Origin of the sequence: Flavobacterium aciduliphilum (assembly GCF_003268855.1) — a bacterium.
Classification (GTDB): domain Bacteria; phylum Bacteroidota; class Bacteroidia; order Flavobacteriales; family Flavobacteriaceae; genus Flavobacterium; species Flavobacterium aciduliphilum.
Genome location: NZ_QLSZ01000006.1, coordinates 1 through 198,805 on the forward strand (window position 1 = coordinate 1; position 198,805 = coordinate 198,805).

Sequence of the window (198,805 nt, forward strand, 5' to 3'; positions counted from 1 at the left end):
GAACTTCAATTAGGAGAGCGTTATCCATCTGGAGTATACAACGTGATTGTAACTCAAGGGGAAAACACTAAAACACTTCGTGTGATTAAAAGATAGTTAATTTACAAAAAACTAAAAAATCTCCTCGGATGGAGGAGATTTTTTTATTGTCTAGTCTATAAAAAAGTTCAGCCAAAAAGTATAAAGGCCTCGTATTTTGAATACGAGGCCTTTTTTTTCAATAAGTTAGGCTTAGTTTCCGTTAAAAACTGCTTTTCTTTTTTCTAAAAATGCCGTTGTTCCCTCTTTAAAGTCATTGGTTCCAAAGCAAGTTCCAAAAGCATCTATTTCTGTTTTAAATCCATTTACGCCCTCTTTAAAATTTGCATTTACAGCTGTAATAGCATGCCCAATGGCTACAGGCGAATTTTTTAGGATTCGGGTTGCTATCGATTTGGTGAATTCCAATAGTTCTTCCTGAGGCACAACATGATTGACTAAACCGGTTCGATAGGCATCTGCTGCAGTAATCATCCCTGCGGTCATAATTAATTCCATAGCACGTCCTTTTCCAATTAATTGTGGAAGCCGTTGTGTGCCACCATATCCCGGAATAACGCCTAATGATACCTCTGGAAGCCCCATTTTTGCGTTTTCTGAGGCTACTCTAAAATGACATGCCATGGCAAGTTCTAAACCTCCTCCTAAGGCAAATCCGTTAACAGCAGCTATGACAGGTGTTGTTAAGTTTTCGATGTAATCAAACAAAAGATTTTGTCCATTTTCAGCAAGTTTTGCCCCTTGTGCTACAGTAAAGTTAGCGAATTCAGAAATATCAGCACCTGCAACAAAAGCTTTATCACCCGATCCAGTGATGATGATTGCTTTAATTTCGTTGTCTTGATCTAGTGATTTTAGGCCTTCATGAAGTTCATTAATAGTAGCTACATTTAAGGCATTAAGTTTAGTAGGACGATTGATGGTAATCCACCCGATTCCTTCTTCTGTTGTAATTAAGATGTTTTCAAATTCCATAGGTATAGTTGTTAAGTAATTGGTAGTAAAACAATAAAGGATGTCCCTCTACCATATTTAGTTTCAAAAGTAATTGTTCCTTTATAATTTTCAATGATGTTTTTTATAATTCCCAACCCAAGGCCCATGCCACTGGTTTTTGTAGTAAACTTTGGTTCAAAAATATGTTCAATATTCGCTTTTTCAATACCGATACCATTATCCTTTACTATAATGGCAACGAAGTTATTTTTGCGTTTGACTGAAACTATAATCGACTTATTTGTTTGATTTTCAGGGATAGCTTGTATCGCATTTTTTACCAAGTTCGTTATAATTCTTATGAGTTGTGTCCGATCCATCACAGTAATAATTTCCTTCGCATCACATTCAAATTTAATGTAATCTTCGTTAAATATATCTAGTGAAAACTCAACAACTTCAACCACGTTCAACGTTTCATTTTGTTGAGCAGGCATCGAAGCAAAGTTAGAGAAAGCAGAGGCTACAGCCGACATCGTATCGATTTGTTGTATAAGTGTTTTTGTGTAATCATTAAGTTTTTGATTTAAATCGGGAGCTTCTGGATTGAATTTTCTTTGAAAATTTTGTACGGTTAGGCGCATGGGGGTCAACGGATTCTTAATTTCATGAGCTACTTGTTTTGCCATTTCTCGCCAAGCTTGTTCTCGTTCCGATTGGGCAAGCATCGCAGCACTTTCTTCCAATTTATCCACCATGGCATTGTAGGCTTTAATCAGTGAATTAATTTCACGACTATTTGCTTCAATAACGATCTTTTCATTCTTTTGATCCAAACTGGTCTCATTTATCTTATCGGATATTGTTTTTAACGATTTGGTGATGTAACTCGATAAAAAATAGGCTAAGGCAAATGCTATAATCAACATTAAGAAATAGACCTGACTCAATCGTACTAAGAAATCTTGTATTTCACTTTCATAAAAACTATCGTCCTCTACATAAGGTAAATTTAGGATACCTAGGGGCTTAAATTTATCATCTTTAATTTGACTATAGGACGATCGTATTTTTACTCCATCTTCTCTTTTAATGTCTATATATCTTTTTTCAATGGAGGATTGGACCAATTTTATAACATAGTTCGGAAGAGGCGGTGCCGCATTATCTACAGAAAACGACGCTTTAGAGGATTTCAAAAGAGTTCCATTCAAACTGTAGATGTTGATTTCAACGTTGTGAATGTCTGAGAGTTCGTGAATTTTATCTTTGAAAATTAAAGGAAGATTACGCTCTGTAAGTGGGTAGGTCGAATTGGATAAAATATAATTGATATGTTCTTTTACGGCATCTTCTTTTCGGTCTAAACGCTCTTGATGATACCTTCTTGCCTCGTTTTTAAACTGAATTACCGATATGGAGGCCATTAAAATCGACGCAATCAATATCAATACAATCATCGATAGGAAAATCCTAATTCGAAGCGAAAGCATTGACATTTTGAAGTTTTTCATTTTATAATGATTAGTGAATAGTAATTAGCTTTTCACCATTTACTAATTACTTTTTTTCTCGTATCCGTTTATAAAATTTGAATCCAAGCATTATGAGAATGGAGAACAAAACAATTCCTACCACGCCATAAATCCAATTCAATTCATTTTTTAAAATTACTAAAAAAACGACTGCAAATAAAATTATGGTCGCCCCTTCATTCCATAGTCGCATGAAGTTGGACGTATATTTGAAAGTGTCATTTTGCAATTGCTTGTAAATTTGATGGCATTTGAGATGATACAAATATAAAAGGAATACAAATCCTAATTTCACATGCATCCATGGCATGTGCAACCAAGCATTTCCTATTTTCGAAAAAAACAACATCCAAAAGGCAAAAAAACTAGCTAGGAGGGCACTAGGCCATGTGATGATGTACCAAAGACGATAGGCCATGATTTTATATTGATTTAACAGAATTTCACGTTCAGGAGTGGGTTTTTCGTTGGCTTCAATTTGATACACAAACAAACGAACGATGTAAAACAATCCGGCAAACCAGGTGATTACAAAGATGAGATGAAGCGATTTTATGTAGTTGTAGAGTTCCATTTTTATTTTGTTTTCAATATTGTAAAGGTTATAGTTTTACTTATCCATATAGGGTTCAAAAAAAGATAAATCAACTTCATAAACAGTTTTTGGTTTAACACCAAGTTCAACCTTTTTAAACATTTCTACTAATTTTTCTCCATCAACTAGTTCGATTTGAGGGGCTCCATCTCTATTTGCTTCTTTTACAGCATCAGATGAAAAGGTTCCAGTAGTAATAATTATACCCTTCTCAGCTCTACCAATCATAGCATTTCTAAAATCACCTACTTGTGATCTAGAAACAGTACCTTTATATCGTTTACATTGAAACAAAACTTTAAAGCTTACAAAAGGATTGATTTCTAGAATACCATGACCATCTATTCCCCCATCATGAGATTGTCCAGTAACAACAACTCTCTCAAATCCTGATTCTCTCAACAACCTTTGACAAATTCTTTCAAATCCATAAGGCGAAACGCTTTGAAGTACTTGTAATAAGTCGGTAGGATTTGTGTTTTGAAAGGCATCAGGTTCATTTTCCTCTTGTTCTTCTAATATTTCATTTTCACTTTTATTTTTTTTTGCTTTTCTGTGAATGTCAACCCATTTAAGAAAAATAGCTCTTGACTCATTATCATCTAAGTATGTTTTTTCGCCTTTTTGTGATAAAGCCCAAATACCATGTTGCGATGTATCTAGAAGACCTTCCCATGCTAAATATTGTCTAGCCCAAGCAACTTGATTGTAATATCTTGATTGTCCAGAATTCAATGATTCGTTTAATTTTTCATCATTTAAGTTTAGTTTTTCAGCTATTTTATCTGAAGCTTCACGAGGTTTTGCTGAACCGCCTAAATCTCTTAAAGCATCAAGTAATGGTCCAAACCATTTGACAAATTCTGCTTGACTATTTTTCCTTTTTGCCATAATTGTTTGTGTGTTTTCTCTATTTTGTTTTAAAATCTTGAATCCAATTTGCTACTACTTCACACCATTCATCTTCATCATTCAAACACGGAACTGCCAAAAATTCTTTGCCACCATTTTCAATAAATTCTTCATTAGCGCGCATGGCAATTTCTTCCAAAGTTTCTAAACAATCCGCCACAAAAGCAGGAGTTACCACAGCCAATTTTGTGATGCCTTGTGCTGGCATTTTGTTTATTTCCACATCTGTATAGGGAGTTAACCATTTGTCTCCAGCCAAACGCGATTGAAAGGTTTGACTGTATTTTCCTTCAGGAATACCCAATAATTTAACTACTTGCTTGGTGGTTTCATAACATTGATGACGATAACAAAACTCGTGTGCTGGCGAAGGCGTATTACAACAAGAGCCGTCAATTTTGCAATGCGACTTGGTTACATCTGTTTTTCGAATATGACGCTTCGGAATGCCATGATACGAAAACAACAAATGATCGTATTCGAAGCCTTCCAGATGTTTTTTTATTGAATTCGCTAGGACTTGAATAAAATCGGGTTTGTTATAAAACGCTGGAACTTTAGTCAATGTCATTTTTGGAAACTTCGTTCGCACTAATTCGTTTGCCAATTCCCAAATGGTTGTCGTAGAGGCCATAGCATATTGTGGATATAACGCCAAGAGCATTACTTCAGTAACGCCTTTTTCACTCAGTTCTCGCAAGCCTTTTTCGATGGACATGGTGCCATAACGCATGGCTAATGCTACGGGAAGATCAACCAATCGTTGGACTTTTTCATGCATTCGTTTGGAAAAAACAATTAAAGGAGACCCTTCATCTGTCCAAATTTGTGCGTAAGCATGTGCCGATTTTTTGGGTCGTGTTTGCAAAATAATCCCACGAACGAGTAAAGCCCGTAATAAATAGGGAACGTCTATCACGTATTTATCCATTAAAAATTCATCTAAATATGGCTTTACGTCTTTTGGTGTTGGACTTTCGGGTGAACCTAAATTTACAAGTAATACTCCTTTCATGATGTTGTTTTTTTAACTCTTGAAGGGCTACAAACGCTTCAAGGATGTGTTTTAATTAATTGTTTTAATCTTATATGTTAGCGTTGATTGACATCAAATACTTTTTTGGAGTCGTTCCAAATTTCTTTTTGAAAGCGGCTATAAAATGACTTCCTGTGCTGTATCCAATTTTTAAGCCTACTTCGTTTACATTATAGGAACCACTATCTAGTAAACGTCGAGCATAATCCATTTTGTAGTCAACTAAAAATCCATAAACAGTGTCTCCATAAATTTGTTTGAAACCCATTTTTAATTTTTTCAAACTTAGACCAACTTGTTCGGCTAATTCATCCAATCCTGGTGGTTCTGCCATGTTTTGAATGACAAGTTCTTTGGCTTTTTTAATTTTTAAGACATTCTCTTCATCAATTAAAAACGGACATTGCTCCGCATTTGGGTCTTCGGAACGATTAAAAAATAAGCTTAATAATTCGTACCCTTTTCCTTTATAGTATAGGTTTTTAATGGAAGGATTCAAATGATAATGAAACAATTGACTCAAAACAATGGCCATCGAAGGACTGATATCGTTTTCTTTGTAATATTTACGGTCTTTGTTTTCTTTACTTAAAAACGGAATGTTTTGCGCTTCATTTGAAAATAAACTATGAAATTTTTGTATCGAAACAATCACAGAAATCACCCAAGTGTTTGGAGCTAATTCTAAATCTAAGGGAAGTTCTTTTTGCGGATTGTAAAACAATAACGATTTTTCTTCTTTCAAGTCCAGCGCATAATTTCCATCGTTAAATACAAATTTGGCTTTTCCTTTAATCCCAAAATGAAATTGAATTAAGCCTTGACTAATCGGTCTCTTGACATGATAATGTTCAGCACTATCGTTTTGAAAACGAATCAATAAGAAGTCATTTTCAATTTTAATTTCTTCAGTAGCACCCATAGCGATATTTTTTTACTTAAATTAAAATAAGAGCACCCAAAATGAGAGGTGTGTTATTTAGAATTAATCTATATAAAAATCATTCAAATGCTTTATTTTTCTACAAAAATAAAATAAATAACGCTAAAAAATTAAATTTAACTTAAAAATCGCAAATCGACATAAAAAGTACTTTTAGCGTTATTTTTGATAATAGGATACGGATAACTTTGTATCACTTTTAGGTAAAGAGTAAAAAATGGAAAACGGAAACATTGTTAAGCACAATACTTTTTATGCCATTGGGTTGAGTTATAAAAAGGCTGATGCTGAAATGAGAGGTAAATTTAGTTTGGACACCACAGCTCAAGATAATTTACTGACACAGGCAAAAAAAGAGGGAATCGAAGCGATGCTTGTTACCTCTACGTGTAACAGAACAGAGATTTTTGGTTTTGCCCAACATCCGTTTCAACTCATCAAACTACTTTGTGAGAACAGTCAAGGCACGGTAGAAGACTTTCAGAATGTAGCGTACGTCTATAAAGGGAAAGAGGCTGTGACACACATGTTTCGCGTGGGCACAGGCTTGGATAGTCAAATCTTGGGTGATTTTGAAATCATCAGCCAATTGAAAGCGGCTTTTGCCTACAGCAAACAACATCATTTAGATAATAATTTTCTCGAACGATTGGTTAATTCTGTCATTCAAGCCAGTAAAAAAATCAAAACAGAAACCGAGATTTCTTCTGGTGCGACATCCGTTTCTTTTGCCTCAGTACAATACATTTTTAAAAACGTAGAAGATGTTGCTAATAAGAATATTCTACTTTTTGGAACTGGAAAAATTGGTAGAAATACGTGTGAGAACTTAGTAAAACACACCAAGCACAATCATATTACACTCATTAATAGAACTAAAGATAAAGCCGAAAAGCTGGCTAAGAAACTTAATGTTATTGTAAAAGATTATGCCGATTTGCAGTTGGAATTGCAAAAAGCTGATGTAGTTGTAGTGGCTACGGGTGCTCAAAATCCGACGATTGATAAAGCCATTTTGAATCTTAAAAAACCTCTTTTGATATTGGATTTATCAATTCCTAAAAATGTTCATGAAAATGTTCAAGATATCGAAGGAGTAACTCTGGTTCACATGGATCACTTGTCGCAAATCACAGACGAAACTTTAGAAAACAGAAAACAACATATTCCAGCAGCTGAGGCTATTATTGAAGACATAATGGAAGAATTTTTAGCATGGACTAAACAGCGAAAATTTGCCCCCACGATTCATGCGCTCAAGGCAAAATTAAATTCCATTAAAGAAGGAGAATTGAATTTTCAACGAAAAAAAATACCTAACTTTGATGAGGAACAAGCCGAGTTAATCAGCAATAGAATTATCCAAAAAATTACCAATCAATTTGTGAATCATCTCAAAGAGCAAGATTCTATGGAAGATGGTATCGAATGGATTGAAAAAGTTTTTCAGTTAGAACAAGAGAAAGTTTTCTAAAAATTAAATACGAATCCTTAAATGTATCGTCTGTTCTCAAGGGTTTACAAAAAAATATGACTCAAAAAACAATAAGAATTGGAACTCGTGATAGTGAATTGGCTCTTTGGCAAGCACACACCGTTCAAAAGCAACTGAATGATTTAGGCTATAAAACGGAAATCATTGCGGTAAAATCACAAGGGGATATTATTCTCGATAAACCCCTCTACGAACTTGGAATTACCGGAATTTTCACAAAAACATTAGACCTTGCCATGATTAATGGTCAAGTGGATATTGCCGTACATTCGATGAAAGATGTTCCAACAGCATTGCCAAACGGAATTGTTCAAGCAGCGGTTCTAGAAAGAGCGAATATTTTAGATGTTTTGGTTCATAAAGGAAACATCGATTTTCTTGAAAGCGATGCTACCATAGCCACTGGGAGTTTACGAAGACAAGCCCAATGGTGGCATAAATATCCAAATCATACGGTGGTCGATTTACGAGGAAATGTCAATACGAGAATGCAAAAAGTGCAGGATAATGATTGGCACGGAGCAGTTTTTGCAGCAGCAGGACTAGAAAGAATCAACTTAAAACCTGAAAACTGTATCAATCTCGATTGGATGATTCCAGCACCTGCACAAGGCGCTATGGTCGTTGTTGCTATGGCTGATGATGACTTTACGTTAGACGCATTATCGCAATTAAATCATATTGAAACTGAAATTTGCACTTATATAGAAAGACAATTTTTACGAACTTTAGAAGGCGGATGTACTGCGCCAATTGGAGCTATTGCAAAATATAATGAGAAAGAAGACACTCTCGATTTCAAAGGAGTTTTGCTATCTGTTGACGGAAAACAAAAAATAGAAGTAGAAAAAATAGTCGCTATTACAGAATGGAAAAAACTAGGATTTCATGCAGCACAAGAAATTCTGAATAATGGCGGAACCGAATTAATGGCTGAAATTAAAAAGATGCTAAAAAAATAAATATTTCAGATTTCTTAAATCTGTGTTCCAAAAAAACAATGACAAAACCCATTCATATATTATCCACCAAAAAGCTTTTACCCAATCAAAAGCGCGCCTTACTAGACGCCAATATTACTTTAATTGAGGAAGATTTCATTGAAACAAAAATCAAGAAGTTCGAACTGTTTTTACGAGGAACGAAGCAATCTGTAGTAAACGACAATTTGATTTTCACCAGTCAAAATGCCGTTAAAAGTGTGTTACAACATCCAAAATGCAGCGAACTTAAAAACAAAAATGTATTTGCTGTTGGATTAAAAACCAAATCTTTGTTGGAAGAAAACGGATTTAATGTAGGTGTTCACACAGACTATGCCTCCGATTTAGCAGAAATAATTTCATTGATTTACAACAAGGAACAGTACACGTTTTTTTGTGGTAATTTACGAAGAGATGTGTTGCCAACTACCTTAAAGGAAAACGGAATTAAATGTGATGAAATTGAGGTGTATGAAACCAACCTCATTTCAAAAAAAGTACCTCATAAATTTGATGGAATACTATTTTTCAGTCCGTCTGCCGTTGAAAGTTATTTAAAATCAAATACTATAAAAAACGAAATGTGCTTTTGTATTGGTGAGACTACTGCAGAAGCTTTAGAAGAAAAAGAAATTAACAACATCATCATTGCAGATCAACCCTCTGTTGATAACGTGATTGAGGAAGTTATAGAATGTTATATTAACCAGCACCCTTGAAGGGTTAAATAATAAAAAATGATCAAAAACGACTTATTTTTAAGAGCTTTAAATAATGAAACGGTAGAACGTCCGCCGGTTTGGATGATGCGTCAAGCAGGAAGATACTTGCCAGAATTCAGAGCGTTACGAGATAAATATGATTTTTTCACGCGTTGTGAAACCCCCGAATTGGCAGCCGAAATTACGGTACAGCCTATTCGAATTGTACAACCCGATGCGGCTATTTTATTTTCTGATATTTTGGTGGTGCCCCGTGCTATGGGAATTCATGTTGAATTGAAGGATAATTTGGGACCCATTATTCCCAATCCAATCCGAACTATGGAACAAGTGAATCAAGTGTATGTTCCCAACATTCAAGAAACCTTAGGCTATGTGATGGACGCCGTAAAATTAACCAAAGAAATGTTGAATGATGAGGTGCCTCTTATTGGTTTTGCTGGTTCGCCGTGGACGATTTTCTGTTATGCCGTGGAAGGGAAAGGATCAAAAAGTTATGACACTGCCAAAGGATTTTGTTTCTCCAATCCAGTAGCGGCACACAGCTTATTGCAAAAAATTACCGATACGACCATCTTGTATTTAAAAGAAAAAGTAAAAGCAGGATGCAACGCCATACAAATTTTCGATTCTTGGGGAGGGATGTTGTCACCAGTAGATTATCAAGAATTTTCTTGGCAATACATCAACCAAATTGTAGAAGCTTTAGCGGAAGACACCAAAGTCATCGTTTTCGGAAAAGGATGTTGGTTTGCTCTAGGAGAAATGTCCAAATCGAAAGCATCAGCATTAGGAGTAGATTGGACGTGTTCGGCGAGAAACGCTCGGTATTTATCAGGTGGAAACATCACGTTGCAAGGAAACTTTGATCCATCAAGATTGTTATCTCCCATTCCAACCATCAAAAAAATGGTACATCAAATGATAGACGAATTCGGTAAAGACAATTATATAGTAAATCTTGGTCACGGAATTTTACCAAACATTCCAGTAGATCATGCGAAAGCTTTTGTTGAGGCGGTGAAGGAATATAAATCATAGTACAAAGAATCGGGATTTAGGTTAACTGTAATTCTATACTAAAACAGAGAAAAAAATGAAATTTAACTTTTTAAAACCAACTTTAATCTCTTGTGTTATTGGGGTTTTTATACCAGGATTCACAGCAATTTTATTTTTCTTATTCCAATTTCTAACTAACAAGCTAAATATTGAATGTGAAACATATTGGAAATCTTTATGGATCCTGACAACTATAATTTCAATTGTTTCTCCTATATTTTTTATAAAAAATATTGAAAAAACTAAAAAGCCAACACTTGCAAAATTGACGTTTTTTAATTTTATTGAATATATTTCTCTTCAAGGTTGCTTTGCACAATTTTTCACAAGTGGAAAAACAATTTGTTACGGTTCTGGTAGTCAAAATGGATTGGAATTAGTATTTACAGCTTGGCTTGCTTTACCAATTTTAATTTGTTTTAGTTTTATTTTTAAATATAGATTTGAAAAATTAGAATAAAGACTAGTGTTAATAATAGTTTGCCTCTGTAATTAATATAACAATAATGAAAAACAAATTCTACCAATACATTCTTCAACTCCAAAACCAAATCACTTCCAAACTTGAGGAAGTAGATGGCGTGGCCAAATTCCGAGAAGATATTTGGGAACGACCCGAAGGCGGTGGCGGAAGAACACGAGTGATAGAAAACGGGAATGTTTTTGAAAAAGGAGGCGTAAATATTTCAGCCGTTCATGGAAAATTACCCGATTCCATGCAGCAACTTTTCAACATGGGTGAAGCCGATTTTTTTGCCTGCGGTTTGAGTTTGGTAATCCATCCGAAAAGCCCAATGGTGCCAACCGTTCACGCTAATTGGCGTTATTTTGAAATGTACGATGATAATGGAAACGTAATCAATTCATGGTTTGGTGGCGGACAAGATATAACGCCCTATTATATATTTGAAGATGATGCAAAACATTTTCATCAAACGTGTAAAACCGCTTGCGACAAACACAATCCAGAGTTTTATCCAAAATTTAAAAAGCAATGCGATACGTATTTTTGGAACGCACACAGAAATGAAGCACGTGGATTAGGTGGGTTATTCTTTGACTATTGCAAAGAAACGGAAACTATGAAAATGGAAGATTGGTACAATTTTGTTACTGAAGTAGGAAATAGTTTTCTAGAGGCTTACGTTCCAATTGTTGAAAGAAGAAAAAATTTAGAATATACAGCCTCACAACTTATGTGGCAAGAAATCCGTCGAGGGCGTTATGTGGAATTTAATTTGGTTCACGATAAAGGCACCTTGTTTGGACTCAAAACCAATGGGCGCATTGAGAGTATTTTAATGTCGTTGCCACCGCATGTGCAATGGGTTTACGACCATCATCCTGTTGCGGGAAGTGAAGAAGAAAAATTAATTAAAGTATTAGAAAACCCTATGGATTGGATTGAAGATTGATGAATAATATTAATATAAAAAAATTAATTGAGAATATGATGCCAATGGAGAGTGAAAAATTGTATTATGAATATGAAGAAATTCTTAAAAAGAATGGAGTTGTAAAAGTAAAAGACCTTTTGGATAATGATTATAAAATTGAACCCAAGTCTGAATATAATTTTTTATAAAAATGAAAATTGTATCATATTATATTTAATAAAAAATGAAAGTAGAAGAGAATTGACTGTTGGTTATAATCTCAACTATTGGGTAAGAAGTGCTTTATTTAATAAGAAACAATTATTAGAGTTATCAGTTACTGTAAGCAATTATGAAGATAAATATGCTTATTTTATTAATGCAGATGAATATATACAATTTACAGTAGGCTTGAATCTTTCCCATGAAACCACTAATATTCCATCAAATAGTTATAATGCTTCAAGAATATCTTATGATATTTTTAAAAGAATTTTAGAAGGGAATGTTTTTACTGTTGGTATTGTCGAATCTGATATTCATAATGAATTGTTTGATTTTAATACTAAAAAAAAATGGATTTCTATTAAAGATATAGAAACTGAGAAATTTCAAGATAAAAATAAAAAATAATACATTATTAATATGTTCCCATTACAAAGAGGTAGAAGATTACGCGTTAACGAATCCATTCGTTCATTAGTGCGCGAGACCACATTAAGTCCAAGTGATTTTATGTTTCCGATGTTCATTGCTGAAGGCGAAAATTATAAAGTCGAAATCCCATCCATGCCAGGGATTTTTCGTCGTTCTATCGATTTAACGGTTGAAGAAGTTAAGGAGCTTTTCGCACTCGGAATTCGTGCAGTAAACATCTACGTAAAAGTCGACGAATCGTTAAAAGATAATACAGGAAAAGAAGCGTGGAATCCCAACGGATTGATGCAACGCGCCATTCGTGAAATCAAAAAAGCTTGTCCAAAAATGATTGTGATGCCCGATGTGGCATTGGATCCGTATTCTATTTATGGTCACGACGGCATTATCGAAAACGGTGATGTTGCCAACGATGCAACCAATGAGGCTTTAGTAAAAATGGCTGTTTCTCATGCACAAGCGGGGGCCGATTTTGTAGCACCAAGTGACATGATGGACGGACGTGTGTTGCGATTACGTCAAGGTTTGGATGCTGCTGGTTTCTCAAATGTGGGCATTATGAGCTATTCGGCTAAATATGCGTCGGCGTTTTACGGACCTTTTCGTGATGCGTTAGACAGCGCACCAAAAGAAGCCGATATAGAAGTTCCAAAAGATAAAAAAACCTATCAAATGGATTATGCCAATCGTATCGAAGCCGTCAAAGAAGCCTTGATGGATGTGGAAGAAGGTGCTGATATGGTGATGGTAAAACCCGGAATTGCATATTTGGATATCGTTCGAGAAGTTAAAAATGCTGTGCAAGTTCCCGTGACGGTTTTTCATGTTTCAGGCGAGTATGCCATGATTAAAGCCGCTTCCGAAAGAGGTTGGTTAGACCATGACAAAATCATGATGGAACAATTGATGTGCATCAAGAGAGCAGGAGCGAGTTTAATTTCGACCTACTTTGCTAAAGAAGCTGCTATATTATTAAACCAAAGTTTATACTGATATTAATCATATTTTAGATTTCGAAATCAAGTTACTTTTGAAGGTATTAAAATTATAAAAATGAAAGCGTTTATAACAACTGTTTTATTTGTTGCATTGTTTGTTTTTACAAGTAGTTGTGGCGGTAAAAAAGAAGATCAAGATTTTGGTAAAAAAGCTGCTAAAGAATCAGTCCAATCTGAAACTGTTGCCTCACCAATGGAAACCAAAGGAAAAGAAATTTTTGAAGGCAAAGGAACTTGTGCTACGTGTCACAAACCCGATGTGAAATTAGTAGGGCCTAGTCTAAAGGAAATCGCTAAGATATATAACGAGAAAAAAGCAAGTATTGCCACATTCTTGAAAGGAAATGAAAAGCCTTTAGTAGATCCGAGTCAATTTGAAGTGATGAAAGCTAATTTTGCTTTGACAAAAAACTTTACTGATGAAGAAAGACAAGCCTTAGAAGCGTATGTCTTGAGCCAAGGAAAATAATTTTCAACGAAAACAAAATTTGTTCCCCTGCAATGTATGAAGTTGCAGGTTTTTTTTATGTATAAAGTAATATCTTTAATCTCAAAAAAATGCAACAAATCGTCTTTATTAAGTCGCCTCTAGGGATTGCCAAAATAGTAGGTAATGCAACGGGGATTTCTGAAATTTCAGTGATTGACGAAGGTGAAGTATCAGAAATAATCCCAAAGGAATTGCAAAACACAGTGTGTCAACTTCAAGAATATTTTGAAGGGAAGCGAACTAATTTTGATTTTAAAATAACTCCTAAGGGAACCGATTTTCAACAAAAAGTATGGCAAGAATTGTGTAATATCCCATTTGGAAAAACGCTAACGTATCTCGAATTATCAAAAAAACTTGGCGATGTTAAAGCCATTCGAGCCGTCGCCTCAGCCAATGGGAAAAATCCACTTTGGATTGTAATTCCCTGCCACCGAGTAATTGGAAGCGATGGCTCACTCACAGGATATGCGGGTGGATTATGGCGTAAAAAATGGCTTCTTGATCATGAAAGTTCATCAAAACAGCCAACATTATTTGATGAATAAGAAATATTTTTTTGCACTTTGAAAAAAATTTACGTACTTCGCATTATAAACTGATGTAAATCAGTATGATTATATAGTATAAACGCCAAATAAATTTGTAGTATGATTGACAAACTTCGACTTGAAAACCTCTTGTTTCTTGATATTGAAACGGTACCAGAACAAGAAAACTTTGAATCTTTAGACCAAGAAACAAAGCACCTATGGGATCTCAAAACCCAATACCAACGAAAAGAAGACTTTACTCCTGAAGCATTTTATGATAGAGCTGGAATATGGGCAGAATTTGGAAAAATTGTCTGTATTTCTGTGGGATATTTTGTTGTGAAAGGAGATGTAAGAAATTTTAGAGTAACGTCTTTTTTTGGAACCGAAAAAAAGATATTACACGATTTCACGAATCTACTTTCTAATCATTTTAGTGGAGCACAATATGTTTTGTGTGGTCACAATATAAAAGAATTTGATATCCCTTTTATAGCTAGGAGAATGATTATCAACCAAATGAATTTGCCAGAAAAATTGAACTTATTCGGCAAAAAGCCTTGGGAAATTCCACATTTGGACACACTCGAATTATGGAAATTTGGCGATTATAAGCATTTTACGTCTCTAAAATTATTAACAAAAGTATTGAGAATTCCTACATCAAAAGACGATATTGATGGGAGTCAAGTGGGATATGTATTTTATGTCGAAAAAGACATTGATAGAATTGTGGTTTACTGCGAAAAAGATGTTATTGCTGTGGCTCAGGTCTTTTTACGTCTAAGAAGAGAAGATTTATTGATAGCGGATGAGATCATTCACGTTTAGTTAAATTAGCTACAGATTCATAGATTTTGAAATTTTAATACTTTCCAACTAAATTGGATTAAAGGTGTATCAAAAATTATTTTCTGGTATTTAAATTAATCTGTGAATCAATGCTAGTTTTTTATTAATAGTTATATTTACAAAAAAACAAATCATGGTATTAAGTAGATTCTGGCTGACTATTTTCATTTCGTCAATTCTTTTTGTTGTTGTAAGTTTATTTACGGGAAACAACCACACTATTGATTATGTATTGAACGGAAAGAAAGATGATCCCATTTTGATTTCAGAAAAATACCTAAATCAGGTTCCTGTTTTTATCAAAGATAGTATTGAAAAAGCACCTGATCAAGCAATGGTTATTAATCGTGATACCACCAATATTGACACATCGTATGTGTATAAAAACAAAACTATCAAAATATACAGTGGGGTTCAAAAAGCCGATGGATTATTGCCAACCTGTAAAAATACCCTAGTTGATTTAATACTGCCCTTAATCGCTTATTTAGCTTTTTTCTGTGGTTTGATGGAGCTTTTAATTATATCTGGTGCTTCTGGGAAATTAGCTAAAATTTTAAGTCCAGTGTTTGTCAAAGTCTTCCCAAGTCTTCCCAAAAATCACCCGTCTATTTCTTATATGACGTTGAATTTTGCTGCTAATTTCCTCGGATTGGATTCGGCAGCAACTCCTTTTGGATTGAAAGCCATGGAAAGTTTGCAGGAATTGAATCCCGAAAAAGAAAAAGCAAGTGATGCTCAAATCATGTTTATGTGCTTGCATGCTTCCGGACTTACCTTGATTGCTACGTCTATAATTGGGTATCGTGCGGCAGCCAACGCAAGCAATCCTGCAGACGTTATGTTACCTTGTATTATTACCTCTTTTATTGGAACCATTGCAGCTTTTCTAATAGTAGGTATCAAACAAAAAATCAATTTCAAAAGTGCTTCATTAGTAGCGGTTTTAATGGTTCTAATAGCAACTATCGTTGGATTGTTGCTGTATGTGAATCATTTAGATTTAATACAAAAAAATGCTTTCACAGCGAATCTCTCAGGATTAATCTTGGTGGGAATCATTGTATTTACCTTGCTCTTTTCTTTTGCCAAAGAAAAAATGTTTATAGAAGCCAAAACCACAGTTTTTGAAGCTTTTGTAACAGGCGCAAATAACGGAATCAAAACAGGAGTTACTATTTTTCCCTATGTGATGGGTATGTTGGTAGCCATTTCTTTATTTAGAAATAGTGGCTTGTTTGAAATCATCAGTAATTGGATTGCTTTTGGATTTTCAAATATGGGAGTGAGTAAAGAAATTACAGATGCACTACCGGTAGCCTTACTTAGACCGTTTAGTTCTGCGGGTTCCCGAGGATTTTTGATTGATTCGATGAATACCTTTGGAGCCGATTCCATGACCGGTCGATTGAGTAGTATTTTTCAATGCAGTGCCGAAAGTACATTTTATGTCATTGCGGTTTATTTCGGTTCGGTAAACATCAAAAACACCCGTTATGCTTTAGGAACTATGCTTTTAGTGGATTTGATTTGTGTGATAACTGCAATTTTTGTGGCTCATTGGTTTTTTTAAAATAAGAAAAAGTGTTGTATTCGAGATTGATATGTCATTTTATTGGCAATGTAACGATTTGGATTATAAATTTTGGAACTAAATCTATTGATGAAATCGCAAGAAAAGATAATTCTTGGATAGGCTTCATGTTTCTTATAATTATTTTTTTAGTTCTTTATTCAAGAACTTAATATGTTAATCATTAATTCTTATATAAAGAAAATGAATATCAAAAAGCCACAAAAATTGCATTTAACTCATTTAATCCTTCTTATATTTTGTTCTGTTTGAATAAACCACCAATCCCATTACAAATCGATTATGTCCGTTTTCAGTAAATGAATTGGATACCGCCGCATAATCAGATTTCCATTTTCCTGTGATTAAGGCAAACTCGTATCCAATGTTCAAACGTAAAGAAACTTTATCATTTTTTTTAAGTCCGAAAGCAATAGAAGGACCAGTATAAAACATACCATTACGCAAACGAATATAACTAGCATTGCTCGTTCCAAGAGCATTCAAATCCACTTGATTGTTGGACGCGTATAAATTAAAATCATTTGTAGTATAGGCTAAATTTAATCCTCCAGAAAACAAAAATTTAGCGCTGTTTACAAAATTATAATGGCCTCGCAATTTAATTGCAAAGGAAGATCCGGAACTCGTACTAAATTCATTTGATTTTTTAAAAAATTGTGATGCAAACTCCGTGTCCAAAGAACCTTTTTTCCCCATATAATCAATTCCGAAGATAAATTCGGGAGTCGTTTTTACCGTTTCAGGCATGCCACTGGCGGCCAATTTATCGTCTATAGCATAACGACTATTCACATTGGCGCCCACTCCAAAATAATAACTTACATTCATGTCTTGTTTTTTGGTATCGCTTTCTTGAGCAAAACTATAGCTACTAATGGCTAGTAACGAAAAGAGCATAAACTTTTTCATAATTGAATGATTTAAAATAAGAAAAGAAATCCAAATATCAAAAAAAAAATCTTCATATTTGGATGACTTAAAGGTATTTAACATTTTTTTAGCCTACTAGGTTAATAATTTTTCCTGGAACAATAATCACTTTATTTGGTTTTCTTCCTTGCAATTGCGCTTGTGTTCGTTCGTCTGCCATGACGATTTCTTCGATTTGAGCGGCAGTTAAATCTAAAGGTAATTTTATCGTGAAACGCATTTTTCCATTGAACGATACAGGATATTCCTTTTCAGATTCTACTAAATACTTCGCTTCAAAAAGTGGAAAATCTACGGTAGCAATCGAACCTTCATGTCCTAACTGACTCCATAATTCTTCCGCAATATGTGGCGCATAAGGCGAAATTACGATAGCTAAGGGTTCCAAAATGGCTCTGTGATAGCATTTCATCTGAGCCAATTCATTCACACAAATCATGAATTGCGATACCGACGTGTTGAACGAGAAATTTTCGATATCTTCAGTCACTTTTTTGATGGTTTTGTGTAACGATTTATACATTTCCGCTGTGGGTTCGTCGTTGGTTACATTCAAACCTTTGTCGTCAAAGTATAAACGCCACAGTTTTTTCAAGAAACCCGAAACTCCTGTAATTCCAGCAGTATTCCAAGGTTTAGCTTGTTCCAATGGACCCAAAAACATTTCGTATAAACGCAAAGTATCGGCACCATAATCGTTACAAATATCATCGGGATTGACTACGTTGTATTTCGATTTGGACATTTTTTCTACTTCGCGACCCACGATGTATTTGCCATCTTCCAAGATGAATTCGGCCTCTTTATAATCAGAATATAATGGATGAGCTTTGAATTTTTCAATATCTAATTCGTTGGTAATGTCATTGATGACTGATAAATCAACGTGAATGGGAGAAATATGATAAAGTAATTTTCTTTCACCTTTTTTACATTGATTTAATAATTCAGGATTTAAATTATGGTATTCATTTAGATGCTTAAAAATTATTGACTCATTATTAAATTTGTTTTCTGAAATCTTAAATCCTTCAGATATATTTTTTCTTTCGGTACACAATTCTAAAAGAATATTCTTTGAAATACAAATGTAACTTTCAAAATTAAAAATACTATTTACATTAATAGTGATTGTTTCAGGTTTTTGAGCAATTTCAACAGTATCAATTTCAATCCTATACACAAACGCACTCATCCCCAAAATCATTCCTTGATTAATCAATTTCTTAAACGGTTCTTCGGTAGGGGCATAGCCTCTATCTTTTAGGAATTTGTTCCAAAAACGAGCATACAATAAATGTCCCGTCGCGTGTTCGCTTCCTCCAATGTATAAATCGACGTTTTCCCAGTATTTTAATGCATCTTGGCTGGCAAATTCGGTTTCATTACGTGCATCCATATAGCGCATCCAATACCACGAACTTCCCGCCCAACCGGGCATGGTGTTTAATTCTAAAGGAAAAATAGTTTGATTATCAATCAACTGATTACTAACCACTGAACACTGAATACTATCCCAGGCCCAAGTCGTGGCATTTCCTAATGGTGGTTGGCCGTCTTCAGTAGGCAAATACTTTTCTACTTCTGGCAATACGATTGGTAAATGTTTGGCATCAATCATTTGTGGCAATCCGTTCACATAATATACCGGAAACGGTTCGCCCCAATAACGTTGACGAGAGAACACGGCATCTCGCAAACGGTAGTTGGTTTTGCCATTCCCTTGTCCTATTTTTTCTAATTCTTCGATTATTTTTTTGGTTCCTTCTTTGTACCCCAATCCGTTTAGGAAATCAGAGTTTACTAATTCGAAGCCACCTTTTTCACCATAAGCCGCTTCAGAAATATCTTGATTGAAAATGTTTTTAATTTCTGGCATTCCGTACGTTCCTTTAAAGAAATTCGCGAATGCATAATCGCGTTCATCTCCACAGGGAACCGCCATTACAGCTCCAGTTCCATAGCCTGCCAACACGTAATCGCCAATCCAAACGGGAATCGGTTCTTTAGTAAACGGATGTTCCGCATACGCACCAGTAAACACTCCCGAGATGGTTTTTACATCCGCCATACGTTCTCTTTCGGAACGCTTTGCCGTAGCCTCAACATAAGCCTCAACGGCTGCTTTTTGTTCGGGTGTTGTGATTTGTGAAACCAATTCGTGCTCTGGAGCCAAAGTCATGAACGTAACTCCAAAAATGGTATCAGGTCTTGTTGTGAAAACTTCTATGTAGTCGAAAGTTAAAAGTACAATGTCTGAAAGTTCATTTTCTTTTGACTTTTGACTTTTGACTTTAAACTTAACCGACGCACCAACTGATTTTCCAATCCAGTTTCTTTGTGATTCTTTGATGGATTCGCTCCAATCGAGGGTCTCTAAACCTTGTAATAATCGTTCAGCATAGGCTGAAATGCGCATCGACCATTGCGTCATTTTTTTACGAATCACTGGATGTCCGCCACGCTCAGAAACGCCATTTATGATTTCATCGTTGGCTAAAACGGTTCCTAATGCGGGACACCAATTCACTTCGGTTTCTGCTAAATATGTTAATCTGTATTGTAATAGTATTTTTTGTTGTTCTTCCGATGTAAAAGCGTTCCATTCAGAAGCTGTAAATGGTGTAATGTTATCATCACAAACTGCATTTACAGCAACATTTCCCTCTTTTTCAAAAATGGAAATTAAAGTAGCAATAGCTTCAGCTTTGTCTGAATCATTATTGTACCACGAATTGAATAATTGAATAAAAATCCATTGGGTATGCTTGTAATAATCAGGATTTGAAGTACGCACTTCTCTACTCCAATCAAATGAAAATCCTATTTTATCCAATTGTTCCCGATAGCGTGCAATATTTTCACGAGTCGTTTTTTCTGGATGTTGCCCCGTTTGAATCGCATATTGTTCCGCAGGCAAACCAAACGAATCGTACCCTTGTGGATGCAACACATTGAATCCTTTATGACGTTTGTACCGCGCAACAATATCGGAAGCAATGTACCCAAGTGGGTGACCCACATGCAATCCGGCTCCTGATGGATACGGGAACATGTCTAAAACATAATATTTTGGCTTATCGGAATTATTAGAGGCGGCAAAGGTTTGGTGTTCTGCCCAGTATTTTTGCCATTTGGCTTCGATTTGTTCGTGGAAGTATTTCATATTTTAAGGTTCTGAGTTACTGAGATTCTGAGTTACTGAGATTCTAAATTAATAGAATCATGTTCGACAGATATTCCGAGTGACCTAATTTTATTTTAATCCGTAAAAAAATTAGCGTTACTAAACACATTTACTTGTATGAATACACTTTGATAAAATTTTACTCTAAAATCTTGAAAGTTAATCGAAAGTTAATGTTTATACTAATTGGGCACAAATTTACATTTATTGTACTAAAGTCAAAACTTTAAACGTTATTTGCAAAAAATAAGCAAATACTTTTATATTTTTACGGCTTAAATGATTACCTATGGCATCTAATTTTGACAAATTTCAAAAGCGCAGATTAATTTCATCTTACTTTTCGGTGGTTTTAAGTATTTTTCTAGTGCTTTTTCTTTTAGGTTTGTTGGGTTTGTTTGTAATTAATTCGAAAAGGCTTTCCGATAATTTTAAAGAAGATATTGTGATGACTGTTTTCTTTAAAAATGAAGCCAATGACACTGTCTTCAAAGCCTTTGAAACCGAAATGCAGACTGGAAAATATGCCAAAGATTTCAAATTTATTTCCAAAGAAGAAGCTGCCAAAGAACATGAAAAAGCCCTTGGCGAACATTTTACAGAATTCTTGGGTGCCAACCCTCTATACAATTCTTACGACATTCATTTAAAAGCCGATTATGTTACCAATCCTGGTTTTTCTAAAATTGAATATGATGTTAGAAAAAATCCGATGGTGGCCGATGTGGTGTATGACAAACAATTGATTACGTTGGTAAACGACAACATTAAATCGGTGAGCATCTGGGTATTAATCATAAGTGGGCTGTTTACTGTAATTTCAATTCTACTTATTAATAGCTCGTTGCGATTGTCTATTTATTCCAAAAGATTTATCATTAAAACCATGCAAATGGTTGGAGCTACGAAAGCCTTTATCCGAAAACCATTTATTCTTAAAAGCATTCTTCTTGGTTTAATTGGATCGGTACTTGCTATTGCCGCTTTGATAGGTGTCCTTCTTTATGTTTCAACCAACTTCCCTGCTTTAGATATTTTTCATGATGGTCTATTGACTGGAGCAGTACTTCTTATGGTGTTGCTTTTGGGTGTCATCATAACAGGAATTGGAACCTATTTTGCTACACAACGTTTCCTAAATTTAAGAACAGACGATTTATACTAAAAAGAATATAGAAAAAAGACAAAAGAAAAAAGACATGATGAAAAATAACGAACAAAAACCTGATTTCCTTTTTGATAAAATCAATTATACTTTTTTATTTATTGGAATCGTAGTGATTGCTCTAGGATTTATTCTAATGTGTGGCGGCGGAAGCGATAACCCAAAAGTGTTTAACGAATCTGAATTGTTTAGTTTCAGAAGAATTCGATTAGCGCCCACCACCGTTTTGATTGGTTTTGGAATCACGATTTATGCTATTTTTAAAAAGTCAAAATCTAGTAATTAGTGAAAAGTAAATAACCTGTCCAAAAACGACTTACACTTCACTAATCACTTTTTACTAATTACTTATTATTAAAAATGAATTATTTACAGTCAATCATACTTGCTATTATTGAGGGCATCACCGAATTTTTACCTATTTCTTCAACAGGACACATGATTATTGCCAGTTCTTTTATGGGAATTTCTCACCAAGAATTTACCAAACTGTTTACAGTAGTCATTCAGTTAGGAACCATCTTGTCGGTAGTTATTTTATATTTTAAACGCTTCTTTCAAAGTATTGATTTTTATTTCAAACTGATTGCAGCGTTTATTCCAGCGGTGGTATTTGGGTTGCTTTTTAGTAAAAAAATAGATGCGTTGATGGAAAATCCCGTGACGGTTGCTATTTCATTACTCGTTGGTGGGATTATTTTACTAAAAGTAGACGAATGGTTTTCCACTAAAACAGAAGTTGCTTCTCAAGAAAATATAACCTATTTAACCGCAGTAAAAATTGGATTATTCCAATGTTTGGCGATGATTCCTGGAGTGTCTCGTAGTGGGGCAAGTATTGTAGGAGGAATGTCTCAAAAATTATCTCGAACCACAGCGGCCGAATTCTCTTTCTTTTTAGCGGTTCCTACTATGTTGGGGGCAACGGTAAAAAAATGTTACGATTATTACAAAGAAGGCTTTGTACTCACTCACGAGCAAATCAATCTCTTAATTATTGGTAACGTAGTCGGATTTGTTGTGGCGCTTTTAGCTATCAAAACGTTTATTGGGTATTTAAGTAAAAACGGATTTAAAGCGTTTGGATATTACAGAATTACCATTGGAGTAGCCCTTTTAGTGATTCACTTCTTCATTCAAAAATTAGATGTGATATAATGACTGCCGAGGATTTTTTAGAAGGTCAAATCATTTTAATTGACAAACCGTTAACATGGAGTTCTTTTCAAGCGGTGAATAAATTGAAATACATTTTAAAACGACGCTTCGACCTTCCAAAGAAATTTAAAATTGGTCATGCGGGAACGTTAGATCCTCTAGCCACGGGCTTATTGATTATTTGTACGGGGAAATTCACAAAGAAAATCAACGAAATCCAAGCACAAACCAAAGAATATACGGGAACCATAACCCTTGGGGCAACTACGCCCTCCTACGATTTGGAAACCGAAATCGATGCGACATATCCAACAGCACATCTCACGGAAGAAGTTATTCGAGAAACCACCAAACAATTTTTGGGAGAAATAGACCAAAAGCCGCCTGTTTTTTCTGCTATTAAAAAAGACGGAAAACGATTGTACGAACATGCCCGTGCAGGCGAAGAAGTTGAAATTACAGCCAGAAAAACAACCCTCTACGAATTTGAAATTACAAGAATAGCTTTACCCGAAATTGATTTTAGAGTACAATGTAGTAAAGGAACTTACATTCGCTCTTTAGCTTTTGACTTTGGAAAAGCACTGCATTCAGGAGGGCATTTAACCGCGCTTCGACGCACTAAAATAGGCGAATTTTCTGTTGAAAATGCAATAACTCCCGAAAAATTTGAACGTTCATTTACCTCATAAACGTTTCGCTAACGCTGTAAGTTTTTACCATCAATTCAACAAAGCCATAATTTCTTGTTGAATTTCAACACCTTTATTGGCTAAATACCATTTTTGTAATTCAATTTTTGCCGCTTCATCTACCACACCATGCGCTTTTTTATAATCTAGAATTAACTGCTTAGCGCCTTGCGGTCTGGGACCAAAATCGGCTATAACGTCTTCTTTTTCAGTGTCAATAATTATTAATTTTGGAATGGATTGCGTCCCGTTTGTTAAAAACAACTGCATCAATTCCTCATGCTCATCACGCAACACAATTTTTAAATCAATGTTCGTATTGACTTCGGCCATTTTATGAATTACGGGAAGTACTTGTGCTGCATCACCACACCACGTTTCTGCAAGAACTAGCCAAATGTAACGTTTGGGAATTTGTGCTAATTTTGATTTAACATCTTCCAACACTTCTATCGTTTTGTCCAAACGATGCATTCGAGATTCATTCAATTTTGTATAGTTGATGTACGCCTCCGTTTGGGTATGTCCCGATGTTTTTCCTTCTTGAGCATAGGTTGCTACCAAATGACGATACGCTTCATAGGTGAAACTGTTGGTAATGCTATTGGCAATAATTGGATTCATAGTATATTTGTTTGTGGCGACAAAGATAGCAACTGAAAAAAATACTACTGTAAGAAATGTTACATAACTTGATTTTTTACCTAGTAAGGAAATACAGAAATGTGTATATTTGCCTCACAATATTTGAATCTTGTTAGGGTATTCTGAATGCTATTTAGGAAGCATAACGAGAACATAAACAACTATTTGACACAACTAAAAACAATAATCAAAGAGTAATGAAATATAAAAGAATACTACTAAAATTGAGTGGAGAAGCCTTGATGGGCGAACGTCAATATGGTATTGACCCAAAAATTCTTGCAGAATATGCAGACGACATCAAACAAATTCACGACAAAGGAGTGGAAATTGCCATTGTAATTGGAGGAGGTAATATTTTTAGAGGTGTAGCCGGAGCTAGTAATGGTATGGATAGAGTACAAGGTGATTATATGGGAATGTTAGCCACCGTAATTAATGGGATGGCGTTGCAGGGGGCTTTAGAAGACAAAGGAATGCAAACCCGATTACAAACTGCTTTGAAAATTGAAGCTATTGCAGAGCCTTATATCAAAAGAAGAGCGGTGCGCCATTTAGAAAAAGGGAGAATTGTCATTTTTGGTGCGGGGACAGGAAACCCTTATTTTACAACCGATACAGCCGCAGTATTGCGTGGGGTTGAGGTAGATGCAGACGTGATCTTAAAAGGGACAAGAGTAGACGGAATTTATACCGCCGACCCAGAAAAAGATACTTCTGCGGTTAAGTTTGATTATATTTCGTTTGAAGATGTACTCAAAAAAGGATTGAATGTTATGGATACTACGGCCTTTACTTTGAGTCAAGAAAACAAACTACCTATTGTAGTTTTTGATATGAATACAAAAGGAAACCTACTAAAAATTTGTGAAGGCGAAAATGTAGGAACTGTTGTACATATATAATTTTCAAGTATAAACGATAGTGAAGACAACATCAACGATACTCTAAAACATTAAATGTAATAAAAAAATGGAAGAAATTGACTTTATAATCGATGAAGCTAATGAAGCAATGAGCAGTTCAGTAGCGCATTTAGAAAAATCATTTTTAAATATTCGTGCTGGAAAAGCGTCTCCTCAAATGTTAGGAAGCGTTTTTGTAGACTATTACGGTTCGCAAACACCGCTATCACAAATAGCTAATGTGAACACTCCCGATGCCAGAACTATTACGATTCAGCCTTATGAAAAAAGTATGTTAAACCCTATTGAAAAAGCAATTATGATTGCCAATCTTGGTTTTAACCCTATGAATAATGGTGATGTAATTATTATTAGTGTACCCCCATTAACAGAAGAACGTCGTAAAGATTTAGTAAAACAAGCCAAACACGAAGCGGAAGAAGCTAAAATTGGCGTGCGTAATCACAGAAAAGAAGCTAATACAGACATTAAAAAAGCTGAAAAAGAAGGAGTGGCTGAAGATGTGTGTAAAGTAGCCGAAGAAAGAATACAAAAAATGACCGACAGTTATATCAAAAAAATTGACGAACACTTGGCTCAAAAAGAAGTTGAAATCATGAAAGTATAACTTCGTTAAAACTTACTTAAAATCCGTTCACTTGTTTGAGCGGATTTTTTTATTGTTACATTTGCAAGGACATGACACGATTGCGAAACTTACATTCTATAAAAAAAGTAGCCTTTTTTCTACTATTCTTCATAGTTCAGTTTGCCTTTTCTCAAAAAACAATACAAGCACAAGTACTTGATTTTGATACTTCTGTACCCATTGCTTTTGCAAAAATCACGTACAATAACACGACACAGTTTTCCAATTGGGAAGGAAAATTTTCCATCACACTAACTGATGATGCCAAACCTATTGTGATTTCCTATAAAGGATATTATGACAAAACCTATTATCAAACCCTAGGAGCTAAAAATATCGTGATTAAAATGGTGTCTAATACCACCCAAAAAAATCAAGAAATACTTACAGAAAATGCAGTCAATCAACTCATCAAAAAAGCAATACAAGAAAAGGATAAAAACAATCCCGAAAAAGCCTTGCGTGATTTTGATTATAAAAACTATGAACATCTATTAATTTCTGCCAATCCCGATTCTATTTCGAGTAAGATTGATACCGTCATTAAGAAAAACTTTTGGGGCAAAAGAAAAGTAAAATTGGATTCTTCCAATTATAAATTTAGAAAGCTTGTCGAGAAGCAGCATTTATATCAAACTGAAAAAGTCAACCGCATCCAACACAATGCCAAAGGCACTAAAGAAACCATTTTGGCCACTCGAATGGCTGGATTTAAAAAACCATTGTATGAAATATTGGGACTCAACTTGGTCACCTATTCGCTCTATGAAAAACATATTGATATTTTAGAAATACCCATTCGTAATCCCATTTCAACGTATGGTCGCAATATATTTGTTTTTAAAATTGTAGACACCGTAACCATAGACCATCGGAAGACCTACCAGGTTTACTTTCAACCCAAAAAAAATAAAGAAAGTACCCTTAGAGGGCTGTTGTATATCGATGCCGAAAATTATGGGATTGCCAAAGCGTTCTTTAGAATTTATGGGATTGTAAGCATCAATGCGTCGTATACTTACACTTATCTTACCGAACACCATATTTGGTTTCCCAAAAAAAGGCTGTTTGAAGTAGTAAAAGGAAACAATAAAGAAGATTTAACCATTTTGGGAGAAACCATAAAATTCAATTCCAGTTTGGAAAAAATCGACAAAAATGCTTCCGATCAAATTTACCTCAAACTCGAATCTACCCCGTTTGATATTCACATCAATACGGCAACCGTACAAATCCAAAATCCGAGTATAAAAATAGACGTTCCAGAATCGAGTATTTCAAAACCCGATTCCTATTGGAAAACCATCAGAAAAGACAGTATTGATGTTCGTAAAATAAACACCTATACCAGTTTAGACAGCTTGTCGGCCGCTGAAAATATTGAAAATAAAATTGTATTTGGGAAGAAAATCATCAATGGCTATTTGCCTTATCACAAGGTAGATTTTGATATGAAAACGCTTTTAAAATACAACAATTTTGAAGGATTTCGTTTGGGCATTGGAGGTGTAACCAATTCAAAATTTTCAGAAACCTACAAAATCAGTGGGTATGCAGCCTATGGATTTAAAGATGAAAAAGTTAAGTTTGGCATCACACCTTCCTATTTAATAAACAAGGAGACCAACACTTGGGTAAGTGGTTCCTACAGCGATGATTTGAGTGAAATTGGACAAATCCAATTCGCTACACAATCCCGCCGTTTTAAACTCTATGATTCAAGACCTATTAACATTTCGACCTTCTACAGCAACAAAAGTTTTTCAAGTTTTATAGAAACCAAAGCCGCCCCAAAAACAGATATTTATTTTGGATGTTCCCGCAGTAGCGTGCAACCGCTCTTTGAATACCTATTTCATTACAACGAAAAGGATTATTCAAACTACATCTTTACCACCATTCAAGTGGCTATGCAATGGAATCCTTTTAGTGACTACATGCAAACCGCGTCGGGGCGACTTGAAATTGAAAAACGATTCCCAAAATTTTCGCTTCAAATCACTAAATCCTTGGCTAATGTCTTGGGAGGAAACTTTGATTTTACCAAAGTAGATTTTAGAATCGTACATGAAATTCCGTATTTGTCGGGGCAAAATTCGTCTTTTTTACTTCAAGGAGGATTGGCTTCTGGGGCGATTCCTCTTACACATTTATACAGTATTGCGCCCAATAATCTAAACAAAGAAAGTGTGTTGAAACGGATTACGTTCTCGGGAAGAAATAGTTTTGAAACCATGTATTTCAACGAATTCTTTTCTAGTAAATACATTACTTTTCATGCCAAACACACTTTTAACAAGATTAAATTGGCCAACAAAATCAAACCCGAACTTACAGTCGTGACCCGAATGGCATGGGGAACGATGGACAAACCCGAGCAATACCTCGGATTTCAATATAAAACCCTCGATAAAGGTTTTTTTGAAAGCGGCCTTGAAGCCAACCAGATCTATAAAGGCTTTGGCCTCACGTTTTTTGTGCGCTATGGTCCTAATGCCTTGCCTCAATGGGATGAAAATCTATCGATAAAGCTAAGTTATGTTTTAGACTTAGGGTTTTAAAAAAACAAAAGAAACGGATGGGTTTTTACATGCTGCGGTTTTTTTATAGATAGCTTGAATGTATTTCATCAGTTCGGGTGAAACCTCTTGCGCAATCCGCACCCATAAAGAGCAAAAAAACACTAAGATAAAAGGATAGTTTTTTTATTGAATCGTCTGTGCTAGAAATTATTTTGCTAGATTTGTTTTAATATTGATTGTGGGCACGGATTGCAAATCCGAGATATTGGTTCAAAGGAAGGAAAAAAAGAAAATAAATGGGAAAAATGAACCAGCTCCGCAAAGAGTTCCTGTAAAAAGCTCCGCAAATGTCCCACGCTCACGCAAGAATTTCTTCGCGTTGCAATTGTAAACTAGAAGAAAAAATAATTACTTTACATTATCTTATAATGTTGAAGATAGGAAATTTAGAAAACCACACGGCGGTAGCAGGGGTTGAAGACTATAAAAAAAAAGTAAACCTATGAAACTATTTGAATTTATTTATTATTGCATTTACAAGCCATTTGTTTTGATAAAAAGAGTTGGTGTTAGAGAAGAGCAACTTGTTGCAGGGCTTTATTCCGGGATGTTATTTCTTAATACAGTTATGATGTTTATGCTTTTATCGTTATTTATTTCTCTCAAATTTATTCCCCCGCTCCCGCGCGAATCCTTTCGCGTGGTTCTTGATAAGCCAGAAAGTTTTTAGTAATTTTGATAAAAAAAACGTATGAGCCGAAGTTACAAGTTTCATAATTCTGAGGGGTTGTATTTTGTTAGCTTTGCTGTTGTAGGCTGGTTAGATATATTTACTAGAAACGAATACAAGGATTTACTTTTAGAAAGTTTAGAATTTTGTCAAAAAAACAAAGGCATGGAAATTCATGCTTGGTGCATTATGACCAATCATGTGCATTTAATTTTTAGAAGTGTTGACAATCAAAAACCTGAATTATTATTAGGAGATTTTAAAAGATTTACTAGCAGAAGTATCATAAAGGCTATTCAAGAAAATCCAAAAGAAAGCAGAAAAGAGTTTTTATTAGACTACTTTAAAAAAGAAGCAACAAAAAGTTCAAATACTACCCATTTTCAATTTTGGCGACATGACAACAAACCAATCGAGTTGTGGAGTAATGAAGTAATTCAGCAAAAAATAGATTATATACACAACAATCCTGTTGAAGAAGGCATTGTATTCAGACCTGAAGATTATAAATATAGCAGTGCTCCAAACTATGCAGGAGAAAAAGGATTGTTAGATGGTGTTTGTGTTTTTAAGTATTTTAAATTGTAACGCCACGCGAAAGGATTCGCGCGGGAGCGGGGGGGCATATGATTTTAAAAGATTTATCTTAACTCAATATAGAACTTTACAACCTGCTATTATGGCAAACATACCTAAACATTAATAATTATGAAAAAGTATAAAATTATAATTTTAATTTTTTTGGCTGTACTAATTTTATATTTCTTAAAACAATGTACTATAGAAAATAATAATTTAAAAAACTTAAAAAACATCAAGATAGGTATGCATTACAATCAAGTCATATTAATTATGAAAAGAAAACCATATAAGATACAAACTGATGACTTTGAACCAGAAGAGTTTATTGCTTTATATGAATCTCCAATAAGTTCATCAGGTAATTTTTCAATCACTTATAGCAAAAAAGACAGTATTGTTAAAAGGATTTATAGAGGAGATTAATTACAAATAAATTAAAAGACAGGTAATGTTCCAAAGTTAGTGATAAACAATTTTATTAAACTTAACCATTTGTAAATCAAACCATTTTATAAAATTAAAGTAAGAAAGACGAGCACTATTGCTCGTTTTTTTACATTTGATAAAGCCTTAAATCGAATAAAATGATACATAATGACACCTCATGTGTCAAAGTTAGTGATACACAAATTTGTGTTCTTTTCTTGGAACTCCATAGTTATACAGCCTTTAAGGCTTAATAATCAATACCGAAGGCACATTACTCAACCATACACTTTGGGAATCCACTAGTTTTTTCCAACTTTCTAGCGAAATAAGCATCAAATCTTGTTTGATTAAAAACCCTGCTTTCATATCACTTTCATGAATTAAATCCATGTGATTTGGATAGTGCTCTGTAAGGGTGTTTACCGCATTTTCAATCACAAAATTACTGCTTACTTGATTGTTGATTTCCAAAACGGTAATTCTTGAATCATTGTTTACAATAAGTTTTTGAGCATAGTCTACCAAAAAGGCATCGTCTTTACTAAAAATAGGTACAAAAACTTCGTTGACTGCAGTCAAATCTTTATCGACTAATATTCCTAGAGGCTTTTTACTTTTTGAAATGATAAGGCGGGTTCGGTCGTCAAATGGGGAATTTTCAAACAATCCTTCTTTTCCTGTAAACTTGTCTATAAGTCGGTCGGGATTTATAATTCGGGTAGTAAAACCAAGCACTTTACCCAATAAAGAGCCTTCAAAAATAGATTTCCCCAAGCCAACCAACACCAAATCATATTCGCCTCGTGAAGCAATATCGGCAATATCGGTTTCAATATCGACGGTCGATTTAAAAATCGTTGAAAGTTCTTGTTGCAGTACTTTTGATTCGACCAAGATGGGCTCGAAGGTTTCACGTTCGTAATCTTGTAAATTATAGGAATGAACTTCATCACTCAAGGACAAATGCAACGCTGTGATGTTGGTGTTTTCTTTTTGTTTTTTCACAAAACTATGTGCCAATCGGAGTAACGATTTCCCTTTTTCATTATTCCCGAAAGAGATGAGTATTTTAAAGGAACTGTTCTGAATGATTTCGTTGGGAATAAGCACTTCTTTCCGTTTAAAAACAAAATTAATTATATCTATAGCAGGTCCCGTCATAAATGTAGTCACTAAAGCCATAATAACCATCATGGTAAATACTTCTGTGGACAAAACACCCAAATCGTAACCAATGTTGAGCACCACCAACTCCATCAACCCTCGGGTGTTCATTAATGCCCCAATCGTGAGACTATCGCGCCAATTCTGACCTACAAATTTTGCAGCAAGCGCACTACCTAAAAATTTACCTACCACAGCAACACCGATGATTAATCCGGTAATTTGCCATAAATAGGCATCATTGATTAATCCGATTTGCGTACGAAGTCCGGTAAACACAAAGAAGAGGGGCAATAATAATATTAAAGACACATCTTCAATTTTTTCAATGATGATGTTTCGAATTTTAGAAATATCGGGCATGATAGCCCCTGTCATAAAAGCTCCAAAAAGCGCATGAATTCCAATAACTTCGGTACAATAGGAAGAAATAATCAAAGTCAATAAGAAGATAGCCACTACAGGTTTACTCAGATTTTCTCGAGTGGCATACAAATCGCCTATTTTTTTCAAAAAAGGTTTCACCACAAAAAGCATCGTCAAAACATACAATGTGGCAAGTAAAATAACATAAATAGCGCTCACAAAAGTTCCTGCTTTTACAATGGCAATCACAGCGGCAAGAATGCACCAAGCCGTAATATCATCGGCAGCGGCACAAGTTATAACTATGGTTCCCAATTTGGTTTTGTGAATGCCACGCTCTTGAACAATACGGGCCAAAACTGGAAAGGCCGTAATACTCATGGCAATTCCCATAAACAAACTAAACGATAAAAAATCGACTCCAGCAGGCGTAAATTGCTTGTTTTGATAGATAAAATAGGAAAGTCCAATTCCTAAAGCAAAAGGGATGACAATACTTGCATGGCTAATTACAATGGCATCATTGGCTTTGTTTTTTAGCACTTTTAAATCCAACTCCATCCCAATGACAAACATAAAAAGAATCAATCCTATCTGACTTAAAAACTGTAAATTACCTAGAGATTCTGCCGGAAAAAGAAGCGCTGAATACTCTGGAAAATACATTCCCACTACTGAAGGCCCCAAAAAAATACCCGCAATGATTTCGCCAATAACAGTAGGTTGTCCAATTTTTCTAAAAATCCATCCAAAAAAACGAGCTACTACCACAATGGTAATGATTTGTAAAAGTAAGATAGCCAAAGGATGTTTGATATTATGCACCATTGATTCCAAAAACTGATGAAATAACGTATCTTTAGAAGTCTTCGCGATTATGTTTCTCCCTATTTCAAGCATTCGTCCTTTGGAAACAATCCAAAACATGAGTGAAATAAAACCACCCGTAACCCCTAGATAGAATAGTGCATTTTTTATATTTTTCATTGCATGATTTTTGGTTGTTACAAATATGAGAAAATCTTTAACAAAGTAAGTTACTAAACCATAAAAAAAACATATTTTTTTGATTAAACAACACCCTAAAAAGCATTTGATTTATATCTTTATTTTTGTTGTTTTCATTACCTTTGCACTCATTTTTAATTTCAACCATGAAAAAGAAATTAACCGCGGGTTTTTGGGAAGTAATTGCTGGAATTGTGCTTCGAAACAGAATAACAATACTCATAGTAGTTTTTTTACTTACTGTTTTCTTGGCCTTTCAATGGAAAAATGTTGGGATGACCTACAACGAAGCCAATTTACTTCCGAAAGATCACCCAGCCAATAAAGATTATACCCAATTTTTAAACACCTTTGGTGAAGAGGGAAATTTGGTCGTTATTGGTGTTAAAGATGCTCGTTTTTTCACTCCTAAGGTATTTCAAGCATGGAATGTCATGATGACTGCTTTGAAAAAAAATAAAGAAGTCGACTTGGTGGTTTCCATCAACGATTTGAAAAAACTTCGAAAAGATACGATTCATGAGAAGTTTGAATTGGTGCCTTTGATGGATCCAAAACGAGAGCTTGATCAAGCCTATTTATCTTCTGTAAAGACCGAACTTTTCACAAGACTTCCTTTTTATGAAGGGTTGTTGTTTAATAAAAAGAGCGGCAGTATTAGAGGGGCGCTTTATTTGAACAAAAAAATTGTTAACAGTCCCATTCGAAAAGAGTTTATCCTAAAGAAACTAGTTCCCGTAATTACGGCTTTTGAAAATCAAACAAAAGTAGATTTGAAAGTATCGGGGATGCCCTATATTAGAACCATCAATACAGAAAATATGAAAGGCGAGATTGGGCTTTTCATTGGTGTAGCCTTGTTTATTACCTCGCTTATTTTTTATTTATTTTTCCGTTCTTTCCGTGCTACATTTCTGTCTATTTGTATATTAATTTTTGGAGTGATGTGGTCTTTTGGAACCCTTGGTTTGTTTCATTATAAAATTACCATATTAACTGCGATTATACCACCATTAATCATTGTTATTGGGATTACCAATTGCATTTTCCTTATCAATAAATACCAACAAGAAATTAAAAACCACAACAATCAGGCGAAAGCCTTGCAGCGTGTGATTTCAAAAATTGGTGTTTCTACCTTAATGACCAACATGACCACAGCGATTGGGTTTGCTACGTTTATGATTACAGGAAATGAATTGCTGTATGAATTTGGATTGGTCACTTCTATCAACGTCATTACGGTATATTTGCTTACTCTTGTTATTGTGCCTATTGTGTACAGTTTTATGGACATTCCCAAAGAGAAGCATTTGAAGCATTTGAATAAAAATTATTTGGCTTCCTTGCTCAATTGGGTAGACCACGTGGTGCGCAACAAACGAACCACTATTTATGTTATTTATGGATTGCTGCTTATTTTTAGTGTGGTGGGAGTGTCTAAAATGAAAGTTTCTGGAAGTTTGATTGGAGAAATGCCGAAAAGCGCCTCTTTTTTTAAAGATATTTTGTTTTTTGAAAAGGAATTCAATGGGGTGCAACCTTTGGAAATTATGATTAACACCAAAAGAAAGAAAGGAGTAATGAAGGCATCAACCATTAGAAAAATGGAAGCTTTACAACAAACGATTGACAGTATTCCTGGGCTTTCAAAACCTGTTTCTATTGTAAATTTGGTGAAATACTCCAAACAAGCTTTTTATAATGGAAATCCAGAATATTACGAATTACCGACTTCACAAGAGCAGGCTTTTATATTGAGTTATGCCAAAAATGCCACTAAAAACACCAAGGAAAATATTATGAAAAGTTATGTGGATTCGACAGGACAATATGCTCGAATCACCACTTTTATGAAGGATAGTGGTACGGAGGAAATGGCCTTAATTGAGCACAAACTTTTGGATAAAATTCACCATCTTTTTCCTGCCGATCGTTTTGAAGTGAAACTCACAGGAAAAGCCTTAGTTTTTCAAAAAGGAACAGCTTATTTGGTTGAAAACTTAATAGAATCATTGATTTTTGCTATATTACTCATCGCAGGATTGATGGCCTATATGTTCCGATCGTGGAAGATGATTTTTGCTTCGGTGGTTACCAACATTCTTCCGCTTTGCATTACGTCTGGATTGATGGGGTATTTTGGCATTCCACTAAAACCTTCTACCATTTTGGTCTTTAGCATTGCATTTGGAATTTCGGTTGACAATGCCATTCAGTTTATGGCAAAATACCGACATGATTTGATACATAACAAAGGGAAAATAAAAAAATCCGTACTCAGTGCGGTTCATGAAACCGGAGTGAGTACATTCTATACATCCATTGTATTAATCTTTGGATTTGCCATTTTTACGTTATCGAGTTTTAGTGGAACCATCGCTCTTGGAGGGTTAATATCGGTAACGCTTACCTTTGCCATGTTTGCTAATCTGTTGGTTCTTCCAGCTTTGGTTTTGACTACAGAACGATGGAATGGAAAAGGGAAATATCTTGATGAAGATGCGTTCAATACGCTCAAATCCCAAATGGAACATCAAGAGAGTGAAATGGAGTAATTTAATTTCACAAGAAAAAATTATATTTGCACTAATTACAGCATCAAATTAATATTTAGGAAATAGTACCATGAAGCATACAAAAGTTAAAGATTTATTGAATAGTTCAAAAGTGAATTATGAAGTTAATGCCAAAGGGTGGGTAAGAACTTTTAGAAACAATCAATTTATCGCCTTGAATGATGGGTCTACAATAAACAACATTCAATGTGTTGTGGATTTTGAAAATACTCCAGAAACGACCTTAAAACGAATCACTACTGGTGCAGCTGTTTCAGTTATTGGACAATTGGTAGAAAGTCAAGGTGCTGGACAGAAATTTGAAATTCAAGTTTCTCATTTAGAAATTTTAGGAGACTCAGATGCAGAGAAATTTCCCATGCAACCCAAGAAACATTCCTTAGAATTTTTGAGAGAAAATGCGCATTTACGAGTGCGTACCAATGCTTTTGGAGCCATTATGAGAGTTCGTTCAGTATTGGCACATGCCGTTCATACCTATTTCCAAGAAAAAGGGTTTGTCTATGTAAATACTCCGATTATTACTGGAGCTGATGCAGAAGGAGCTGGAGAAATGTTTCAAGTTACTGCTTTGCCCGTAGATAATTTACCAATAACGGAGGAGGGTGCGATTGACTATAAAAAAGATTTTTTCGGAAAGCACACTAATTTGACTGTTTCGGGACAGTTAGAAGCAGAAACATATGCGATGGCATTGGGTCAGGTGTATACGTTTGGACCCACATTTCGTGCAGAAAATTCCAATACGTCTCGTCACTTGGCGGAATTTTGGATGATTGAACCCGAAGTAGCTTTCAATGATTTGGATGACAATATGGATTTAGCCGAAGATTTTATCCAATATGTGATTAAATATACCCTGGATAAATGTCCCGACGATTTAAAATTCTTAGAAAGTCGCTTGTTGGAAGAAGAAAAATCAAAACCTCAAGCCGAACGTAGTGAAATGACATTATTAGAGAAATTGAATTTTGTCTTAAAAAACAACTTCAAGCGTGTTTCTTATACTGAAGCTATTGATATTTTAAGAGATTCAACTCCAAATAAAAAGAAAAAATTTCAATACCTCATCAATGAATGGGGTGCCGATTTACAAAGTGAGCATGAGCGTTACTTAGTAGAAAAACATTTCAAATGTCCTGTTATTTTGTTTGATTATCCAGCCAACATTAAAGCTTTCTACATGCGTTTAAATGAAGATGGAAAAACAGTACGTGCTATGGACATCCTTTTCCCTGGAATTGGAGAAATTGTAGGAGGGTCACAAAGAGAAGAACGCTACGACGTCTTGATAGAAAAAATGAAAGTACTGGGTATTGATGAAGAAGAATTATGGTGGTATTTGGATACGCGCCGTTTTGGAAGTGCCGTGCATTCAGGATTTGGTCTAGGATTCGAACGATTGGTGCTGTTTGTAACTGGAATGACTAATATTAGAGACGTGATTCCTTTTCCAAGAACTCCACAGAATGCAGAGTTTTAATTTTAAGTTCTTAGCAACTATAAAAAATGTTAAAGCAAAATCTACAATTTAAACTCACCCAAAAATTATCTCCTCAACAAATCCAGTTGATGAAGTTAATTCAATTGCCTACATTGGCCTTTGAACAAAGACTGAAAGAGGAATTAATTGAAAATCCTGCATTGGAGGGTGGTGATGAAGAATTGTACGATAAAGATGATTTAGAACATTCTGATGAGTTTGATGAATTTGACAACTTTGATGAGGCAGACGATGGAAATTCAGGTGATGACATCAATATTGACGATTATTTGAGCAACGATGAGATTCCTGATTATAAATTGCAAGCCAATAATCAGAGTGAAAATGACGATGAAAGAGAAAGTCCCTATGCGTCTCCATTGAGTTTTCATCAGGATTTAATCAATCAATTAAGTACCTATATTTTATCAGATGAGCAGCAGATAATCGCCGAGTTTTTAATAGGAAGCATTGATGACGATGGCTATTTGAGAAGAGACATTCAAGATCTTGTTGATGACTTGGCCTTTACGCAAGGTGTCTATACAGACGAAAAAGCTATTGAAAAAATTCTGAATATTGTTCATCAATTGGAGCCGTCTGGTGTCGGTGCTCGAAATTTGCAAGAGTGTTTGTTGTTGCAATTAAAGCATAAAACACCCACAGAAGCGGTTCTTTTAGCTATTGATATTATAGAACATCAATTTGATGCGTTTACTAAGAAGCATTATGAAAAATTACTTCAAAAGTACTCGATTTCACAGGAGCAACTAAAAAAAGCGATACACGAAATTGAAAAACTCAATCCAAAACCAGGAGGCACATTTGACGGAAACAACAGATTGACCGAAAATATTATTCCCGATTTTACTATTCGTGTAAACGATGGCGTTTTGGAATTGAGTCTCAACGGAAGAAACGCCCCTTCTCTTCATGTGTCTAAAGAGTATCAAGACATGCTAAAAACCTATAAAAGTTCTAAGGATAAGTCGAGTGCTCAAAAAGATGCCGTACAATTTATAAAACAGAAATTGGATTCTGCCAAATGGTTTATAGATGCTATCAAGCAACGACAAGAAACACTTTTTGTAACCATGAATGCAATTATGCATTTTCAACAAGAGTATTTTCTAGATGGCGAAGAAACCAGTCTAAAACCAATGATTTTAAAAGATATTGCCGATATGATTGGTTTGGATATTTCTACTGTGTCAAGGGTTGCAAATAGTAAATATGTTGACACACCGTATGGTACTAAACTCATTAAAGAATTTTTCTCTGAAGCGATGAAGAATGATCAAGGAGAAGATGTGTCTACGCTTGAGATTAAGAAGATTTTACAAAATGTGATCGAAGCCGAGGACAAACATAAACCACTACCCGACGATCAATTGGCCGATATTTTAAAAGAAAAAGGCTATCCAATTGCTCGAAGAACTATTGCAAAATACAGAGAACAACTTGATATTCCTGTAGCTCGAATGAGGAAAAAAATTTAAAAAAAAATTATAAAAAAATACCCTGAAATATGTTTCAGGGTATTTTGTTTTATAAAGACTAAAAGAATTATTTTTTCTTTCCTTTTGCGCCTTTTTCTGCTTTTGCAGCTTCTTGAGCCGCTTTCATTGCAGCACGAGATATCTTCACTTGACAAACAACAGTATTGTCTGGGTGCATTAATTTAAAATTGTTAGTAACCAATTTCGTTACATACAACTTGTTACCCATTTGCAATTCTGAAATGTTAGCTTCAACAAAATCAGGAAGATTTTTTGGTAAAGCTTTCACTTTTAATCTTCTTTGATTCAAATTCAACACCCCTCCTAAAAGAACCCCTGGAGAGGTACCTGTTACTTTAACAGGAACTTCCATGATAATTTCTTTGTCATCACTCAATTGGAAAAAATCAATGTGGTTGATTCTATCCGAAACAGGATCAAACTGAATGTCTTGCAAAATTGCGTTAAAACTTTTTCCTCCCAAATTAATCACAACTGTGTGTGCGTTTGGAGTGTAAACCAAGCTTTTGAAAGCTTTAGTTTCTGCTTGAAAATGCACTGGTTGACTTCCTCCGTAAATAACGCAAGGAACCATTCCAGCATCACGTACGGCTTTCGTTGCCTTTTTGCCTACGCTTTCTCTTTCTGATCCTTCAATCGTAATTGATTTCATTGTAAAAAAATATAGTTAATAATTAAAATTCATAAATATTGTGCAAGTTTACATAAGAAACTTACTGCTAATTGAGTTGTTGTGTTGAACCATATGCATTACATCAGCAAATAGAGGCGCACAACTCACCACTTTTATTTTCTTGGACTCTTTCTTTAGAGGAATCGAATCGGTTACAATCAATTCCAATAATTTAGAATCCTCAATTTTTTCGTAGGCTTTCCCCGACAATATAGCGTGTGTACAAATCGCACGTACACTTAAAGCTCCCTTTTCTATCATTAAATCGGCCGCCTTTGTCAAAGTGCCTCCAGTATCAATCATATCATCCACCAAAACCACATTTTTCCCTTTAACATCTCCAATCAACTCCATTGTTCCAACTACATTAGCTTCTTTCCTTTGTTTGTAACAAATTACAACATCTGAATTTAGAAATTTAGAATATGCATACGCTCGTTTTGAGCCTCCCATATCGGGGGATGCAATAGTTAAATGCTCTAAATTGAGTTCCTTTACATACGGAAGAAAAATAGTAGAAGCAAATAAATGATCAACCGGTTTTTCAAAAAATCCTTGAATCTGATCGGCATGTAAATCCATGGTCATAATTCGAGTTGCTCCAGCAGTCTCTAATAATTTTGCGACTAACTTAGCTCCAATTGGCACTCTCGGCTTGTCTTTTCTGTCTTGTCTAGCATAGCCAAAATAAGGAATAACAGGCGTTATATGTCTGGCTGATGCTCTTTTAGCTGCATCAATCATCAATAACAACTCCATTAAATTGTCTGCCGTTGGAAATGTTGAGCAAACAATAAAGACACGCAATCCCCGAATCGACTCTTCAAAGGAAGGTTGGAATTCTCCATCACTAAATTTTGAGAACGTAGCTTTACCTAGCGGAATTCCATAGTGCTTGGCTATTTGTTCGGCTAAGTGGACACTTTGGGAACAAGCAAATATTTTTGCTTCTGGTTCTTGATGTGACATTAATTTGTTGTTTTTTATTCCGAAACTCGTAATACACGTCTTAAAAACTATGAATTAATTGCCTCGGATGTAGTTAGTTAGTTGTGTTTCGTCTAAACGAGGTGCAAATTTAGAAATAAAATCGAACTCTTAAAGGAAAATTTTAAGTATTTTTTTGAAAAAATGATCTTTTTTTATTTACATTTGCCATCTCAAACAAAGAGCCTATAGTTGCAGACATGTTTTTTACAAAAGCAGCTGTAATGCCCGGATGGCGGAATTGGTAGACGCGCACGACTCAAACTCGTGTACTTAGGTGTGTGGGTTCGATTCCCACTCCGGGTACAAAACCTCTCTTAAAAGGGAGGTTTTTTTATTTCTAAACTCGAAACTATGTAAAGTGCTATCAAAAAAGTGGAGTCAACCTTAAAATATTTTTTTTTACTTCTTCTGCTTTGTTTTTCTAATTGTCCCATTATGGCTCAGGAATTGGATAATTGGAATTTCAAAAAAATTGACTATTCCAAAAAAGAAATACTCAATAGTTTACAAAACAGATTAGAAAATCCTACTTCGCTTTTTCCTTTGTTAGTTAAGCTCTATAAAATTAAGCATTTCAGTAACGAACATGCTGTTTTTGTTCATATTGGCGATTCTCATATTCAGGCTGATATTGAAACGGCTGTGATTCGAAATGAATTTCAAGATTTTTTTGGTAATGCGGGTAGAGGACTTGTTTTCCCTTATCAAGTAACAAAAACAAACGCACCCTATGATCTTTTTTCTAATTCGAAGAGCTCTTGGAAATGGAATAGAGTCGCGCGTCCGGATACCCTCATTTCATGTGGTGTTTCGGGATTCGGAATGGAATCTCAATGTGAAAATCCAGAATTTAGTCTCGAACTCAAAAATTTTTATGGGTACAAAGATACTTTCGATAAAGTTACCTTGTTTTTAGGGGGTAAAATCTCGGAATTGTCTATAGAATATGAGAATCAAGTCGAAAACAATTGTTTTGTATCTCCTCCTGAAGTTGAAAAATTTTGTTTAAAAACCAATACGAGTGGCTTTAGATTAAGTTTTCCAACAAAAGATACCATAAAGTTTTACGGAGCTTCTTTGGAAAAATCAAACACAGGAGGGATTATTTATCATAGTATTGGTGCCAACGGGGCCACCTATTTTGATTATACCAAAACGCAAAAATTTTGGAATCAAATTGCAACGCTAGAGGCCGATTGTTATATCATTTCATTAGGAACCAATGAAGCTCAAGACCCAAATTTATCGGCAACTTCATTTCTTATTAATGTAAAAAAAATGGTTCGGAAATTACAAAAAGTTTCCCCAAATGCCTGCATCATTATCACTACACCTCCTGTATCCTACTATAAGAAACATCGACCCAACCAAACCTTGGAAGTAATCACAAATGCACTGATTGATTTTTGTAATGAGAACAATCTCGTTTATTGGGATTTATACAATATTTGTAACGGACTTGAAGGTGCTAAAACATGGAAAAAAGAACAATTACTTCGTTCAGATTTGGTTCATTTTTCTAAAGAAGGGTACATCCTACAAGGCAATCTATTTGTAGATGCCTTTTCAAAAATATGGAATGAATTTCTGTGTAAAAACTATTAATTTTCTATTAGAATTGTAGGTAAATCGGCATGACCGGTTCGGCACTTTTAAAAAAAGAATACAAGGCAATAAATGATAAAAGCAGAACCACAAAATAGATTAACGGAAAATTCTTTTGTTTCTCTATTATTTTTTCTGGAACGCTGTCGGGTATTAAATGAATAGCATAACCAATGGCAATCATCACAAGTACGATTTTATAATTTTCAACAAATTCGACACCACCATCAAACGTGAATTGATAACCTATTTGATGAAGGAATTGTAATGCGGTTTCAAAAGAACTTGCTTTAAAAAAAATCCAACAGAAACAAACGAAATGAAACGTAATCAACCCATAAAACGTGTTTGATATCCATTTTGGAAAGACTTTCATTTTTCCAAAAAGTGCATTCCAAAATTTATTGACTCCTAATCCAATCCCGTGAAGTGCTCCCCAAATAATAAAATTCCAGCTGGCTCCATGCCAAAAACCACCAATAAGCATGGTCAAAAACAAATTAACATTCGTTCTGAATGTGCCTTTTCTATTGCCCCCCATAGCGATATAAAGATAATCTCGCAACCAACTGGATAATGAAATATGCCATCTTCTCCAAAACTCACTGACTGACTTACTTTGATATGGCGACATGAAATTGGGTGGAATCGTAATCCCCATCCATTTAGAAATTCCAATGGCCACATCACTATATCCGCTAAAGTCACAATAAATTACAATTGCATATCCGTATAGCGCTACCAAACATTCTAATCCATTATGAAGATGAGGGCCATCAAAAACATAGTTTACTAGATTCACCGAAATGTAATCAGAAATAATTAATTTCTTAATTAATCCTGTGATAATCAAATAAAACCCTTTAGAAAAATCATGACTACTTACAAAATAATCTTGTTTGAGTTGTGGAATAAAATCTTTTGCTCTTACAATGGGTCCCATGACTAATTTTGGAAAAAAAGACAAGAAAAGAACATAGTTTACAATTCCTTTCTCGGGTTTAATTTCTCCTCGATATATATCGATAGTGTAGCTTAAATTTTCAAAAGTAAAGAATGAAATTCCTATTGGGAGTAATATATGCAATGGATCTATTTTGAATTGCGATACATTATTCAAAACCTGAATAAAAAAGTCGGTATATTTAAAATAGAAGAGAAGTACTAAATTAAAAATAATGCTCCAAAACAAGTGAAATGCTTTCCATCCTTTTGTTTTTGCTTTGTAGATTAAATTAGAAATACCATAATTGAAGAAAGCCGATACTATCACAATCCACACAAAAGTTCCACTGGCTTTGTAGAAAAAATATAATGAAAACAAACTCAAAACTACCGCTCGGTGTTTGTAATTTTTTCTAAATAGGTAATAAAAAACCATAAACACCACTAAAAAATAGACAAAAAAGCCATTGTTAAATAACAACGGATTGTTCTTGTCGTATTCTAATTGGTGGAGTACTTTATTCCAATCTATTGATATCATATAGAATCTGTTTTTTTCTCGGGTGATTTTTCAATCTTGGACTTAACTATGATTGGCTTTTCAACCTCATCTTTGCTTGAACTTTCTTTGGATTTGACAACTTTTGGACTGTCAATTTTTCTTGAAATGGTCTCTTGTGAATTTTTTTTAATAGGAATATCTTGTGAGGGTTTTTTATTGGGAGTCGGAATAAATGATCGGTTTTGTTTATATAAATTCAAAGCTTTAGAATAATCTTTTATAAGTGCATCAAAAATAATTTTAGCGACAACCTTTGCACCTCTGTAGTTAAAATGAATATAATCTTTATTGGCTAGTTGAACCGTACTATCAGCCCATTTTACAATGGTTCCTTTGCCTCCCATTGATTTATAAAAATTATAAAAAGGCACATCCATGTCATAGGCCAATCGGGCTTGTGTTTGAATTAAAGAATCTATTCCAACAGCGGTTTTCCAAGTCCCATCGTAATTGAATGCTCTGTCTGAACAACTAAACAGAACGATTTCAGTATTAGGCATAAGGGTTTTAAATTTTTTCAAGACAGGTTTCATTCCCCTATAATAGTAATCATAGTTGGTATCGTCTGGTTTGAACATCAAATTGACCCCATATTGGAAAACAACTAAATCGTAATACCCCGACTTATTAATCTCTTTCAAAAGATTTTGATTGAGTTTTTTTAGTTCGACGCCTGTAATGCCTCGAAAGGAAAAATTATCTAGTACAATTCCTGATTGAGGTTCAGAACTTAGTCCGAAAATAGGTGTTTTTTGGGATGTCACACTAAAAGAAACGCGTCGTGAGGGGTTGTTGGTTAACAAAGCTCTATTAAACTCATGAGTCGCCGGAAATTTTTTAGTAGTATCGTTTATTTTTATTGCTATGGTATCTCCCTTTCCATAAAGAAGCCATTTTTGGGTAGCTTGTTGGGGGTCTTTTCGAACATTATCCCAAAAAGAAACATCAATAGTGTTTCCATAAAAGGAATAACCTGATAAAAACAAGGGGGCTTGGTGTGTGTTTTTCTTAAAATTATCTGCTGTGACAAAACCCGTTGTACTCACTTTTGCCGTTCTTCTAAAATCAGAAGCTATAGAGGTAAGGGGAACATAGCCTACTCCTTTTGGAGCACCAAAATAATTTTGGAGCATTTCTCTAACATCTTGTGTAATAAAATCCCCTTCTATTTGACTATCACCAAACCAAGCGATTCTAATTTTTACATTTTTCCCATAGGCGAGTGCCAGAAGTTTTTCATTAATTTTTTGTAATGCGGGGTATATTGTATCTTGATTAAATCGAATTAAAGTTCCTTTTTTCTCATACGCGAAAAAATCATTAAATGTAGTAGGAACAGAGATCTCTTTATGACTTATTTTATGGGTTCTTGTTTTCTTATTTTTAGGTATTACAAGAATATCAGAAAGTAAATCTACATTTTTGAAATAAGGATAATACGCGCTAAATAAGTCGGAATATACTGATAACGTCAACTGAATAATAGTAACTACTAGAATTAGTGCAATAACTTTTTTACTATTATTCTTATTATGATTCATTTTTGTTCTTCAAAAATGTGTTGTTTATTACGTGTTTAGAGTCTAAAATTGGAACGGCAAAAGTAAAAAAAAGCTCGTGTCTTTTAGATATTTAAAAAAAAATATTTTAGGTAATAATATTTCATTTAAAAAAGAAATAATATTCTGAAAAACAATTATGTAACTTAGATTAGTTTTTCAGATTTGTTATAATTTTACAATAAACAAGGGAATGGAAATATGATGACGTAGGTTATCTACTGTCGTTCCAAAAAGAATATCTTTAATTCCTGCATGCCCGTGAGTTCCCATCACTAACATATCAAATGAGGCTTCATGCACAATTTTTGGAATGGCTTTATAAGGTTTACCAAATCCCAATTTTATAGATACTTTAAATCCTTTTTCCGTCAGCATCTCTTGATATTGATTGAGGAGTTTTTCATCAACTGTGGTTTCATGATCTTTAATATTTTCGCCATAAAAAAAAGCGCCAACGGTCTCCACCACATGGATTAAAGTATAATGTGCCTCGGTGCCTCCGAGTTCAAATGCTGCATTCAAGGCTCTTTCATCTGCATCAGAAAAATCAACGGCAACGGCAATATTCTTTTTTTTGGTAGATTCTAGTTGAGAGAACGTCAATTCGAATTTATGTGGTAAATGATTTTGTACATCATGCTTAAATTTAGACAAAAACGGATTGCAAATGATATACAGCAACAAGACTAAAAATCCTAAGGCGATTGGAACAACTGTAAACCACAATACCATAGGGTGTGCAGATGTTTGCAACCATCCATGAATTTCATCAAAAACCAATTTGGCATTGAGGGAAACGATACAAAAAGCAATAATCCATGAAGCAATTTTAGTGGTTTTAGAAATGTGAAACCCATTCATTTTTTGTTTGTCGCTCACAAAATGAATTAACGGAATGATGGCGAACCCTAATTGTAGACTCAAAATCACCTGACTCAATAAAAGTAATTTTCCCGAAACATTATCTCCAAACACTAAAATTGCAATCATAGCGGGTACAATAGCAATCAATCGAGTGATGATGCGTCGTACCCATGGTTGAATTCTCAAATTTAAATACCCTTCCATAATGATTTGACCCGCTAATGTTCCCGTGATAGTTGAACTTTGACCTGCAGCAATCAAAGCAACTGCAAATAATATAGGCGCCCATTTACTCCCTAAAATAGGCGCTAATAATTGATGCGCATCTTGAATTTCGGCTACGTGAAAAAATCCATTTTTGTAGAACGTAGCGGCGGCTAATATTAAAATCGCTGCATTCACAAAAAAAGCTAAGTTCAAAGCTATGGTCGAATCAATAAAGTTATACTTCAGAGCTTGTTTAATACCTGTTTTACTTCGATCAAATTTTCGTGTTTGCACCAATGAAGAATGTAAATACAAATTGTGAGGCATTACGGTCGCCCCTATAATTCCAATGGCAATATACAAAGCTTCTTTATTGGGCAAAGTTGGAATAAAACCTAAAGCTACTTTTCCCATTTCAGGTTGTGCAAAAAGCATTTCTATGAGAAAAGAAAAACCAATGACGACGACCAATGCAATTATAAAAGCTTCCATTTTTCGAATGCCTTTATTAATTAAAAAGAGTAGTAAAAAAGTATCTAATACCGTAAATAACACACCATACATCAAAGGCAAACCCGTAAGCAGATGAATTCCAATAGCCATGCCGAGCACTTCGGCCAAATCACACGCTGCTATAGCAATTTCGGCTAAAAAATAAAGAATGTAATTTATGAATGGAGAGTAGGTTTCTCGTGAAGCTTGCGCTAAGTCGCGTTGTGTCACTATTCCGAGACGCGCACTCAAACTTTGCAGTAACAACGCCATGATATTACTCATTAATAAAACCCAAATTAAAGAGTATCCAAACCGACTTCCCCCAGCGATATCGGTAGCCCAATTGCCCGGGTCCATGTACCCCACACTGATTAGATAGGCTGGACCAAAAAAAGCAACTATTTTTTTTATTGTTGAGGTCTTTCCTTGTATCGAAACTGACTGATGTACTTCTTCGAGCGACTTACTCATAACTTATTGTATTTTTATAAATAAATTTTCAGCGATTTTATGGGAAATTGTTAGCGTTTTTAGATTTAATTCGATGGTTAAGGATGCATCAAACTCTTCTTTTGAAAGAACTTTGATATTGGACCCAAGCGAAATTTTTTGTTTGTCTAAATATTGTAAAAACTCTACCGAAGAATTTTTAACCCCTACACAAACATATTCCAAATTTAAATCGGCCTCCGAAAGTAAAATTTTGTCAATCGTTACCATTTCGCCATTTTTATTAGGAATGGGGTCGCCATGTGGGTCAAAGGCAGGAAAACCTAAAAATTCATCTAATCGATTCATCAATTTTTCTGATTGAATATGTTCTAATTCTTCTGCAATTTCATGGACTTCATCCCAAGTGAAATGTAGCTTGTTCACTAAAAAAACCTCCCATAAACGATGTTTTCTAACTATCATTTTAGCTAAATAAAATCCTTTTTCGGTCAAGGTGACGCCTTGGTATTTTTGATAGGACACCAACTCTTTATCTGAGAGTTTCTTCAACATATCCGTAACAGATGATGCTTTTGTGTCTATCATTCCCGCGATGGCATTCGTATTGATTCCTTTAGGCGAAACCAGTGACAAATGGTAAATCACTTTGATATAATTTTCTTCAGAAACGGTCATGAATAAAAAAATTTTTACAAAAATACATAAAAATCATTACGTTTACATAAAATAAATATTTAGTTTTGTCTAAAAATATTTTTATGAAAATAAAAAAATCATTCTTTTTGCTAATAATACTCTGTAAAATGAATGCGCAAAATGAACCCTTAGAAGCCGACAGACCCGATCAAACCGAAACCCCATCGATAGTTCCTGTGGGAATGTTTCAAGTTGAATCGGGGTTTTCGTTTGAGAAATCTGAGGCGCAAAGCATCTCTTTTCTACTTCCTTCAAGTTTGTGGAAATATGGTGTTTCAAAAAAAATAGAACTTCGTATGATAGCGGAATTTCTTTTTGAAGAACAGGAACGTGAAAAGCAAAATGGCATGTTGCCAGTAGTCGTGGGTTTTAAAATAAACTTACTCCAGGAACGAAAATGGGTACCAAAAACATCATTAATAAGCCATATTTCACTGAAAAATTGTGCATCAGAAAAGTATAAATCTACATATTCGATGCCAGATTTTAGATTTACATTGCAACATGCATTAACAAAAAACTATTCCCTAGGAAGTAACCTTGGAGCAACTTGGGATAATTTTACAAAGCAACCAACTTTTTTATATACTTTCACCTTAGGGCATTCAATATCAAAATACATCGGTTCCTATGTTGAAGTTTTTGGTTTTGCGCCTCAAAATCAGATAGCCTTTCATACCATAGATGGAGGCATAACCTATTATATTAACAACAACTTGATGTTAGATGGTTCAATAGGATTGGGTATAACCCAAAATGCTCCAAAGTATTACTTAGCTTTGGGAATTACTTTTAGAATATAACTAGATTTTCACCCCCTTTGATTTATAAAAACAATGAAATTATAACAAATCTTTATAAATAGAATCGTTCTAAGGAGTAGAATTCTACCTATCTTTGCAAAAGATTTAAAAATCAAAATTCGTTAATCTTAAATCCTAAAGAATTATGTATCCAGAAGAAATGGTAAATCCAATGCGTGCCGAATTGACAGACGCTGGTTTTCAAAATTTATATAACGCTGAAGAGGTAAAAAATGCAATCAAAGCAGATGGAACTACTTTAGTTGTAATCAACTCCGTTTGTGGTTGTGCAGCTCGAAATGCCCGTCCAGGAGCTAAAATGAGTTTGGACGCAACAAAAAAACCAGACCATTTAATCACGGTTTTTGCTGGTGTGGATAAAGAAGCAGTAGATGCCGCTCGTGCTGAAATGTTTCCGTTTCCGCCATCGTCGCCCAGTATGGCGTTGTTTAAAGACGGCGAGTTAGTACACATGTTAGAGCGTCACCATATTGAAGGGCGCCCAGCTGAAATGATTGCCGAAAACTTGAAAGACGCTTACGCTGAATTCTGTTAAGACTTAAACGAAAAGAACGCTAAGGATTACGCTAGGTTCGCAAAGAATTATTTACCGCAGATTCACAGATTAGCTAAATATTAATCTGTGAATCTGCGGTTTGATCTTTTAACTCTTGCGAACTTTACGAAAAAACTTTGCGCCTTTGCGGTAAAAAATTAACTTTGCTCCCGAATTCTTCCATTTAGAGTTCATACACCTATTTCTCACTTAAACGTTTATAGCATGCAACTGTATAACACCTTAAGCGCAGAAGAAAGAGCCCAATTAATAGATGAAGCCGGAAAACAACGACTTACATTATCTTTCTATGCGTATGCCAAAATTGAAGATCCCAAAAAATTTCGCGATGCTTTATTTGTCGAATGGAACAAACTCGATGCTCTTGGTCGAACCTATGTTGCCAAAGAAGGAATTAATGCACAAATGTCGGTTCCAGCAGAGAACTTTGAAGCCTTTCGCGAGACCTTAGAAGCCTATGAGTTCATGCGCGGCATTCGTTTGAACGTAGCGGTAGAACACGATGATCATTCGTTTTTGAAATTGACCGTGAAAGTACGTGATAAAATTGTGGCCGACGGATTGAATGACGAAACCTTTGATGTAACCAATATTGGCGTGCATTTGAAAGCGAAAGAGTTTAACGAAATATTAGAAGACCCAAATACCATAGTGGTAGATTTTAGAAACCACTACGAAAGCGAAATTGGTCATTTTAAAGGTGCCATTACGCCTGATGTAGAGACTTTTAGAGAAAGTTTGCCGATTATCAACGAGCAATTGAAAGATTTTAAAGAAGACAAAAACTTGGTGATGTATTGCACCGGTGGTATTCGATGTGAAAAAGCATCGGCGTATTTCAAGCATCAAGGGTTTAAAAACGTGTTTCAATTGGAAGGAGGGATTATCAATTATGCCAAACAAATTAAAGAAGAAGGTTTAGAAAGCAAATTTATCGGAAAGAACTTTGTATTCGACCATCGTTTGGGCGAACGGATTACTGAGGATATCATTGCACAATGCCACCAATGCGGCAAACCGTGCGACAATCACACCAATTGTGCTAACGACGGTTGCCATTTGTTATTCATTCAATGTGACGATTGTAAAGCGGCAATGGAAAATTGTTGTTCGACCGAATGCCTAGAAATTACGCATTTGCCATTGGCCGAACAAGTAAAATTGAGAAGCGGCAAACAAGTAGGCAATAAAGTGTTCCGAAAAGGAAAATCAGAAAAATTGAAATTCAAACACTCGGGCGAATTATCGGATAAACCTTTGGCGAAGGCTCAAGAAGTTACAGACATCCGTCAGAAAATAAAAGTCAAAAAGGTACTTTTAGGTAAAGTAGAACATTACTACGTGAAAGCTCAAGTAGGACTTTTCCTTATAGAAGATCAGGAATTAAAGGTGGGTGATAAAATCCTAATTTCAGGTCCAACAACAGGAAAAGAAGAATTAGTATTGCAAAAAATGTTCGTCAATGGAAGTGAAAATACAACGGCAAAAAAAGGCGATAAAGTAACTTTTGAAGTGCCTTTCAGAGTACGTTTATCCGATAAATTATTTAAAATTATCAGCTAATGACGACTTCAGGAAGAATAGAATTAATGGCTCCAGCTGGCAATTTCGAATCGATGCAAGCGGCTTTAGACAATGGTTGTGATTCGATATATTTTGGAGTAGAGCAACTGAACATGCGCGCTCGTGCCACCGTGAATTTTGTTTTAGAGGATTTACCAGAAATCGCACGAAGATGCAACGAAAAAAATGTCAGAACCTATCTGACTTTAAATACCATTATTTACGATCACGATTTATCGATTGTAAAAACATTGTTAGCTAAAGCCAAAGAAGCTGGAATTACAGCAGTAATTGCCTCTGATCAAGCGGTAATTATGACGGCCAGAACCATGGGAATGGAAGTGCATATTTCTACGCAATTGAATGTGACCAACATTGAAACAGTGAAATTCTATGCGATGTTTGCCGATACCATTGTATTGTCTCGCGAATTGAGTTTGCGTCAAGTAAAAAAAATCACAGATGATATCGAAAAAGAACAAATTAAAGGACCGAGTGGTAATTTAGTAGAAATCGAAATTTTTGGACATGGTGCTTTGTGTATGGCGGTTTCTGGGAAATGTTATTTGAGTTTACATTCGCACAATTCTTCTGCTAATCGAGGAGCTTGCAAGCAAAATTGTAGAAAAAAATATACTGTTATCGATCAAGAAAGCGGATTTGAAATTGAGATTGACAACGAATACATGATGTCTCCAAAAGACTTGTGTACGTTAGATTTTTTAGATCAAGTCATTGATTCGGGTATTAAAGTTTTGAAAATCGAAGGGCGTGGTCGTGCTGCCGATTATGTAGCAACCGTAATCAAAACCTACCGAGAAGCCATCGATTCGTATTATGAAGGAACCTTTACTAAGGAAAAAATTAATACTTGGATGGAAGCTTTGGCGACCGTTTACAATCGCGGCTTTTGGAGCGGGTATTATCTCGGACAAAAATTAGGTGAATGGTCAGACAATCCAGGTTCGAGTGCCACACAAAAGAAAGTATACGTCGGAAAAGGCATGCATTATTTTCCGAAATCGAGCATTGCCGAATTCAAAATTGAAGCCTACGACATCAAAAAAGGCGATAAAATTTTAATTACGGGTCCGAGTACTGGCGCACAAGAATTAATTTTAGAAGACTTTTTGGTTAATGATATTTCTTCTGAAAAAGCTACTAAAGGTGATAGTTGTACCATAAAAGTGCCATTTCGAATTCGTTTATCCGACAAAATGTATAAAATCGTTGAGAATTAATGGTTATCGTTACGCTTCAAAGAGATAAATGCATCGGTTGCAACTATTGTGTAGAAATGGCTCCTGGACAATTTCAAATGTCTAAAAAAGACGGCAAATCGGTACTCATAAAATCGGTTAATGCTAAAGGGTTTTATACACTAAAGTCACCCGATCATACTATTGTTGAAACTTGTGAATTGGCAGAAAAAGCCTGTCCTGTTCACATAATCACGGTTAAAGAAACTTAAAATCAACCGTTTGCAAATCATTTAAATTCCAAATGACAAGAACTATTTTAACCTTTAGTTTTTGAGTTTTTTTTATTGGAATATATTTCATAAAAATACTATCTTTACCCATTAATCTCATTTTAAGAATTTAAGTTGCTTTGAGCAACACGCTAAATATATTATGGCTTGTACAAATTGTTCTACTAGTACCAAAGATGGTACCCCTAGAGGATGTAAAAATAATGGCACTTGCGGCACGGACAGTTGCAATAAATTAACGGTTTTTGATTGGTTAGGAAACATGAATTTACCAAGTGGCGAAACCCCATTTGATTGTGTAGAAGTTCGTTTCAAAAATGGTAGAAAAGAATTTTATAGAAATACTGACAACGTTACGCTATTCATAGGGGATGTTGTAGCTACCGAAGCAGCCCCTGGACATGATATTGGGATTGTAACCCTGACTGGAGAATTGGTTAAGATTCAAATGAAGAAGAAGAACATAGCTCCAAACAGTACCGAAATATTAAAAATCTACAGAAAAGCGACTCAAAAAGACATTGATATTTGGGTTGAATCACGAGAAAAAGAAGAACCAATAAAGGTAAGAGCTAGAGAAATTGCTATTGCCTTAAAACTACAAATGAAAATTTCAGATATTGAATTTCAAGGAGATGGTTCGAAAGCAATTTTTTATTACACCGCAGAAGATCGTGTAGATTTTAGACAGCTTATCAAGGAATTTGCCCAAGAATTCAAAATACGAATTGAGATGAAACAAGTTGGTTTTCGTCAAGAAGCTTCTCGATTGGGCGGAATTGGTTCATGTGGCAGGGAATTATGTTGCTCTACTTGGCTTACAGATTTTAGAAGTGTGAATACCTCTGCGGCTCGATACCAACAACTGTCATTAAATCCTCAAAAATTGGCAGGACAATGTGGAAAATTAAAGTGTTGTTTAAATTATGAGTTAGACACTTATTTAGATGCTTTAAAAGATTTTCCAGATTTTGAAACTAAATTACAGACCGAGAAAGGCGATGCTATTTGTCAAAAACAAGATATTTTTAAGGGTCTTATGTGGTTTGCTTATGTAGAAAACATGGCTAATTGGCATGTTCTAAAAATAGAGCACGTAAAAGAAATTGTAGCGTTGAATAAAGCTAAAAATAAGGCTACTTCTCTAGAAGATTATGCGGAAGAAATAACAACAGAACCAGAATTGAATTTTAGTAAATCTCTAGACCAAGAAAGTTTAACACGTTTTGATCAACCTAAAAGGAATAAGAAGAAGAACAAAAACAAAAACCAAACGGCAGGGGTTAATCACAGTCAAAATCAAAATTCATCAGAGAAAACAAACATAAATAAAGAAGCAGAAAAAACAGTTTCGCCCTCGAATTCAAATCGAAATAGAAATTCGAAGCATTTCAAAAAAAACAAATAAATCCTAAAAAAAATGAAGATAAAAGTTAGTATACTCTTTTTTTTACTTTTGTTTTGTTTTGCTTCATGCGATAAAAATCGTGTTTTTGACGAATATCAATCCGTTGGTAATGCTTGGAATAGAGATAGTATCATTACTTTTACCTTACCAAAATTAGAACATTCAAAAAAATACAATTTGTTTGTTAATGTAAGAGACAATAATGATTATCCCTTTGACAATTTGTTTTTAATAGTTTCTCTCGAACAACCCAATAAAAAGGTTCTTGTGGATACCCTAGAATATAAAATGGCTAATCCTGATGGAACTCTAATGGGAGATGGATTCACCGATATCAAAGAAAACAAATTGTTTTATAAAGCAAATTTTGGTTTCCCAATAAAAGGAACCTACAAAATACATGTTCAACAAGCCGTAAGACAAACCGGAAAAGTTGCTGGAATTGAAAACCTTAAAGGAATTACAGAAGTTGGATTTAGAATAGAATCTATTGAATAAAAATATGGCACAAAAACCTAACAATCAATCAAAAAGTACACCCGTAGTAAAAGACATAAAATACTATCAAAAAAAGTTTTGGAAGTTGTTTTTTTACGGTCTTGGAAGTGTGTTTTTATTTTTCCTCTTTGCCTCTTGGGGATTTTTTGGAAAGATGCCTTCTTTTGAAGATTTAGAAAATCCAAATTCGAATTTGGCTACCGAAATTATTTCTTCTGATGGTGTTACTTTAGGTAAATTTTACAATGAAAATCGAACGGCAATTAAATTTAAGGATTTGCCTAAGTCTCTTGTAGATGCCTTAGTTTCTACGGAAGACGAACGATTTTATGAACATTCAGGAATTGACGCACGTAGAACTTTTGGAGCCGCTGCAAAATTAGGGTCCAATGGCGGGGCGAGTACCATAACCCAACAGTTGGCTAAACTTTTATTCCATGGGGAAGGTTCTAGGTTTCCTCTTTTTAGATTAGTTCAAAAAGCAAAAGAATGGATTATTGCTGTTCGATTAGAAAGACAATATACTAAAAACGAAATTATAGCACTCTATTTCAATCAGGTTGACTTTGTTAACGGTGCAGTAGGAATTCGTTCAGCAGCTAAAGTATATTTCAATAAAGAACCGCGAGATTTGAACGTGGAAGAAAGTGCAATGTTGGTTGGTATGTTGACTAATCCTTCACTATTCAATCCAGTTCGCCGACCCGAAAAAGCCATGAAACGTAGAAATATTGTTTTAGGACAGTTGGTTCGAAACCATCATTTAGAAGAGTCTGCCAAAAAAATGCTTGAGAAAAAACCTATCGTATTAAACTTTCACCCTGAGAGCCACTTAGACGGTACGGCTACTTATTTTAGAGAATATCTTCGCGATTACATGAAAAACTGGGTCAAAGAAAATAAAAAACCCGATGGAGAAGAATATGATATCTATGGCGATGGATTAAAAATTTATACAACGATTGACTCAAAAATTCAAGAACATGCAGAAGAAGCCGTGGCTGCTCACATGAAAAACCTTCAGGAAGAGTTCTGGATTCAACAAAAACAAAACAAAAATGCGCCATTTGTAAATATCACGCCAGAGGAAACCGATAAAATTATCAAACAAGCGATGAAAAATTCGGAACGTTGGCGGGTTCTTAAGGACGATGATAAAACCGATGAAGAAATAATTGCTTCGTTTAGTAAAAAGACAAAAATGACTGTTTTTACATGGAATGGAGAACGAGATACAGTTATGACACCGCTCGATTCTATTCGCTATTACAAACATTTTCTTCAAGCGGGTTTAATGTCGATGGAACCGCAAACAGGACAAGTAAAAGCTTGGGTTGGCGGAATCAATTATAAATATTTTCAATATGACCACGTAGGGCAAGGAGCCCGACAAGTAGGGTCTACATTCAAACCTTTTGTCTATGCAACGGCCATAGAACAATTAGGAATGTCCCCTTGTGATACCTTACTCGATGCTCCTTTTATGATTCGAAAAGGACGTCATCACGTTACAGAAGATTGGGAACCAAGAAATTCTGATCAAAAATATCGTGGAATGATGACATTAAAAAGAGCATTAGCTAATTCTGTCAACATTATTTCGGCCAAATTAATAGACAAAACCGGACCTGAAGCCGTAGTTGAATTAACACATAAACTTGGAGTAACTTCAGAAATTCCTGTTCAACCTTCTATTGCTCTTGGCGCAGTAGACATCACAGTAGAAGATATGGTAGCGGCCTATAGTACATTTGCCAATCAAGGAGTGTATATAAAACCGCAATTTATTTCGAGAATTGAAGATAAAAATGGAGCCGTAATTTATGAACCTGTCCCTGAATCTCACGATGTTTTGAATAAAGATGTGACTTTTGCTGTAATTAAATTATTAGAAGGCGTTACAGAAGGGGGTTCTGGGGAGCGTTTGCGTACGGAATCTGGGGGTGCAGGAGACATTCGTTGGACGGGTTATCCTTATGTGTTCAAAAATCCTATTGCTGGTAAGACAGGAACTTCTCAAAATCAATCTGATGGTTGGTTTATTGGAATGGTACCCAACTTAGTAACTGGAGTTTGGGTAGGTTGCGAAGACCGTTCAGCACACTTTAAAAGTATTACATACGGACAAGGCGCTACGGCTGCATTACCTATTTGGGGGTATTTTATGAAAAAATGTTACGAAGACCCCGATTTACAAATATCTAAAGATGAATTTGAACGTCCTGATGGATTTAACATCAAAGTGGATTGTTGGACCCCAACAAAGCAAGTAGAAAAAGACTCGACAGATATTGAAGAACAGAATCCCGAAGAGTTTGGTCTGTAATATAAAGTGAGAAATTATTATGATAAACAAGAAAGTAAACACTGTTTTTGAGGCGCTACAAGGAATTGAAGACAACATGACAATCATGCTAGGAGGATTTGGTCTTTGTGGTATTCCAGAAAATTCTATCAATGAGCTCGTTGCAAAAGGAACCACCAATCTCACATGCATCTCAAATAACGCCGGAGTTGATGACTTCGGATTGGGTTTGTTATTACAAAAAAAACAAATTAAAAAAATGATTTCGTCCTATGTAGGTGAAAATGCTGAGTTTGAACGTCAAATGCTTTCTGGAGAATTGGATGTAGAACTCACCCCGCAAGGAACGTTAGCAGAAAAATGTCGTGCAGCACAAGCAGGAATTCCAGCCTTTTTTACACCTGCGGGTTATGGCACCGAAGTAGCTGAAGGCAAGGAAGTCAGAGAATTTAATGGAAAAATGCACATTATGGAATTGGCTTATAAAGCTGACTTCTCCATTGTAAAAGCCTGGAAAGGTGATGAAGCAGGAAATTTGATTTTTAAAGGAACCGCTCGAAACTTTAATGCCGTGATGGCAGGAGCTGCAAAAATTAATATTGCTGAAGTGGAAGAATTAGTCCCTGCAGGAACGCTTGACCCTAATCAAATTCATATCCCTGGAATTATGATTCAGCGTATTTTTCAAGGAGAGAAATTTGAAAAAAGAATTGAGCAACGTACCGTGAGAAAAAAGTAAATTTGAAGATTTGAAAATGATAAATGATAAAGATAATCTAATTGTAAAACTAACTTTCGAATTGACTTTGGAAATAATCAGTTATTCGGAAGGAATTAGAAAATCAAATCGTTTTGAAATGGCATCTCAAATCTTTAGAAGCGGAACTTTAATTGGAGCCAATATCTGAGAAGCTCAAAATGCAGAAAGTAAAGCTGATTTTATTCATAAGTTTAAATTTTCTGCAAAAGAAGTTGATGAATTAATATATTGGTTAGAATTATGTTTAAAATGAGAACATTACCCAAACCTAAGTGAAGAATTATTTAAAAAACTACAATCTATAAATTTGATTATCTCCAAAATTATTTCTTCTTCGAAGAAACCATAATTTTCAAATCATCAAATTTTCAAATCATCAAATTATAATGGCACTAGATAAAAATCAAATCGCAAAACGCATAGCCAAAGAAGTAAAAGATGGCTATTATGTAAATCTTGGAATCGGAATACCAACATTAGTGGCCAATTATGTGCGTACCGATATTTCAGTTGAATTTCAAAGTGAAAATGGGGTACTAGGAATGGGTCCTTTCCCTTTTGAAGACGAAGAAGATGCCGACATCATTAATGCAGGAAAACAAACGATTACTACATTACCTGGTGCAAGTTTCTTTGATTCCGCATTTAGTTTCGGGATGATTCGTGCACAAAAAGTAGATTTAACCATTCTTGGAGCAATGGAAGTTTCTGAAAATGGGGATATAGCCAATTGGAAAATTCCTGGAAAAATGGTTAAAGGTATGGGAGGCGCTATGGATTTGGTTGCTTCTGCTGAAAATATTATTGTGGCCATGATGCATGTCAATAAAGCAGGTGAATCTAAAATTTTGAAAAAATGCACCCTTCCACTCACAGGAGTTGGTTGTGTGAAGAAAGTAGTTACAGAATTGGCTGTTTTAGAAATTACACCTAAAGGATTTAAACTGCTTGAATGTGCTCCTGGTGTGTCTGTAGAAGAAATCGTAAAATCTACAGAAGCTGATTTAATCATTGAAGGAAACATTCCTGAAATGATAATCGATTAAAACTAAAAATAAATCAAGCTGCAAATTTACACGGTAATCGTTGTGAATTTGCGGTTCTATTGTAAATAGTCATGAACTTCCCCAAAGTCATATTAAAATTAGGTAAAGAGAAATCTATTCAACGGCGACATCCCTGGATTTTTAGTGGAGCTGTTTTTGGCGTAAGCCAGGAAATCAACGATGGTGAGATGGTCGAAGTTGTCGATTCAAAAAACAACCCTTTGGGAACAGGTTACTTTAGCGACAAAGGAAGCATTGTCGTTCGCTTATTGACTTTTGCAGACGAGAGATATTCCGACACATTTTGGGAAGAAAAATTGCATGCTGCCTGGAAACTACGAATGAATTTATTAGACCTAGAATCCACTAATGCTTTTCGAGTGATTCATGGAGAAGGAGATGGAATTCCAGGCTTAATTATAGATTATTACGATAAGAATTGGGTTTTACAAGCTCATTCCTCTGGAATATTTTTAAAAGTAGAAGAAATTGCTAAAGCTATTCAAACAAATTTTTCTAATTATTGTGAAACCATTTATTGTAAAAGTTCGGGAACGTTACCTCCTAATACTGGTACCGATTTCTTTTTATATGGAACGAAGGAACAAACTATAGCCAAAGAAAACAATATTTTATTTTCTGTCAATTGGGTAGAAGGGCAAAAAACAGGGTTCTTTTTGGATCAAAGAGAGAATCGAAAATTACTAGGAAGTTTTTCTAAAGGTAAAAACGTATTGAATACCTTTTGTTATACTGGAGGTTTTTCTGTTTACGCCATGGATGCTGGAGCTGCTTTAGTTACATCGGTTGATATTTCACAAAAAGCGGTAGAGTTAGCATCGAAAAATATGGATTTAAACCACCCTAATTCCAATCACAAGGCTATAGCAGAAGATGTTTTTCATTTTATGAAAGAAAATCATCAAGTTTATGATGTGATTGTATTAGATCCTCCTGCTTTTGCAAAAAGCATTAAAAGCAAACATACAGCAACTCAAGCTTATAAACGATTAAATAACGCAGGTCTAAAAGCATTAGCTCCCAAAGGAATCTTATTTACATTTTCTTGTTCACAAGTTATTGACGATGTTCTATTTTACAATACGGTGGCAGCTGCAGCTATAGAAACAGGTAGAACAATTCGAGTTTTACACAAACTTGGACAAGGCCCTGATCATCCTACCAACATTTATCATCCAGAGGGACACTATTTAAAAGGATTAGTCTTGTATGTAGAATAATAAAAACCCCTACTTATCTTAAGTGTAAGTAGGGGTTTTTAAGATTAATGACTCAATGCGGCAAAGAAATCATTGCCTTTATCGTCAGTTATAATAAAGGCTGGGAAATTTTTTACTTCAATTTTTCGTACTGCTTCCATGCCTAATTCTGGGAAATCAACAACCTCTACGGAAACAATGTTTTCTTTTGCTAAAATTGCCGCTGGCCCTCCAATCGAACCTAGATAAAAGCCTCCATAGGTTTTACAAGCTTCCATTACCTCTTTTGTTCGGTTTCCTTTAGCCAACATCACCATACTTCCACCCGCTTTTTGGAATTCTTCAACATACACGTCCATTCGTCCTGCAGTAGTGGGTCCAAAACTACCTGAAGGCATACCGTCTGGAGTTTTTGCTGGCCCCGCATAATAAATTGGATGGTTTTTAAAATAGTCTGGCATTGGTTTTCCTGCATCCAACAATTCTTTGATTTTTGCGTGGGCAATATCACGAGCAACAATTAAAGTTCCATTTAATTTCAATCTTGTTTTTATTGGGTACTTTGTCAATTCAGCTAGAATTTCAGCCATTGGTCGATTTAAATTAACCTCAACAGGTTCTTCCAAATGCGGTGGTACTTCAGGTAGAAACTGTTTAGGATTGGTTTCTAATTGTTCTACAAAAATACCTTCTTTAGTAATCTTTCCTTTGATGTTTCTATCAGCAGAACAAGATACACCTAAGCCAACAGGACAAGAGGCTGCATGACGAGGCAAACGAATCACACGAACATCATGAGCAAAATATTTTCCTCCAAACTGTGCTCCAATAGCGCTTTCTTGACAGAATTCTAATACTTTTTGTTCCCATTCTAAATCTCGGAACGCTTGACCCGACATATTTCCAGATGTGGGAAGATTGTCGTAATAGCCTGCCGAAGCTTTTTTAACTGCTGCTAAATTAGCTTCCGCAGAAGTTCCTCCAATGACTAATGCTAAATGATATGGTGGACAAGCAGAAGTTCCCAAATCTTTAATTTTTTCTCGAATGAATTCTTCCATAGCTTTCTCATTGAGAAGCGATTTTGTTTTTTGATACAAGAATGTTTTATTAGCCGAACCACCACCTTTTGCTAAAAACAAAAACTCATAAGACGCTCCTTTTTTAGCATAAATATCAATTTGTGCAGGAAGATTAGAACCTGAGTTTTTCTCTTCAAACATCGAAATCGGAACAATTTGCGAATAACGTAAATTCTTCATTTGATAGGTGTTGAAAATTCCTTTAGACAACCATTCAGCATCATCTGCACCAGTGTAAACATTTTCACCTTTCTTTGCCATTATAATAGCGGTTCCTGTATCTTGACAAGAAGGCAACTGTCCTTCAACCGCAACAACCGCATTTTGTAACAAATTATAGGCTACAAATCGGTCGTTATCTGTAGCTTCAGGGTCATTTAAAATATTTTGAAGCTTTTGTAAATGGGATGTACGCAACATAAAAGAAACATCATTCATAGCTTCTTGTGCTAACAATTCTAGTCCTTTGGGGTCAATTATAAGAATTTCTCTATCTCCAAATTGCTCCACTTTTACGTAATCGGAAGTAATTTTTTTGTATTGTGTATCGTCTTTTAAAATTGGATACGGCTCTTGATATATAAAGTCCATTGTGTGATATTTTTGAATGGTAAAGTTACGGAATACTAGCTAGTTTTCCAATTTCTTAGGAATTTGTTTATAAACAGTTTTTGATAACAAAAAAGCGGTTCCGTTAGAAACCGCTTTTTAATTTATTTACAAAAAAAATTAGTTTTTCAAAATTTTCTGAGTAAAGTTGAGCGAATCTCCGCTAACTTTAAGAATGTACATTCCTGATTGAAGATTGTTCAAGTTAAGAGATTTCTCTATATTAAAGTCTTCGTTTTTGTATGAATCTACCAAACGGCCATTGATGTCAATAACGTCAATAGAAACTTTACCAACATAATTATTGATTCTGATGTTTAATTGGCCATTAGTTGGATTTGGATAAACTCTAAATAAATCTTGATTTCCGAAGTAATTTACAGATAGTGTACAGTTTGATCCAGTTGCTGGTGTTGTTCCAGGTGTTGGGACTGTAAAATCTTCAACTTGGTCGATCGAAGAATTAGTATCTCCTGAATCAGCATGTAATCCAAGCCCTCTTCTAGCAAATACTTCCCAAATCATACAGTAATTTTCACCAGCAGTAGTAGCTAAATCTGCGGCTAAAATAGCGTCTCTAGCTTGAACAAAGGTTGGACTACAAGGTTGCATTTTAATAGCGTCTAAAACCAATCTCATAACTTTATTATTTCCTCCTGTTCCAGTATACTTATTGTCATCATAACCATATTTATTGATATAAGCCCATGACAAATCCCATAACATGGTTGCCCATACTTCTCCTACATTATGACTTTCAGTAGTGTCAGGAATTCCATCACCATCTGAATCATACTGATTGTTGTTAACAGTTGCAAAAGTTTCAGGGTTAATAGACATATCTGTTGTGTAAGGATAATTTCGTAAGCCATAACCCGTAGGGTCTTCATTAATTACGAATGTTGCAAGTCCGCGTGGAGTTGTACCCACATCGCCAGGATGCATGGTTAACATCATAGCAAACCAATCAGACCAACCTTCACCCATTTGTTCTTCATTGTTTAAACAGCTTGAATTAGCAGGTCCTCCTGATAAACGAGTTGAAATTCCATGACCAAATTCGTGAGCAATCACCCCATTATCTAAATCACCATCTGTGTTCACAAATAAATCTAATGCAGTTGGTGACTGAATCTTTGCATTTACAGTTTGTCCACTTACTAATTTAGCAATGATTGCTTCGCCAGTGTTCAATGAAACACTTAAAACAGGAATTGTTATAGTTGCATCAGCTCCAGACATTCCAATAGTATTGTCAGGATTTGCATCATCATTATTTACAATGATAGCAGCAGTTGCACCAGCCGCTTTTGCATATAAAGCTTTTTGAATGAATGTGCAAGGGGTACCACCATTTGCTGTTGAAGTAGATCTTCTGATGATAGTAATATGCCCACTAATTGCACTTGCATTTACTGCAGCTGAACAGGCATCTGCATTATCAGTTTGTCCAACGTCTGGCGTTCCATCATCAAATAATACAATGTCAGATTGAATCATGGCTGGAGCTACAGGAACATTAACATGCCCTGGACTAAACACGTTATCACTTGTGTATTTGGCACCAGCTATGTCTGAGGGAGTGTTAACAGTTAATAATTGTGTCACTTTTCTATAACTCCATAAATACATTTGCATTCTTGGACTACTGCCATCCACAGGTGTAGAGAAGTTTGCATTATTTAAAGTTGGAGTTGTCGCAGTGGAACCATCTTGTGCATCTGCCCAAACAAAATCGCCTGCACTACCACCACCTGTACCATAATTGGTTTTTTGGAAGTTTCCGTTAGCTTCATTAAATCCATATTGATACCAAATGTCATGTAAAATATTATTCATGTAGAATAAATTTGTGGTAGCGGCATCGATGTAGGTTTTGGCAGCCACTGAGGTGCCTGGATAAGGAAAATCAAAAGTTAAACTAGCGTTTGTAGGAGAATACCCATTTGCAGTTGAAGTAGTTGAAGTAGCTGTCGGATTCGCATTGGTGTAATCTGCTCTAGCCCAAGCGTTGTTTCCTCTTAAATAGGTGTATTTTAAAGAAGCAGTGGTTCCTGAAAGGGTATTAGTATCGTGCCATCCTTTAGGAGAAGCCGTAGCATTTTCTGGATTTGCTATTAAATCTCTTGTATGATGATTTGGACTTTCATAATTGAAAGGAACCACACGGTAGGACCCTCCTTGAATTTGTGCAACGGTTAAGTTGTTTTCTTGTTTGAATACATTGTTATAAAATGAAAATCCTTTATTTGAAGTGGTCTTTTTATGATTGTCAAAATTACAAGAGATAACCATGTCATGTTTCTCCAATAAAGCTCCATTAACAGCATCAATGCGAATACTCCACAAGTGGTTGTGATCTTGAGTGTAAAAGTTAAAATACCATGCTAATTTCAAAGAATTCCCCACAGGTTGATATACTAATTCAGCAGTGATAGGTTCTTCGTTGAGTGTGCCATTTGAAATTTTAAATTCATTTGTTCCAATCGTTTGGATAATCTCACCATTAACATCTGTTGATTTTGTTGCAATAAATCCTTTTTTTAATGCATCGAGTACCGAAAGTGAGGGACTCACAGTGTTAATTTTACTATTGATATTTGGAATAAATCCGTTAACAATATTTATAATTTCTCCATTTTTAACCCATACGTTAGAGGTAGCATTAAAAATTTCAATACCATGATACCTTTGCTTAATCCAATAGGTGTCAATATTGGTTGATTCTGAACTTCCTGTACTTTCAATAAACCAGTCAGAAATATCCTGAGAGGTAAGGTTCAGTTTTCCTTTGTTTTCGTCTAAATAATTCTGAATTTTCCCTTTGTAGTCTTGAGAAAATCCAATAACTGAAAACAAAATCATCAATAAAGATGTAATTTTTTTCATAATAGTGATTTGATGTTATTTGGTTTTATCTGCGAAAATATGTTTTTTTTTGAGGAATTGCAATTTTTTAAGCTGAATACCAAAAAATTAAGATTTTTTTAAGTCAATATCGTTTGATTTATTTCTAATGCTTTTCCATCTGTAAGCATGGAAACAAAATGACAAACATATAACAGTCTCTCATAAAGTGTTGCTTTTTCAATAGCATGTTTTTCTGGAAGGACCTTTAGAAGTAAGGCATCATAATTGCTTGCTTTTCCCTCATAAGTATTAGTAATAGCTGTAATAAATTTGTCTAACAAATTATGAATAATAATGTAGCCTGAAAGTTCTTTTTCAATGACTTCCTTGTTTTGATATATGTTTTTTACACTCAATTTGATAATGTCTTCAATTTGTGCTTTATACTTGCTTTTATCCATCAAGGAGTTATGGAAATTTCCTTGAAGAATAGCTTCTTCATTTTCAACAAAGATGGAAACGGCATCGTTTATCAAAGTTCCAATAGCTAATGCGCGTAGGTAACTTATACGATCTTCTTTGGTAGTTAATGTTTGATATTTTTTTTTGTTAATAGTATCTTTTACTAAATTGATTAAATATTCCAAAGCAAAATCTTCTGATACTAAGCCTAAGTTAATGCCGTCTTCAAAGTCGATGATAGTATAGCAAATATCATCGGCAGCTTCAACCAAGAAGGCTAGAGGATGTCGTTCAAAACCTATGTCACGACCTGTTTTTTTTATTAAACCTAATTCGTTAGCGACTTCTTCAAAAAAATCTTTATCGGCTTGAAAAAAACCATACTTTTTATCGGCTATTTTAGAAGTTGGTTTTTTGGGAAGACTTTCTTTGGGATATTTCATAAAGGCTCCTAGTACGGCATAAGTTAATCGAATTCCTCCTTCTATTCCGGGTCTCGAATTAGTAACTGTAAAAAAGCCATTGGCATTCCCCTCAAAATCAATTAAATCTTGCCACTCTTTATCGGAGAGGAATTCTTTATATTTCATCCCTTTTCCAATAGAAAAATATTCTCCAATGGCTTTTTCTCCTGAATGTCCGAAAGGAGGATTTCCAATATCGTGTGCTAAAGCTGCTGCAGCCACGATTGCTCCAAAGTCATTATATTGGTACCCGTAAATTTCTTTTAATGCGGGGTGTTTTTCTAAGATTTTTTTTCCTACCAATCTCCCTAATGAACGCCCCACCACCGAAACTTCTAAGCTGTGGGTAAGCCGTGTATGTACAAAATCGGTTTTTGAAAGTGGAATCACTTGTGTTTTGTCTTGCAAACTGCGAAAAGCTGATGAAAATATGATGCGGTCATAATCTACTTCAAAACCTAATCGTGTATCGTCTTGTTCAATTCGCAGTCTTTTTCCTTTATCACCTTGACGTTTTAATGATAAAAGTTGTTCCCAGTTCATCATTTTGTTTTGAATTTTAATGTTAGGATGTTAGCATTTTTTGCATGCAAATGCTGCTAGATACATTTTTATAGGGGCCATAATTAGGAATGATGGTAAAGCCTAACTTTTTATATAAAGCAACAGCAGGTTCCAAATAACGAGAAGTTTCTAAAATACATTTTGAAAAGCCCTCTTCTTTCATCCAAGATTCTAGGGAGTCTACTATTTTAGAGGCAATTCCTTTTCCTCTTGATTCAGGAAGCACAAACATTCTTTTGAGTTCGGCAACCTCATTTTCATAGCCCTTGAAAGCACCACAACCTAGAGCATAATCGTTTTCATACAGTACGATTACATTCTTGATATAGATTTGATTGTATTGTGCAAAAAAGTCTTTTTCATCGCCATCGATTTCTACAAGATAAGCATCAAATAAATTGGTTAACCGTTTAAAGTCGGCATTATCAGATGTGGTTCGTTTTACTTCAATCATTCCTTTTTTATTTGCTTTCAAATATAGTTAAAAAACAAAACAGCCATCATTTTGACGGCTGTTTGTTGTTAATCTATTTTCTTTTAAGATCCACACATTTCACAATCCCCAGGATTTGCATTTCGAGCTCTTTCTACCATGGCTCTAAAATCTTCTGCGGTCATTTCGCCTGTTTCATTAGGAGCAATTACTTCGACGGCATCGGCTTGTGGAATTTGTTCTGTTTTTTTGTCGTTATTGAGTGTGAATTTTATAGCGTCTACTGCAGCTTTTGTTCTCAAATAGTACATACCTGTTTTTAAACCGCTTTTCCAAGCGTAGAAATGCATAGACGTAAGTTTGGCATAATTGGCGTCTTGCATGAATAAATTTAAGGATTGCGACTGATCAACAAAATAGCCACGATGTCTACTCATATCAATGATGTCTTTCATCGACATTTCCCATACGGTTTTGTAGAGTTCTTTTAAATCTTGAGGGATACGTTCAATAGATTGAATAGAACCATTTTGACGCATGATTTCTTGTTTTAAGGACTCATTCCACAAGCCGCGCTCTACTAAATCATTCAACAAGTGTTTATTTACTACAATAAACTCCCCAGACAGTACACGACGTGTGTAGAGATTGGAAGTGTAAGGTTCGAAGGCCTCGTTATTTCCTAATATTTGTGATGTCGAAGCTGTTGGCATAGGAGCTACCAATAGCGAATTTCTAACGCCATGTTCCATAACTTCTTTTCTCAAACTAGCCCAATCCCAGCGCCCTGAGAGTTCTTCGTCTTTGATATTCCAGAGGTTGTGTTGAAACAATCCCTCTGAGATAGGTGATCCTTTGAATGTTGAGTATGGGCCTTCTTCTTTGGCCATTTCCATAGAAGCTGTCACTGCGGCAAAATATAACGTTTCAAAAATATCTTGATTCAATTGTTTTGCTTCATCACTTGTAAAAGGCATGCGCAACATGATGAAAGCATCGGCAAGACCTTGAACACCCAATCCTACTGGGCGATGACGCATGTTTGAATTTTTTGCTTCCTCAACGGGGTAGTAATTTCGATCGATGACTTTGTTTAAGTTTTTAGTCACTCGTTTTGTGACAGAGAAGAGCAAGTCATGGTTGAAAGAGCCATTTTCAACAAACATAGGGAGTGATATAGAAGCCAAATTACATACAGCAATTTCATCTGGTGCTGTGTATTCTAAAATTTCAGTACATAAATTGGATGAACGAATGGTTCCCAAATTTTTCTGATTTGACTTTCTATTTGCTGCATCTTTATAAAGCATGTATGGTGTTCCAGTTTCTATTTGAGATTCCAGAATTTTTTCCCATAATTCTCTCGCTTTTATTGTTTTTCTTCCTTTTCCTTTGGCTTCATAGGAAGTGTAAAGTGCGTCAAATTCTTCACCATAAACATCGCAAAGTCCAGGACATTCGTTTGGACACATTAAGGTCCAATGACTGTCTTCTTCAACTCGTTTCATAAATAAATCGGAAATCCACATAGCAAAGAATAAGTCTCTTGCACGCATTTCTTCTTTACCCGTATTCTTTTTCAAATCTAAAAATTCAAAAATATCAGCATGCCAAGTTTCTAAATAAATTGCAAAGCTTCCTTTTCTTTTTCCTCCGCCTTGGTCTACATAACGTGCGGTGTCATTGAAAACTCTCAACATCGGTACAATTCCATTTGAAGTTCCGTTGGTTCCTCTAATGTATGAGCCTGTAGCCCGTACATTGTGAATGGAAAGCCCAATTCCTCCAGCAGATTGAGATATTTTGGCAGTTTGTTTTAAGGTATCATAGATTCCGTCAATACTATCCTCTTGCATGGTGAGTAAAAAGCAAGAGGACATTTGTGGTTTTGGAGTTCCTGCATTAAATAAAGTAGGTGTGGCATGCGTGAAGAATTTTTTCGACATCAATTCATAGGTTTCAATAACCGCATCTAAATCGTCAAGATGAATTCCCACAGCTACACGCATCAACATTTGTTGAGGACGTTCCACAATTTTTCCGTTTATTTTTAGTAAATAGGAACGTTCTATAGTTTTGAATCCGAAATAATCGTAGTTAAAATCTCTATTATATATAATGTGTGAGTCTAAAAATTTTGCATGTTCCATAATCACCGCATGAACTTCTTCAGACAGCAAGGGTGCTTTTTGATTAGTTCTTGGGTTTACATAATGGTACATGTCATTCATGGTTTCAGAGAATGACTTTTTTGTGTTTTTATGTAAGTTAGAAATGGCAATTCGCGCGGCTAATTGAGCATAATCAGGATGTGTGATAGTCATGGAAGCGGCGGTTTCGGCAGCGAGGTTGTCTAATTCTGACGTGGAAACGCCATCGTATAATCCTTCAATAACGCGCATGGCGACTTTTACAGCGTCTACCATGTCGTTTAACCCATAACAAAGTTTTTTGATTCTGTCGGTGATTTTGTCGAACATTACAGGCTCTTTGTGCCCATCTCTTTTTACTACGTACATAAATTTGTTTTGTTTAAAACTAAAGAATCCCTTCTTTACTTTTGATTAATATTTGATTATTTTTAAAAACACATGTTTCCCAACATCTATTTTGTGTTTTTTATTTCATTTTAAAAATCAGCATCAAAACTGATTTTACTACCACTAGAATCATTATTCATTACGCCAGCTTTTTGATATTCACCAACCCTTTTTTCAAAGAAGTTCGTTTTTCCTTGAAGCGAAATCATGTCCATGAAATCAAATGGATTTGATGCATTGTATACTCGGTCACAACCCAATTCTACTAAGAGTCTGTCGGTTACAAATTCAAGGTATTGAGTCATCAAAGTAGCGTTCATTCCTATTAAACTCACAGGCAACGACTCTGTGATGAATTTTCTTTCGATATCTAAGGCGTTAGTTATAATTTCGGTAATTCTTGATTTTGAAACTTTTTGAACCAAATGATTGTTATGTAAGTGAACGGCAAAATCACAATGCATACCTTCATCACGAGAGATTAATTCGTTTGAAAAAGTAAGTCCAGGCATTAATCCACGTTTTTTTAACCAATAGATTGAGCAAAAAGAACCTGAAAAAAAGATACCTTCTACTGCAGCAAAAGCGATTAATCGTTCTGCAAAACTTGGTGATTGAATCCATTTTAAAGCCCATTCGGCTTTTTCTTTTATAGCAGGGAAAGTTTCAATAGCATGAAAAAGTTCGTGTTTTTCTGCTTCATCTTTTACATAAGTATCAATTAAAAGAGAATAAGTTTCGCTATGTATATTTTCCATCATGAGTTGAAATCCATAAAAAAACTTTGCTTCGGGATATTGAACTTCACTCACAAAATTTTCGGCAAGATTTTCATTAACAATCCCATCAGAAGCTGCAAAAAACGCCAAGATGTGTTTAATGAAATATTTTTCATCTTCGTTCAGTTTGTGGTTCCAATCGTTTAAGTCGTTATGCAAATCAATTTCTTCTGCAGTCCAAATGCAAGCCTCTTGTTTTTTGTACCACTCCCAAATATCATGATGTTTGATGGGGAAAATAACAAATCGATCTTTATTTTCTTTAAGAATAGGTTCTATGAAAGACATAATTAGGGGTGTTTAAAAAGTTCAATTCTGATGTTACAAAGATTTGTAAAAATTAGTAGAAATGAAAGCTAATTTTATTCACAATATGCCTTAGTTTTTAACAAAAATAAAAATTTGTTTGAAAAACACTGTATGTGTAAATATTTGAAAAACAAATATATAAAAAAATATAAAAAGGAAATAACCCCTAAAATCAAGGGTTTAGTGTGCTTTGCTGATTAGAGGAAGGTTTTGGTAAAAATATTGAAAAAAAATCACTTATTTGGTTTTATGAGAATCGCATTGGGGTATTTTTTTTTAAGCAACATGAGGTTTTTTTCTGCTTCAATTCGAGTTTTGAAATTTCCCACCCAAACTTTATATATAGGGGTGCTAAAAATTATGGTACCGTCGTAATTTTTGTTTTCTTTTTTGAATTGAATCAGTGTTTTTTTTGACAAATCACTTGTGCCACTAAAGATTTGAATTTTATATCTATTGGTGACTGTTATTGAGGCGTTTACTTTTCTTTTTTCGTTGAGAAGTTGTTCGAATTTTGTTTCTTGTTTTGAGTTGTTTTCTTGTGAAAATCCTGTAAAAAAACTAAAAAAAACTAAAAGTAACATGAAGGATTTTAAAAGACCAGATTGGTGTGTATTTGTCATAAGCGATTGATTTTTATGCAAATGTAATATATATATTAAAACAATAGGTAGTAAAAATTATTTAGAATTAATATAAATTGATATTTAAGATATATTTAAGGTTTTGAGAATAGTACATAAATTGTATTTTTGCTCAAATTTTAAATAAAGTGCATTGTTTTTTTAGTGATATGTAAAAGAATGTGCCTAAAATAGTCGATAATCATTAATAGTATGAAAAAAGTGGGTAACCATAATTCGATTTCCAGAATCTATTCGTTCGGATTAGCATTAATGCTAACTTTTTCTTTGTCTGCTTTTGCTCAAAGTGCTCCGGCAGCGCCTGCGAAGGCTGATGCGCCAAAAGCTGATGCAATGGCTTCTTCGGGAGGAGGAGATCCAATAAAAGGAAAAGAATTGTTCAACACAAATTGTGCCGCTTGTCACAATTTAGACAAGAAAATGACAGGACCAGCGCTTAGAGGCGTTTCTGGACGTCACAAAAAAGATTGGTTTTACGGATGGATTAAAAATAGTTCAGCTTTAATCAAGTCGGGTGATGCAGATGCTGTAAAGCTATGGAACGAAAATAAGCCAGCGGTCATGACGGCTTTTCCTCAGTTGTCAAATGCAGATATTGATAATATCTTAGCTTATACTGATGAAGTAAAAAAAGATCCAGTTCCGGTTCCTGGGGCACCTAAAGTAGGAGAAGTACAAGAAAGTGGAATTTCAAATAATGTAATATTAGGAGCTTTAGCTTTAGTGATGTTTATGTTAGTTGTGATGCTTTATTTAGTCAACAACGTACTAACAAAAATTGCAAAAGCAAACAACATCAATACGGAATCAAAAGCGGGTAGAGTTCCAATATGGCAGGCTTTTGTAAAAAATCAATTTTTAGTTTTAGTATCAGCTATATTTTTATTGCTTGCTAGTGGTTATTTTGTATATGGATATCTTATGCAAATTGGAGTAGATCAAGATTATGCGCCAATACAACCAATCCATTATTCTCACAGAATTCACGCAGGAAACAACAAGATAGATTGTAAATATTGTCACTCTTCTGCTCGTGTGAGTAAAAATGCAGGAATTCCTTCTTTAAATGTATGTATGAATTGTCACAAAAATATTTCTGAAGTTTCAGATACAACTTCAACTGCAGATGGTCATACCAAAGCTTTTTATGATGCTCAGATTAAGAAATTATATGACGCAGTGGGTTGGGATGGTACTAAATATACAGGAAAAACAAAACCTGTGAAGTGGGTTCGTATTCACAATTTACCTGATTTTGCTTACTTCAATCACTCTCAACACGTAACAGTTGCTGGAATTGAATGTCAAAAATGTCATGGTCCTGTTCAAACATATGAAGTTCAAAAACAATTTGCGCCATTAACAATGGGTTGGTGTGTAAATTGTCACCGTGAAACAGAAGTTAAAATGGAAGGGAATGCTTATTACGATAAAATTCACAAAGAACTTTCTAAAAAATATGGTGTAGATAAGTTAACTGCAGCACAAATGGGAGGGTTAGAATGTGGTAAGTGTCACTATTAATCAATTTATTAAGAAGCTAATATTTATATACGATGTCATCTAACAAAAAATACTGGAAAAGTGTTGAAGAACTAAACGAAAATAGTTCTATTGTTGAGACGCTAAGAAATAATGAATTTGTGGAAGAAATTCCTACTTCAGATTTCTTGTCAGATAATGATTCTTTATCATCTTCATCAACTACTCGTCGTGATTTCTTAAAGTATGTTGGTTTTACAACTGCAGCCGCTTCGTTGGCTGCGTGTGAAGGACCAGTACATAAATCAATTCCATACGTAGTTCAGCCAGACACAATTATTCCTGGTGTAGCTGATTACTATGCTACTACTATGTTTGATGGGTTTGATTTTGCAAATCTTTTGGTTAAAACAAGAGAAGGACGACCTATCAAAATTGAGAATAATACTATAGAAGGGGCAAAATTTGCTGCCAATGCAAGAGTTCATGCATCCGTACTCTCCTTGTATGATAGCATGCGTTTGAAAACTCCAAAGATTGACTCAAAACCTGCAACATGGAATGAAGTCGACTCTAAAGTAAAAGCAAGTTTAGCAGAGGCTAAAACTTCTGGTAAGCAAGTAGTTTTATTGACAGGTACTACAGCAAGTCCTTCAACAGATAAGTTGATAGCTGATTTTATTGCAAAAAATCCAACAGCTAAACACATTGTGTATGATGCAGTTTCTGAATCGCCTGCCCTTGATGCTTTTGAAGCTGTTTATGGAGAGAGAGCTTTAGCTGATTATGACTTTGCAAAGGCGAATACCATTGTTTCTGTTGGGGCAGATTTTTTGGGTGATTGGCAAGGAGGAGGATATGATAAAGGGTATGCTCAAGGAAGAATTCCTCAGGCAGGAAAAATGTCAAAACATTTCCAATTTGAAGCTAATATGACATTATCAGGAGCAGCTGCTGACAGAAGAGTAGCTATGAATGAAGCAAATCAAAAATTAGCGCTAGTAAAAATATACAATATCATTACAGGTGTCTCTGTTTCAGTTTCGAAAATAGATAAAGAAGACGAGGTTGTTAAGGCGGCAAATCAGTTGAAAGCTGCTGGAACTAAAGGATTATTGGTTTCTGGAATTCAAGATAAAAATGCACAATTACTAGTAATTGCTATCAATCAGGTATTAAAAAGCGAAGCATTACTAACAGCTTCTGCAAGGTATATAAGAAAAGGATCGAATGAAAAAGTTACTCAGTTAGTAGCAGATATGAATTCTGGATTGGTTCATACTTTAGTAATGAGCGGAGTTAATCCTGTTTATACTTTGGCGAATAGTAAAGCGTTTGCAGATGGATTGAAAAAAGTTAAGACATCAGTAGCTTTTTCAATAAAAGAAGATGAAACGGCTGAATTAGTGAATATTGCTGTTGCAGCGCCACATTATTTAGAGTCTTGGAATGATTATGTGCTTACAAAAGGAACGTATGCCTTGGCTCAACCAACCATTAGACCCTTATTTAACTCGAAACAGTTCCAAGAAGCTTTGATGTCTTGGAATGGAATTGGAGGAGATTATTACAGTTATATTAAATCCAATGCTACACCATTTTTAGCTGGAAATACATGGAATAAAGTATTACACGATGGAGTAGTTGTTTTTGGAACAACGGCTATTAATTCTGGAACAGCGGATTATAACAGTGCTGCTTCAGCGTTAGCACAAACCAAAACAAATCAAGGATTTGAATTGATTTTATATACCAAAACAGGATTAGGTGACGGTCAACAAGCGAACAACCCATGGTTGCAAGAATTTCCAGATCCTATCACACGTGTATCATGGGATAACTATGCTACTGTTTCTCAAGCCGATGCTAAGAAATTTGGATTAGAAAATAGAATTGTTGCCAATGGAGGTTTGAATGGTAGTTATGCTACTTTAACTGTAAATGGCACAAAGCTTGAAAATGTTCCTGTTATTGTTCAACCAGGTCAGGCAGTAGGAACTATTGGTTTGTCTTTTGGGTATGGACGTAAAGCATCATTAAAAGAAGAAATGCAAGTTGGTGTAAATGCTTATGTGTTTTACAACAACTTTAATAATGTTCAGAGCGTAAAGCTAGAAAAAGGAAAAGGTGAGCACGAATTTGCTTGTGTTCAATCACAAAAAACATTAATGGGTAGAGGTGATATCGTTAAAGAAACAACTTTAAAAGTATACAACGACCCTAATGTAAAAGTGGAAGAATGGAATTTGGTTCCCATGGTTTCATTAGACCATAAAGAAACCCCTGCAACTAAGGTAGATTTATGGGAGTCTTTCGACAGAAGTACAGGACATCATTTTAATTTATCTATTGATTTAAATGCTTGTACAGGTTGTGGAGCATGTGTAATTGCTTGTCATGCCGAAAATAATGTGCCAGTTGTTGGAAAATCTGAGGTAAGAAGAAGTCGAGATATGCATTGGTTGCGTATTGATAGATATTATTCTTCAGAAGATACTTTTGCTGGTGATAATGAGAAAAAAGAAAATTTCAGTGGATTATTTGGTGAAAAAGGATCATTAGGAGGATTTGGTAGTATGGAGCATCCAGCTGACAACCCTCAGGTTGCTTTCCAGCCCGTAATGTGCCAGCATTGTAATCATGCGCCATGTGAAACAGTATGCCCAGTAGCAGCAACATCACATGGTCGTCAAGGGCAAAACCAAATGGCATACAATAGATGCGTTGGAACACGTTATTGTGCTAACAACTGTCCTTATAAAGTACGTCGTTTCAACTGGTTCTTGTACAACAAAAACAGTGAATTTGATTATCATATGAATGATGATTTAGGAAGAATGGTCATCAATCCAGATGTTAATGTTCGTTCGCGTGGAGTTATGGAGAAATGTTCAATGTGTATTCAAATGACACAAAAAACAATTCTTGATGCTAAACGAGATGGAAGAGAAATAAAAGATGGAGAATTCCAAACAGCTTGTTCAAATGCTTGTTCTACGGGAGCTATGGTATTTGGAGATGTAAATGATAAAGAGTCGAAAGTTGCTGCATTACTTGAAGATAAGAGAATGTATCATTTATTAGAGCATGTGGGTACTAAACCAAATGTGATGTATCACGTTAAAGTTAGAAATACATAGTTATTAATTTAGAAACAAGATAAAGGATTATGTCGTCTCATTACGAAGCACCTATTAGAAAACCATTAGTTATTGGTGATAAAACTTATCACGATGTAACTGTAGATGTTGCTGCTCCAGTAGAAGGTAGAGCAAACAAACAATGGTGGACCGTTTTTTCAATTGCATTAGTCGCTTTCCTATGGGGAGTAGGATGCATTATTTATACTATTTCAACAGGTATTGGTTCATGGGGACTCAATAAAACTGTAGGATGGGCTTGGGATATCACCAACTTTGTATGGTGGGTTGGTATCGGACATGCTGGTACACTGATTTCTGCAGTATTGTTGTTGTTCCGTCAAAGATGGAGAATGGCTATTAACCGTTCTGCAGAAGCAATGACTATTTTCTCAGTAGTTCAAGCAGGTTTATTCCCTATTATTCACATGGGACGCCCATGGTTAGCGTATTGGGTAGTGCCTATTCCGAATCAATTTGGTTCGTTGTGGGTTAACTTTAACTCTCCCTTATTATGGGACGTATTCGCAATCTCTACCTACTTATCTGTATCATTAGTTTTCTGGTGGACTGGTTTACTTCCTGACTTTGCAATGTTACGTGACAGAGCAGTAACACCTTTCACTAAAAGAGTATATTCTATCCTTAGTTTTGGATGGAGCGGTAGAGCTAAAGATTGGCAACGTTTTGAAGAAGTATCTCTGGTATTAGCTGGTTTGGCTACGCCACTTGTACTTTCAGTTCATACAATTGTATCTTTTGACTTTGCTACTTCAGTAATTCCAGGATGGCATACTACAATCTTTCCACCCTATTTCGTAGCTGGAGCTGTTTTCTCGGGATTTGCCATGGTAAATACCCTGTTGATTATCATGAGAAAAGTATCTAACTTAGAAGCATACATTACCCTACAACATATTGAATTAATGAATATTGTAATTATGATTACAGGTTCTATTGTGGGAGTAGCATACATCACAGAATTATTTGTAGCTTGGTATTCAGGTGTTGAATATGAACAATACGCTTTCTTAAACCGTGCTACAGGACCTTACGCTTGGGCTTATTGGTCTATGATGACTTGTAACGTGTTTTCGCCACAATTCATGTGGTCTAAAAAATTAAGAACAAGTATCATGTTTTCGTTTATAATTTCTATAGTTGTAAATATTGGGATGTGGTTTGAGCGTTTTGTTATTATTGTAACCTCATTGCACAGAGATTACCTTCCATCTTCTTGGACTATGTTCTCTCCAACATTTGTTGATATTGGGATTTATATTGGTACCATTGGTTTCTTCTTCGTTTTATTCTTATTATATGCAAGATCATTCCCTGTAATTGCTCAGGCTGAAGTTAAAACAATTTTGAAATCTTCAGGTGAAAATTATAAAAGAGAAAGAGAACAACACAATCATTCTGAAAAACATTAGTATTAGTTATGAGTAGTAATAAAGTAATACACGCAATATACAATGATGATGATGTATTAATGGATGCTGTAAAGCAAACAAGAAAAGCGCATCATCATATAGAAGAAGTTTATACTCCTTTTCCTGTTCACGGGTTGGATAAAGCTATGGGATTACCATCAACTAGATTAGCCATTTGTGCTTTTATTTATGGTTGTATTGGTTTAACAGTGGCAACTTCGATGATGGATTATATTATGATTCAAGATTGGCCTCAAGATATTGGAGGTAAACCAAGTATGAGTTATATTCAAAATATGCCTGCATTTGTTCCAGTAATGTTTGAGATGACTGTGTTTTTTGCTGCGCATTTAATGGTTATCACATTCTATATGAGAAGTAAATTATGGCCGTTCAAAAAAGCAGAAAATCCAGATGTGAGAACAACAGATGATCACTTCTTAATGGAAGTTGTTGTGAATAACAATGAAGAAGAACTAACTAATTTCTTCAAAGGTACTGGTGCAGTTGAAGTTAAAGTAATAGAAAAGCACTAAAATCATGAAAAGTATATTTAAAATATCATTTGTAATCGGAGCTTTGGTTTCTCTTACGTCTTGCAAAGATGATAGTGCTCCTAACTACCAATACATGCCTAATATGTATGAATCGGTGGCTTATGAGACCTATTCTGAGTCTACAGCATTTAACTCTCCTAATGGTCTTCAAGGAAAAGAAGGACAATTACCTCCTGTGGGTACTATAAAAAGAGGATATGTTCCTTATGAATACCCTAACACTCCTGAGGGTTATGCAGCTGCTAAATTAAACTCTAAGTCTCCTTTGGATCCAACGACCATAGATATGAAAAAAGCAGAAGAGCTTTTCAATATATATTGTGCTATCTGTCATGGTACTGCGGGTGATGGTAAAGGGAATTTGGTTAAACAAGGTAAATTCCTTGGAGTCCCTAATTATAAAGACAGAGAGATTACTGAAGGAAGTGTTAATCACGTCATAAACTTTGGATTAAATTCTATGGGTTCATACGCAAATCAACTTAATCAACAAGAACGTTGGATGGTAGCTGCTTATGTTATGAAACTTAGATCACAATTATAATAGTAGAACAAACAGATTCATAAAAATATGTATACATTTTCTAATAAATTAAAAACTATAGCTTTTGTTCTAATGATTTTAGGTTTCATTGGGATCGTTTATGGTTTTTTATCTGCTCCAAAAACCATTGAGGAAGCTGAAAAAATTATAGCTTCTACTCATGAAGAACATGCTGTTGCAAAATCTGAAAATAATGCGCATCAAGTTCAAACGATAGCTGATGAAACAAAAAAGGCGGATACTGTAGTTCAAAACGCTAGTCCTGCCTTAGACAGTCTAGCTTCAAATACAGATTCTACAAAAGTTGAAAAAGAAATAGTAACTACTGAAAAAGCAAAAGCAGAAAAAGAAGTTATATCAGAGGTAGATAGCGTTAAAGAGAAAAAAGAACATGCTGAGCACGTTTTTCATCAATTGCAAAATAAACCTTGGTCGGCGTTATATGTAGCTTGTATCTTTTTTATGTTGATTTCATTAGGGGTTCTGACTTTCTATGCCATTCAACAAGTAGCTCAAGCAGGATGGTCTCCTGTCTTGTTTAGAGTAATGCAAGGCATCACAGCATATTTACCTGTAGGTTCTGTAATTTTCTTTATTATTCTTGTTTTAGGAGGATTACACCAACATCATTTGTTTACTTGGATGGCTGAAGGGGTTACCACTAAAGGAAGTGCTAATTATGATGAAATGATAGCTGGAAAATCAGGGTATTTAAACTTTCCATTTTGGATTTCAAGAGCAGCTTTATTCTTATTAGGTTGGAACTTATACCGCTATTTTTCAAGAAAAAATTGTTTGGCTCAAGACGAAGCTTCAGATAACTCATTCTACAAAAAGAATTTCAAATTGTCTGCTGGATTCTTAGTCTTTTTTATAGTTTCTGAGTCAATCATGGCTTGGGATTGGTTAATGTCATTTGATCCTCACTGGTTCAGTACTTTGTTCGGATGGTATGTGTTTGCTAGTTTCTTTGTTAGCGGAATTACAACCATTTCTATGGTAACTTTATACCTAAAATCTAAAGGATATTTAGAAAATGTAAATTCTAGCCATATTCATGATTTATCAAAATTCATGTTCGGAATAAGTGTATTCTGGACCTATTTATGGTTCTCTCAATTTATGTTGATTTGGTATGCAAACATTCCAGAGGAGATTACTTATTTTAAAACAAGAATTGATGTGTATACCTTACCATTTTGGGGTGCAGTTGTCATGAATTTTGTTTTCCCATTGTTGGTATTAATCAATACAGATTTTAAGCGAATCGCACCTATTATTATAGGAGCTGGAGTAGTAATCTTGTGTGGTCACTATATTGATTTCTTTAATATGGTTATGCCAGCAACAGTAGGAGATCAATGGTTTGTTGGTGTTTCAGAGATTTCTTCTGTGCTATTCTTCTTAGGATTGTTTATTTTTGTTGTGTTTTCTGCACTTTCGAAATCACCTCTTACGCCAAAACGTAATCCTTTTATTGAGGAAAGTGAACATTTTCATTATTAATATTTAAAGAAAACTACAAATGACAATTATTTTAGTACTTTTAGTTTTAGTTTTATTATCAGTTGCGTTGTGGCAACTTACTAAAATTTTCGATTTAACTCAGGCTGGAGTTGCCGTAAAAAACAGTCAAGTTGCAGATGATAACGATAACAAGGTAAATGGCTATTTATTATTTGGTTTTCTTGGATTCATCTACTGTATAATGATTACTTGTGTGGTAAAGTATGGTAAGTTTCCTTTACTTAGTAATCCTGCTTCAGTTCATGGAAAAGAAGTAGATAGATTGATGTGGATCTCTTTAATTTTAATTTTCACAGTACAAATTATCACTCAAGCCTTATTACATTATTTTGGATATAAATACAGAGGGAAAAAAGGTCAAGTAGCTACCTATTTTTCTGATAATAATAAGTTAGAATTCATTTGGAGTTCTATACCTGCTATTGTTTTAGCGGTACTAATTTTCTTCGGATTGTTTGCATGGAACGACATTATGTTTGTTAACGAAAAAGTTGAAAAACCAATCGTTATTGAAATATATGCTCAACAATTCAAATGGACGGCTAGATATTCTGGTGCAGACAATGTATTAGGTAAAGCTAATGTTCGTTTAATTGAAGGGGTTAATACACTTGGGTTAGATTTGACGGATAAAAATGCTCAGGATGATATAGTAACTGACGAGCTACACTTACCAAAAGGAAGACGAGTTGTTTTCAAAATTCGTTCTCAAGATGTATTACATTCTATGTACATGCCTCATTTTAGAGCACAAATGAATTGTGTACCAGGTATGGTCACTCAGTTTTCATTTATCCCTTCAGTAACAACTGCTGAAATGAGAGAAACACCTGAAATGATTGAAAAAGTAGAACATATCAATAAGATAAGAGAAGAAAGAAGCAAGGCTCTTGTAGCTGAAGGTAAAACAGCTCTAGATCCTTACACATTTGATTATCTTTTATTATGTAATAAAATTTGCGGTGCTTCTCACTACAATATGCAAATGAAAGTTGTAGTTGACACTCCTGAAGAATATCAAAAATGGCTTGCAACTAAGACTACATTAGTTAAAGCGGTAAAGGAGGCTAAAGCAGATCAAGATAATCCAAAAGAAGGAGAGGCTGTTACAGCAACTACTGATTCCCTTTCTACAAAAAAAGATACAACTATTGTTGCTCAAGCATCAAGTAAATAAACTATAATATATTTTTTAATATGAGTCACGCAAGCGATATTCACATCAACGACCATCACGAGGGTCACCACCACCATAAAGATACATTTATCACTAAATATATTTTTAGTATTGATCATAAAATGATTGCTAAGCAATATTTGCTAACAGGTATTTTTATGGGAATCATTGGAGTAGGGATGTCATTATTATTCAGACTTCAATTGGCTTGGCCAGAGCAATCTTTTAAAGTGTTTAGTTTCTTTTTAGGTGAAAAAATGGCTCCAGGAGGGGTAATGACCAATGAAGCGTATCTTTCACTAATTACCATTCACGGTACGATCATGGTTTTCTTCGTATTGACTGCAGCCTTGAGTGGAACTTTTAGTAATTTATTAATCCCCTTACAACTTGGTGCAAGAGATATGGCCTCTGGTTTCATGAACATGATTTCATATTGGATGTTCTTTTTATCTAGTGTTATCATGGTAATCTCTTTGTTTGTTGAGTCTGGACCAGCTTCAGCAGGTTGGACTATATATCCTCCATTGAGTGCTTTACCACAAGCTATTGCGGGTTCTGGATTAGGAATGACTTTGTGGTTGGTATCTATGGCAGTTTTTATTGCATCTTCTTTAATGGGTTCATTGAATTATATTGTTACTGTACTAAATTTAAGAACCAAAGGAATGTCTATGACCAGAATGCCTCTAACCATTTGGGCATTTTTTATCACTGCAGTAATAGGAGTAATTTCATTTCCCGTTTTATTGTCTGCAGCTTTATTGTTGATAATGGATAGAAGTTTTGGTACTTCATTTTTCTTATCAGATATATATTTAGCAGGTGAGGTATTGAATTATCAAGGAGGTTCTCCTGTTTTGTTTGAGCATTTATTTTGGTTCTTAGGACACCCTGAGGTTTATATTATTTTATTACCTGCCTTGGGAATTACTTCGGAAGTAATTGCAACCAATTCAAGAAAACCTATTTTTGGATATAGAGCGATGATTATGTCAATTTTAGCCATTGCTTTCTTATCAACTATTGTTTGGGGTCACCACATGTTCGTTTCAGGGATGAATCCTTTTTTGGGTTCAGTATTTACGTTCACAACCCTTTTAATTGCCATCCCATCGGCTGTAAAAGCATTTAACTACATCACCACTCTTTGGAAAGGTAATTTACAACTCAATCCAGCTATGTTGTTTTCAATAGGTTTAGTTTCTACATTTATTACTGGGGGATTAACTGGAATCATATTAGGAGATAGTACTTTAGATATTAATGTGCATGATACGTATTTTGTTGTCGCGCACTTTCACTTAGTAATGGGTGTATCCGCACTTTATGGTATGTTTGCTGGAATTTACCATTGGTATCCTAAAATGTTCGGTAGAATGTTAAACAAAACTTTGGGTTATATTCATTTCTGGGTCACTGCTGTTTGTGCTTATGGTGTTTTCTTTCCTATGCATTTTATTGGTTTAGCGGGTCTACCAAGACGTTATTATGAAAATACTAATTTCCCATTATTTGATGAGTTTCAAGATGTCAATGTAATCATTACAGCGTTTGCAATAATTGGAGGGTTAGTTCAAATCGTATTTATTTACAATTTCTTCCACAGTATTTTCTATGGTGAAAAAACAGTTCAAAATCCATGGAAATCTAATACATTAGAGTGGACAGCACCAATTGAACACATTCATGGAAACTGGCCTGGAGAAATTCCAGAAGTACACAGATGGCCTTATGATTATAGCAAGCCAGGTCATGAGGATGACTTCGTACCACAAAATGTGCCTATGAAGCCTGGTGAAGAAGTATTACATCATTAAGAATTTAATATTTATATAAAAAATGCCTCTCATATTTGAGAGGCATTTTTTATATATTTGTACTATGAATAAAAATCTAGATCCTACTAATGGAAGTTTTAATACAGAAGACCTCGATATTGAAAAAAAATTGAGGCCTTTATCTTTTGATGATTTTACGGGTCAAGAAAATGTTCTGGAAAATTTGAAAGTCTTTGTTGAAGCAGCTAATTTTAGAAATGAAGCACTTGATCATACCCTTTTCCATGGGCCTCCAGGTTTAGGTAAAACTACACTAGCTAATATATTAGCAAATGAACTGGGTGTGGGTATCAAAATAACATCTGGACCTGTTTTAGACAAACCTGGGGATTTGGCAGGATTGTTAACCAACTTAGAAGAACGTGATGTGCTCTTTATTGACGAAATTCATAGGTTAAGTCCTGTTGTTGAAGAATATTTGTATTCTGCGATGGAGGATTTTAAAATTGACATCATGATAGAATCTGGTCCCAATGCACGAACAGTTCAAATCAATTTAAATCCTTTTACTTTAGTTGGAGCTACAACACGCTCAGGGTTGTTAACAGCACCCATGCGTGCACGGTTTGGAATACATAGCAGACTACATTATTACAGTACAGAACTTCTAACAACTATTGTTGAAAGAAGTTCGGCAATTCTAAAAATGCCCATTGCTATGGAAGCAGCTATTGAAATTGCTGGTAGGAGTAGAGGAACACCTCGTATAGCGAATGCATTGTTGCGCAGAGTTAGAGACTTCGCTCAAATCAAAGGAAATGGAACAATTGATGTTGAAATAGCAAAATACGCTTTAAAAGCTTTACATGTTGATGCACATGGACTTGACGAAATGGATAATAAAATTCTAACGACTATTATTGATAAATTTAAAGGAGGTCCAGTTGGAATCACCACGTTAGCTACAGCCGTTTCTGAGAATGGAGAGACTATCGAAGAAGTTTACGAACCTTTTTTAATTCAAGAAGGCTTTATAGTTCGTACCCCACGGGGGCGTGAGGCAACAGAAAAAGCCTATAAACATTTAGGTAAAGTCAAAGGCTATAATCAAGGGGAACTTTTTTGATTCATGAGAGAAGAAAAACATACAGCACTAATAAAAGCCGAAGCCAAACGCCTCGGCTTTATTTCTTGTGGGATATCAAAAGCAGGATTTCTAGAAGAGGAAGCGCCTCGTTTGGAAAATTTTCTTAAACAGGAAATGCAGGGTCAAATGAGTTATTTAGAACGAAATTTTGACAAGCGATTAGACCCAACATTATTGGTTGATGATGCTAAAAGTGTCATTTCTTTATTGTACAACTATTATCCTTCCGAGGTGGCTTCTAAAGAGTCGTTCAAAATTTCAAAATATGCATATGGAGAGGATTATCATCATGTCATAAAAGATAAATTAAAAGAGTTTTTAGACACTCTTCAAAATACTATTGGGGCAATAAATGGACGTGCTTTTGTTGATTCGGCACCGGTATTAGAGAAAGCATGGGCAGCGAAAAGTGGTCTAGGTTGGGTTGGAAAAAACAGTAATTTAATTACCAAAAAAGTAGGTTCTTTTTATTTTATTGCTGAAATAATTTTAGATGTTGCATTACAATATGATTCTCCCGCCTCGGATCATTGTGGTTCTTGTACCGCTTGTATTGATTCGTGTCCCACACAAGCCATTGTATCTCCTTATGTTGTTGATGGGAGTAAATGTATTTCTTATTTTACCATCGAGTTAAAAGATAATTTGCCAAAGGAAATGAAAGGAAAATTTGACGACTGGATTTTTGGATGCGATGTTTGTCAGGATGTCTGTCCATGGAATTCTTTTTCGCTACCACATCAAGAACCTAGATTTTTGCCAAATCAGGATTGGTTTTCTTATTCAAAAAAAGATTGGCTTGACATAACCGAAGAAGTTTTTTCCAAAACATTTAAAGATTCTGCAATAAAACGAACAAAATTTGAAGGACTAAAGCGAAATATCGAATTTGTCTCAGGAAGAAAATAAACTATTCAATTTTTTTGAATTAAGTTCAATGGTTTTCTTTGTGAAAGAATAACAAAAAACGTCAGAATTTAAGACATGCTAACTATTTTTTTCCGAAATGCGTCAATCACTTTAAAAGCACGTAGAAAGAGAATTCAAAAAAACCTCAACCCTTGTTTTTATTAGGATTGAGGTTTAATTTTGGTGGAGAAGATGGGGCTCGAACCCACGACCTCTTGACTGCCAGTCAAGCACTCTAGCCAACTGAGCTACATCCCCATTACTTATGCAAAAGTATAAAAAAAACAGTAAATATGCTTAAATGTTAAAAAAAAGTCATATTATTGCTACAATTAACTACAAACAAACCAAAATTTAACTTAGAATGAAGAAAATTACTTTACTTTTTGCAATGCTATTGGTGACTTTTTTAGGGAAAGCACAAGTTGTGGCTTCTCAAAATTTTGATACCGCATTGGGTTGGACGTCAACCACAGTAACAAATGATTCAGGGACTACTGTAAGTGCCTGGGCGAGACGAACTACTGGAGGGGCACCTTCTTGTTCGCCATATGCTGGAGCTGGAATGGTTCGTTTCAACTCATATAATATTCCGAGTGGTAGCACAGGAAGATTAACTTCACCAGCAATTACCTTTGCAGGTGCAACTTACCGAGTAAAATTTAAAATGTATAGGGATTCGGGATACCCAACCGATGCAGATAACGTAAAATTATATTACAATACGACAAATGCTGCTGGTGGAACCTTGTTGGGAACTGTAAACCGTTCTAAAGACCTTGCTCCCATTGTAAGTAGCGATGGGTGGTACAATTACACCTTCAATATATCGGGAACTTTAACAGGAACAGGATATGTCAATTTATTGGGTACATCCGCCTATGGAAATAATATTTTTATTGATGAAATTGTCGTAGAACAAATTCCAAATTTAGATGCAGAAATGAATGCATTTAATATTAACTCCATTGTACCTTCTGGAAATACTCAGATTTCAGGAGTAATTAAAAATAGTGGATTAACAGCTATAACATCACTCGATGTAAATTGGCAAGTAGATTCTGGGACAGTTTATACGCAGTCATTAACAGGATTAACAATTGATCCGGGAACAGTATATAATTTTACACACAACAGTGTTTGGAATGCTACTCCAGGGTTGTATTCTGTTAAAGTTTGGGTTTCTAATATCAATAATGGAAGTGTTGATGCAGATGCTACTAATGACCAAATTACAAAATCAGTTTCTGTAGCAAGTAATGCAACTACAAGATTTCCACTTTACGAAAAATTTTCAAGCTCTACTTGTAATCCTTGTGGAACCTTTAACGGAACCTATTTTAATCCGTTTCTAACCAATCATTCAAGTGAGTTTGCTCTCATTTCTTATCAAGTGAATTGGCCTAGTACAGGAGATCCATACTACACGGCTGAAGTAGGAACAAGAGTGTCGTATTACGGTGTTTCTGCAGCACCAACTTTGTTTGTGGATTCTAAAGATGGTACGAATTTTAGTATCCCAGATTTAGAAACTGATTTAACCGCTGCAGAGGCTGTTCCAGCTTATTTTTCAATTGATGCGACAAAATCGATGACAGGAAATGATATAACGGTACAAGTAAACACAACTCCTTATATTACGGGTGATTATAAAATTCATGTAGCTGTAGTAGAAAAAATGACAACTGGTAATGCTACCACAAATGGGGAAACTGAGTTTCATAATGTAATGATGAAAATGCTTCCTGATGCCAATGGAACCGCAGTGAGTTTTGTACATGATGTGCCAACTTCCAATACCTTTCAAGCGACTTTAACAGGGTTACATATCGAAGATATGACAGATTTAGATGTTGTGGTTTTTATTCAAAATGCTACTACAAAAGCAATAATGCAAGCAAAAGTAGCTACAGAAGCTTTAGCAACACATCAAGTAGTTGGAGAAACAAAGTATAAAATTTATCCAAACCCTTCAACAGGAATTATAAAAATTCAAACAGAAGTTCCTGTAGCTATTCAAATTGTTGATGTGACAGGTAAAGTGGTTTATGTGGCAAATCAAGTTCAAAATGAATCTCAGATCAATTTAACTTCATTAGAAAAAGGAGTTTATATAGCAAAAATGAAAGGTGAAAATGGAATAGAAGAATCGCAAAAAATCATTATAAAATAATTATGAAACAATTTGTGTTTATCGCAGCGTTTTTTTGTACCGCTTTAAATTTTGCTCAAATTTCAATGTACAAACACGACATGACTCCTATCTTGAATGGACAAGTGGTTGCCTTTAATACAACTACATTTCCAGATAATGAGTTGGATTTTTATATAAAAAATAACTCGGCTTCATCAGTCAGTGTAAAAGTGAGTTGCGTTTCTTTATTAAACAATGATGGTACAGGTTTTGAATTGTGTTTTGGACCTGAATGTTTATCTTTTGTAGAGGAAGGAACATCCTATCCAACAAATCCTGTGGTAATTGCAGCAAATGGTACAAATGGAAATTTTGATCATTTTCTTAATACTAATGCAAGTGCTGGAGTCTTTCCTAGAGACTATAATTTTAGATTTTATCAAGTAGGAAATCCGTCAGGCAATACCATAGATTTTACCTATCGTTACGATCCAGGACTTTCAGTACATGATATAGAACAATTACAAACATATGGTGTGATAATAAAATCTACACAAGTGGTTGACGCTTTAGAACTCGATGTTTTAAAAAGCACGAACCTTGAGCTTTATGATTTGAATGGTAAGATAGTCAAAGATAAAATAAAGTTATATTATGGAGTACAAACCCTTGATGTATCAAACTTGTCGTCAGGAACATATATAATAAATTTTATCTCTGATGACGGAAATTCCTCAAAAGTAAAGTTTAATAAAAAATAAATTTAAAAGGAACAGCAAAAAGTTGTTCCTTTTTTATTGTGTGTAAAATATAATTTATTTACTATTTTTGCATCGTCTCAAAAGGGGTGCTCTAAATAACGAGCTGAGATTATACCCAATGAACCTAGAACAGGTAATGCTGTTTAGGGAAAAGTGACAAAACAGAGTGCACGCTGACCTTTGTCACAGGAAACAAACATTTTATTTTTAACCAAGAATAATTACCTCTTTTTATTCGTAACACCTTTTACGAATGGAAATTTTATTCAAATCAAATGGCTTTGACAAAAGCAAAACTTACGAAAAAAATGGGCTATCAAAGCTGTTTTTTATGATAGGTCTTTTTTCTTTTTTTAGTTCCTTTGCTCAAGAAAAAGCTAAAGATACTACAGATGTAACTAAATTACAAGAAGTTATTGTGTCGTCGGTACGTGCTACAAAGAAGAATCCTGTAACGTATACCAACGTGACCAAAGAGGAACTTGCACCTAGAAATTTAGGGCAAGACATCCCCGTTTTGTTAAATTATCTGCCTTCTGTTGTGACTACTTCAGATGCAGGAAATGGTGTAGGTTATACATACATGAGGGTACGTGGAGCGGATGGCTCACGAATTAACGTAACCTTAAATGGAATTCCGTTCAACGACAGCGAAAGCCATGGAACCTATTTTGTAGATTTACCTGATTTTGCCTCTTCTTTAGAAAGCGTGCAATTGCAAAGAGGTGTCGGAACTTCAACTAATGGTGCGGGTGCCTTTGGAGCAAGTTTAAATATGCAAACCAAATCGTTTCAAGAAAAATCGTATGCCGAAATTGCTAATTCTGTGGGGAGTTATGCCACAAGGAAACATACGTTTGCATTTGGAACTGGATTACATGATCACTTTGAGTTGAATGGACGCTTGTCTCAAATTGCTTCCAATGGATATATTGACAGAGCTTCAACAAACATGTTTGGGTATTTTTTTAATGCTAATTATGTAACCAAATCAACCCAAATCAAAGCCATATTTTTTGGTGGAAAGGAGAAAACATATCAGGCGTGGTATGGATTAGAAGATCCAGATATGTTGGAAAACAATAGAACATTCAACCCAGCGGGAATGTATTACGACAGCAATGGGAACATGCAATTCTACAAAAATCAAACCGACAATTATTGGCAAAATCATTTTCAATTGCATTGGTCAGAAAAATGGTCAGAAAAATGGTCGTCTAATATAGCTCTACATTATACTTTAGGTAAAGGATACTATGAGGAATACAAATCGGGTGAAACGCTTTCAAATTATTATTTACCCAATTTTCAAGGCAATACAACGGCCGATATTATCAGAAAAAAATGGCTGGATAATGGCTTTTTTGGAACGACCTTTTCATTGAAATATAAAAATGAAACGGTTGATTTTCTACTTGGAGGTGCTGCAAATCGATATTTAGGGAAACATTATGGGGAAGTAATTTGGACACAATATTACACACCAACACCTAATCATTATTATGATAATTTCGGAAATAAAGATGATGTAAACGTTTACTCAAAAGTTTCTAAAGCAATAGGAAAATTTAATATTTATACAGATGTGCAATATCGTTTGGTGTATTATAAAGCCAATAGTGTAAACTTTAGTGATGTTAATGATGTCTTCCGATTTTTTAATCCGAAAGTGGGAGTGAATTTCCAAATTAATGACAACAACGCACTATATACTTATGCGGGTATTGCCAACAAAGAGCCTAGGAGAGAAGATTATGAAAACGCAAGCATAAAACCCGAACGATTGTACGATTACGAATTGGGTTGGAAATATAATTCTAAAAATGTGTGGGTTAATTTAAATACGTTTTATATAAATTATAAGAACCAATTGGTGATGACTGGAGCACTTAACGATGTAGGATCTCCAATATTTACCAACAGTGGAGCCAGTTATCGTATGGGGATTGAGTTGGAATCTGTCGTGAAATTGGCTTCTAAGTGGGTGATTAGACCTAACATCACGTTGAGTGAAAATAAAAATAAAGACTTTTACTTTCAAAAAGATGGGGTGCTACAAAATTTAGGGAATACAACTATTGCCTTTTCTCCAAAAGTAATTATTGGAAATGCAATTACCTATTCTCCAATTAAAGATTTTAACGTGTCTTTGATGAGCAAATTTGTTGGAAAACAATACATGGGAAACATCGATTCTGAAAAGTCAATTTTGAACGCCTATAACAATCATGATTTCAATGTGACTTATTTGTGGAAAATCAATAAAGGAATAAAATCCATTCTGTTTTCAGGATTGATTAATAATGTTTTGAACAAAAAATATGTGTCAAACGGGTATTTTTATACCTATGATGATACTTGGTCAAATCCCTCAACGGTAACCACTGTTGAAGGCGCTGGGTATTATCCTCAAGCCACAAGAAATTTCTTGGTCGGAGCGACTTTGAAGTTTTAAAATAAAGTTATCTCATAAATAGAGCCAAGTTAGAAATTCTGACTTGGCTCTTTTGTTAGTTATAAACTCGTATTACATCTCCGTTTACATCAACGCGATACGGTTTCAATGGATATTCTTTTCCAGGCGCTTGACCCGTAAAAAGACTGTAGTTTTCATTTCCGCAAGGGCAAGAGGCATTGGAACCTCCTATGCTAAGGCCAGAACAACTGGTAATGTTTTGATTTGGGCAAGAGCCATCATAAGCAACAATTGAACTACCCGTGTTAAAAACAATAATGCCTTTTGCGGGGCCATTTGTTGGATAGGCTTTTATTGAATTCCCAGCATATTTTAAGTTGGTGTATGAAGGTAAACTAGTATTCAAATCTATGGAAAAAGCATAGTTTGGTAAAAAAGGATTGTTGTTATTAAACTTGTCTTTGGAACATCCAAGAAGAAGTACTATTGAAAAAAATAAAAAAAGGGTTGTTTTCATAGAAAAAAAAGAACAAAAGGTTGTATAACCAAAATTAAATTATATAAATTTGTGAATCATTTACACAAAGATACCAAAATTATAAATATAATATATCTTTGAAAGCGAAATCCCGTTGCGATGGGATTTTTTCCGTTTTTATAATGAAGAAGAAAATATATAAATAATAGAAATTGAACGGTTCAAATTTTAGAGAACAGAAATAAAGAAGTGAAACTATGAGTACTGTATCTTATTACACAGCAGAAGGTTTAAAAAAATTAAAAGAAGAGTTAGAATATTTAAAAAGTGTGGAACGTCCAAAAGCTTCACAAGCTATAGCTGAAGCTAGAGATAAAGGTGATTTGTCTGAAAATGCAGAATATGATGCCGCAAAAGAAGCACAAGGATTGTTAGAAATGAAGATTTCTAAAATGGAGGATTTGTATGCTAATGCCAGATTAATTGACGAATCGCAACTCGATGTGTCGAAAGCCTTGGTGTTATCAAACGTTAAAATAAAAAATCAAGCCAATGGTATGGAATTAAAATATACTTTGGTTGCCGAAAGTGAAGCCGATTTAAAATCGGGTAAAATATCTGTAACCTCGCCTATAGGAAAAGGATTACTTGGTAAATCTGTTGGAGAAATAGCCGAAATTACAGTCCCAAACGGTGTGTTAAAGTTTGAAGTATTGGAAATTTCACGCGACTAAATATGGCCAGTATTTTTACAAAAATAGTAAACGGAGAAATCCCTTGTTATAAAATTGCCGAAGATGAAAATTATTTAGCTTTTTTAGATGTCAATCCCAATGCTAAAGGGCATACCTTGTGTATTCCAAAACAAGAGATTGACAAAATTTTTGATATGGATGAGGATTTGTATCTCGGATTGATGGCTTTTTCAAAAAAAATCGCTCATGCATTAGAAAAAACCATTCCATGCAAACGGATTGGTATGGCAGTAATCGGTTTAGAGGTGCCTCATGCGCATGTACACCTTATTCCTCTAAATGAAATGAGCGAAATGCGTTTTCAAAATAAAGTATCGCTTAGCAAAGAAGAATTTGAAGCGTTAGCAAAAGCCATACGTGACCAATTATAATAAAAAATCCCGATTTCGGGATTTTTTATTTGATTTTAGTATACAAAATCTGCATTGTGGTACCCTTTCCAAGTTCTGAATGAAGTACTTTTATTTTTCCTTTGTGGTATTCTTCCACTATTCTTTTAGTGAGCGATAACCCCAATCCCCATCCACGTTTTTTTGTGGTAAAACCAGGTTCAAAAACGCGTGTAAATTGATTTTTTGGAATCCCTTTGCCTGTATCGCTTACATTGATTTTGATGTGTTGGCCATCATTCTCAATGGCAAGTTTTAAAGCTCCTTTTCCTTTCATCGCATCAATGGCATTTTTCATTAAGTTTTCAATGGTCCAGCTGTGTAATTCAGGATTCATAGAAACGATAATCGGTTCTGATGGAGCGATAAAATTAAAGTCGACTTGATGAGAGAAACGAGATTTTAAATAATCAAATGTGCGATGGGTTTCGTCAATAATATCTTTATCTTCCAAAATAGGTTCCGAACCAATTTTTGAAAAACGATTGGCAATAATTTGTAGCCTATTGATGTCTTTTTCGATTTCATTCACAGTGGTTTCGTCCACATGATCGGCTTTCATAATCTCTAGCCAGCCGAGGAGTGAGGATAACGGGGTTCCAATTTGATGTGCCGTTTCCTTTGCCATTCCTGCCCAAAGCTTATTTTGAGTGGCCATTTTTGTACTCTTGTAATAATGGTAAACTAAGGCCCCGAAAAGGAATATAATTAATAAAAGCGCTATCGGATAATATTTTAATTTGTTCAGAAGAGACGAATCACCATAATATAAATTATGCGTTTTCCCCTCTGTAATTTTCATGACAATGGGGTCGTTTTGACTTTTTAGTTTTTGAAGGAAATCATGCAATTTCACTTTGTTCTTTAAAATATTATCTTCAATGTTTAAAGTATTAATGATGGAATCTTTTTCGGTAACAATAATTGGGATAGTGGCCGTTTGAATAATTTGAAAAGGCAATTCTAAGTCGGTGTTCAAATCGGCATTGTTAACGGTTTTTTGTGCCAAAGCCCAATGTTGCATTTTGACACGTTCTTCCTCTTTAAAAATTTGAAAAAAAGAATACGTATTCCATAAAATAAGAGAAACAATCACAAAAGATGTGATGATGATGACCCAACGCGTAACGCTTCTTCTTTCGTAGAACTGCATGTATAAAAATTTGTTTAAAAGTACTAATTTTTTTCAAAATTGAAATTGATTTTTGAAATTGCCATTGCTATCGAATTCTTATCTTTGTGCAAATTCTATTTTATATGATTACGCTCAATCCAAAAGAACTTTCACCTGTAAAACTACAAGGCTATTTGCAAAGCGCTATTGCTCCACGACCGATTGCCTTTGCAAGTACCATGGATAAAAATGGAAAACCCAATTTGTCGCCGTTTAGTTTTTTTAATATTTTTAGTTCCAATCCCCCTATTTTGGTTTTTTCACCAGCGCGAAGAGTACGAGATAATTCTATAAAACATACGTTAGTAAATTGCCAAGACACTAAGCAAGTTGTTATTAATGTGGTGAATTACGCTATGGTGCAACAAATGTCCTTATCAAGTACAGAATATCCAGAAGGCATAAATGAATTTGAAAAATCAGGTTTAACAGCAATACCTTCCGATGTTGTAAAACCCTACCGTGTGGCAGAAAGTCCAGTGCAATTTGAATGTAAAGTCAATGAAATCATTCCACTCGGAACTGAGGGCGGAGCAGGGAATATGATTATTTGTGAGGTAGTAAAAATACATATCAATGAAGCTGTGTTGGATGCAAACGGAGTGATTGATCCTGTTAAAATAGATTTAGTTTCACGTCTTGGAGGCAATTGGTATTCCAGAGCCAATGCAGGTTTGTTTGAAGTAGAAAAACCTTTGGCTACACTTGGAATTGGTGTAGATGCTATTCCAGATTTCATCAAAGAGAGTCGCGTTTTTAATGGAAATGACTTAGGAAAATTAGGAAATGTGGAAGCATTGCCCACAGAAGAAGAAATTACTATATTTGTAAAACAAAATTTCGAAATCAAAGCGGTGTTAAGCGCTGACGACGATTTAAAAAAACACCAATTTGCAAAAGAATTTTTAGATAAAAATGAAGTGCTAACCGCTTGGAAAGTGCTTTTAGCAAAAAAATAAATAACAAGATTATGGAAGTTTCAGGAAAAGTAAAAGTGATAAATGCTGCCCAACAAGTAAGTGCTACATTTAGAAAAAGAGAATTAGTGGTAACTACAGAAGAGCAGTATCCACAACACATTATGATTGAATTTACGCAAGATAAATGTGATTTGTTAAATAATTATAACCCTGGGGATGCCGTAAAAGTGTCTATCAATTTGAGAGGAAGAGAATGGGTAAATCCACAAGGAGAAACTAAATATTTCAATTCCATTCAAGGATGGCGTATTGAAAAACTAGCATCAGGGGCAGATATGACGCAACAAATGCCACCTATCCCTTCTGCAGAAGCTTTTGCGCCTGCTACTGATTTTAAAGAAGAAGAACACGACGATTTGCCTTTCTAAAAAAGAGGAAAGAATAAAGAGTATAGAAAACAGACTGTCATTCTGAATGTTAACTTAGGTTAAATGTTTAGAATGACTTTCATTTTTTTTGGCTCTATATTCTGTGCTCTATATTCTATTTTCTCAAAGATGTATTTTCTAACAAAAGAACTTTATTTTCCTCCCGTTGAAGAAGCATCCTATGAAGGGGTTTTGGCCATTGGTGGTGATTTATCCGAAGAACGCTTATTGTTAGCGTATCAAAACGGAATATTCCCATGGTTTAATGATGACGAACCTATTCTTTGGTGGGCGCCTTCAGAACGAATGGTGGTCAATCCTCATGATTATAAAGTTTCCAAAAGTTTACGAAACATCATTAATAGAAATATATTTGAAGTTACGATTAATAAAGATTTTGAAGCAGTCATCAAAAATTGCCAGCAAATTAGTAGAAAAGGACAAGAAGGGACTTGGATTACCAATGATATCATAGATTCTTACACCAAATTACACCAACTCGGAAAAGCCATGTCTTTTGAAGTATGGCAAAATAATGAATTAGTTGGCGGACTGTATGGGGTCGATTTAGGACATGTATTTTGTGGAGAAAGTATGTTCTCTAAAGTCCCCAATGCCAGCAAAGTAGCATTTGTCAAACTAGTAGCATATTTGCAAACGAATCATTATAAGTTACTCGATTGCCAAGTACATAACGATCATTTGGAAAGATTAGGCGCCTTTGAAATTTCCAGAGAGACCTTCATGATGATTTTGAAGAGATAGGTTTGATTCGCAGTCACAGTTTTCAGTTGCATTAAACTTATATTACCTAGATTATATTTTGCAACCAAATTTATCAGGATTATTAATCATATAGTTGATTAGTTTTCCGATTTCAATTCCTTGTGAAGTTAAAATTGTAAAATCTTCTTCAGATATATACTTACATTCCAAAGCAAAATCTAACCAAACGATGGTTTCAGAATTTTCTCCGTCGCAATCAGTTAACTTGCTAATAAAGTGATTCACATATCGTCTTTTTCTGTAAGCTTCTGCCATATTTGTACAAACACTTCTGGAAGAACGTCTTATTTAATCAGTTAATGAGTATTTTTCTTCAAAAGGAAATTTTTAGACAATTCAAACACTTGCATTGCCAATTTGAATGCTTTTTGGTAGGCTAATAAATCTTTATAATCCATCTCAAAATTGAATTAATTTTATTTACACAGACTATTCTTCTTCAACTATGACTGAAAACTGCTACTGAAAACTGAGGATTAGACCTGAGTCCAACAATCTGCCACATGATCGTTCACCATTCCGGTGGCTTGCATATGAGCATAAACAACGGTAGAACCCACAAATTTAAACCCACGTTTCTTTAAATCTTTACTAATCATATCAGATAGTGGGGTCGTTGCTGGAATTTCATGCAACGATTTTCTATTATTTTCGATTGGTTTCCCGTTGGTAAATTTCCAAATGTATTTTGAAAAACTACCAAATTCTTCTTGTACCTTCATGAACGCAATAGCATTAGAAATGGTGCCTCTAATTTTTAATTGATTTCTAATAATTCCTGCGTTTTGAAGCAATTCTTGAACTTTTACCTCACCATAATTAGCTACTTTTTTATAATCAAAGTTGTCAAAAGCCACTCTAAAATGTTCTCTTTTTTTCAGAATGGTATACCAACTTAAACCTGCTTGAAAGGTTTCAAGAATTAAAAATTCAAAGAGTTTGGCATCATCATATACAGGTTTTCCCCATTCATAATCATGATAATCGCGATATAAATCGTCTTTTTCGCACCATGCACAACGTGTTTTATTTTCCATAAATATATTTTTCAATAAGTGAATGTCCTAAATAAATGAGAGGAGTCAATAAAATTGCGATACTCATTTTTACCAAATACCCTGTCACTGCAGATGCCAAAAAAACTTCAGTGGTCATTTTTCCGGTCATCCAAAAGGCAATGCCCAACACAATAAAGCTATCAAATAATTGCGAAATGACCGTAGAACCCGTACTGCGTAACCATATCATTTTGCCACCAGTTTTATTTTTTACAAAATGAAAAATCGTAACGTCAATTAATTGCGATACTAAAAAAGCGGTGATACTTCCAACAATAATCCACATACTTTGACCAAAAACACCATTAAATTGAGCGTCAGTTACCAGTTTATCTCCTTTCATCGCCGGAATTCGCATGGCTATAAACAAGAGGACAAAAGTATAGGTAATGAGACTCGCTGTGATTAAAGATAGTTTTCGAACCCCTTTTTCACCAAAATATTCGTTGATTAAATCGGTGCTCACAAAGACAATGGGCCAAGGTAAGATTCCGACGCTCATAGGCACCCCAAATACATTGATTAATTTTCCACCTATCAATTCTGCTACCACGGCATTTGTGATGAAAATACCTGCAAGAATTACATATACAATGTCTTTTTTATTTTGAAACATTTGCTTTTTATTTTACCTAATCCCCAAAGATATTGAATTTTTAAATAGGTCAATTCACAAATACCGAATACTAAAACTGTGACTGAGAACTTTTACTTATATTTGTTAGCAAATGACAATGTATGAAAACAATTATTAAAACCATTTTGATTAGTTCAACAGTTTTTACAATGAATGCACAAAATAAAAACCCTTTGCTCAATGAGTGGAAAGGGAATTATGGAGGCGTACCTGCCTTTAATGAATATAAAATTTCTGATTTTAAGCCTGCTCTTGAGACGGCTATGCAAGAGAAGTTGAAGGAAGTTGAGGCGATTGCCAACAATTCAAAACCAGCTACATTTCAAAATACCATTGCGGCTTTGGAGAAAGTAGGGAAAACGCTTTCGAGAGTCTACACGGTATATGGTATTTACAGTTCTAATATGAATAGCCCTGAATTTGAACCCATAGAAGCCGAAATGGAACCGAAATTGGCTGCAGTTTCAGATAAAATCACACAAAACACTAAATTATTTCAAAGAATACAAGCAGTGCATCTCTCGAAAGAGAAATCTAAGTTGACAAAGGAACAAAAACGTTTGGTAAAAGTAGTCTATGATAATTTTGTCTATGCTGGAGCTAAACTAGATGCTAAAACGAAAACGAAAGTGAGCGCACTCAACCAACAATTGGCTGGATTGTATACGAAGTTTAGTCAAAATTTACTTTCAGAAGAAAATAACCAGTATGTCGAATTAAAAACAGAAGCCGATTTTGAAGGACTGCCAGAAGAGTTGAGAAGTGCGGCTAAAATCAATGCGCAAGATCATAAATTGAGCTCTTTAGGTGCGGTGGCCAACACCCGTTCTTCAGTAGAACCGTTTTTAACGTATTCTAGCAACAGAACGCTAAGAGAAAAAGTATGGCGTATGTTTGTCAATCGTGGAGATAACGGCAATGCCCAAGACAATAACGCCATCATCACTCAAATTCTTAAACTTCGCGCCGATAGAGCCAAATTGATGGGATTTGCTTCTCATGCCCATTGGAAATTATCCAATACTATGGCAAAAGACCCTGAACATGCCATGAAATTGATGCTAGATATTTGGAAACCCGCTGTAGCACAAGTCAAAGTTGAGGTGGCTGATATGCAAAAAATTGTAGAAGAAGAAAAAGGAGAGTTTAAAATACAACCTTGGGATTATCGCTATTATGCAGAAAAAGTGCGTAAGGCAAAATACGACCTAGATCAAAATGAAGTTAAACAATATTTACAATTGGACAAATTGCGTGAAGGAATGTTTTGGGTTGCAGGGGAATTGTTCGACTTAAAGTTTGTTCAAGTAAATGACGTTCCAGTATATCAAGAAGATGTAACAGTTTATGAGGTATTAAATAAATCGACCAATACATTAGTTGGGTTGTGGTATTTTGATCCTTATGCCCGAAAAGGAAAACGTTCAGGAGCTTGGATGAACGAGTACCGAACACAGGAACGTTTTAATGGAGTTGTTCCTACAATAGTTTCCAATAATTCCAATTTCATCAAAGGAGCGCCAGGAGAACCCGTATTGATTTCTTGGGATGATGCCAGTACGTTGTTTCACGAATTTGGCCATGCCCTTCACGGATTATGTTCTAATGTAAATTATCCAACTTTAGCAGGAACCAATGTGGCTCGTGATTATGTGGAATTCCCTTCACAAATTTTAGAAAATTGGTTGTCCACTCTAGAGGTGCTAAAAAATTATGCATTGCATTATAAAACAGGCGAACCTATGCCGCAAGCGTTGTTAGATAAAATTCAGAAAGCGTCTCATTTCAATGCAGGGTTCAATACAGTAGAATTGATTTCGAGTGCTTTAATTGATATGAAATTACACACGGAAGGCACTAAAACCATTGATCCAGATGCCTTTGAAAGAACTACGTTGGCCGAATTAAATATGCCGTCTGAAATCGTCATGCGTCATCGCACCCCTCAATTTGGACATATATTCTCAAGTGATGAATACTCCGCAGGGTATTACAGCTATTTGTGGGCCGATGTCATTTGTGCCGATGCCTATGAAGCGTTTACGGAAGCCAAAGGGCCTTATGATAAAGAAGTGGCTAAACGCCTATTGAAATACGTATTTAGTTCTGGAAATACCACCGATCAAGGTGTTGCGTACCGTTCCTTTAGAGGAAGAGATGCCAAAGTAGATGCCTTGATGCGTAGCAAAGGATTTCCTATGGTGAAGTAAAGCCTACGGTTGCTATTCCGACGGAGGAGGACTTTCACATGTTACTCACACAAAGTAAAAACATCGTTCTTTCCATAATAATAAAAAAGCTTTGTCAAAGTCTTGAATTTTGATAAAGCTTTTTTATTTAAAAACAGGGGGATAAACAATATCACACTAATGAATTTTGGATAAATCATCTCAAAAGCCCTCTATCTAATACGTTTAAAAGTAATCCGTTTCAATTTGTTTTTAAGTTCCTTGGCGGGTTTGTAAATCACATTTACCTTTTTAATATTTGATTTTCCAAGCTCAGCTTCCGAATCGGCTGGTGTGCCTTGTAAAGTCAATTTTAAAGAGCCCAAAGCATCAATTTTCACAATTTTTCCATCACTAAGCATCTCTCCAATCACTTGAGTTAATCCATAAATTACCCCATAGCAATCAGCTCTACTAACAGTGGAGCGTGAAGCTACCACCTCTGCTAAATCATCAAGATCTACTTCACCTTGACTCACTGCACATGGATAGTACTTAATTTCTGGCGGATGGACTAAAACATTCTTTTTAGGTACCATTTTAAATTTTACAGGCATACTTTTATAGTTTATCAGGTTGATAAAATTATTTGTTCCTTACAAATATATTAAAAGATGTATATCTTTATACAAAAACATGTACATCTTTCTAACAAAAGATATATATCTTTTTTATAAAACATGTACATCTTTTATAAAATTCATCAGCAAGAAATGATTTATTGATAAGGACAAATGGAAAAAAACATGCTTACGATTAAAAAAAGTAGAGTACTCAAATTATAACTTCAATATTGAATTTTTAAAAAGACATAAAAAAACCCTGCTTGAAGAAGCAGGGTTTGTGTTTGTGTAATTTATAAGGTCTCTTTCAACCATTTGTAAAATTCTCTTTGCCAAACCATTCCGTTTTGTGGTTTAAGCACCCAATGATTTTCTTCAGGGAAATATAAAAATCTCGATTTGATGCCACGCAATTGCGCTGCTTGAAACGCTTCTTGTCCTTGTCCGATAGGAACGCGAAAGTCAATACCCCCTTGAATAATTAGAATAGGTGTGTTCCATTTCTCTACAAGGGTAATTGGATTGAATTTAGTGTAGGCTTTTTGAGCTACTGCATTATCTTTTTCCCAATAAGCACCTCCAAAATCCCAATAATTAAAAAACACTTCTTCAGTGGTGCCAAACATACTTTGTGTGTTAAAGACGCCATCGTGCGCAATAAACGTTTTAAAACGATTGTTGTGAATACCTGCTAAATAAAAAACCGAATAGCCTCCATAGCTCGCTCCCACACACCCTAGACGGGTTTTGTCTACATAGCTTTCTTTTGCCACATCATCAATTGCTGCAAGGTAATCTTTCATTACTTGACCCCCCCAATCTTTCGAGATTTGTTCATTCCACTCTTGACCGTGTCCATACATGCCTCGACGGTTTGGTGCCACTACAACATATCCTTGTGAGGCCATTAAAGAGAAATTCCAACGAAAAGAATAGAATTGCGTTAAAGGTGATTGCGGTCCTCCTTGACAATATAACAAAGTAGGATATTTTTTAGTTTTATCAAAATTTGGAGGAAGAATGACCCAAGCCAACATTTTTTTACCATCGGTTGTAGTAACATATCTTCTTTCGTATTTAGGTAAAGCCAATTTGCTATAGCTTTCATCGTTCACTTTCGTTAATTGCGTCCACGTATTTTTCTTCAAATCAACAGAGAAAATTTCAAGGGCATGATTCATATCGGTGCGAGTCAAAATAGCCGTATTTCCTGTAATATCGACAATGTCATGCACGTCAAAATCACCCGATGTTACTTGTTTTACTGTAATGGCAATTTTGGATAATCCTGGATAATTGACTTCAAACAATTGTTGTGTTCCGTCAACTGCCGCAATAAAATAGACTTTTTTTCCATCTTTACTCCAAGTAAAACTCTCGACTGAACCATCCCAATTTGCAGTAAGATTTATTTTTAGCGATTCGGAAACGCGAACGATAATATCATTTTTATCGGCTTCATAGCCGTCACGTTTCATTTGTAGCCAACTCAAATCCCCTAATGGAGAAAATTGCGGATTGGTATCATATCCTTGGTTGTCTTCGGTCAGGTTGATCGTAGTTTTAGTCTCTAAATTATATTGATATAAATTGGTATTGGTTGAAATAGCATAAGCGGTGCCTTCTTTTTTCTTGCATACATAAATAATGCTTTTCCCATCAGGAGCCCAAATAAAATCTTCATCGCCCCCAAAAGGTTTTTGAGGAGCATCAAAGTTTTCGCCTTTCATAATGTCGATAGGGGTAGCACCTTCTTTGTTTTCGGCATAAAAAACATGATTGTGTGTGCCGTTGTTCCAAGTGTCCCAATGACGATAATCCAATCCGTTGTAGATTTGAACATCAGACTTCTGTAATTCGGGATAATAATCTTTTCCCAAAATCTTTTCTGTTTTCACTTCTTGACTCGACAAAATATACTTCCCATCAGGAGAGACATTTTTATCTGTAACAAGCTCTTTCGTTTCTTTAAGTTCTGTGGCAACGCCTCCAGTTATGGGAATGGTATAGTATTTTGACACCGATTTGTTTTCTTCCATTACAGGTGTAGCCACTTTATATACAATATTTTTTTTGTCTTTTGAGATTCCAATCACACTGATACGCCCTAATTTCCATAGCAATTCGGGGGTTAATACTTGTTGGGCAGACGATAGTAAACTCATAGTGCACGCGATTATAAGAAGTGTTTTTTTCATTTGGTTTTATTTTTTCAGGGTTCTCCAGAGTTGGATTTAATGAATAAAGGGTTAAAAGTAAAAAATATTTTATGCAACACCTAATTTTGTCTATATTAGCTTCCGTTCCGAAATTCGTTAGATATGAAATTAAGCTATTGGGAAATAAAAAATTGGTTTTCAAATGTCGATTTTACGGTTGTTGGAAGTGGCATCGTCGGACTTCATTGTGCTATTAATTTACGGGAGCGTTTTCCAAAAGCCAAAATTTTAGTTCTAGAACAAGGAATTCTTCCGCAAGGGGCGAGTACTAAAAATGCCGGATTTGCTTGTTTTGGGAGTTTGTCCGAAATTATAGACGATTTGAAAACCCATTCGGAAGAAGAAGTGCTGCAACTTGTGCAAAAACGATGGGAGGGATTGCAATTGCTTCGCAAACGTCTTGGTGATGACGTGTTAGATTTCAAACCTCACGGTGGGTATGAATTGTTTCTTAAAGAGGACGAGACTTTTTATAACGATTGTGTACAAAAACTGCCTTTTATTAATGAAATTTTAAAACCAGTATTCAAAAATGATGTTTTTTCTAAGGAAATAGATCGTTTTGATTTTAAAAACATTCAAGAATATGTGATTTTCAATCCGTTTGAAGGGCAAATAGATACAGGGAATATGATGCAGGCGCTTTTAAAACAAGCCATCGCTCATGATATTTTACTGCTTAATCACATGCAAGTGACCTCATTTGTTGATGGAATTGATGCCGTGGACATTTGTGTGGGAGATGTGAGTTTTAAATCAGGAAAACTGTTGTTTGCAACCAACGGATTTGCTTCGCAACTCACCCAAAATGCCGTGGTTCCTGCACGGGCACAAGTTTTGATTACGACACCGATTCCCGATTTGGATATCAAAGGAACGTTTCATTTAGATAAAGGGTATTATTATTTTAGAAATATTGGAAATCGAATCCTACTGGGCGGGGGTCGAAATCTAGATTTTGAAGGAGAAACTACAACAGAGTTAAACCAAACGGCACCAATACAAGATAGATTGGAAACCTTATTAAAAGAAGTCATTTTACCTAATAAGACGTATGCCATTGAGCACCGATGGAGTGGTATTATGGGTGTAGGAAACCACAAAAAACCAATTGTTACCCAACTGTCACAAAATGTCTATTGTGGCGTTAGAATGGGTGGCATGGGTGTCGCTATTGGAAGTATAATAGGAAAAGAATTAGCAGCATTAGTATGATACATTTTAGAAGTAAATCCAATTCAAACCGCACGTTTTTTCAAAAGATAATTCATAGTATTAAAAGAATGATGATGTGGTTTTTTGCTTTGTCAATTTTGTCTGTTCTGGTTTTTAAATGGGTGCCAGTACCTTTTACACCCCTAATGATTACAAGGGCCATCGAACAAAAAATGGATGGAAAAGAAATGACTTGTAGTCATGAATGGATGCCTTTAGAATCGATATCTCCCAATCTTCAAAAAGCGGTCATTGCAAGTGAAGATGGTACATTTCTAAAACATTACGGATTTGATTTTAGTGCGATGTATAAGGCTTTTAAAAATAACACTAAGGGAAAAAAATTGAAGGGTGGGAGTACCATTTCCCAGCAAACGGCAAAGAATATCTTTCTTTGGCAAGGTAGAAGTTACGTTCGAAAAATTCTTGAAGCCTATTTTACGGCACTTATCGAAATTATTTGGGGTAAAGAACGCATCATGGAAGTATACCTTAATTCTATAGAAATGGGAGAAGGCGTGTATGGCGCCGAGGCAGCAGCACAATATTGGTATCATACCGATGCTGCACATCTAACAAAGAACCAAGCCGCAGGAATTGCAGCCATTCTTCCCAATCCAAGAAAATATAAGGCTTCCAATTCGTCTTCCTATATAGAAAGACGAAAAGGAAAAATTTTACGAATTATGAAACACGTGGGCAATATAGAATATTAATCCTAAACTATAGAAACAGCCCTTTGTATTGCGACCAATGTTTGTAGATTAAAATTCCGTTGAGCGTGGCAACAACCAATGCGCCAGCAATTCCAGGGAGATCTAAAAACAAATGAAATAAAATGATGTTCGTAGAAATTGGTGCTAGGAGCAATAGCGCAAAAGCAAGCCATTTTTTCAGCAACAATAAGACACCAATAGACAACTCTAACACGCCTACCGTTTTTAAAACATACCCCGTATTCGCTAAAGACGTCATAAAATCGGCGGCTTTTGGAGAAAGTTCAGGTAAGGGAATGAAAGGTGATGGTAAAAGTTTGTTCAGTCCAAACGAAACAAGTAGTACTCCTAATAGTATTCTAACAATTTTAGTAAACATTGAATTCATAACAATTTGCTTTTAGAGTTAGTAATATGGTAAAAATAGGATTAATATTTTAAACAATACATATTTTTAAGTATGTTTTTTTGCACAATTCTATTTTGTTATTGTTCACAAGAGGTTTTTGTAACTTTCGTTTGATTTCGGCAACTAATAGTTCAAATTTAAAAAAGTACTACCATGCAAGCACACGAAATAGATTACCAAATTTTTGGTGAAGAAATGCAATATGTAGAAATTGAACTCGATCCGCAAGAAATTGTCATTGCCGAAGCGGGTAGTTTCATGATGATGGAGGATGGAATTCAAATGGAAACTATTTTTGGCGATGGCTCCGACCAACAACAAAGCGGTTTGTTTGGCAAATTACTCTCTGCTGGAAAACGGGTTTTAACGGGTGAAAGTTTGTTTATGACAGCCTATCAAAATAGGAACTTCAAAAAAAGTAAGGTGTCTTTTGCGGCGCCCTATCCTGGGAAAATCGTTGCGATTGACTTAGCGCAATTTGGCGGCCGATTTATATGTCAAAAAAGTTCGTTCTTGTGTGCGGCCAAAGGCGTTTCTGTGGGGATTGAATTTTCTAAAAAGTTAGGCCGTGGCTTGTTTGGAGGTGAAGGCTTTATCATGGAAAAATTGGAAGGCGATGGGATGGTCTTTGTGCACTCGGGAGGTACTCTAGCCAGAAAAGAATTGGCTGCAGGCGAAGTGTTAAAAGTAGATACGGGTTGCATTGTAGGTTTTACCAAAGATGTTGATTACGACATCGAGTTTATAGGAGGTATTAAAAATTCTCTTTTTGGCGGCGAAGGCTTGTTTTATGCAACGCTTCGCGGTCCTGGTACGGTCTATGTACAATCGTTGCCCTTTAGCCGATTGGCAGACCGAATTATTGCTTCAGCCCCAAAAGCAGGAGGGAATTCCCGTGAAGAAGGAAGCTTATTGGGCGGTTTAGGCAATTTATTAGATGGAGACAATAGCTTTTAAATAAAAGCAAAACCTGACAAGTTTCGAAAATTTGTCAGGTTTTAAAATCTAATCTTAAAATTAAAGAGGCTTTGCTAGTATGAGCATGACTCCTCTTACCTCATGACTCCTTTTGTATGGTTTTCTAAATTTCTTCTCTCCAACCTAATGTAAAGCAATTATCTTTTTCTTCTAGTTTACAATTGCCATGCTTAGGGATTCGTGCGTTAGCGGGGGAGTGAGTAAAATGCTAATAATATAAAAGATAGGTAATATCTAGTCACAGAATTATTATTATTTTTTAAATTTCATTTCAAAATCTCCTAAATATTTTTTTAATAAAAATGATTCTTCTTCATTTATCAAACCTTCTTGTTGATATGGCACAATAACATCGGTAACAAAATTATATTCTAAATCGTTGTTAATTTTACGACGTTTTAAAATCTTGGCTACTTTATTTTCTCTTTTATAAGGCAACCCCTCTTCTTTTATTCTTCTCCAAAATTCTTCAACATCTTCGCCATTACTTTCTTGAAATCGTGTGAAAATTGCTTCATAATCATATTTAAGACTGGTAAGATTTCTAAATTTTGGTTCTGAGTTAATTATTAACATTTTATTTTCATGATAGCAATTTAGAAGATGTTTACAAAAATCCGTACTCTCTTTTTTGGGAGGAAATTTTTTAATTGATTCAATTGCTATATCTGCTGCCTTTATTAAATTTAAGGAAGCTTCTTCATACTTTTTTGATGACATACTAATTTATTATATAATTAGAATCCCCGCTCCCGCGCGAAATGAAATTCAGCGTAGCTAATCCTTTCGTCTGGTTTTACAATTTAAAAAACAGAAAAACCACAAAATCCTATCCAACCCTCCTTTTTTTGCTTTTAGTGGCATGCTCGAGCCGATGATGAAAGGGTTTAATCGTTATCAAATATAAAAAAATCTAAAGGAATCATCACAAAACGAATTACATATTTAAAATAACGCCCAAAACTACGGTTCTTCCCATATTGGGGATGCCTTCATTTTTTAAACGGGACAAATGCGAAATATACGTTTTGTTGAAAAGATTATTGGCATTCAAATTCACATCAAAACTGGTTTTTCCTAAAGTTACTTTTCCACCAAAGCCCAAATTTACTAGCGTATAATCGTTAGATTTGGTTTCAAATAGACTCGGATTCTTTTGGTCGAACGTATAGGTGACATTCAAAAGCGCAAAAGGGTCTTTTAAGTACTTACTCGATTTGAATTCGGTTTTAATAGAGTTGTTCCATTTATTGGCAGGGATTAGAGGCAAGTTTTCACCGTTTTGTTTTTTTCCTGTGACACGTTCAAAACTACTCGTAATGTGCAACCAATCTACAGGGTGCGGATGAAAATGGATTCCGGCTTCTCCACCAAATAAAACCGCATTGGCTTGGGTATATACATAGGTGTCAAATCCGTTGGTAACGATACCATTGGGTGCGATAAAAATGTATTGATTGATGGTGTTGTAAAAGCCGTTGACAAACCATTCAAAATGTGGATTTCGGTATTCCAAATTCAAATCGGTTTGAAAATTCTGTTCGTTTTTTAAAGCAGCATTTCCCACCTCATAGCGATTGCTGCCTTCATGTACACCATTGGAAGTTAACTCTGCTAAGTTAGGTGCTCGAAATCCTGAGGCGAAATTCAATCGGAAGATGACGTTTTTCTTTATATTGGTTTTGAATCCCAATGAAGCATTAAAACTTTGAAATTTTTTAGCAATAGCTTGAAAATAGCCTTCATCCCCAAAATTTCCGTGTGCTATTGATGTGACATTTCTGTGGTCAAATCGCGCTCCAGCTTGAAGCACCTTTTTCTTCCACTCGAAATTTACCGTTCCAAAAACACCAAAATCGTTGGTGGTGGCATCTGGAATGAGGTATTCTTCTCCCGTATTCACATTGGTTTGATGCATGCCTTGCGTTCCTACAATCGATTCGAAGTTTCCTATTTTGGGTAAATAATACTTGACATTGTAATTGTAGGTTTTTAATGTCATGTGTAAATTGGCCACATCACTGTCTTCAAACTCACTTCTATTGTTGGAAATATAGCCCAAATCGGCATCCAATTTTGATCTTTTAAAGAAAATCGTGTTGTTCCAACTTAAAATAGTAGCATACACAGCTTGTTTCGGAAACGTTGTTTTATGAGTAGGGGTTTGTTCGGCGATACCTTGTTCAGGAATTCCTAAATCCAATTTATTGAAATTATAACGCAATGTAGACGTAAAGCGTTCTTTTGAATAACCCAAAGCCGTTTTAAAATCGGATTCATTATAGCGGGTATTAGTTACTCTATTTCCGTCAGGAATTTTATAATCGGCATGCGTATTGTAACTGCCCCGTGCTAAAAATTTGAACGAATCTGACGAGGTTTTAACGCCAAGAGAAGTACTACTTCCATTGGTGTTGGAAAACAATTTTTGATTGAAGTTCCCTTCCAGAGTATTGGGTGCAGCAAATTTTTCAGGGTTGAAATACAATACGCCCCCCAAGGCATCAGAACCATACAACAACGAGGCGGGACCTTTAATTACTTCAACACTTTCAATTCCGGCATCATTCAATCCCAAACCGTGTTCTTCGCCAAATTGTTGGTTTTCCAATCGAACGCCTTGTGAATACACCAACACACGATTGCCGCTCAATCCGCGAATGACGGGTTTCCCAATGGAGGTTCCGGTAGAAACTTGAGAAACTCCAGGGATAGTTGCTAAGCCTTCTATTAGGGTTGAGGTTCCTTTTTGGGCCAGTGTTTTAAGGGATTGGTGTTCGACTTTCATCACGTTTTGCGATTGTAATTTGTTGAATGCCGTTGAAATAATGACTTCATCCATTTGATGTATTGTTTCTGTCAAAATAATATTCATAACGGTCTCTTTTTGTGAGATTTCGACCGATTTTGTTTGGGTTTCATAACCCATATAGGAGCATGTGATTTTGAAACTCCCATTAGGAATATTGCGGAAGGTGTAGGTTCCGTTTTCATCAGATAGGGTTTCTTTATGAAGCTCTGGAAGGCGAATGGTCACGCCAGACAAAGGGGTGTTTTGTGGGTTAGAAATAGTCCCAACGAGTGTGTTTTGCGCAGACGCAAATATGGAAAACCCTAACATGAGGGCAAGAAAAAAAGATTTCATTTGTAAAAGAGTATATTGTTAAAAAATAAATATTCTGAATAGGCTTCAGAAAAAATGATTTAAACAATAAAACGTGGTGGGGCGCGAAGGGCAAAAAGACTGCCTTGAAACGTTTGTGTAATTTCTTTAGAATAGAAAAAAGAATAGGAAATCGGGATTTCTACGTTCTTAAACGGATAGGCAAAAAAGTCTGATTTTAAAGAAGAACTAAAAGCAAATTCACACACAAAACAATGTTCGTTGTTGTGATGCACATGAGTGAACTCGGTTTTGTTTTTAGCATATTTGTGATGGCATTCTTTAGAAGTAAGTTCTTGTTCTAAGTGATTAAAAGCATGCAAGGATTGAAGCACTAATGCGAACAAGAGTGTCAATCCGAAAAACACATTGAGAATGGCGTACTTTTTCTTCATCAAGGCAAAGGTAACTAACCTAAATGAAAAACCATTTGAATTAACAAACTTTTAGAAAGGTTAACTCAAATGGATTCAATAAGTTTGTTTGTATTATACGAGGTGGTTCGCAACCAAATATTCTGCAATTTGAATGGTGTTGGTAGCCGCTCCTTTTCTAAGATTATCGGCCACAATCCATAAGTTTAAGGAATTAGGTTGGCTTTCATCACGACGAATACGCCCTACAAAAACATCATCTTTATCTTGTGCAAACAAAGGCATAGGATAGGTGTATGTATCGGTATTGTCTTGAACGACAACCCCAGCAGTATGATGCAAGAGTTCTCGGATATCACTTAGGTTGAAATCGTTTGCGAATTCTACGTTTACCGCTTCGCTGTGTCCACCTACAACAGGAATTCTAATGGCCGTTGCCGTTACAGCAATGCTTTTATCTCCGATGATTTTTTGTGTCTCCCGAACCAATTTCATTTCTTCTTTGGTGTAGCCGTTTTCTTCAAACACATCGCATTGTGGAATCGCATTTCGGTGGATTTGGTATTTGTATGCCATGTCACCTTGCACTCCTGCATATTCATTTTCCAATTGTTGTACCGCTTTTACACCAGTTCCTGTAATGGATTGATAGGTAGAAACAATCACGCGTTTGATGTGGTATTTTTTGTGTAATGGCGCTAACACCATCACCATTTGTATGGTAGAACAATTTGGATTGGCTATAATTTTATCGTCTTTAGTTAGCTCAGAAGCATTGATTTCTGGAACGATTAATTTTTTGGTAGGGTCCATTCGCCAAGCTGAAGAGTTATCAATAACGGTGGTTCCTACGGCTGCAAATTTGGGTGCCCAATCTAAAGAGGTTTGCCCACCCGCAGAAAACAATGCAATATCGGGGCGCATGTCTACGGCGGTTTGTAATCCAACCACTTTGTACGTTGTTCCATTAAATTCGATTTCTTTTCCTACCGTTTTCTCTGAAGCTACAGGAATTAACGTTGTAACGGGAAAATTTCGTTCAGCTAAAACTTGGAGCATGACTTCGCCAACCATTCCGGTGGCACCTACAACAGCAACTTTCATATACGTATGATTTTTTACAAATTTAAGAAGTACAAATGTAAAAAGAAAAACGATGGAAATGAAAATTTTATAAAAAGAAAGACCGCTTTAGTTTTAAAGCGGTTTAGTTAGAATATATAATGTAGCGGTCTATTGTTTTTTTAGTAAATCTCTAATTTCGGTTAAGAGTTGTTCTTGAGTTGGACTAGAGGAAACTGCTGGTTTGGCTTCTTCTTTCTTTTTTGTGGCATTAATAGCTTTAATAATTAAAAATAAAATAAAAGCATCTATAAGAAAATTAATTACTGCCGATAAAAACATACCGTATTTAACTCCTCCAAAGATGGTTAATTCCTCGATTTTTGATAAATGAGCCGCTACTAGTGCAGGTTTTAACAATAAAGGCGTAATGACATCATCAATAAACGAACTTACAATTTTACCAAAAGCACCTCCAATAATAACCCCTATAGCTAAATCAATTACGTTGCCTCTAGTGGCAAAGGTTTTAAATTCTGAAATCATTCCCATGATCGTATTGTTTTAAATTAGTAGACACGAAGTTACAAAATAACTTTTTATTCTCTATAAAAAACGCGTTTTACTCGTTGCGAAATGCTCGTCATAATTTCATACGGAATGGTGCCCAGTTGTTTTGCTATAAAAGATACGGTTGGGTTTTCGCCAAAAATGATAACATCTGTACCTTCTTTACAATCAATATCAGTAATGTCTACCATAAGCATATCCATACAAACACTTCCTACAACAGGAGCTTTTTTGTTTTTGATGACAACATATCCGACACCATTTCCCCAATGTCTAGAAATTCCATCTGCATAACCAATTGGGATAGTAGCAATTTTGGTGGTTTTTTCAGCCATAAATCTTCTACCATAGCCCACGCTTTCTCCTGCTTTGATGGTTCGGATTTGAGAAATAATCGACTTTAATGTTCCAACATTTTCTAGTAACTTTTGTTCATCATCATCATTAGAAACACCATAAAGACCAATGCCTAAACGAACCATATCGTATTGGGCTTGGGGGAAATTGGAAATTCCAGATGTGTTTAAAATATGTCGAATGGGTTTGATTTGTAGAGCATTCATCAATTGTGATGATAGTTTTTCAAACAATTTTATTTGCGCCAAAGTAAAATCTACAAATGCCATGTCATCACTGGTAGCTAAATGGGATAAGATGCTTTTTATTTGAACGTTGGTATTGTTTTTTAATATTGCAATAAGTTCGTCGATATGCTCTTCTTCAAATCCCAAACGATGCATTCCTGTATCGAGTTTTATGTGAATAGGAAAGTTTTTCAATTTCTTTTGTTCGGCAATTTTTAAGAAAGCTGTGAGTCCTTTTAGGGAATAAATTTCAGGTTCTAATTGGTGTTGAATAAGGGCTGCAAAACTCGTATTTTCAGGATTTAAAACCATAATAGGCAACTCAATTTCTGCGTTTTTTAGCGAAATTCCTTCATCGGCAAAAGCCACCCCTAGATAATCGACTTTGTGATGTGACAGCAATTTAGCAACTTCAAAGCCTCCATTGCCATAACTAAACGCTTTTACCATAACCATCAATTTGGTTTCTGGTTGAAGCTTCGATTTATAGAAATTCAAATTATGACTTATGGCATTGAGATTGATTTCCAAAACGGTTTCATGGGTTTTTTCTTCTAAGGTGGCTACAATTTCCTCAAAATGAAAATGGCGTGCTCCTTTTATCAGAATGGTTTCGTTTTCAAATGTAATTTTGTCGATGGTGTCTAAAAACTGCGCTGTAGATTGGAAAGTGAGGCAATTGGGAAACTTGCTTTTAAATCCAGAAATGGTTTTTCCTATGGCAATCACACGATTGATTTTATTGGAAACAATCACCTGCGAAACTTGCGAATACAATTCTTCAGTAACCAATCCGCTTTGAAAAATATCCGAGAGAATAAGCGTTTTCTTTTTATATTGCTTTTGACTTTCTAGAAAATCTAACGCGATTTTTAACGACTGAAAATCGGAACTGTAACTGTCATCAATCAGGGTAGTATTGTTTACGCCATTTTTAACTTTCAAGCGCATTTCTACGGGATAAAGCATGGCCATTCGATGTTGAATGGTTTCATGATCATATTTAAAATATAACAAGACCATCAAACAATGCATAGCGTTTTCAATTGACGCTTGGTCAGCAAAAGGGATCATGATTTTAAAACACAACTTTTGAAAAGTAATTTGAAGTTCTGTTTTATCAGGACTTTCTTTAGCTCTTACAAAAACATCGGCTTTACCATCTTCAGAACTCCATGTAAACGTATTGATTTTGGGATTCAGAAACGCTTCTATGGTTCGATTTTTATTCATAATTAAAACCTCAACGGACGAGAATAGTTTTAATTTTTCTTTTATTTTTTCGCCAACATCATGAAAGCCTTCGTTGTGAGCCGAACCAATATTGGATAATACTCCAAGGGTAGGTTGGATGATGCGTTGCAGATTAGCCATTTCGTTTATGGTAGAAATTCCAGCTTCAAAAATCCCGAGGTTGTGTTTTTCGTTAATTCCCAAAACCGAAAGCGGTACCCCAACTTGGGAGTTATAACTTTTGGGTGAGCGAATGATATTGTAATCGGGACTTAGCAAGAAATTCAACCATTCTTTGATGATGGTTTTTCCGTTACTTCCTGTGATTCCTATCACTGGAAAATTGAAATCACTACGGTAAGTGGTAGCAAACGTTTGTAATGCCTGAACGGAATTCTCAACCACAAGAAAATTGGCCTTTCCTTGTACGTTAGAAGGGATATAGTTAACAACAAAATTCATTACACCCTTTTCAAAAAGATCGGCGACAAATTTATGTCCGTCATTGTTGGGGCCGACTAAAGCAAAGAATAGCGTACTTTCTGAATTTTGTAGCGAACGACTATCAATAGAAATGTGATCTACTATGGCGATATCGTTTATACCAACAAAAGTAGCTTTAATGATTGGAATGATATTTCGGATGGAAAGGGTCAAAATTATTCTTCTTTTTTCTCAGACAAAAGTTCGGCATCTTTTACTTCCAAGTTTTCTCGCATGGCTTTAAAATAGGCCGCCCGACTTAAAGGTTCGTACTCTTCGGTTTCTCCAAGTAACACCAAATGGTCGCTGTCGGCTTTTCTAAAACTGTAGTGCGCTAAGTTGCCTGTTCGGGTACAAACGGCATGGACTTTTGTTACATATTCGGCAGTAGCCATCAGCGCAGGCATCGGTCCAAAAGGGTTTCCTTTAAAATCCATATCCAATCCAGCAACGATAACACGAATGCCAGAGTTTGCTAAATCATTGCAAATTTTTACAATCTCATCATCAAAAAACTGAGCCTCATCAATTCCTACGACATCGCAACCTTGAGCTAAAATAGCAATGTTGGCAGCCGCTGGTACGGGTGTGGAACGAATTTCATTCTTGTTGTGCGAGACCACCATTTCTTCGTCATAACGAGTATCGATGGCAGGTTTAAAAATCTCCACTTTTTGTTTGGCAAATTGCGCACGTTTGAGTCTTCGGATGAGTTCTTCGGTCTTTCCAGAGAACATCGAACCGCAGATTACTTCAATCCAGCCAAATTGTTCTTTATGATTTACAGTATTTTCGAGAAACATTTAATAATTTCGTTATTATGAAACAGGAATTTCTGTTACATTTGTACAAAACAAAAATATCAAATTCTTATAAGAAATTTCACTTCAACGCATTAAAGTTATGAAAAAAAGATTGGAAGCCGAATTAATAAGCATTGCACACCGAATTTTGAAATTAAAAAACAAATCGGAGCTTGACAAACTGTATTTTGAAACCCAAAAGTTGTATGAGGCATTGACTGTTTTGAAATTCTATGGCGACAATTATGAACAAGTAAAAACGTCTGTTGAAGCAGAAGATTTAGAAGAAAAACTAAGTGCTTTTATTAATAATGACTCAACAAGTGAGGCAGCAGTTTCAGAAGTTGTTGAAGAATTGATAGAAGAAACAGCAGAGGTTCCAACCGCAACAGAAGCGGAACTAGAGCAGCCAACAGCAGCAGAATTAACAGAGGAAACCCCTGTTTCTGAGTCAGCCCCCGATTTTGATCCTATTTTTGAAATGGCAGCCGAAGCTTCTTTTGAAGAAGACATAAAAGAAACCGAATCTTCCAATGAAATGGAACCTAAACAAATGATTTTGCAAGATATTCTTGGAGATTATACCGAACCTGAATTTGTTAAACCTAGTGACATCGTGGTACCTCCTTCGTTGAAAAGTAGTATTGAAGAGCAACCCCTATCGTTGAATGAGCAACATTCAAAAGCGATTAATATTGGTTTGAATGACCGCATTGCTTTTGTGAAAAACTTATTTGGCGGCAGTACAGAAGACTACAATCGTGTATTGTCACAGCTTAATACGTTTACAACCCTAGAGGAGGCCAAAGATTTTATAGAAGAAATCATCAAACCCGATTACAATAATTGGGAAGGGGTAAATGATTATGCCGAAAGATTTATCGAAATTGTGGCTAAAAAGTTTTCATAAATGAGCAAACTGTTTTTAGTTCCAACACCCATTGGCAATCTCGACGACATGACTTTTAGAGCCATTCAGGTTTTAAAAGAAGTCGATTTAATCTTGGCAGAAGATACACGTACCAGCGGGAAATTATTAAAGCATTTTGAGATTGCTACACACATGCAGAGTCATCACATGCACAACGAACATAAAACTGTTGAAAATTTAGTCGCCCGATTGAAAGGAGGCGAAACGATTGCTCTAATTTCCGATGCGGGAACCCCAGCAATTTCGGACCCAGGATTTTTATTAACGAGGGCATGTGTGGAAAATGGCATTGCAGTGGAATGTTTACCTGGTGCCACAGCCTTTGTCCCTGCCTTAGTGAACAGCGGTCTACCCAACGATCGATTTGTTTTTGAAGGATTTCTCCCCGAAAAAAAAGGAAGACAAACGCGTTATTTGTTCTTGGCAGAAGAAACGCGAACCATGATTTTTTATGTGTCACCTTATAAATTGGTGAAAACCTTAGCCGAATTTACGCAGTATTTTGGTGCAGATAGACCAGTTTCTATATCAAGAGAATTGTCAAAATTACACGAAGAAACCATTCGCGGAACCGCTGAAGAAGTACTCAAACATTTTGAGCATAAAGCACCAAAGGGCGAAATTGTAGCCGTGGTTGCAGGAAAAAGTGTGAAGTAAATCACGACTGAATCTGCAAATATTTTGGCAACAGCTTAAATATCAAAAGAATTTTATACATTTACAAAATATAAGCCATAAAAACATAATTTATAATTTTAATTCACAATTTATGCGTTGGACTTTACAATCGAAGCCAGAAAAAGAACAAGTTCAAAAACTACAAAACGAACTTAGAGTTGACGAAATCATCGCAACATTATTAGTACAAAGAGGGGTTACCACCTACGAGCAATCCAAGACATTCTTCAGACCCACTTTAGACGATTTGCACAATCCGTATCTCATGAAAGATATGGATAATGCTGTCAACCGTATTGAAAAAGCAATTGAACAAGGCGAGAATATTCTAGTTTTTGGGGATTATGACGTTGATGGTACCACGGCAGTCTCTTTAGTGTCGAGTTATTTGCGTAGTTATTATCCCAATATCGCTACATATATACCCGATCGATATGATGAGGGATATGGGATTTCCTATAAAGGAATTGACTTTGCAGCCGATAACGAAATGTCACTTATAATTGCTTTGGATTGTGGAATTAAATCTATCGATCACGTGACTTATGCCAATGCAAAAAATATTGATTTTATTATTTGTGACCACCATAGACCAGGAAATGCTCTACCAGAAGCAGTTGCGGTTTTAGATCCTAAACGAGACGATTGTACGTATCCCTATGATGAACTTTGTGGTTGTGGTGTGGGGTTCAAGCTTATCCAGGCTTTGGCCCAAAATAGAAATCAATCCGTTTTAGATTTAGTTCCTTATTTGGATTTGGTTGCTACAGCCATTGCCGCCGATATTGTACCAATTACAGGTGAAAATCGCGTTTTAGCAAAATTTGGATTGGAAGTGATTAATACGAATCCAAGACCAGGAATTATGGCATTGGTTCAGAATATAAAGAAAAAAGTGTTAACTATTACAGATGTAGTTTTCATTATAGCACCAAGAATCAATGCAGCAGGTAGAATTAAACATGGTAATGCTGCAGTGGCTTTATTGACTGAATTTGATCTGAAACAAGCCGAAGTTTTTGCCTCAGAAATAGAACAACACAATGCAGATCGAAAAGATTTAGACAAACAAATCACCATAGAAGCGCTTGCTCAAATTGAAAATAACGAAGAGCAAAACCGATTTACTACGGTTGTATATCAAGAAAATTGGCATAAAGGCGTAATAGGAATCGTGGCCTCCCGATTGACAGAAACCTATTATCGCCCTACGATTGTATTTACAAAAAGTGGCGATAAATTGGCCGCCTCTGCACGATCTGTGAAAGATTTTGACATTTACAATGCTCTGGAAGCCTGTGCGGAACATTTAGAACAATTTGGAGGACATATGTATGCTGCAGGAATGACTTTACATGAAGCAAATTTTCCAAATTTTAAGGAAGCCTTTGAACAAGTAGTCAAAAATACCATTTCTCCTGATTTATTGATTCCTGAAATTTCAGTAGACTTAGAAATAAATCTTACAGAGATAACGCCGAAATTAGTGCGATTACTCAAACAATTTGAACCCTTCGGACCCCAAAATATGGCTCCAGTTTTTATGTCTAAAAAGATCAGAGATACAGGGTATGCGAAACCATTGGGTCAAAAAGACGAGCATTTGAAAATGTTTGTTAAACAAAATGAAAGTGAGGGGTTTTCTGCCATTGGCTTTGGACTAGGACAAAAGATAGCAATGGTACAAAGCACAAATTTATTCGATGCGGTTTATTGCATTGACGAAAATGAATTTAATGGTAATGTTTCTATACAACTGAGGGTAAAAGACATTAAAAACTAGTATTTTTTTATCTCGAATTGGTACCCGTCAAATACGCCATAGGTAAAATAATTTACCCAATCTCCTAAGTTAACATATTGGGATTGAGAACCTATGGGTAAAATTAAGGGTAAATGTCTGTGTCCAAAGACAAAAAAATCATAATGTTTTGTTTCTAGTTTACGTTTTGCATAGAGAATGAGCCATTCTTTATCTTCGCCTAAAAATTTTACGTCAGAAGCGCCTGATATCAGTTTGTTTTTTACGGAGAGGTGTTGCGCTAGTGCTACGCCAATATCGGGATGAAGCCAACGATATAACGCTTTTGAAAACGGATTAGTGAAGACTTTCTTCATTCTTTTGTATCCTTTGTCTCCTGGACCTTTGCCGTCTCCATGACCTATAAGAAATATCTTGTTATTAAAAACAAATTCTTTATTGTCATGATACACGGGAATATTAAGTTCTTTTTCAAAATAATCAGCCATCCATAAATCATGATTTCCAACAAAGAAAAAAATTGGAATACCATTATCACGGAGTTCAGCCAATTTTCCTAGTACCCTAACAAATCCTTTTGGAACAACTGTTTTATATTCAAACCAAAAGTCGAATAAGTCCCCTAGAAGAAAAATAGCTTCTGCATCATTTTTTACTGCATCAAGCCATGCTACAAATTTTTGTTCTCGAGGAAAACTTTGTTCTGGAGTAGGCGCGCCAAAATGTTGATCTGAGGCAAAATATATTTTCTTTAGTGTCATTGGTAAAGGGTATTATTCATTGTCACTAGCATACCACTCGGCATAGGAACTTTCAGTTTCTTGGAGTTTAAGAGCGTGTAATTGAATGCCTTCAGGAAGTCTGTTCGTTATTTTTTTTGCAAAGTCAATGACCATATTTTCGCTAGTAGGTTGGTATTCAACTAAGATAACATGATGTCCTCGCGTTTGTAACTCAGCGGCCAATTCGATATGAGGGGTGTTTTTATTGAAAACAGTGGCATGATCAAAAACATCTACAATTTCTTCTTTTACAATTTTTTTTAAATCGGAAAAGTCAATAACCATACCATATTTAGTGTTTTTAGTATCTGTAATGGGTTTTCCTATTACTGTAACATATAATTTGTAACTGTGCCCATGAACATTTTTACATTTTCCATCGTAGCCAAATAAGGCATGTCCCGTCTCAAAATTAAATATTTTAGTAATTCTAATCGTACTCATGTATCTTTTTTTATTGTGTTAGCAAAATTACATATTGTTTCTTTTCTTTTTGGCATAGTAGTAAAAAAGATAAGAAACCCCTGCTAATAGTGCAAAAGGGAGTACTTCTCCAATCCAAGCTCCAATTAAATAGCTGTTGTCGGGAGCTTTTTTTATTTTTTCGTCAATATTGACTTGAAGTAAAAGAGTTAAAAACGTCATGAGGTTTTGATTGAAAAGCAAACATACAAAAAAAAGGTCACTAAACAGCGACCTTTATGAGTATTGAGAATTTCTTTATTAGGGATTGATTTCGAATGCCTGATTTTCATTAGCTTTTGATGCCCTTGCATTTAAAGATTTGTTGTCACTACCTGTAATAAATGCCACAAAACTTATGTTTGAAGGGTTAGTCACAGAGGTCGGAATTGGTAATGTAAAATGTTTAGTAATTGTGGTGCCATGAGTTGTCCCGTTTAGGTCATCCCCCAAAATATTGGTAAGAGCATTTCGCAATACATGATTGTGTTCGTAATCATTTATTGGATTTACAGCATTGTAATAATCAGTGTAATTGCGTTGAGGGTAAATTAATTTATCTTCAAGGAGATAGACCACCAATTTTAAATCTGAAAAATCCTCAAGGAATTTCATGTTTACATCTAAATCAATAGTGCCATTAGAGATACTCGAATTCATTGCCAATCCTAATGTTGTGTTGTTTCCTGTTAAATTTAAGGCATCTTGAGTATTCGTTGGCTCTGGAAAAGTCCAAACATTCATCCTATTTAATCTTGAAACAGGCAAAGCTAATGGGCTGTTGGGTAAGATTAAATTTTTTAAAGGAGCAATGCCATCAAAACTATAGGGGTCGTTTCCATTATGAATCGCCACCACAACTGCTTTGTCGGTTTGTTCATTGACTTGATCAATCGCATAAGCTACGCGTGTGCAATTCCCACACCAAGTACCGGTGTAATCTTCAATGAGCACTCTTTTTTTGAAATACCCAGAAATTGCAGGAGCATTAACACTTTGATCGGGTTTGTTTTCATTAACAATGGTGTCGCTACAAGAAAATAAAATCCCCAGACCTATTACGCATACAAATAAAAATACTTTTTTCATTATTCTATATGATGAATTAATCAATCGAGTATACAAATAAAATAAAATAAATTTTAATTTCTGAACAATTATTTATTTATTTGTAAAAATAATGATTTTTTATGAAAAAAATAGCCTTTCTTGTATTGTTTTTTGGATTGTCAGCTGTAGCTCAGAAAAAACTACCAGATGTAAGTTTGTTCGATTTAGAGGGTAAAAAAGTCTCTGTAAAAGACGATTTTTTAGAGAAAGATAAAATTTATATTTTTTCATTTTGGGCAACTTGGTGTTCTCCATGCATCAATGAACTAGATGAAATGAATGATTTACAAGAAGAGTGGAAAAAAAGTCTCAACATAGAAATTGTTGCTGTGGCAACAGATGATTCTAGAACACAAAAGCGGGTAAAACCCCTAGTTAAAGGGAAAGATTGGAACTATAAAATTATATTGGATACAAATCAAGATTTAAAAAGAGCACTTTCTATAGCAAATATTCCCTACACTGTGGTAGTAAAAAATGGTGTAATCGTTCATATTCAAAATGGATATGTGCCTGGTAGTGAAGTAGAATTGTTCGAAAAATTAAAATCTTTGTAGTATGAAAATAAAAATCATAGCCTTTTTGTTGTTTTCATCTATTGCATTCTCCCAAAAATTTGGCGTTGTAAGTGGTGGATTTGAATCCAATTCGCAATGGTATCTCAATGATAAGGGGTTGAAAGATGAATTTAATAATCCGACAACCCATCCCGATCAACCGTTGCGTTCCAACAGCTATCTTTTTTTGAATTATAAATATAAAAAATGGTCTGCGGGAATACAAGGAGAAAGCTATGAGGATAATGCCCTTCTCAACATGAATCCAAAATACCAAGGGATTAATGTTGGGACGTATTTTGTTCAATATAAGTCCAATACGATTGATGTCACAGGAGGATATTTTTACGAACAATTTGGAAGTGGATTGCTGTTTAGAAGTTGGGAAGATAGAGCTCTTGGAATCAATAATGCATTGCGTGGAGGTAGAATTGTTTATAAACCAACGACTTATTTAACTATGAAAGCGTTATGTGGAAATCAAAGAACGGGCTTTGATGTAACAAAAAGTACCATTTTTGGTTTTGATGCTGAAGTTACGCTTTCTGAAATATTAAAGTATAAAGAAACTGAGCTGTCCCTTGGGTTTTCCTACCTAGGAAGAGATGAAAAGACAGCAATTGAAAATCCTAAATTTGCATCTTTAACAAACGGATATTCTGGGAGATTAAACCTGAATAACCAATCTTTTTATGTATCAACAGAATTTGACTATAAGTCGAAGGATGCCGTGGTGCAAGTTACAGATCAAATAGACAATAATCTAATAAAACCAGGAAGTGCTCTTTTGCTAAATTCAGGGTATTCGAAAAAAAGATTTGGAATAAATGGAACCTTTAGAAGAATAGAGAATATGAGTTTTTTCTCTGAACGAGCCGCTAAAGGAAATTCATACAACGATCGAATTATGAATTTTATACCAAGTTTAACTAAACAACAACATTATAATTTAGCTAATATCTATGTTTATCAAGCTCAACCTAATGTGATATTGGCAGACAAAGATTTGGTAAAAGCGGGTGAAATAGGAGGACAAATAGATGTGTTTTATGAAGTCAAAAAAGGGACTAAATTTGGAGGTAAAAACGGAATGAAAATAGCCGCAAATTTCTCTAATTGGAATGCTTTATCAGGAACGTTTTACCTTTATAATCCTCAAGATTATAAAACGGATTTTTTTGGATTTGGAAAAAGATATTTTACCGATTTTAATGTAGAAATTACTAAAAAATGGAATGCAAAATGGCAATCTATTTTTAGTTATGTGAATCAATATTACAACAAGAAAATGATTCAAGAAACTACAGGCGAAGTAAAATCAAATATTTTGACTGCAGAAACGACATATAGATTTGCATCTACTCGGTCAATTCGTGTGGTCGGTGAACATCTATGGGCAGATCATGACAAGAAAAATTGGGTCGCAGCTACGATAGAGTTTAATATCAATTCGAAAATCTCGTTTTATTCTACAGATTTGTATAACTATGGAAACGATACGGATTATTTAAGAAACCATTATTACAGTTTTGGAGGTTCCTATAGAGTTAAAGCAACAAGAGTTGCTTTGAATTATGGTCGACAAAGAGGCGGATTGGTTTGTGTAGGAGGGGTTTGTCGTTATGTCCCTGAGAGTTCAGGATTATCGATGACTATTAGCACCTCTTTTTAGAATGTTTTTCGTTAAGTTAAATAGAGTTATTTGGATAGTGCTTTTTACTATTTCATTAGGTTCTTGTAGTTCGTCGAACGAAGAATATGTTGCTGTTCCTCAAACACCGGTCAACATTGATTTAGCTTTAGTGCCTTATCAAAAATTATCGGAGTATCATTTTTTTGAGGGCGAGTTAAAAAATTTGAGTCCTGTTTATGGTGTTTTGCCTTATCGTCCAGCTAGCGAATTGTTTACAGATTACGCTTTAAAAAAACGCTTTGTTTTTATTCCAAAAGGAGTGAAAGCAAGTTATAATGGAGCTGAAAATAGTCTTAATTTTCCCATAGGTACTGCTTTGATAAAAACGTTTTTCTATGCGAATACACTACCAAACTTAACGACTCGTATTATTGAAACACGAATCATGATTCGCAGAGCCAATGGATGGATTTTTGCCGAATATGTCTGGAATGATGATCAAACGGAAGCTTATCTACAAACACAAGGTTCCCAAACTGCTATTTCTTGGAAGGATGAAAACAATATAATTAAGCAAATTAATTACAAAATACCTTCTCCAGTTGTTGATTGTAAAAGATGTCATGGGGCAATAAATGGAAGTAGATTCCCTATTGGATTAAAACCACAAAATCTAAATTATTCGTTTCCCTATTCAGATGGAGAAAAAAATCAATTGACTAAATTTATTGAGGTTGGCTTTCTAGAAGATAATGTGCCATCAACTATTGAATCTGTAGTTGATTATAATGATGTTTCAAAGCCGTTAAATTTGAGAGTTCGTTCGTATTTTGATGCCAATTGTTCCCATTGTCATACTGATCAAGGAGAGGCCGATGTTTTTGATTTGCGATTTGCGTATACCAAAACAATCGACCCACAAGAAATGGGAGTCGGTGTCCCTGCACAACATTTTGTTCCAGGATATAATGGGAGAATTGTGCAACCGAATAACGTGGGGCAATCTATTTTGTATTATAGAGTTAATACCCAAACCGATACCTACTACATGATGCCTCCTCTTGGTAGAACAATCACACACAAAGAAGGTGTTCAACTTATTGAGCAATGGATTAATTCTTTCTAAAGAGAAGGTTTAGTATTAAAAAATATCCAAAAGAAACTATATATTTTTTTCCTTTTTCGGGAGATACTCTTACATTTGTAAGTTATAATAAAAACCGAAATGAAAAATTCGAATAAGCGACGTGAAGCACTATTGTATCACGCAAAACCCACACCAGGAAAGATAAAAGTAGTACCTACAAAAAAATATGCCACACAAAGAGATTTGTCGTTGGCCTACTCTCCTGGAGTGGCAGAACCCTGTTTGGAAATCGAAAAAGATAAAAATAACGTATATAAATACACCTCTAAGGGGAATCTTGTAGCTGTAATCTCAAATGGAACGGCAGTACTAGGATTAGGAGATATTGGTCCAGAAGCTTCAAAACCTGTTATGGAAGGGAAAGCGTTATTGTTTAAAATCTTCGCCGATATTGATGTTTTTGATATCGAAGTGGATACCAAAAATATTGATGCTTTTATCGAAACCGTAAAAAATATCGCTCCAACGTTTGGAGGAATTAATCTTGAAGATATTAAAGCGCCAGAGTCATTTGAAATTGAAAGACGACTTATTGAAGAACTCGATATTCCTGTGATGCATGATGATCAACATGGTACTGCAATCATATCGTCGGCAGCGTTATTAAATGCTTTAGAACTAGCTCAAAAATCAATTGATAATATTAAACTTGTTGTTTCAGGAGCGGGTTCAGCTGCACTTGCTTGTGCCAATTTGTACGTGGCTTTAGGAGTGAAACTTGAAAATATTTTAATGTTTGATTTTCATGGGGTTTTGAGTGCAGAACGAGAAGATTTATCAACGCTTCAAAGAAAATACGCACGTGGAATTGAAGGTATGACTATGAAAGAAGCGCTTTTAGGAGCCGATGTCTTTCTAGGATTATCAGCAGGAAATATTCTAACTCCAGAAATGTTGATGGGAATGAATGAAAATCCCATCGTATTTGCAATGGCCAATCCCACACCAGAAATTGATTACAACTTAGCAATCAATACGAGACAAGATATTATTATGGCCACGGGAAGGTCAGATTATCCGAATCAAGTTAACAATGTCTTAGGATTCCCCTATATTTTTAGAGGAGCTTTAGATGTTCGTGCGACGAAAATTAATGAAGACATGAAGATGGCAGCCGTGAAGGCATTGGCCGCTTTAGCCAAAGAAATGGTTCCCGAACAAGTAAATATTGCTTACGGGGAGACACGTCTCAATTTTGGGCGTGATTATATTATTCCAAAGCCCTTTGATCCAAGATTGATTACTACTGTGGCTCCAGCTGTAGCAAAAGCAGCCATGGAAAGTGGTGTTGCGTTGAATCCTATAACCGATTGGGAAAAATATGAAAGTGAATTATTAGAACGCATGGGTTCTGATAATAAAATGGTGCGTTTGTTGATGAATAGAGCAAAAACAGATCCTAAACGAATTGTTTTTGCTGAAGCAGACCAATTGGATGTTTTGAAAGCGGCTCAGATTGTTCATGAAGAGGGGATAGGATTGCCAATATTACTTGGAAAAAAAGAAGAGATATTGGAATTGAAAGAAGAAATAGGTTTTGATGCAGATGTGCCTATTTTGGATCCAAAAACAAAAGAAGAAGATAAAAGACGATTAGAATATGCTAATATCTTTTGGAAAGAAAGACAACGTCGCGGAATTTCCTTGTTAGATGCTCAAAAATGGATGCGTGAACGTAATTATTTTGCGGCCATGATGGTCAATCAAGGTGACGCAGATGCTATGATTTCTGGATATTCTAGAAGTTACCCGACAGTGGTCAAACCCTTAATGCAGTTGATTGGTAAAGCGCCAGGGATTTCGTTAATTGCCACCACCAACATGATGATGACCAACAGAGGACCAATGTTTTTGTCTGATACTGCCATAAATCCTAATCCTTCTGCTGATGATTTGGCTAAAATCGCTTTAATGACTGAAAAAACAGTTCGTATGTTTGGTATGGAACCTGTAATTGCGATGGTGTCATTTTCTAATTTTGGTTCGTCAGCCCATGAGAGTGCTAATAAAGTAAGAGAAGCGGTAGCCTACTTACACAAATATTATCCAGATTTGATTGTAGATGGTGAAATTCAAACCGATTTTGCCTTAAACCCTGACATGCTTAAAGCAAAATTTCCCTTTTCTAAATTAGCAGGAAAAAAAGTGAATACGCTTATATTTCCAAATTTAGAGGCTGCAAACATAACTTATAAGTTGCTTAAAGAATTGTATAAAGTTGATTCGGTGGGACCAATTATGTTAGGAATGGACAAACCTGTTCATATTTTTCAATTGGGTGCAAGTGTCGAAGAAATGGTAAATATGGCTGCAGTGGCTGTTGTTGATGCGCAAGAAAAAATGAAAAGAATTAAGAATTTTAAAGTTAAATAACGATTATTCAGTAAGAAAATAGGCTAGAAAAAGTTTTTTGTTATATTTGGTTCGTATTAACAAGATTATGATTGCACACATTCAAGGAAAATTAGTTGAGAAAACGCCAACCGAATTGGTATTAGACTGTAATGGAGTGGGATATAGTATTAATATTTCCCTTCATACGTTTTCTTTATTGCCTCAAAATGATTTTGTGAAGCTTTATACGCATCTGTTAATAAAAGAAGACGCTCACACTTTGTATGGGTTTGTTGAGAAATCAGAACGAGAGCTATTTAAATTACTTCTTTCGGTATCTGGGATTGGTGCAGGGATTGCAAGAACAATGTTGTCTTCCTTAGAACCTAAGCAAATTATACATGCCCTAGCTAACGGAGATGTGGCTACGATTCAATCCATAAAAGGGATTGGAGGGAAAACAGCTCAACGTGCAATTCTTGATTTGAAAGAAAAAGTGTTAAAAATATACGATTTGGACGAAGTTTCTATGTTTTCAAACAATACAAATCGAGATGAAGCGTTATCTGCTTTGGAAGTTTTGGGATACGTTCGAAAAGTTTCAGAAAAAATTGTCGATAAAATAATAAGTCAGAATCCTGATGCTACAGTTGAAGGGATTATTAAACTCGCATTAAAAAATTTATAATTTTTGAAAACACATTACGATAAATATACTACCGCTCTATTAAAACTAACAGTATTTATTATGTTACTGTTAGTGGGCGAAGTTTCTTTTGGGCAAGAAACTCCTGTGCAAACCCCTACTCAAACTCCAGATTCTACAGGATATAATGTGGGAAGTATACCGATGCAAAATCCTAAAAGTGTGGAGGAAGCGTATACCTATGACCCAGCAACGGACAGGTATGTGTTAACTAAAACATTTGAAGGATTTAATATTAATTATCCTATAATATTAACTCCAAAAGAGTATGAACAATTGGTGTTGAAAGAATCCATGCATAATTATTTCAAAGAAAAATCAGATGCAATGGATGGAAAAAAACAGGGTGCAGAAGAGAAAAAGAAAAATTTATTACCAAGATATTATGTGAATTCCAGTTTTTTTGAAACTATTTTCGGAGGGAATACTATTGATATAAAACCCACAGGGTCTGCAGAAATTGATTTAGGGTTTCGACATACAAAACAAGACAATCCTGCATTATCTCCTAGAAATCGATCGAACACTACGTTCGATTTTAATCAAAGAATCTCTATGAGTTTGATGGGGAAAGTTGGAAAAAGATTAAAAGTAAATGCCAACTATGATACCCAATCTACTTTTGCGTTTCAAAACATGATTAAACTTGAATTTGATCCTTCAGCTTCAGGAGGGGAGGATTCTATTATTAAAAAATTAGAAGTTGGAAACGTGAGTATGCCTTTGAATAGTACTTTAATTCGAGGGGCTCAGAGTTTGTTTGGTATCAAAACGCAATTACAATTTGGAAGAACCACTATTAATGCAGTATTTGCGGAACAAAAATCGTCAACTAAAACGGTTACGGCGCAAGGTGGTGGGACAATTCAAAATTTTGAATTATACGCCCAAGAATATGATGCGGATAGACACTTTTTTTTATCACAGTATTTTAAAAATAGATACGACTTCTCATTGAGAAACTATCCTTTTATTGATAGCAGAGTACAAATTACTCGTATTGAAGTCTGGGTAACCAACAAACAAAATCGTGTTAATACTACGAGTAATAATATGAGAAACGTTGTGGCACTTCAAGATTTAGGAGAGTCGCGTTTAACCGATACGTTTTCCTCTAGTGCTATTGATGATAGCCAAGTAGTAGCTGTAAATCCTCAACCTTCAGATTTCTTTGTTAATCCTATAAATTCCTACCCAAGCAATAAAAATAACCGTTACGATCCCGCTTTAATCGGGACATTTTCAACGCCAGCCCCCTTGTTGAAACCTGGAATTAGAGAAATTGTTACCTCAACAGATGGTTTTGTCAATGATGTAAGCGAGGGAACAGATTATGTTAAATTAGAAAATGCACGAAAATTATTACCCAATGAGTTTACATATAATCCACAGTTAGGATATATTTCGTTACAGCAAAAGTTAGCCAACGATGAGGTTTTAGCTGTAGCCTATCAATATACTGTTGGGGATCAAGTGTTTCAAGTTGGTGAATTTGCCAATGATGGTGTAGAAGCTACTCAAGTGGATCCTAATGGAATTCCTACCTCGCAATCACTTATTTTGAAAATGCTTAAAAGTAGTTTGACGAATGTTCAAAAACCTATTTGGGGATTGATGATGAAAAATATTTATCAAATACCAAGTGGGTTTCAATTACAAAAGGACGATTTCAAATTTAATATTTTGTATACAGATCCTTCGCCTTTGAATTACATCACTGATGCAACTACAACGTCACCTCTTCCAGATACAGTGAAGGATACCCCTTTGTTAAAAGTATTTGGAATGGATCGATTAAATTCAAGCAATGACCCACAAACTGGAGGGGATGGATTTTTTGACTATGTTCCAGGTATGACAATTGATCAGCAAAATGGGCGAATTATTTTTACTTCCGTTGAGCCTTTTGGTCGCTATTTATTTGAAAAATTAAGAACCAATCCTACAGAAAATTATTATCAGGATTACTATGTAACCACGCCTCCCGTTACGAATTCATTTAACCCGAATCAGGCAAAATATGTTTTTCGAGAATTGTATAGAAGTACTCAAGCAAAGGCGCTACAAGACAGTTCGAAAAACAAATTTCAATTGAAAGGAAAGTTCAAATCTTCTGGAGGAGACGGAATACCTATTGGAGCATTTAATGTGCCTAAGGGTTCTGTGGTTGTAACAGCAGGTGGAAGAAAATTGGTTGAAGGGATTGATTACACCGTAAATTATCAAGCGGGTAGAGTCCAAATTCTTGATCCAGCATTGACAGCATCTAATACGCCAATTCAAGTATCACTAGAAAACAATGCTACTTTTGGAAACCAAACCAAACGATTTTATGGGTTTAATGTAGAGCATAAAATTAGTGATAAATTCATGGTTGGAGCGACCTATTTACGTTTGTCTCAAAGACCTTTTACACAAAAAACAAACTACGGACAAGAGTCTGTAAACAATACAATTTATGGCCTAAACACCAGTTTTTCAACAGAGGTTCCTTTGTTGACACGTCTGGTAAATAAGCTTCCTAATATAGATACTGATGTTCCTTCGAATATCTCTTTTAGAGGAGAGATTGCTTATTTAAAACCTGATACCCCTAAAGCAGATAAATTCAATGGTGAGTCTACTGTGTATGTAGAAGATTTTGAAGGGTCACGAACAAATATTGACTTACGATCGCCGTATTCTTGGTTTTTATCTTCGACTCCTATTAAACCAACCTTAGGAATGCCAACAGACTACCTTGATTTTGGTGGGAATTCTTCAGGTTTAGAATATGGTTATAAAAGAGCTAAATTTGCGTGGTATTCTATAGACCCAATTTTTTATACTCAAAGGCCATCAGGAATTTCTGAAGAGGATTTGTCATTTAACAGTACCCGAAGAATTTACAGTCAGGAATTATATCCTGCTACAGTATTGGCTCAAGGACAATCACAAGTTGTAAATACTTTGGATTTAACCTATTTTCCAAAAGAAAGAGGGCCTTACAATTATAATCCAGATGCTGCTGCAAACAATAATATATTGCCTAACCCTGAGCAAAATTATGGAGGAATGTTACGAGCGTTGACTTCAACGAATTTCGAACAAGCCAATATCGAATACATTCAGTTTTGGATGATGGATCCATTCTATGACCCAGATAGTCCAGCCACTGGGGTTCCCCCAACTACAAATAAAGGGAAAATCTATTTCAACCTAGGAGAAATTTCTGAGGATGTATTACAAGATGGGAAAAAGTTTTACGAAAATGGAGTGGGTAATAACCAAGTATTGGCACAGCCTACCATTTGGGGAAATATCCCTGCTTCTCAATCGTTGATTTATGCTTTTGATACCAATGAAGACAATAGAGCCTCTCAAGATGTGGGGTATAACGGATTAAATGATCCACAAGAAGCAGCAAAGTATCCTAATTTTGCTTCTTTTGCTGACCCCTCAGAAGATGATTACAAATATTTTTTAAACACAACAGGTTCAGTGTTTGATCGTTATAAAAATTATAATGGAACAGAAGGAAATTCACCCGTAAATGTTACGGATACTAATAGAGGGTCAACCACATATCCAGATGTGGAAGATGTTAATCGTGATAATACTATGAACACGATTAATGCGTACTACGAGTATGCCTTGGATATTGATGAATCAAAATTTAATGTAGGACAAAATTATATTACAAATATTCAGCCTACCCAAATAACATTGTCTAATGGAGAAACTAGAAGAGCACGTTGGATCCAATTTAAAATTCCAGTAACACAATATCGAAATGTAATTGGTAATATTTCCGATTTTCGTTCGATTCGATTTATGAGAATGTTTATGACCGGATTTACAGATCAAATGACATTGCGTTTTGGATCATTAGATTTGGTGCGCGGGGATTGGAGAAAATATGACAATACATTAGATCCGAACGATACAGATACTACAGATGATGATACTGATTTTGATTCGTTGGCAGTGAATGTACAGGAGAATGGTACGCGTGAACCAATAAATTATGTAATTCCTCCAGGTGTTCAATTAGAACAATTATATAACAATAATACATTAATTCCGCAAAACGAACAATCTTTGGCAGTTCGTGTGGGGAGTTTGATTGATAATGGATTAGAGCCTGGAGATTCTAGAGGAGTATTCAAAAATGTAAACGTAGACATGCGTCAATATAAAAGGTTGAAAATGTTCATGCATGCAGAAGCACTTCCTAGTGCCTCTGGATTGGATACGGGGTCTATTGTTGATGATGAGATGATAGGGTTTATTCGTTTTGGAACTGATTTGACAGACAATTTCTATCAAGTTGAAAAAACGCTTAAAAAGACTCAATTTAATGATAACACTCGAGAAGATGTTTGGCCAGAGGCTAATAATATGGATCTTTCATTAGAACTTATTACAAGAATGAAAATCTTAGCATTGAAACATGTATATGCTCCTGGAGAAATATATTATCCAGATGATGATCCTGCAATTGTGGGTGGTGATGGAGATGAAAGCTTGCGATTGGGAATTAGAGGAAATCCAAATTTTGGTCAAGTCAGGATTATAATGCTTGGAGTAAAAAACAACACGAATAGGCTTAATACTTCAGATCATCCTTTAAATCCACGTCGTATAAAGGGTGAGGTGTGGTTCAATGAATTACGACTCGCTCAAATGGATAATAAAGGAGGGATGGCAGCAGTAGCAAGTTTCGATGGAAATATAGCCGATTTTGCTAATGTATCTGCTACAGGTAAAATGACAACGATTGGATTTGGAGCCTTAGAGCAGGGTCCTAATGAAAGAAGTCGAGAAGATGACTTGCAATATAATGTCGTTACCAATATGAGTTTGGGTAAATTGTTGCCAAAGAAATACCATATAAACTTGCCTTTTAACTATGCTATTGGAGAAGAATTTATTACGCCTAAATATGATCCCTACTATCAAGATATTGAATTAAAACAATTGCTAGACATTACGACCGATCCTACAGAGAAGAAGAATATAAAAGATAGAGCGATTGATTATACCAAACGGAAAAGCATCAACTTTATAGGTGTAAAAAAAGAACGTGGTGAAAAGCAAAAGCCTCATTTTTATGATCCTGAGAATGTGACGTTGTCTTATACCTACAATCAAGTAGATCGACACAGTTATGAATTACAAAGTTATCTCGATCAAAAAGTGAGCACTACTGCAGATTATGCATTCGCTTTTCAGCCAAAACCTGTTGAACCACTGAAGAATGTGAAGTTGATGAAGAAAAGCAGTTATTGGAAAATGTTAAGTGATTTTAACTTTAATTACTTGCCTTCTAATCTTACATTTAGTTCTAATATTACTAGACAGTACAATAGACAGCAATTCAGACTTGTGGATGTTGAGGGAATTGGAATTGATGCTTTGTATCAAAGAAATTATTTGTTTAATTATCAGTATGGATTTAATTACAATCTCAGTAAATCATTAAAAGTTAATTTTAATGCTACTTCCAATAACATTGTAAGAAATTACATGAGAGATGATAATACACCAGATAATTCATATACTGTTTGGACAGACTATTGGAACGTGGGAACACCAAATCAACATAACCAACAGATTACAGTAAATTATGAATTGCCTTTAAGTAAAATTCCTTTCTTGAGTTTTGTAAAATCTAACTATACGTATGCGGGAACCTATAACTGGCAACGTTCATCAATAGCTTTGTCATCGGTCATAGCAAGCGATGGATTGGAATATAATTTAGGAAACACCATACAAAATTCGGGTTCTCACAAATTGAACACGGAATTGAATATGGAAACTTTTTATAAATTTATAGGCCTGTCTAAATCAAAACAAGCTGTAAAAGCCCCTGTAGCTGCTGCACCAAAACCAGGTGAAAAAGTGACAGCTGTAAAAGTGGCGCCAATAAAAGATTCAAATGTATTTGTAGATGGATTGAAAGGTCTTTTGATGTGTGTTAAAAATATCAAAGTAAATTATACAGAGAATCAAGGTACGCTATTACCAGGATTTTTACCAAGTGTTGGATTCTTTGGAACGTCAAAACCAACGTTAGGGTTTGGATTTGGATGGCAAGATGATGTGCGCTTTGAAGCTGCCAAAAATGGATGGTTAACAACCTATCCCGATTTTAATCAAAACTATACTCATTCGGTTACAAAAACACTTGATTTTGCAGCTAATGTCGATTTGTTCCCTGATTTTAAAATCGATTTAAGCGCCAATAGAAGTTATACCGATAATTATACGGAACAATACGATATGGCAGATGGACATTATAATTCACGTTCCCCATATGATACGGGTAATTTTGCAATATCAACAGTGATGCTCCGTTCCTCATTCCGCAGAAGTGATGAGTTTTATTCGTCTTCATTTGAAGATTTCAGAAACAATAGATTGATTATAGCAAATCGATTGGCTTTAAATCATTACGGAACATCTAATTTCCCTGTAGATACGGATGGATTCCCTGTTGGTTATGGAAAAGGAAGTTCAGAAGTCTTATTACCTTCTTTTTTGGCGGCGTATACAGGGTTTGATCTTCCATTTATGAAAAGCTTTGGAGTTGATGTTGCAAGTAAACCAGACGAGCGAGCAGGAAGTATTTCTTTATCAGCATTTAAAAACATTCCGATTCCAAACTGGAACATTAAATACAATGGATTAATGCGTTATCAGTTTTTTAAAGATAATTTTAAAAGATTCTCCATTCAACATGCCTATAAAGCCTCGTATACCATAAACTCTTTCCGTTCTAATTTGGACTACAACCAACATGCTGGAGAAATTAATCCATTGAATGGTAATTTTTATGTACAAACTTTAATTGGTAATGTGAATTTGGTAGAACAGTTTAGTCCGCTGATTAAATTTGATTTTGAAACGAAAAACTCATTTAGTTTAAGAACCGAAATGAAAAGAGACAGGGCGTTATCTTTAAGTTTTGATAATAATTTATTGACAGAAGTAAAAGGGGTTGAATATATTATTGGAACAGGATATCGCTTTAAAGATGTGATACTGTCTACTAAATTAGCAGATAGTCCAACGGGAATTATTAAGAGTGATATTAATTTGAAGATTGATTTTTCGTACAGAAATAATAAAACAATCGTCCGTTATTTAGATTATAACAACAATCAGTTGGCTGGAGGTCAAAATATTTGGACAGCAAAGCTTACAGCAGATTATTCTTTTAGTAAAAACCTGACATTGATTTTGTATTATGACCATTCTTTCTCCAAAGCTGTAATTTCAACATCTTTCCCAATGACTAATATAAGAGGTGGATTTACACTTCGATATAACTTTGGAAATTAAAAAAAATTCAACAAAACAATTTTAATTATTTAAGAATAAACAATACTTTTGACCTGAATTAATAATACAAATAAAATGAATATACCTAGCAATTTAAAGTATACAAAAGACCACGAGTGGGTTTCAATTGATGGAGAGATAGCAACAGTAGGGATTACTGATTTTGCACAAAAAGAATTAGGAGATATTGTCTATGTGGAGGTGGAAACTTTAGATCAAACTTTGGAAAAAGACGAAGTTTTCGGAACGGTTGAAGCTGTGAAAACAGTATCTGATTTGTTTTTACCTATGTCTGGAGAGATTATTGAATTTAATGACGAATTGGAAAGAAATCCGGATAGTGTAAATTCAGATCCTTATGGAGCAGGATGGATGGTCAAAGTGAAGGTGTCTGATACAGCACAATGGGACGATTTGCTTGATAGTGAAGCATATATAACATTAATCGGTGCTTAATAAAAAAACGATTATTCTTTTTTTTGCAGGGATTTGGACTGTTATCATTACTGTTTTAAGTCTTATATCATTAAATGGAATAGGAAGTTCTATTAAAATTGAGCATAAAGATAAATATGTTCACTTTACTTTTTATTTTGTTTTTATGTTCCTTTGGTATTTTTCTACCAAGCATTTTTTATTTAGCAATAAGATTAAAAGAATCATTCTATTTTTAGCCATAATTTACGGAATTTTTATGGAGCTATGTCAAGGATGGTTTGCAGTGACAAGAACACCAGATATTAGAGATGTATTTGCTAATTCACTTGGAGCGTTGACAGCGTTTATAATCTTACATCTAGCAAGAAAATAAATTTAGAAGAAGAATCTGCCTCAATTACAGGCAGATTTTTTTGTGTTTCCCTTTTTTTGTAAAATTTTATTTCAATTTTCAGCGTGTTTTTTAATTAAAGTGACTAAAAAATAAACGTAAGACCAAACATCATTTTGTTTAATATTTTCTATTTTTGAGCCATAATTAAATACATCTTTTTCTTTTAAAAGGATATTAATCATGTAAAGATGAACATTAAACAATATTTAGATTCCACCTATTTAAAAACTGCCGAACAAGCAGGTCTTTCTGAAACTGATAACACTAAAGTTGTTAAAGGATTTATCAAGGAAGCCATAGATGAAAATTTTAAGCTTATCATGATTCGTCCAGATATGGTTCAGATGGCAAGAAAGATGATTCAAGAGGCTCATTCAAAAGTGACTATCGGAACTGTTATCGGATTTCATGAAGGAACAAATTCTTTAGAAGAAAAATTGGCAGAAGCTTTAATGGCAATAGAGAATGGTGTTGATGATTTGGATTTTGTATGTAATTATGAGGCTTTTAAGCGTGGAGAAGTTGAATTAGTTCGAAATGAAATATTGGAAGGGACTCGCCTAGGGTTAACACATCATAAAATTGTCAAATGGATTATAGAAGTGGCAGCTTTACAACCCGATCAAATTGTACAATTATCAGCATTAATTAAGAATGTGGTGTTGTCAAATTTTAAAGAAGATCAGTATGCTTCTGTTTTTGTGAAATCATCGACGGGATTTTATAAAACAATAAATGGTTTGCCAAATGGCGCGACAATTCCAACAATAATAATGATGCTTGAAAATGCAAGTCCGCTTCCTGTAAAAGCAGCTGGTGGTGTAAGAACTTACGATGAGGCTGTTGAAATGATCAGTCTTGGAATAAAAAGAATTGGAACTTCATCAGCAAAAGCTATTGCTGAAGGGACATCAACAAATAGTGATTATTAGTACGGTTTTATTATGATAAAAAAAATTACTTTTTTACTGTTAGTATTAAATTTTTCTATTACTTCCGCTCAAAATAGTGAGCAATCTCCGGTTTTTCCTAATTGTAAAAACAAAAATAGTAAAGAACTAGAAACTTGTTTTTATAACGAAATTCAAAATTATGTTTTTACTAATTTTAAAGTTCCTGAAATAGTAAAAAGCAGCAATTATATGGGGTCAATCATGGTCCTTTTTGAAGTAGATGAAAAAGGATTGTTTAAAGTGCTTTACATAGATTCTGATAAAGAGGAATTGGTAAAAGAAAGTAAACGTATTTTTGAAAGTTTGCCAAAAATTAACCCAGGAACGTATAATGGTAAACCCACTTATACAAAATATTCTATAAAAATTGCTATTCCTTTAGTAAATCCAGCGTTGCAAGTAGAAAATAGAACGCAAGAATCAACAGTATATGATATTAAAAATCCTGAGAAAGAATTAAAGGAATTTGAAAATATTGCATTACAAAAATTTAATAATCCCCAATTTAAAAGTCATTTAAACATACAATTTTCACACAGTTATTATGCACAATTTGATCCTGCATTAAATCAAGTAGGAAGTAATAATCACACAGCTGTCAAACCTTACACATATTCAGAAGTTTCTAAGTATTATAATTTGGAAGCTGAAAATTCAAAGTTACAATTAAGCAAAAGTTCATGGTGGGGAAGAAAAATTTGGAATGAAAATACGGCAGCTATCCAAGGAGACGGCTACTGGTTTACCTTGAATCCAATCTTCGACATGCAAGTAGGAAAAAGCGAACAAAAAACGTATATTAACACTAGAGGAATTCAAGTGCGAGGGGCAATAGGGGAACAATTACATTTTTCATCAACTATTTTTGAGAGTCAAGGAAAATTTGCAAACTACTACAATGATTACATTTATTCCATAAGACCATCGGGAGGAAATCCTGGGATTGTACCAGGAATGGGAATCGCAAAAGATTTTAAAACAGATGCGTATGACTTTCCAATGGCTGAGGCAAATATTACGTATACACCTAGTAAATTCATAAATTTACAATTAGGATATGGAAGAAATTTTATAGGTGATGGATACCGTTCACTCTTTTTAACTGACGGTGTTTCTCCTTATCCATACTTTAAAATCAATACTAATTTTTGGAAAATCAAATATACCAACGTCTATATGTGGCTCAAAGATGTCCGTCCTGATGTGACAGTAGACGGAACCTATGCGTCTAAATATGCAGCTACGCATTATTTAAGTTGGAATTTATCTAAAAGATTTAATTTGGGTTTGTTTGAATCAGTAGTTTGGGCTAACCAAAACAACAGAGGCTTTGATATGAGCTTTGTAAACCCCATAATTTTTTACAGAGCTGTTGAGATTTCGGCATCATCAAAAAGTGGGAATGCACTTTTAGGCTTCTCAGGAAAATATAAATTAAGTAACAACATCAATGTATATGGACAGTTTCTGATTGATGAATTTTCGTTCCATGAAGTAAAAGCGGGTAATAATAGTTGGAAAAATAAGTTTGCACAACAAATAGGTGTTAAATTTTATAACGCTTTTCATGTTAATAATTTGTTACTCCAATTCGAATACAATCGTATACGTCCTTATGTATATTCTCATAGCGATATCATTACAAATTATGGTTCATACAATCAGAGTTTAGGACATCAATGGGGGGGTAATGCAAAAGAGATGATAGCCATAGCTCGTTATCACAAAGGCAGATATTTTGTCGATGCAAAGGTTACCTACGGAATAAGAGGTTTGGATTATGATGGACTCAATTATGGGGGAAATATTTATTTAAATTACAATGAGAATCGCCCTTATGATGTGGGTGTTGAAATAGGTCAAGGTGACAAAACGAAAATTATTATCGCCGATTTACAAGCGGGTTATTTAGTTAATCCTGCGACAAATTTGAAAGTCTTTGGAAGTTTTATTTACAGAAGTTTTCAGCCTTCATTTGAAACGGATACAATAACCAAAAGTACTACTACATGGATTTCTCTTGGACTACGATGCGATATTTTTAATTGGTATTTTGATTATTAATGAGAGTTTTAATCAAATTATTTTATCAAATGTTTTTTGTCAAATCCTTTTTGATAAACTACTTTTGCAGAATTAATTTTCAAACAGAATATTGAATACTTCAGCCTCTTCTTTTGCGCCTTTAAAAATATATCATGATTTTAAGCAAATCACTAAAGCCGGGTTGGCCATTAGTGTGGTGTTTTCATCTATTGCAGGATACTTGTTGGCTTTTGACGATAAAAACAATCCCTTCAGTTGGACGACATTAGTCATGTTAATCATTGGCGGATATTGTATGGTAGGAGCTTCCAATGCGTATAATCAAGTGATTGAAAAAGATTTAGACGCTTTGATGGATCGTACTAAAAATCGACCAGTACCCTCCGGTAGAATGTCGCCAAAAGTAGCGCTTGTAGTGGCGTCTTTGTTAACAATTATTGGGATTGTATTGCTCTATCAAATCAATCAAAAAACAGCCATGTTTGGAGCAATATCCATTTTTTTGTATACAAGTCTTTATACACCTCTCAAAACCGTAACACCTTTATCGGTTTTTGTGGGTGCGTTTCCTGGAGCTATCCCTTTTATGCTCGGATGGGTTGCGGCAACAGATCATTTCGGAATCGAAGCAGGAACCCTTTTTTTAATACAATTCTTTTGGCAATTTCCACATTTTTGGGCAATAGGTTGGTTTTTATTCGAAGATTATGAAAAAGCAGGGTTTTATATGCTTCCTACTGGGCAAAAGGATAACAAAACAGCGGTACAAATTTTATTATATACCTTGTGGCTAATAGTAGCTTCTCTATTGCCTTGTTTAGGATTTACAGGTAGATTGCATATTAGTATGATTTCAGCTGTGTTTGTATTGATTTTAGGATTATGGATGTTGTTGTACGCTGTGAAATTATACAAGCAAAGAACCCCCAAAGCTGCTAGAATATTGATGTTGGTGAGTGTGTCATACATTACGTTGTTACAAATAATATATATAACTGATAAATTTTTAAGATAATATGATGACAATTGAAGAACACAAGATACGTACAGAGCGTTCTTATAAGCTCTTGCTTATTTTTGCGATGATAAGTATGGTAATGATGTTTGCTGGGCTTACAAGCGCTATGGTGGTTAGTAAGTCAAGACCTGACTGGCTCAAGAATTTCACTATGCCTTCTGCTTTTTTTGTAAGTACCGCCGTTATTGTTTTGTGCAGTGTTGCTATGTTTTTGGCAAAAAAATCAATTAAAGCAAATAAAAAACAAGCTACTACTGTGTTTTTGTGGGCTACATTGGGATTGGGAGTAGTGTTTATATATTTTCAATTTCAAGGTTTTGCACAATTGTTTGAAAACCATTTGTATCCTGTCGGTGGAGCAGGTTCAATTACGATTTCTTTTCTATATGTTTTAGTGTATTTGCATATGGTGCACTTGTTGGGAGGGATTATTTCGTTATTAATAATAATTTATAATCATTTTAAACAAAAGTACAATGCCTCACAATTTATTGGTATTGAGCTAGGTGCGATGTATTGGCACTTTCTTGATTTCTTGTGGATTTATTTATTTTTGTTTTTATATTTCTTTAAATAAGAAAAAAATGTAAATTTGGAAACTTTTTTAACAATAACTTTTTATGGGATCGACAGTTACAACTGCTAATACTGTAGGAAAAACTTGGGGTGGTGGAAATGAGCCACTAGGAGCAAGTTACGGAAAATTAATGATGTGGTTTTTCATCGTTTCAGATGCATTGACTTTTTCAGGGTTTTTAGTAGCTTATGGTTTTTCTAGATTTAAATTTATAGAGACTTGGCCTTTGGCTGATGAAGTTTTTACGCATTTTCCATTTATGCACGGAGTTCCTGCTCCAATGTATTATGTGGCTTTGATGACTTTTATCTTGATTTTCTCTTCTGTAACAATGGTGTTAGCTGTTGATGCAGGACATCAAATGAAGCAAAGTAAAGTGGCGTTCTATATGTTTTTGACCATCATCGGGGGATTGATTTTCGTGGGTTCTCAAGCATGGGAATGGAAAAATTTTATTCACGGTGAGTACGGTGCTATTGAAACTAAAGGAGGGAGCGTTTTACAATTTGTGGATGCTTCTGGAAAACACATAGCGATTGAAGAATTTGCTGATACAAGTGTTCCTAAAGAAAGAGAACAATTGTTAAGAGGAAAAGGGAAATGGTTTATGGAAGAGTCTTCTTTGCCAACCTACTCTGTAGAACAAGTTCAAGCAGGTTTTAAAAACCATCCAGATTTGTTAATCAGAACAGAAACTATTTTTGATGAGGCTACCTCAAAAACAGCTAAAGGAGTACATCCTACCTTAAATGATTTTACATTCAAATCAAAACATAAAACTATATTAACTCGTGCGGAATCTGAAAAAAGATTAGCCGATGCTAAATTGGTAATTGAAGGGGCTAACTTACAAAGAAACGAGTACGGAAGTAAGTTATTTGCTGATTTCTTCTTCTTTATCACAGGATTTCACGGATTCCACGTTTTTTCAGGAGTTATCATCAATATTATAATTTTTATCAATGTTCTTTTAGGAACGTATGAAAAAAGAAGAACGTATGAAATGGTTGAAAAAGTTGGATTGTATTGGCACTTTGTCGACTTAGTTTGGGTATTCGTATTTACATTCTTCTACTTAGTTTAATTTTTAGAAATTTATATTATGTCACACGAACACGTTTCTAATACAAAAAGAATTTGGTTGGTTTTTGGTATCCTTTCTGTCGTTACAACAGTTGAGGTTATCCTAGGAATTATGAAGCCACAAGCCTTACACATGACAAACATGTTAGGCATGAATTTATTAAATTGGATATTCATTATTTTAACGATATTTAAAGCTTATTACATTGTCTGGGCTTTCATGCACATGGAAGGCGAAACACCTGCTTTAAGAAGGGCAGTAGTTTGGACAGTAATTTTCTTAATTTTATACTTAGCGTTTATTCTGTTAACAGAAGGACATTATGTATTCGGGGTTTTTAGAGATGCTACGATTAAGTGGAATTTTTAATAAGATATTAATTCAGAAAAAAGGTACGCAACTGCGTACCTTTTTTTATTTTTGTACTAAATTTTTGGTTCATGAAAAAAAATCTAATTCTTTTTGTACTTTTTATTCTACCTATAGTGGCTTATCTCTTTTTTGCCTCTGGAGTTAATAGTTTTGCAAAGCTTCCTACAATCACAAAAAATATTCCCGATATAAATTCATGGAATACCTTGCATAATAAACCGGTTGCATTAAAAGGCAAAATTACAATACTTGGTTTTTTAGGGGAAGATGTTCTTAAACACAAAGGGAATTTATTCAATCTCTATGAAAAAATATATGATAGAAATAAAAAATTTAATGATTTTCAAATGGTAATGATTGTTCCTGAAGGCTCTCAAAAGGAAGTAGAATTGCTTCAACGGGACATTGCTAAACTAGGTACTCAAGCGGGTTGGAATTTTGTGTTTGGAACCCCAGATCAGATTCGAAAATTTTATAATAGTATGAATTTAGTTGGAAAACTTGATGCCAAGTGTGCCACGCCTAATGTTTTCATTGTAGATAAAAATAGAAATTTACGCGGGCGAAAAGGGCATGATAAAAAGGGAAATGACGAATACAAAGAAGGGTATAATACGATTTTTGTATCGGAACTTTATAACGAAATGACCGATGATGTAAAAATTATTCTTGCCGAATATAGACTCGCTTTAAAGAAGAATCATAACGCATCTAGACAAATATAAACATGAAAAATAAATCTTACATAGGAATTTCTTTTATTGTGCTTATTTTTGGGATTATTTTTATTCCGAAAATTGTTGACCGAATAAAAAATGGAACTGTAACTCAAAATGACCGTATGAGTCTTTCTAAAGAAATTACGGAAACCACACAACTTCAAAAAATTGGACCAGCTCCAGAATTCGAGCTTACAGATCAAAATGGTAATAAAATATCCAACAAAAGTTATTTAGGTAAAGTTTATGTTTTGGAATTCTTTTTTTCTACTTGTCCTTCGATTTGCCCTATTATGAATAAAAATATGGTAACGATTCAAGATGAGTTTAGGAATGAAAAAAACTTTGGTATCGCCTCCATCAGTATTAACCCTGAAAATGATACTCCAGCAGTACTAAAAGACCATGCTAAAAAAATTGGTGCTACAGCTCCTAATTGGCATTTTTTAACGGGAGACAAAGAGTATATTTTTAATTTAGCCAACAAAGGTTTTAATTTGTATGTCGGAGAAAATTCTAAAGCTATTGGGAACTTTGAACATTCAGGACTTTTTGCCTTGATTGATAAGAATGGAACTATTAGATGTAGAAAAGATGCCCAAGGTAATCCGATTTTATATTATGATGGTCTCGAACAAAAAGGAGTAACTGCAATTAAAGAAGATATTAAACTATTATTAAAAGAATAATCATGGAACATTCAACAGAAAAAAAATTTAAGACACCTATAATCATTGTTTCAATTCTCATTCCGGTGGCTGTCGTGCTGCTATTTAGTGTGCGATTAAAGGATTTTGGCATTCAATTGGAACCACTCACATTTCTTCCTCCTATTTATGCTGGTATAAATGCGCTAACTTCTATACTATTGATCGCATCTTTAGCAAGTATTAAGAAAGGTAATCGTAAGTTGCATGAGAATTTAAATAAATTAGCAATCGTTTGTTCAGCAGTGTTTTTATTAATGTATGTGGCCTATCACATGACTACCGAAGAGACAAAATTTGGAGGAGAAGGCATGATTCGTTATGTGTATTTTTTCTTGTTGATTACGCATATCGCTTTATCTGTAACGATTATTCCATTGGTTTTATTTACCTATGTAAGAGCGCTTTCTGGAGATTTTGAACGCCACAAAAAAATTGCCAAAATAGCGTTTCCTTTATGGCTTTATGTAGCGGTTACCGGAGTTATCATTTATTTTATGATTGCACCCTATTATGCTAATTAAATATAAAAATTCATATTTAGAATCAGAAAAAAGAAGCTTATGTTGCAAAATAATCTTCTTTTTTCTTTGTACACTTTTCTTTTCCCTTTCTACTAACGCACAATGTGCCATGTGTAGAGCTTCTTTAGAGAGTGAAGGCGATGCCACAAAAGCCGATGCTCTAAATGATGGTATCGTTTATTTAATGGCCTTTCCTTATCTTATTGTTGGCGTTGTTGGTATCGTAGTCTATCGTATGTATCGAAAAAAGAAAGAAACCTAAATGAATAAAGGATCAGAATAGATGATTTAAATTTAGTTCAAAAAAATCAAAAATGGATTTCTTGTTCGTCTAGGGAAATATAAAATTCATCATTAGGTTTTATTGCGAGTCTGACTAATCGTGAGTATAGGTAACGTTTAATCCATCCCATCGATTTTCACATTCATTTTACCTGTAGTTTTAATAAAAGCCACAAGCGCATTGCTTGTAATCTCTACTTTTTCAAACTCAAAATCATCTAAAGAACCATTTACAAAAACCCCTTTCATAGGAGAATAATTATTCAAAAAAGGGAGAAGGTTTTTTCTGCCCTCTTCCAAATTTTCTTTAATCGAATACCTACAGCTTTCTTCCATTTTCTTTAAAATAACACCTTGCAAAAGCCAATTGGCTGTTTTTGTAAGTAATCCTTTAGTGTTCAAAACATAATCCATTTGGTCAAAATAGATTTCTTTGGTTACTGTGTTATAGTTTGGAATGCCACTTAAGTATATGGTTCCATTGATGCTGCCTGTCAAGTCAAGTGCAATAATTATTTTACTGTCTTTAGACCAAAGCGTCACATTTTGAATCACAATTTTACGACTGCCACTACTAAATTCTTTGCCTTGAAAGTTTTTAGTGATAATGCGAGAAGCGCTTTCAAAAGTAGATACCGCAGCTACAGAAACCGTTGTTTTTTCGGGTACTTTTGCGACCGATTTAAAAAGGAAATTGTCTTTGTTAAAGTTGTTTTTTGGAGTCTCACCCACAATGGTTTGCATAGTACATTTTAGACCTAAATCCATTTTTATGGTATTTTTTTGAAGTACCGCATCTGTCACAGTAATTTCTAAAGGATTTAATTTAAACCAAGTTTCATATTGTGCACTGGTTTGAAATGGATTGCTTAAAGTCTGTAAAACTGTTAAAACATAAGGTTTAAAATCGCAGGTTTTTTCAATAGCATCATCTATTTTTTTTGCAATTTTAGTTTTAAATAAGGATAACGCTGGGTTTATAAGATAGGTTACGGGCATTTTTTTCCCAGCTACTAGTAACGTCGGACTTTCACTCCAATTAAAATCTTTAATAACTGAGTTTGTTGTCAATTTCCAGTTAGACAATTTAATATCGCTTTGAACAGTTATTATACCATTCAAATCAAGCTCTTTAGTGTCATTCAATCCTAAGAACTCAGTCCCATATTTAATTTTAATCCAAATTTTTAATGGTAGTACCGATTCAATTTTTCCATCTTTAGCTGCTAATTTAATAGATGAAGTTTTCCAAATTTTCATTTGGGTTTTGTCATCCTCTAAATTGGCATCTTCATACACCAAGTCATGCAGCGATTTGTTTACTTGATTTTCAATCTCATTCAGTGAAACTTCAAGAGGCATATTAACATAGGAATTGGTAGTTTTATATACCACTGCATTAGTTCCAGAAGGTTCAGGTTTTAGAGCTTCAATTTTGCTTGTTGTGCCGCAACGAGTAAGAAGGGCTATAATCATTATATAAAAAACAAAAAATAGGTTCTTTTTCATAGTAAAAAATTTTGGTGTGAATGTAACAAAAAATATGTTTTTACGTCTGATAAACAAGTTAAATAAATAGTATTATTTTTTAATAACAAGTACCTTTGTAAGGTGTATTCACATAGTAAAATCAGTCATGATCAGACGTCAACCATTACAATTCCGTTTCGTTTTTATCCTTTTTATAGGAATGACACTTCAAGCCCAATCCAAAAAATGGTCTCTACAGGAATGTGTAGACTATGCTTTGAAGCATAATATTTCCATTAAACAATCCGAATTGGATTCAGAGACAGCGGTTGTGGGAAAGACCTCTGCGGTTGGAATCTTTTTACCTTCTTTAAATGCCAATGCCTCTCATTCTTGGAATATTGGATTGAATCAAAATATCACAACAGGGTTGCTAGAAAATCAGACGACTCAATTTACCTCGGCAGGGTTGAACTCGAATGTTACCATTTACAATGGATTGCAAAATCAGAATAAACTTCGAAAAGCAAATTTATCAATTTTAGCAGCGCAATACCAACTGTCAAAAATGAAGGATGATATTTCGTTGAATGTCGCTAACGCTTTTCTGCAAATTTTATTCAACAAGGAAAATCTAAAAGTACAAAATGAACAACTGGCTAATGATGAGCGTCAACAAAAGAAAAGTGAAGAATTGGTAGCCGCAGGCTCTATTCCTAAAGGAGATTTATTAGATGTAAAAGCAACAGTTGCAGCCGATAAACAGAAAGTCATTGCCGCAGAGAACACGTTGTTTATTTCAAAATTGAGTTTGGCTCAATTGCTACAATTAGAAGATTTTAAAGATTTTGATGTTGTCGATGTTGCCTATGAAGCCAAGCCAAGTGCTACCATGCTCGAGAAACCAGAGGATATTGTGGCTAAAGCTAAACAAGAACGAGTAGAATTGAAAATTGCTCAAACCAATCTTAACATCGCACAAAAAGATGTAAAAATTGCTAAAGGAGCTTTTCAGCCAAGTTTGATAGGATTCTATAGCTTTAGTTCAAGGGTAAGTTATGCCGATAGAATTGTTGGAATTGATGCCTCAGGATTTCCTATTATTTCAGGACCACTTCCATTTTTCAATCAGTTTAGTAATAATAAAGGACATAATTTCGGAATCCAATTAAACATTCCGATTTTGAATAGTTTTTCTGCCAAAACCAATTTAGAACGAACCAAAATTGCTCTTGAACGTTCTAAAACGAATCAAAAACAGGCAGAACTTGATTTAGAACGCAATGTCTACACTGCCATTACAAATGCCAAAGTAGCACTCAATGCTTATGAAGCCGCACAAGCCGCATTTGATGCTCGAAAAGAGGCATTCAATTATGCTAAAGAAAAATATGCGGTAGGCATGATGAATAGCTTCGATTTCAATCAATCGCAAACACTATTTGTAAACGCACAATCGGAAGTGCTAAGAACCAAATACGATTATATTTTTAAAGTTAAAATAGTAGAGTTTTATTTCGGAATACCAATCATTGAAAATAAATAGAATCATGTCAAAAAAGAGAATGTACACGATACTGGGAGTTATAATTACTCTGATTATTGTATTAATAGTTTTAAAAAGTACTGGGGTTATCGGAAAAAATGATGATTCTAAGGAAGTAGATGTAGCAAAAGCGAATGAAATTACAATTGTAGAAACCGTATCGGCAACAGGAAAAATTCAGCCAGAAGTAGAAGTTAAAATTTCATCTCAAGTATCGGGGGAAATTATCGAATTGCCAGTAAAAGAAGGACAAGTAGTAAAAAAAGGCGATTTGTTAGTGCGCATCAATCCTGATTTATATACCTCTGGATTGAATCGGTCGGTATCTAATTTTTCTGGAACGAAGTCGGGATTAAATCAAGCCGAAGCTTCTTTCAAGGAATCACAAGCAAGTTATGAAAGAAATAAAACTTTATTTGAAAAAGGAATCATCTCAAAAGCGGATTGGGATAAAGCTATTGCTGCTTTTGAAGTAGCTAAAGCCAATCGACAAACAGCCTATTATAATGTTCAAAGTGCTTCAGCATCGGTTAAAGAAGCAAAAGATAATTTAGGAAGAACGACAATTTATGCTCCGAATGATGGAACTGTTTCAAAACTTAATGTGGAGTTAGGGGAACGTATTCTAGGAACGCAACAGATGGCTGGTACTGAGTTGTTGCGGGTCGCTAATTTGAATAATATGGAAGTAGAAGTTGACGTAAATGAAAATGATATCGTAAAAATCAATATTGGCGATGAAACTAAAATTCAAGTGGATGCCTATTTAAAGAAAGAATTCAAAGGAATTGTGACCAGTATTTCGAATTCAGCAAGTACCACTACTACTGCGGATCAGGTAACTAATTTTAAAGTCAAAGTTCGAATTTTGAAAGAATCGTATGCAGATTTGATTGCGGGTAAACCAGCGAGTTATTCGCCATTCCGTCCTGGAATGACGGCAACAGTAGATGTTATTACCAAAAGAAAAGAACATGTGATAGGAGTGCCTATAAGTGCTGTAGTTATAAAATCGGACACTACTGCTAAGAAGAAAGTTGAAATGCCACAGGATTCCAAGGATCAAGTGAAATCAAAGAGTGATAAAAAATACGAATGTGTTTTTGTAAAAGTAGGCGATAAAGCAAAAATTAGAGTGGTTAAAACTGGGATTCAGGATGATACTAATATTGAAATTTTGTCTGGATTAAAACCAGGTGATGAAATTATAACAGGTCCTTATAACACAGTTTCGAAAGAACTCAATTCGGGAGATAAAGTTAAAGTGAGTGCGCCAATCAAAGAGTCTATTAAAAAATAGCGACGAACTCAATGAAAGAATACATTTTAAATATTGAAACGGCCACCAAAAATTGCTCTGTTTCTTTGTCTAAAAACGGGGTAACAGTATGTTGTAAAGAAACGGCAGAGGAGGGCTACGCGCATGCTGAAAAGCTTCACGTTTTCATTGAATCGGTTCTAGCAGAAGCTCAAGTTCCTTATAGTAATTTGTGTGCCATAGCAGTTAGCCAAGGGCCAGGTTCCTATACAGGACTTCGTATTGGAGTTTCTGCAGCTAAAGGGTTAAGTTATAGTTTGCAAATTCCATTGATTGCCATCGATACTTTGGAAACTTTAGTTTATCAAGTAAAACAAGATAACGGATGGATTGTCCCGATGATTGATGCTCGTAGAATGGAAGTATATTCGGCTGTTTTTAATGGTAAGAAAGAAAGAATTTCTCCTGTAGAATCTGTCATTTTAACTCCCGAAAGTTTTAGTATGTATTCAGGGGTTATGTATTTTGTTGGAGATAGTACTGAAAAAGCGAAAACGGTTTTAAACAACCCAAATTTTATTTTTTTAGAAGATACAAAATACCCTTCAGCGCGCGAGATGAGTTTGCTTTCCTATCAGAAGTTTTTGAACAAAAATTTTGTTGATGTAGCTTATTTTGAACCCTATTATCTTAAAGATTTTATGATTGTAAAATAGTTAACTGTTTTTGTCTCTAACGAAAGGCTGAATTGTTATTCCTTTTTCATCAAACATGTTTTTGCATTGTTCTAATAAATCAGAGGAAACCATCCCAAAATCTTCATTTTTTGCCCAAGGTCTAATTGCCAAATGAATTGCATTATCTGTCAATTCTCGAACCACTACAACAGGTTCAGGTTGTTTTAATACTTTCGGATGCTTACAAACGACTTCAAGAATAAGATCTTTGGCTTCTTTTATATTGGTTTCATATGATAATGAAAAAGAAAGATCTAGTCTTCGCATGCCTGCCACAGAGAAATTAGTTATAATTCCATTGGAGAGAATTCCGTTCGGGATTAAAATGGTTTGGTTGTTGGCTGAAATAATTCGAGTAACAAAAATTTGTATTTCAGATACCGTTCCTACTACTCCTTGCGCTTCAATAGTGTCTCCAACTCTGAAAGGTTTGAAAACAATAATTAACATTCCCCCTGCAAAATTGGATAATGACCCTTGTAAGGACATTCCAATTGCTAAACCTGCCGCCCCAAGAATAGCTACGAAAGAAGAAGTTTCGATGCCTAATTTTGAAATAAACGTCACAAAAAGCAATACTCGTAAAGCCCAAATCAGGATGTCGGCCAAAAATTTCGAAAGTGTAGGGTCAAACTCCCTTTTGACCATTATCTTAAGAGAAAGTCTATTTATGAATCGTATGCCATATAATCCAACAGCAAGTATGATAAAAGCAGAAACTAGTTTTGGGGAGTATTCCATCAAAACTTTAAAAAACTCTTTGATATAATTATCAGCTGAAAAAAAACTTTGTTTTACATTCATGTTCAACATAATTCATTTAGAAGTTTTAAAAGATTCATCCATGATACACTCGTGAAGCTGTGATTTTTGAATCCGAGATTTCAAGCACTTCGGCTACCAGAATATCTGCTTCACCATCTACTTTTCGGGTATATTCCATAAAAACACGTTGTGAATTAGCGGTTAATGTCGTCACGTCGTAATGTAAGCTCGGAATCCGATCAAAAGCGTCTTGCCACCAAGTTCTCAGCGCTTCTTTTCCTTTAATCAGTCCAAGGGTTTCAGGATGTCTTATTTTCAATTTCGGACTATAATGCACTGCTTCATCATCATATAAAGCTAATAAATTTTCCAAGTCGTGCTTGTTAAAAGCTTCAAACCAAGCTAAAGCAATATTGTGCATGGCTTGTTCATTCATAGTTTATATGTTTTTTAAATTGATGATTTCTTGCTCAGTAAGAGGTCTCCAATGACCTCGAGGTAAGTTTTTCTTCGTTAAACCTGCAAAGGCTACACGATCAACTTTTAGTACATTATACTTATGATGTTCAAAAATGGCACGTACCACTTTAACATTAGCTGTTCTTAACTTGATACCAATTTCTGTTTTGGCTTCGTTTTCAATGTAGCTGATTTCATCTACAAAAAGACGATGACCATCTAAAGTTACACCAGAGGCAATTTTTTCTAAATCCTCAAATTTTAAGTTTCGATCTAAGGATACTTGATATATTTTGGTAGATTTTTGATTTGGCAAACTAAATTTACGAATCATATCCGTATCGTTAGTAAACACCAATAAACCCGTTGTGTTTTTATCCATTCTCCCAATTGCTTGCATTTTTGATGAAGACGCACCTTTTAGTAGTTCTAAAACATTGCGATAGTCTGCATCTTCTTCGTTAGAAGTGGTAAAGTTTTTTGGCTTGTTTAATAAGAAATATTCCTTTTTTTCTGGCGTTAAAACGGCACCGTCAAAATGAACCACATCGCCAGGTTTTACTTTATAGCCCAACTCAATAATTACCTCACCATTTACTTTTACGTTTCCTGATTGAATATAAATGTCTGCATCACGACGGGAGCACACACCTGAATTTGAAATGTATTTGTTTAATCGAATTTCGTCAGAATTTAAAGATTTCGGAAGGTTAGGAGAATCTTTTTTCGGGGTTGTTTTTTTATGTAGAGAACGTTTTGGTAACGCAGGTTTTGAGGAAGTTGAGCTTTTGCGATTCCCGTTTGGTTTACCTGTTGCAGAACGTTTATTATTGGAAGTATTCATGCTTTTTATTTTTGCAAAGATACTCTATTTCAATAGAAAAAGCTATAGAAATTTTAAAACCTAGATGTTAAAAATCTTTTGAAAGCACTGGATATGTATTCCCTAGAATAGTTTCTAAAACACTTGGATTTGAATTGGTGTAGAACACGTGTTGACTTCCATGGGCATCTCTAAATCCTACGAGGTCTTCTAGTATTTTTTTGGTTTGTCGTGCGACAGCTTCCCCCGAATCAATAATTGTAATATGATTAGGTAGAATTTTTTTAATTTGTGGAACTAAATAGGGATAATGACTACAACCAAGAACCAAATAATCAATATCAGACTTAATCATTGGGGTAAGATATTCTTTTAATAAGGTATTCATTTTTTCAGATTCAATCTGACCACTTTCGATGAGCTCAACCAAACCATAGCCAATTTGTTCGATAATTTGAATGGTATGAAATTGTTCTACATTTTTTGCAAAAAGACTACTGTTCAAGGTTCCTTTAGTAGCTAAAATGCCTATTTTTTGGGTTTTAGAATGTAATGCTGCGGGTTTTATGGCAGGCTCAATTCCGATAAAAGGGACTTTGAAATGAGCTCTTAATTCTTTTATAGCGTTTGTGGTTGCCGTATTGCAAGCGACTACGATAAGTTTGCAGTTTTGTTGAAGTAAAAATTCTGTGTTTTTAAAACTCAAGTCTATAATTTGTTCTTTTGTTTTTTCACCATAGGGAGCATTCTTGCTATCTGCAAGATAGATTGTATTTTCAAAAGGAAGTAGTTGGTGAATTTCTTTCCAAATTGAAGTGCCACCAATTCCTGAATCAAATAGTCCTATAGGATTGTTGTTAATCATAAAAACAAATATAAAAAAAAACTGCCCAAAAAAGAGCAGTTTAAGAGAAAAAGAGTTTGTATTAAAACCCTAAATCTTTTTTCACATCAGCTGTTAAATCTGGACCGTCAGATAATAACAAATCTGTTGCGTTTAAAACATATTGGTATCCTTTGGCTTTACCCACTTTCTGGATAGAAGCTTTCACCTTAGTTTCAATAGGTTGCATCAAATCGGCTTCTTTCTTTTGCAAGTCTTTTTGAGCAGTATCTTGAAAATCGCTTATTCTTTTAGCCATATCTTGAACTTCTTGTTGACGAGTTTGGTTTACAGCGTCAGTAACTGTAGAAGCTTCAGTTTCATATTTTTTGATTTTCGCTTGATATTCGTCTACCATAGTTTTATAATCCGCAGAATAGGTGTCACCTAATTTTTTCAATTGATTTTGTGCATCAAGAACCGCTGGCATTTTCGTCATAATTTCTTTTACGTCCACATGAGCCACTTTAGCTTGTGCATTAATAGTTTGAAAACCAAGTAAAGCTACTGCAGCTATTAAATAAGTCTTAAATTTTTTCATCATTTTTTAGTTTATTAATTATTGTATTTCTATTTATTACGGTTTGGATTTTGCTTCTTCTCGTGCTTTTTTTGCAGCTTCTCGATCGGAAATTGCTTTTTGTCTTTTTTCTTCAGCGGCTTTTTTACGATCTTCTATTTGTTTTTGTCTGTCTTCTTGTGATTTTTTCTTAGCTGCTTCCGCTTCCGCTTTTTTATCTACAGTTGGAGTTGTTTCGGTTCCTTTAACAGTACTAGTTCCTCCAGACGTTTCAGAATTACTTTTATCAGAAACTGTGCCATTTTTTTTAGCATTTTTTTCTTCTAGTAATTTTTTTCTGTTTTCTTCCGCTTCTTTTCTTTTTTCTTCGGCAGCTAGTTTTTTATCTTCAATCATTTGAAGTCTTGCTGCTTTTCGCTCTTCTGATTTTTTTTGTCTCTCTGAAAGTTCAGGATTATCGTCTATCAACTCTTGTTTACGCTCTTTTTCTTCTTCTAAACGTTGTTGTTTTTTTGACATTTGTTCTCTTTTCTCAGCACGAGTCAATACATTAACAACTTTATCACTAATGTCGTGTTTTTTTGCGGCAAAAAGCATGGTAAGGTCTGAAGATTTATCAAAAATATAATCGTATTTTTTTGCTTCAGCAATATCTTGAACAGCATTAAAAACTTGGTCTTGTATAGGTTTTATTAACACGGTTTTTTGAACAATTAAATCACCATTTGGGCCGAAACGTTTTTGAGTGTATTGTAACAATTCATTTTCTTGAAAAGCAATTTCTTCCTCTCGTTCTTCTATAAGTTCTTTTGTTAGTAAAACGCGTTCTGTTTTTAACGCTTCTTTAAGTTTGTTGATATCACTTTTTTTAGTTTCAATTTCTTGCTTCCATTTCTCAGCTTTTTGATCTAATTGATTTTTCGCTTCGGCATAACTAGGAACTTTTTCGAGAATATATTCCATGTCAATATATCCAATTCGGATGCCTCTACTTTGAGCAATTCCATTATAATTCATTAATAATGAAATTGTTAATATTGTAATAAGATATTTCTTCATAAGCTTTATATTTGAAATGTTAAGCAAATATACTAAAATTGTTGTCCAATAATAAAATGAGTTTGCCATCCACTTTTAACGGAGGAACCTGGAACAGGATCAAAGCCATGTGCAAAATCAATTCCAAGTAATCCAAAAGCAGGCATAAAGATTCTCAAACCAAACCCAGCGGATCGTTGTATAACAAACGGATTATATACCTGAAAATTGTCATAAGACGCTCCTGCTTCTAAAAATGACAATCCATAGATTGACGCACTCGCTTTTAATGTGATGGGATATCTCATTTCTAAAGAGAATTTATTGTAAATCGTTCCTCCATAGGCTGACGATAACGATTGGTTTGGGTATCCTCTTAATTGGATTACTTCACGACCATCTAAGGCATAGCTGGCTAAACCGTCACCTCCAACGAAGAATCGTTCAAATGGAACTACGCCACGAGATGAATTGTAGGCGCCAAGATACCCAAATTCGCCCAAAGTTCTTAATACTAATGCTTTTTGATCAGATCCAAAAAGTTTGCTGAACCATTCAAATTTCACTTTCACTTTATAATATTCCAACCAGTTGAATCTTTTTTGGTCGATTTTACCAATGTTTGAATCTGCTTTAGAGGCGTCATCATACACGGAGTAGTATCCGGTATAAGAAACGCCATTTACTACATATGTACCATATTTTAAATATTCTCCTGGTTGTGCGATATGCCCATCTGGATTAGCAATTGTATTGTAATTTGACCCATCATATAAAATTTTATATTCAGGTAAATCTTTCAAACTACCATAATCAATCCCATTGAATAACGAATACGGAATGGTAAATTTGGCTGAAATACTAAAATCGGAGCCGCGAGTTGGATAAATAGGATTTACTCCTTTGCTATTTCGATTGATCCCTAAATTAAAAGCGAAGTTTTTAGCTGTTCCATTTCCAAACGTAAACAGCCCAGTGTTGTAATTGTGCAAGTCATAGTGCTGGAAACTTAAACCTGTAGACAATACAAAATAATCATCGGGAACGGTAAGTCTTTTGGCTATACCAACAGACAATGATGTGATGTTAAAACTTTTACTCTTGTCAATACTGCTATAGGAACCCGAATATAAATATTGTTTACTTTGTGAAATAGAGGTTGAGAAACTAATAGGTTTTTTGCCGCCAAACCAAGGTTCAGAAAAAGATAAACTATACGTTCGGTAAAAAGTACTTGCTTGTAAACGCAAGGATACTTTTTGTCCATCTCCCATAGGAAGTGGGTGATAGGCTTCTTTTTTGAAAATATTGTGGACGGAAAAGTTGTTAAACGACAAGCCTAAGGTTCCAATAAATCCACCGCCTCCATAACCTCCTTGAAGCTCTACTTGACTCGATCCTTTTTCGACCAAATTGTATTCAATATCAACCGTTCCTGCTGTTGGGTCAACATTTTTAAATTTGGGATCAATAGCTTCAGGGTCGAAGAAACCCAATTGTCCTATTTCACGAATGGTTCGTACCAAGTCTTCTTTACTATATTTTTCTCCCGGTTTTGTGCGTAATTCACGATAAATTACTTTGTCGTTTGTTTTGTCGTTTCCTACTACGGAAATTTTGTTAAAATACGCAACAGGACCTTCCGTAACTCGAATTTCAAAATCAATCGTGTCATTTACTGTTTTTACTTCAACGGGATTAATAGTGGAAAATAAGTATCCATTATTTTGGTATAGATTAGTAATGTCCTCTCCATCTGGTTTTGTTTTGTCTGCAATTCGTTTTTCTAATAAAACCCCATTATAAGCATCCCCTTTTTTTATTCCCAATAAACCACTAAGCGTTTGGTCTGAATAAATAGAATTTCCTAAAAACTTAATATTTCCAAAGTAATATTTATGCCCTTCTTCAACTTTTATATTGATGGCTAGTTTGTTTTTCTTTTTGTCTAACCAAATCGAATCTGAAACTATACGTGCGTCTCGATATCCTTTTTCTTTGTATTTGTCTGTTATTTTTTCTAAATCCTCTTCATATTTTTTCTTGATAAATTTAGAAGCTTTAAAAATACGAATAGGATTGATTTGTTTGGTGTTTTTCATAGCACTTCGAAGTTTTTTATCCGTAAACATTTCATTGCCTTCGAAAGTGATTTTTTTGATTTTAATTTTGTCCCCTTTGTCAATAGTTACCACCATATTAACAGAATTTCCAGTCGTGTCTGCAGGAATTGTTCTGATGTTCGTTTTGGTGTTGAAAAAGCCATCTTTTTTATACTTGTTTTCTAGATAATTCTTGGTCGTAGTGAGCAAGTTCTCATTAACAATTTTCCCTTTTGTTAGTGAGTTTTCTTTGATTAAATCATCTACTTTATTTTTTTTGACCCCAACAAATTTCACCTCGTTTAGTTTTGGTAACTCTACAATATCCAGATCCAAGTAAATACTATCGCCTTTGACTTCATTTACATAAAAGTCTATATCGCTAAAGAGCCCGAGTTTCCCCAGTTTTTTTATAGCACTTGTAATTTCTTCTCCAGGAACTGTGATTTTTTGTCCTTTTTCTAATCCAGCAAAAGTCACAATAGTTTGTTGATTGTAACTGGTTTTTCCTTTAACCGTAACATTTCCTAAAATGAATTTTTTTCCTTGATCAAACGGTAATCTATCTTGTCCAATGGCTTGAAAGGTTATTCCTAAAAAAAATAAGGTTGCCAATAAAAAGTAATGTTTTTGTATCACGTTTTTATTGGTTTTTAATTTGTTCGCTTGTTTTTCCAAATCTTCGTTCTCTTTTTTGATAGCTAATGATGGCTTCATATAAATGTTCTTCTGTAAAATCGGGCCACAAAACATCAGTGAAAAATAATTCTGCATAGGCAATTTGCCAGAGTAAGAAATTACTAATTCTATGTTCGCCGCTTGTTCGTATTAACAAATCTACATCGGGTAAATCATGTGTGTAAAGATGCTGATTTATAATTGATTCATCAATAGTATCTATCGAAATTATATTATTTTTAACTTTATCGCTTATGTTTTTAACAACATTTAGTAATTCTTCTCTTGAACCATAGCTCAGGGCTAAGGTTAATGTCATTTTGTGGTTCTCTTTTGTTAAAGAAATCACATGGTCTAATTCTTTTCGGGTGCTGTTGGGTAATTTTGAAAGCGTTCCAATGGCGTTCAACCGAATGTTGTTGTCAAGGAAAGTTTGAGTTTCTTTTTTTAAAGAACTTACAAGGAGTTTCATAAGCGCTTCTACTTCAAATTTTGGACGATTCCAATTTTCAGTAGAAAAGGCATATAGGGTTAAATTTTCTACCCCCAATTTGGTACAAGCTTCAACAATTTTTTTTACTGTTTTGGTTCCGTTTTCATGACCAAAAGTGCGTAAAAACCCTTTTTGTTTGGCCCATCGACCATTGCCATCCATAATAATGGCAACATGTTTGGGGATCGTGTCTTTATTTATATGTTCTTTTAAACTCATTGTCTTAATCTGCACAATAGCAAGGTTTTTCTCCAAAAGTATAGGTTAGGGTAAACCCACTAAACACATACCAATCATTGCTATTTAAATTTCCAAATTTCAAAGAATCGTAGGGCGATTTACTCGGAGCACTACCATCTATATTGTCAGTCATTGTGTATCTAGCGCCTACTTCAAATCCAATAATCCATTCTTTAGTTATGTTTGCTTTTATTCCCACAATCATAGGAATTGCAAGAGTACTCCGTGTTCCGTTTGATTTGGTAATTCCATTAGCAACATACAAATCATCGTAATTCAAATAGGACAATCCTGAGAAAATGTAGGGCGTGACTTTGGCACCAAATTCATGCAAATTGAAATCAAAATAATTAAATTCAAGTCCAGCCGACAATTCTTTTATGTTATTTGAAAAATGATATCCTCTATTTTGACGTCCTGGTACATTTGAATCCAAATCGTTTGCTGCAATTTTAGATTGAATATAGGATACCCGCCAAGAATGTCTTGGGCTTTTATTCCATTTGTACAAAACACCAAAAGCGGCCGCATTAGGATTTACATAATTCGTCTTTCCCACATCACCAATGTAATTACTGCCTCCTAAAAAAGCGCCAATTTCGTGAATTTGAGCGTTTAATGTAGTAAAAGACCCCAACAAAACTATAAAAAATATTCTTCTCATTAATTGAAAAATAGCGTGCAAATATAATAATTATCACCACTAATAAAACATGATATTCGTAATTATACTAAATTAATAGGTACGAAAGGATGCTTTCTAGTAAAAAAGCCTAAAAAAGGACAATTACTAAACGGGAAAAAGTAAATTGTAGTATAAAAAAGATTAATTTCTTTTGTCTTCCCCCCAAAGTAATTTGTTGCGAAGGGTTTTTAAAAAAGGTTCTTCTTTAATTTCAATCATTTTGATACTAAATGAGGCCTTTTTTATAGTTAGGATCGCATTATTGTTGAGGGTAGCAATTCGAGAATCAAGAGAGACCAAATATTGTTCCTCACGACCAGAAACTTTTAAGGTGATTTCAGTGTCGTCTGGAATTACTAAAGGACGTGCGTTTAAATTATGTGGTGCAATAGGTGTGATGACTAAACCTTTTACTTCTGGTGTTAAAACAGGGCCACCACAACTAAGAGAATAACCTGTTGAGCCTGTTGGAGTAGAAATGATTAAACCATCTGCCCAATAAGAGTTTAGGTGTTCATTATTCAGCGCTGTATCAATAGTTATCATAGAAGTAGTATCTTTTCTACTTACGGTTATTTCATTCATCGCAAAATTTAATTCATGCAACTCTTGATTTTCTTGTGTACAATCTAATTCTAAAAGGGTTCTCTCAGAGATAGTGTATTTCTTCTCAATGACAAATTGCAAAAATTGCTCGATGTTATCCTTTTGAACTTTAGCCAAAAAACCAAGTCTACCCGCATTAATACCTAGAATCGGAATCCCAGAATCTTTCACATAGGTCGCAGCTCTTAATATAGTTCCATCGCCACCAATGCTGATAAGTAAATCAAAGGTTTTGTCTAAACAAGTGTGAGTGTTAAATGTATTGTATTTATTTTTTAAAATTTCTTCCTTATACAAGATTTCTAGAAATTGTTCTTCTATGACTAATTCAACGAAATTCGAGTTAAAAAACAAAAAGATGTCTTTAATAATGGGTCTCGTATCATTTTGATAATATTGTCCGAATATGGCAATTTTCATAAAAAAATTTTCTGTAAAGATACTTTAATAAATGGTATGGTTATAAAAATTACAGACTTAAATATTTGTTTAAATAATCGGAACGTTCTTTCAAATTATTAATATAATTATCTTCTTGATGTTCCGAAAGGATATCATAATTGTATCGCCTAAAGGTTTGAATAATATCATTTAATGAGCCTAAAGTGACTTTAATTGTGATTTCAACACATTCGTTGTCTACCTTTGAAATAAAAAAACCAAGAACTTTTCCGTTATTGCTTTCAATGATTTGCGCTATCTGACTCATGGAATAATCCAATACGTTTTTTCGTACAATAATAATACTTCCCTGTTCTTTTAAAAATGGGGTTTCATAGAACAATTTTATCACATCTTCTAATTCGTAATATCCAATATAGGAATTGTTTTCATCTAAAACGGGAACTATATTACTTTGATTATTGGCATAAACCTCGAGGACATCCATCAAAAGCATGTTTTTTCGAACAAAAAAGCCTTCTAATGTGTAAAGGTAATCTTTGATTTTTTTTTCGGCTTCAAACGTTTCAATATCTTCAGCCACGAGGCACCCTTTATAAATTCCTTCTTCAATTACTGGAAAATGAGAATAGGGAACTTCGGCAAAAAAATTCTGTATATGTGCAATAGATTCTTGAACATCTATAGCTTTATAATCATTTGAAAGGGAATCAACGATTTCTGTCATGATCTAAATTCAATAATTTGTGCAAAATAATCAAATTTTGGAACATAAAACCTTATTTTAACTTTGTATTTTTGTGATCAGAATTTCAAAAACGAAATTATTTCAAAAACGACATGACAAAATTAAGCGTTAATATCAATAAAATTGCAACACTGAGAAATGCTCGGGGAGGAAATGTGCCCAATGTATTACAAGTGGCAAAAGACATTCAAAAGTTTGGAGCACATGGTGTTACAATTCATCCTCGTCCCGATGAACGGCATATTCGATACCAAGATGCCCGTGATTTAAAAGCCGTTGTGTATACAGAATACAATATTGAAGGCAATCCACAACATAATTTTATCGATTTGGTTTTGGAATGTCAACCCAAACAAGTAACCTTGGTTCCCGATGCTATTGGGGCTATAACGTCTTCTGCTGGTTGGGATACAATTAAAAACCAGTCTTACTTGACCGATGTTATTCAAGAATTTAAAAGGAACGGAATTCGAACCTCCATTTTTGTTGACCCTATTTTGCAAATGGTAGAAGGGGCTAAAAAGACTGGGACGGACAGAATTGAATTGTACACTGAAGAATTTGCCCATCAATTCGAAATAGGAAATCGGAAAGGAATCGAACCTTATACTCAAGCCGCTATTCTAGCGCAAGAGTTGGATTTAGGAATTAATGCGGGGCACGATTTAAGTTTGGATAACATTAAATTTTTTAAAGAAAATATTCCCGGATTATTAGAAGTTTCCATTGGGCATGCTCTAATTTCCGAAGCGCTTTATTTGGGGTTAGATAATGTGGTCAATATGTATTTACAAAAATTAAAGTAAAATGCTCTATTCAAGAATTGAAGGTGTAGGAAAACCATTGTTGATTATTCACGGATTTTTAGGGATGTCAGACAATTGGAAGTCACTAGGTTCGCAATATGCTGCCGAAGGTTTTCAAGTACATTTGTTAGATCTAAGAAATCACGGAAAGAGTTTTCATTCAAACGATTTTAGTTATGATGTCATGGTTCAAGATGTTTTAGACTATTGTCAGGCACATCAGTCGCAACAAGTGTCTATCATAGGACATTCTATGGGAGGAAAAGTGGCTATGCTTTTTGCTACTACTTATCCAGATTATGTCGAAAAATTAGTCGTTGCCGATATCGGGCCTAAATATTATGCCCCTCATCATCAAGATATTTTAGCGGGTTTAAATGCTGTCGATTTTAACTCTCAGCCGAGTCGTAATGAGGTAGAAGAAACCTTGTATCCGTACATTCCCGATTTTGGAACCCGACAATTTTTAATGAAGAATCTTTATTGGAAAACCCCTGGGCAATTGGCTTTTCGATTTAATTTGGATGTGTTTAACGAAAAAACAGAAACTATTGGAACCGCTTTGCCTAGAGGAGCTCATTTTAATAAACCAACCTTGTTTATTCGTGGCGGGAACTCTAAATATATTTTAGAGACGGACGTGCCAGAAATAAAAGAACATTTTCCTAATGTTCAATTAGCAACGATTCCTAACGTTGGACATTGGCTTCATGCAGAAAATCCAAAACAATTCTTCTATGAAACGGCAAGGTTTTTGAGATAAACTTAAAAAAATTAAAAATGAAAATACTAACTCGAATATTTATCACGTCTTTATTAGTTACGGCTATTTCCTATTTGATGAAAGGGGTCATTATAGATGAATTTTATACAGCGGTAAAAGTAGCAATAGTGCTGGGATTGCTCAATTTTTTTGTAAAACCTATCCTTGTTTTGTTTACTATGCCTATCACTTTTTTTACGTTAGGTTTCTTTCTATTGGTTATAAATGCTATCATGATTTTACTTTGTGCACATTTTGTTGACGGATTTCGAGTCCAATCCTTATGGACTGCAATGCTGTTTAGTGTAATATTATCTCTTTCACAATCATTAGTTTATAAGCTCACAGACAAAGGAAAATAATAGTTTAAAAATCAGTAAAATAAAATTGGTTGGGTTGTAGAAATGTTATAATTTTGCAACCCAATTTTAGTATGTAAAAAATATAAAAAATGAATATTACAAGAAATAATGTAGACGCATTAAATGCTGTGGTTACAGTAGAGGTTTCAAAAAATGATTATGCTTCAAAAGTTGAAAAAGTTTTAGCAGATTATAGAAAAAACGCCAACATTCCTGGTTTTAGAAAAGGGACTGTTCCAATGAGTTTAATCCAAAAACAATACGGAAAAGCAGTATTGTTGGAAGAAGTAAATAAATTATTACAAGAAAGTCTAAACAACTATTTGGTTGAAGAAAAACTAGATATACTTGGAAACCCACTGCCCAAAGTTACGGATGATTTCAACTGGGATGCGGACGATTACAAATTTGAATTCGAATTGGGATTAGCGCCTGAATTTACTGTAGATTTGGCAGCTAAAAACAATCTAACACACTATAAAATCATTGCCGACGAAACCATGTTGAATGCTCAAGTAGCTCGTATTCAAAAGCAATATGGAAAAGTTATTTCTAAAGATAAAGTTGAAGAAGGTAACGATGTTTCTGGGGTATTTTCAAATGAAGAGAAAGGCATCAATAATAGAACAACATTAGATATGGAGTTGTTTGCTGATGCGAAAACAGCGAAGAAATTCATCGGTAAAAAAGTAGGGGATGTAGTTACTTTAAAAACAAAAGGTCTATTCAATGACGATCATAAATTAATGGATGTTTTAGCTATCGGGCATGATGATGTACATGGGTTGGATATTGAAGTTAATTTTACTATAGATGAAGTGGTGGGATACGAACCAGCAACGCTAGACCAAGAATTATTTGATAAATTGTTTGGTTCGAAAGTAGTAACTTCTATAGATGAATTGAAAGCAAAAATTAAAGAAGATGCTGAACAACAATTTGAACAACAATCGAATCAAAAATTCTTGAATGATGTTTCAGAGTATTTGATTGAAGCTACAAAATTTGATTTGCCTGCTGAATTCTTGAAAAAATGGATTCAAACGGCTGGAGAAAATCCTCTAACTGAGGAACAAGCTGCAGAAGAGTATACACGTTCTGAAAAAGGATTACGTTATCAATTAATCGAAAGTAAAGTAATTACGTCTAATGGATTGCAATTAACCTTTGAAGATTTAAAAGAGTATACTTCAAACTTAATTAAAAAACAAATGGCTCAGTTTGGACAAATGAATCCAACAGATGAAGATGTTCAAGGAATTGTTGCCCGTGTGATGTCAAATCAAGAAGAGGTAAAAAGACTTTCTGAACAACTAATGAGTGAGAAAATTTTAAACTTATTCAAAGAAAAAGTGAAAACTAAAACTAAAGAAGTAAATTATGAAAATTTCATCAAAGTAATGTATGGTGAAGCATAATTAAAAAAGTAGTATATTTGAGCGTCAAAGTCACCAGATTTTGGCGCTTTTTTATTAAGACATATTGACATAAATAAAATAAAAGGTACGACCTTTGTGATATGGAAAAATAGTTTAAGTTTGATACGTCAACTTTAAACCTATAAACTTTTAAACTAAAATTTAAATGAACTACGGAAAAGACACGAGAGCTTCGCTCGAAATGGCAAAGCAATTTAAAAAATTCGCTACCAAGAAACACGGAGTGAATAGCATGTACTACGACAAGATTGTAGCGAGCATGACACCTTATATTATTGAAGAACGTCAATTGAATATTTCTCAATTAGATGTGTTTTCGCGTTTAATGATGGATAGAATCATTTTTTTAGGAACAGGTGTAGATGACCATGTAGCCAATATCATTCAAGCGCAATTGTTGTTTTTAGAATCGGTAGATGCTTCTAAAGACATTCAAATCTATATCAACTCTCCTGGAGGAAGTGTTTATGCAGGTTTAGGGATTTACGATACCATGCAATACATCAAACCTGATGTAGCCACAATTTGTACAGGAATGGCAGCATCTATGGGAGCCGTTTTACTTTGTGCGGGTGCTGCAGGAAAACGTTCAGCATTGCCTCATTCAAGAGTAATGATTCACCAACCATCAGGTGGCGCTCAAGGTGTAGCAACGGATATGGAAATCAACTTGAAAGAAATGTTGAAATTAAAAGATGAATTGTATCAAATCATTTCAAATCATTCAGGACAATCTTTTGAGAAAGTATTTAAAGATTCAGAACGCGATTATTGGATGATTGCTGACGAAGCTAAAGAATACGGAATGATTGATGAAGTGTTAAGAAGATAAATTTAAAGTAATTAGTGATTAGTAAATAGTGAAGAGCTAATTACTAATCACTTTTCACTAATCACTAAAAAATGGCAAAAGAAAAATTAGAATGCTCGTTCTGCGGAAGAAAAAAATCAGAGACGAATCTCCTTATAGCGGGGATAGAAGCACATATATGTGATCGATGTATCGAACAGGCTCATGGAATTATCTTGGAAGAACTGAAATCGAATGCGGGAGCGAAGAAAGTGGCCGATTTAGTCTTGCGTAAGCCAAAAGAAATCAGGGCATTCCTAGACGAATATGTAATTGGCCAAGATCAAACCAAAAAAGTAATGTCGGTTGCCGTCTATAATCACTATAAAAGATTGATGCAACAGCAACACCACGAAGAAGTTGAAATTGAAAAATCAAACATCATTATGGTAGGGCAAACCGGAACGGGAAAAACATTAGTAGCCAAAACAATCGCACGAATGTTGGATGTTCCCTTGGCTATTGTCGATGCAACAGTATTGACGGAAGCGGGTTATGTGGGCGAAGATGTTGAAAGCATTTTAACACGTTTGCTTCAAACGGCTGATTACGATGTGGCTAAAGCTGAACGTGGAATCGTTTTCATTGATGAGATTGATAAAATTGCTCGTAAAAGCGATAATCCATCCATAACTCGTGATGTTTCAGGAGAAGGTGTACAACAAGCTTTGCTAAAATTATTAGAAGGAACGGTTGTAAACGTACCACCAAAAGGAGGAAGAAAACACCCAGACCAAAAATTTGTTGAGGTAAATACGCAAAATATTTTATTCATTGCAGGTGGCGCTTTTGATGGTATTGAGCGCATCATTTCAAAACGGTTGAACAGAACCGCAGTTGGCTATTCAACGTCCAAAAACACAGACAATATCGATAAAGACAATTTGTTGCAATACGTCATCCCAAAAGATATTAAAGATTTTGGTTTGATTCCTGAAATTATTGGTCGTTTACCTGTTTTAACCCACATGGATCCCTTGGATAGAGAAACCTTACGTTCTATTTTAACCGAACCAAAAAATGCGTTAATCAAACAATACGAAAAATTATTTGCTATGGACGATGTTGCATTTACTGTAACTAATGAAGCGTTAGATTATATTGTAGACAAAGCATTAGAATACAAATTGGGTGCTCGTGGATTGCGTTCGTTGTGCGAAGCGATCTTAACCGATGCGATGTATGAATTGCCAAGTTCTGATGAAAAAGTATTGGAAATCGACAAAGAATATGCTGAGCATACGCTAAATAAAAATCTTTTAAAGCGTTTGGAATTGGCTTCTTAAACAATTTCAAGCTCATGATATGGCAAAAAAAAGCTCAAAAATCTACATTTTTGAGCTTTTTTTGTATGCAATTTAACTACTTTTGATTGTAAAGATAAAAAGACTATGCAAAATAGAGATGCAACAATTATAGAGCTAAGAGGCGGCTCTCTAGGAACGTTAAATCCTGAGGTATCGATGGAGGAGGCTTTTCAGAACAACACTCTTCGTCCCATACTTAAATTACAAAATAACTTGCTCTTACAGGTGTTTACCCATCATGTAAAACAACAAAAAAGCACTTTTTTTGGACTAAATTCCAATAAAAAAGAAGAGTATATCGAACAAATGTTGCTTCGAGACCAACCGCTTCGCAATACGATAAAAGGACTTATCATTGGCATGTTTACCCTAAATGAATATCAAGAATATGCTATTCATGCTTCGGTTCTAAATAAAAGAATGATGGGTTTGGTTACCGAACGACTCAAAAGCCAGATGCAACTTCTTGAGGAGTAATGTCCTTTTTACATGTAAAGACTAATATGATGTTAGCTTTTTATGATGATACAATTTTATACTAATCATTACTTCAATAGATGTATCTCTTTTTTTTCTATTTTAGATGATTTTGGTATTAATAAAGTAGTGTTTTTGCTATAAGTTTTTGAGTTGCTCTAAATAATCCCTTTGATTCGACAATCTCGGAATCTTGTGTTGTCCACCTAGTTTATTGTTTGCTGCTAGCCAATCATAAAATAGATTTTCGCGCGCCACATTCACTTTCAAGGGGTTTAAAGTCATGTTGTTGTAGCGTTTGGCTTCATAATCAGAATTTAAGGTTTGAATCGTTTCATCCAATACTTTTTCAAATTGCGTGATGTCTTCTGGGTGTTTTTTAAATTCAATCATCCATTCGTGGGCGCCTTTTTCTTTGCCTTTCATGAAAATAGGCGCTACGGTATAATCTTTGACTTCACAATGCAATTGAGAGCAGGTTTTTGCTATAGCGGCATCGGTATTTTCCACCATCAATTCTTCACCAAAAACATTGATATGATGTTTGGTTCGACCAGAAACACGAATTCTGTAGGGATTTAGCGAGGTAAATCTCACCGTATCGCCAATTAAATAACGCCATAAGCCAGAATTGGTAGTGATGACTACAGCATAGTTTTTGAATAATTCTACTTCGGATAATGGAAGTACTTTTTGATGGGGTGTTCCAAAAGTGTCCATCGGAATGAACTCATAGAAAATCCCATAATCCAACATCAATAACAAATCATTAGAATAATTCAAATCTTGAATGGCAAAAAATCCTTCTGACGCATTGTAGATTTCGTAGTATTTAAAATTGTCGTTAGGTAATATCTTTTTATACTGTTCTCTGTAGGGTTCAAAACTTACGCCTCCATGAAAATAAACTTCTAAATTGGGCCAAAGTTCAAACAAGTTGGTATTGTTAGTTTCGGTTAAAATTCGATTTAACAACACCAACATCCACGAAGGAACTCCAGCAAAACTAGTTACATTTTCGGTTTTAGTTTCATTAATAATCGCGGTGAGTTTGCTTTCCCATTCGCTCATCAAAGATATTTTACTGCTTGGCGTGCTGCTAAATTCGGCCCATATAGGCATGTTTTCTATCAAAATCGCCGATAAGTCGCCAAAAAGCGTGTTGTTGTTTTCGTAAATTTGAGAACTACCTCCAAGGCGCAAACTTTTCCCAAGAAACATTTCGGAATTTTCATTGTTGTTCAAATACATGCACAACAAATCTTTACTGCCTTTGTAGTGACAATCTTCTAGAGCGCTGTTGCTTACAGGGATGAATTTACTTTTAGCATTTGTAGTACCACTTGATTTGGCAAACCATTTGATAGGTTCGTGCCAAAATATATTTTGCTCGCCTTTTCGAGTTCGTTCAATGTAAGGTTCCAAATCTTCATAGCTCGACACTGGCACTCTTTCCGCAAATACAGAATAATTTTTAACCGATTCAAAATCGTATTTTTTTCCGATAAGTGTTTCTTCAGATTCATGGATTAAATTCATAAGTAATTCTTCCTGAACCTCATGAGGGTATTTTAAAAACAATTCAATTTGATGAATGCGTTGTTTTAAAACCCATGAGGCAATAGAATTAATTATTGGAAAAGGCATTTTTAGAAGTACGAATTATGAATTACAAATTATGATTTCTAATTTTACCAAAAATAAAAAAAATTGTTGAACTTGTAGCTTTACATCCGAAACTTTACACAAATGATTTACGAAGGGGTTCTCACTAAAATGCAAACGGAATTTTCTAATCCTATTCAATACTATCTAGTTTTTGAGAATAATTTTCTGATTTTGAATCAATTATTAGATAAAAATCTTGAAATTAATTTTGTAGGGTATCAATGTTTACATTGCAGCAAAAAGAAAAAAATTTTCAGACAAGGATTTTGCTATGATTGTTTTATGAGTAGTCCTGCTGCTGGCGATTGGATTATGAAACCCGAGTTGAGCACGGCGCATTTAGATATAGAAGACAGAGACTTAGAATACGAACGTAAAGTGCAATTGCAACCGCATATCGTGTATTTAGCCTTGTCGAGTGAAGTTAAAGTGGGGGTCACGCGAAAAACACAAGTCCCAACCCGTTGGATTGATCAAGGTGCAGTGCAAGCCATTCCCATTGTTGAGGTTCCGAATCGGTATTTGGCAGGAATTACGGAAGTCGCACTAAAAAATCATTATGCTGATAAAACGAATTGGCAAAAAATGCTTAAAAATGAAATTCCTGAAGTGGATTTGATTAAAGAACGTATGAGTTTGAAATATCTAATTCCTAAAGAAGTTCAAGATTATTTTCATCCTGAGAAAGAAGATTTGTACGATTTACATTTCCCAGTTTTAGAATATCCGAAAAAAGTATCTAGTTTGAATTTAGACAAAACATCAAATTACTCTGGGAGACTTATGGGAATTAAAGGACAATATTTGATTTTTCAAGACGGAACGGTTTTCAACGTTAGAACCTTTGAAGGGTATGTGGTTAAGATTTCGTTGTAGTTTGTCATTGCAAATTTACAATGACTATGGTGTTTTCTTTTTTCCAAACAAACCATTTAATAAATCTTTCGCTTGATTTACTGCATTTTTGGTTTTTGTAGTGTCTCCTTTTGTATTTTTATTCAATAAATCTTGTAAGGCATTGGCACCCTTATTCAATAGTTTTTCCTTTTGTTTTTGTGCCAACTGCGTTACTAATGCTGTTGTGGCGGCTTTCATATCGGTAGCTACTTTGGGTTTACTGAAACTTCCTGTAAGCAAAGCCGTGATGGGAATATTTTTTAAGTTTGAAAAATCTGAAGGAGAAAGTTTAGTGAGTAAAGCGTTGGCGTCATTTCCCAAATATTTCGCTGGAACATCAAATTTTAAAGTGTAATTCATGAGTTGATCAAAACCATGCGTTCCAGCAACGGTAACTTTAATATCTTGATATTTTAGGTCAAAGGGTTTTACAGAAACTTTCCCGTCTTTAAAACTCAAGGCCGCTTTAACATCGTTAAAATTTAATTTTTTAAGATCAATAAATTTTATATTGTCTCCCAAAGCATGAAGCATATTTGAATTGGCTGGATTGACAGAACTTCCCAATATTTCACCCAATAAATCACCAGTAAGGGTATTGACGTTGGGCGTCATAGTGTTTTCGTTTAAAGTTCCAGACAAAGCCACAGTCGAATTGATTTTTCCATTAATCACCCCTGCAATTGGGGCTACCTTTTTAAATAAATCCAATTGTGTAAACGTCTGGTTGATGTCAACTTTATTCAATCCCAAATTCATATTAAATTTTGGTGTTTTTTCTTTTGTTGAAACCGTTCCGTTTAATCCAATTTGTCCATCAAAAATTGAAGTTTTGACATTTTCTAATGTCACAGCTTGGTCTTTAATACTTAATTTTCCACTACAGTTTTTTAAGGTAAGGTTGTCATAATAAACAGTATTGGCTTTGGCAGTTAGCGAACAATCCAAAAAAGCAGGAATTTTCATCGCAGTAGCATTCGATTTATTAGTGTTTTTTCCAGCATCGGAAGCTGACATAAAATCGGAAACAGCCAACTGATTGGATATTACATTGAAATTCCCTTGTAAGTTTTGATTTCTAAAAACGTAACCATAAAAATTATCTAGAACTCCAGTAACATTCAAATCACTTTTTCCTGTAGTAGCTTTAAATTCTTGAAGATTCACACGACTCGGATTGAAAGCGACTTTTGCAGCATTGATGGTCATGCTTTTCCCATGGTCGTCGACATATTTAAATCCTGTTACAATTATAGTTCCCGCATTGTTTATGTTTTGGTAATCGCTTTTTTCAACAGATGCCATGTCGAATTTTGTAGTCACATCGGCTTTTAAAATTCCCGAAAGAGGTTTGGCTAATTTTATTGGATAGGCTTGGGAAAGATTTCCTAGGTTGAGCGTTCCTTTTAAAGCTGCATCGACCAACGCATTGGTAGCCACATTTTTGATATTAGCTTTGGCACTAAAAACATCTTGATCTATTGAAAAAGAGAGGTGATCCAAATTTACATAAGTATCATTTAAAACACCTGTTTCATTCACGATTTTAGTGTCAATGATGATGTTTTTAATAGATTTAGGTAAATTAGGATATTTAAAAGACGCATTGTTTGAGGCAATTGCTATTGAAAATTTTGGAATACTAGTTTCTGACTTGACTCCTTTTGCAAAACCGTTTACCGTAAAGTCTCCCGAGGTTTGTACGTTTTCTATAGGACCTCGATAGGCTGCTGGAATTAACCCAAGGAAATTTTTAAATGAAGCTGTAGGGGTTTTAAATGTTAAATCAAATACCTGACCGGCATCGGCCATCTGCATAAAGCCATTGAATTCTAAAGGAAGGTCGTTAATTTTTGCTTTGTTTTCTTTGAAAGTGTATTTGCTTTGATTTAAGTCAATACCAAGAATAGCGTCTAGCGAAACAGCGACGTGATTCATATAATTCATTTTATCCATCGAAAGAGACACTTTTGCAGTAGTTTTGGTGTCTAAATCGAGCAAGTTATTGGTGAAATCACCTGTTCCAGAGTGGTTGATGCTGTCGAGAACCATTTTCATTTTGGAAGCTTCATCGGTAAATTTAAACTTCAAATTTTCAATGTCATACCCCTTTATTTTTAGTGTAAGAGGATGACTTTTTCCTTCTTGTTTTTGGTCTTTATTTTTTAGTGCAATATCAAAATTACCTACACCCTCTTTATTAAAGATGATGTTGATTAATCCGTTTTTAGTAGAAATTCCTTCAATAGACATGGGTTCTTTGTCACCTTTAAAAAGTTCCATCACAGACATTTTTAAATGCAACTCGTCTAGAGCCACAAGGGTATCGCCTTCAAAAGGAGCTTTGTTAATTATGGTAAGCTGTTTTACAGAAATTGTGGCTTTGGGAAAATTTTTAAACAAACTCAAATCGGCCTCTGAAAAACCTACTTTTGCGTCGACATTCTCATTTATGGCTTGAGTTATTTTCGCTTTGATTTGGTCTTTAAAGAGATAAGGAATTGTGAAGGCAACTATAAGAAGCACTGCAAAAGTAATTCCGACAATTTTTAAAATTTTCTTAGCCATGGTGATTGAATTTGTTTTTGCAAATTTAGGGCTTTATCGATGAAACCTTTCTAATGAAATCATAAAAAAATAAACCACCATAGCACTATGGTGGTTTTCTATTAATTTAGTTTGTATTCGTAGGGGATTCTTGCTTGAATTCCTTTTTGTTTGGCAAAGGTTTTTACCTGTTGCAAGAGTTGATATGTTTGTGTACCCAATTCTTCTTTGAGAAGTCGTTCTTTACTTTGTGCTAATCCAAATTTTTCCAAAATGGCACCAAAATCTTTTTCAAATTCTGGGAAATTTTGGGTTCGGTATTTTTGTGTTTTTCCTAGGTGCGCGGCTTCTTTAATCGCTTCATCCATACCGCCAATGTGGTCAACCAATCCGATTTTTAAGGCATCTTGACCGCTCCATACACGTCCTTGACCAATAGCGTCTACTTGTGCAAAAGACAAGTGTCTGCCTGTAGCTACCCGATTTACAAAGATTCCATATACACGTTCCACTCCTTCTTGTGTAAAACTTCTAAAACTTTCGTCAATAGGTCTAAATGGACTGTATTCCGAGGCATTAGGGTTTGTTTTAACTTGTTCTACAGTAATGCCCATTTTGGAAGCGAGCTCAGAAAAATTAGGGAGAATTCCAAAAACGCCAATCGAACCCGTGATGGTATTGGATTCGGCAAATATTTTATTGGCATTACATGCAATATAATACCCGCCAGATGCAGCATAATCCCCCATAGAAACCACAACAGGTTTGGTTTTTTTTGTCAATTCTATTTCCCTCCAAATCAATTCAGAGGTTAAGGCATTTCCTCCTGGGCTATTAATTCTTAAAACAACCGCTTTTACATTTTTATCGTTTCGAATTTCTTGAAGCGAACGACGCATAGAACCTTCTCCAATCGTATTGACATCGCCTTCTCCTTCTCCAATTTCTCCTTGTGCATAGATGATAGCAATTTTGTCTTTGGCATCAAAATCTAAATGAGAGGTAGCTACTTTATCGGCATAATCGGCAATGGAAACGGAGTTGTAGTCTTCCGATGGGTCTACATGAAGTTTTTTCTTAATATCGGCGTGATACACGTCTTCGTAGGCAATTTTATCTATTAATTTTTCGGCTTTTGCCCCCTCAGGATTTCGTGCTAATAAACCATTAGCAATGTCATTTAGGTGGGTAACACTAATTTTTCGGCTGTTGGCAATGTCAACCAGTAGTGAATTCCAGATAGACTGCAGTAATTGTGTGGTTTGTTCTCTGTTAGGTTCGCTCATTTTATTGTCTAAAAATGGCTCCACCGCACTTTTATATTTCCCATGTCTGATGACTTCCATTTTAATTCCCGATTTGTCTTCTAAATCTTTGAAAAACATAATCTCTGCCGAAAGTCCTTTAAAATCTAGTTCTCCCACAGGGTTGAGATAAATCTGCTGCGCTACAGAACTTAGATAATATTCTTTTTGGGAATAGATATTAGAGTAAGAATAAATAAATTTCCCCGATTTTTTAAAATCGTCCAATTGATCTCTCAAGGCTTTAATTTGCGCAATTCCCAAATCAGAAGTGGTATTCAAAATGGAAATCCCTTTGATTTTGTCATCTGTTTTTGCGACTTCTATGGCTTTCAATACATCCATTAAGCCATCGTGTTTTGTTTTGTCGTTAAGAAAAGGCATGTCGTGATAAAGCACTTTTCCTGCATAATCGTTGTGGATTTTTGATAAGTCTAATTCTATTACACTATTTTTTTTAACGGTTATTTTGTCGTCATCTCCTTTAAAAATAATACTTATTAACACTAAAAATAAAAAACCAAAAAGGCAAAAAACAAATAACCCTACAAGAGTTGCTAATACATTTCCTAAAAATCTCATATCATTAATTTTCCTTAGTTAGTAGTTCAATATGATAATTCGTTACAAATCATTTGGTTTGTAAACAAAAAAATAGTTATCAACAGAACGCACAAATATAATTTAATTCTGAAATTCTTTTAGTTATTTTGCGAGATATGAATCGACAACATCACATACTGCTTTCTATAGGAACCAATCAAGGAAATCGACTAGAGAATATCGAACAATGTATCTCTAAAATTCATCAAGAGGTAGGTACTGTAGTGGCAGTTTCCTCTATCTATGAAAGCGATTCATGGGGGTTTGAAAGCGATTCATTTTTGAATTGTGCGCTTTTACTTCACACGCACAAAGGGGCACATAAAGTTTTGAAAGGCCTTTTGAAAATTGAGTCTGATTTAGGTAGAACGAGATCTCAAAAAGAAGGATATGAATCAAGAATTATAGATATTGACATCATTGCCTTTGATGACGAACAAATTGAGAATCCAAAACTAACGCTTCCGCATCCCCATTATCAGGAGCGCTTATTTGTATTGTTGCCCATGAAGGAAATTGCTCCTGATTGGGTCTGTCCTCTTGCAAAAAAAACAATAGCTGAATTACTCACAATGTGTCAAGACAAAGGGCGTTGTGTTGTAAAATATCACATAGAAGCACCATTACAAAAATTGCGATTTGACCATGTTAATTATATTGCTATTGAAGGAAATATTGGTGCAGGAAAAACCACACTTGTTGGTAAAATGGCCGAAGATTTTAATGCAAAAAAAGTATTGGAGCGTTTTGCTGATAATCCTTTTTTGCCCAAATTTTACAAGGATCAAAATCGATATGCGTTTCCCTTGGAAATGTCTTTTTTAGCCGATCGCTATCAGCAAATATCGGATGACTTGGCCCAATTTGATTTGTTTAAAGATTTTGTGGTGGCCGATTATCATATTTTTAAATCATTAATTTTTGCTAAAGTGACTTTAGGCGAAGATGAGTTTCGATTGTATAAAACGCTATTCGACATTATTTACAAGGAAATGCCTAAACCTGATTTATACGTTTATTTATATCAAAATACAGAAAGATTGCTTCAAAATATCAAAAAGCGTGGCCGTGTATACGAACAAGAAATTCCTGCAGAATACCTCGAAAAAATCAATAATGGTTATTTAGATTATATCAAAACCCAACAAGGACTTGATGTACTTATTATTGATGTTTCCACACGAGACTTTGTGAAAAATCAGGAAGATTATGTTTTTGTATTAGATGAAATTCAAAAAAGAATCACGGCTTTTTAAATAATTTCTGCCTACAAATCTTTTTTTAGTTTTTGAAATAAATCCCAAACCACAATTCCTGTACTTACCGATATGTTCAAAGAATGTTTGGTGCCAAGTTGCGGGATTTCAATGCAACCATCACATAATTTTATGGCGTCTTGAGAAACTCCAAATACTTCATTTCCAAATACAAGAGCGTATTTTTTGTTTGATTTGGGTATGAAATTATCTAGAAAGATAGCGTGTTCAACTTGCTCGACTGCATAGACCAAGGTATGTTCTTTTTTAAGATCTTCGATAAGTGTTAAAACATCCTTTTGATATTCCCAAGCCACAGTTTCAGTGGCACCCAATGCCGTTTTATGTATTTCTTTGTTAGGAGGCGTTGCTGTGATGCCACACAAATAAATTTTTTCGATTAAAAAAGCATCTGAGGTTCTAAAAACCGAACCGATGTTGTGAAGACTTCTGATGTCGTCTAAAATAATACTAATAGGTGTTTTTTCAGATTGTTTGAAATCTTCAATCGATTTTCTTTCGAGTTCGTTATTGCTTAATTTTCTCATAGTTATATAAAAAAAGCTTCCCATTGAGGGAAGCCTTTATTGCATATTTTTTGTAAATTAGTTTTTAGGCTCAGTAGCAGCAGGTGTTGGGTCAGGCAATACATTTCCTTTGATACGTACCACTTTTGTTTCTTGTCCAACAGCGTTTGATTTGATTGTAACTGTTTTTTCAAATTGTCCTACTCTATCAGTTGCATAGTGTACTTTAATTACTCCTTTTTCACCTGGTTGGATTGGTTTTTCAGGTTTTGTAGGAACTGTACAACCACAAGAACCTTGAGTACTTTCAATTACTAATGGACTAGTACCATTGTTTGTAAATACAAATTCTCTTGTTCCTTCTGCATTGTGAGGAATAGTTCCGTAATCAATTGTTTCGTTTTCAAAAACCATTCCAGCTCCTTCAGCAGCAGGTGTTTTTGTGGCTTCAACTTTTACTGGTGCAGCTTCAACTTTTGCAGGCGCAGCAGCTACTGGTTTTGTTGATTTTTTTGCTTTTCCTTTCGTTTGCGCGTTAGCAGTAGTTACTCCAAAAGCAACTAACATGGATAAAAACAATATTTTTTTCATTTTTTTTTAGTTTATGTTAATAATAGACAAAGCTACTAAAAAAATAAATTAGAGATGTTAATGAGTTGTTAACACTTAAAATTAGGTAAATTTAGATGTAGTTTTTCGGAAATTAAGTACATTCGTAAGCTAAATTTTAAAGTAAAAATTTTTGGGAGCAAAAGAAAAAAGCACAAAGGAAACCCCTTTAATGAAGCAATATAACGAGATAAAAAGGAAATATCCCGATGCTTGTCTTTTATTTAGAGTGGGGGATTTTTATGAAACTTTTGGAGACGATGCTGTTCGAACGGCCAAAATTTTGGGAATAACTTTGACAAAGCGTGGTGCTGGTTCCGAGACAGAAACGGCATTGGCTGGATTTCCACATCACTCTATCAATACATACTTACCTAAACTTGTTAAAGCAGGCTTACGTGTCGCTATTTGTGATCAGTTGGAAGATCCAAAAATGACCAAAACTATTGTAAAAAGAGGTGTAACAGAGTTAGTTACCCCAGGGGTAGCTCTAAATGATGAGGTGTTACATGCCAAAACAAATAATTTTTTAGCAGCTTTATATTTTGGAAAAAAAAATATAGGAATATCATTTTTAGATGTTTCAACTGGGGAGTTTTTGACCTCGCAAGGAAACGAAGAATATATTGATAAGTTGCTGCAGAATTTTCAACCGAAAGAGATTCTTATTCAAAAAGCAAACAAGCTTCAGTTTAAAGATGTTTTTGGGGATGATTTTAATGTGTTTTATTTGGAAGACTGGGTGTTTAAGGAAGATTATGCTCGTGAAATATTGATTAAACATTTTCAAACAAATTCATTAAAAGGATTTGGAGTAGAAGAATTGAGTGAAGGAATTATCGCCTCGGGATCTATTTTGTATTATTTGTCAGAAACCCAACATAATAAAATACAACACATTACAAATATTCAACGACTGGCTGAGGATGCCTACGTTTGGATGGATCGATTTACCATTCGGAATTTAGAATTGTATCACAGTACCAATCCCAATGCCGTAACGTTATTAGATGTTATTGACAAAACACTTTCACCTATGGGGGGAAGGTTGCTCAAAAGATGGTTGGCCTTGCCTTTAAAGGAGTTGGATAAAATTAAAAGCCGACACGATGTGGTTTCCTATTTTAAAACACACGGCGAGGTCTTGCACAAAATTCAATTTCAAATCCAACAGATTTCTGATTTAGAGCGCCTTGTTTCAAAAATTGCTACGGGAAAAGTAACGCCACGAGAAGTGGTATACCTAAAGGAATCATTGGATGCCATTATTCCCATTAAAACATTAGCGTTAGAAAGTTCACAAGAAGCTGTCAAAATTCTTGGAGAGAGTTTACACAGTTGCGATTTGTTGCGTGAAAAAATTCAGAATACAATTATACAAGATGCTCCTGTAGCGGTATCTAAAGGAAATGTGATAGCTTCTGGAATCCATCAAGAATTAGACGAATTGCGCGCTATTGCCTTTTCAGGTAAAGAGTTTTTAGAAGGTATTGAAAAAAGAGAATCTGAGAAAACGGGAATTTCTTCCTTAAAAATTTCCTTTAATAATGTGTTCGGATATTACATTGAAGTTCGAAACACTCATAAAGATAAAGTGCCCTCCGATTGGATTAGGAAACAAACTTTAGTAAGTGCCGAGCGTTACATCACAGAAGAGTTGAAGGCGTATGAAACAAAAATTCTAGGAGCGGAAGAGCGTATTTATCAAATTGAAAGTCAGCTTTTTGAACAATTAATTCAGTGGATAGGGACTTATATCAAACAAGTACAATGGAATGCCAACTTGATTGCCCAGTTGGATTGTTTAACTTCTTTCGCACAACTCGCTATCGAACATCATTATGTCCAGCCCATTTTGGATGATTCTTTCGAATTAGAAATTACTAATGGAAGGCATCCTGTAATTGAAAAGCAACTGCCTGTTGGAACTTCCTACATTGCAAATGATGTCTTTTTAGATCGTGATTCGCAACAAATCATCATGATTACGGGCCCAAATATGTCTGGGAAATCGGCTATTCTGAGACAAACGGCTTTGATTGTATTGTTGGCACAAATTGGATGTTTTGTTCCTGCCGATCAGGTTCGTATGGGTGTTGTAGATAAAATTTTTACAAGAGTTGGAGCTAGTGATAATATTTCAATGGGGGAATCGACTTTTATGGTTGAGATGAATGAAACGGCATCAATTTTAAATAATATATCAGATAGGAGTTTGGTGCTTCTCGATGAGATTGGTAGAGGAACCAGTACCTATGATGGGATTTCAATTGCTTGGGCAATCGCTGAGTTTTTACACGAAAACCCATGCCGTCCTAAAACACTATTTGCAACTCATTATCACGAATTGAATGATATGTCTGAGCGTTTGCCAAGAATCCAAAATTATAATGTTACGGTAAAAGAATTAAAAGACACGGTTCTTTTTTTAAGAAAGTTGGTAAAAGGAGGTAGTGCGCATAGTTTTGGAATTCATGTAGCTAAAATGGCTGGAATGCCTCAAATTGTGATTCAGAAGGCTCAAAAAATTCTTAAAAAATTAGAAAAAGAACATTCGGGAGAAGCCTTGCATGGGGGAGTTGTAAAAAATAGTTTGGCTCAAGATCAAGAATTACAATTGAGTTTTTTCAATTTAGACGACCCTTTATTAGAGGAAATTAAACAGGAAATTGTTACCCTTGATATTAATACTTTAACACCCGTTGAAGCATTAATGAAACTGAATGAGATAAAACGTATGCTTACAAAAAAATAATAAAAACGTTTTCAAGCAATTAGCAATTAGCAACTAAAAAATATTAAAAAACCTTTGTATAATTGAATTTAAGTGTTACATTTGCATCCGCAATACAGAAGTAGTATTGTTGCTCTTATAAAAAATGATTCGCGAAAATAGCTCAGTTGGTAGAGCGCGACCTTGCCAAGGTCGAGGTCGCGGGTTCGAGCCCCGTTTTTCGCTCTCTTAAAATACTGCTCGAGTGGTGGAATTGGTAGACACGCTGGACTTAAAATCCAGTGAACAGTAATGTTCGTGCGGGTTCAAGTCCCGCCTTGAGTACAAAAAAGCTTCAAACTAGGTTTGAGGCTTTTTTTATGCAATTATTTTTCGCATGGGAACCTTTGTTATAACAAAACGATTAAACGGACAATATAAATATGAATTTGCCTCTCGTAAAGGGAAGGCGATTTTTGTGAGTAATGATTTTGAGTTGCGATTTGAGTGTGAAGAAACTATCGAACAGTTAAAGAATTCGCTTTCAGAACTTTTTTTTATGAAGTTTAAGTCAAAAAATGGAAAAATGTATTTCAAAATAATCTTGCACGAAAAAGAGATGGCTGTGAGCAGAAAATATACCACACAATTGTTGATGGAGAAAGGGATAGAGGAAATTAAACGAACTTTGGCTTCTTCAGAAATTTTAGACTTTTCCTTTGAGAATGAAATATTTCCTCCAGAAGAAGATGTTTTTAGCTAATGTTGAAACAAAAAAAAGCTCCTTAAAAAGGAGCTTAATTTTTTTAAATCAGAATTAATAACTCTAATTATTTTTTAGCTGGAGCAGCAGCTTCTGGTTTAGCAGCTTCTGTTTTAGCAGCGTCAGCAGCTGGAGCAGCTTTAGTTGTATCAGCAGCAGCAGCAGTAGTGTCAGCAGCAGCAGCAGTTGTATCAGCAGGAGCTTCAGTTGCAGTTGTGTCAGCAGCAGGAGCTTCAGTGTTTTCTGATTGTTTACAAGATACTACAGTTAATGCAGCGATAACAGCTAAACTTAAAAATACTTTTTTCATTTTTCTTAATTATAAAAGGTTAATTATTAATTCGGAGCAAAGATATAAATTTTTTCAATCGGAAAAATAATTATTTAACTTTTTTTGAAATTTTCTCTTTGAATTCCGATTAAATACATCACAAATTCTGTGCCAAAAATTAAATTTTAATAAAAAATATATTAAATTACGTTATTTGTTGATTTTTAGCTCATTGATAATGTTTTTAGCCCCAGCATATTTATCAATGATGAATAAAATGTAGCGCACATCAACCATAATGTTTCTACAAATGTCGGCCGAATAATACACATCACTCATGGTTCCTTCCCAAACACGGTCAAAATTTAAACCAATCAGATTGCCTTTGGCATCCAAGGCTGGACTTCCAGAATTTCCTCCTGTAGTGTGATTGGTTGCCAAGAAACACACGGGCATTTTCCCTTTCGAGCCATAAATGCCATAGTCTTTGTTTTTATATAAGTCAATAAGTTTTTGAGGAACATCAAATTCATAATCTCCAGGAATATATTTTTCTATGACTCCGTCCAAAGTGGTGAAAGGCTCATAGTATACAGCATCATTAGGTTTGTATCCTTTTACTTTTCCATACGTTACACGAAGCGTGCTGTTGGCATCTGGGAAAATGCGATCCGATTTTGAACTCAATGCGACTATGGCTTTCATATATTTTCGTTGTGTCGCGGTGATTTTTAAATTGATTTCATCATACATAGGTTGGACGTTGATGCTGTAAACATTAGCAGCAGTTTTTACAAAGATATATCCAACATCTTTATTTAGTTTTTCAAGTACTGTCTTGGAATCCTCTCCCTCTAAAAGTTCTCGAAAACCATCAAGAGAGGTTAGTTTTGAATTTGAAAAAATAGATGCTGTTAAATCATAAACATTGATGTTGTTAAACTTCTCGGGAAGAAATTGGTTTGGTGATTTTGTAAGATACAATTGAACAAGTTGTTCGAAAACATTCTTATCTACAGTTGCGTTGTAATCTTTATAAAAATCATCAATCCCTTTGGATAAAGCGTTTTTTCTATCCATAAAAGCTTGTTCTCCTTTGGTGTTGATCAATTGTTCTAATTGGAATAATTTATATCCAATGGAAAGAATTTCACAATTTCGAACAAAAATTTCATTAAAATAGTCTCGCGCTAAGGCAAAATCTTTGATGTCGGAATAGTTTTTTTGAAAGTCGCTCAACAAACTTCCATATTCTTTTTCTTTACCCGCTTTTAGTACTTTTTCTTGAAACGCTTTTTCAAATTTTTGTTTTGCTTCCACCGCATTGGCTTTTTTCAATCCTTTTGTTTCTCCCATCCATTTTTTCCAATAATTGGCCACACTAGCATATTTTGATGCGTATTGAATTTTAATTGCTGGGTCTTTTCTCATGAAACGATCTTGAATCTTTAAGGCTGCATCTCGAATTTCTATTTTTGCAGGGTTAGAGCTGTTTATAAGTTGTTCAACCGCTATTGAGGGTAAATATTCTGTGGTACGGCCTGGGTAGCCCATGACCATAGTAAAATCATTTTCAGCCACTCCTGTTATGGAAATAGGAAAGAAGTGTTTAGGTTTGTAGGGCACGTTATCTGTAGAATATGGTGCTGGATGATTGTTTTTATCTGCATAAATTCTGAATAGTGAAAAGTCGCCAGTATGACGAGGCCAAACCCAATTGTCGGTATCAGAACCAAATTTTCCAATTGCACTTGGAGGTGCTCCTACTAGGCGTACATCTTTAAAAGTTTCAGTAACAAACAAAAGGTATTGATTGCCATCATAAAAACTTTTGATTTTATTTTCTTGCCAAACCTCTTTTGGTAGCGTGCTGCTCAAGTAGGCAATATTATCCTGAATCCTTTTTTGTTTATAAGCTTCAGCAGAAAAAACTTCGGTTCCTTCAAGAACTTTTTGGGTTACATCTTCAATGCGAATTACAAACATAACCACCATAGAAGGGTTGCTTAATTCGTCTTCCATTTTATAGGCCCAAAAACCATCTTTTAAATAATCGTGTTCTATGGAGGAATGATTTTGGATGGCGTCAAAACCGCAATGATGGTTGGTTAATAGTAAACCTTTATCTGAAATCACTTCGGCTGTACACCCCCCATCAAATTGGGGAACAGCATCTTTCAAGCTGGAATGATTTACCGAATAAATTTCCTCGGCAGAAATTTTCATGCCTAAATTTTTCATTTCGGTTTCGTTCATGCCTTTCAGCAATGACGGAATCCACATACCGCCTTGTTGCGCTTGAGTTTGAACGATAAATAATAAGAGTGCTAATTTTAAAAATTTCATAGTTATTTAGTTTGATTTTATGAGATAGGTTGCTCCTTCAATATTTATAGTTTTATCTTTTCTATACCAATTGATGGAGTCAAAAATAATTTTTATTTGGTAGTTTTTAAAATCAACAGTAAAGGATAAATCATCGACTAAAACTTCTTTGGAAACTGATTTATAGTGGTTACAAAATTCTCTAATTTGAGGCATTACATCCTTCGCTTCTTCATTTATTTTTATTTCAAAAGAGGGATTTTTATCATTGCAATTATTACTAATTTTGATTTTATCTTTGCCAAGAGATGATTCTAGCTCGGCACGATAATCACTTTTTAGTAAATACTCATAATCATTGATTTTATAACTGTTTTTATTGGTGTAAATTCTTAAATAATCCTCCGAATCTTTAGAAGTGAATGTTACATTTTTGAATAAATCATTATACCAATATTTGTCTTTATCCACTAACGTTTGGGTTTTAGCATCTACTAGTGTTTTAAGAAATTCTTTGTCCAATCGGTCGTTTAAAAATTCAAATTTATTTTCTATTTGGGTTTTAATAGAATCTACAATGGGTGCATTAAAATTAATTTTGCCATTTACTTCCAATTTATTTTTTATAAGTAATTGTTTAAGTTCATTTTCTTGGCTTCTTTTTGAAACAGAAAAAGCATTAAAGTAGGGAAAAATTAAGGCAAAAACACCAAATATAAATAAGGAAATCGGAATGAATTTAATGGTAGCTTTTTTTAAAAAAATGAAATAAAACATAACCGAAGTCAACCACACCGAAATCAATAATACAAAGTATCGAGGTTCTGTAAAACCATATTGAAGTACTCTAGTGAAAATAGCTACAAAAAGTAACGCAATTAAAGGAATTAGGGTATAGTAAAATATTTTACTAAATAGGATAATCCATGATCTTGTTTTTTCTTTTTGTAAAGGATGTACAAGTAATAGAGCAAAAATTCCCACTATTGAATAGGCAAGAACTAAATAAGAGACCCAACCACGCGGTAACTCCCAATGGATAATAATTTTTGAGCAATAAAAGTATAATATCACTGCATAAATAATCAGTAAAGGAATTAAAATAAATTGAGTAAAGAATTTTAAAATTACAGGATAAGTCCCTTCTTTTTCTAGGTATTCTAATCCCGATTCACCAAAAAGTAAGAAAATAACACTGCTTCCAAAAATGGATAGTGTGGCAAACGTTTCTGCATAAATTTTTCCTTCAAAATGGATGTTAAATAATTCTTGAATCGCTACTAAAGCTAGTTGAACCCCACCGGTTAATACTCCAGTAAAAATAGCAGTTAGAAATAGGTTAACAAATAGATTCTTGTTGTATTCCCAAAAATTTCGTTCTTGATGTTCTTTTTTTGTAAACGAAATAAATGCTACTAATAAATGAGAAAGAATAAAAGTAGGAACAATGATAAATCCATAGTTTTCAGAAAAATTTTTCTCATCACGTGGAAAGATGAAGAAAAAAACAACTAAAAAAAGTAGACCAACAAGTTGCCAAACGAATCCTTTTTTGATTCTTTGTGCAAGCATTTTTAAGGCAAATTGAGAAGAAATTCCTAAGGCAAAAGTAATTCCTAGACGCATTAAAAAATATGCCTCCTCTTTTTTAGGTTCGTTTTCTATTCCACAAATAATAACAATTACCGTAGCTAATGACAATAGTAAAACTAGTGGGTAGTTTAGCAGTAATGCTTTCGTTTTTTCTTGTAGAATGTCTAATTTATTTTTCATAGTGCATTGCTATTTAGTTAGGAATTAATAAATGTGCTTCAAAATGACCTCTGTCGCTCCTTTATTCATTTGAACAAAGGTAGCACAAATATGTCCTTTTTCATGACGTTCATCTTCGTTGTGAATTAAAAGATTGAACGCATTATTCAATTCGTTTTGATTGGAAATGGAAAGACATCCTTCTAAATGTACTAAGGCCGTTGCTTCAGCAAAATGGGAATAATTGGGTCCGATGACGATGGGCACCCCAAAGGTAGCGGGTTCTAAAATGTTGTGCACCCCTGGCTGTCCAAATCCGCCGCCCACATAAGCGATATCAGCGTAAGAATAGATTTTGGTCAAAATTCCAATGGTGTCGATGATGAAAATATCATAATCACGGAGGGACAAATCGCGATTTGTCTGTACTTCCGAAAATAAAATAGTTTTTTTTGTGATGGAATTTTTCAATTCCTGAATTTGTTCCGATTTGATATTATGCGGTGCAATAATGAATTTTACAGCATCGGGTGCATTATTAATATAATTCACCAACAAATTTTCGTCTTTAGGCCATGAACTTCCAACCACGATTGTTGGTTTGTTGTTTTTGAATTGTTCAATAAAATCCAACGAATTGTCTCGTTCTAAAATCGAAACTACACGATCAAAACGTGTATCGCCCGAAATTTTTACATTAATGAAACCGATGCTTACTAATAAATTTTTAGAGCTTTCGTTTTGTACAAAAAAGGAGTCGAAAGTTTTCAAGGCATTTCTATAAAAACCACCATACCATTTGAAAAAAGCTTGTTTTTCTCTGAAAATTCCAGAAATTAAATAGGTTTTGATGTTTCGTTTTTTTAGTTCGTTCAAATAGTTGGGCCAATATTCATATTTGATGAAAAATACCCTTTCGGGATGAATCGAATCGATGAATTTTTGAGCATTTGATTTAGTATCCAAAGGTAAATATACTGTAACATCGGCAACGGTGTTGTTTTTTCGAACTTCGTAACCTGAAGGTGAAAAGAATGTCACCACAATTTTGTGATTAGGATATTGAACTTTTATTTTTTCGATAACAGGTAACCCTTGTTCGTATTCGCCCAACGATGCGGCATGAAACCAAATAGTTTGGTCATTACTGTTGATTTTACTCTGTAGTGTCAGAAAAACTTCCTTTCTGCCGTTGACAAATAGTTTCATTTTCGGACTGAAAATGACCAATAGTTTTACAACCAGCGATGAAAAATGAATAATTAAATTGTATAGAAAAAGCATGTTGTTGATTTGTGTGGCTAAAGTAAGCAATTTATTTTACAAAAGGCGATGGCTGTCTAGCCCCGATTGACGGAAACGCCGTGCGTGACAAAAGCGGGAAAATAGTCTGCAAAAAAGCCCAAACCATTTGCTTCAAATAATAAGAAAAAGTATACTTTTGTAACTCAATTTTTGAAACCATGAGAAAACTGCAAATGGTTGACTTAAAAAGTCAATACGAAAAAATTAAAGACCAAGTAAATGCGTCCATTCAGGAAGTTTTAGATACCAATACATATATAAACGGACCTTTGGTTCATCAATTTCAAGCCGATTTAGAGAAATATTTAGGAGTAAAACACGTTATTCCGTGTGCTAATGGAACCGATGCGTTGCAAATCGCCATGATGGGATTGGGTTTAAAACCAGGGGATGAGGTAATTACTGCAGATTTTACATTTGCTGCAACGGTTGAAGTGATTGCTTTGTTGCAATTGACACCGGTTTTGGTAGATGTAGATGTAAATAATATGAACATTTCGTTGGAAGGCATTCGCAAAGCGATTACACCCAAAACCAAAGCGATTGTTCCAGTGCATTTGTTTGGAAGAGCGGCTAACATGGATGCGATTATGGAACTTGCGGCAGCACATAATTTATATGTCATTGAAGATAATGCCCAAGCGATTGGGGCCGATTATACCTCAAAAGATGGTTCTAAAAAGAAAGTGGGAACGATCGGACACGTGGGTGCCACCTCGTTTTTTCCATCTAAAAATTTAGGATGTTATGGCGATGGAGGTGCAATTTTTACGAATGATGATGCTTTAGCGCACAAGTTACGTGGTATTGTCAATCACGGTATGTATGAACGTTACCATCACGATGTAGTGGGAGTAAACTCACGTTTGGATAGTATTCAAGCGGGTATTTTGAAAGCAAAATTACCTCATTTGGATGCCTACAACAAAGCGCGACAAGATGCAGCAAGACAATATTCATCTCTTTTGAGCGTTTCTTCTAATATTTGGGCGCCAACCCTTTGTGATTCGTGCGATTGTCATGTATTTCACCAATACGTAATTCGAATTTTAAATGGAAAACGTGATGGCTTGTTGGAGCATTTGCAAAGTAAAGGAATTCCATGTGCGATTTATTACCCCATACCTTTACACAGTCAGAAGGCTTATGCAGACGCACGTTACAAAGAGGAAGATTTTCCAGTAACCAACCAATTGTGTAAAGAGGTAATTGCTTTGCCCATGCACACGGAGTTGGATGACGAGCAAATTAAATTTATCACAGATAGTGTTTTGGAATACGTTTAATATTAATATAGGTTTACAGTTTACAGTTTACAGTTTTAGCTGTTAGCTGTCAGCTGTTAGCTAATAGCTAAAAAAATGAAAATAGTAGTCACAGGAGGTTTAGGTTTTATTGGTTCACACACGGTTGTGGAATTGCAAAACGAAGGATTTGAAGTAGTTGCCATTGATAATCTTTCCAATTCATCTGAAAAGGTTTTGGATGGAATTTTCAACATTACAGGAAAGAAACCCATTTTTGAAAAGATGGATTTGCGCGATAAAGCCTCGGTTCAGAATTTCTTTAAAAAACATAACGACGTGGCTGGTGTGATTCACTTCGCTGCATCCAAAGCGGTCGGAGAAAGCGTTGAAAATCCGTTATTGTATTATGAAAATAACATTAGTGCTTTGGTATATGTTTTACAAGAGTTGGCTGCTTTACCCAATGTTAATTTCATCTTCAGTTCGTCATGTACCGTTTATGGTCAAGCCGAAAAAATGCCGATAACCGAAGATGCTCCGGTGCAGCAAGCGATGTCGCCTTATGGTAACACCAAGCAAATAGGTGAAGAAATCATCACCGATGTGGCTAAAGTAACTCATATAAACGCTATTTTACTTCGCTATTTTAATCCGATTGGATCACATCCAAGTGCTGAAATTGGGGAATTGCCATTAGGAGTTCCGCAAAATTTAGTCCCTTTTATTACACAAACTGCTATCGGATTGCGTGAAAAACTTTCGGTATTTGGGGATGATTATCCTACGGCAGATGGAACGGCAATTCGAGATTATATTCACGTGGTTGATTTGGCCAAAGCGCACGTGGTTGCTCTAAAACGACTGCTTGAAAAAAACAATGCCGATAAAGTAGAAACCTTCAATCTGGGTACAGGAAAAGGAAGTTCGGTTTTAGAGGTTATAACCGCTTTTGAAAAAGTATCGGGACAGAAATTGAACTATCAAATTGTAGGCCGAAGAGAAGGTGATATTACTGAAGCTTACGCCAATATCGATAAGGCAAATACAGTTTTGGGTTGGAAAGCACAATCCAGTTTAGAAGAGAGTTTGGCTAGTGCTTGGAAATGGGAGCAGAAAATTAGACAACAATAATGAATATATAAAAAAATTCCGAAGTACGCTTCGGAATTTTTTTGGTTATTTTTTTATAGCTTCTTTCATTCTTTTGGCTGCGGTTTCCAATTTTTCTGCGCTTTTAATCACAACGGTATCCATTTTTGCTTTGACTTTTTGTTTCGCTGAATCGAGTTCTTTTGCTGCTTTTATTTTTGCCGAATCGATGTTTTCTTTCACTTCAGTACTTACCGCTTCCTTAGCATCTTCCAATTTTTCTTTCGTTTCTTCTTTGCAAGAAAATAACAAAGAGATGATAGCCAATGATAAAATTATTTTTTTCATAATAGTTTGAGAATTAAGCCGAAATCGTTTCAACTTCTTTGTTGATTTTGTTTACGAGTCCCACTAAAACTTTGCCAGGACCTACCTCTGTGAAACTTGTGGCTCCGTCTGCAATCATTTGTTGTACCGATTGCGTCCATTTTACAGGAGCAGTTAATTGGATGATGAGGTTTTTCTTAATCTCATCAGCATCAGAAACGGCACTTGCAGTTACGTTTTGATAGACAGGACAAATTGGAGTAGAAAACGTAGTGGCTTCTATAGCTGCTGCTAATTCTTCTCTTGCAGGTTCCATCATAGGTGAATGGAAGGCACCACCAACAGGTAAAATTAAAGCGCGTTTGGCTCCAGCTTCTTTCAGCTTTTCACAAGCCAATTCCACGGCTTTGTATTCGCCAGAAATCACCAATTGTCCTGGGCAGTTGTAATTGGCAGCTACGACAACACCATCAATAGAAGCACAAATGTCTTCTACAATTTTATCGTCGAGATTTAGAACGGCTGCCATAGTTGAAGGAGTTATTTCACACGCTTTTTGCATGGCCAGAGCTCGTTTTGATACTAATCTCAGTCCATCTTCAAAAGACAAAGCGCCATTAGCTACTAGAGCTGAAAACTCGCCTAATGAATGACCAGCAACCATTTCGGGTTTGAAATTTTCTAAGGTTTTGGCTTGAATCACTGAGTGTAAAAAAACCGCAGGTTGCGTTACTTTGGTTTCTTTTAATTCATCGGCAGTACCTTCAAACATGATGTCGGTGATGCGAAAGCCTAATATTTCGTTGGCTTTTTCAAATAATTCTTTGGCTAATTCTGAGTTTTCATATAAGTCTTTGCCCATTCCCGTGAACTGTGCGCCTTGACCTGGAAATACGTATGCTTTCATAAATGTGATTTTGAGAGTTTAAGAGTTTAAGAGTTTAAAAGTTCCTCGAAAACCACGACAAAAATACTAAAATTTCATTTGCAACTTCAGACTTTTTAATCGTAAACTTTAGCATTTCATTAACCTAATCGTTAAACCTTTTGTGAGTAGTTTTGTCTAACGTTTCAATGCGCTATTTTCATGAATCAATTTCAAGCCTTATTTACTGCCGTGTTTTTATTTTTTTGATGCCTTCTTTTAGTCAAGAAACCTCAAATAAATGGAAGTTTGCTTTTCAATTAGACAATCGGTTCTCAAGTATTCGTGGTAAGGAAGTTACAGTATTTGGAGGCAAAGTTGGAGTGCAATATCGCAAACTAACACGATTTGGTTTAGGCGGTTCGATAGTAATGAATCCAGTTTATATAGAGTATTTCAATAGAAAGGTTAATGCACAAGAAACCAATAAAATTAGTTTTTGGTATGTAAGCATTTTTAACGATTGGATTCTTTACAAAAACAAAAAATGGGAGTGTTTTGCCACGGAACAAGTGGGTTTTGGTAGGCCTAATTTTACTAAAGAAATCAATAATGATGTTGTGAGTGATGTGGATGTAGCAGTCTATGTTAACGAAATCTCGGGACAAGTAAATTATAAAATAGTACCTTGGATTGGGGTAGGTGCTGGAATAGGACATCGGAATTTATTAAATAAAAAATCGGTGCTCAACACAACGTTTGATGCTCCGATTTATATTGCTAAGATTATTTTGTACCCTGATTTTTTCTTTAAAAAACTATAATTCAATACCACTTAAAATTCCTGTCAATTGACGTTGTAATTCTGGGTTCATATTCTGTTCTAAATTCTATAATCGTTATTCATCAATCGTTAATCTCATTGTTCCATTGGAATTTCCATCACTAAAAACTTGGCATTGGTATTGGCTTTGATTTCAATTTCTTTGGTATCCCAAACGCCAAGTGCGTCTCTTTTTTCTAATTGTTCCCCATTTACTTCGATTTTGCCTTCAATATTCATGATGTAAAATCCGTTGCCTTCTTTTTTTAGCGAAAGTTTTTTTGAAAAACCAGCGTCAAAATCACTTAGATAGAACCAAGCGTCTTGATAAATCCATACGCCTTCATCGTCGGCATTTGGAGAAAGGATTTGCGCAAAATCATTTTTTTGTTTGGTTACATCCAATGTAATTTGTTGGTAGCGCGGGGTTACATTTCTATATTTCGGAAACAACCAAATCTGAAATAATTTAGTATGTTGGTCATGATTCGGATTAAATTCACTGTGTTGAATTCCAGTTCCAGCACTCATTACTTGTACGTCGCCAGTTTTAATGGTTGATGCATTTCCCATGCTGTCTTTGTGCGCCAAATCACCTTCTAGTGGAATGGTAATGATTTCCATGTTGTCGTGCGGGTGCGTCCCAAAACCCATTCCAGCTGCTATGGTGTCGTCGTTTAAAACGCGCAACATTCCAAATTGCACTCTTTCGGGATTGTACCAACTTGCGAAACTAAAACTGTGGTAGGCGTTTAACCAACCGTGATTGGCGTGACCTCTTGTATTTGCTTTGTGTAAAACTGATGTTTTCATTTTGATAAATTATAATACAAATTTACAATACAAAATTATTTTTCTTTTATTAAATTAATAAATATAATTTCAAAAAATAGAAATATTATATTTGGGAGGTATAACAGTAACTTATGAAAACCGAAAAAGAGAAAATGCTCGACGGCGAAATCTATTTTGCTAATGATAAAGTCCTCATTGCTGAGCGGCTACGGGCTAAAAAACTTCTGCATCGATTGAATGTTACAGAATATGTAATGAATGGCAATGCGCGAAATATTATACGTGAACTGATGCCCCATGCGCACAAGCGTTTGTACATCGAACCCCCATTTCATTGCGATTATGGGTATAATATCCATTCGGGAGAAAATGTGTATTTTAATGTGAATTGTGTGGTCTTGGACACCATGAAAATTGAAATAGGGAATAATGTGTTTTTTGGTCCTGGAGTTCATATTTATACTGCCACCCATCCCCTTGATGCTATTGATAGGCGAACGGTTGAGTTTTCAAAACCAGTTTCAATTGGAGATGATTGTTGGGTCGGAGGAAACACGGTTATTTGTCCAGGTGTGAAAATTGGAAACGGTTGCACAATTGGCGCAGGTTCGGTTGTAACCAAAGATATTCCAGATCATTCACTCGCTGTTGGAAATCCGGCGAAAGTGATTCGGATGTTAAACGAATAAAAAACCTCAAAACTTGAATTTTGAGGTTTGCTATCTATTTGAATTTGTATTTTGTTTATTGAAATTTTATACTAATGCTTCTTTAATTCGTTTCATAGCCTCGGTCAATAAAGCTTCGCTAGTAGCATACGAAAAACGTATACAATTTGGATTTCCAAAGGCATCTCCTGTTACGGTAGCCACATTGGCTTCGGACAACAAATACATCGAAAAATCATCGGCGTTGAGGATTACTTTTCCACGTAAGGTTTTTCCAAAGTAATAGGAAATATCTGGAAAAACGTAGAAAGCCCCTTCTGGAACATTCAATTTGAATCCAGGAATATCTTTTACTAAACCAACTACTAAATCTCTACGGCCTTTGAAAGCAGCAACCATGTCATTTAACACACTTGGATCGGCGTCTACTGCAGTAATTGTGGCTCTTTGTGCAATAGAATTGGCTCCAGAAGTAACTTGTCCTTGCATTTTAGTACACGCTTTGGCAATACCTTCAGGTGCACCGATGTATCCAATTCTCCATCCCGTCATAGCAAAGGCTTTGGCTACCCCGTTAACAGTAATCGTTCTTTCAAACATCCCTGGAATGGAAGCTATACTGCAAAACGTACCGGAAAAATTGATGTGCTCATAAATTTCATCGGAAACTACATAAATTTCGTTGGGTTGGTTTAATATCACTTTTGATAAAGCGGTCAATTCTTCTCTATTATAAACGGAACCACTTGGATTACATGGCGAACTGTACCAAATCATTTTTGTTTTTGGAGTAATTGCTTTTTCCAATTGTTCGGGTGTGATTTTGAAATCACTTTCTACCGAAGTCGGAACTTCAACAGGAATGCCACCCGCTATTTTAATGATTTCATAGTATGAAACCCAATAGGGTGCTGGTAGAATGACTTCATCGCCAGGATTAATCATGCATTGTGCAATATTAAATAGCGATTGTTTAGCTCCTGTAGAGACTACAATATTTTCTGGTTTATACTCTAAATTATTATCCCTTTTGAATTTTCTACAAATGGCCTCTTTCAATTCTAAATACCCGTCAACAGGCGAATAAGTCGAATAATTTTCATCGATGGCTTTTTTTGCAGCGTCTTTGATGAAATCAGGCGTATTGAAATCGGGTTCACCCAAACTTAAGCTTATAATGTCTTTTCCTTGAGCTTTTAATTCTCTTGCTAATGCAGCCATTGCTAGGGTTTGTGATGTAGATAGATTGTTAATTCTATCAGATAAAGGATTATTCATTTTGGTGTTGGTTATAAATTCTAAAAATTAAAAATCAAATTTTTTCAATCGTTAATTTTATGATAATTGAGGTTGTTTTCCTAAATCTCTCAAGTGACTAAAGTGCGATAGTATAGCGGCTCTTGTAGTTTTGAATTCGTAATAAGGTAAATTACATTCTTTGGCCGTTTCTTTTACAAATTCTGCAATCTTATTGTAGTGAATATGACTAATGTTTGGAAAAATATGATGTTCAATTTGGTGGTTTAAGCCTCCTGTGTAATAATTTACCAACCAATTTTTTGGGGCAAAATTTGCTGTAGTATACAACTGGTGAATGGCCCAAGTATTTTCTATTTCTCCTTGTTCGTTGGGTATAGGGTTTTCTGTTTCAGTAACCACATGCGCTAATTGAAACACTACACTCAAAATCACACCCGCGGTGTAATGCATCACTAGAAAACCTAATAGGACTTTCCACCAAGTAATTCCTAAAACCATAGGAATAACCAACCAAATAGAAAAGTAGATGATTTTGGTAATTACAAGAGTTGTCCACCGAACAATAGGTTTTTTAAATTCGCCATACGATAAATTTCGTTTTAAATAGCGTTTCATTTGAAGAAAATCTGTAGTAATTGCCCAATTAAAGGTCAATAAGCCATATAAAAAGATCGAATAATATTGTTGGAATTTATGATGTTTATGCCATTTTGCTTCTTTAGTAAAGCGTAGTATTTTTCCTGCTTCTAAGTCTTCATCATGACCCAAAATATTGGTATAGGTATGGTGTAGTACGTTGTGTTGCACTTGCCAATTATAAACATTGCCCGCTAAAATATAGATGCTTCCTCCCATAATTTTATTTACCCATGATTTGTTTGAGTAAGCGCCGTGATTGCCATCGTGCATTACATTCATTCCAACACCAGCCATGCCAATTCCGATGACAATGTTCAATAAAAGATAGGTCCAGAAAGGCATTTGCATCGTTAGAAAGAAGAAATAAGGAGTCAAGAAAATCGTAAACATTACGACTGTTTTTAAGTGTAATTTCCAGTTTCCAGTTTTGTCGATATTGTTTTCTTTGAAGTAATCGTTTACTTTTTTGTTTAGAGTTCTAAAAAATTTTAGATTGTCGTTTTTAGAAAAGACAGGTGCGTTGGTATTCATAAAGTACATTCGTATTAAGTTACAAAGGTAGTTATTATAATTTTTTAACGAATTAAAAGAGATGATAATTATTAACTAAAAGTGCTATTTTTGTTAAAAAATCAATTTATGGAAGAAATCCTCAATCATTTTCCTAACCTTACTGAAAGTCAAATACATCAGTTTGCCCAACTTCAGGAGTTATATTTCGATTGGAATGCCAAAATAAATGTTATTTCCCGAAAAGATATTGACGAACTCTACACGCGCCATGTGTTACATTCATTAGGGATTGCCAAAATCATCCAATTTAACCAAGGTGCTTCTGTAATGGATGTTGGAACAGGAGGGGGATTTCCAGGTATTCCTTTGGCAATCTTGTTTCCTGAGGTTCAGTTTTATTTGATTGATGTGATTGCCAAAAAAATAAAAGTAGTCAATGAAGTCGCGCAAGCTATTGGGTTAAAAAATGTGATTGCAGAACAAAAAAGAGCCGAACTCGTCTCTGAGCAATTTGATTTTATTGTGAGTCGAGCCGTGACCAATATGCCCGATTTTGTTTCATGGGTTACTGGAAAAATTAAAAGAAAATCAACACACAATTTTAAGAACGGAATATTTTATTTGAAAGGGGGCGATTTAACCGAAGAACTACAACCTTTCCCAGAAGTCCGAGAATTTTCGTTACAAGATTTTTTTTCTGATGAATTTTTTGAAACTAAGAAAGTAGTTTACTTGCCATTATAAAGTAGATTAGGATTTACACAATTTCTTTACAAAAACACCTTGGTCGCTTTGAATAGTTAAAATGTAAATTCCTTTTTGTAAGCTAATTGGGAGTTCCATTTCATAGTTAATCGTTTGTTCTGTTGAGGTGTAAATGGTTTTGCCTAACGCGTCTGTTATAGAAAATGTCGCGTGGGTTAACGTATAATTTGAATGTAATTTTAACACGTCTTCAATAGGGTTTTCTACCCAAATATTGTTTTCAAATATTTGCGTATTTGTATTTAAATTTGGAATAAGAATTTCATTTAAGGCAAAAGTAACATTATCAGGTGTCAGAGTAACGTGGTTTTCGTTTGTATTTGGAAGGTAAGAAGCCACAAAGGGAGTAGCCGTATTACCTGCAACTGGAGAATACAAATTGGTCGTATTTGAAATTGACATAGAACTCCATGCAGGAATAAAATCAAAATACATGATTTGTAAGTTGTTCATGAATTCTGTAAGCATCGAATTTCCTGTCGTCATGGACGATAAAGAGCTCATGTCATAGCGTCCTCCTGGGGCAGAATCTAAACCATCGGTATAGGATGGAGCTTTAGATTTTGCGATACTTTCATATGCTGTAAACCAAAAAATAACCCATTGCTGTCCTTTGAAATGACTCACTTCAATAGAATTTTGAGCAATGGAAGGTGTAAAATTCAAATTTATAATCGCTCTTTGTGTACTAGACGTGTTGAATGTATGATTCATTACCACCATACCAGGCGTTCCTGTCATGGTTCCATTTCCTGCACCATTAGCAATGGCAATGTTTCTGGTTGTTGTTGGAAATCCCATGGTATTCAATTCGTTTTGAAATACTTGCCTGAAATTGGGACAGCCAACAGGTTGAAGTGCTGTGGTTGGAGTTGTCAAAAATTCTGTGACACTTCCCGATTGTAAATGGCCTTCAAAATGATCGATAAGCATTTCCCGTGCTGCTGGACTTTTCAACATTCCGTTTACCAAGGATTGCATAGTAACATCAGCTACAGGTCCGAATCCCAAATAATTAAATAAATGTTGAAAACCAATAGGGACATTAGCTCCTAAATGGGGAGAATCGAAAGATAAATAGAGTCTGGTATCATGGTTTAATCCATGTTGTTCCATATAACGAAGGGCATAACGTGAAATTAAACCGCCCATACTGGGTCCAATCACTACATTTTTAGCGGTACCTATTTTTTGAGCATTAATTTGATTGATGAGTTCTACCAATATCATCGCATTGCGTTGAATATAATCAACACCTCCATCAACCACTGTGCTGGTGCCTGTTCTAGTGTATGTAGGGAAATTGAGTATGACCAAATCATAGCCTTGTGCGCGAACCATGTCTCCTAAATTCTGACCACTTGTTCCATAATTTAGGAGCGAATAAATACCTGCGATATTTCTCGAATCTCCGGGATCAAATCCATCAAGTAAAAAAATGGGTTTGTCTAAAACACCATCCACGGTGTCTGGAAAAATCTGGTATTCTCCTTGTCCTAAAAATCCCTGAGTTTCATCATATCCTTGATAAGGAATTGTAGCCGTGATAGGATTTATAGTACTCTGACTTGATGTTGTGGTATTTTTCTTAAGCGTTCTGTCTTGAAAATCAACATTTAAAACAATAGATTGTTCTTTAGTTTCGCCGGTTGATAATTTCGTTTTAAAATAAATGGTTTGTAGGCCGTTTTCAGTAAACTCGATTTGAAAAGGTTGGTCAATTTCTAACAAATTCCATTTTTCAGATGTCTCATAACGGTATGAAATGCTGATAATTTTTTTATAGGTGGTGTTAAAAATTAAATTATCTTTCAACAAGAAATCAACTTTTTTACTTTTTGTTTTAGGTAATAAAGCTCCCATAAGGCATAACTCATGCGAATCAAAAAGTACATCTTTTCCTGTAGCTACATCCATTTCATTCTTAGAATTTAAGAAAAGGGTTCCGTTAGTTATATCACTTGTTTTAATCGTTTCAAAATCTGTAATCAACAACGATAAAGGTATTATTTGATTTATAAAACCATTGTTAGCTTCTGTTTTTAGCTCATCTACATTAGGTAAGCGATGGTCAAAATCGGAACGTTGAATCTCGCTGTAGGCTTGTAAAAATGTATTTGTGTTTAGTTTTTGAGGATTTAATTTCGTTGCATTTGAAACAGCATAGACACGGTCGTATAAAATATGGGTTTTTGTTTTTTCTTTTAAAGCATCGAAAGTTTTGTCTTGTGCTAAATTTGTATGTACAACAAAAACTAGAGACAGTGACGTGAAAAATAGTTTCATTTGAAAAATTTTAAAAAACGAAGATACAAAAAATTATAAATCAGCAAAATAAAAAGCCCAAACATAATTGCTTGAGCTTTTTATCTATAGATTATTTAGTACTTCTTACGTCTAGTTTGGTACTTCTTTTTTGTTTTATTCTCCCAGAAAAGGATATCTGTAATCTTCAGGTGTAACAAACGTTTCTTTGATAGTGCGCGGCGAAACCCAACGTAATAAATTTTGCATCGAACCCGCTTTGTCGTTTGTTCCAGAGGCTCTTGCACCGCCAAAAGGCTGCATACCTACAACAGCACCAGTAGGTTTATCGTTGATGTAGAAGTTTCCAGCTGCATTTTCTAGGGCTTTTGTTGCTTCAACAATAGCATAGCGATCTTGGCTAAAAATAGCGCCCGTTAAAGCATACTCAGATGTTTCATCAACCAATGTTAAAGTCTCTTTCCATGCCGCATCTTCATATACGTAAATCGTAATTACTGGACCAAAAAGCTCGGTTTCCATTGTTGTGTATTTTGGATTCGTAGTTACGATAACCGTTGGTTCGATAAAATATCCTTTTGACTTGTCGTAATTTCCTCCCAAAATGATTTCGGCATCTGCATCTTTTTTAGCTTGATCGATATAGCTAGCCAATTTGTTGAATGAACCTTCATGAATAACGGCTGTAATGAAATTAGAAAAATCTTCTGGACTTCCCATTTTCATGGAGTTCACATCGATAATTAATTGTTCTTTTACAGCTGGCCACAAACTTTTCGGAATGTAAGCCCTTGAAGCTGCTGAACATTTTTGTCCTTGGAATTCAAAAGCACCACGAGTGATTCCTGTAACCACTTGTTTTACGTTGGCTGAGGGATGGGCTAAAACAAAATCTTTTCCTCCAGTTTCTCCCACAATTCTTGGATAGGTTTTGTATTTATGAATGTTTTCACCTATTTTTTTCCAAATTTCTTTAAAAACAAATGTCGAGCCAGTATAATGTACTCCTGCAAAATCGGGAGAAGCTAAAATGGTATCTGTAATCATCACTGGGTCACCAAAAACAACATTAATAACACCATCAGGCACACCTGCTTCTTTAAAGACGTCAATAATGATTTTTGCTGAAAAAACTTGGCTGTCACTAGGTTTCCAAACAACAGTATTTCCCATTAGGGCTGCACTCGCAGGAAGATTGGCAGCGATAGCAGTAAAGTTAAAAGGTGTAATGGCATAAACAAATCCTTCCAAGGGGCGATATTCTACTCGATTCCAAATATCTGAAACTGATTTTGGTTGGTCGTTGTAAATTTGCGTCATGAATGCTACGTTATAACGTAAAAAGTCAATCAATTCACAAGACGCATCAATCTCAGCCTGAAAAATGGTTTTTGATTGTGCAATCATAGTTGCTGCGTTGATTCTGGCTCTGTAGGGCCCAGCAATTAATTCAGCGGCCTTCAAAAATATTGAAGCTCGGTGTTCCCAAGGCATGTTTGCCCATGATTTTCTTGCTTCTAAAGCAGCCTGAATAGCTTTTTCAATATGTGTTTTCTCAGCTAAATGGTAGGTTCCAACAATATGTTGATGGTCATGAGGCGCCGACATGGTTCTAGTATTTCCAGTTCTTATTTGTTCGGAACCAATATACATGGGAACATCAACGGTTTCGTTCCACATTTTTTTATAAGCTGCTAGGACAGTTGCTTTTTCAGGTGAATTTGGAGCGTACGATTTTACGGGTTCATTAACCGCATTAGGTACGTGAAAGAATCCTTTTGGCATATCTTTTTTATTTGAAAATTAATAAATATAACAATTAGATAAATCAGTAGTTGTGAATTATGTAATTTGAAACAAAAGTACAAAGGTTTTTTTGAACTTATTACAACAATAGTCACGAAACTTTTTTAAAGCTTGTTTTAGTTGAGGGCATAAGGGGCACTCAAACGAAAGGTAGGTACAAAGACTTTAAAATTTTTACCAGAAGTGAAGTTTATCATGTTAAAAAAACCACGCATAGCTCCATGTGTGGAAGATAATAAACATCCCGAACTGTAGGCATATTTTTCGCCAGGTTTTAGTACGGGTTTTTTTCCAATAACTCCCTCACCGTCTACGATTTCTACCTCGCTTAAGGAATCAAAAATCTCCCAATGTCTTGAAGTAAGTTGAACGGAATCTTTGCTGTAATTTTCTATGGTAATTTCATAAGAATACGCAAAATGAATCTTGTAATTTTTGAAGTAAGTTCCTTCAAAACTGGTCTTTACAGATATCTTAATGCCTCTTGTAATTTGAGTAACCATAAACTAAAGTTTTTGTAAAGTTACAAAAAATAAAACGCAAGTGTAAAAAATTAATTAATAATATCGGTCGATGAAGCGATTCCTTTGCCGATTACTCTATCATAACGTTGGTTGTTTTCTCTATAGTAAATAATCGCGTGATAGTTGTTTTCGGTTTGCCAAAAATTACCTTCTATAGAATTCTCATTGTCTACTTTGCCGTCATTACTAGCAACGGTATGGCAATAATTTGTAAATCCTTGTTTAATCATCATCGCTTTTTCGTAAACTCCTTTTTCGCTATTATATTCCATTTTATTTTCATCTGAAAGAACATAATTGTTAAACATTCCTGTGATGTATATGTTTTTATTAAGGTAAGTGTTGTCGGCAGCTAGAGAGAAATAAATCCAAGCATAATCCGATTCTATTTCGTTGTTTTCGGCAGAAATATTATTTACGAAGAAATTACCATCAATATCAGGCCAATAGGTATAACTTTTTTGAACTCTTGAAGCATTAGTGTACAAATAACAACTGTATAGTCCGCCATTGGTATCTACATGTGCAATGCTATTATTGGCTGCTCGTATATTTTTGTTTTCAAAAAAAAGAAATTCATTTCCAGCCCAAAATTGGGTTTCTTTGTCATATTTGTAAATCAAATCATTTCCAATGGTGTACATCGGTTTGATGTTGGTAATAGCATTGTCGAATCTACTGTTTTGCATTAACAATACTTTTATATTATTTAATGGATTTTGAAATGTGATTGAGGTTGACTTCACCGCAAAATCAAGATTGTGTTTGTAATTAGCATCGTTTAAGTTTCGTGCTCTTTTTATTTGCATGGGAACACTAACTAAGTCTTCGTAGACAATAAATTTTCTCGAAAAAACAACTTCTTTATCTTCGTTTAAAATGCTTATAATATAATTGCCGCTTACTTTTAACTGAGTGAATTTGTTGGGAAATGCAATGCGATAATGAGAATAGATTTGCAAGGTGTTGAACGAATTGGTGTAATCTTGAATACGCTGGTCGTTAAATCCAGTTAAATATTCATTTATAGACAATTGAGATTGTTTCCAGTCGTAGTCACAATGTGTAATTCTAAAGTAATAATTTTCCTCGGAAGCATGTAAATCATCAAATTGAAGTTGGAAGGAATCTCCCAACATAAATATAGGAGTAGCGTTTTGTCCGTTTTGAACAAAAGAAATAGTTTTAATATAAAAAGGAGGATTCACTTCTTTTTCTTGCGCAGAAATTTTTACTACCAAAAGAAAAAGGACTAACGAAAAGAAAATATTTTTAATCATAATGTCGATTTCAGACGTAAATGTATGAAAAATAACATTCTGATATAAAAATTGAATTTAAATTTTACTTAAAACAGATGGGTATGATTTCTCCTGGAGCTAAACAATAACGTTCCACTTGTTCAGGAGTAAGTTTTGCAGTATAATCTTCTTCAATAACAGTAAATCCAATACTTCGTAATTTGTCAAAATAGTCTCTACCATACACACGAACATGGTCGTATTGTCCAAATATTTTGGCACGTTCTTTCGGATCTACAATCGAATCGTCAGTAAATGTAGTAGCACGAGACAAATCTTGAGGAATTTGAAAGATACCCATTCCGCCAGGTTTTAAAACACGAAACAACTCTTGCATTGCTTTTGTGTCGTCTGGGATATGCTCTAAAACATGATTGCAAAAAATAATATCGTATTCGTTGTCTCTAAACGGTAAGTTGCAAATATCTGCTTTCACATCGGCTAACGGAGAAAGTAAGTCGGTGGTTGTATAGTCTATGTTTTTTTGTTTTTTAAATCGTTTGTAAAACTCCTGTTCGGGGGCAAAATGTAAAACTTTTTTCTTTTCAGTTGAAGTAAAAAAAGCCGTTTCATTTTGTAAATATAACCACAACAACCGATGTCTTTCTAAGGAAAGTGTACTTGGAGAAAGTACATTATTTCTTTGATTTCCATAACCATAAGGCAAAAACATTCGAAAACTTTTTCCGTCTATAGGATCAGTAAAACGATTGCCTTTCAATAAAAACGCTAAAACAGGTCGAACCACAATACTCAGCCGAATCAAGATGGGACGGGGTATAGTGTTCAGTATAAATTTGAATAGTTTTTTCATTACAATTTTAATGGGTTTTTACGAAACTCGTCTTCTTCATTGCTCACAATACCTAGTGCGTCATAAATGTATTTGAAAGTCGAAAGAATTTCAGGTTTGCCATCAATTAACGCAACATCATGCTCGAAATGGGCACTTGGTTTTCCGTCGGCTGTCAAAATAGTCCAACCGTCTTTCAATTGCTTGATGTTCTTTGTTCCCATATTTATCATAGGCTCAATAGCGACAACCATTCCTTCAACAAATAATTTTCCACGACCTTTTTTACCATAATTTGGCATTTCAGGATCTTCGTGCATTTTTTGTCCAATTCCATGTCCTACTAGTTCACGAACCACACCATACCCATGTCCTTCACAATATTTCTGAATGGCATTTCCCACATCTTCTACACGGTTCCCTAGTTTGAATTCTTTAATACCGATGTAGAGACTTTCTTTTGTAACTTGAAGTAATTTTTTAGTTTCTGGTGCTACTTCTCCAATTTCGAAACTATAGGCATGATCGCCATAAAAATTGTTTTTTAAAACCCCACAATCTACAGAAATGACATCTCCTTCCTCAAGAGGTTTGCTGTTTGGGATGCCATGAACAACTTGCGCATTTGGACTTACACAAAGGGTGTTTGGGAAACCATATAGTCCTAAAAAACCAGGAACACCTCCATGGTCTCTAATGTGTTCTTCGGCTAGTTTGTCTAGTTGTAATGTAGTTACACCAGGTTTGATGATTTTGGCAATTTCCCCTAATGTTTTAGAAACTAATAAGGCACTTTCGCGCATTAATTCGATTTCTTCTCTTGATTTTGGAATGATCATTTTAATAAAAATTGTGAGGGCAAAAATACAATTTATATGTGATAAAAAATAGGTATATTTACAATATGAGTTTTGTCATATTTTTTGATAAATCTTGTCAATAATTTTGTTCAAAATTTAATAGGTATGAGTAAATATGTAACCGCAGCTGAAGCTGTAAAAGTGGTAAAATCAGGCGACCGTGTGTATCTTCAAGCCGCCGCCGCTGCACCAACGATTTTAGCCAATGCCCTCACCGAACGTGCTTCAGAGTTGAGGGATGTAGAGATTTGTCATTTGCATGTTGAGGGAGAAGCACGTTATGCAAATCCCGAACTCGCAGAAAGTTTTCATGTGAATTCGTTTTTTCTTGGAGCCAATGTTCGCCACACTTTAAAAGCAGGAAATGGATCGTATACTCCTGTTTTTTTGAGTGAACTCCCACATTTATTTCGTAAAAATGTCCTTCCTTTGGATGTTGCATTTATCCATGTCTCGCCACCAGACAGACATGGATACTGCTCTTTAGGAGTTTCTGTTGAGGCGACTGTAGCAGCGATTGAAAATGCCAAAACCGTTGTAGCACAAGTCAATCCTCAAATGCCGAGAACCTTTGGGGATGGTATTATTCATGTATCGGAAATAGATTACTTAGTTGAGGTAGATGTACCTATTTATGGTCACGAGCCTGACCCATTCACTCCAGAGGAAGAAAAAATAGGGATGTATATTGCCTCTTTAATAGACGACAGAAGTACGCTTCAAATGGGCATTGGGTCCATTCCGAATGCTGCTTTGAGTAAACTGAAAAATCATAAAGATTTGGGTTTACATACCGAAATGTTTTCTGATGGAGTTATTGATTTAATTGAAAATGATGTCATCAATTGTAATTATAAAGGAACGTTACGAGGAAGAGCTTTAGCGACATTCTTGATTGGTTCCAAACGGTTGTATGATTTTGTGAACGACAATCCATTTATTGAAATGAAAGAATCCTCTATGGTAAATGATACGGCACGCATTCGAAAAAATCCGAATATGATTGCCATAAATTCAGCTATAGAAGTCGATTTAACAGGACAAGTTTGTGCAGATTCTATCGGTCCTCAAATGTATTCTGGTGTAGGGGGTCAGATGGATTTTATCCGCGGGGCTTCTTTGAGTCCGGGCGGGAAAGCTATCATTGCGTTGCCTTCAATAACTAAGAAGGGATTGAGTAGAATTGTGCCTTTTTTGAAACAAGGTGCAGGTGTAGTTACTACGAGAGCTCACATTCATTATGTAATTACTGAAAATGGAATCGCCGATTTATATGGGAAAACATTGCGTCAACGCGCGGCCGAGTTGGTTCGTATTGCGCATCCCAACCATCAAGAAGCCATTGAAAAAGAGTATTATGAGTTATTGAATAAAATGTAATTCAGCAACTCTATTGGATACGGTTACTATAACAAAAAAAGCCGTCTATTTTGCACTGCCCCCAAAAAGTTAGACACTATTTTGGGGGTATTTTTATGGAAAGAAAAGTCAAGTATGATTATGCATTTAAGTTAGAATGTGTAGAATTAGTTTTAAAGGAGCATTATTCTTGTGA

The 198,805-nt window shown here is 34.9% G+C and carries 175 protein-coding genes, 4 tRNA genes and 1 pseudogene; 105 read left to right on the plus strand and 75 right to left on the minus strand.

The genetic code is table 11. From position 1 onward, the window contains the following. Positions 1 to 231: 231 nt before the first annotated feature. The 6 genes from CLV55_RS07430 to CLV55_RS07455 all read right to left on the minus strand — a co-directional run bounded on the left by CLV55_RS07430 (position 232) and on the right by CLV55_RS07455 (position 5,975). The gene (locus CLV55_RS07430) at positions 232 to 1,014 is read right to left on the minus strand and encodes an enoyl-CoA hydratase/isomerase family protein (RefSeq protein WP_112113127.1); all 783 of its coding nucleotides are present in this window, start codon (positions 1,012 to 1,014) and stop codon (positions 232 to 234) included. Between the two features lie 11 nt (positions 1,015 to 1,025). Next, positions 1,026 to 2,435 carry a sensor histidine kinase gene (locus CLV55_RS07435; protein WP_112113128.1) on the minus strand — a complete coding sequence of 470 codons (1,410 nt, stop codon included), beginning with the start codon at positions 2,433 to 2,435 and terminating at the stop codon, positions 1,026 to 1,028. A gap of 100 nt (positions 2,436 to 2,535) precedes the next feature. Continuing rightward, positions 2,536 to 3,084 (minus strand): CopD family protein, encoded by a 549-nt coding sequence (locus CLV55_RS07440; RefSeq protein ID WP_112113129.1) that lies wholly within the window; start codon positions 3,082 to 3,084, stop codon positions 2,536 to 2,538. A gap of 36 nt (positions 3,085 to 3,120) precedes the next feature. Further along, positions 3,121 to 3,996 carry a restriction endonuclease gene (locus tag CLV55_RS07445; RefSeq protein WP_112113130.1) on the minus strand — a complete coding sequence of 292 codons (876 nt, stop codon included), beginning with the start codon at positions 3,994 to 3,996 and terminating at the stop codon, positions 3,121 to 3,123. A gap of 19 nt (positions 3,997 to 4,015) precedes the next feature. After that, complete coding sequence (gene hemH, locus CLV55_RS07450) at positions 4,016 to 5,032, minus strand: ferrochelatase (RefSeq protein WP_112113131.1); 1,017 nt, start codon at positions 5,030 to 5,032, stop codon at positions 4,016 to 4,018. A 70-nt stretch (positions 5,033 to 5,102) separates the two neighbouring features. Next, positions 5,103 to 5,975, minus strand: coding sequence for an AraC family transcriptional regulator (locus CLV55_RS07455; protein ID WP_112113132.1), 873 nt, complete (start codon positions 5,973 to 5,975; stop codon positions 5,103 to 5,105). A 238-nt stretch (positions 5,976 to 6,213) separates the two neighbouring features. Here CLV55_RS07455 and hemA point away from each other — a divergent pair, with 238 nt between their 5' ends. The 13 genes from hemA (at position 6,214) to CLV55_RS07515 (ending at position 16,737) form a co-directional block, all read left to right on the plus strand. After that, positions 6,214 to 7,470 (plus strand): glutamyl-tRNA reductase, encoded by a 1,257-nt coding sequence (gene hemA / locus CLV55_RS07460; protein ID WP_112113133.1) that lies wholly within the window; start codon positions 6,214 to 6,216, stop codon positions 7,468 to 7,470. Between the two features lie 56 nt (positions 7,471 to 7,526). Next, positions 7,527 to 8,453: a hydroxymethylbilane synthase gene (gene hemC, locus CLV55_RS07465; RefSeq protein WP_112113134.1), complete on the plus strand. Its 927-nt coding sequence runs from the start codon at positions 7,527 to 7,529 to the stop codon at positions 8,451 to 8,453. Positions 8,454 to 8,491: 38 nt separating this feature from the next. Continuing rightward, complete coding sequence (locus CLV55_RS07470; RefSeq protein ID WP_112113135.1) at positions 8,492 to 9,193, plus strand: uroporphyrinogen-III synthase; 702 nt, start codon at positions 8,492 to 8,494, stop codon at positions 9,191 to 9,193. 18 nt (positions 9,194 to 9,211) lie between these two features. Beyond that, entirely contained in the window at positions 9,212 to 10,237 is a 1,026-nt protein-coding gene (gene hemE / locus CLV55_RS07475) for a uroporphyrinogen decarboxylase (RefSeq protein ID WP_112113136.1), read from the plus strand. Positions 10,238 to 10,292: 55 nt separating this feature from the next. Next, entirely contained in the window at positions 10,293 to 10,718 is a 426-nt protein-coding gene (locus CLV55_RS07480; protein WP_112113137.1) for a hypothetical protein, read from the plus strand. A 46-nt stretch (positions 10,719 to 10,764) separates the two neighbouring features. Beyond that, the gene (gene hemF / locus CLV55_RS07485) at positions 10,765 to 11,673 is read left to right on the plus strand and encodes an oxygen-dependent coproporphyrinogen oxidase (protein ID WP_112113138.1); all 909 of its coding nucleotides are present in this window, start codon (positions 10,765 to 10,767) and stop codon (positions 11,671 to 11,673) included. A 35-nt stretch (positions 11,674 to 11,708) separates the two neighbouring features. Further along, positions 11,709 to 11,843 carry a hypothetical protein gene (locus CLV55_RS13035; RefSeq protein WP_262510377.1) on the plus strand — a complete coding sequence of 45 codons (135 nt, stop codon included), beginning with the start codon at positions 11,709 to 11,711 and terminating at the stop codon, positions 11,841 to 11,843. Next, a complete protein-coding gene (locus tag CLV55_RS07490; protein WP_146739552.1) occupies positions 11,812 to 12,267 on the plus strand; it encodes a hypothetical protein in 456 nt (151 codons plus the stop codon). Before CLV55_RS13035 ends, CLV55_RS07490 begins: the two co-directional genes overlap by 32 nt. 12 nt (positions 12,268 to 12,279) lie before the next feature. Next, positions 12,280 to 13,284, plus strand: coding sequence for a porphobilinogen synthase (gene hemB, locus CLV55_RS07495; RefSeq protein ID WP_112113140.1), 1,005 nt, complete (start codon positions 12,280 to 12,282; stop codon positions 13,282 to 13,284). 60 nt (positions 13,285 to 13,344) lie between these two features. Next, positions 13,345 to 13,758, plus strand: coding sequence for a c-type cytochrome (locus tag CLV55_RS07500; RefSeq protein ID WP_112113141.1), 414 nt, complete (start codon positions 13,345 to 13,347; stop codon positions 13,756 to 13,758). 89 nt (positions 13,759 to 13,847) lie between these two features. Then, entirely contained in the window at positions 13,848 to 14,327 is a 480-nt protein-coding gene (locus tag CLV55_RS07505; protein WP_112113142.1) for a methylated-DNA--[protein]-cysteine S-methyltransferase, read from the plus strand. Positions 14,328 to 14,429: 102 nt separating this feature from the next. Further along, a complete protein-coding gene (locus CLV55_RS07510) occupies positions 14,430 to 15,143 on the plus strand; it encodes a 3'-5' exonuclease (RefSeq protein WP_112113143.1) in 714 nt (237 codons plus the stop codon). Positions 15,144 to 15,297: 154 nt separating this feature from the next. Continuing rightward, positions 15,298 to 16,737 (plus strand): nucleoside recognition domain-containing protein, encoded by a 1,440-nt coding sequence (locus CLV55_RS07515; RefSeq protein ID WP_112113144.1) that lies wholly within the window; start codon positions 15,298 to 15,300, stop codon positions 16,735 to 16,737. Positions 16,738 to 16,980: 243 nt separating this feature from the next. On the opposite strand, the gene CLV55_RS07520 is transcribed toward CLV55_RS07515, so the two are convergent. Together CLV55_RS07520 and CLV55_RS07525 are read right to left on the minus strand one after the other, a co-directional pair. Continuing rightward, a complete protein-coding gene (locus tag CLV55_RS07520; protein ID WP_146739553.1) occupies positions 16,981 to 17,670 on the minus strand; it encodes a hypothetical protein in 690 nt (229 codons plus the stop codon). Positions 17,671 to 17,758: 88 nt separating this feature from the next. After that, a complete protein-coding gene (locus CLV55_RS07525) occupies positions 17,759 to 20,857 on the minus strand; it encodes a leucine--tRNA ligase (protein ID WP_112113146.1) in 3,099 nt (1,032 codons plus the stop codon). Positions 20,858 to 21,167: 310 nt separating this feature from the next. Between CLV55_RS07525 and CLV55_RS07530 the strand changes: the two genes are divergently transcribed. The 4 genes from CLV55_RS07530 to truB all read left to right on the plus strand — a co-directional run bounded on the left by CLV55_RS07530 (position 21,168) and on the right by truB (position 23,893). Beyond that, positions 21,168 to 22,043 (plus strand): cell division protein FtsX, encoded by an 876-nt coding sequence (locus CLV55_RS07530; protein WP_112113147.1) that lies wholly within the window; start codon positions 21,168 to 21,170, stop codon positions 22,041 to 22,043. A 37-nt stretch (positions 22,044 to 22,080) separates the two neighbouring features. After that, positions 22,081 to 22,329, plus strand: a complete 249-nt coding sequence (locus CLV55_RS07535; RefSeq protein WP_112113148.1) for a DUF3098 domain-containing protein — start codon at positions 22,081 to 22,083, stop codon at positions 22,327 to 22,329. A gap of 74 nt (positions 22,330 to 22,403) precedes the next feature. Beyond that, positions 22,404 to 23,201, plus strand: a complete 798-nt coding sequence (locus tag CLV55_RS07540) for an undecaprenyl-diphosphate phosphatase (RefSeq protein WP_112113149.1) — start codon at positions 22,404 to 22,406, stop codon at positions 23,199 to 23,201. After that, the gene (truB, locus tag CLV55_RS07545) at positions 23,201 to 23,893 is read left to right on the plus strand and encodes a tRNA pseudouridine(55) synthase TruB (protein WP_112113150.1); all 693 of its coding nucleotides are present in this window, start codon (positions 23,201 to 23,203) and stop codon (positions 23,891 to 23,893) included. The genes CLV55_RS07540 and truB overlap by 1 nt, the downstream gene beginning before the upstream one ends. A 30-nt stretch (positions 23,894 to 23,923) precedes the next feature. Here truB and CLV55_RS07550 read toward each other — a convergent pair whose 3' ends face one another. Beyond that, positions 23,924 to 24,517, minus strand: a complete 594-nt coding sequence (locus CLV55_RS07550; RefSeq protein ID WP_112113151.1) for a thioredoxin family protein — start codon at positions 24,515 to 24,517, stop codon at positions 23,924 to 23,926. Positions 24,518 to 24,735: 218 nt separating this feature from the next. Here CLV55_RS07550 and pyrH point away from each other — a divergent pair, with 218 nt between their 5' ends. The 6 genes from pyrH (at position 24,736) to CLV55_RS07580 (ending at position 30,349) form a co-directional block, all read left to right on the plus strand. Further along, the gene (gene pyrH, locus CLV55_RS07555; protein WP_112113152.1) at positions 24,736 to 25,443 is read left to right on the plus strand and encodes a UMP kinase; all 708 of its coding nucleotides are present in this window, start codon (positions 24,736 to 24,738) and stop codon (positions 25,441 to 25,443) included. Positions 25,444 to 25,510: 67 nt separating this feature from the next. Continuing rightward, positions 25,511 to 26,071 carry a ribosome recycling factor gene (frr, locus tag CLV55_RS07560; protein WP_112113153.1) on the plus strand — a complete coding sequence of 187 codons (561 nt, stop codon included), beginning with the start codon at positions 25,511 to 25,513 and terminating at the stop codon, positions 26,069 to 26,071. A gap of 71 nt (positions 26,072 to 26,142) precedes the next feature. Next, a complete protein-coding gene (locus CLV55_RS07565; protein WP_112113154.1) occupies positions 26,143 to 28,653 on the plus strand; it encodes a DUF5686 family protein in 2,511 nt (836 codons plus the stop codon). 463 nt (positions 28,654 to 29,116) lie between these two features. After that, positions 29,117 to 29,344 carry a hypothetical protein gene (locus CLV55_RS07570; RefSeq protein WP_112113155.1) on the plus strand — a complete coding sequence of 76 codons (228 nt, stop codon included), beginning with the start codon at positions 29,117 to 29,119 and terminating at the stop codon, positions 29,342 to 29,344. A 21-nt stretch (positions 29,345 to 29,365) separates the two neighbouring features. After that, positions 29,366 to 29,932 carry an REP-associated tyrosine transposase gene (locus tag CLV55_RS07575; protein ID WP_112113156.1) on the plus strand — a complete coding sequence of 189 codons (567 nt, stop codon included), beginning with the start codon at positions 29,366 to 29,368 and terminating at the stop codon, positions 29,930 to 29,932. Positions 29,933 to 30,052: 120 nt separating this feature from the next. Then, positions 30,053 to 30,349 carry a hypothetical protein gene (locus CLV55_RS07580; protein WP_112113157.1) on the plus strand — a complete coding sequence of 99 codons (297 nt, stop codon included), beginning with the start codon at positions 30,053 to 30,055 and terminating at the stop codon, positions 30,347 to 30,349. A 246-nt stretch (positions 30,350 to 30,595) separates the two neighbouring features. On the opposite strand, the gene CLV55_RS07585 is transcribed toward CLV55_RS07580, so the two are convergent. Further along, positions 30,596 to 32,872 carry a cation:proton antiporter gene (locus tag CLV55_RS07585; protein WP_112113158.1) on the minus strand — a complete coding sequence of 759 codons (2,277 nt, stop codon included), beginning with the start codon at positions 32,870 to 32,872 and terminating at the stop codon, positions 30,596 to 30,598. Positions 32,873 to 33,039: 167 nt separating this feature from the next. On the opposite strand from CLV55_RS07585, the gene CLV55_RS07590 reads away from it, so the two are divergent. The 3 genes from CLV55_RS07590 (at position 33,040) to rpoN (ending at position 38,454) form a co-directional block, all read left to right on the plus strand. Continuing rightward, positions 33,040 to 35,451 carry an efflux RND transporter permease subunit gene (locus CLV55_RS07590; RefSeq protein ID WP_112113159.1) on the plus strand — a complete coding sequence of 804 codons (2,412 nt, stop codon included), beginning with the start codon at positions 33,040 to 33,042 and terminating at the stop codon, positions 35,449 to 35,451. A 70-nt stretch (positions 35,452 to 35,521) separates the two neighbouring features. Beyond that, complete coding sequence (gene asnS, locus CLV55_RS07595; RefSeq protein WP_112113160.1) at positions 35,522 to 36,955, plus strand: asparagine--tRNA ligase; 1,434 nt, start codon at positions 35,522 to 35,524, stop codon at positions 36,953 to 36,955. Between the two features lie 26 nt (positions 36,956 to 36,981). Continuing rightward, positions 36,982 to 38,454, plus strand: a complete 1,473-nt coding sequence (gene rpoN / locus CLV55_RS07600; protein ID WP_112113161.1) for an RNA polymerase factor sigma-54 — start codon at positions 36,982 to 36,984, stop codon at positions 38,452 to 38,454. 67 nt (positions 38,455 to 38,521) lie between these two features. Here rpoN and CLV55_RS07605 read toward each other — a convergent pair whose 3' ends face one another. After that, positions 38,522 to 39,127, minus strand: coding sequence for a 50S ribosomal protein L25/general stress protein Ctc (locus tag CLV55_RS07605; RefSeq protein ID WP_112113162.1), 606 nt, complete (start codon positions 39,125 to 39,127; stop codon positions 38,522 to 38,524). A 48-nt stretch (positions 39,128 to 39,175) separates the two neighbouring features. Then, complete coding sequence (locus CLV55_RS07610) at positions 39,176 to 40,117, minus strand: ribose-phosphate pyrophosphokinase (protein WP_112113163.1); 942 nt, start codon at positions 40,115 to 40,117, stop codon at positions 39,176 to 39,178. 244 nt (positions 40,118 to 40,361) lie between these two features. Here CLV55_RS07610 and CLV55_RS07615 point away from each other — a divergent pair. Then, positions 40,362 to 40,441, plus strand: a tRNA-Leu gene (locus tag CLV55_RS07615). A gap of 132 nt (positions 40,442 to 40,573) precedes the next feature. Further along, the gene (locus CLV55_RS07620; protein ID WP_112113164.1) at positions 40,574 to 41,743 is read left to right on the plus strand and encodes a GDSL-type esterase/lipase family protein; all 1,170 of its coding nucleotides are present in this window, start codon (positions 40,574 to 40,576) and stop codon (positions 41,741 to 41,743) included. 7 nt (positions 41,744 to 41,750) lie between these two features. On the opposite strand, the gene CLV55_RS07625 is transcribed toward CLV55_RS07620, so the two are convergent. From CLV55_RS07625 to CLV55_RS07640, 4 genes are all read right to left on the minus strand, one after another. After that, complete coding sequence (locus CLV55_RS07625; RefSeq protein ID WP_112113165.1) at positions 41,751 to 43,229, minus strand: MBOAT family O-acyltransferase; 1,479 nt, start codon at positions 43,227 to 43,229, stop codon at positions 41,751 to 41,753. After that, entirely contained in the window at positions 43,226 to 44,791 is a 1,566-nt protein-coding gene (locus CLV55_RS07630; protein ID WP_211306488.1) for an SGNH/GDSL hydrolase family protein, read from the minus strand. The genes CLV55_RS07625 and CLV55_RS07630 overlap by 4 nt, the downstream gene beginning before the upstream one ends. Positions 44,792 to 44,977: 186 nt before the next feature. After that, positions 44,978 to 46,849 (minus strand): Nramp family divalent metal transporter, encoded by a 1,872-nt coding sequence (locus tag CLV55_RS07635; protein WP_112113166.1) that lies wholly within the window; start codon positions 46,847 to 46,849, stop codon positions 44,978 to 44,980. A gap of 3 nt (positions 46,850 to 46,852) precedes the next feature. Further along, positions 46,853 to 47,506, minus strand: a complete 654-nt coding sequence (locus CLV55_RS07640; protein ID WP_112113167.1) for a metal-dependent transcriptional regulator — start codon at positions 47,504 to 47,506, stop codon at positions 46,853 to 46,855. An 83-nt stretch (positions 47,507 to 47,589) separates the two neighbouring features. On the opposite strand from CLV55_RS07640, the gene CLV55_RS07645 reads away from it, so the two are divergent. The 12 genes and pseudogenes from CLV55_RS07645 to CLV55_RS07700 all read left to right on the plus strand — a co-directional run bounded on the left by CLV55_RS07645 (position 47,590) and on the right by CLV55_RS07700 (position 59,220). After that, the gene (locus CLV55_RS07645; protein ID WP_112113168.1) at positions 47,590 to 48,330 is read left to right on the plus strand and encodes a transporter; all 741 of its coding nucleotides are present in this window, start codon (positions 47,590 to 47,592) and stop codon (positions 48,328 to 48,330) included. Positions 48,331 to 48,475: 145 nt separating this feature from the next. Continuing rightward, positions 48,476 to 48,886 (plus strand): BrxA/BrxB family bacilliredoxin, encoded by a 411-nt coding sequence (locus CLV55_RS07650; RefSeq protein ID WP_112113169.1) that lies wholly within the window; start codon positions 48,476 to 48,478, stop codon positions 48,884 to 48,886. A 225-nt stretch (positions 48,887 to 49,111) separates the two neighbouring features. Beyond that, positions 49,112 to 50,470, plus strand: a complete 1,359-nt coding sequence (trhO, locus tag CLV55_RS07655; RefSeq protein ID WP_112113170.1) for an oxygen-dependent tRNA uridine(34) hydroxylase TrhO — start codon at positions 49,112 to 49,114, stop codon at positions 50,468 to 50,470. Beyond that, positions 50,470 to 51,711 (plus strand): peptidase U32 family protein, encoded by a 1,242-nt coding sequence (locus CLV55_RS07660; RefSeq protein WP_112113171.1) that lies wholly within the window; start codon positions 50,470 to 50,472, stop codon positions 51,709 to 51,711. Before trhO ends, CLV55_RS07660 begins: the two co-directional genes overlap by 1 nt. After that, positions 51,711 to 51,941: a ferredoxin gene (locus CLV55_RS07665; protein ID WP_112113172.1), complete on the plus strand. Its 231-nt coding sequence runs from the start codon at positions 51,711 to 51,713 to the stop codon at positions 51,939 to 51,941. The genes CLV55_RS07660 and CLV55_RS07665 overlap by 1 nt, the downstream gene beginning before the upstream one ends. A 163-nt stretch (positions 51,942 to 52,104) precedes the next feature. Next, the gene (locus tag CLV55_RS07670) at positions 52,105 to 53,370 is read left to right on the plus strand and encodes a PSP1 domain-containing protein (protein WP_112113173.1); all 1,266 of its coding nucleotides are present in this window, start codon (positions 52,105 to 52,107) and stop codon (positions 53,368 to 53,370) included. Positions 53,371 to 53,382: 12 nt separating this feature from the next. Further along, complete coding sequence (locus CLV55_RS07675) at positions 53,383 to 53,868, plus strand: gliding motility lipoprotein GldH (RefSeq protein WP_112113174.1); 486 nt, start codon at positions 53,383 to 53,385, stop codon at positions 53,866 to 53,868. A 4-nt stretch (positions 53,869 to 53,872) separates the two neighbouring features. Then, positions 53,873 to 56,194 carry a penicillin-binding protein 1A gene (locus CLV55_RS07680; protein WP_112113288.1) on the plus strand — a complete coding sequence of 774 codons (2,322 nt, stop codon included), beginning with the start codon at positions 53,873 to 53,875 and terminating at the stop codon, positions 56,192 to 56,194. 19 nt (positions 56,195 to 56,213) lie between these two features. Further along, complete coding sequence (locus tag CLV55_RS07685; RefSeq protein WP_112113175.1) at positions 56,214 to 56,912, plus strand: CoA transferase subunit A; 699 nt, start codon at positions 56,214 to 56,216, stop codon at positions 56,910 to 56,912. A 16-nt stretch (positions 56,913 to 56,928) separates the two neighbouring features. After that, a pseudogene (locus tag CLV55_RS07690) lies at positions 56,929 to 57,186 on the plus strand (four helix bundle protein). Positions 57,187 to 57,319: 133 nt separating this feature from the next. Continuing rightward, a complete protein-coding gene (locus CLV55_RS07695; RefSeq protein WP_112113176.1) occupies positions 57,320 to 57,979 on the plus strand; it encodes a CoA transferase subunit B in 660 nt (219 codons plus the stop codon). A 71-nt stretch (positions 57,980 to 58,050) separates the two neighbouring features. Continuing rightward, entirely contained in the window at positions 58,051 to 59,220 is a 1,170-nt protein-coding gene (locus CLV55_RS07700; protein ID WP_112113177.1) for a class I SAM-dependent rRNA methyltransferase, read from the plus strand. A 44-nt stretch (positions 59,221 to 59,264) separates the two neighbouring features. Here CLV55_RS07700 and CLV55_RS07705 read toward each other — a convergent pair whose 3' ends face one another. The 7 genes from CLV55_RS07705 to CLV55_RS07735 all read right to left on the minus strand — a co-directional run bounded on the left by CLV55_RS07705 (position 59,265) and on the right by CLV55_RS07735 (position 69,914). Then, a complete protein-coding gene (locus tag CLV55_RS07705; protein ID WP_112113178.1) occupies positions 59,265 to 60,872 on the minus strand; it encodes a fumarate hydratase in 1,608 nt (535 codons plus the stop codon). Positions 60,873 to 61,010: 138 nt separating this feature from the next. Next, positions 61,011 to 63,779, minus strand: coding sequence for a T9SS-dependent M36 family metallopeptidase (locus tag CLV55_RS07710; protein ID WP_112113179.1), 2,769 nt, complete (start codon positions 63,777 to 63,779; stop codon positions 61,011 to 61,013). A 98-nt stretch (positions 63,780 to 63,877) separates the two neighbouring features. After that, the gene (locus CLV55_RS07715; RefSeq protein ID WP_112113180.1) at positions 63,878 to 65,209 is read right to left on the minus strand and encodes a deoxyguanosinetriphosphate triphosphohydrolase; all 1,332 of its coding nucleotides are present in this window, start codon (positions 65,207 to 65,209) and stop codon (positions 63,878 to 63,880) included. Between the two features lie 22 nt (positions 65,210 to 65,231). Continuing rightward, positions 65,232 to 65,705 carry a GNAT family N-acetyltransferase gene (locus CLV55_RS07720; RefSeq protein WP_245902695.1) on the minus strand — a complete coding sequence of 158 codons (474 nt, stop codon included), beginning with the start codon at positions 65,703 to 65,705 and terminating at the stop codon, positions 65,232 to 65,234. 62 nt (positions 65,706 to 65,767) lie between these two features. After that, positions 65,768 to 68,182 carry a ribonucleoside-diphosphate reductase subunit alpha gene (locus CLV55_RS07725; protein ID WP_112113181.1) on the minus strand — a complete coding sequence of 805 codons (2,415 nt, stop codon included), beginning with the start codon at positions 68,180 to 68,182 and terminating at the stop codon, positions 65,768 to 65,770. 110 nt (positions 68,183 to 68,292) lie between these two features. Then, entirely contained in the window at positions 68,293 to 69,270 is a 978-nt protein-coding gene (locus tag CLV55_RS07730; RefSeq protein ID WP_112113182.1) for a ribonucleotide-diphosphate reductase subunit beta, read from the minus strand. 254 nt (positions 69,271 to 69,524) lie between these two features. Continuing rightward, complete coding sequence (locus CLV55_RS07735; protein WP_394338239.1) at positions 69,525 to 69,914, minus strand: SPOR domain-containing protein; 390 nt, start codon at positions 69,912 to 69,914, stop codon at positions 69,525 to 69,527. A 213-nt stretch (positions 69,915 to 70,127) separates the two neighbouring features. Between CLV55_RS07735 and CLV55_RS07740 the strand changes: the two genes are divergently transcribed. The 10 genes from CLV55_RS07740 to queG all read left to right on the plus strand — a co-directional run bounded on the left by CLV55_RS07740 (position 70,128) and on the right by queG (position 83,632). Then, positions 70,128 to 71,459 (plus strand): c-type cytochrome, encoded by a 1,332-nt coding sequence (locus CLV55_RS07740; protein WP_112113183.1) that lies wholly within the window; start codon positions 70,128 to 70,130, stop codon positions 71,457 to 71,459. 32 nt (positions 71,460 to 71,491) lie between these two features. After that, positions 71,492 to 74,557 carry a TAT-variant-translocated molybdopterin oxidoreductase gene (locus CLV55_RS07745; RefSeq protein WP_112113184.1) on the plus strand — a complete coding sequence of 1,022 codons (3,066 nt, stop codon included), beginning with the start codon at positions 71,492 to 71,494 and terminating at the stop codon, positions 74,555 to 74,557. A gap of 29 nt (positions 74,558 to 74,586) precedes the next feature. Continuing rightward, positions 74,587 to 75,990: an NrfD/PsrC family molybdoenzyme membrane anchor subunit gene (gene nrfD / locus CLV55_RS07750; protein ID WP_112113185.1), complete on the plus strand. Its 1,404-nt coding sequence runs from the start codon at positions 74,587 to 74,589 to the stop codon at positions 75,988 to 75,990. An 8-nt stretch (positions 75,991 to 75,998) separates the two neighbouring features. Further along, positions 75,999 to 76,526 (plus strand): DUF3341 domain-containing protein, encoded by a 528-nt coding sequence (locus CLV55_RS07755; RefSeq protein WP_112113186.1) that lies wholly within the window; start codon positions 75,999 to 76,001, stop codon positions 76,524 to 76,526. 4 nt (positions 76,527 to 76,530) lie between these two features. Beyond that, a complete protein-coding gene (locus tag CLV55_RS07760) occupies positions 76,531 to 77,091 on the plus strand; it encodes a c-type cytochrome (RefSeq protein ID WP_112113187.1) in 561 nt (186 codons plus the stop codon). Positions 77,092 to 77,118: 27 nt separating this feature from the next. Further along, positions 77,119 to 78,597 carry a quinol:cytochrome C oxidoreductase gene (locus CLV55_RS07765; RefSeq protein WP_112113188.1) on the plus strand — a complete coding sequence of 493 codons (1,479 nt, stop codon included), beginning with the start codon at positions 77,119 to 77,121 and terminating at the stop codon, positions 78,595 to 78,597. A gap of 19 nt (positions 78,598 to 78,616) precedes the next feature. Further along, positions 78,617 to 79,795, plus strand: a complete 1,179-nt coding sequence (locus tag CLV55_RS07770) for a cytochrome c oxidase subunit II (protein WP_112113189.1) — start codon at positions 78,617 to 78,619, stop codon at positions 79,793 to 79,795. A 20-nt stretch (positions 79,796 to 79,815) separates the two neighbouring features. Then, entirely contained in the window at positions 79,816 to 81,615 is a 1,800-nt protein-coding gene (locus CLV55_RS07775) for a cytochrome c oxidase subunit I (RefSeq protein WP_112113190.1), read from the plus strand. A gap of 64 nt (positions 81,616 to 81,679) precedes the next feature. Continuing rightward, positions 81,680 to 82,702, plus strand: a complete 1,023-nt coding sequence (gene ruvB / locus CLV55_RS07780; RefSeq protein WP_112113191.1) for a Holliday junction branch migration DNA helicase RuvB — start codon at positions 81,680 to 81,682, stop codon at positions 82,700 to 82,702. Positions 82,703 to 82,705: 3 nt separating this feature from the next. Next, positions 82,706 to 83,632: a tRNA epoxyqueuosine(34) reductase QueG gene (queG, locus tag CLV55_RS07785; RefSeq protein WP_112113192.1), complete on the plus strand. Its 927-nt coding sequence runs from the start codon at positions 82,706 to 82,708 to the stop codon at positions 83,630 to 83,632. 181 nt (positions 83,633 to 83,813) lie between these two features. Here queG and CLV55_RS07790 read toward each other — a convergent pair. Then, positions 83,814 to 83,890, minus strand: a tRNA-Ala gene (locus CLV55_RS07790). Positions 83,891 to 83,996: 106 nt separating this feature from the next. On the opposite strand from CLV55_RS07790, the gene CLV55_RS07795 reads away from it, so the two are divergent. The 3 genes from CLV55_RS07795 to CLV55_RS07805 all read left to right on the plus strand — a co-directional run bounded on the left by CLV55_RS07795 (position 83,997) and on the right by CLV55_RS07805 (position 88,982). Then, positions 83,997 to 85,805 carry a T9SS type A sorting domain-containing protein gene (locus CLV55_RS07795; RefSeq protein WP_112113193.1) on the plus strand — a complete coding sequence of 603 codons (1,809 nt, stop codon included), beginning with the start codon at positions 83,997 to 83,999 and terminating at the stop codon, positions 85,803 to 85,805. Between the two features lie 2 nt (positions 85,806 to 85,807). Then, the gene (locus CLV55_RS07800; protein ID WP_112113194.1) at positions 85,808 to 86,527 is read left to right on the plus strand and encodes a T9SS type A sorting domain-containing protein; all 720 of its coding nucleotides are present in this window, start codon (positions 85,808 to 85,810) and stop codon (positions 86,525 to 86,527) included. Between the two features lie 253 nt (positions 86,528 to 86,780). Next, positions 86,781 to 88,982, plus strand: coding sequence for a TonB-dependent receptor (locus CLV55_RS07805; protein WP_112113195.1), 2,202 nt, complete (start codon positions 86,781 to 86,783; stop codon positions 88,980 to 88,982). 55 nt (positions 88,983 to 89,037) lie between these two features. On the opposite strand, the gene CLV55_RS07810 is transcribed toward CLV55_RS07805, so the two are convergent. After that, complete coding sequence (locus tag CLV55_RS07810) at positions 89,038 to 89,460, minus strand: Rieske (2Fe-2S) protein (RefSeq protein WP_112113196.1); 423 nt, start codon at positions 89,458 to 89,460, stop codon at positions 89,038 to 89,040. Between the two features lie 218 nt (positions 89,461 to 89,678). Here CLV55_RS07810 and greA point away from each other — a divergent pair, with 218 nt between their 5' ends. After that, a complete protein-coding gene (gene greA, locus CLV55_RS07815) occupies positions 89,679 to 90,155 on the plus strand; it encodes a transcription elongation factor GreA (RefSeq protein WP_112113197.1) in 477 nt (158 codons plus the stop codon). 2 nt (positions 90,156 to 90,157) lie between these two features. Beyond that, entirely contained in the window at positions 90,158 to 90,547 is a 390-nt protein-coding gene (locus CLV55_RS07820) for an HIT family protein (RefSeq protein WP_112113198.1), read from the plus strand. A 25-nt stretch (positions 90,548 to 90,572) separates the two neighbouring features. Here the strand turns inward: CLV55_RS07820 and CLV55_RS07825 are convergent, their stop codons facing one another. Then, positions 90,573 to 91,718, minus strand: a complete 1,146-nt coding sequence (locus CLV55_RS07825) for a sensor histidine kinase (protein WP_112113199.1) — start codon at positions 91,716 to 91,718, stop codon at positions 90,573 to 90,575. 104 nt (positions 91,719 to 91,822) lie between these two features. Between CLV55_RS07825 and CLV55_RS07830 the strand changes: the two genes are divergently transcribed. The 3 genes from CLV55_RS07830 (at position 91,823) to aat (ending at position 93,852) form a co-directional block, all read left to right on the plus strand. Then, on the plus strand, positions 91,823 to 92,698 hold the full coding sequence (locus CLV55_RS07830) for a flavin reductase family protein (RefSeq protein WP_112113200.1): 876 nt from the start codon (positions 91,823 to 91,825) through the stop codon (positions 92,696 to 92,698). 11 nt (positions 92,699 to 92,709) lie between these two features. Then, entirely contained in the window at positions 92,710 to 93,087 is a 378-nt protein-coding gene (locus CLV55_RS07835; protein ID WP_112113291.1) for a DUF3127 domain-containing protein, read from the plus strand. Positions 93,088 to 93,216: 129 nt separating this feature from the next. Next, on the plus strand, positions 93,217 to 93,852 hold the full coding sequence (gene aat, locus CLV55_RS07840; protein ID WP_112113201.1) for a leucyl/phenylalanyl-tRNA--protein transferase: 636 nt from the start codon (positions 93,217 to 93,219) through the stop codon (positions 93,850 to 93,852). Between the two features lie 51 nt (positions 93,853 to 93,903). On the opposite strand, the gene CLV55_RS13095 is transcribed toward aat, so the two are convergent. The 3 genes from CLV55_RS13095 to CLV55_RS07855 all read right to left on the minus strand — a co-directional run bounded on the left by CLV55_RS13095 (position 93,904) and on the right by CLV55_RS07855 (position 95,547). Beyond that, the gene (locus CLV55_RS13095) at positions 93,904 to 94,128 is read right to left on the minus strand and encodes a four helix bundle protein (RefSeq protein ID WP_394338240.1); all 225 of its coding nucleotides are present in this window, start codon (positions 94,126 to 94,128) and stop codon (positions 93,904 to 93,906) included. Positions 94,129 to 94,349: 221 nt separating this feature from the next. After that, complete coding sequence (locus CLV55_RS07850) at positions 94,350 to 94,910, minus strand: DNA-3-methyladenine glycosylase I (protein ID WP_112113202.1); 561 nt, start codon at positions 94,908 to 94,910, stop codon at positions 94,350 to 94,352. Then, positions 94,900 to 95,547, minus strand: a complete 648-nt coding sequence (locus CLV55_RS07855) for a queuosine precursor transporter (protein WP_112113203.1) — start codon at positions 95,545 to 95,547, stop codon at positions 94,900 to 94,902. Before CLV55_RS07855 ends, CLV55_RS07850 begins: the two co-directional genes overlap by 11 nt. A gap of 122 nt (positions 95,548 to 95,669) precedes the next feature. Between CLV55_RS07855 and CLV55_RS07860 the strand changes: the two genes are divergently transcribed. Continuing rightward, positions 95,670 to 97,778 (plus strand): M3 family metallopeptidase, encoded by a 2,109-nt coding sequence (locus CLV55_RS07860; RefSeq protein WP_112113204.1) that lies wholly within the window; start codon positions 95,670 to 95,672, stop codon positions 97,776 to 97,778. 191 nt (positions 97,779 to 97,969) lie between these two features. Here the strand turns inward: CLV55_RS07860 and CLV55_RS07865 are convergent, their stop codons facing one another. Together CLV55_RS07865 and CLV55_RS07870 are read right to left on the minus strand one after the other, a co-directional pair. Next, positions 97,970 to 98,353, minus strand: coding sequence for an HU family DNA-binding protein (locus CLV55_RS07865; protein ID WP_112113205.1), 384 nt, complete (start codon positions 98,351 to 98,353; stop codon positions 97,970 to 97,972). Between the two features lie 299 nt (positions 98,354 to 98,652). Continuing rightward, positions 98,653 to 100,557, minus strand: a complete 1,905-nt coding sequence (locus CLV55_RS07870; protein ID WP_112113206.1) for a S9 family peptidase — start codon at positions 100,555 to 100,557, stop codon at positions 98,653 to 98,655. A 123-nt stretch (positions 100,558 to 100,680) separates the two neighbouring features. Between CLV55_RS07870 and CLV55_RS07875 the strand changes: the two genes are divergently transcribed. Further along, positions 100,681 to 101,793 (plus strand): NAD(P)/FAD-dependent oxidoreductase, encoded by a 1,113-nt coding sequence (locus CLV55_RS07875; RefSeq protein WP_112113207.1) that lies wholly within the window; start codon positions 100,681 to 100,683, stop codon positions 101,791 to 101,793. Further along, entirely contained in the window at positions 101,790 to 102,509 is a 720-nt protein-coding gene (mtgA, locus tag CLV55_RS07880; protein ID WP_112113208.1) for a monofunctional biosynthetic peptidoglycan transglycosylase, read from the plus strand. Before CLV55_RS07875 ends, mtgA begins: the two co-directional genes overlap by 4 nt. 7 nt (positions 102,510 to 102,516) lie before the next feature. On the opposite strand, the gene CLV55_RS07885 is transcribed toward mtgA, so the two are convergent. Continuing rightward, the gene (locus CLV55_RS07885; protein ID WP_112113209.1) at positions 102,517 to 102,897 is read right to left on the minus strand and encodes a DoxX protein; all 381 of its coding nucleotides are present in this window, start codon (positions 102,895 to 102,897) and stop codon (positions 102,517 to 102,519) included. 174 nt (positions 102,898 to 103,071) lie between these two features. On the opposite strand from CLV55_RS07885, the gene CLV55_RS07890 reads away from it, so the two are divergent. Beyond that, positions 103,072 to 103,875 carry a TIGR00266 family protein gene (locus CLV55_RS07890; protein ID WP_112113210.1) on the plus strand — a complete coding sequence of 268 codons (804 nt, stop codon included), beginning with the start codon at positions 103,072 to 103,074 and terminating at the stop codon, positions 103,873 to 103,875. A gap of 273 nt (positions 103,876 to 104,148) precedes the next feature. Here the strand turns inward: CLV55_RS07890 and CLV55_RS07895 are convergent, their stop codons facing one another. The 7 genes from CLV55_RS07895 to CLV55_RS07925 all read right to left on the minus strand — a co-directional run bounded on the left by CLV55_RS07895 (position 104,149) and on the right by CLV55_RS07925 (position 112,168). Next, a complete protein-coding gene (locus tag CLV55_RS07895) occupies positions 104,149 to 104,616 on the minus strand; it encodes a hypothetical protein (RefSeq protein WP_112113211.1) in 468 nt (155 codons plus the stop codon). A 217-nt stretch (positions 104,617 to 104,833) separates the two neighbouring features. Beyond that, positions 104,834 to 107,041, minus strand: coding sequence for a TonB-dependent receptor (locus CLV55_RS07900; protein WP_112113212.1), 2,208 nt, complete (start codon positions 107,039 to 107,041; stop codon positions 104,834 to 104,836). A gap of 59 nt (positions 107,042 to 107,100) precedes the next feature. Then, positions 107,101 to 107,454, minus strand: a complete 354-nt coding sequence (locus CLV55_RS07905) for a hypothetical protein (protein ID WP_112113213.1) — start codon at positions 107,452 to 107,454, stop codon at positions 107,101 to 107,103. Between the two features lie 93 nt (positions 107,455 to 107,547). Next, positions 107,548 to 108,537, minus strand: coding sequence for an aspartate-semialdehyde dehydrogenase (locus CLV55_RS07910; RefSeq protein WP_112113214.1), 990 nt, complete (start codon positions 108,535 to 108,537; stop codon positions 107,548 to 107,550). Between the two features lie 129 nt (positions 108,538 to 108,666). Next, entirely contained in the window at positions 108,667 to 109,047 is a 381-nt protein-coding gene (mscL, locus tag CLV55_RS07915) for a large conductance mechanosensitive channel protein MscL (protein WP_112113215.1), read from the minus strand. Between the two features lie 47 nt (positions 109,048 to 109,094). Next, entirely contained in the window at positions 109,095 to 111,539 is a 2,445-nt protein-coding gene (locus tag CLV55_RS07920) for a bifunctional UDP-N-acetylmuramoyl-tripeptide:D-alanyl-D-alanine ligase/alanine racemase (protein WP_112113216.1), read from the minus strand. Between the two features lie 2 nt (positions 111,540 to 111,541). Then, complete coding sequence (locus CLV55_RS07925) at positions 111,542 to 112,168, minus strand: thymidine kinase (RefSeq protein WP_112113217.1); 627 nt, start codon at positions 112,166 to 112,168, stop codon at positions 111,542 to 111,544. Positions 112,169 to 112,268: 100 nt separating this feature from the next. On the opposite strand from CLV55_RS07925, the gene CLV55_RS07930 reads away from it, so the two are divergent. From CLV55_RS07930 to recJ, 3 genes are all read left to right on the plus strand, one after another. Further along, a complete protein-coding gene (locus CLV55_RS07930) occupies positions 112,269 to 113,078 on the plus strand; it encodes a hypothetical protein (protein WP_112113218.1) in 810 nt (269 codons plus the stop codon). Beyond that, positions 113,079 to 113,756, plus strand: a complete 678-nt coding sequence (gene rsmI, locus CLV55_RS07935; protein ID WP_112113219.1) for a 16S rRNA (cytidine(1402)-2'-O)-methyltransferase — start codon at positions 113,079 to 113,081, stop codon at positions 113,754 to 113,756. Between the two features lie 112 nt (positions 113,757 to 113,868). Next, the gene (gene recJ, locus CLV55_RS07940) at positions 113,869 to 115,560 is read left to right on the plus strand and encodes a single-stranded-DNA-specific exonuclease RecJ (protein ID WP_112113220.1); all 1,692 of its coding nucleotides are present in this window, start codon (positions 113,869 to 113,871) and stop codon (positions 115,558 to 115,560) included. On the opposite strand, the gene CLV55_RS07945 is transcribed toward recJ, so the two are convergent. The 4 genes from CLV55_RS07945 to CLV55_RS07955 form a co-directional block, all read right to left on the minus strand. Further along, positions 115,557 to 116,300: a UDP-2,3-diacylglucosamine diphosphatase gene (locus CLV55_RS07945; RefSeq protein WP_112113221.1), complete on the minus strand. Its 744-nt coding sequence runs from the start codon at positions 116,298 to 116,300 to the stop codon at positions 115,557 to 115,559. The genes recJ and CLV55_RS07945 overlap by 4 nt on opposite strands. A 12-nt stretch (positions 116,301 to 116,312) precedes the next feature. Then, the gene (locus tag CLV55_RS07950; RefSeq protein ID WP_112113222.1) at positions 116,313 to 116,765 is read right to left on the minus strand and encodes a 6-pyruvoyl trahydropterin synthase family protein; all 453 of its coding nucleotides are present in this window, start codon (positions 116,763 to 116,765) and stop codon (positions 116,313 to 116,315) included. A gap of 27 nt (positions 116,766 to 116,792) precedes the next feature. Continuing rightward, the gene (locus tag CLV55_RS12890; RefSeq protein WP_170122245.1) at positions 116,793 to 116,966 is read right to left on the minus strand and encodes a hypothetical protein; all 174 of its coding nucleotides are present in this window, start codon (positions 116,964 to 116,966) and stop codon (positions 116,793 to 116,795) included. Between the two features lie 78 nt (positions 116,967 to 117,044). After that, positions 117,045 to 117,872 (minus strand): Omp28-related outer membrane protein, encoded by an 828-nt coding sequence (locus CLV55_RS07955; RefSeq protein WP_112113223.1) that lies wholly within the window; start codon positions 117,870 to 117,872, stop codon positions 117,045 to 117,047. 101 nt (positions 117,873 to 117,973) lie between these two features. Between CLV55_RS07955 and CLV55_RS07960 the strand changes: the two genes are divergently transcribed. The 18 genes from CLV55_RS07960 (at position 117,974) to CLV55_RS13065 (ending at position 140,693) form a co-directional block, all read left to right on the plus strand. Continuing rightward, on the plus strand, positions 117,974 to 118,450 hold the full coding sequence (locus tag CLV55_RS07960; protein ID WP_112113224.1) for a TlpA family protein disulfide reductase: 477 nt from the start codon (positions 117,974 to 117,976) through the stop codon (positions 118,448 to 118,450). Between the two features lies 1 nt (position 118,451). Further along, positions 118,452 to 120,122 carry a DUF6029 family protein gene (locus CLV55_RS07965; RefSeq protein ID WP_112113225.1) on the plus strand — a complete coding sequence of 557 codons (1,671 nt, stop codon included), beginning with the start codon at positions 118,452 to 118,454 and terminating at the stop codon, positions 120,120 to 120,122. Position 120,123: 1 nt separating this feature from the next. Next, positions 120,124 to 121,209, plus strand: coding sequence for a hypothetical protein (locus CLV55_RS07970; protein ID WP_112113226.1), 1,086 nt, complete (start codon positions 120,124 to 120,126; stop codon positions 121,207 to 121,209). A 99-nt stretch (positions 121,210 to 121,308) separates the two neighbouring features. Continuing rightward, positions 121,309 to 123,603: an NADP-dependent malic enzyme gene (locus CLV55_RS07975; protein ID WP_112113227.1), complete on the plus strand. Its 2,295-nt coding sequence runs from the start codon at positions 121,309 to 121,311 to the stop codon at positions 123,601 to 123,603. A 67-nt stretch (positions 123,604 to 123,670) separates the two neighbouring features. Then, positions 123,671 to 124,252, plus strand: a complete 582-nt coding sequence (gene ruvA, locus CLV55_RS07980) for a Holliday junction branch migration protein RuvA (protein WP_112113228.1) — start codon at positions 123,671 to 123,673, stop codon at positions 124,250 to 124,252. Between the two features lie 60 nt (positions 124,253 to 124,312). Further along, positions 124,313 to 131,599 (plus strand): T9SS outer membrane translocon Sov/SprA, encoded by a 7,287-nt coding sequence (gene sov / locus CLV55_RS07985; RefSeq protein ID WP_112113229.1) that lies wholly within the window; start codon positions 124,313 to 124,315, stop codon positions 131,597 to 131,599. Positions 131,600 to 131,674: 75 nt separating this feature from the next. Further along, entirely contained in the window at positions 131,675 to 132,055 is a 381-nt protein-coding gene (gcvH, locus tag CLV55_RS07990) for a glycine cleavage system protein GcvH (protein ID WP_112113230.1), read from the plus strand. Next, a complete protein-coding gene (locus CLV55_RS07995) occupies positions 132,048 to 132,410 on the plus strand; it encodes a VanZ family protein (protein WP_112113231.1) in 363 nt (120 codons plus the stop codon). The genes gcvH and CLV55_RS07995 overlap by 8 nt, the downstream gene beginning before the upstream one ends. 209 nt (positions 132,411 to 132,619) lie before the next feature. Further along, positions 132,620 to 133,363, plus strand: a complete 744-nt coding sequence (deoC, locus tag CLV55_RS08000; RefSeq protein ID WP_112113232.1) for a deoxyribose-phosphate aldolase — start codon at positions 132,620 to 132,622, stop codon at positions 133,361 to 133,363. A 12-nt stretch (positions 133,364 to 133,375) separates the two neighbouring features. Next, positions 133,376 to 135,448, plus strand: coding sequence for a gliding motility protein RemB (locus tag CLV55_RS08005; protein ID WP_112113233.1), 2,073 nt, complete (start codon positions 133,376 to 133,378; stop codon positions 135,446 to 135,448). Positions 135,449 to 135,539: 91 nt separating this feature from the next. Beyond that, positions 135,540 to 136,445 carry a heme o synthase gene (cyoE, locus tag CLV55_RS08010; RefSeq protein ID WP_112113234.1) on the plus strand — a complete coding sequence of 302 codons (906 nt, stop codon included), beginning with the start codon at positions 135,540 to 135,542 and terminating at the stop codon, positions 136,443 to 136,445. Between the two features lies 1 nt (position 136,446). Next, complete coding sequence (locus CLV55_RS08015; protein WP_112113235.1) at positions 136,447 to 137,025, plus strand: cytochrome c oxidase subunit 3; 579 nt, start codon at positions 136,447 to 136,449, stop codon at positions 137,023 to 137,025. A 43-nt stretch (positions 137,026 to 137,068) separates the two neighbouring features. Further along, positions 137,069 to 138,109 carry a cytochrome c oxidase subunit 3 gene (locus tag CLV55_RS08020; RefSeq protein WP_112113236.1) on the plus strand — a complete coding sequence of 347 codons (1,041 nt, stop codon included), beginning with the start codon at positions 137,069 to 137,071 and terminating at the stop codon, positions 138,107 to 138,109. A gap of 18 nt (positions 138,110 to 138,127) precedes the next feature. Then, positions 138,128 to 138,478, plus strand: a complete 351-nt coding sequence (locus tag CLV55_RS08025) for a cytochrome C oxidase subunit IV family protein (RefSeq protein WP_112113237.1) — start codon at positions 138,128 to 138,130, stop codon at positions 138,476 to 138,478. Between the two features lie 71 nt (positions 138,479 to 138,549). After that, entirely contained in the window at positions 138,550 to 139,206 is a 657-nt protein-coding gene (locus tag CLV55_RS08030; RefSeq protein ID WP_112113238.1) for a hypothetical protein, read from the plus strand. Positions 139,207 to 139,208: 2 nt separating this feature from the next. After that, on the plus strand, positions 139,209 to 139,889 hold the full coding sequence (locus CLV55_RS08035; RefSeq protein WP_112113239.1) for an SCO family protein: 681 nt from the start codon (positions 139,209 to 139,211) through the stop codon (positions 139,887 to 139,889). A gap of 2 nt (positions 139,890 to 139,891) precedes the next feature. Further along, entirely contained in the window at positions 139,892 to 140,431 is a 540-nt protein-coding gene (locus CLV55_RS08040; protein WP_112113240.1) for a DUF420 domain-containing protein, read from the plus strand. A gap of 109 nt (positions 140,432 to 140,540) precedes the next feature. Further along, positions 140,541 to 140,693, plus strand: coding sequence for a hypothetical protein (locus CLV55_RS13065; RefSeq protein ID WP_317048368.1), 153 nt, complete (start codon positions 140,541 to 140,543; stop codon positions 140,691 to 140,693). Between the two features lie 137 nt (positions 140,694 to 140,830). Here the strand turns inward: CLV55_RS13065 and CLV55_RS08050 are convergent, their stop codons facing one another. Then, entirely contained in the window at positions 140,831 to 142,222 is a 1,392-nt protein-coding gene (locus CLV55_RS08050; RefSeq protein WP_112113242.1) for a DUF4403 family protein, read from the minus strand. A gap of 127 nt (positions 142,223 to 142,349) precedes the next feature. Between CLV55_RS08050 and CLV55_RS08055 the strand changes: the two genes are divergently transcribed. The 3 genes from CLV55_RS08055 to tsaB are packed head-to-tail and all read left to right on the plus strand — an operon-like array spanning position 142,350 to position 145,703. Beyond that, entirely contained in the window at positions 142,350 to 143,729 is a 1,380-nt protein-coding gene (locus CLV55_RS08055) for a TolC family protein (protein WP_112113243.1), read from the plus strand. Positions 143,730 to 143,733: 4 nt separating this feature from the next. Continuing rightward, positions 143,734 to 145,029 carry an efflux RND transporter periplasmic adaptor subunit gene (locus CLV55_RS08060; RefSeq protein ID WP_112113292.1) on the plus strand — a complete coding sequence of 432 codons (1,296 nt, stop codon included), beginning with the start codon at positions 143,734 to 143,736 and terminating at the stop codon, positions 145,027 to 145,029. An 11-nt stretch (positions 145,030 to 145,040) separates the two neighbouring features. Continuing rightward, the gene (gene tsaB / locus CLV55_RS08065; protein ID WP_112113244.1) at positions 145,041 to 145,703 is read left to right on the plus strand and encodes a tRNA (adenosine(37)-N6)-threonylcarbamoyltransferase complex dimerization subunit type 1 TsaB; all 663 of its coding nucleotides are present in this window, start codon (positions 145,041 to 145,043) and stop codon (positions 145,701 to 145,703) included. Here tsaB and CLV55_RS08070 read toward each other — a convergent pair whose 3' ends face one another. The 11 genes from CLV55_RS08070 to CLV55_RS08120 all read right to left on the minus strand — a co-directional run bounded on the left by CLV55_RS08070 (position 145,704) and on the right by CLV55_RS08120 (position 156,145). Next, positions 145,704 to 146,528 carry a mechanosensitive ion channel family protein gene (locus CLV55_RS08070; protein ID WP_112113293.1) on the minus strand — a complete coding sequence of 275 codons (825 nt, stop codon included), beginning with the start codon at positions 146,526 to 146,528 and terminating at the stop codon, positions 145,704 to 145,706. A gap of 34 nt (positions 146,529 to 146,562) precedes the next feature. Next, on the minus strand, positions 146,563 to 146,925 hold the full coding sequence (locus tag CLV55_RS08075) for a nuclear transport factor 2 family protein (protein WP_112113245.1): 363 nt from the start codon (positions 146,923 to 146,925) through the stop codon (positions 146,563 to 146,565). 3 nt (positions 146,926 to 146,928) lie between these two features. Then, positions 146,929 to 147,792 (minus strand): pseudouridine synthase, encoded by an 864-nt coding sequence (locus CLV55_RS08080; RefSeq protein WP_112113246.1) that lies wholly within the window; start codon positions 147,790 to 147,792, stop codon positions 146,929 to 146,931. A 67-nt stretch (positions 147,793 to 147,859) separates the two neighbouring features. Next, positions 147,860 to 148,636, minus strand: a complete 777-nt coding sequence (gene murI, locus CLV55_RS08085; protein ID WP_112113247.1) for a glutamate racemase — start codon at positions 148,634 to 148,636, stop codon at positions 147,860 to 147,862. Between the two features lie 61 nt (positions 148,637 to 148,697). After that, a complete protein-coding gene (locus CLV55_RS08090) occupies positions 148,698 to 149,198 on the minus strand; it encodes an OmpH family outer membrane protein (RefSeq protein ID WP_394338241.1) in 501 nt (166 codons plus the stop codon). A gap of 33 nt (positions 149,199 to 149,231) precedes the next feature. Next, a complete protein-coding gene (locus CLV55_RS08095; protein ID WP_112113294.1) occupies positions 149,232 to 150,233 on the minus strand; it encodes an OmpH family outer membrane protein in 1,002 nt (333 codons plus the stop codon). A 32-nt stretch (positions 150,234 to 150,265) separates the two neighbouring features. After that, positions 150,266 to 153,031: an outer membrane protein assembly factor BamA gene (gene bamA, locus CLV55_RS08100; RefSeq protein ID WP_112113249.1), complete on the minus strand. Its 2,766-nt coding sequence runs from the start codon at positions 153,029 to 153,031 to the stop codon at positions 150,266 to 150,268. Further along, the gene (locus CLV55_RS08105; protein WP_112113250.1) at positions 152,958 to 153,704 is read right to left on the minus strand and encodes an isoprenyl transferase; all 747 of its coding nucleotides are present in this window, start codon (positions 153,702 to 153,704) and stop codon (positions 152,958 to 152,960) included. Before CLV55_RS08105 ends, bamA begins: the two co-directional genes overlap by 74 nt. Before the next feature lie 4 nt (positions 153,705 to 153,708). Next, positions 153,709 to 154,389 carry a type IX secretion system protein PorG gene (porG, locus tag CLV55_RS08110; protein ID WP_112113251.1) on the minus strand — a complete coding sequence of 227 codons (681 nt, stop codon included), beginning with the start codon at positions 154,387 to 154,389 and terminating at the stop codon, positions 153,709 to 153,711. A 162-nt stretch (positions 154,390 to 154,551) separates the two neighbouring features. After that, complete coding sequence (locus CLV55_RS08115) at positions 154,552 to 155,436, minus strand: NAD kinase (RefSeq protein WP_112113252.1); 885 nt, start codon at positions 155,434 to 155,436, stop codon at positions 154,552 to 154,554. A 49-nt stretch (positions 155,437 to 155,485) separates the two neighbouring features. Further along, on the minus strand, positions 155,486 to 156,145 hold the full coding sequence (locus CLV55_RS08120) for a CBS domain-containing protein (protein ID WP_112113253.1): 660 nt from the start codon (positions 156,143 to 156,145) through the stop codon (positions 155,486 to 155,488). Positions 156,146 to 156,258: 113 nt separating this feature from the next. Between CLV55_RS08120 and CLV55_RS08125 the strand changes: the two genes are divergently transcribed. The 7 genes from CLV55_RS08125 (at position 156,259) to CLV55_RS08155 (ending at position 162,170) form a co-directional block, all read left to right on the plus strand. Then, on the plus strand, positions 156,259 to 156,972 hold the full coding sequence (locus CLV55_RS08125) for a pyridoxine 5'-phosphate synthase (protein ID WP_112113254.1): 714 nt from the start codon (positions 156,259 to 156,261) through the stop codon (positions 156,970 to 156,972). Between the two features lies 1 nt (position 156,973). Further along, a complete protein-coding gene (locus CLV55_RS08130; RefSeq protein ID WP_112113255.1) occupies positions 156,974 to 157,735 on the plus strand; it encodes an alpha/beta fold hydrolase in 762 nt (253 codons plus the stop codon). 17 nt (positions 157,736 to 157,752) lie between these two features. Then, complete coding sequence (locus tag CLV55_RS08135) at positions 157,753 to 158,097, plus strand: phage holin family protein (RefSeq protein WP_112113256.1); 345 nt, start codon at positions 157,753 to 157,755, stop codon at positions 158,095 to 158,097. 89 nt (positions 158,098 to 158,186) lie between these two features. Continuing rightward, a complete protein-coding gene (tig, locus tag CLV55_RS08140) occupies positions 158,187 to 159,515 on the plus strand; it encodes a trigger factor (RefSeq protein WP_112113257.1) in 1,329 nt (442 codons plus the stop codon). Positions 159,516 to 159,681: 166 nt separating this feature from the next. Beyond that, complete coding sequence (gene clpP, locus CLV55_RS08145; protein WP_112113258.1) at positions 159,682 to 160,368, plus strand: ATP-dependent Clp endopeptidase proteolytic subunit ClpP; 687 nt, start codon at positions 159,682 to 159,684, stop codon at positions 160,366 to 160,368. A 71-nt stretch (positions 160,369 to 160,439) separates the two neighbouring features. Then, entirely contained in the window at positions 160,440 to 161,672 is a 1,233-nt protein-coding gene (clpX, locus tag CLV55_RS08150; protein WP_112113259.1) for an ATP-dependent Clp protease ATP-binding subunit ClpX, read from the plus strand. A 105-nt stretch (positions 161,673 to 161,777) separates the two neighbouring features. After that, a complete protein-coding gene (locus CLV55_RS08155) occupies positions 161,778 to 162,170 on the plus strand; it encodes a glyoxalase (protein WP_112113260.1) in 393 nt (130 codons plus the stop codon). Between the two features lie 138 nt (positions 162,171 to 162,308). Here the strand turns inward: CLV55_RS08155 and CLV55_RS08160 are convergent, their stop codons facing one another. Beyond that, complete coding sequence (locus CLV55_RS08160; protein ID WP_112113261.1) at positions 162,309 to 163,817, minus strand: GH3 auxin-responsive promoter family protein; 1,509 nt, start codon at positions 163,815 to 163,817, stop codon at positions 162,309 to 162,311. A 102-nt stretch (positions 163,818 to 163,919) separates the two neighbouring features. Here CLV55_RS08160 and CLV55_RS08165 point away from each other — a divergent pair, with 102 nt between their 5' ends. Then, complete coding sequence (locus CLV55_RS08165; RefSeq protein ID WP_112113262.1) at positions 163,920 to 164,714, plus strand: DUF2797 domain-containing protein; 795 nt, start codon at positions 163,920 to 163,922, stop codon at positions 164,712 to 164,714. Positions 164,715 to 164,738: 24 nt separating this feature from the next. Here the strand turns inward: CLV55_RS08165 and CLV55_RS08170 are convergent, their stop codons facing one another. Both CLV55_RS08170 and sppA read right to left on the minus strand, forming a co-directional pair. Continuing rightward, positions 164,739 to 167,303, minus strand: a complete 2,565-nt coding sequence (locus CLV55_RS08170) for an AsmA-like C-terminal region-containing protein (protein WP_112113263.1) — start codon at positions 167,301 to 167,303, stop codon at positions 164,739 to 164,741. A gap of 101 nt (positions 167,304 to 167,404) precedes the next feature. Continuing rightward, positions 167,405 to 169,168 (minus strand): signal peptide peptidase SppA, encoded by a 1,764-nt coding sequence (gene sppA / locus CLV55_RS08175; RefSeq protein ID WP_112113264.1) that lies wholly within the window; start codon positions 169,166 to 169,168, stop codon positions 167,405 to 167,407. A 137-nt stretch (positions 169,169 to 169,305) separates the two neighbouring features. Between sppA and folK the strand changes: the two genes are divergently transcribed. After that, the gene (gene folK, locus CLV55_RS08180) at positions 169,306 to 170,445 is read left to right on the plus strand and encodes a 2-amino-4-hydroxy-6-hydroxymethyldihydropteridine diphosphokinase (protein WP_112113265.1); all 1,140 of its coding nucleotides are present in this window, start codon (positions 169,306 to 169,308) and stop codon (positions 170,443 to 170,445) included. An 11-nt stretch (positions 170,446 to 170,456) separates the two neighbouring features. On the opposite strand, the gene CLV55_RS08185 is transcribed toward folK, so the two are convergent. Together CLV55_RS08185 and CLV55_RS08190 are read right to left on the minus strand one after the other, a co-directional pair. Then, a complete protein-coding gene (locus tag CLV55_RS08185; protein ID WP_112113295.1) occupies positions 170,457 to 170,993 on the minus strand; it encodes an RNA methyltransferase in 537 nt (178 codons plus the stop codon). A 57-nt stretch (positions 170,994 to 171,050) separates the two neighbouring features. Further along, the gene (locus CLV55_RS08190) at positions 171,051 to 171,563 is read right to left on the minus strand and encodes a DUF1573 domain-containing protein (RefSeq protein WP_112113266.1); all 513 of its coding nucleotides are present in this window, start codon (positions 171,561 to 171,563) and stop codon (positions 171,051 to 171,053) included. Positions 171,564 to 171,714: 151 nt separating this feature from the next. Between CLV55_RS08190 and mutS the strand changes: the two genes are divergently transcribed. From mutS to CLV55_RS08210, 4 genes are all read left to right on the plus strand, one after another. Beyond that, positions 171,715 to 174,336: a DNA mismatch repair protein MutS gene (mutS, locus tag CLV55_RS08195; RefSeq protein WP_170122246.1), complete on the plus strand. Its 2,622-nt coding sequence runs from the start codon at positions 171,715 to 171,717 to the stop codon at positions 174,334 to 174,336. 131 nt (positions 174,337 to 174,467) lie between these two features. Further along, positions 174,468 to 174,540 (plus strand) — tRNA-Gly (locus tag CLV55_RS08200). Between the two features lie 13 nt (positions 174,541 to 174,553). Continuing rightward, positions 174,554 to 174,639, plus strand: a tRNA-Leu gene (locus CLV55_RS08205). Positions 174,640 to 174,691: 52 nt separating this feature from the next. Then, positions 174,692 to 175,057, plus strand: a complete 366-nt coding sequence (locus CLV55_RS08210; protein WP_112113267.1) for a DUF1508 domain-containing protein — start codon at positions 174,692 to 174,694, stop codon at positions 175,055 to 175,057. A 67-nt stretch (positions 175,058 to 175,124) separates the two neighbouring features. On the opposite strand, the gene CLV55_RS08215 is transcribed toward CLV55_RS08210, so the two are convergent. The 4 genes from CLV55_RS08215 to CLV55_RS08230 form a co-directional block, all read right to left on the minus strand. Continuing rightward, a complete protein-coding gene (locus CLV55_RS08215; protein WP_112113268.1) occupies positions 175,125 to 175,367 on the minus strand; it encodes a hypothetical protein in 243 nt (80 codons plus the stop codon). A 171-nt stretch (positions 175,368 to 175,538) separates the two neighbouring features. Further along, positions 175,539 to 177,674, minus strand: a complete 2,136-nt coding sequence (locus tag CLV55_RS08220) for a S46 family peptidase (RefSeq protein WP_112113269.1) — start codon at positions 177,672 to 177,674, stop codon at positions 175,539 to 175,541. Between the two features lie 6 nt (positions 177,675 to 177,680). Further along, positions 177,681 to 179,426 carry a DUF4153 domain-containing protein gene (locus CLV55_RS08225; protein WP_112113270.1) on the minus strand — a complete coding sequence of 582 codons (1,746 nt, stop codon included), beginning with the start codon at positions 179,424 to 179,426 and terminating at the stop codon, positions 177,681 to 177,683. 24 nt (positions 179,427 to 179,450) lie between these two features. Further along, on the minus strand, positions 179,451 to 180,689 hold the full coding sequence (locus tag CLV55_RS08230; RefSeq protein WP_112113297.1) for a 3-deoxy-D-manno-octulosonic acid transferase: 1,239 nt from the start codon (positions 180,687 to 180,689) through the stop codon (positions 179,451 to 179,453). A 179-nt stretch (positions 180,690 to 180,868) separates the two neighbouring features. On the opposite strand from CLV55_RS08230, the gene CLV55_RS08235 reads away from it, so the two are divergent. Next, positions 180,869 to 181,996 (plus strand): DegT/DnrJ/EryC1/StrS family aminotransferase, encoded by a 1,128-nt coding sequence (locus tag CLV55_RS08235; RefSeq protein WP_112113271.1) that lies wholly within the window; start codon positions 180,869 to 180,871, stop codon positions 181,994 to 181,996. A gap of 75 nt (positions 181,997 to 182,071) precedes the next feature. Beyond that, positions 182,072 to 183,088, plus strand: a complete 1,017-nt coding sequence (gene galE / locus CLV55_RS08240; RefSeq protein WP_112113272.1) for a UDP-glucose 4-epimerase GalE — start codon at positions 182,072 to 182,074, stop codon at positions 183,086 to 183,088. Between the two features lie 45 nt (positions 183,089 to 183,133). Here galE and CLV55_RS08245 read toward each other — a convergent pair whose 3' ends face one another. Next, positions 183,134 to 183,394 carry a hypothetical protein gene (locus CLV55_RS08245; protein WP_112113273.1) on the minus strand — a complete coding sequence of 87 codons (261 nt, stop codon included), beginning with the start codon at positions 183,392 to 183,394 and terminating at the stop codon, positions 183,134 to 183,136. 13 nt (positions 183,395 to 183,407) lie between these two features. Beyond that, a complete protein-coding gene (gene fabD, locus CLV55_RS08250; protein WP_112113274.1) occupies positions 183,408 to 184,280 on the minus strand; it encodes an ACP S-malonyltransferase in 873 nt (290 codons plus the stop codon). A gap of 152 nt (positions 184,281 to 184,432) precedes the next feature. Between fabD and CLV55_RS08255 the strand changes: the two genes are divergently transcribed. Beyond that, on the plus strand, positions 184,433 to 185,062 hold the full coding sequence (locus CLV55_RS08255) for a hypothetical protein (protein WP_245902697.1): 630 nt from the start codon (positions 184,433 to 184,435) through the stop codon (positions 185,060 to 185,062). 95 nt (positions 185,063 to 185,157) lie between these two features. Here the strand turns inward: CLV55_RS08255 and CLV55_RS08260 are convergent, their stop codons facing one another. Next, the gene (locus tag CLV55_RS08260) at positions 185,158 to 185,874 is read right to left on the minus strand and encodes a pirin family protein (protein WP_112113276.1); all 717 of its coding nucleotides are present in this window, start codon (positions 185,872 to 185,874) and stop codon (positions 185,158 to 185,160) included. 113 nt (positions 185,875 to 185,987) lie between these two features. Here CLV55_RS08260 and CLV55_RS08265 point away from each other — a divergent pair, with 113 nt between their 5' ends. Then, the gene (locus CLV55_RS08265) at positions 185,988 to 186,545 is read left to right on the plus strand and encodes a sugar O-acetyltransferase (protein WP_112113277.1); all 558 of its coding nucleotides are present in this window, start codon (positions 185,988 to 185,990) and stop codon (positions 186,543 to 186,545) included. A 66-nt stretch (positions 186,546 to 186,611) separates the two neighbouring features. Here the strand turns inward: CLV55_RS08265 and CLV55_RS08270 are convergent, their stop codons facing one another. Together CLV55_RS08270 and CLV55_RS08275 are read right to left on the minus strand one after the other, a co-directional pair. Continuing rightward, positions 186,612 to 187,802, minus strand: coding sequence for a pyridoxal phosphate-dependent aminotransferase (locus tag CLV55_RS08270; protein ID WP_112113278.1), 1,191 nt, complete (start codon positions 187,800 to 187,802; stop codon positions 186,612 to 186,614). Positions 187,803 to 187,859: 57 nt separating this feature from the next. Beyond that, the gene (locus CLV55_RS08275; RefSeq protein WP_112113279.1) at positions 187,860 to 188,954 is read right to left on the minus strand and encodes a fatty acid desaturase family protein; all 1,095 of its coding nucleotides are present in this window, start codon (positions 188,952 to 188,954) and stop codon (positions 187,860 to 187,862) included. A gap of 108 nt (positions 188,955 to 189,062) precedes the next feature. Here CLV55_RS08275 and rsmG point away from each other — a divergent pair, with 108 nt between their 5' ends. Then, entirely contained in the window at positions 189,063 to 189,680 is a 618-nt protein-coding gene (gene rsmG, locus CLV55_RS08280; protein WP_112113280.1) for a 16S rRNA (guanine(527)-N(7))-methyltransferase RsmG, read from the plus strand. A 6-nt stretch (positions 189,681 to 189,686) separates the two neighbouring features. Here the strand turns inward: rsmG and CLV55_RS08285 are convergent, their stop codons facing one another. The 6 genes from CLV55_RS08285 to map all read right to left on the minus strand — a co-directional run bounded on the left by CLV55_RS08285 (position 189,687) and on the right by map (position 197,229). Then, positions 189,687 to 191,987 (minus strand): T9SS type A sorting domain-containing protein, encoded by a 2,301-nt coding sequence (locus CLV55_RS08285; RefSeq protein ID WP_112113281.1) that lies wholly within the window; start codon positions 191,985 to 191,987, stop codon positions 189,687 to 189,689. 135 nt (positions 191,988 to 192,122) lie between these two features. After that, positions 192,123 to 193,751, minus strand: a complete 1,629-nt coding sequence (pruA, locus tag CLV55_RS08290) for an L-glutamate gamma-semialdehyde dehydrogenase (protein ID WP_112113282.1) — start codon at positions 193,749 to 193,751, stop codon at positions 192,123 to 192,125. 137 nt (positions 193,752 to 193,888) lie between these two features. Beyond that, the gene (apaG, locus tag CLV55_RS08295) at positions 193,889 to 194,275 is read right to left on the minus strand and encodes a Co2+/Mg2+ efflux protein ApaG (protein WP_112113283.1); all 387 of its coding nucleotides are present in this window, start codon (positions 194,273 to 194,275) and stop codon (positions 193,889 to 193,891) included. Between the two features lie 50 nt (positions 194,276 to 194,325). Further along, entirely contained in the window at positions 194,326 to 195,576 is a 1,251-nt protein-coding gene (locus CLV55_RS08300; protein WP_112113284.1) for a type IX secretion system plug protein, read from the minus strand. Between the two features lie 64 nt (positions 195,577 to 195,640). Further along, a complete protein-coding gene (locus tag CLV55_RS08305) occupies positions 195,641 to 196,411 on the minus strand; it encodes a class I SAM-dependent methyltransferase (protein WP_112113285.1) in 771 nt (256 codons plus the stop codon). Continuing rightward, the gene (map, locus tag CLV55_RS08310; protein ID WP_112113286.1) at positions 196,411 to 197,229 is read right to left on the minus strand and encodes a type I methionyl aminopeptidase; all 819 of its coding nucleotides are present in this window, start codon (positions 197,227 to 197,229) and stop codon (positions 196,411 to 196,413) included. Before map ends, CLV55_RS08305 begins: the two co-directional genes overlap by 1 nt. 126 nt (positions 197,230 to 197,355) lie before the next feature. On the opposite strand from map, the gene CLV55_RS08315 reads away from it, so the two are divergent. Then, positions 197,356 to 198,630: an acetyl-CoA hydrolase/transferase family protein gene (locus CLV55_RS08315; protein WP_112113287.1), complete on the plus strand. Its 1,275-nt coding sequence runs from the start codon at positions 197,356 to 197,358 to the stop codon at positions 198,628 to 198,630. Positions 198,631 to 198,805: the final 175 nt, after the last annotated feature.

Coding starts and splice junctions, on each gene's coding strand:
- CLV55_RS07430 (WP_112113127.1), bottom strand. CDS start 1,014: ATGGAATTTGAAAACATCTTAATTACAACAGAAGAAGGAATCGGGTGG.
- CLV55_RS07435 (WP_112113128.1), bottom strand. CDS start 2,435: ATGATTGTATTGATATTGATTGCGTCGATTTTAATGGCCTCCATATCG.
- CLV55_RS07440 (WP_112113129.1), bottom strand. CDS start 3,084: ATGGAACTCTACAACTACATAAAATCGCTTCATCTCATCTTTGTAATC.
- CLV55_RS07445 (WP_112113130.1), bottom strand. CDS start 3,996: ATGGCAAAAAGGAAAAATAGTCAAGCAGAATTTGTCAAATGGTTTGGA.
- hemH (WP_112113131.1), bottom strand. CDS start 5,032: ATGAAAGGAGTATTACTTGTAAATTTAGGTTCACCCGAAAGTCCAACA.
- CLV55_RS07455 (WP_112113132.1), bottom strand. CDS start 5,975: ATGGGTGCTACTGAAGAAATTAAAATTGAAAATGACTTCTTATTGATT.
- hemA (WP_112113133.1), top strand. CDS start 6,214: ATGGAAAACGGAAACATTGTTAAGCACAATACTTTTTATGCCATTGGG.
- hemC (WP_112113134.1), top strand. CDS start 7,527: ATGACTCAAAAAACAATAAGAATTGGAACTCGTGATAGTGAATTGGCT.
- CLV55_RS07470 (WP_112113135.1), top strand. CDS start 8,492: ATGACAAAACCCATTCATATATTATCCACCAAAAAGCTTTTACCCAAT.
- hemE (WP_112113136.1), top strand. CDS start 9,212: ATGATCAAAAACGACTTATTTTTAAGAGCTTTAAATAATGAAACGGTA.
- CLV55_RS07480 (WP_112113137.1), top strand. CDS start 10,293: ATGAAATTTAACTTTTTAAAACCAACTTTAATCTCTTGTGTTATTGGG.
- hemF (WP_112113138.1), top strand. CDS start 10,765: ATGAAAAACAAATTCTACCAATACATTCTTCAACTCCAAAACCAAATC.
- CLV55_RS13035 (WP_262510377.1), top strand. CDS start 11,709: ATGATGCCAATGGAGAGTGAAAAATTGTATTATGAATATGAAGAAATT.
- hemB (WP_112113140.1), top strand. CDS start 12,280: ATGTTCCCATTACAAAGAGGTAGAAGATTACGCGTTAACGAATCCATT.
- CLV55_RS07500 (WP_112113141.1), top strand. CDS start 13,345: ATGAAAGCGTTTATAACAACTGTTTTATTTGTTGCATTGTTTGTTTTT.
- CLV55_RS07505 (WP_112113142.1), top strand. CDS start 13,848: ATGCAACAAATCGTCTTTATTAAGTCGCCTCTAGGGATTGCCAAAATA.
- CLV55_RS07510 (WP_112113143.1), top strand. CDS start 14,430: ATGATTGACAAACTTCGACTTGAAAACCTCTTGTTTCTTGATATTGAA.
- CLV55_RS07515 (WP_112113144.1), top strand. CDS start 15,298: ATGGTATTAAGTAGATTCTGGCTGACTATTTTCATTTCGTCAATTCTT.
- CLV55_RS07520 (WP_146739553.1), bottom strand. CDS start 17,670: ATGAAAAAGTTTATGCTCTTTTCGTTACTAGCCATTAGTAGCTATAGT.
- CLV55_RS07525 (WP_112113146.1), bottom strand. CDS start 20,857: ATGAAATACTTCCACGAACAAATCGAAGCCAAATGGCAAAAATACTGG.
- CLV55_RS07530 (WP_112113147.1), top strand. CDS start 21,168: ATGGCATCTAATTTTGACAAATTTCAAAAGCGCAGATTAATTTCATCT.
- CLV55_RS07535 (WP_112113148.1), top strand. CDS start 22,081: ATGAAAAATAACGAACAAAAACCTGATTTCCTTTTTGATAAAATCAAT.
- CLV55_RS07540 (WP_112113149.1), top strand. CDS start 22,404: ATGAATTATTTACAGTCAATCATACTTGCTATTATTGAGGGCATCACC.
- truB (WP_112113150.1), top strand. CDS start 23,201: ATGACTGCCGAGGATTTTTTAGAAGGTCAAATCATTTTAATTGACAAA.
- CLV55_RS07550 (WP_112113151.1), bottom strand. CDS start 24,517: ATGAATCCAATTATTGCCAATAGCATTACCAACAGTTTCACCTATGAA.
- pyrH (WP_112113152.1), top strand. CDS start 24,736: ATGAAATATAAAAGAATACTACTAAAATTGAGTGGAGAAGCCTTGATG.
- frr (WP_112113153.1), top strand. CDS start 25,511: ATGGAAGAAATTGACTTTATAATCGATGAAGCTAATGAAGCAATGAGC.
- CLV55_RS07565 (WP_112113154.1), top strand. CDS start 26,143: ATGACACGATTGCGAAACTTACATTCTATAAAAAAAGTAGCCTTTTTT.
- CLV55_RS07570 (WP_112113155.1), top strand. CDS start 29,117: ATGAAACTATTTGAATTTATTTATTATTGCATTTACAAGCCATTTGTT.
- CLV55_RS07575 (WP_112113156.1), top strand. CDS start 29,366: ATGAGCCGAAGTTACAAGTTTCATAATTCTGAGGGGTTGTATTTTGTT.
- CLV55_RS07580 (WP_112113157.1), top strand. CDS start 30,053: ATGAAAAAGTATAAAATTATAATTTTAATTTTTTTGGCTGTACTAATT.
- CLV55_RS07585 (WP_112113158.1), bottom strand. CDS start 32,872: ATGAAAAATATAAAAAATGCACTATTCTATCTAGGGGTTACGGGTGGT.
- CLV55_RS07590 (WP_112113159.1), top strand. CDS start 33,040: ATGAAAAAGAAATTAACCGCGGGTTTTTGGGAAGTAATTGCTGGAATT.
- asnS (WP_112113160.1), top strand. CDS start 35,522: ATGAAGCATACAAAAGTTAAAGATTTATTGAATAGTTCAAAAGTGAAT.
- rpoN (WP_112113161.1), top strand. CDS start 36,982: ATGTTAAAGCAAAATCTACAATTTAAACTCACCCAAAAATTATCTCCT.
- CLV55_RS07605 (WP_112113162.1), bottom strand. CDS start 39,127: ATGAAATCAATTACGATTGAAGGATCAGAAAGAGAAAGCGTAGGCAAA.
- CLV55_RS07610 (WP_112113163.1), bottom strand. CDS start 40,117: ATGTCACATCAAGAACCAGAAGCAAAAATATTTGCTTGTTCCCAAAGT.
- CLV55_RS07620 (WP_112113164.1), top strand. CDS start 40,574: ATGGCTCAGGAATTGGATAATTGGAATTTCAAAAAAATTGACTATTCC.
- CLV55_RS07625 (WP_112113165.1), bottom strand. CDS start 43,229: ATGATATCAATAGATTGGAATAAAGTACTCCACCAATTAGAATACGAC.
- CLV55_RS07630 (WP_211306488.1), bottom strand. CDS start 44,791: ATGAATCATAATAAGAATAATAGTAAAAAAGTTATTGCACTAATTCTA.
- CLV55_RS07635 (WP_112113166.1), bottom strand. CDS start 46,849: ATGAGTAAGTCGCTCGAAGAAGTACATCAGTCAGTTTCGATACAAGGA.
- CLV55_RS07640 (WP_112113167.1), bottom strand. CDS start 47,506: ATGACCGTTTCTGAAGAAAATTATATCAAAGTGATTTACCATTTGTCA.
- CLV55_RS07645 (WP_112113168.1), top strand. CDS start 47,590: ATGAAAATAAAAAAATCATTCTTTTTGCTAATAATACTCTGTAAAATG.
- CLV55_RS07650 (WP_112113169.1), top strand. CDS start 48,476: ATGTATCCAGAAGAAATGGTAAATCCAATGCGTGCCGAATTGACAGAC.
- trhO (WP_112113170.1), top strand. CDS start 49,112: ATGCAACTGTATAACACCTTAAGCGCAGAAGAAAGAGCCCAATTAATA.
- CLV55_RS07660 (WP_112113171.1), top strand. CDS start 50,470: ATGACGACTTCAGGAAGAATAGAATTAATGGCTCCAGCTGGCAATTTC.
- CLV55_RS07665 (WP_112113172.1), top strand. CDS start 51,711: ATGGTTATCGTTACGCTTCAAAGAGATAAATGCATCGGTTGCAACTAT.
- CLV55_RS07670 (WP_112113173.1), top strand. CDS start 52,105: ATGGCTTGTACAAATTGTTCTACTAGTACCAAAGATGGTACCCCTAGA.
- CLV55_RS07675 (WP_112113174.1), top strand. CDS start 53,383: ATGAAGATAAAAGTTAGTATACTCTTTTTTTTACTTTTGTTTTGTTTT.
- CLV55_RS07680 (WP_112113288.1), top strand. CDS start 53,873: ATGGCACAAAAACCTAACAATCAATCAAAAAGTACACCCGTAGTAAAA.
- CLV55_RS07685 (WP_112113175.1), top strand. CDS start 56,214: ATGATAAACAAGAAAGTAAACACTGTTTTTGAGGCGCTACAAGGAATT.
- CLV55_RS07695 (WP_112113176.1), top strand. CDS start 57,320: ATGGCACTAGATAAAAATCAAATCGCAAAACGCATAGCCAAAGAAGTA.
- CLV55_RS07700 (WP_112113177.1), top strand. CDS start 58,051: ATGAACTTCCCCAAAGTCATATTAAAATTAGGTAAAGAGAAATCTATT.
- CLV55_RS07705 (WP_112113178.1), bottom strand. CDS start 60,872: ATGGACTTTATATATCAAGAGCCGTATCCAATTTTAAAAGACGATACA.
- CLV55_RS07710 (WP_112113179.1), bottom strand. CDS start 63,779: ATGAAAAAAATTACATCTTTATTGATGATTTTGTTTTCAGTTATTGGA.
- CLV55_RS07715 (WP_112113180.1), bottom strand. CDS start 65,209: ATGAACTGGGAACAACTTTTATCATTAAAACGTCAAGGTGATAAAGGA.
- CLV55_RS07725 (WP_112113181.1), bottom strand. CDS start 68,182: ATGTACGTAGTAAAAAGAGATGGGCACAAAGAGCCTGTAATGTTCGAC.
- CLV55_RS07730 (WP_112113182.1), bottom strand. CDS start 69,270: ATGTCTTTCATAGAACCTATTCTTAAAGAAAATAAAGATCGATTTGTT.
- CLV55_RS07735 (WP_394338239.1), bottom strand. CDS start 69,914: ATGACAAATACACACCAATCTGGTCTTTTAAAATCCTTCATGTTACTT.
- CLV55_RS07740 (WP_112113183.1), top strand. CDS start 70,128: ATGAAAAAAGTGGGTAACCATAATTCGATTTCCAGAATCTATTCGTTC.
- CLV55_RS07745 (WP_112113184.1), top strand. CDS start 71,492: ATGTCATCTAACAAAAAATACTGGAAAAGTGTTGAAGAACTAAACGAA.
- nrfD (WP_112113185.1), top strand. CDS start 74,587: ATGTCGTCTCATTACGAAGCACCTATTAGAAAACCATTAGTTATTGGT.
- CLV55_RS07755 (WP_112113186.1), top strand. CDS start 75,999: ATGAGTAGTAATAAAGTAATACACGCAATATACAATGATGATGATGTA.
- CLV55_RS07760 (WP_112113187.1), top strand. CDS start 76,531: ATGAAAAGTATATTTAAAATATCATTTGTAATCGGAGCTTTGGTTTCT.
- CLV55_RS07765 (WP_112113188.1), top strand. CDS start 77,119: ATGTATACATTTTCTAATAAATTAAAAACTATAGCTTTTGTTCTAATG.
- CLV55_RS07770 (WP_112113189.1), top strand. CDS start 78,617: ATGACAATTATTTTAGTACTTTTAGTTTTAGTTTTATTATCAGTTGCG.
- CLV55_RS07775 (WP_112113190.1), top strand. CDS start 79,816: ATGAGTCACGCAAGCGATATTCACATCAACGACCATCACGAGGGTCAC.
- ruvB (WP_112113191.1), top strand. CDS start 81,680: ATGAATAAAAATCTAGATCCTACTAATGGAAGTTTTAATACAGAAGAC.
- queG (WP_112113192.1), top strand. CDS start 82,706: ATGAGAGAAGAAAAACATACAGCACTAATAAAAGCCGAAGCCAAACGC.
- CLV55_RS07795 (WP_112113193.1), top strand. CDS start 83,997: ATGAAGAAAATTACTTTACTTTTTGCAATGCTATTGGTGACTTTTTTA.
- CLV55_RS07800 (WP_112113194.1), top strand. CDS start 85,808: ATGAAACAATTTGTGTTTATCGCAGCGTTTTTTTGTACCGCTTTAAAT.
- CLV55_RS07805 (WP_112113195.1), top strand. CDS start 86,781: ATGGAAATTTTATTCAAATCAAATGGCTTTGACAAAAGCAAAACTTAC.
- CLV55_RS07810 (WP_112113196.1), bottom strand. CDS start 89,460: ATGAAAACAACCCTTTTTTTATTTTTTTCAATAGTACTTCTTCTTGGA.
- greA (WP_112113197.1), top strand. CDS start 89,679: ATGAGTACTGTATCTTATTACACAGCAGAAGGTTTAAAAAAATTAAAA.
- CLV55_RS07820 (WP_112113198.1), top strand. CDS start 90,158: ATGGCCAGTATTTTTACAAAAATAGTAAACGGAGAAATCCCTTGTTAT.
- CLV55_RS07825 (WP_112113199.1), bottom strand. CDS start 91,718: ATGCAGTTCTACGAAAGAAGAAGCGTTACGCGTTGGGTCATCATCATC.
- CLV55_RS07830 (WP_112113200.1), top strand. CDS start 91,823: ATGATTACGCTCAATCCAAAAGAACTTTCACCTGTAAAACTACAAGGC.
- CLV55_RS07835 (WP_112113291.1), top strand. CDS start 92,710: ATGGAAGTTTCAGGAAAAGTAAAAGTGATAAATGCTGCCCAACAAGTA.
- aat (WP_112113201.1), top strand. CDS start 93,217: ATGTATTTTCTAACAAAAGAACTTTATTTTCCTCCCGTTGAAGAAGCA.
- CLV55_RS13095 (WP_394338240.1), bottom strand. CDS start 94,128: ATGGCAGAAGCTTACAGAAAAAGACGATATGTGAATCACTTTATTAGC.
- CLV55_RS07850 (WP_112113202.1), bottom strand. CDS start 94,910: ATGGAAAATAAAACACGTTGTGCATGGTGCGAAAAAGACGATTTATAT.
- CLV55_RS07855 (WP_112113203.1), bottom strand. CDS start 95,547: ATGTTTCAAAATAAAAAAGACATTGTATATGTAATTCTTGCAGGTATT.
- CLV55_RS07860 (WP_112113204.1), top strand. CDS start 95,670: ATGAAAACAATTATTAAAACCATTTTGATTAGTTCAACAGTTTTTACA.
- CLV55_RS07865 (WP_112113205.1), bottom strand. CDS start 98,353: ATGCCTGTAAAATTTAAAATGGTACCTAAAAAGAATGTTTTAGTCCAT.
- CLV55_RS07870 (WP_112113206.1), bottom strand. CDS start 100,557: ATGAAAAAAACACTTCTTATAATCGCGTGCACTATGAGTTTACTATCG.
- CLV55_RS07875 (WP_112113207.1), top strand. CDS start 100,681: ATGAAATTAAGCTATTGGGAAATAAAAAATTGGTTTTCAAATGTCGAT.
- mtgA (WP_112113208.1), top strand. CDS start 101,790: ATGATACATTTTAGAAGTAAATCCAATTCAAACCGCACGTTTTTTCAA.
- CLV55_RS07885 (WP_112113209.1), bottom strand. CDS start 102,897: ATGAATTCAATGTTTACTAAAATTGTTAGAATACTATTAGGAGTACTA.
- CLV55_RS07890 (WP_112113210.1), top strand. CDS start 103,072: ATGCAAGCACACGAAATAGATTACCAAATTTTTGGTGAAGAAATGCAA.
- CLV55_RS07895 (WP_112113211.1), bottom strand. CDS start 104,616: ATGTCATCAAAAAAGTATGAAGAAGCTTCCTTAAATTTAATAAAGGCA.
- CLV55_RS07900 (WP_112113212.1), bottom strand. CDS start 107,041: ATGAAATCTTTTTTTCTTGCCCTCATGTTAGGGTTTTCCATATTTGCG.
- CLV55_RS07905 (WP_112113213.1), bottom strand. CDS start 107,454: ATGAAGAAAAAGTACGCCATTCTCAATGTGTTTTTCGGATTGACACTC.
- CLV55_RS07910 (WP_112113214.1), bottom strand. CDS start 108,537: ATGAAAGTTGCTGTTGTAGGTGCCACCGGAATGGTTGGCGAAGTCATG.
- mscL (WP_112113215.1), bottom strand. CDS start 109,047: ATGGGAATGATTTCAGAATTTAAAACCTTTGCCACTAGAGGCAACGTA.
- CLV55_RS07925 (WP_112113217.1), bottom strand. CDS start 112,168: ATGTTTCTCGAAAATACTGTAAATCATAAAGAACAATTTGGCTGGATT.
- CLV55_RS07930 (WP_112113218.1), top strand. CDS start 112,269: ATGAAAAAAAGATTGGAAGCCGAATTAATAAGCATTGCACACCGAATT.
- rsmI (WP_112113219.1), top strand. CDS start 113,079: ATGAGCAAACTGTTTTTAGTTCCAACACCCATTGGCAATCTCGACGAC.
- recJ (WP_112113220.1), top strand. CDS start 113,869: ATGCGTTGGACTTTACAATCGAAGCCAGAAAAAGAACAAGTTCAAAAA.
- CLV55_RS07945 (WP_112113221.1), bottom strand. CDS start 116,300: ATGACACTAAAGAAAATATATTTTGCCTCAGATCAACATTTTGGCGCG.
- CLV55_RS07950 (WP_112113222.1), bottom strand. CDS start 116,765: ATGAGTACGATTAGAATTACTAAAATATTTAATTTTGAGACGGGACAT.
- CLV55_RS12890 (WP_170122245.1), bottom strand. CDS start 116,966: ATGACGTTTTTAACTCTTTTACTTCAAGTCAATATTGACGAAAAAATA.
- CLV55_RS07955 (WP_112113223.1), bottom strand. CDS start 117,872: ATGAAAAAAGTATTTTTATTTGTATGCGTAATAGGTCTGGGGATTTTA.
- CLV55_RS07960 (WP_112113224.1), top strand. CDS start 117,974: ATGAAAAAAATAGCCTTTCTTGTATTGTTTTTTGGATTGTCAGCTGTA.
- CLV55_RS07965 (WP_112113225.1), top strand. CDS start 118,452: ATGAAAATAAAAATCATAGCCTTTTTGTTGTTTTCATCTATTGCATTC.
- CLV55_RS07970 (WP_112113226.1), top strand. CDS start 120,124: ATGTTTTTCGTTAAGTTAAATAGAGTTATTTGGATAGTGCTTTTTACT.
- CLV55_RS07975 (WP_112113227.1), top strand. CDS start 121,309: ATGAAAAATTCGAATAAGCGACGTGAAGCACTATTGTATCACGCAAAA.
- ruvA (WP_112113228.1), top strand. CDS start 123,671: ATGATTGCACACATTCAAGGAAAATTAGTTGAGAAAACGCCAACCGAA.
- sov (WP_112113229.1), top strand. CDS start 124,313: ATGTTACTGTTAGTGGGCGAAGTTTCTTTTGGGCAAGAAACTCCTGTG.
- gcvH (WP_112113230.1), top strand. CDS start 131,675: ATGAATATACCTAGCAATTTAAAGTATACAAAAGACCACGAGTGGGTT.
- deoC (WP_112113232.1), top strand. CDS start 132,620: ATGAACATTAAACAATATTTAGATTCCACCTATTTAAAAACTGCCGAA.
- CLV55_RS08005 (WP_112113233.1), top strand. CDS start 133,376: ATGATAAAAAAAATTACTTTTTTACTGTTAGTATTAAATTTTTCTATT.
- CLV55_RS08015 (WP_112113235.1), top strand. CDS start 136,447: ATGATGACAATTGAAGAACACAAGATACGTACAGAGCGTTCTTATAAG.
- CLV55_RS08020 (WP_112113236.1), top strand. CDS start 137,069: ATGGGATCGACAGTTACAACTGCTAATACTGTAGGAAAAACTTGGGGT.
- CLV55_RS08025 (WP_112113237.1), top strand. CDS start 138,128: ATGTCACACGAACACGTTTCTAATACAAAAAGAATTTGGTTGGTTTTT.
- CLV55_RS08030 (WP_112113238.1), top strand. CDS start 138,550: ATGAAAAAAAATCTAATTCTTTTTGTACTTTTTATTCTACCTATAGTG.
- CLV55_RS08035 (WP_112113239.1), top strand. CDS start 139,209: ATGAAAAATAAATCTTACATAGGAATTTCTTTTATTGTGCTTATTTTT.
- CLV55_RS08040 (WP_112113240.1), top strand. CDS start 139,892: ATGGAACATTCAACAGAAAAAAAATTTAAGACACCTATAATCATTGTT.
- CLV55_RS13065 (WP_317048368.1), top strand. CDS start 140,541: ATGTGTAGAGCTTCTTTAGAGAGTGAAGGCGATGCCACAAAAGCCGAT.
- CLV55_RS08050 (WP_112113242.1), bottom strand. CDS start 142,222: ATGAAAAAGAACCTATTTTTTGTTTTTTATATAATGATTATAGCCCTT.
- CLV55_RS08055 (WP_112113243.1), top strand. CDS start 142,350: ATGATCAGACGTCAACCATTACAATTCCGTTTCGTTTTTATCCTTTTT.
- CLV55_RS08060 (WP_112113292.1), top strand. CDS start 143,734: ATGTCAAAAAAGAGAATGTACACGATACTGGGAGTTATAATTACTCTG.
- tsaB (WP_112113244.1), top strand. CDS start 145,041: ATGAAAGAATACATTTTAAATATTGAAACGGCCACCAAAAATTGCTCT.
- CLV55_RS08070 (WP_112113293.1), bottom strand. CDS start 146,528: ATGAATGTAAAACAAAGTTTTTTTTCAGCTGATAATTATATCAAAGAG.
- CLV55_RS08075 (WP_112113245.1), bottom strand. CDS start 146,925: ATGAATGAACAAGCCATGCACAATATTGCTTTAGCTTGGTTTGAAGCT.
- CLV55_RS08080 (WP_112113246.1), bottom strand. CDS start 147,792: ATGAATACTTCCAATAATAAACGTTCTGCAACAGGTAAACCAAACGGG.
- murI (WP_112113247.1), bottom strand. CDS start 148,636: ATGATTAACAACAATCCTATAGGACTATTTGATTCAGGAATTGGTGGC.
- CLV55_RS08090 (WP_394338241.1), bottom strand. CDS start 149,198: ATGATGAAAAAATTTAAGACTTATTTAATAGCTGCAGTAGCTTTACTT.
- CLV55_RS08095 (WP_112113294.1), bottom strand. CDS start 150,233: ATGAAGAAATATCTTATTACAATATTAACAATTTCATTATTAATGAAT.
- bamA (WP_112113249.1), bottom strand. CDS start 153,031: ATGAAGCCATCATTAGCTATCAAAAAAGAGAACGAAGATTTGGAAAAA.
- CLV55_RS08105 (WP_112113250.1), bottom strand. CDS start 153,704: ATGAGTTTAAAAGAACATATAAATAAAGACACGATCCCCAAACATGTT.
- porG (WP_112113251.1), bottom strand. CDS start 154,389: ATGAGAAGAATATTTTTTATAGTTTTGTTGGGGTCTTTTACTACATTA.
- CLV55_RS08115 (WP_112113252.1), bottom strand. CDS start 155,436: ATGAAAATTGCCATATTCGGACAATATTATCAAAATGATACGAGACCC.
- CLV55_RS08120 (WP_112113253.1), bottom strand. CDS start 156,145: ATGACAGAAATCGTTGATTCCCTTTCAAATGATTATAAAGCTATAGAT.
- CLV55_RS08125 (WP_112113254.1), top strand. CDS start 156,259: ATGACAAAATTAAGCGTTAATATCAATAAAATTGCAACACTGAGAAAT.
- CLV55_RS08130 (WP_112113255.1), top strand. CDS start 156,974: ATGCTCTATTCAAGAATTGAAGGTGTAGGAAAACCATTGTTGATTATT.
- CLV55_RS08135 (WP_112113256.1), top strand. CDS start 157,753: ATGAAAATACTAACTCGAATATTTATCACGTCTTTATTAGTTACGGCT.
- tig (WP_112113257.1), top strand. CDS start 158,187: ATGAATATTACAAGAAATAATGTAGACGCATTAAATGCTGTGGTTACA.
- clpP (WP_112113258.1), top strand. CDS start 159,682: ATGAACTACGGAAAAGACACGAGAGCTTCGCTCGAAATGGCAAAGCAA.
- clpX (WP_112113259.1), top strand. CDS start 160,440: ATGGCAAAAGAAAAATTAGAATGCTCGTTCTGCGGAAGAAAAAAATCA.
- CLV55_RS08155 (WP_112113260.1), top strand. CDS start 161,778: ATGCAAAATAGAGATGCAACAATTATAGAGCTAAGAGGCGGCTCTCTA.
- CLV55_RS08160 (WP_112113261.1), bottom strand. CDS start 163,817: ATGCCTTTTCCAATAATTAATTCTATTGCCTCATGGGTTTTAAAACAA.
- CLV55_RS08165 (WP_112113262.1), top strand. CDS start 163,920: ATGATTTACGAAGGGGTTCTCACTAAAATGCAAACGGAATTTTCTAAT.
- CLV55_RS08170 (WP_112113263.1), bottom strand. CDS start 167,303: ATGGCTAAGAAAATTTTAAAAATTGTCGGAATTACTTTTGCAGTGCTT.
- sppA (WP_112113264.1), bottom strand. CDS start 169,168: ATGAGATTTTTAGGAAATGTATTAGCAACTCTTGTAGGGTTATTTGTT.
- folK (WP_112113265.1), top strand. CDS start 169,306: ATGAATCGACAACATCACATACTGCTTTCTATAGGAACCAATCAAGGA.
- CLV55_RS08185 (WP_112113295.1), bottom strand. CDS start 170,993: ATGAGAAAATTAAGCAATAACGAACTCGAAAGAAAATCGATTGAAGAT.
- CLV55_RS08190 (WP_112113266.1), bottom strand. CDS start 171,563: ATGAAAAAAATATTGTTTTTATCCATGTTAGTTGCTTTTGGAGTAACT.
- CLV55_RS08210 (WP_112113267.1), top strand. CDS start 174,692: ATGGGAACCTTTGTTATAACAAAACGATTAAACGGACAATATAAATAT.
- CLV55_RS08215 (WP_112113268.1), bottom strand. CDS start 175,367: ATGAAAAAAGTATTTTTAAGTTTAGCTGTTATCGCTGCATTAACTGTA.
- CLV55_RS08220 (WP_112113269.1), bottom strand. CDS start 177,674: ATGAAATTTTTAAAATTAGCACTCTTATTATTTATCGTTCAAACTCAA.
- CLV55_RS08225 (WP_112113270.1), bottom strand. CDS start 179,426: ATGAAAAATAAATTAGACATTCTACAAGAAAAAACGAAAGCATTACTG.
- CLV55_RS08230 (WP_112113297.1), bottom strand. CDS start 180,689: ATGCTTTTTCTATACAATTTAATTATTCATTTTTCATCGCTGGTTGTA.
- CLV55_RS08235 (WP_112113271.1), top strand. CDS start 180,869: ATGAGAAAACTGCAAATGGTTGACTTAAAAAGTCAATACGAAAAAATT.
- galE (WP_112113272.1), top strand. CDS start 182,072: ATGAAAATAGTAGTCACAGGAGGTTTAGGTTTTATTGGTTCACACACG.
- CLV55_RS08245 (WP_112113273.1), bottom strand. CDS start 183,394: ATGAAAAAAATAATTTTATCATTGGCTATCATCTCTTTGTTATTTTCT.
- fabD (WP_112113274.1), bottom strand. CDS start 184,280: ATGAAAGCATACGTATTTCCAGGTCAAGGCGCACAGTTCACGGGAATG.
- CLV55_RS08260 (WP_112113276.1), bottom strand. CDS start 185,874: ATGAAAACATCAGTTTTACACAAAGCAAATACAAGAGGTCACGCCAAT.
- CLV55_RS08265 (WP_112113277.1), top strand. CDS start 185,988: ATGAAAACCGAAAAAGAGAAAATGCTCGACGGCGAAATCTATTTTGCT.
- CLV55_RS08270 (WP_112113278.1), bottom strand. CDS start 187,802: ATGAATAATCCTTTATCTGATAGAATTAACAATCTATCTACATCACAA.
- CLV55_RS08275 (WP_112113279.1), bottom strand. CDS start 188,954: ATGAATACCAACGCACCTGTCTTTTCTAAAAACGACAATCTAAAATTT.
- rsmG (WP_112113280.1), top strand. CDS start 189,063: ATGGAAGAAATCCTCAATCATTTTCCTAACCTTACTGAAAGTCAAATA.
- CLV55_RS08285 (WP_112113281.1), bottom strand. CDS start 191,987: ATGAAACTATTTTTCACGTCACTGTCTCTAGTTTTTGTTGTACATACA.
- pruA (WP_112113282.1), bottom strand. CDS start 193,751: ATGCCAAAAGGATTCTTTCACGTACCTAATGCGGTTAATGAACCCGTA.
- apaG (WP_112113283.1), bottom strand. CDS start 194,275: ATGGTTACTCAAATTACAAGAGGCATTAAGATATCTGTAAAGACCAGT.
- CLV55_RS08300 (WP_112113284.1), bottom strand. CDS start 195,576: ATGATTAAAAATATTTTCTTTTCGTTAGTCCTTTTTCTTTTGGTAGTA.
- CLV55_RS08305 (WP_112113285.1), bottom strand. CDS start 196,411: ATGAAAAAACTATTCAAATTTATACTGAACACTATACCCCGTCCCATC.
- map (WP_112113286.1), bottom strand. CDS start 197,229: ATGATCATTCCAAAATCAAGAGAAGAAATCGAATTAATGCGCGAAAGT.
- CLV55_RS08315 (WP_112113287.1), top strand. CDS start 197,356: ATGAGTAAATATGTAACCGCAGCTGAAGCTGTAAAAGTGGTAAAATCA.